Below are 230,686 nucleotides of genomic sequence, written 5' to 3'. Positions count from 1 at the left end.
ATTTTCTGAAACCAATTGTAAATGCACTTCTACGGGGTAAAGAGTCCCGTTTTTTCTTTTATGGTTTGTAAAAAAGATTAGTTTTTCTTTTTCTTTATTTATTAGCGGTTTAGTCAGTTCTTTAAAAGAATCTAGTGTATAGTCGGGCTTAATGTCTAATGGTGTTAGTTTTTTTATTTCATCTGCAGCATAACCAATATTATTTATTGCGCCTTTATTGACATAGATAAATTTGAAGGTATCAGCATCGAATATATAAATTTCATTTAAGCTATTTTCTAGGGTGTTTTGTAGGCTGTTTTTTTGTAGTTCTACTATTTTTTGGTCATGAATGTCTTGGAAACTTCCGTATAGGCGAATGCATTTTCCATTTACCATTTCAGCATTTCCTATGCATCTTACCCAACGTTCTTTATTTTTGGCAGTTAAAAGAACGGCTTCGAAATCAAAAGGTATTCCTGTTTCTAAACTTATTGCTGTTTTTTCTGCCACCATTTGTCTAAAATCTTCTCTGTAGAAATTGATGCCATTCTCTAAATCGGGTATAAACGTAGCTGGGTCTGTTTCATGAAGTTCATACACGATGTTTGACCAATACATTTTATTTTTTATACAGTCAAGTTCCCAACTTCCTATTTTGGCTAATTTGGTTACTTGTGCTAATAGTTCTTCATTTTTGCTTTCTTGAGTAATATCTAATAAAATAGAGTTAAAAAGAATGGTACCGTCTATAGAAAATTCGGGTTTTCCATAACCTTGAAGCATACGTTTTTCTCCATTTGGAGCAACCGAACGGAATTTAATAGACCAGTTTGTTTTACTTGTTACTGAATCAACAATGCTTTGTTTTACTGCATCAAAATCGCCTCCTGCCTTGATTTGATTCCATGCTAAGTCAATGTTGTTTGTAATTTCATCTGCAGTATATCCCCAAATTTTTTCTGCTCCTTTACTAACGTTTCTAATTTCATCGCTACCATCAGGATGAAGTATGTATTGATAAACGACACCTGGAATATTGTCGGATAAGTTTTTTAATCGTTCTTCTGTTTCTTTACGGTCGGTTATGTCTTGAAAACTCCCTACAAATTTTACACATTTACCATTTTCATATTCTGGATTTCCAATTACTCTTATCCATCGTTCTTTTTTGCTGTTATTTATGATAATAGCTTCATAATCTAAATAAGTTCCTTCTGTTATGCTTTTGGTTATGCATTCTGTAACATAATCTTTATGCTCTTCTTTGTAAAAGCTTATGGCAGTATTTACATCTGGGATAAATGTTTTTGGGTCTGTTTCGTGTAAACGATGTACTTCGCTTGACCAGAATAGGTTATCTTCTATTAAATCATATTCCCAGCCTCCTACTTTAGCAAGTTCTCGTGTTTGTCTGTTGAGTTCTTTTATTTTTTTTTCTTCGGTTATATTTTTTGCAATGGCATAAATTAATCCCTCTTCAGACGATGCATTAGATGTCCAGCTCAACCATATTATTTTCCCGCTTTTGGTTTGGTATCTATTTTCGAAGCTTGAAGTAATTTGACCTTGTGTAATGCCTACTAATTCATTTTTTGAGATGACTTTATCATCTGGGTGTACAAAATTATTAAAAGGTTGATACAATAGTTCATCTTCTGTATATCCTAATAAATCACAACCCGCTTTATTTATTTTCAAAAATCTACCTTGAAAATCGGTTAGGCATACGATATCTGGAATGGTATTGTATAAGTAACCTAAATCGTTTTCTAGTTTTTTTCGATTGATTTCAGATCCTATGAATTGCTTTAATTTTTCAAATAGTTTGATGTGTTTTTTAAGGTGATTTATTTCTTTTTGTGAAGCTATTAGCAGTACTCCCACAATATGATTGTTGTAAACAAGTGGGAAAGCGGCTGCGTTTTTAATAGCTGTTTTTTCAGCGGCTACTTTTCGAATAAAATCATCATTCTTGTTGATGTCTTCCCAAAGTAAGGTTTTCTTTTTGCTCCAAACAGCTCCAGGTAGCCCTTCGTTTGGTTTAAAATTTCGTACCTCTTTTGTTAATTCTAAAAAAGTATAAGCATTTGTAGAAGCTACTTTATTTGTAATTAATTGCAACTTTGTATTTTCAATATTTGGCATCCACAACTCAACAAGGTCAAATCGACCATAATCTGAAATAGTTTGGCATAGTAATTTAGAAGATGATAAAAGGTCTTTTTCAGAAGAGAAATTTAAACTTATTTTTCCTAATAATTCTTTTTCAAGTTCTTTTTGTTTTTGGTCTGTAACATCTCTTTGAATCGCAATCCAATGGGTATAGGTTCCTTTTTCATCTGCTACAGGAGATACTTTAAAATTATTCCAAAATTCCTCACCATTTTTTTTGTAGTTTGCTATAGTGATTTCGCATGATTCCCATTTTTCAATTGCATTGTTAAGTTTTTTAAGTTCTTCATGATCTGTATTGGGTCCGTGAAGGATTTTAGTTGTTTTGCCAATTATTTCGGAAGCTTTATAACCTGTCATTTTAGTAAAAGCTTCGTTAACGTATATGATTTTGGGTCCTGAATAGTCGATGAGTTCTACTTCGGTAATTACAACTGAATCTTTAGTATTGGTTACTACGCTACTAAGTAGTCTTAATTGTTGTTCTTCTTCCTTTTGTTTTGTTATATCTCTAGAGTTTGCTACAATTCCTTTAATTGCAGGATTATCTGTCATATTTGTTAATACAGTTTCAATCCATCGCCATTCTTTATTGCCGTCTTTGAGTCTGAAAGGTTCTACGATTACTTTTTTTTCCTTAACGATTCTCTGCATGTAGTTTGAAGCTTTTTCGATATCTTCTGGGTGAATGAAATCAAAAATTGTATTTCCTTGAAACTCTTCAGGAGTTATTCCTAAAATAGAGGTTGTTGTTGGGCTAGTATAGCTGTATTTCCCATTAGTATCAATTATGCTTATCATGTCGCCTCCTTCTTGAACCAGCGCTTTAAAACGTTGCTCACTTTGAAGAATTATTTCTTCCTGTTCAATCCTCTTGGAAATGTCTTGGCAAACAACTAGTATACATTTTTGGTTGTTGAAATCTATTTTATGGCCATTGATTTCCATTTGAATTAGTTTACCGTTCTTTTTTTGATGGGTAAAAACGCCAAAGTAGATATTTCCATTTTGGTCTTTAATTGTTGCATGAGCTTTAATAAGTTTTTCTATTTCATGCGGAGGTCTAATATCCTTTATGGTTAGCTTCAGAAATTCTTCTTTTGAATAGCCATAGTGTTCAATAGCAGCAATATTTACATCTAGAATTTGAAATGTTTGATAGTTGTATATCCACGAGGGTAGTGGATTTAGATTAAAAAGATTAGAATTTAAATGGTCCTTACTCATCATTTAATTGCTTTTATATTGAACTGTAAATTTTGAATTCTTAAATTAACAAATAATATACTGATTATCAATTGTTAGTTTTGAATTTTATTTAATATTGTCCGGAAAGAATTGTAGGTGAGTTTTGGTGAGATTTAGGGGTGTTTCTCTTTGTATTTATAGTTTGTTTTTTTCTTTAATTTCTATTAAAACTTCTTTACAAATGGGTTTAGATAGGTATTTTTCTATTAATAAAAACTGCTTAGCTTTTTCCATATCTGCTTTGTTTATTGATGAAGTAAGTAAATAAATAGATGTGTTTTGTGATGTAATCAAATGTTCCACTTTGTTTAGAAATTCCCAGCCATTCATTTCGGGCATATTGATGTCTAGAAATATAACATATTGTTCATTTTTTAGATATTCTTTTTCTAAATGATTAAAAGCATCTTTACCATTGCTAAATGTTACAATTTCTTCTGAAATAGCAATAAGTTCTAGATTCTTTTTAAGAATTATTATCGAAATTGGATCGTCATCTATTATGAAAATGTGTTTTTTCATAGGCAAAGATTTTTTTGTTACATGGTATGCGTTTTATTTACTATTTCATTGATACTGTTTTCTAATTCTTTTACAGATTGGTTAAGATGATTAAGTAATTCTTCATCATTTACCGAATCGGTTTCGTTTATTAATTTGATGAGCCCTAAAATATTTGTAAGTGGTGCTCTAACTATATGCGATTGAATCCAAGCGATATCTTTTAATTTAGTGTTTTGACTTTCAATTTCATTAAGATGTTCTATGCTTTTTGTGATGTCGTTACTTACTATAATTATGGCTTCTTTATCGTTATGGATAATTTTATTATATTTTACTTCAGAGATGATTTTCTCTTTATTTTTTTTTTGATGGGTTTGAGTAATTATGGTTTGATGGTTGTCAAAAATAGTTTCCTCGTCTTTAAAAATAGTTTTTATAGATTGATTTAATAATTCTTCTTTTTTAAATTCGTACAATTTTTCACAGGCTTGGTTTACATCTAAAATTTGTAAAGTTGTGGCATCAATTACAAAAATAGGTTGCGGACTTAACTGAAATAAATCGTTATATAATTGTTCTGATTCTTTTATTTTTATTATGTTTTTAAATCGTTCAATGTTATAAACTAAGCTTTTATATAACATAGCGCTGTTAATTTCATCTTTTAAAAGATAATCAGAAGCGCCAAGTGCTATTGCTTTTAAAGCAAATGAAAAATCAGAATATCCTGTTAGTACCACAACGGGTATATTGTTTGATATTTTTAAAACGTCTTCTACTAATTCAGTTCCACTTTTGTCTGGTAATGAAAGATCTAAAAAAATTATATCACAATCATTAAGACTTTCATTCGAATCTTTAAAATCATTAAATCTTTCGAAATGTTTTATTGTAGGCAATTTTATTTTTTCGCTTAAATATTCTTCTAAGAGAAAAAAATCGCCTAAATTGTCTTCAATGACTATTATGTTATACTTTTTTTCGTCTACAATCATATTACTTTTTAGAAGGTAGTTTACAAATATTAAACCAATAATTACTCAGGGCATTTATAGTTTCAAAAAAATCATTAATATCAGCTGGTTTTGTAATAAAACAATTAGCATAATTTTCGTAGGTTAAATTAATATCGCTAATTGCAGAAGATGTTGTTAAAATTGCAACTGGTATGTGTCGCGTTCTTTCATTCTCCTTTATTTTTTTTAATACTTCGTGTCCATTTAATAGAGGGAGATTAATGTCTAAAAGAATTAAATCAGGTAGCTGTGTATCATCGTTTTGATCAAATAAAATATTGATAGCTTCTTTTCCATTTCTAGCTACTTGAATATTTGCTTTACAGCTACACTCTTCAAAGGCTTCCGAAGTTAATACAATATCTCCTTCATTATCTTCTACAAGTAAGATTTGATTTTTTTTCATGACTAGGGGGGTAGTTTTGTTGTTTGTTTTTATAAAGATAATTTAATTTATCTAAATAATAATCAAAAAAACAGTTAATTGTGATTTTTTTTATCTCTTTTTTCTTATAAAATGGTGATTTTAAATTATTTGTATTTAGTGTTTTTTATTGTGTTTTTTGGTAAAGTAAAATAAAATGAACTCCCTTTATTTGGAGAAGAATCAATTTGAATTTTTCCTCCTAAAATTTCGATTGCTTTTTTAGTAATAGATAAACCTACGCCAGTTCCTTTGTTTTCAGAGCTAGAATTTAATCGTTGAAATAATTGAAAAATCTTTTCATGATACTCTTTGTCAATTCCAATTCCGTTATCTGAGCAAGTAAATTCCCAGTAATCAGATTGTTCTTTGTGCTTTATTGTTATGTGTAGCTTTTCATTATTCTTTTTAAATTTAATTGCATTTTCAATCAAATTTTTAAATATTAGATAAATTAAATTTTCATCAGTCTTAATAATTGGTAGCTTAGAAATGGTAATGTTGTCTAAGGTTAACTCATTTTCATATTCTTTTATTATGTTTTTAATAACTAAATTTAAATCTATGTTTTTGAAATTTAGGTTTTTACCAATTTTAGTATGCTCTTGTAAGTTTAAAATACTTTTACGCATGTAGTAAGCACCGTCAATAGCGTATTTTATGTATTTATGTCCTTGCTCATCTAAACTGTTTTTATATTTTTTTTCAAGATTTGTTAAAAAACTAATTATGGTTCTATTAGGTTCTTGAAGATCATGAGAAGCTAGGAAAAAGTAATTTTCTAATTCGTTATTGGTTTTTTTTAGTTCCGTTGATTTTTCTTTTAATTCTTCAATTTTTTGTCTAATGGCAGAATTATGTCTTTTAAGTAACGTGAATAAAAGTAAACCGGTTGAAATAACAAAAAAGCATCCTTTAATATTTTGAAAATTAGTTATTTGTTCTTGGGTGTTTTTAGTAATAAATAAAAGCACAAAATGGTCGCTCAAGAATATCCACAATATTCCAATTGTAATGTATAATAGTGTTATCTTAAGCTCAGACTTCATATTTATTCTTTTTCTTTAGGTAAAGTAAAATAAAAAGTACTGCCCACATTTACTTCAGATTCTACCCAAATGGTTCCGTTAAGATTTTCTACAATTTTCTTAACAATTGCTAATCCCATTCCGCTTCCTTTGTCGCCTTCTCTTGTGTGTAATCTTTGAAAAAGTACAAATATTTTTTCTAAATATTCATTTTCAATTCCAATTCCGTTGTCTTCAACAGCAAAGGTTATTTGTTTGTCATCTTCTTCAATTACTTTAACAGATACTATTGGTGCTACATTTTCTTTAGAGTATTTAAAGGCATTACCAATTAAGTTTTGAAATATTTGAATTAAAGGAGATTTATATGAGTTTAAAACGGGAAGGTTTTCATAAATTAATTTGCCATGTGGGAATTCTAATTTGTAAAAAGATTCAATTTCATGAATAATGTCATTTAAGTTGATGAATTCTTTTTTATCATTGTATTTTCCAACTCTAGAGAACTCTAAAATATCTAGAATAATATTCTTCATTCTTTTAGCACCATCAACAGCAAAGAAAATGTATCTTTTTCCTTTGTCGTCAATTACATCATTGTATTTCTTCTCTAGTTGGGTTAAAAAACTAGTAATCATTCTCAGAGGTTCTTGTAAGTCATGCGAAATGATGTAAGCAAAATATTCTAACTCTTTGTTAACTTTAGTAAGTTCTTTTGCTCTGTTTTCTAATTCCAAATTTAATTTTTCTAAATCAGCGGTTTTTTTATCTACTAAGGTTTCTAGTTTTAGCGGTTCTTCGGCTAGTTTTCTTAGATACAATGCAATTATTATACTTAAAACAATTCCGTAAATTAGAAACTCGATGGATCTGTTTAAATACTTAGGTTCTTTTAATTTTACATACAAATACCAATCTCCTGCGGGTATGAAAGATTTATGTATAATTCCTTGGCTAAAATCGGCATTGTTTTTAAAAAACTTAGGACCGCTTAAATCACCTTCTTTTTGTACAATTTGATATTCAAAGTTTGAAGTGCTTCCAAAGTCGTCTAAGTGAATGGATTTTAAAAAAGTGTCTGTTTTAATAATAACTGCGGAAAATCCCCAAAATTTTCCATTTTTATAAATAGGTTCTCTACCTACAATGCCCATTCCTCCTTGTACTAATTGAAAAGGTCCTTCAAAAAAGATTTTATTTTTTGTTATAGCTTCTTTAGCTGCTTTTTTATGAAGTTTGTCATCTGTAAGGTTGTAGCCTATGGTATTTTCATTGCCAATTAAAGGGTAGGTTTTTATTATTTTAAATTCTTTAACTAATTGAATTCCATCAACATATTTGTTTTTTTCTACTAAATTTTTTGCTACGGGTTCAAATTCTTGTTCTTCTAAATTTTTTTCGGCAATAAAACTAATTACTTTAACCACATTAGAACTGTAGTTAATTGTACTCTCAAGCTGGTTTTTTATTTTAAATGATTCTTCTTTTACTTTTATTAACTCATTACCATATTCATTGTTGTAAATTCTGTAAGTTAAGAATATACTAATAATGAGTAATATAAAAAAAGATATGATGGCCAGTTGGTTTGGCCAATAATCTAAACATCTATTTACTTTTTTAAGTAGGTTCATTTTTTAGGTAATGTAAAATGAAACGTCGATCCTTTGTTAACTTCAGATTCAACCCAGATGGTTCCATTTAGGTTTTCAATAATTTTTTTTACAATAGCTAATCCCATACCAGAGCCGCTATATTCTTGTTTTGTGTGTAATCTTTGAAAAATTACAAATATTTTATCATGAAATTCTTTATCTATACCAATGCCGTTGTCTTTAATTTTAAAATGCCAATTTTTATCATTTTCTACTACTTTAATTTTTACGATAGCACTTTTATTAGGATGTTGGTATTTTAGGGCGTTTCCTATTAAGTTGTGCAATATTTGTGTTAAAGGCGTTTTGTAAGAATTTATGATTGGTAATTTATCATAAATAATCTTAGCTTGCGTTTCGTTTATTGTTTGATTGTTTATTTTGCAAACTTCATCAATAAGTTTATTTAGGTCGATTTTGTCGCTTTCTTCTTTTACTTTTCCTACTCTTGAGTATTCTAGGATGTCTAGAATAATATTTCTCATTCTATTAGCTCCATCAACGGCAAAGTAAATATACTGCTTTCCTTTGTCATCAAGAACATTATCGTATTTTTTTTCTAAATGTGTAAGAAAACTGGTAACCATTCTTAAAGGTTCTTGTAAATCATGAGAAGCTACATAAGCAAATTGTTCTAGTTCTTGATTAGAATTTAGTAGTGCTTTTGTTTGTTTTTCTAGTTTTTTATTTAAAATTCGTAACGAATCTTCTTGTTCTTTTAAATGTGTAATATCTTGTAGAGCTCCTACAATTCGTATCGCTTTTCCTTCTTCATTTCTTATAATAACTCCGTTGTTTATGATAAAGGCATATTCATCATTTGCTTTTTTATACCAATATTCCTGGCGCCAATTTTCTTTTTCGGGATTATTAATTGCATCAACTAATGAATTTATTACAGCATCGGCTTGGTCTGGTCTTACTCTAGATTTTATTAGATTTAAAATATCAGTATTGTTTATAAAACTTGGAACTTTATAACCAAATGATTTATAGAAACCCTCACCTCTATACATGGTGTTTTTTTCTACATCCCAGTCCCAAATAGCTTCATTTGTGGCAGCAGTAGATTTTTCAAAACGATCGTTTGAAGCTTTTAAAGCATCTTCATATTTTTTTGTATTTGTTATATCTTTATAGTATACAGATAAACCATTTTTAGATGGATATATCGTAATGTCTAACCAAATTTTTAATTCTTCAAAATAGTCTTGAAAGTTAATTGATTTTTGATGCTCAAAGGCTTCTTTGTAATTTTTTTCATAAATTGTTCCTAAAAGTTGAGGAAAAACGTCCCAGAAATTTTTTCCTATAATTTGGTCTCGACTCAAATTTACAATGCTCTCCGATTTTTTATTCCAATATTTTACAATCCAATTTTGATCTAAAGAAATAAAGGCATCGTCGATACTTTCTAAAATGTTATTTTTTTCTTCAAGAGATTTTTCTAATTCATAATTTGCTTTTTTTCTTTGAATGGTAGTTGATAGGTTGTAAACTATATTGTTTAAAAAAGTTATTTCGCTATTCGACCATCTTCTTTCATTAATACAATCATCAAAACCAACAAATCCGTAAAAAATATTGTTTATGAATAAAGGAAGAACTAGAAAAGATTTTATCGATTGACTTTCAAGATTTTCCTTTAAATTTCCTTCTGGAAACTTAGATGTTATTCCTGAAATATGTTTTCCTTTTAGCAAAGGATCAAAAAAAGTAGTAAATGCTTCAATGGGAACATTTTGTAAGTCGGGATTGTTTATTTGAGGAGTAATACCATCTTTTGTCCATTCAATTTTTTGACTACAGGTTTTTTGTTCGTTTTCACTAGTTTCGTCTATTTCAAAATAGTAAATTCTATCAACATCAATGGTGTTTCCAGTTACTTCAAATACTTTGTGTAGCGATTGAAACCAATCTTCAGAATGCATTAATTCGGAAATTACATTTGCAATGGATGACAAATAGAAATTTTTTTTCGCTAATTCTAATTCGTTGTTTTTTTGCTTGGTAATGTTTTGAATACTTCCGTAAACCTTTGTTTTTTTATTAAACGTATTTGTTTCAGATTTTCCAATGCATCTTACCCATTTTAAGTTGCCTGAGTTGGTTTTAATTCTAAATTCTGAGTCGAAATGTTTACCATTTTCAATAAGATTTAAGAATATGTCACCCGTATTACTTTGATCTTCCTCGTATACTAATGCTAGAAGTGATTTAAAACTAATATTTTTGTGTGTTTTTAGTTCAAGAATATCTTTAACTACTTGAGAAAGAAAGAAAGGTTTTGCTTTTTTGTTTTTATCGTATTCCCAACTACCTATTTCGGCCAATTTTGCTGTTTCTTGGAATAAATGTTGTAGTTCTGTTATTTCAGAAATGTTTCTACCGTAGGCAAATGAAGTGTTCTCTTCTCCAAAAACATCCGAAGAACTCCATGCAATCCATTTATAATCGCCGTTCTTAGTTCGGTATCTATTGGTAAAATTATTTGCTTTTCTGCTTCCTGAAATTGTTTCTTCGTATTCTAATTCGGTCGACTTTAAATCTTCTGGATGTAAAAAGAAGGTAAAATGATTAGAAGTAAGTTCTTTTTCTGTAAAACCTAGTAACTCACAAAATGAAGGGTTTACATTTGTAAAAAAACCATTAGAGTTTACGGTTGCAATAATGTCTGGAGCACTTTCAAACATTAATCGGTGCATGTCTTCTTGTGTTTTCCTTCTTAGTTCATCTCCTAAGAAGTTACTTAAAGAAAGATAAGGTTCTGTTTTAATCTCATGTAGTGTTAAGTCGTTTTTAGAGTAGAATAATATAGAACCTATGAAATCATTATTGTTAAAAATAGGAATTGCTAAAATAGATTTAACTCCTATTTCTTTTACGCTTGCTTCTCTAAGAAATTTTTCGGTAATTTCATCTTCTTGCCATAATAGATGTTTTTCTGTTTTCCATACAATTCCTGGTAAGCCTTTGCCTTTTTCAAAACTATTAATATCTTTTGTTTCGGAATGAAACTTTTTAAACTGATTGTTTTTTGAACTCCATTTTTTTAACCGAATAGCTGTCTTGCAGGAATTTAGAAGCCAAATTTCACTTGATAGAAAATTATCGTATTTTGTTAAATAGTCTAAAATATCTTCTAAAATTTCATCTGTATTCTTAGGTTGTTTACAAATTAATGAAATTTGATTTTGTATTTTTTTTTGAATTTCGACTACTTTTTTTGTTGTAATATCTCTTAATAAACCAATCATTTTAATTGGATTCCCATTTCCATCTCTAATTACAATAGCGTTTTCCTCCACGTAGGCATAAGAATTATCACTTTTTTTAAAGCGAAATTCTTTGCTCCATTGACTTGCATTTGGGTTATTAAAAAAAGCATTCCATTCTTCTCTGTGTCTTTCAGTATCAATAGGGTGCATTAATTTATCCCAATCTTCGAGTTGAAATGGATTGCCATCAAGTTTATGTCCAAATAATCGAGTAAAACTTTCGCCCCAATTAAAAACATCGTTTTGTATGTCCCAATCAAAAATAACATCTTTTGTAATCTTATTTAAGAGTTCCATTTTTTCATTGGTTTCAACAAACTCGGTAATGTCTTGAAAGATTCCTACTATTTTTATAGGATTGTTATTTTCATCTTTAATTACTTTTCCCGAAGAAATAATATGTTTGATTTTATTATTAGCAGTTAAGAATCTTTTTTTGATGCGATATTCAATGCCTTTTTCAATGGCTTCTGTCATTTTAAGTAATGCAATTTCTCTGTCATCAGGATGAATGACACCTAATCCCATACTAAAATCAACCTTCGTATTAATAGGCTCAATTTCTAAAATTCTAAAAACACCATTAGACCAAAAGAGTTCATTTGAAATAAGGTCTAATTCCCAACTTCCAGTTTTTGCAACTGTTTCTGTTTGATCGATTATTTCTATACTATAATTAAATTTTTCTAACATATCATTTAGGGGGTGAAGTAGAATAAAATGAATTAAGTAAGGCTTAAGAAGTAGGATTTGAGTTTTGTAAAATTACAAAAAAGTTTTACAAAAAAAAACTGTTTTCATAATTCTGTTTATAGTTATTAATGTTTGTAACTGATTGTTTAACAGGTTTTTTAAAGATGTTCTGTTAAAATTACACTTATTAATAAATGTATTACACTTATTACTTCTGCTTAGGGTATGAGTAAAGATTGCCACAAATTTGTGTCAGTTCAAAAGATGATTATTCCCTAAAATAAAGAATTATGAACACAAAACTTTACATAAAATGGTTTGAAATTGTAAAAGGCTTCCTTTTCTTTTTCTTGGTGTTTTTTTCACCCGCAATTTATTCACAATGCACTAATGGATCTGTAAGACCTGCGGATAATTTTACTTATACTTTATGGTCGCCAAGATGTTTAAACGGCACAGATGGCGAAATTAGACTATCTAATATTTCAAGTACCGAAGGTGCGAATGATTTTACAAACCAAGCCTATCAAGTACGAATTTTAAGCGGTCCTGGAGGAGCAAGAAATTTTCCAGTTTCTCTTAATTCAAGTACTTACACCATTACAGGTTTAGCAGCAGGAACATATATAGTAGATATTATTGATTCTTGTGGAGGAAATAGTTCTGATAAAACTATTGTTGTGCCTAATGGTTTAAATAATGCTACAATTGTATCAACTTCAATTGTACATGTAGATAGAAAAACAGGAGTTAATTCTTCGGCTTGTGGTGATGTTTTAAAATTTAGAATAAAAACTACTTCTGGTACAACTAGTGGAAGTGTTACTTATAATTTTACAAATACATTAGGACAAAGTATTTCAGTAGTAAATACAATCCCGCAGTCAGCAGTTTCAAATATTAGAAATTTTCTAACAGATTTTGAATTGCCAATTTCATTTTTTAACAATACTAACATTAATTACTCTGCTTATAATGATTGTGGTTCTGTAAGAGGAGGAAGTTTAAGTTTGCCAACTGTTCAAGAGTTTTTCTTTGATACTCCAAGAATTCAAACTTTTCCAGATCCTTCAAATCCATGTGCTGTAGGTTATGATGTAAAGATGTTTAGAAACAATTTGGTAAATCCTGTTTATGTTGAGGTTGAAGATGTAAATAATCCAGGACAACCTGTTGTAAATATTTTTGGAAACACAATAGTAGGTCATCATTTTGATATGTCTCATTACAATAGTGTGTCTCAAGGAGCCTCAATGGCAATTGGTTTAGGATTAAGATATGGAGTGAGTTATAAAATTACACTTACAGATGCATGTGGTTTTACTACTCAAAAAGAAATCAGACAAGATATTGCTCCTTTTCAACCAGAAATTTCTTGTACTACATCTGCGCGTGATGGTTCTGTTTTCTTTGATGATGTTTGTTTCTTAAATTTTAATGAAATGCCAGTTTCAAGTATGGCTACTGGACCTTTAACAATTACAGTTAATTCAGGACCATCAAATTACAATACACAGTTTGATTCTGGAGTTACAATTAATTCAAATCAAATTCAATATCCTTTTTCAATGCAGTTAAATAATCCGTTTGCTACAAGTTTATTAGCAAATGGTGGAGCTAAATCTTTTCCTCCGGGCAATTATAACTTTACTGTAACAGATGCATGTGGTAAAACAAAAACATTTGATTTTGAAGCTAATTGCACACGAAGCACAGAAATGTCCTATGAATTAGGAAATTGTGGTGAGGTTCAATCTACTGTTTTAGTGTCAATGAAAGTTCCAGTAGGAATTCAAGGAACTTTTGTAGCTGTTTATAAATCGGATGGTACCATTCTTAATTCTGGTGATATTAATTCTAGTGCTCCTTTCTTTTTTTCAAGTGTAGGCGGAGGAACAATTAATTTTCAAGTACCAATCAATCAAACTTACGTTATACGTTTTGGAGGAGTTACAGGTTTAAATAATAAAGTGCAACCTGTTCAATTTGGTGGTGTAAACGGATTGCCAAGATTAACGGATGGATTTTTATACGAGTATACTTTCAATACAACAATACAAACTTTTACTTTTGAATCGATAGTAGCTTGTGAAACTACAGTAAATATGGTGGCAACAGGTGGAAGAGCTCCTTATACTTATGCTTTGTATGATGCTAGTGGTAACCAACAAATCTTTAATTATCAAAGTTCTTCTGTTTTTAGTGGACTACAAGCTGGAAGTACTTATTTAGCTAAAACTATGGATGCTTGCGGACGCGAGTTTGCTCAATCTTTTTATGTGTACAATGCTCCAAATCCTACTGTTTCAATTGCAAGTAGTGTAGGCTGTAATGGAACATTAGCTTCAGTTTTAATGTCTAATTTGCCTAGTCAATGGAAAATTCAAGAAATTGTATCAGGAACACAATATCAAGGTACTACATCAACATTTTTAATTGAAAATTTAGGCGTTGGAAATTACCAATTTGTTTGTACCGATTTAACTACGCAATGTGCTAATCAACAACAAATAGCAGTCGAAATTGTGGCTCCAACTTGTCCAGTAGCTAGTGATGATGTTTTGGTTTATGCTCCTAATTCACAAATTACTATTAACGCTTATCAAAATGATAATGTAGGAGCAGCTGTTAACCCAACAAGAATTCGATTTTTAGAACCTACTAATGCTCAAAATAAAGAGTATTGTTTAGAGAATAATTTGATAGCATTTGATATGCCAAATGAAGGAAGATGGAGTATCGATATAGTTTCAGGATTGATTCGTTTTGTGCCTCAGACAACTTTTTTTGGAAATCCTACGAGTGTAACTTATTTTATTAGAGATTTTAATGAAAATATAAGCAATGAAGCTACAATAAGTTTCGATTTGTTACCAGTTACACAATCTGATTTGTCAAATTATGTAATAGGCCAGGCAGTTACGATGAATTTAATCCAAAATGATACAATTGGAGATGCTGTAAATCCAACTACTATTGAATTTGCAAATCCAACAACACCTAACACAACAGTTAATCTTAATGGAGCATCAATCATTATGCAGGTTTCAGGAGAAGGTATTTGGAATTTAAGTACAGTTAATGGAGAAGTTTCTTTTACACCAGAAGCAACTTTTACAGGAACGCCTTCAATTCAATCTTACAGAGTTCAAGATTTTCAAGGAAATTGGTCTAATGTTTCTGAAATTCAATTAAGTTATAATTGTGTTGTAGATGTTGTTTGTCCTGTTTTTCTAGATGAAATTGTTTCTTGTGCTTCAGAAATTCCTTCTGCCACACAATTAACCATTGCAGCGTTTGAACAATTAGGGATTCATCCAGGTGAAATTATTGGAGAAGAGTGTAGTAATGTTGTTATTACGGCTTCAAATACTGGAGATACAGGTTGCGGAGGTGTTGTTGTAAGAACGTATACTATTACTTTTTATGATCCTCAAAATCGTAACAGTCAAGCTGTTTTAAATAGTTTTTCATGTAATCAAACGTTCTTTATTCAAGATAATGAGAACCCTACAATTCTTACTCAAATTCCAAGTAGTTTAACTTTATCTTCAATAGATTCATTGCCAACTTATACAATAGAAGCTACCGATAATTGTACTTCAATGGTTGCAATAACTTACGAGGAAGAAGTAATTTTAGGAACTTGTAGCTCTAATTCAGAAATTATTAGATATTGGTTAGCTACTGATTCTTGTGGAAATGTTGCAGAGTTAACTCAGCATGTGTATATTCAAGATACAACAATTCCAGAGTTTACAACTTCTTTAGAAGCTTTAGTTTATTCAGATTGTGAAAGTGTGCCAAGTATTCCAGAAGTTGTTGCTGTAGATAATTCAAATACGGTTTCTATTACTTACGAAGAAACTCAAGAAGCAGGTGATTGTTCAAGTCAATCTAAAATTTTTAGAAAATGGACAGCAATGGATGCTTGTGGAAATGTAGCTTATTTGAATCAAGAAGTGGTGTTAAATTGTGGTGTAAAAATTTACAACGCTTTAACTCCAAATGGCGATGGTAAAAACGATTTCCTTTATTTAGAAGGAATTGAATGTTACCCTAACAACAAAGTTGAAATTTTTAACCGCTATGGTGCTAAAGTTTATGAAACTTCTAGCTACGATAATGTTACAAATGTTTTCAAAGGAGCTTCAGATAGTTCACTTAACGTATCAAATGGAGCATTACCTCAAGGAACTTATTTTTATGTGATTTCATACGATTACATTATTAACAATATAAACGATTTAAAAAACGTACAAAAAACAGGATACTTATATATAGCATCCAATTAGGCATTCATTTTATGGATATTTTGGGGAAGCTTATTACTCTGAAAGGAGTTTATATAACTCCTTTCTGGTAGTAAGTATCAACTTTACCCAAATATTCTAAAATTCTCATCATTAAATCCCCCCGAAATACAAAATGAGAAAGTTAATTCAATTTTTAGTAGCAACTCTAATGTTGTTACTATTTACTACGGAGTCTGTGTTTTCGCAACAGGATCCTCAGTTTACAAATTACATGTACAACACTACTGTCATCAATCCGGCTTATGCAGGAACTCGTGATGCTTTGAGTGTTCTAGCACTTTACCGATCGCAATGGGTTGGATTAGATGGAGCTCCAGTTACGGCTGCAGCTTCGATACATTCTCCAATGAAAAATTCTAATTTAGGTTGGGGTTTGTCTATTATCAACGATGAAATAGGACCATCTATTGAACATACTATTTCTGCTGATTTTTCTTATCGTATTACTTTTGAAAATTTATCTAGATTATCTTTCGGATTTAAAGCCACTGCAAATTTGTTGAATGTAGATTATACGAAGTTGAGCATCTACGATCCAACAGATCCTGATTTGCAAAATAATGTAGATAATCGATTTTCGCCCAATTTTGGAGCTGGATTTTATTGGTATTCTGATCAATATTATCTAGGATTGTCAGTGCCTAACTTTCTTGAAACGAAGCATTATGATGATAATACAAGATCTTCTAGTGCTAAAGAAAGTATGCACTACTATTTTGTGGGAGGCTATGTTTTTGATTTTAGTGATACAGTAAAATTTAAGCCGGCTTTCCTATCGAAATTTGTTTCTGGTGCTCCTTTACAGGTTGATTTAACAGCTAACTTTTTATTCTTCGACAAATTAACAGCTGGTGGCGCTTACCGAATTAATGGCGCTGTAAGTGCTTTAGTAGGTTTTCAAGTTTCGGATGCTATTTTTGTAGGATATTCTTATGATGCTGAAGCTTCTAAATTGGCTAATTATAATTCAGGATCGCACGAATTCTTCTTACGCTTTGAAGTGTTTAAAGCAGAAGCTAAAGTGTTTTCTCCAAGGTTCTTCTAAAAAAAAGATATTATGAAAAGCATCGTTACTGTCTTAGTTTTAATGCTTTTTTTTATTGGATTTTCACAAGAAAAGAAAATAAAAGAGGCAAATGCAGCCTATGAAAAATTAGGTTACATGAATGCTATTTCTATTTACATTGAAGTAGATAAAAATGGTTATGGTTCGCCCGATATTTATAAAAAAATTGGTGATTCCTATTACTTCAATGCGAATTATACCGAAGCAAATAAATGGTATGAAAAATTAATAAAATCTTCAGAAGTGATTGATTTTGAATATTATTATCGTTATTCTCAAACGCTAAAAACGATTCCAGATATTGAAAAATCAAATTACTATTATGCGCTATTTTCAAGATTTAAAAAAGCCGATTCTAGAGCGCAACAATTTGAAGAAAATTCTAATTATTTAGAGCAAATTAAAAACGATAACGAACGTTATACAATTTCAAATTTAGCAATTAATTCTACGTTTAGCGATTATGGTGTTTTCCAATTAAAAGATAGTATCATTTTTACTAGCACTCGTGAAACTAAGGATTCTAAACTTGATAACTGGACGAAGCAACCTTTTTCAGGTTTGTATAGTAGTAAAATGAATAAATCAAAACTATTTGAAAGTTCAAAACCCATTCTTAAAAATACAATTTTTAATAGTAATGAATCTACCGCTATTTTAACAAAAGATGGTTTAATACTTTATTTTACTCGAAATAATTTTAAAAAAAATAAGCAAAAGAAAAACGCAAAAGATGAAGTATCTCTTAAAATTTACAGCGCTAACTTCAAAAATGGGCAATGGACAAATGTTGTTGAACTTCCATTTAATAGCGATAATTATAATTGTGCGCATCCTGCTTTAAGTGCCGATGAGAAGACGCTTTACTTTTCTTCTAATATGCCTGGAACATTAGGACAATCTGATTTGTATCGTGTGGCAGTTTTAGCAGATGGAAAATTTGGTACTCCAGAAAATTTAGGCGCCACTATCAATACTGAAGGGCGTGAAACATTTCCTTTTTTGTCTTCTGATGATGAATTGTTTTTTGCTTCTGATGGTCATTTAGGTTTGGGTGGATTGGATATTTTTGTTTCCAAAATGAATAAAGACAATAGTTTTTCAAAACCTGTAAATCTAGGTAGCCCTATTAATACGGCTTATGATGATTTTGCTTATGTTGTAAATTTAGAAACACAAGTGGGTTACTTTTCTTCTAATCGACCAGAAGGAAAAGGAAGTGACGATATTTATAAATTTATCGAAAATGCAACTATTTATTCTAAAGAAGAGCAATTTTTTACGGGCAATTTAGAAGATGCTCTTTTTGGGACTCCTATAGCTAATGCTATTGTTTCGTTATTTGATGATTCTAAAAAAATGGTAGATAAAACCACTACAAATGCTAATGGAGAATTTATTTTGAATAATAATTACAAAGCATCGGGTTGGTATCTTAAGTTTGAGCATACAGCTTACGAAACAAAAGAAGAGTATATAAAATCGCAATTAATTTCAAATAAAAACACTTCTGTTGCTTTGTTGCCTAAAGAAATTCAACTAAAACACGGTGTTGATTTAGCAAAGTTTTTCTCCATACAAAACATTTATTTTGATTTAGATGATTCGGAAATTAATCCTAAAGCCGAAAAGCAAATTGCTATACTCTTGCATGTTTTACAGCAAAATCCAGAATTAAAATTAGAAATTAAATCACACACAGATAGTAGAGCTTCGGCTGATTATAATTTAGAATTATCTAATAAGAGGGCTTTTGCTACACGTAATTGGTTGGTTGCGAAAGGAATTAATGTTAACAGAATTACAAGCAAAGGTTTAGGTGAAAAAGAGCCTATTAATCATTGTGTTGATGGTGTTACATGTTCAGAAGAGGAACATCAAATGAACAGAAGAAGCGAATTTATTGTAACGGGGTATTAATTTTTTTTGTATTTTAGAACAATGGAAGAAAAGTTTTTAAATCATCAAGATTATTTGCGTGTAAAGACTCTAGAAAGTTATAAAATTCTAGATACTTTGCCCGAAGAAATGTATGATGATATTACTCTATTGGCTTCATGTATTTGTGATATGCCTATTGTATTGTTGAGTTTAATTGATGATAAACGTCAGTTTTTCAAATCTAAAGTAGGTATTGATTTACAAGGAACTCCAATAGAACATTCTGTTTGTTTTCACGCCTTACTTTCAAATGAAGAACTATTTGAAGTGCCAGATTTAAGAAAAGATGATAGATTTCAAAATAATCCTTTAGTAGAAAATAATCCAAATTTAGTTTCCTATTTTGGTGTTCCGTTGCAAAATTCGGCAGGAATTGCTTTCGGAACTTTGTGTGTTATTAGTCAAGAAGAGCCAAAAACAATTTCAGAAGAAAAAAAGCAAATTTTAAAACGACTTGCTAAACAAGTAGTTTATTTGTTAGAACTTAGAAGACAAAATTTTGAGTTAAAACGATACCAAGAAGAAGTTGAATATTATTCAAAACAAATGGAAGAGTTTGCTCATACAGCAGCTCACGATTTACGAGCTCCTTTGCGTGCTGTAAAATCTTTTCTACAACTTATAGAAATGAAGCGCGAAGGTCAAGTAGATGAAAAAGAAAAAAAATACTTCGATTTTATTTATACTAATATTGATACAATGAATCAATTAATAGTTGATTTATTAGATTATGCAAAATCGGATAGCAAAATTGATGAAAAGGAGAGTATCGATTTGAACGAGTTTATTATTCAAATTTTTCACAATTTAGTAGAGCATCATCATTTGTCAAATTCAAGTTTAAAAATTAAAGAAATGCCTACTTTGAGTTTTTCAAAATTAGCGTTGCACATGATATTTTATAATTTAATAGATAATTCACTAAAATATAGAAGCCAAGAAAAAGATTTGGAATTAAAAATAGGATATGATTCTGATTTGTTTAATCATTATTTTGAAGTGGAAGACAACGGTATTGGAATTGCAGCAGAATATTACGAATCTATTTTTAAACCCTTCAAAAGATTGCATACAAAATCAGAATATGCTGGAAGTGGTCTTGGATTAGCATCTGTGAAAAAAATAATTCAAAAGCTTGGCGGCACAATCACTGTAAAATCGGTTTTAGGAAAAGGAACAAAATTTACAGTAGCAATTCCTAAAGAATAATAGTTTTTTCTAATAAAATAATTTATCTTTATAAAGTTTAAAAATCTAAATTCATTAAATGCGATTATTAAAAACCATCGTTATAGATAGTAACTCCGATGTTGTAGCCCAACTTTCAAAATTTGCTGAAGAAAATTCAGTAATTATTGAAATTTGTGCTTTTTCGGATAGCTTGTCTGAAGCTATGCCTTTGATTAAAGCACATAAACCCGAGTTAATTTTTTTAGATGCAACACCTATTAATTTATCTGAATTTCATTTGATAAAACAATTAGATTTCAATATTCCTAAATTTATTTTTATTTCAAATGATATTACTAAAGCCTATGATGCTTTTCGATATAATGCTACGGATTTTCAATTAAAACCACTCGATTTCAATGATCTTATTGTTTGTATTTATAAAGTAATTAAGCTAATTGAAATGGAATTGAGTTTCCAAAATCAAAAAGTAAACCAAATTAAAAGTTATGGAAGTGAAACAAGCGACAATGGTTTTATTGCCATTTCGTCTTCCGATAAGATTGAATTAATTAAAGTTGAAGATATTATGTACTGCAAGGCAGAAGGGAAATATACAGAATTTGTGTTGTCTAATAAACAGAAAATTCTTTCTAGTAAAAACCTTGGAGAATATAATTCCTTACTTTTAAATAACTACTTTTTTAGAATTCATCATTCGTATGTAGTTAATATTAAAAAAATTGTCAAGATTGTTAAAAAAGATGGATTCTACTGTGAGTTTGAACACGGAGTTTCGTTACCAGTTGCTAAGAGAAGACAAGAAGAATTTGTAAAATTTATAAAAATATAAATTGATGAAGGCAAAAGTTAAAAAAGTAATGATAGTAGATGATAATGAGTTTGATTGTTATATCACCTCAAAAATCGTTACTAATTTTGATGAAAATATAGATATTATGGAGTTTAACTCTTCCATAACGGCTATTCAATATTTAGAAGAATTTCAAAATGTAACAGCAAAATTACCCGATTTAATTCTTTTGGATATCTACATGCCTGTTTTAGATGGTTTTGAATTTATTGAAAAGTTTAATTCGCTATCTGATACTCTGAAAAATCATACTAAGATATGTATTTTGTCTACCACGGTAGATGATTTGTATATTCATAAAGCTAAAGTTGATGAGTCGGTTTTGTTTTCAAGCAAGCCTATAACAAAAGAATTTGTTGAGAGTATTTTTTAATTTCTCTTAACTTCAATCTGTTTTCTTGTATTGTTTCAACATAATTGTATATTTACATTTTATCTTTTAAAATGAAATTTGCAATTATCACTCACGTTCAACACATCAAAAACGATAATTTCTATTTTGGTTACGCACCCTATATTCGAGAAATGAATATTTGGTTACAATATGTAGATGAGGTAATTGTGGTTGCGCCTTTAGTAAATAAAGAATTAAATCCTATTCACGAAAAATATCATCATTCTAACTTGCGTTTTCGTACGGTTTTAGAATTTAATATTACTTCGGTAGCTAATATTTTTAAAGCGTTATTTAAACTCCCAAAAGTTTTTAGTACGGTTTATTCAGCCATGTCTCAAGCTGATCACATTCACTTGCGTTGTCCTGGAAATATGGGTTTAATTGGAGCTATAGTTCAAATTTTATTTCCAAAGAAGCCTAAAACAGCTAAATATGCTGGTAACTGGGATCCAAATGCCAAACAACCTTTTACTTATAAATTACAGCGTTGGATTTTATCCAATACTTTTTTAACCAAAAACATGCAGGTATTGGTGTATGGCGATTGGAACAACCAAACAAAAAATATCAAACCTTTTTTTACCGCAACTTACTCCGAATTGGATAAAAAAGTAATAGAACCAAAAACATTAGAGGCATGTATTGATTTTTTATTTGTTGGAACATTGTCTAAAGGTAAACAGCCTTTATATGCTATTCAGTTGGTTGAAAAATTACATCAACAAGGGAAAAATGTTCGACTGAATTTGTATGGAGAGGGAATTCTAAGAGACAATTTAGAACAACATATTTCCGAAAATAAACTAGAAAGCATCGTTTCTTTAAAAGGGAATCAGTCAAAGGAAACGGTCTTAAAAGCCTATCAAAACAGTCATTTTTTAATTTTACCTTCTAAAAGTGAAGGTTGGCCAAAAGTAGTTGCCGAAGCTATGTTTTGGGGTTGCGTGCCTATTGTTTCAAAAGTTTCTTGTGTGCCTTATATGTTGGGCTACGGAGAAAGAGGTATTCAACTAGAAGAACAATTAGAAAAAGATGTTATTCAAGTGACAAGTTTGTTAGATGATGAATTATTATATCAAAAAACGGCTTCTGGAGGACAAAATTGGTCTCGCCAATTCACAACAGATAAGTTTGAAGATGAAATTAAGAAGTTGCTCTAAATTTTGCTAAAATCTTTTGTGTACCCAATCACTGTAGCAGGATTTCCTCCAACAATAGTTCCTGGCAATACGTCTTTAGTTACTACAGCACCAGCACCAATTACAGCACCCTTTCCAATTGTTACGGGTTTAATAATTAGCGCATTCATGCCTATAAAAACATTGTCTTCTATAATTACATTGCCCATGCTAAACTCAGAAACGCCTTCTGGGGTAATAATTGGAAAATGATTTAAAATTTTTGCACCAGAAGTAATTAAAACATTGTCTCCAATTGATGTAGAAACGTTTTTTAAATTGTCGAATAATACATTGGTTCCAATAAAAACAGTCTTGCGATTTTTAAATTGAATACCATATAATTTTAGCAATTTAGTTCGCAATGAAGGCGGAACAAAAAATTGCATTGAAAGGTGAAGTAAAATAAATTTAAAACCTTTTTTAAAGAAAGAAAGAGAAATTTTATTCCAAGTAGCACTATGCTTTTCCATAATTTATTTTATTTCTATACTTTAAATGCTTCGCTGGAACTCCTGCAACAATGCTGTAATCTTCAACATCTTTAGTTACAATTGAGCCCGAAGCAATTACAGCTCCTTTACCAATTTTATTTACACTATTTGTAATAATTACATTATTGCAAACCCAAACTTCATCTCCAATTTCTAAAGATGATGATGATGTTTTATTTTCATACAAACTAAAACCATCATATTCGTGTTTGTGGGTTTGTATCGTAACATGGTCAGAAATAGTGACATTTTTTCCCATAATAATACCTCCACAAATATCTACTTCAATGTTTCTAGAAAGCACACATTTTCCTAAAAAAGTTATTCCTGAATTTTGATTTGGTTTGTCAAAATTGGTAATAACGACATTATTTGTAGCTTCAATGTAAGTTGTTTTAAAACGAACAAAAAAGTAAGCTTTTTTTACTAATTTAATTATTGGAAAAGTAAATAGCAACGAAGTTAAAAATCGTTGTAAAACATAATCTATTTTGTATAAAAATTTTTGCATTATTTGTAAACGTAGAATTTTGAAATAATAAATCGTAAAGGTGTTAAAATCAAAATAGTTATAAATGTACTTATCAAATAATTTATTTCAAAATAATTAAAAGTATTATATAAAATATTAGCTAATACGTAAAAGAAAACTAAGCTTAAGCAAAACTTAATTAGTTTACTGTTGCTATGAGTGGTTTTAAAAAGCACCCTTAATTGAAGCGTATATAGCATTAAGTAAGAAATTCCATAAACAATCATAAATGCGATTGATTTATTAAATTTTAGAATATCAACAAAAATATAAAGTGATACAAACACAAAACCATAACCAAAAAGACTAATGATAATGTATTTTAAAACTTGAGATTGTAATTCTTTATTTTTTAGGATCTTCAAAATGCGTTTGTTTTAAGAAATATAATATTTTTTCTTGGTTTTTTCTTATTCGTCCTAACATATCAGCCATGAAAGCAAAGATTGTGATAATAACGCTCATGCCTAAAAGAGATAATCCTATAATACCAAAACTTTTGTAAGGTGTTATGGTATTGTAGATAATCCAATGTAATAAAGCCCATCCGCCAAAAAACATAGCAATTAGAAAAATAACGGTTGCAATTCCTAGGAAAAACTGTAGCGGGCGATAATCTTTTAATGACTTAAAAATTATTGACGAAGTTTTGTAAGCATATTTAAAAAGATTGTTAGCTACTCTGGAAACTCTGTCTTCAAAATATAAAACGGTAATTGGAATTTGGGCTACCTTGAAGCCTTTATCTAATAAATCTAGAATTGTTTCATGCGTGTACGTAAAACTTCCATGTAGATTTAAACTTAATAAAGTATCTTTAGAATAGGCTCTAAAACCACAAGAAGCATCGTAAATTTTAGTTTTACTAACAAAACTTACAATTTTATTTACTTGTTTATTTCCCCAAAATTTTATTCCTGGCATATTATCAGGTTTTCCGCCAGAAAATCTAATGCCTAAACAAAAATCAGCTTGTTGAAGAACGATTGGATTGATTAATTCAGCAATTTGATTTACATCAAACTGTCCATCAGCATCTATACTTACTAACACATCTGCTTTTGTTTTTAAGGCGTAATTAAGTGCTGTTTGAAATGCTTCTCCAACTCCTTTATTTTTATTGTGACTCAATACAGTTGCTCCAGCCTTTTTTGCTTCCTCAACGGTGTTATCTGAACTTCCATCATTAATGACCAAAACTTCGGTTAAGTTAAAACCTTCAAAGCTTTTTGGTATGGATTGAATGACCTTATAAATTGTTGCTTCTTCATTTAAAGCAGGCATGTAAATAACAAGTTTTTCTAACATCTTAGATTATTTTTTTTATCAACAATAAGGTTATTCTAAATTCGTTAAGCAACAAAACAATAAAAAATAAGTAACTAGCATAAATAAAGTAGTTTCCGTTTTTTATAAATAAAGTATAAATATAATAAAAACTTAAATAGATAATAGGTAGTAGTACTAACCAATAACGACTAAATCCTGTTCCGGCTAATACAAAACCTAAAAATACTAACCCAAAAGCAATACTTAACTGTTTAATTATTGGATTCTTCCAATTCTTATAAAGACCAAAAATTACAGCTAATAAAAGAACTAAACTAATAGCAAAATTTCTAATTCCCGTTACTGGTACAAATAGTGAAATAAAGGCAGGAATACCATTAATTCTGTTTACTTGAAAGTGTTGTTCTATTCCTAAACCACATTTAATGTTATACCATAGTGGATTTTCGTCCATTTTATAACGACTAAAATAGCTTATTTCGCTTAAGTTTTGAGATTCGATATTGTAAACATATTTGAACCAAAAGAGTAGCGGAGTTGTTAAGATTATTGAGTAAAGAACTATTTTTCCAAAGTTTTTTCTATCCTGTTGAAAATAAGAATAGTAGTAAAGTAATACCATCAATCCTAAAACAGCATAAACATATCGAGTAAAAACCAAAAGGATAAAAAGAGCAAAAAGGCGTTTAAAGTTGGAAAGTTTTTTTTCTGAATTAAGGTAATAAATGAATCCCCAAAATGTTACAAAAACAATTGCTTCAGGATATAAGGAAGGCAAAAACGATAAAAAACCCGAAGAAACACATGTTAAAAGCAATAAAGTGTAGGTAATTGTAGGTTCTAAATTAAGTTTTTTGAAAGTTAAGAAAGCAAATCTAATTCCTAAAATACAAAGACCTATATGAAATAACTTATGCAAAGCAAAACCTAATATAGGAAGTTTTGGAGTTGAAAAAAAAGCCATTAAAAAAGGAACAATAGGAATAACAGAAGAAGGGCTTTTAGTTTGATAGTATTTACCTTCTAATATATTTTGAGCAATTTTGTTATAAGTAAGTTCGTCACCTTGTAAAGGCAAAAATAAATTTCTCAAAGCGAGTAAAATAAGTATACCAAAAAGAATGTAATATAATTTTTTACTTTCTAATAGTTTATGCAATTGATTCATATAGGTTGGTTTTCATCGGTAAAAATACTATTTTTTACTAATTAATCGCTTGCTGATTGATTAAACATAGGTTCTATGTCTGATAGGAATAAAAGAAAAGATTATATTTGTCGATGAATTTAATTGTATTTCAGCTATTAAAACAGATATCCGCATAATTCAACTAATTGACAGCCTTGAAGCAGGTGGTGCCGAGCGTATGGCTGTTAGTTATGCTAATGCGCTTCAAAAAAGGGTTTCTTTTTCTGGTATCGTGGTAACGCGTAACGAGGGTAGTTTGCAAAATCAATTAGACAAAGATGTTCCTTATTTATTTTTGGACAAGAAGAAAGTTTTAGATTTAAAAGCATTATTTAAACTAAGAAGTTTTTTAAAAGTAAATAATATAAAATTCATTCAAGCTCATAGTACCTCTATATATTTTGCTTTTTTACTAAAAATAGTACTTCCAAGTATTAAAATTATTTGGCACGATCATTATGGTAAAAGCGAAATGTTAGATAAAAGAAAGTCTTTTGTATTAAGGATAATTTCTATTTTTGTTTTTGGAATCGTTGCTGTAAATCAAAAATTAGCAGCATGGTCTTTAAGTAATTTATTTTGTAAAAAAGTAATTTATTTGGCTAATTTTACGGTATCAGCTAATGAAACTTCATTTATAAAGACAAAATTAAACGGAACTTCAGGAAAGCAAATAGTTTGTTTAGCAAATTTAAGACCACAGAAAAATCACATCCTTTTGTTAAAAGTAGCAGAGAAATGTAAAATTAGTCATCCTGATTGGACGTTTCATTTAGTTGGAAAAGATTTTCAAGATTCTTATTCTGATATGATTCGAGATTTAATTGTTGAGAAAGGACTTCAGGAAAACGTTTTTTTATATGGTTCATGTGATGATGTAACTTCAATTTTACAGCAATGTCAAATAGGAATTTTAACATCAGATTCTGAAGGTTTACCCGTAGCGCTTTTGGAATACGGATTTCAAGAATTAGCTGTGATTTCTACTGCTGTTGGAGAAATACCTACCGTTATTGATGATAAAAAAAGTGGCTTGTTAGTTCGTCCTAAAGATACATTATCATTTTCAGATGCATTAACGGAATTAATAGAAAATGATACTTTACGAATTTCGTTAGGTGAAAATTTAAAAGCCACTATTTTAAATACTTATTCAGAAGAAAAAGTGATGTTAAAATATATAAATTGGGTAAATGAAAAATAGTCAATTAACATATTTTAATCTAATTATAGTACATGTAATTATTGGATTTGTAATTTATTTATTGCCATTCCTAGCAAAGTTATATACTGTTTTTGTTTTTATTTTTGGTGTTATGTACATGCTAAGAACTAAAAATAAGAATAATGAAGCGTTGCTTATTTGTGGTTATATTGTAGGTGTCGAGGTTTTTCTGCGAATGACAGAAGGAAATCCAATTCACGAGTTGTCGAAATATTTAGTTATTGTTTTTCTCTTTTTTGGAATGATTTACAAAGGATTTTCAAAAAATTCATATATCTATATTGTTTTTTTATTACTATTAATTCCCGGAATTATTATTGGTGCCAATGAATTAAGTTTTGATACTAATTTAAGAAAAGCTATTGCATTTAATATATCTGGTCCTGTGTGTTTAGCAATTGCATCTCTATATTGTTATCAGCGCGTGGTAACAAAAGAGCAATTATTCAAGATGTTTGTATTTATAGGACTACCTATACTAAGCATGACCATTTATTTATTTTTGTTTACACCTAGTAATAAAGAAATTTTCATTAGTACACAATCAAATTTTTCGGCTTCAGGAGGATTTGGACCTAACCAAGTTTCTACATCTTTAGGTTTAGGAATGTTTGTTTTTTTTGTACTAGCATTACTTTATTCCAATACAAAAAAAATGATTATTATAAATTTAGTAATTTTTGTCCTAGTTTCTTATAGAGGAATCTTAACTTTTTCGAGGGGTGGAGTTATAACTGGGGTAGCAATGATTGTTTTTTTAGTGTTAATTTTATTTTATTATTCGGGTCCAAAAGTTAAGAGTAAATTATTAACTATAATATTGTTCTCAGTTATTGGAGGTGGTTTATTATGGTCTTACTCAGTTTATAAAACGAATGGAATGATTGAGTATCGTTATGCTAATAAAGATGCTAGAGGAAGAGATAAAGAAGATAGACTTGGAGGTCGTGAAGCAATTGCAGGAACTGAAATTAGTGCTTTTAAAGAAAATCCAATTTTTGGTATTGGAGTTGGTAAAAATGCAGAATATAGAGAAGAAATTATTGGGCATAAAGTTTCTTCACATAATGAAATTACGCGTATGTTAGCCGACCATGGTTCATTAGGATTACTTGGCTTATTAATATTGTTTATAACGCCAATTTCTTTATATTTTGGAAATAAGCAAAATATTTTTTTAATTTCCTTTTTTGTTTTTTGGGCATTAACTATTAATCATGCCGCCATGCGAACAGCTGCACCAGCTTTTATATATGCCTTATCACTTTTAAAAGTTAAATTTGTAGATGAAGAAACGCCTGTTGTACATAGGGAACCAGCTGTCTAAACACGGATACAATAAAACTTCTATTGAAACACTAGGGGTTTTTCTTAAAGATGAAGGGTATGATGTAATATTTACCTCTAGTAAGAAAAATCAGTGGGTGAGAATGCTAGACATGATTATTACAACTTTTTTAAAGATAAGAAGTGTTGATTATGTTTTAATAGATACCTATAGTACGTCAAGTTTTTGGTATGCTTTTTTTTGTAGTCAAATAGCGCGCGTTTTTAATGTTAAATACATTCCAATCTTAAGAGGCGGTGATTTACCTAATCGTTTAAAAAAGAATCCTAAATTGTGCCAAATGGTGTTTGCTAATGCTTATAAAAATGTAGCACCATCTGGTTATTTAAAACAAGCTTTTCAAGAAGCAGGTTTTACAAATGTTATTTATATTCCCAATTCGATTGAAATAGAAAAATATAAATTTAAAGATAGAATAGAATTTGCTCCAAAATTACTCTGGGTTCGCGCTTTTGCTACCATTTATAATCCTGAAATGGCCGTTAAAGTGTTGTTTGAATTGCAAAGAAAATATCCAAATACCTCGTTAACAATGGTTGGTCCTGATAAAGATGGAAGTTTGCAAACAACAAAAGCATTTGCTGATTACATCAATTGTAAAGTATGTTTTACCGGGCAATTGTCTAAAGAAGATTGGTGGCAATTAGCATCTGAGCATGATATTTTTATCAACACAACTCATTTTGATAACACACCTATAAGTGTTATGGAAGCCATGGCTTTAGGATTGCCGGTGGTGAGTACCAATGTAGGCGGAATTCCTTATTTACTTACTGATAAAGAAAATGCTCTATTAGTTAACGATAATGATGTTGTTGCGATGGTAGATTCTATTTGTTGTTTGATAGAAAATCAACAAAAAACGAAAGAACTAACTTCAAATGCACGAAATTTTATAGCCCAAATGGATTGGAATGTAGTGAAAGAGGATTGGAAGCAGGTTTTGAAGTGAAAGTGAGTTTTTTTGTTTCAGGTATCCTGTTTTTGAATGTTGAATGAGGAATAACGAATGTTGAATTTTGAAATCTTTAACAATTATTAATTACTATTTCAATAAATTTTCAACGATGATTTCGTGGTTTCTTTTAAATTCGTTACTTTGCGTTAGAATTATAAAAGAATGAGTGCCTCCCAAAAAATACATTTTGAAATTTCAGAACGCAAAATTTTATTGCGTGTTATGGATGTATTTTTTACTTTAATGACTTTAGCATTAATTGGACATTATACGAAGTTTGATTATTTCAGAATATCTCAGAGCAGTTTTTATTGGACAATCGTTTTAGCACTTTATTTGGTTTTCTTCGGAACAATTTTCGAAATGTACAATTTGCAGACTGCTAGTAACCGATTTCAAATTTCTAAAAGTATTATTTTAACAACTTCTGTAACCGTTTTACTTTATTTGTTAACCCCTTTTTATACTCCAGTATTGCCTTCCAATCGTTTGCAGATTATATTGTTTTTCTTTTCTATTTTAATTTCATTATCAGTTTGGCGCTATTTATATATTGTTTTCTTTGCGTCTAATCGATTTATGAAAAAAGTACTTTTCGTAGGAAGTAGTAAAGAGGTAGATGCATTGGTAACCGAATTAGCTAAATTTAATCCACATTACAGAGTTGTGGGTTATATTGCAGTAGATGAAGCACCAAATAAGACAAATGTTGAGCGTATTTTAGCGGAAAATCTAGATGAGTTTGTGTACCAAAATTACATTTCGGAAATCGTGGTGGCTAATGTTAAAAATAAATTAACCTCGGTTGATTTGTATAATAAGTTACTTCGACTACTTGAAAAAGGTATTGTAATTAGAAAGTATAATCAAGTTTATGAATACAGCACGTATCGTTTGCCTATTCATTTTGAAGATAGAGAATTGTATAAGTTTTTCCCTTTTAGTAGAAGTAATCAAAACAAATTGTATGTGTATTACAGTCGTTTTTTTGATATTGTTTTTTCGCTAGTTGGATTAATTAGTTTTTTTGTATTGGCACCTTTTTTATGGATTGTCAATCTTTTTGTTAATAAGGGAAGTTTTTTTTATACCCAAGAACGTGTTGGGAAAAACGGAGTTCCATTTACGATTTACAAAATGAGAACCATGGTACAAAATGCCGAACAAAATGGAGCTGTTTTTGCTACAACAAATGATAGCCGAATTACTCCTTTTGGAAAATTTCTACGTAAAACAAGATTAGATGAATTACCTCAATTTATCAATGTTTTAAAAGGCGATATGGCAATAATTGGTCCACGTCCAGAGCGACCTGTGTTTGTTGAGCAAATTGCTAATGCCATTCCTTTATATCAAACACGCCATGTTATTAAACCTGGACTTACAGGTTGGGCACAAGTGAATTATCCTTATGGTTCTAACTTAGAAGATAGTTTGATGAAACTGCGTTACGATTTGTATTACATCAAACATCGAAGCTTGTTTTTAGATATCAATATCGTAGTAAAAACAATGAGTACGGTATTGTTTTTTAGAGGACAGTAATCAGTTTTCAGTTATCAGTTTTCAGTCGTCAGTTTTATTAACGTGTTAAATTTGATTTCTTAATCTGTAACACAATTTTTCCAATCCAATAAAAGTGTAAGGCGATAAATGGCCAAACGATTTCCAAATGAATTTTTGTAGTCATAAACGCTAAATAAACTAACAACATTGCTAAAATAATTTGTCCAAATAGCACTATTCTTTCTTTGATTCCTTTTTTAAGATACCAAGCAAAAACTAATAAAAGCGGATTAAATAGTAAAATATTATAATTCCATAAGATTTCTTCGTGCAATGAGTATAATCCTACCAAAGAGAAGAAAAGTCCTAATAATCCAGCAAAGATAAAGTAACTAATTTTTATCCATTTTTTGTTTAAAAGAACTAAAATCAAAAGCGCTGTAATTAATGAGTAAATCGAGTTTAACCAATTAAATGGAGTTTCAACTTTGGTTACTTGAAGAATTTTTGAATTACTCTTTTCAATTTTATTCCCATTTACTTTTGTAGCCGAAATGGCATCTTTAAATTCATAAGGTAAAAACAGACGAGTGGCTGGTTCATCTACTTTGGCTCCAAAAATCAATTGAATTCCCAATTTCATATAAAAGTCACTCATGTACGGATATAAAATTTCACGATACGACATTTTTGAGCTATCTGATTTTATATATTCTTTGCCTAAAATGCCATTGATTTTATCCACAACCATTGTGGTGCAATTTCTATCAATGAATTTATAAGTATAAAAACGCTCATCACTATAAACCGAATGATTTAGTTGTTGAAATAACGTATTGATCTGAGAAGGATTAAGGTCTAATTCTTGTTCAATTATTTCACGATTTTCCATTTGATAATTGTAATAAAAATCGATAAAACTACCATTTGTAACAAAATATTGCAAATCGCCTTTTATAAATCTACCAATGAAATTAGGTGTGCTAAAATCAAAAGCACCATAATTATAAACGACATCAATGGCATAAATGCTGTCTTGAATACGAATTCCGGTGTGACCATACATAGCATACGATTCTGGTCCTAAACCACAAGTTAAAATACTGACTTTTGCTTTTTCAGAAAGAGTGATATTTTGGGCAAACCCATTAAAAGAAATTAAAATAAGTAAAGCGAAAAGTAGTTTTTTTATCATGTTCTTTTGTTTCAAGTTTCAGGTTTCAAGTTTTGGCACACGGATGAAACGGGTTTGCTTACACAAATCGCTGGTTTTAGCGTTTTTTTTCAACACATAGACACATTAGATTTGCTTTGTCTGTATTTTAGGCGTTTCACTTGACATAGCTCACATTAGATGTGCGATTTGTTTGTTATGCTATTCAATTTCTCTTTTATTTACTTTTTCAACGCTATTCAATTCTGTTTTTAAAAACTTTTATGACTTATATGTTTAGTTTCAGCATTCACCATCCATCTTCCATCATCAAACATTCATCATCTAAACAATTCCCAATCTACTTTTATGGAAAAAATATTGGAATACAAAGCTGCACTTTGGTCACCTAAATCGGTTAAAGCGTAATCCACTTGAATGCCTTTGTATTTAAATCCTAAACCAATATTAGGTTGAAAACTCAATTTTTTTGAATCATCAATTTGAGTAATTTGTTGAAAATTTCCAACACCTGCTCTCAAATAAACCAAATCGATATAACCAAATTCTAATCCAAGTGCAGGATCAATACTTACTGTGTTTGTTGAAATGATGTCATTTGTTCGAGCAAATTGCATGTTTAAATTTGTTGCCGCTAACAAACTATAATCATAACGAATAATCCATTTTTTAGACATTCCTAATTGCGCTTTTGGCAACGTAATTTCACTAGTTTCAGGTAATTCTTGATTTTCACCTGGAATAGCATCTGCAATTTCTTGGTATTTATCTTCGTCTATGGTCCAAGTATTGTAAGTAGTAGTAATATCGCGAATCATTAAACCAAATTTCCAGTCTTCATCATCACTTATGTACTGAATTCCTAAATCCAATCCAAATCCCCAAGAATTAGCAAAATCTCCAATAATTCTTCTGATTACTTTCGCATTTACTCCATAATTTAAACCTTCAATAGGTAAACTTCTAGCATAAGAAACAGTCAAGCCATAATCAGCAGTAGAAAAAAGCGAAATTCTGTTGTAGTCGATGTTTCCCTCGCTATCAATTAATTGTGTAGTGTTTAAAATATCATCAACTCCAAAACGAATTAAGGAAATTCCAACCGCGCTTCGGTCGTCGATTGGCATGGCGAAACCTGCATAATCGTATTGTGCTATATTGGCAAAATAACTGGCATGCATCAATGAAAACTGTTTGTCTTCTAGTTTTAATAATCCCGCAGGATTCCAATATCCAGAATTCACATCGCCAGTATGAGACACAACAGCGTTAGACATTCCTAAAGCAGCAGCGTCAACTCCAATATTCATAAATTCATTTGAATATTTTCTAACGGTTTGCCCATAGGTTGTCCCACAAAAACAAATTAAAAGTAGTAAAATGGTCTTTTTCAATGCCAATTTTTTTACAAAGATGAAATAAATTTCTCAAATAGTAAACTCTAAAAGTATTAACTTATTGTATTACATTTGCTGTAAATTAGGGAAGGCTTGTTTTTAGGTCTTTTTTAGTTGTAATTTTGCAATTCGTTTTAGTTGCAATAACAGCATTAAATTAAGTAAAGAGTTTAAAAGTCACGTTATATGAATATCAAAAAGCACATTCCCAATCTAATCACTTTGCTAAATCTAGCAGCAGGATTGTTAGCTATCATCGCTATTTTTAAAGGCTATTATGATGAAGCGTTTATTTTTGTTTGTTTGGGTATTTTCTTTGATTTTTGGGACGGATTTTTAGCCAGAAAATTCAATGTAGCCGGACCTTTAGGCGTGCAGTTAGATTCATTAGCGGATATGGTAACTTGTGGTGTGGTTCCGGGATTGATGATGTTTGTGTTGTTTCAAAATATTCAAGAAGATTCTACTTCGGTTTATTATTTAACGGAAGAGTATTTTTATATGGGATTTGTGCCTTATTTAGGCTTCCTAATTACGTTAGCTTCTTGTTATCGTTTGGCAAAATTTAATATCGATACGCGTCAAACCGATTCTTTCATTGGATTGCCAACTCCAGCAAACGCTTTAGTAATTATGAGTATTCCGATGATTCAATTTACAAATGATTCTGAAGTATTAAATTCTATATTATATAATCCTTACGTGTTATTGTTTATTACAATCTTGAGTTCATATGTTTTAAACGCTGAAATTCCTTTGTTTTCATTGAAAATTAAAGAATTTACTTGGGCAAAATATAAAATGCAAATCTTGTTTTTAATTGGTTCGTTATTGTCCTTTTTTATTTTAGGATTTGTTGCTATTCCTTTGATTATCATTAGTTATGTGTTGGTTTCTGTAATCAGTAATAAAATTACGACTAAGGCGTAATGGCGTCCAAAAATTACAGAAGAAAACCTATTGCAAAACGAAAATCCAACACTACAAGTAAATGGATTTTCTATCTGATTTCTTTTGTTTTGTTTTTATTTGTTGCGATTGGTATTTATAAATTTCGCGATGGTTTCTTGTATTATTTAGGTTTTAAAACCGATAAAAATATTGAAACTTTATCCAAAGAAGAACGAAAGTTAGCCGATATTCGAATCTATGAAGTGTTGCACAAACACGATGAAAAAGCCATAGGTTTTGATGTTTCAGAATACCAAAGTGAAATCGATTGGGAACAAACCTATCATATTGATGAATCGTTTGAGTTGTCGTTTGTGTTTATTCGTGCTACCGCTGGAAAAAATAAAGTAGATTCAAGATTCAAAGAAAACTGGAAAGCATCTAAAGAAAGAGAGCTTATTCGAGGCGCATATCATTATTATCGTCCCAACGAAAATTCGATTGAGCAAGCTGAAAATTTTATCAAAACCGTAAAATTACAAAAAGGAGATTTGCCTCCCGTTTTGGATATCGAAAAATTACCAAAATCCCAATCAATAGATAATTTAAAAGTAGGATTACGTCGTTGGTTGAAAAAGGTAGAAAAGCATTATAAAGTCAAGCCAATCATTTATTCGGGAGAAAGTTATTATTCCGATTTCTTAAAAGAAGAATTTTCCGAGTATCCACTTTGGATTGCCAATTACAATTTTTGGAGAAATGATTTAGAATCTGATTGGCAGTTTTGGCAATTTACCGAAAAAGCACAAATTCAAGGCATTGAAGGAATGGTGGATCTGAATATTTTTAATGGTGACAAAAATAAGTTGTTGTTGAAGTGCATTCGATGATTTTTTTAACGCAAAGACGCAAAGTTTTTTCGCAAAGGGCGCAATTAATTAAAACACATAGAAACAGTAGTTTTACTTTGTGTTGATAGATTGTAAGGCGTTACACTTTTAAAAGTTCACACTAGACTATACGTAGTTTGTCATGCTGCCAAGCATCTCTTGAACAATACGATTAAAAAAATCTTAGTGTAACTTCGTGCTAAACTTAGTGAAGCTTTGTGCTACAAAAAACTACTCTTTATTCAGATTTAGTTCTCCTTTACCATGAATGATGGTGGTTTTTGGAGCATCAAAATCAATTTTTGTTTTACGTAATTCGAAGTTTTGTCCAAGATAAACACGTCTTACCATTTCGTCTGCTACTAATTCTTCTGGTTTTCCTGCTTTTAAGATTCCACCTTCAAACATTAAGTAGGTTTTGTCGGTAATTGCTAAAGTTTCTTGAACGTTGTGGTCGGTAATTAAAATCCCAATGTTTTTATTTTTTAATTGAGCTACAATTCTTTGAATATCTTCCACTGCTACAGGGTCAACTCCTGCGAAAGGTTCGTCTAATAAAATAAACTTTGGGTCAGTTGCTAAAGCACGTGCAATTTCAGTTCTACGACGTTCTCCTCCTGAAAGTAAATCTCCGCGATTGGTTCGAATGTGTTCCAAAGCAAATTCAGCAATTAATTCTTCCATTTTAGCTTCTTGTTCGGCTTTTGAAAGCGTGGTTAATTGCAAAACACTCAGAATGTTATCTTCGATACTTAATTTTCTAAAAACAGAAGCTTCTTGTGCCAAATAACCAATGCCGTTTTGTGCACGTTTGTACATTGGGAAATTCGTAATATCCATATCATCTAAATAGATATTTCCGCTATTTGGTTTTACTAAACCTACAATCATGTAGAATGAAGTGGTTTTTCCGGCACCATTTGGACCCAATAAACCCACGATTTCCCCTTGATTTACTTCCACGGAAATTCCTTTTACTACACTTCTTTTTTTATAGGTTTTAACTAAATTTTCTGCTCTTAATTTCATTTTTCTAGTTTATGAGTTTAGAAGTTTATGAGTTTATAAGTGAAATTACTCTGCAAATAAACAAAAAACATTCAACGAACTACTACTTTTAACTTCGATTTTGGAATTTGTTATTTCGAACTTTGTTCTTCCAAAGCTTCCCAAAACTCATACGCTCTTCTTAAATGAGGAATTACAATAGTTCCGCCAACTAATGTAGCAATTCCCATGCTTTCCATCATTTCTTCTTTAGTAACGCCGTTTTTGTAAGCGGTTTCTAAATGGTATTTGATGCAATCATCGCAACGTAAAACCGCTGAAGCTACTAAGCCTAATAATTCTTTGGTTTTAACGTCTAAGGCACCTTCCATGTAAGCATTCGTATCTACATTGAAAATTCTTTTAATGACTTTGTTGTTATCTGCTAATAATTTTTCGTTCATTTTTGAACGGTAATCATTGAATTCTTTTACTAAATCTGCCATTTTTTTATGCTTTTAATTTTTCTCTTTCTTGACTTTTTACCACTAAAACACTAATTAAAATACTAGCTTCATATAAAATCATAATCGGAATTGTAACGATAATTTGACTCAAAACATCTGGTGGTGTAATGACTGCAGACACAATTAACACGATTACTAAAGTGTATTTTCGGTATTTTCTTAAAAATTCAGGAGTTACCAATCCAATCTTGGTTAAGAAGAAAATGATGATTGGTAATTCAAATAACAATCCACTAGCAATTGCTGATGTTTTCATTAAACTCATATAAGAATCAATATCAATCGAATTACTAATTTCTGGACTCACTATATAACTGGCGAAAAATTGTACCGATAATGGCGCAATTAAATAGTAGCCAAACAATACACCAATAAAAAATAATATTGAAGAAATTATAATAAATGATGCCGCATATTTCTTCTCTTTTTCATATAAAGCTGGACTAATGAATTTCCAAATTTCCCATAAAATAAAAGGGAAAGCAAAAATAAATCCTACCGTAATGGAGGTCCACATGTGCATCGAAAATTGACCACCCATTTCTCTATTTTGAATAGGAAGGTTTATTTCGGTAATACACATCGTATCGGCCATGTCAAATTGTTTTCCTAAATCACAAAAAAATTGGTAAGTAATAAAATCGGGGCTTTTTGGGCCAAAAATAATTTCATTGAAAATAAAATCACTGAAAAAGAAAGCGACAATTCCACACAAAATAATGGCTGCCGAGCTTCTTACTAATAACCAACGTAATTCTTCGAGATGGTCTAAAAATGACATCTCTTTTATGTTTTTTTCTGCCATTATACGATTCCTTCTTTTAAAATATCGTGTAAGTGAAGTATTCCTTTGTATTCGTTATTGTCAATTACAACTAATTGTGTAATCGAATTGTTTTCCAAAATATTCAACGCTTCCGAAACTAAAATGCTGGAATTAATGTTTTTTGGATTTTTCGTCATGATGTCTTGCGCTGTTAAATCGGCAAAAGTATCACGATTGTTCAGCATTCTACGAATATCTCCATCTGTTACAATGCCAATTACTTGATTGTTTTCAATAACTGCTGTTACACCCAAACGTTTTTCGGAAATCTCCATAATTACTTTTTTGATAGAAGCATCTGGAGTAACCATTGGTTTGTGCGACGTATCTAACATATCTTTTACGCGCAACAATAATTTTTTCCCTAAAGAGCCACCAGGATGATATACAGCAAAATCTTCGCTTTTAAAGTTGCGCATTTCCATTAAACAAACCGCTAAAGCATCACCAAGAACTAATTGAGCGGTAGTACTGTTGGTTGGTGCTAAGTTATTTGGACAAGCTTCGTTTTCTACATAAGCATGTAAAATGTAGTGCGATTCTTTTCCTAAATACGAATTTTTATCAGCCGTCATCCCAATCAAGGTATTACCAAAACGTTTTAATAACGGAGCCAATACTTTAATTTCTGGACTGTTGCCGCTTTTTGAAATACAAATGATAATATCCTCTGGTTGCACCATTCCTAAATCGCCATGAACCGCTTCTGCAGCATGTAAAAACATAGAAGGCGTTCCCGTTGAATTTAAAGTGGCTACAATCTTTTGAGCGATTAAGGCGCTTTTACCAATTCCAGTTACGACTAATCTTCCTTTGGTGTTATAAATTTCGGTAACACTTTTGGCAAAGTCTTCATCTAAGTAATTTATAAGATCTGCAATGCTTTTACTTTCGGAAAGTAAAGTTCGTTTTGCGGTAGCTAAAATCGTATCTGTTGTGCTCAAAATAGAAATTTTAAAAAATTTGTATGTATAAAAGAAAATCGTATCTTTATGTTTGCAAATTTAGGTAAAATCATATTAATAGAGAATGAATCCACACGAAATTGATTTACATAAAGAATTAAAGAAATATTTTGGTTTTAACCAATTCAAAGGACTTCAGGAACAAGTAGTTAAAAGTATCATCACAGGAAATAATACCTTTGTGATTATGCCTACTGGTGGTGGGAAGTCGCTTTGTTATCAGTTACCAGCCTTGGTATTAGACGGAACTGCAATTGTGGTTTCTCCGCTGATTGCTCTGATGAAAAACCAAGTTGACGCCATTCGAAGCTTAAGTTCAGAGCAAGGAATTGCTCACGTTTTGAATTCTTCATTAAATAAAACCGAGATTGCCAAAGTTAAAAAAGACATTACTTCGGGAATCACTAAATTGTTATACGTAGCCCCTGAATCGTTAACAAAGGAAGAGTATATTGAGTTTTTAAATAGTGTAAAAATATCATTTGTTGCAATTGATGAGGCGCACTGTATTTCAGAATGGGGACACGATTTTCGTCCAGAATATCGTAATTTAAGAAACATTGTTCGTCTTTTAGGCGATGTGCCGATGATTGGATTGACAGCGACTGCAACTCCAAAAGTGCAAGAGGATATCTTAAAAAACTTGGATATGCCAGATGCAAACACGTTTAAAGCATCGTTCAACCGACCTAATTTATATTACGAAGTACGTACCAAAACTAAAAATATCGAATCGGATATCATTCGATTCATCAAACAGCATAAAGGGAAATCAGGTGTTATTTACTGTTTGAGTCGTAAAAAAGTGGAAGAAATTGCCCAAGTTTTACAAGTCAACGGTATTAGCGCTGTTCCGTATCATGCTGGTTTAGATGCTAAAACGAGAGCGAAACATCAAGACATGTTCTTAATGGAAGATGTAGAAGTCGTAGTAGCAACCATCGCTTTTGGTATGGGAATCGACAAACCAGACGTTCGTTTTGTAATTCACCACGATATTCCAAAATCATTAGAAAGTTATTATCAAGAAACAGGTCGTGCTGGTCGTGATGGTGGCGAAGGACATTGTTTGGCTTACTATTCGTATAAAGACATTGAAAAGTTAGAAAAATTCCTTTCTGGAAAACCCGTTGCCGAGCAAGAAATTGGTTTTGCGCTGCTGCAAGAAGTAGTTGCTTATGCCGAAACTTCAATGTCGCGTCGTAAATTCTTATTGCATTATTTCGGTGAAGAATTCGATGATGTCAACGGAGAAGGTGCTGATATGGATGATAACGTTCGCAATCCAAAAAAGAAAGTCGAAGCACAAGACCAAGTGGTTACTTTGTTAAAAGTAGTTCGCGATACGAAGCAATTATTCAAATCGAAAGAAGTCGTTTTAGCGCTTGTAGGTAAAGTCAATGCGATTATCAAAGCTCAAAAAATTGATACCCAATCTTATTTTGGAAGTGGTGCTAGTTTTGATGAGAAATATTGGATGGCATTAATTCGTCAAGTTTTAGTGGATGGATTATTAACGAAAGATATTGAGACTTACGGAGTGTTAAAGATGTCAGATAAGGGAGAAGCTTTCATTAAAAAGCCAGTTTCATTTATGATGTCAGAAGACCATGAATATAACGAAGAAGAAGACGAAGCAATCGTAACCGCAGCTAAATCTTCAGGAACTGCAGATGAAGCTTTAATGGCAATGTTACGCGATTTACGTAAAAAAGAAGCAAAAAAACTAGGTGTTCCACCGTTTGTAATTTTCCAAGATCCTTCTTTGGAAGATATGGCGTTAAAATATCCAATTTCTATTGATGAACTGAGTAATGTTCATGGAGTAGGAGAAGGAAAAGCTAAAAAGTACGGAAAACCATTCGTTGATTTAATCAATCGATATGTGGAAGATAACGACATTATTCGTCCCGATGATTTGGTAGTAAAATCTACCGGAGCTAATTCTGGATTGAAGTTGTATATCATTCAAAACGTAGATAGAAAGTTAGCTTTAGATGATATTGCGAAAGCAAAAGGTTTGGATATGGATGGTTTATTGAAAGAAATGGAACAAATCGTATATTCGGGAACCAAATTGAATATCCGCTATTGGATTGACGAAATTTTAGACGAAGATCAGCAAGAAGAAATTCACGATTATTTCATGGATTCGGAATCAGATAATATCAAAGACGCTTTAAAAGAATTTGATGGAGATTACGATATCGAGGAACTTCGTTTAATGCGAATTAAGTTTATTAGCGAAGTAGCGAATTAATTCTTAATTTTTGAAATAAGGAACAAAGATTGGAATAATTTGAGAAATTCTAAAAATAAAAAATCCAAATTCTTTAAAATAGAATTTGGATTTTCTTTTTACATCGAATACTCCTTAAACATATAAATCCAAATAATTCGCGATAGTTTAATGTTAACTAAGGTTAGACTTAAAATTACAGCTCCAATAATTGGAATAATTCGTAAATCGAACGTTTCTTCAAAAAACGGCATGCAAATAAAATAAGTCATTAATGCTTCTGCGACTCCAAGTCCGTAACTAACAAACATTGCTCCAAAGAAAAAACCAGGTTCTTTTTCAAATTTTGTTCCGCAATTGGAGCAATTTTCATGCATTTTTGGGAAACTAAAACTAAAATGTAACAATCCTTTTTCAAAAATCTTTCCTTTGTTGCAATTGGGACATTTGTTCCCAAACATGTTTATAATGGTTTTTAACATTTGCTTTTATTTTTAGCAAATTTAAGCGATTATAATTTAAAATAGGTTTTGTATTTTCGCATATTATAGCACAAAAAAGACATTTTTAACATGAAGAAAAACGAAGTTTACGAAATTAAGAAGTTCAAACGCAATTTCTTTCATCACAATTTATATGTCAATACATTTCAAAATCATTTAAAAGAGCATCGTTTTATTGAGTCTTTGCACCGACATGATTTTTATGTTTTGGTTCTGTTTACTCAAGGAAGAGGTTTACACAAAATAGATTTTGATGAATTTATAATTACAAAAGGAAGTTTTTTTCTAATGCAACCAGGGCAAATTCACCTTTGGGAACTTTCTTCAGATATTGATGGTTACATTGTTTTCTTTTCTAAAGAGATTTATAATTTGCACTTCAGAGATAAGAAAATTGAAGAATATTTGTTTTTTCAATCGTCTAAAAATAATCCAGAATTGCAATTGAAGGATAAGGAAATGAAGCAAATTCAGCCTTATTTTGATTTAATGGTGACAGAAAATGAACAAGACGAATTGCATAAAAAAGACAAAATGCTCAACTTGTTAGATTGTATTTTGATTGAAATTTTAAGAATTTATAATGTCGATTCTAATCATTTAACTTCTACCTATAATCATAAGTTAAAAGAATTTGAATTGTTATTAGAGCAGTTTTATAAAACCGAAAAATCGCCTTCGTTTTATGCAGATAAAATGGCAATTACCTTAAAACACCTCAATAGAATTTCAAAAAATATATTGAATATTACTATTACCGAATTAATTACCAGAAGAGTTATTTTAGAAAGTAAACGTATTATGGTAGATCAAAATAAAACAATTGCTCAAATTGCTGATGAATTAGGTTACTCTAATTATTCCTATTTTTCAAAATTGTTTAAGAAAAGTGCAGGCGTAACTCCAACAGAGTTTGTCAATCAACTTAAAAATTAATTCTGATAAATTTCGCCTCGATGTGGTTTTAAAATATCTCTAAAAGTAATCATATCTTTTTCATCTACCACAATGAAAGCAATCGCATGCATTTCATTGATAACTTCAAAACCTGTTTTTTCTAATGTGATTTTTTCCTTTTCTAAATATTCATTTAGATGAATATCATGATGTTCCGCTGTTTTGGCTGCGGCTTCACCTCTAAAATCCCAAATTAGTTTTATTTTTCTGTCCATTATTTCTAAATAAAAATCAAAGGTAAGTTTTTAGTACATTTGAAAAAACTAAATAGATATGAAAGTTTTATTTGCCTTACTTTTCGTTGGAACTTTTGCGTTTTCCCAACAACTTACATTAGAACAAGCGAATCATTTGGCGAGTTTGCCTGTGAAATGTTTGCAGCAAGAATATCCAAACAAACTCAATCAACTTTTACTTAACGAAACCGAGTTATTGTCTCCAAAAGTCTTGCATCCTGCTTTTTATGGTTGTTTCGATTGGCATTCTTCGGTACATGGTCATTGGAGTTTAGTGTATTTGTTGACTCATTTTAAAGACATAAAAGATCGAGAGCAAATCATTGAAAAGTTAAAAATTAATCTTTCTAAAGAAAACATTGCTCAAGAAATAGTATATTTTGAAAAGGCACACGAGAAATCTTTTGAGCGTACTTATGGATGGAATTGGTTACTCAAATTACAGTATGAATTAGAAATCTCAAAAGAACCTTTTGCTAAAGAATTAGCTCAAAATTTACTTCCTTTAACCGATTTAATTGTCAAACGCTATATCGAGTTTTTACCGAAATTATTATATCCGATTCGTGTTGGAACACATTCTAATACTGCTTACGGATTGACGAATGCTTGGGATTATGCGACTTATTCTGAAAATGTTGCTTTACAAAAAAGTATTGCAGAACATGCAAAAAGATTGTTTTTGAAAGATGAAAATTGTCCGTTTTATTGGGAGCCAAGTGGAACCGATTTTTTATCACCTTGCATGGAAGAAGTTGCTATTATGCAACGTGTTTTACCAAAGGATGAATTTCTTCCATGGTTGAAAAAGTTTGCCCCTCAATTGTTTTCCAAAAAATGGCAATGGGAAGTTGCACGCGTTTCTGACAGAACAGACGGTCATCTAGTACATTTAGATGGCTTGAATTTCAGTAGAGCATGGAATTTATATTTTTTAATTCATCAGTATCCTAAACAATTTTCGCATTTGAAACCTTTGGCTGATACGCATTTGTCTTTTTCGCTACCTTCTATTGTAGATGGTAATTACGAAGGCGAACATTGGTTGGCTTCTTTTGCATTGCGAGCTTTTGAGGAAAAATCGAAAATCAAGTAGTATATTTGCCGAAATTTTTAACATTATGCCACGCGAATTTCAATTTCAAGTTTCACCCGAAGTAGCTGCTAACGAAAGTTTGTTGGCCCAACATGTAGCCAAGTTATTTCAGGTTAGCCCAAAAGAAATTCAAAAAGTTGCTGTTTTAAAACGTTCTATTGATGCGCGTCAGAAAGCCATTAAAATGAATATTAAGGCGAATGTTTTTTTGGTTGGAGAAGATTATGTTGATTCAAAAATCGAGTTACCTGATTATCCAAGTGTTGCCAACAAACAAGAAGTTATTGTAGTAGGAGCAGGTCCAGCCGGATTATTTGCTGCTTTACAGTTGATTGAATTAGGTTTGAAACCTATCGTTTTAGAACGCGGTAAAGATGTACGTGGTCGTCGTCGCGATTTAAAAGCGATTAATCGTGATGGCATCGTAAACGAAGATTCCAATTATTGTTTTGGTGAAGGTGGAGCCGGAACGTATTCCGACGGAAAATTATATACTCGCTCAAAAAAGCGCGGTGATGTTGATAGAATTCTAGAACTTTTGGTAGGTTTTGGAGCTACACCAGAAATTATGGTGGAAGCACATCCGCACATTGGAACCAATAAATTACCACAAATTATTCAGGATATTCGAGAAAAAATTATCGCATGTGGCGGACAAGTTTTGTTTGAAACTCGTGTGACTGATTTCATAATCAAAAATAACGAAATGCAAGGCGTTGTCATTCAAAATGGTGATGTGATTTCGGCAAATAAAGTCATTTTAGCTACAGGACATTCGGCTCGTGATATTTTTGAATTATTACATAAAAAAGGTGTTCATATAGAAGCGAAACCTTTTGCTTTAGGCGTTCGTGCAGAACATCCACAAGAATTAATCGATCAAATTCAATACTCGTGTGATTTTAGAGGCGATTATTTACCGCCAGCACCGTATTCGATTGTAAAACAAGTGAACGGTCGTGGTATGTATTCGTTTTGTATGTGTCCCGGTGGTGTAATTGCGCCTTGCGCTACAGCTCCTGGAGAAGTAGTTACCAATGGTTGGTCACCTTCTAAACGTGATCAAGCGACAGCAAATTCTGGAATTGTAGTAGAGTTAAAGTTGGAAGATTTCAAACCTTATGAAAAATTCGGGCCTTTAGCAGGAATGGAATTTCAAAAAGCTATCGAACAAAGAGCATGGCATTTGGCAGGAGAAACCCAAAAAGTTCCTGCCCAAAGAATGGTTGATTTCACACAAAATAAAGTTTCAAAAGACATTCCGAAAACATCTTATGTTCCTGGAACTACTTCGGTAGAAATGGGACAAGTTTTTCCTGGATTTTTAACCCAAATCATGCGAGAAGGTTTTGTACAATTCGGAAAATCAATGAAAGGTTATATGACAAATGAAGCTATTTTACACGCACCAGAAAGTAGAACTTCTTCACCTGTAAGAATTCCAAGAGATAATTTTTCATTGGAACACGTTCAAATCAAAGGTTTATATCCGTGTGGAGAAGGAGCAGGTTATGCCGGTGGAATTATTTCAGCAGCAATTGATGGTGAAAAATGTGCCTTGAAAATTGCCGAGAGTTTGAAATAGAAATTTACCAATTCGCAAAAGAAACCCCAATTCCAATAGTAGTTTGTCGGTGATTGTAGTCAATCATGGTTTCTCCGTATCCATTAAAAAATTGAACATGTCCTCTCAAGTGTCCTTTCATTGGGAATACATAATTTAATTGTAAACTTCCACCTTTCAAACGATCAAATGGATGTGTAGCAATCGCATAGAATTCATGTCGGTTATAATGATATGAAACGTTAATTTCCCCATTCCCAATATATTTAGTAATGTTAGGATTTTCATCATCATTATCAGAACTTCTTATCCAAGGGTTAAGTGTGATAATCCAATTGTCGATTTCATAACCAACATGAAAAATAATTCTATTCCAACTTCTCGATAGTGGTAAGTCTCTTCCGTTAGATTGATGATTAAATGCAAAGCCAATCGATTTGAATTCTCCTTTGAACGCTTTCATTTTTATAGGATATCTAAAGATGATTTCAGGTTCATAGTTAATTTCTCTGAATGCTCTTGAAATATTTTGATTGTATACTTGCCAATGAGCTTTTTGAGTATAGCCAATCCAAATATCTCCTTTGTTCCACATTAAACCTTGAATAACTTTTGTTTTAAAACTTAGTTGAAATTTAACTTCAATATTGTTGAAGTCTTCAGATTCGATAGCGGTATAGGATGGATTTTCACTAGTAGGTTTTTCGTTAGGATTGTCAGAAATTCTTCCAGCTGAAACGTATATGGGTTTATAAGAAACCAAACGAAAGGTTCCTTTTTGGTTTTCTTCGCCTAATTCCCAAAGTTGATCATATGTTTTTTTGATAATGTCAAGCGTGTCTTGAGAGGAGCTTTGGGCTTTACTTTGTTGTCCAATTGCTAAAAAGAGAACAATTCCAATAATTATTTTTTTCATATAGCAAGTTTTCTTAAGCAAAATAAACAAAAAAATCACAGCTTTTACTGTGATTTTAATTTTGATGCGAAAAGTAATTGTTTTTTAGAAATTTGTTCCGTTTGGTTGGTAAACATATTTAAATGTAAAATATCTTGTCAAAGAAGTTGCCTCCGGATTTGCAGGAGCATCTTTGTAATAGCTAATAATTTCCATTTTTGCATATTTTCCATCATGTGTTTTTACAACAAATACTTTTCCTGCAATTGGAGTAACTATGTTTGTTGCTCCGTCATAATTGTACCAACCATTTCCGCTTCCAGTTGGAATCGCGTAAGTACTTGCACCATCTTGATTAAAAGTTGAAGCATTTGGAATTGTAGTAACAGCATCTAAAGTATTTGAAACAATACTTACAGCTCCATTTCCTGTGCGAGTTGGCTCATCTGTAATTCCAATTGCAGTTCCACCATTTACAATAATTGTTGTGCCACGAAATGCAATATCCCATGAATCGTTTGTTACAATTGCGTTTTGAGAAAAACTAAATTTTGTAAATTCACCTCCAACTGGTGCGCCCATTCCGCCAGTTTGTGGTGCATATAAATTTGAGAATGTTTTAGTTTCTAAATTTGCTGTTCCAGATGCGTTATCATCGTCATTAGAGCAAGAGGTAAAGAAACTAAATACTGAAAGTATTAAAACCGATTTGAAAAAATTTGATTTGATCATAATTATAAAATTTATTGATTAATTGTTTTTTAAAATTGATATTGGATTCTGGTAAATAATTGTCTTCCTGATAGATTTGGAATATTGTTTTCATCTTTATAATCAAACAAGTTGTTTACCCCAAGTTGAGCTGAAAAACGATATTTAAAATCTTTATTTATGGTCAGATTGGTTAAAAAATAGCCTTTGACAAATTCATCGTATTTATCTAAAATGGCATTATTGTTTGAGTCGAAAATTCCATATTTACTTCTATAAAAAACACGTGCATTAATTGATGTTTCAATTGAAGGTATAAGATAATTTAGTTTGATATTTGCTATATGTTTTGAACGATTGTATAGTCCGAAATAGTCACTAGGTTTCAATCTGAATGAGGTTAATGTTATTGGATCTCTTGCGAAAATTTCGCCTCGTTCAATTTTATCTACTATGGTTTGGTCTTTGGCAATTAAATATTGGTAACCTGAACTGATTGAAAAATTAGAATTTAATTTATAACTTCCGTTTAATTCTAAACCATAAGTAAAGATTTTATCAATATTGAAGTAAGAAAAAACATTTTGACCATTTGTTCTTTGCGCAATAGCTCTCGTGTCAATTAAATTTTCGATAGTATTATAGAATAAATTGTAATCAAATGATAGTTTATTCTTTTTATAATATCCTCCAAAATTGATGTTTATAGAACTTTCTGGTTTAAGCGAATTTGAAAAATCGTACCCATTGGTAAATAATATCTGCCCTTGACTTTGTAATTCAGCAAGCTTTTCTGCTGCTACATTATAGCCTAAAACGATATAACCCACTGATGAATTGGTGAAATCGAAATATAATTGGCGTAAATCAGGAGCTTTATAACCATATCCAAGAGATGTTTTTAACGAAAAATGATCATTCCATTTATAATTTAACCCAATTTTTGGGCTAAATTGTGATTGATATTGGTGATGGTTGTCATAACGAAAACCAACCAATACATTCCATTTTTCTTTTAAGAACCATTCGAATTGACCAAATAAATACTCAGAATTTAAGTTTACTTTTTCTTCAAAATAGGTTCTTTCTAGCGTTTCATGATTCACTCCAATTCCTGTTGTAAGCTTATTTTTCCCAATTTTATAGTGTGAACGAATTTCAGGTCTATAAAACCATTGGTTTAAATTACTTTCATCAAACAATTGATTGTTTTCGTCATTTAAATATTCATCTGCTTTATAGTTCGTTGCATATAAATCATAAACTAATTTGAAGTTATCAGAAACGGCATGATTTAATAAAATAGAATTATTCCATTCATTAATTTTACTTTTTCCTCTGAATTTATCGGTTCCAACTTCTGATTTATAATCTTGGTTTTGATTGTAAATTCTCGAGTTTAATAGCAAATTCACTTTGTCAGAAAAATTAACTTTTACTTTTGGTTGAATAGTAAAATTTGAATAGGGTTCAACTGTTTGAACAAAGTTACTTTCCGAAAGATTATAACCATCCGTTTTAAAGTAATTTCCAAACAATTCAAATCCGATTTTTTTCTTACCATATTCAAACGAAGTTGAAATATCATGAGTATTAAATGTAGCCAACTTGTAATTGATATTACCTTTTAATTGTTCTGTAGTTGTAGTTTTTTTTGTGATAATATTTACAACTCCGGCTAATGCTTCAGAACCATACAAACTTGAGGAAGCACCTTTGACAATTTCAATTTTTTCGATATTGTTAACCGAAATTCTGCTTAAATCTAAAGTTCCTGCACTTTTTCCAAAAAGAGGTTGACCATCAATTAAAACCATAACATAGGCAGCATCTAGACCTTGAATTTGAATACCTTCGCCACCGCCAAAATCAGGAACAGTAATTAACCCCGTTTGCTCTTGAATAATTTCATTCAAACGACTTAACCCTGATTTGCGAATACTTTCGCCTGTGATAATTTGTGTTGGCAAAGGTAGTGTTGCAACGCTTCTTTCAGTTCTTGTTCCTGTTACAATAACTTCTTTAAGATGACTCGTTTTTAAAGTATCACTCTCAACTTGAGCTACCAAATATTGACTACAAGAACTAAAAAATAGTATGCCTATGTACTTTTTAAATTGCATTATTTTGAAACTATAAAACTGTCAATTACTGTATTGATTTCTTCTTGGCTTGCGTCTGCTTTTAATTTGCTTAAGTGCATATATAAAGGCTTTCCATCAATATCGCTTTTTAGTTTAATGTCTTTATTTTTTGCAAATTCTGCATTCCATTTTGTGCGAACTTTTTTCCAAAATTCTTGGTTGGCTACCCACCATTTTTGAGCTGCTTCACATTTTGAATCATCAACTTTTGTATAAGTATTATGACCTTTTTCTTGCGCTAAAACATAGTCATTACCTTTTTCGTCTCTAATGATTTTATCGTTGTCCTGGTCGTGAATCCATCCATCCTTGATGATTTCGTGAACATTAGTTCTTTTAGTAATGTTATAATCACTTCTTTGCGTATACTCTCTTCTTGGAAGTGGTGCGTTTGTAGTGTTTTCCCAATAGTGGCGACCATCTGCATGAATCCATGATGAGCTTCCTTCATACCTTGGCTTATCATCAACTTCATACACTTTTTGTGTCCATTGACCTTTTACTTTATCTTTTGGAAGTGATTTAAATTTCCAATTTTCAAAACCGTTGTAGTCATATAATTTGGTGTTTTCAAATAACCAATCTTGTCTCCAATGCTTTACAATATGACCTTTTCCAACAATTAATAAATGCTGAATTGAAATTTTATCAGAACCATCTTCAATTAATTGAGCCCATTCTAAAGCGTTTTCATGCTTTACTTTTGATGCTTTGTAATTTGCAGAATCTTTTGGGTAGTTGAACGTTTCTGCAAAATTGAATTTGATTTCATAGCAACCACACATTGCTTTAATCGATTTAACATCTTCAGTTTTTTGTGCATAAGTTGAAACTGATAAAAACAAAATAGCAAGTAATAAATAGTTCTTCATTTTTTAGTATTTTAAATTAGACTAATTCTAAACAATGCAAATTTAAAATATTATTTAGAACAAATCCAAATAATAATCAAGTTATTTTTAATAATTCTAAATAGCGCTTGATTAAAAAGTTTTTGCTTTTATAAATTGGAAACAGGAAATCCTTTATATTGAATTTGATACAAAAAAAAATCACAGCTCTCACTGTGATTTTTTTTTGGGGGATAAAAAGGGGAATTATATTTTTTTAACGTTTACAGCATTCATGCCCTTAGCGCCTTTTTCTAAATCGTACGTTACTAAGTTACCTTCTTTAACATCGTCGATTAAACCACTGATGTGTACGAAGTATTTTTCTCCAGTCTCTACTGCTTTAATGAAACCAAAACCTTTAGAGTCATTGAAAAAATCGATTGTTCCTCTGCGTTCTACTGGAGCTTCATCTGCTTCTGTTCTTCTTGAGATACCAATTTCAATGCTTTCTACGTCTACTACAATTCTTTTAGAAGGATCTGGAGGAGTGCTTGTTAAGTGCCCGTTTTCGTCTACATAGACATATAAATCCTCTCCAGATAATTTTGGATTGGCTTTACGAGCTTCTTTTTTTTCTTGTTTTTCTTTACGTTTTTTTGCTCGAAGTTTTTCTTGTTCTTTTTTGTTAAAGGTTTCTTGTGGTCTAGCCATTAAATTTTAAATAAATTAAATTAGTATTTGTTTTAAAAGTAAAAGGATAAAAACACACAAGCGAATAAACAAAAATTTATAAAGTACTTTTATTCAAAGTATTGCGAGAAGAAATTCATATCATTACTAATGTGGCAAAGGTAGTGAAAAAAACGTTCACTTAGCTAAAACATATCATTTTTAAGTTTTACGATATTTTGAAATGAACTTATTCAACACAAGTTAAACTTATCACAAACTCAAAAACTAGCTTTCAATCCTTTCTTTTTTCGTATTTTTGACAAGCATTATACCACACATGATAGAAGAACAAGTAATTTTAGTCAATGAGCAAGATGAGCCTATTGGGCTTATGAATAAGATGGAGGCACATGAAAAAGCCGTTTTGCACAGGGCTTTCTCTGTATTCATTTTAAATGATAAAAATGAAGTGATGTTACAACAACGCGCACATCACAAATACCATTCTCCGCTTTTGTGGACCAATACTTGTTGTAGTCATCAACGCGCAGGTGAAACTAATATTGAAGCTGGAAAACGCCGTTTGTTTGAAGAAATGGGTTTTAAAGCCGAATTAAAAGAGTTGTTTCACTTTATTTACAAAGCACCTTTCGATAATGGTTTAACCGAGCACGAATTGGATCATGTGATGATTGGTTATTATAACGAAGCTCCTGAAATCAATCCAGATGAAGTTGAAAGTTGGAAATGGATGACCATTGAAGCTATCAAAGAAGATATGATTGAAAATCCTGATACTTACACGGTTTGGTTTAAAATTATATTTGATGAGTTTTATCATTATCTAGAAGATCATAAATTGTAAAATTCATTTAGGGAACACAGATTGAAGAAATAAGAGAAATTTTAAAAATCTTATTTCTTAAAAATTAAAATTATATTCTGAATTCAAATTTCTAAATTCTAAATTGCCATGAGAGTAACTGTTTCAAGAAAAGCCCATTTTAATGCCGCACATCGTTTGTATCGCAAGGATTGGTCTATGGAAAAAAATCAGGAAGTGTTTGGAAAATGTAACAATCCCAATTTTCATGGGCACAATTATGAATTGATTGTTTCTGTAACAGGTGAAGTGGATAAAGAAACAGGTTATGTGATTGATACTAAAATTTTATCCGATTTAATTAAAGAACACATCGAAGAAGCTTTTGATCATAAAAATTTAAACGAAGATGTTCCTGAATTCAAAGATTTGAATCCTACAGCGGAACATATTGCTTACATCATTTGGAACAAACTTCGTGTTTTAATTGATGCTGATAAAGAGTTAGAAATTACGTTATACGAAACACCAAGAAACTTTGTAACTTATAAAGGTTTGTAATATGGCGATTCAAATAGGAGATAAATTACCAAATTTTAAAGCAACCAAACAAGATGGTAGTGCTTTTGATAGTCACGAAATTCATGAAAAACCCGTTGTAATTTACTTTTATCCAAAAGATTTTACACCCGGTTGTACTACGCAAGCTTGCAGTTTTAGAGATGCGTATCAAGATTTTCAAGATTTGGGAGCCGAAGTTATTGGTGTAAGTGGTGATTCGGCTACTTCGCATCAAAGTTTTCAACAGAAATATAAATTACCTTTCATCTTACTTTCGGATGCAGATAGAAAACTGCGTCGTTTGTTTGGAGTTCCAACGGCACTTTTTGGTTTATTGCCAGGAAGAGTGACGTATGTTTTTGATGCTAAGGGTAATTGTATTTATATTTTTGATAGTATGAGTGCTAAAAATCATATTGGAAAAGCATTGGAAGCGATTCAGAAGTCGAAATAGTTATTTAAAAATCTAATTTTAGTATTTTAATAGTTTTTTTGCATCTTTGTAGTTAACTATTTTGAATATGAAGTTTTATCCTTTAACGTTTACACCGATACTTAAAGACCGCATTTGGGGCGGAACCAAGTTGAAAACTTATCTCAACAAACCAATAGTTTCTGAAACTACGGGCGAGAGTTGGGAAATTTCAACTGTTCCTGGTGATATTAGTGTGGTTGCTACTGGTGTTTTAAAAGGGAAGAACATTAATGAAATTATCGATTTATATCCCGAAGAAATTTTAGGAAAATCGGTCATTAGTCGTTTTGGAAAACAATTTCCATTGCTTTTTAAATTCATTGATGCGAAAGAAGATTTATCGATTCAATTGCACCCGAATGACGCATTAGCTAGAGAACGTCACAATTCTTTTGGGAAAACTGAAATGTGGTACGTGATGCAAGCAGATGAATCGGCACGTTTGGTTGTGGGATTTAAAAAAGATTCCAATCAACAAGAATATTTAGCGCATTTAGAAAATAAAAAATTGATTGATTTGTTGAACGAATATCCCGTTTCAAAAGGCGATGTTTTCTTCTTAGAAACTGGAACTATTCATGCTATTGGAGCAGGAGTAGTGGTAGCAGAAATACAGCAGACGAGTGATGTTACGTATCGCATTTACGATTGGGATAGAGTGGATGCTAATGGAAATGGAAGAGAATTGCATACCGAATTGGCTTTAGATGCCATAAATTATCAAACAACAACTTCTAAAATTGATTACAAAGAAGTAGCAAATAAAAGTACTGCTGTAGTAGATTGTCCATATTTTGTTACGAATATTATTGCTTTGCAAGAAACTTTTATTTGGAAAAGAACCAAGCAAGCTTTTACTGTTTTCATGTGTACTAACGGCCAATTTGAAATGATAGTAAATGGCGAAATCTTGCGTTACCGAATGGGCGATACCATTTTGATTCCGGCTTGTATGGAAAATCTAACTTTGAGAGGAAAGGCTACTTTGTTAGAAATTTCGATATAATGTATTGAGAACAAAATATATTATGTAATTTTGCTTCAAATTTTAAATTTATACAAAATGGCAAGCGTTAAAAACTTGAAAAAAGAAATCAACTACGTTTTAGGGGATATTGTAAACATCGTTTACATTTGGGAAATGTCTACAGCTGGAAAACCAACTGAAGCATCTGATAAATTAGTTGATGAAATCTACGAAACTTTTGATACTTTAATGACTAGAACGAATCAAAAAGACGTTGAGAACAAAAAAGCGCATTTTAAACAAATCCGTAAGGATTACGAAGCGGCTGCAAATCAATTTGTTGCGAAAATAAACGAATTAAACTAAAAAATTGCGATAAAAAAGTGCAGATTTTTTTTGGAAATTTAAATTTCAGAACTATATTTGCACCGCAATAGAGTTGCCGGTGTAGCTCAGCTGGCTAGAGCAGCTGATTTGTAATCAGCAGGTCGTGGGTTCGAGTCCCTCCATCGGCTCTAAAGTAGAAACCATCACAGAAATGTGGTGGTTTTTTTGTTTATCTACATTTTGTAAAAGTAAATATTTCTCCTGTATCATCATATACAAGTTCTACTTTCAAAGATTTAGTGGAATTAATTAATTTGTAAAAATCAACTTCTTTTAAATTTTGTTTTATAAAATTTGTTGTTCTAATACTGAATCTACAAATGTCCTTTTCATTGTAAAGAATAACATCATGAGTTGTAAATAATTTCTCATCATCGATATAAAAGTTTATGTGACAAAAAGAATCTGAGATTTTATTTTGATATTCTTTGGATAATTGTGCTTTGAAAGTAATATTGTCCGGAGCAGGCGCATCATAAGTTCTTTTAATAACAAAATCTTTTACACAATTTTCCGTTTTCTTACACGACATCGTCAAACAAATCAATATTGCAAAAAGAGAATGTTTCATAAATTATTTTATAAAGTTGTAGTAAAAAGCTTTGTATCTAGTAAAGATAATAAAAAAAGCGGTCAATTACTGACCGCTTTTTTTATTTCTGAGCTTCTAAAGCTTTTCGTTCTTTAACATATTCCTTAAGCATTTTTCCGTATTTTGATTTGGCAACTTCTGGTGTCATACTTTTTTGAATCGTATCTAAGTAAACGGTATTAATATCTGCAATTTCTGAAAGCGCTAAATAAGGCGCAATTTCTTTGTTTGCATTTGTAACAGCAAAATGTGCGGTGTAGCGATATTTTCTCTTTAATAAGTTATTATAAGCTTTCTCAATGCTGTCTGTAGTAGTTGGGTTAGGTTGGTATTCGTTTTTTAAACGTTTTGCCATTAAGGCTAAGTTTTGATCTCTGAACTTACTATTTAAGCTGTCAAATTTTTTCCATAAATCATGATTCTTAGAACCTGTAATTTTAGCATCGGCAAAAAAGTGTTTTAACGTAGTTTCGATTTTAATTTCTCCTGGTTCCGCGAAAAACGGTAAACTGTTATCAATTGAATTGGTTTGTCCTCTGTCTAAAAATAAATACAACATTTCTGGACTTTCTAATTTGATGTGGCTTTTAAATTTAGAATCGCCTGAAATCTCAATACTGTCAAGCATTACTAAAGCAGAATCTTGAATTTTTTGTAAATATAACTTTCCTTGACTTAATCCTTTTACGTCACCTGAAATATGAACATTTGCATCTGAAGCTCCTTCTTTGTTACAAGCTATTAATGTGATAACGGCAATTATGGCTAAAACTATCTTTTTACTCATGATATTATTTGTTGTATTTTGGATTTCGTGAATCTTCGATTTCATTTTAAATTTTAATTTGTGTTCGCAAAGTAAATAAAAAAATCCTCAAAATACTAAGTACTTTGAGGATTTTCAAGTGTAATATCAAATACAAATTTCGATATCAAATTTTAAAATACTTCTAAAATCTAAAATCTAAATTCAACAATCTCAAATCTTAGCCTCTTAACCAAGCTTCGCGAACTGCTTTTTTAGTAGCATCTGTTGATTGGTAGCCATCTTGTTTTTCTTTTGGCATCACTACTTTTCCTTTAACGGTTTGCTCTTTTCCATCTCTTTTAATTTTAACCGAAATCGCATCACCATCTTTCCAGTTCATACTCGCCATGATTAAATCGTAGATGTTGTCTAAGTTATAATTTTTGTCGTTAAAAGCTAAAAGTGTGTCGTTGTTTTTTAATCCTAATGTTGTCATGAATACATTTAATTCGGTATCTGGTAAAATCATGATTTCTTTTGTACTAGGATTTACTGTAATATAAGGTTCTGTTTGTCCTTTTAAGAATGGATTTCCAGCAATTTCAGTTGTAGCCTCAGTTACACCCATTTTAGCAAAATATTGCTCGTATGGAATTGGAGTTTCACCAGCTACGTGATTTTTTAAGAATTCACCAACAGCAGGATATGTTAATGCTGTAATCTTACCAAATAACTCTTCGTCTTTGAATGCTTTATTTGTTCCGTACTCTTTAGATAATTCTTGCATTAGGTTTAAAATTCCTTTTTTACCATTGCTGTTTTCTCTAATTAAGATATCCATACACATCGCAATTAAAGCTCCTTTGTTGTAAACGTTTAAGTATTGTTCTTTGTAAGGCGGATTTAATACGTTTTTACTCATTTTAGTAAAACTCATATTGTCGTTCATTTGACGTGATTGAGCAATTTTACCTGCCATTCTTTCAAAGAATTCGTCTTCTTCAATTAATCCTTGATTTACTTGAAATAAGTTTGCAAAATATTCAGTTACTCCTTCATACATCCATAAATGTTCTGACATTTGAGGATTGTTGAAATCGAAATATTGGATTTCGTTTGAATGAATCGTTAATGGAGTTACAATATGGAAGAATTCGTGAGAAACTACATCTTTTAATTGTTCTTGTAACATTTCTAATCCCATCATCTCAGGCATAACAACAGTTGTTGATGTTGGATGTTCTAATGCACCAAATCCTTTAGCATCTTTTGCTTTCATGTCTGATAAGTACAATAAGATAGCATATTTTTTTGTTGAATTGATAGGTCCTAAGAAACGTTTTTGCGCTTTCATCATGTTTTCCATGTTTGGCGTAATTTGTTCTGCAGTATATTTTCCTGTTGGAGAAAACACACTGATGATAATTTCCATATCATCCACCATAAATGAAGTATAATCAGGTTTTGAATACATGATTGGCATTTCTACCAAGCTAGCATATTTAGGCATTAAAAACACGTCTGAAGTTGCACTAGCATCTGCATCTGTCATAGCCGAAATTCCCATTAAAGTTTCAGGATGTGTAACCGTTAACTTGTATGGTGTTTCTTCTTTTCCTTTGAAGTAGCCAATGAATCCGTGTGTGTTTAGCATAAAGTTAACGCCTGCATTGATGTTAGTTCCAGCTGGTGAGAATACATCTTCGCTTTCTCCAAAACCTGCACCACCTTCGGTATCAAAAGTGTCGTTGACTAAATAAGTGATTTTTGCTAGTTTCGTAGCGTTTGAAATAGTATATGAGTTTTCGTCAATTTTAGCAACTTTAAGTGTGTTTCCCTTAGCGTCAAAAGCTTTTACATTTTCAATGAAACGACCGTAATCATCTTCAGAATAAGTTCCAGGAACTGTTTTAGGAAAGTGAAAAGTGGTAGTTTCAGTTGTAAAAGTAGGAGGAGTAACGGTTACCATTACTTTGTCGTCTTTTACATTGATTAAATCGATTGTAACAGCTACATCATTTTGTTTGGTAGTCGTTTGCGTTGGACTACAGCTCCATAGAAATCCCACTAAAGAAAGGGAAAGTATTATTTTTTTCATCTTAATCTATTATTGAATAAGATAATAAGTCGATAATATAGTGTTTTTGTTACAAATAACGTTTGGAAATTTTATTGGTTTGATTTAGTCTATCAAATGATGCCAATAAAAAAAGCTCTTATTTATTTAAGAGCTTTAATTTTTAGTCGAATTTATTTTTGAAGTAGTATTTGCTATCTAAGTCTTCATCTTCTAATTCGTTGTACTTTATTGGTTTTGGTTTAGGCTTGCTTGCCGTTACTTTCTTTTTCCAAAGTTCAAAATTGTCTTTGGATAATCTTTTTCGCATTAATTCGGTGACTTCATTTTCAGTCACTCCAAACTCCTCTTTTAAAACTTCAAAAGGTTTTTTTTCCTCCTGAGCCATAGCAACAACTCTATCTAATGTTTCGTTGTCGAATTCTGAAATTTTCTTCTTTCTCATCAGATGAATACTAATTCTTACTTTTTTATTGGTTTATAATTCAATATTAGTAAAAAAATAAATTCAAAAAATGTGCCAATTGTTTTTTCTGAAATTTTTAAAATTATCCAAAAGTTACAAGGTGTTTTTAGAGAATATTTATAAAATTGTTCGAAACGTTAAATTTATTCTTGCGTTTTTAGGTTGTGATGCTTTTGGAATTTGATGTTTGTAATGAATTTGACTGCCTTCTTTCATTAATAATAAACTTCCATGGTTTAAATTCAAGTTTATTTTTGCTTCCGAAATTGTATTATGTTTCAATTGAAATTTTCGTTCTTCTCCAAAACTTACCGATGCAATGATGGGATTTCTGCCTAGTTCTTTTTCATTATCTGAATGCCAGCCGTTGCTATCTTTTTCGTTTCGGTATAAATTGGCTAAAACGGTTGTGAAATTTTGTTCTGAAATTTTGTCCACCTTCTCTTTTATAAACATCATAGTAGGATTCCAAGCATGAGGATGCATAGTTAAACCCGAGTAGGAATAAGGTTTACCTTCGTTTCCAAAAAGACAAGTTAATCTAGGTTGGGCAATTTTCTTTCCAAAAATAGTGATGTCATCTTGTTGCCAAGGGGTTTCATTCATGAGTTTATTAAATAATAAATCTGCTTCTTCTTTGTTGAAGAAATTAGGATAAAATTCAAAAACCGCATCAGGTAATGGTAGAATAATCTTTTCTTTTGGGAATAAATCGAGCATAAAAAAAGCGATGATTAACATCGCTAATTTACTATTTTATGGGGAAAGTTATTTGTTGTCTTGTAATAAATTTTTGTAGATATATCCAGCAACAATAGCTCCAGCAATTGGTGCTACCCAAAACAACCATAATTGACTCAAAGCTTCTCCTTGAACAAACAACGCTTGTGAAGTAGAACGAGCAGGATTTACAGATGTGTTTGTAATTGGAATACTAATTAAGTGAATTAATGTTAAAGCTAAACCAATTGCAATTCCAGCAAATTTTCCGTTGGCCAATTTATCGGTTGCTCCTAAAATGATAATTAAGAAAAACATTGTTAGAATAAATTCGGTTAAGAAAGCAGCCATCATACTATAACCTCTGCCATTATAGACTTCTGATTCGTAGAAATTAGTTGCAAATGCACCAGCACCTTCTGAAGAGAAAGCATCACCACCATTTAAAATAAAGTATAAAGCACCAGCAGCTACTGTTGCTCCTATTACTTGTGAAACAATGTAAGGCAAAATTTCTTTTGAAGAAAAACGTCCGCTTGCCCATAATCCTAAAGTTACAGCAGGATTAAAATGACCGCCAGAAATATGTCCAACAGCATAAGCCATTGTTAAAACGGTTAGTCCAAATGCTAGGGAAACACCTACTAATCCAATTCCGATATCGGGAACTCCAGCTGCAAAAACCGCTGCGCCACAGCCACCAAATACCAACCAAAAGGTTCCGAAAAATTCAGCTAATAATTTTCTCATAGTTAAATAGTTTTAGTTACAATTTCTTGTAATGGTTATCTAACTAAATTTAATAAAAAAGTATTTTGTTTTAGATGCTTGAAAATAAAGTTATTAACAGTCTATTTCGTGTTATTTCTTTTTCTTGAACTGAATGTTCATAATAACAATTGCAGTAATTATTAACAGAATTCCAATCCATTGAATTAATAAAACTTGTTCGTTTAATAAGAAATATGCCATCATAACCGAAACCGGTAACTCAAGCGAAGATACAATACTACCTAATCCAATTCCCGTATGAGGAAAACCAGCGTTTAATAACATGGGTGGAATTATTGTTCCAAATAAAGCTAAAACAATTCCCCATTTCGCAAAAATTTCAAAGTTAAATGGAGTTACTTGCGTGTATAAGCTGAAACCAAATACGATAACTGCTCCACCTAACAACATATACAAACTTCTTTGAGCAGACGAAATGCCTAATGCGACTTTGTTTGCTGTAAACATAGTTGTAGTAAAAGAAGCAGCTGCTAATAATCCCCAGAATAATCCGTTTGTCCAATCAATTGTTGGGTCATTGAAATCAATTTTGAAAATATTAATCGCTAAAGCAGTTCCAATTAAAACAATAATAACAGAAATTATTTTTTGGAAAGATGGTGCTTTTTTATCCAAAAACCATTCTAATAAAACGCCCATCCAAACGGTTTGCATCAATAGAACAATTCCAATAGAAACGGGAATGTATTTTACAGCTAAATAATAGAAAACACTGGTCATTCCTAAAGAAGTTCCAGCTAACATTAACTGGAAAATGTTTTTTGGAGAAGCTTTTACGGCTGTATTTTTGTTTTTAGTTCTTTGGAATAAATTAATAATTAAAATTCCAATAATTCCTAAAATAAATTGTGACGAAGTTACTTCGGCAGTAGTAAATTCTTCTTTATAAGCCAGTTTTACAAATGTAGCTAGCATTCCGTAGCTTGTTGCTCCAAGAGCTACTAAAAAAACACCTTTAATTATATTGTTGTTTGACATATCCTAAATTTTTAAGGGGCGCAAAGATAGGGTAAAAAGAAAAAAGAGAATAGATAAAAGAAAAAGATTTTTTTGATGATTGAATTTTAGTAAGAATTTAACATTGCATTTCTAAATAAAAATCAGATAGTGGAGTTATGATAATTTAATCCCATTTCTATGAAGCATTTTTTACTATTGATAGCAGTTTGTTTTTTATGTTGTAATAATTCGGAAGTTGAAACTTTAGCGGTAAAAGATTATAATTCTTTTCATAAAGAAGCAAAGGAATTTTGTAAGGAGAATCAATATAATGAAGATTATTATTTTTTAGTTGATTTGAGTGTGCATTCTGGGAAGAATCGTTTTTTTATTTATGATTTTACAACCAAGAAAGTTTTGGATAAAAATTTGGTAACTCATGGAAGTTGTGATCAATTTGAAGAAAATCCAAATAAATGGGAAAAAGTAAAATTCGATAATAGAGTAGATAGTCATTGCTCCATGAAAGGAAAATATAAAATTGGAAATCGCGATTATAGTTCTTGGGGAATCAACGTGAAATATTGGTTACACGGATTAGAAGCTTCAAACAAAAATGCGGAGAAAAGAGTAGTAGTTTTGCATTCTTGGAGTGCAGTTAAAAATAAAGAAGTGTATCCAAAATACTCACCATTGAGTTGGGGTTGTCCAGCCGTTTCCGATGCATTTATGGGAAAATTAGATGTTCGCTTGCAAAAATCTGAAAAACCAGTTTTGTTGTGGATTGTAGAATAAAAAATCTCGTTTAAAATTGCTTTAAACGAGATTTTTTAATGAATATTTTTATAAGAGTGTAATATCATAAACAACACCGTTAGAATGGGTATAAGTAGCAAAATAGTCACAGATATTGTCACCATAATCTAAAATTCCATCTAAAACACTTCCTTGTAAATCTAACTGTCCTTGAGAAACATGAGCACATGCATATTTTTTTATCAAAGGCTGAACAACTGTAACGGTTAATGTTGCACCATTATTTTTTGAAACCGTATGATTTCCTGTAGTAACTTCATAAATATTATCAAGCAAAGCTAAAGTGTTTACACCCGCAATTTGTTTTACTGTTCTTGTTCCTGAATGATTATAAACAACACCAGCATTGTTAGTTATTTTTCCATTAGTTATAGTTCTGTTCCATTGAGGAGTAGCAGCGTTAGTAGTTGTATTTTCATAAACAATAGTACCTTCTACTTTTCTTCCATTAATGTAATAATTGTTTCCTCTAACAATTGTTGTAATGCTTCCTGAGTTCATTATGTAATCAGTAATAGTTACTGTTATACTTCCAGATCTTGTTATTCCGTTAGAAATACAACCTGTTCCAAAATCAATAGTAAAAGTTTTTGGAAATACACCAGGAGTAGTATTATCAACAGTAACAGTAGCGCAAGAAGCTAACGTATTATTGATTTCAGAATTTCGATTTGAAAATGAAGAATTGTCACTCGCAGCTTCTATTCCAGAATTAAAATCGGTTTCATTAGTGAATTCTATATCTGCAGAGGCATTAACTAATTCTCTGTCAACTACTAAATCTTCCTTACTACAAGAGAGAAGACTCATAATTAGTAGTCCTAAGCTGTAAATTTTTAAATTTTTCATATTCTTTGTTTTGAGTTTACTAATTAGACTAGTAATGTTAAAAAAGGTTTAATATAGATTATTCAGCATCTTCTGATAAATCCTTCAAATGAACTCTCAAAGCATTAACCGAAATACTGATTTCCCAAAAAGAGATTCCCAGAGAAATCAATAAGCAAAGTAAACTGGCTCCAAATAAATAAATTCCAACAGTTTCTTGACTTATATATAAAAGTAGCATCGCAAAAACCGATAAAAACAAACACATTACGCCAAACAATTGCATGTAACGAATAAGCGTCAGCCTAAGATTAAGATTTTTGATTTCTAGAAGAATGTTTTTATTGTGATTGTCGTCGTAGTTTTTCTTCAGGTTTCGAATGATTTGAGCGATTGTTAAAAATCGATTTGTGTAAGCTAAAAGAATTAACGAAGTTGCAGAGAATAATAATGCAGGAGTTTCTATTGAAAGTGTCATGATTATAACTTTATTTGATATTTGTAAATTCTACTAAATCCGTTTTCATACTTAGAAATTTCGGTTTCAAATTCACGTAAATTGGCGAATGTTTTTTCAATTGCAGATGTTCTTTTACTAGTGAAATACAATGTTTGAGTATACGCATCGTAAAACGGACAATAATCCATTTGCTTGGAATTGATTTTTTCTCCTAAGTTCTTAGGTTCGTCCCAATTTCCTTTGTTATTTTTGTAACTGATGTATAAATCACCACTTCCTAAACCATCTGGTCTTCCGTAACAAGTGTAAATAATGAATTCCTCATTCGGACTCACAAAGGCGTTAAATTCGTATCCTGTTGAATTGATGTTCATGCCTAAATTTTCAGGTTCGGTATATTGTTTTCCATCCCATTTGCATACTAAAATATCATCTTTTCCAAGGGTTTTTATCGCATCCGAAGTAAAATATAAATTTCCATTTGTTGTGACACATGGATAAAATTCATCTTTAGCAGAGTTTACTGTAGCACCAATGTTTATTGGTTTCGACCAATCGCTTTTAAGATCTTTTCGTTCTACATACCAAATATCATAATCTTTTGCCTTAGTAGTTGTTTCGTCAATTGGTCGATTTGAAGCGAAATACAAGCGTAAACCATCGGGTGAAAGAAAAGGTTCGATGTTTCTGAATTTTCCTGAAAAAGAAGTCATTTCAGGTTCTTGCCATTTGTTTTTCTTTTTCTTAGTTACGGCAATCACCGCACGGTCTTCTGTTGGACTTTGAATTGAAAAATAAATTTCATCCTGATTCTTTGAAATCGTAAAATCACGAACGTTTTGATATTTTGTTAAAAATTCACATGCCGGTATTGGTTTTGAATTTTCTTGAGAAAAACCAAAAACTCCCAAAAACAGAACAAAAATGATTTGAAAAGGTACTTTCATTATTTCTCAGCGATTTCTTTAATTGTAGCTAATCCTTTTGGGAAAGATTCTAAAAAATAATTAGCATGTTCATCAACTATATCAAGAGTTACTACAACTTTTGAAAGATTTCCAACTTTAATTATTTCGTAATTTTCTTGAGCACCAGTCCAAGCTTTTGTGTCTTCGTCTAAAGGTTGTTCTTCAAAATCTTTGATATTACCAATGTGAGTAAAATACATTTTCTCATTCTTAACTAAAGTCGATATTTCGCTATACATACCATTCCCATTTGGATCTAAAAAATGAATGCGTTCGCCTTGTTTCCAAGAAGATTTTGCATACGAACCTTCACAGAAAGCGGAAGTCCATTTTTTATAATTTTCGTCTTCCCACATGGCGTTCCATACTTTATCAGTTGGAGCGTTTATTTCGATTTCGAATGTTAATTTTTTCATAGTTCTTAGTTTGGTAATCAAAGTTAACAAAAAATCCTGACAGGTTTTGAAACCTGTCAGGATTAATAATTGATTTAAATTTATCTTTAGGCTTTCAATAAATTCTTTTTTGCAAAAGCATAACTAAAATAAATTATAGAAATTAAGGTAAAAACAATTCCTGTCATCATAAAAAATTCAAAAAATAGCATTAATACATTTGGTTCTTTAACATCGCCATCGGCAATAAATCCTAAAGTTGTTATTGCTAAAGCAACAGTTAAAATGTTTAAAATTTTTTTCTTCATAATTGGTGAGTTTAATACCTTTTTAACGACATAAAATTAACTTTAGTATACTTTCTGAAAATCTGAAAGCTATTTCAACGTTTCAAAACTTCTCTTTACAAAAGCCGTCAATTCTTCACCTTTAAGCAATCCTTGTGAAAGTTTGGCTAAATCTAAAGCTTGTTTTACTAAGTCTTTTTGAGCGTCTTCTGGACTATTTAAAATAGTTGTTGCTAATTCTGAATTCGTGTTTACTACTAAATTATACATATCTGGGAAGTTGCCCATGCCAAACATTCCGCCACCACCAGTTGCACTCATTTCTTTCATTCTACGCATAAATTCTGGTTGGGTGATGATGAATGGGGAAGCATTACTATCTAAATTTTCCAATTGAACCGTGTAGTTTTCTTTTGGAACCATCGTTTCAATAGACGTTTTTAGTTTTTCTTTTTCGTCATCCGATAATTTCGAAATCGTTTCTTTGTCTTTCTGAATTAATTTATCGATATGATCGGCATCAACTCTAGCAAAAGTTAAATTTTCATTATCCGCTTCTAATTTTTGAATCAAATGCGATACAATTGGAGAATCTAACAATAACACTTGATAGCCTTTTTCTTTAGCAATATCAATGTAGCTGTGTTGTGCGTCTTTATTTGAAGCATAAAGCACAACTAACTTTCCATTTTTGTCGGTTTGATTTGGTGCAATAGCTTCTTTTAATTCTGCTAATGTGTAATATTTGTCTTCAGTTGTTGGATATAAAACGAAATCACCTGCTTTTTCATAGAATTTTGGTTCTGAAAGCATTCCGTATTCCAATACAATTTTAATATCGTTCCATTTTTGTTCGAAATCTTCACGGTTTTCGTTGAATAACGACTTTAATTTATCCGCTACTTTACGAGTGATGTAATTCGAAATTTTCTTCACATTTCCATCGGCTTGCAAATAGGAACGCGATACGTTTAATGGAATATCTGGCGAATCAATCACACCTTTTAACATTCCTAAAAATTCAGGAACAATTCCTTCTACGTTATCCGTTACATACACCTGATTTTGGTACAATTGAATTTTATCTTTCTGCAATTGTAAATCAGCTCCCATTTTTGGGAAATATAAAATTCCTGTCAAGTTGAACGGATAATCTACATTTAAGTGAATGTTGAATAACGGTTCATCAAATTGCATTGGATACAATTCGCGATAGAAATTTTTATAATCTTCTTCCGATAAATCACTTGGTTGTTTTGTCCAAGCCGGATTTGGATTGTTGATGATGTTATCTACGTCAATATATTCTGTTTTGTAATCTTCTGGAGCATCTTCTGGTTTTGGAAGTGCTTCTTTTTTCGTTCCAAATTTAATCGGAATCGGCATGAATTTGTTATACTTAGTTAACAGTTCACGTATTTTGAATTCTTCTAAAAATTCTACTGAATCATCTGCGATATGTAAAATGATTTCTGAACCTCTTTCTGTTTTATCATGAGAAGTTAAAGTGAATTCTGGACTTCCATCGCATGTCCAATGTGCTGCTGGTTCATCTTTGTATGATTTAGTTATGATTTCTACTTTTTCAGCTACCATGAATGCTGAGTAAAATCCTAATCCAAAATGACCAATTACACCTGAATCTTTGGCAGAATCTTTATATTTTTCTAAAAATTCTTCAGCTCCTGAGAACGCAATTTGGTTGATGTATTTTTCCACTTCATCGGCTGTCATTCCTAAACCTTGGTCGATGATGTGTAATTTTTTACCATCTTTATCGATTTTTACTTCAATGATAGGATTACCATATTCTACTTTTGCTTCGCCAATGCTGGTTAAATGTTTTAATTTTAAAGTAGCGTCGGTTGCATTCGATACTAATTCACGAAGAAAAATTTCGTGGTCGCTGTACAAAAACTTTTTGATTAAGGGAAAGATGTTTTCTACTGAAACATTAATTTTTCCTGATGCCATATTTTAAAATTTTAGTTAAACAATTTGATGTTATCTAGCTTTCAAAATAAATACCAAACTAAAATTGGTGACAAATTGACATAAAAAAATCCCAATTCTAAAAGAACTGGGATGTAAAATTAAAAGTTGGTTAAGTTCTAATTTTAATAGTATTCGTTGAATTTATAGATTATTCCACCTGTAACATTATAAGTAATTCCAGTGAATGAGTTTACATTGTCTGAATATGCAAAGCTTCCATCAAAATTATAATGTTGAGAAATGTTTAAAATAACAGATGTGTCCACTGCAAAATAAAGTCCATCTGTAATTTTAAATCTAGGAGTTAATCCCATAACAACATTAATTAAATTGTCGTTTCCAGCGTTATAACTCGATTTTACTAAAGAATATCCAGCACCAGCATGAGCTAATAAATTGAAGAAATCATAACTTCTAGCTCTTGTAAATGCGGTTGAAACATTCATTGTTCCTTGAAGTGAGATTCGAGTAACATCAATTCCAGTTTCTTCAGTAAATAAAGGATTTTTTGTTCTAAATTTATCTGAAGCAAAATCAATTTTCATTCCGTATGTTTCATCAAAATCATAGGTAATGGCACCGCCAAAATGTGATAAATCGTTTATACTTGGTTCAAAAACGCCATTAAGACCGTAATTGACTTCAATTCCAACTTGCGAATAAGAATTTTTTGGAATAAATAGAACGCATAGCAAAGCTGCTATGATAAAGTAAGTTTTTTTCATTGGTATTTTAAGGTTAATTTGGGTGACGCAATATAGAATTAAATGTAGGTTTTAAAAAATATTTTTTTAAAAAAATTAAAGAGTTGTTTTTTATAATTTACTTTGTAAAAAAAAAGATGCTGCAGATTAAAGATATTCATTTTTCTTATCAAGAAAGTTTGGTGTTAAAGCAAATAAATTTTTCGCTATCAAAAGGGAAAAATTTGGCTTTAATTGGTGAAAGCGGTTGTGGGAAAAGTACGTTATTAAAATTAATTTACGGTTTGTATGACTTAGATGAAGGACAGATTTTTTGGAATGATATGGAAGTTTTGGGGCCAAAACATCATTTGATTCCAGGAATGCCTTTCATGAAGTATTTAGCACAAGATTTTGATTTGATGCCTTTTATAACAGTAGCTGAAAATGTTGGAAAGTATCTTTCAAATTTTTTTCCAGAAGACAAGCAAGCACGTATTTCGGAACTACTAGAAATTGTAGAAATGACCGAATATGCCAATGTAAAAGCTAAGTTTTTAAGTGGTGGTCAAATGCAACGAGTTGCCATTGCTAGAGTTTTAGCGTTAGAACCAGAAGTTTTGTTGTTAGACGAACCTTTTAGTCACATCGATAATTTTAGAAAAAATAGTCTCAGAAGAAAACTTTTTGGCTATTTAAAAGAACAACAAATTACTTGTATTGTAGCTACTCATGATAGTACCGATGTTTTAGCTTTTGCCGATGAGGTAGCGATTATTAAAGACGGAAAAATTATTGAAAGCGGTATTCCAAAATTTATTTATGATAATCCAAGAGACAAATATGTGGCTTCGTTGTTTGGTGATGTAAACGAAATTGAAATCAACGGAGAACTAAAATATGTTTATCCGCATCAATTAAAAGTTTCGATTAATTCTGATATAAAAGTTGAGATTGTCAACTCCTATTTCAGAGGAAGTCATTACTTGATAGAAGCAAAATTTGGTAATCAAAATCTGTTTTTCGAAAATGATACGATTTTGGAGAATGGGGAAGTGGTTTGTTTGAAAAAAGTGTAACATCCCCCTAGCCCCCTTCAAAGGGGGAATTACAAAAGGATATGAAAGAAATTAAGAGAAACAAAATTATCCCCTACAATCCAAAATTAAAAGAGTTGGCTAGAGAATTAAGAAAAAATAGCACACCAGCTGAAATTGTATTTTGGAAAAAGGTGAAAGGTAAATCTTTAGGTGTAGAATTTCATAGACAAGTTCCAATGTTAAATTATATTGTGGATTTTTATTGTCATGAAATTGGTTTAGCAATTGAATTAGATGGAACTATTCATGATAATGCTTTTTTGGAGGACGCAAAACGACAAGGGGAATTAGAACAACATGGAGTTGTTTTTCTAAGGTTTACAAATGATGAAGTGCTCCAATATAGTCATCACGTCTTAAACGAGTTATCTGCGAAAATTAAAGAACTGAATAGTGATTCGTAGAAAAAGTTCCCCCCTTCGAAGGGGGGTAGGGGGATGTAAAAAAATAGACCTTCAAACAATTGTTCAAAGGTCTATTTTCTATTCTCTAATTCTTTAAATATTTTTCTAAGAATTGATCTTGTTCCCACAATAAATGTAAGATGTTTTCTTTAGCCACATAACCGTGACTTTCTTTTGGTAAAATCACTAATCTTGCTGGTCCTCCTAATCCTTTTAATGCTTGGAAATAACGCTCCGATTGTAATGTGAAAGTTCCAGGATTGTTATCGGCTTCACCATGAACTAATAATAATGGTGTTTTCATTTTTTCTGCATTCATAAATGGCGACATTCCGTTGTAAACTCCAGGAACATCCCAGTAATTACGTTGTTCACTTTGGAATCCAAAAGGCGTTAATGTTCTGTTGTAAGCACCACTTCTTGCAATTCCACAAGCAAATAAATTGGAATGTGTTAACAAGTTAGCCGTCATAAAAGCACCATAAGAGTGTCCTCCAATAGCTACTTTTTTACGATTGATGTAGCCTAATTTATCCACAGCATCAATCGCTGCTTCCGCATTAGCAACTAATTGAGGAATAAATGTGTCGTTAGGTTCTGTTGTTCCTTCTCCAATAATAGGGAAAGCCGCATCATCTAAAACCGCATAACCTTTGGTTACCCAATATACAAACGAACCATAGTTAGGGAACGTGAATTCATTTGGATTTTTATCGTTTTGTCCTGCCGAATTTTTGTCTTTGTATTCTGCTGGGTAAGCCCAAATTAATAAAGGTAATTTCTCTTTTTTAGTTTTATCATAACCTACAGGTAAATATAATGTTCCCGAAAGTTCAACGCCATCTTTTCTTTTATATTTGATAACTTCTTTATGAACGTTTTTAATACTCTCGAATGGGTTTTTGAAAGCGGTAATCGGAGTTAATTTGTTTTTTGATTTGATATTTCTAAAATAGTAATTAGGATATTCGTTTTTAGATTGGATCATTACTAAAACATCTCCCTTTTTGAAATCTTCGATCGACATTAAATCTTCTTTTTTGTCTTTCATATTTGATGTGTACAATCTCGTTTTTTTCAACGTATTGAAATCATACTCGTCAATAAAAGGGAATTGTCCTTCTTTTGTATGTCCGTCACCAATTAAATAACCTTTGTTGTTTTCTATGGCGATAACGTATCTTCCAAATTCATTCTTTTTCATTTCGAAATTCCCTGGATCAGAGTAGATGTCTTGTGAATTTCTGTCTTCAATGATTTTTGGAGCTACAGCTAAATTGGATGGATTGAATAAATACGCTTTTGTATTTCTGGTATCATACCAAGAATCTGCTACAATCGCAATGTTATCGTTTGCCCACATGATGCCTCCATAACGTTGTTGCGTTTTGATTAAACTTGTAGGATTTGATGTAAATGGAGCTTGCCATAAGAAAACTTCATCTCTGAAATCTACTTTCACTGCTTGGTCTCCACCATCTAAAGCTTCCACAAAGTATAAAGTTGCTGGTTTGTCAGCTCTCCATCCCATGCTTCTTTTTCCTTTTCTTACCGATGAAAAACCTTTCGGCATAATTTCAGTTAGAGGTACTTCGTTTACCACTTTTACTTCTTTTCCATTCGCATCGTAAACCGTTGTTTTTTGTGGAAAACGGCTCAATGGTACAATATAAGAGTATGGTTTTTGTATGGTAGTCAACATTAAATAATTTCCGTCTGGAGAAAAACTTTCTCCTGCGTAAATGTCAGCAGTTTTAAATAAAGTTGCATTTCCAGAAAGACTAACTTTGTATAATTCCGAAGTTACTAATGCATCAAAATTAGCTTCATCTGTTTTATTTTTTAATAAATCTTGATACGTTCTATTTTGAGATTTTGAACCGTCACTAGTTGAAACTGTTGGTCCTTTTGGTATGTCTTTATTACTGTCGATTAACGCTGGACGGTTTTTTGGTAACATTTTCACCAATAAAGTTTCGTTGTCTTTCATCCAGTTGAACGGACTTCCTAAATTCGCATTCAAATTATCAGAAGTTAGCTTTTTAGCGGTTGCCGTTGCTACATCAATAAACCAAAGTTCCACGCCTTGATTCGTGGTGTTAGTAAAAGCAATTTTCTTTTCGTTTGGTGACCAAGAAATGTTAGTAATTCGAGCATTTGCAGGTAGTCCGCTAACTTGAATTTCGTTTTTGTCTTTGATTTTTCTAATCTTTAGATTGTTGATATAGGTTACTGTACTCGAAATATTGGTTACAGGATTGATGCGTAATCCTCCTAATTTCATTTCGGTCTGATTTAAATCGTCTAATGTTTTGTATGTATTTCGATAACTTAAAAGCATGTATTCTTTCTTGGTATCCATACTTACAGATGGTGCTCTTTCATAATCAGCCAAAGCTAAAATTTCTGCTGATGGCTTTTGATACGTTACATTTTCTTGTGCTATTGTTGAGAATGTTCCCACAAAAACAAACAAAGAAAGGAGTTTTAGTTTCATTGTTTTTGGTTTTATAATTTGCTCTAAAATTATTTTTTTAGTTACAATTTTTTTACAATTATTTGTTAATTTTTCTTATCTTTATGATTCGTTAAAACAATAAAAACATTTTAAATTATGGGAAAATTTGTAATTTCAACAAGAAAAAACGGAGAATTTCAATTTAGCTTAAAAGCTGGTAATGGTCAAGAAATCTTAGCTAGTGAAGGATATACAACTAAAGCAGCTTGTTTAAATGGCGTTGAATCTGTGAAGAAAAATTCACAAGATGAAGCACGTTTTGATAAGTTAGAATCAAAAAATGGTAAATTCTATTTTAATTTGAAAGCTACTAACGGTCAAATTATTGGGACAAGCGAAATGTATGAAAGTACTGCTTCAAGAGATAACGGAATTGCTTCTGTAGCAAAAAATGCTCCAGATGCTTCGGTTGATGATCAAACAGCGTAATTTTAATAAATAGATTTATAAAGTGTCTACCTAAAAGTAGACACTTTTTGTTTTTAGATTTGTCAAAACAACAAAAAAAAGATTCCAAATTAATAATTTCGTATTTTTGTTGCTTAATTTAGAAAGAAAAATATGTATCATTCAAAAATTACGGGTTTAGGTTATTACGTTCCTGATAATGTGGTAACTAATGATGATTTGTCAAAAATAATGGAAACAAACGACGAATGGATTCAAGAAAGAACAGGAATTCAAGAGCGTCGTCATATTATAAGAGGAGAAGATACAACCACTTCAATGGGTGTAAAAGCAGCTCAGATTGCTATTGAACGTTCTGGAGTTTCAAAAGAAGATATCGATTTTGTCATTTTCGCTACGTTGAGTCCCGATTATTATTTTCCAGGTCCAGGTGTTTTAGTACAACGCGATTTAGGTTTAAGAACGGTTGGTGCTTTAGATGTTCGTAATCAATGTTCTGGATTTGTGTATGCGATTTCGATTGCAGACCAATACATCAAAACGGGAATGTATAAAAACGTTTTAGTTATTGGTTCGGAATTGCATTCAACTGGTTTGGATATGACAACTCGCGGTAGAGGAGTTTCAGTAATTTTTGGTGATGGTGCTGGCGCAGCTGTAGTTTCGAGAGAAGAAGATTTGACTAAAGGAATTTTGTCTACTCACTTACATTCTGAAGGGCAACATGCTGAGGAATTATCATTAATTGCTCCAGGGATGGGGAAACGTTGGGTAACCGATATTATCGCTGATAATGATCCAAATGATGAAAGTTATTATCCATACATGAACGGACAATTTGTATTTAAAAATGCAGTAGTTCGTTTTAGCGAAGTCATTAACGAAGGGTTACAAGCCAATAATTTACAAGTTTCGGATATTAATATGTTGGTGCCACATCAAGCGAATCTGAGAATCTCACAATTCATTCAACAGAAATTCCGTTTAACAGATGACCAAGTTTTTAATAACATTCAAAAATACGGCAATACCACTGCAGCCTCTATTCCAATTGCTTTAACTGAAGCTTGGGAACAAGGTAAAATCAAATCAGGCGATTTAGTGGTTTTAGCTGCTTTTGGTTCTGGATTTACTTGGGGAAGTGTGATTATTAGATGGTAGTAAGAGAAAAGAAGCAAGAAGCAAGAGAAAAGATTATTATAAAAAAAGCGTTCTGAAAATTTCAGAACGCTTTTTTTATGGTTTATAAATCCCCCTCCTTTGGAGGGGTTAGGGGTGGCTAGAACATTCCGCCACCGCTTTGTACTTCATTAGCATCTCTTTGTTTTCTAGCTAAAGCACGGTTTTTTCCACCACCAAAAATGTAGTTGAATCCTACGTAAAAAGTTTGACTTTCCCAGTAAAAAGCTCCTTGCTGTCTAAACGGAATATTACCATCAAAAGCAAAACGCATATTTTCAAAAACGTCATTGTAACGAGCTGTAATAGTTCCTTTTCCTTTTAAAATGTTATAGGTTGCTCCAAAATCCATTTTGTACATTTCTAATCTGTCATATTGTAATCCTCTATCTTTACCTCTGTACATTCCAAATAATTGAAAACGTAAATCTTTAGTAACAGTAAATGTATTGTTCATTCTAACATTAAAAGTTACAACATCAACTTCTTTGTTTTCTATTGTATTAGTATTTGCATTTTGTACGGTTCCTTTTGCAGTTTTAAAATACACATCTGAACTAGCATTAACAGCCCACCATTTTGCGAATTTTAAATTTCCAGAAGTTTCAATTCCAAAAGCATCATTGTTATCAAAGTTGTCATAAGATAAAATGTTACGGTTTGGATTGTTAGGATCGTTGAAAACCACTCTCGAAATTTCATCAGAAATACTTCTGTAGAAAACACCACTTGTTATTGAACCAATTTTTGTAGTTCTAGTATAATTAATTTCGAATGAATTAGTGAATTGTGGTACTAAAGCTGGATTTCCTCTTGATTCCATTAAAGGCGTTGTCCATTCTCTAATTGGGCTAATTTGTCCAATACTTGGTCGGTCAACACGTCTTGAATAATTGAAATTGAATGAGTTTTTATCGTTTGCCGTATACGTTAAAAATGCTGATGGATAAGCTGTAAATAAGTCGTCAGAAATGTTTTGAGCATCAGTAAAACTAGGATTTGTCTCGTTGATGGCAAAATCAGCATCCAAGTCAAAATATTCTAAACGCACCCCAAGTTGACCACTCCATTTTCCAATTTGTTTTCCTAAATTAGCATAAGCTGAATAAATATTTCTTCCAAATTCAAACGAATTATTAGCGCTTATAGCACTAGGGTTGTCGTCATAAAAACGGTTACCCGAATTTTGAATTCTTGTTTCAACTCCTAATTCTAATTTTGTAGTTTCAGTTATCGGATTCACATAATCGGCATTAAACTGAAAATAATCAGTTGTTCCAGGAACTATGTTAGTTCTATCCAAGCTTGATGTTTCCTCGTACAAGGTATTTTCATTATTTTCTGTATGAGAATAATTTAATTGAAGCTCTAAATTTTCGTCTTTTTTATCAAAATCATGTTTGTAAACTAAATCATAGGTTTGATTTTTATTATCACCTTTGCTATCAAAATACTGAATTATATTGTCGTTTGCAACAGGATCGTCATAAATAATAGTTGTTAAACCTGTACCAGAACCATAAGTAAAACTTTGGTTTGTATAAGCGGAAATTGTGTTTTTTTCGTTGATGTAATAATCCATTCCTAGTTTTAATAGATGCGAATTATTTTTATTTCGGAAATTAAAATCTTGACGATTTTCTTCATTAGTTCTCTCGCTTTCTACATAACCATTGTTTGCGTTAATTCCGTGATTAAAACCATAATTGGTGTAAAAATTTACTTTTCCTACGCGGTAATTCATGTTTAAAGCCGAGTTGGTTTTTGGCGTAATTCCGAAAGTAACACCTGTGTTTAAGGAACCATTAAAACCATCTTGTGAATTTTTATGCAAAATAATATTGATGATTCCGCTCATTCCTTCTGGATTATATTTTGCCGAAGGATTTGTAATCAACTCAATTTGTTTAATTGAAGCCGATGGAATTTGTTGTAACAATTGCTCCACCGAAACATTCGAGGGTTTTCCATCGATAAGTACACGAACATTGCTGTTTCCTCTCATACTAATTTCTTTCGTTTGAGGGTCAATGCTTACTGTTGGGATATTATTCATAATTTCAGAAGCAGTAGTTCCAGAAGCAATTAAATCTTTACCAACGTTAATTACTTTTCTATCAATTTTTTGCACCATGTTTGAACGCTCTGCAACCACTTCAACATCTTTTAATTCGGATATATCTTCTAGAATAGCAATTGTTCCTAAGTTTTGATTAGCATCAGCAGTCAAATCAATGTTTTTTACAACCGTTGTGTATCCAATAAATTGAATTTCGACAGTGTATTTTTGTATGGCTAATTTGTTGATGGCAAAATTTCCGTCTTCTGTGGTTACACCTCCTGTAACAATCTTGTCATTATCTTTAAGAATAATGTTAACGTAAGGTAAAGGCTCATTAGTTTTTTTGTCAATAACCTTTCCTTTGATAGTTCCCGAATTTTGTGCAAATCCAAAAGCAATGGAACACAAAAAACAGGTAATAATTAATTTAAGTTTCATTTGTTTGTTTTTAATTATATGATTGATGATTGTGTTTAATAGACTTCAACAATTGTTAATTGTTACAGTATTTTTGAAATATTTTTTTAATCAAAAAAAAACTAATCACTATTTACTAATCGCAAACTACTATTTATTACCTTTGCACGTTCAAAAAAATAAGGTAAAATGACATTACATCACACATTAACAACACACATCCAAAAAGCGGTTCTTGAATTGTTCAATATTTCTATTGAAAAAGTTGAATTTCAAGCTACTAGGAAAGAGTTCGAAGGTGATATTACTATGGTAGTTTTTCCTTTGGTAAAAGCATTAAAAGGCAACCCAGTTGAAATCGGAAATCAGATCGGAAATTACTTAGTAGCAAACTTAAATGAAGTTTCTAAGTTCAATGTAGTAGGCGGATTTTTAAATATCGTGATTTCGGATGCTTTTTATGTGGAATTTTTCAATACTATAAAAAATAACGAAACCTTTGGTTTTGTAGCTCCAAAAGAAGGAGAAAAAGCGGTAATGGTAGAATACTCTTCACCAAATACCAACAAACCTTTGCATTTAGGTCACATCAGAAATAATTTATTGGGTTATTCGGTTGCTGAAATTTTAAAAGCTTCAGGAAAAAAAGTATACAAAACCCAAATCATCAACGATAGAGGAATTCATATCTGTAAATCAATGTTGGCTTGGCAGAAATTCGGAAACGGACAAACGCCTGCTTCGACTGGATTAAAAGGTGATAAATTGGTTGGGAATTTCTATGTAGAATTCGACAAGCAATACAAAAAAGAAATTTCAGAATTAATCGCTCAAGGTAAAACCGAAGACGAAGCAAAAAAACTAGCGCCATCTATTTTAGAAGCACAACAAATGCTTTTAGATTGGGAAAATGGAAAACCAGAAGTTATCGAACTTTGGAAAACCATGAACCAATGGGTGTATGATGGTTTTGCTCAAACGTATAAAAATCTTGGCGTTGATTTTGATAGCTATTATTATGAATCCAATACCTATTTGCTTGGAAAAGAAGTAGTGCAATTTGGTTTAGAAAAAGGCATTTTCGAGAAAGATCCAGATGGTTCAGTTTGGATTGATTTAACAGCGGATGGTTTAGATAGAAAAATCGTGCTTCGTTCTGACGGAACTGCTGTTTACATGACGCAAGATATTGGAACAGCTATCCAACGTGTGAAAGACTTTCCAGATGTTGGTGGAATGGTGTACACCGTAGGAAACGAGCAAGATTACCATTTCAAAGTATTGTTCTTAATCTTGAAAAAGCTAGGATTTGATTGGGCGGATAGCTTGTATCATTTATCTTACGGAATGGTAGAATTACCTTCTGGAAAAATGAAATCGCGTGAAGGAACCGTTGTAGATGCAGATGATTTAATGGCAGAAATGACGACTACTGCACAAACTATTTCGGAAGAATTAGGAAAATTAGATGGCTATTCTGAAGAGGAAAAAGCGGTTTTATTCAAAACAATCGGTTTAGGTGCGTTGAAATATTATATGTTGAAAGTTGATCCGAAAAAACAAATGATGTTCAATCCAGAAGAATCAGTCGATTTTGCTGGAAATACTGGACCATTCATCCAATATACATACGCTCGTATTCAGTCGATTTTAAGAAAAGCTGATTTTGATACTTCAATTTCAATTTCAGGATTAGAATTGCATGAAAAGGAGAAAGAATTAATCAAACAAGTGCAGTTATTCCCTGAAGTAATTCAAAATGCTGCAGAAAATCACAGTCCGGCGTTGATTGCGAATTATACGTATGATTTGGTGAAAGAATTTAACTCATTCTATCAACAAGTTTCGATTTTAGGAGAAGAAAATCACGATAAAAAAGTGTTTCGAGTACAATTGTCTAAATCGGTTGGAAACACCATCAAAAATGCATTTCAGTTATTAGGGATTGAAGTTCCTGAGCGTATGTAAAAATATTTCAACATTCACAATTCCAAGTTGTATATTCCTTGTTTAAATATCGAACAACGAACTTGGAACAACGAATTTTGAAATAGTAAATCAGTTATAAGAGATAAAATTAAGTGAACACATCAAAATATTTTTTTCAAACCTTAGTCGTGGTAATCGTTTCTGGATTGTCTTTTTTGGCATTCAAAACGTTTTTGCCTAAGAAATTATTTGCCGAAAGTAAATTAGATTCCAAAAATGTAGTAGTCGATAGTTTGCTTTTGGAAGCTATTGCCGAAGACGAAGGTGCAATCGTCGAAGATTCAATGGCTAAAACCATTATCGATTATAAAGTTGTGAATGGAATAAAATTTCCACCAGAAACATTCGAAGAATATACTGGAAATCAATACTTAGCGACATTTTTCGAAAAACTTTTCCAATTGGAAACTAAAAAAGAAGGTAATGTTCGTATTGCCTATTTTGGTGATTCGATGACAGATGGTGACTTAATTGTAAAAGATTTTAGAACCTATTTGCAAGAAAAATTCGGAGGTCAAGGTGTTGGATTTGTTAATATTACATCAGAATCAGCTGCTTCAAGAAGTTCGATTACACATGAATTTTCAGGAAATTGGAAAACGCAATCGTATTTAAAAGTAAAGCGTCCATCTAATCCATTCGGTGTAAACGGTCATGTTTTTTACGCGAATGATACAGCAAATGTAGCTTGGGTTAAATATAAAGCGAATAAAACAAGATTTGCATCAGAATTACCACGCCCAACCTTATTCTACGGAAGTTCATCGAATAAAGATGGGAAAATAAAATATGTAATTGGTTCCGATACCATTTCTAAAAAATTAACACCAAATGCTTTAGTAAATACTGTTGTACTTTCTGAAAGCAATTTAAAAAGCATCAAAGTAAATTTCAAAAAAGCGGATTCAATTCCAATTTACGGATTCAATTTTGATGATGGAAAAGGCGTTCATGTGGATAATTTTTCGAATAGAGGAAATTCTGGTTTGCCAATTGGAAGTTTTGATGTGGCAACCATGCGTGCATTTCATTCGAAATTAGATTACGATTTAATTGTGTTGCAATACGGAGCTAACGTATTGAATTATGGTTCGTTGAATTATGGTTGGTACGAAAAACGAATGGCAAAAGTAGTAGCGCATTTGAAAGAATGTTTTCCAGGAGTGTCTATTTTGATTGTTTCAACTGCTGATAAATCTACCAAATATGATTTAGAAATGAAAACTGATTCTGCTGTTGTTCCCTTGAATACAGCACAAAAACGATATGCTATCAAGTCGGAATCGAGTTTTGTCAATATGTACACTTTAATGGGTGGCGATGGTTCTATGATTCAATGGGTAGAACAAGAGCCAGCCAGAGCTAATAAAGATTACACACACTTTAATCACAGAGGAGCCAAAGAAGCTGCAAATTTAATTTTTACGCAATTAAATCAAGGCTATGAAATGTATAAAGATTTGAGAAAGAAGCGTAAAAAACCAGCTGCTCCAGTGAAAAAAGATAGTGTCATCATTAATAAAGATTCCGTTTATGAAGAATAGATTTTTGATGCTTTTGTTGGGATTTTCTTTTTTTGGATTTTCTCAAGACACTTTATTAGTGCCAATGGACTCGGTTTATGTAGATATTCCCGTTGTTGATTCTATTGAAGTTACTTTCACAGGAAACGACATTCACAATCCGAATGCACTTTTGACGTTTTATGAAAAAATGTACCAATTAGAGCAAAGTAAATCGGGTAAGATTAATATTGTTCATATAGGGGATTCGCATATTCAAGCAGATTTGTTTACGGCTAAAATTCGTACTCAGTTTCAAAAAGTATATGGAAATGGTGGCTTCGGATTTACTTTCCCGTATAGCGTAGCCAAAACTAATAACAGCGCTCCGATTCGTTATTCTGCTTCAGGAAATTTTCAAAGTTTTCGAAATTTATATGCTGATGCCAATCGACCAGTTGGGTTGAGCGGTTTTTCTATGGAAACGACTTCAAAAGATTTTGCGATTCAATTGAATGTGAAAGATGCGCAATTTTATTTTACAAGATTGAAAGTGATTACACCTCAAAATGTTAATTTATTTGATGTTTCGGTTTCTAATAAAAGTATAGTAATTGAAAGAAAAGTTCCGAAAAAAATCACCCATAAAGTAAAACCTGGTGAAGTTTTAGGTGGAATTGCCGATAAATACAATGTTTCTTTAAAAGCTTTGAAAAAAGCAAATGGTTTAAAAAGTGATATGATTCGCGATGGAAAAGTTTTGACGATTCCAACTAAAGGAACACAATCGAAAACCAGTACAAAAACGGAATATATTCCAATTGAATTACAACCTTCAGCATTTTCAAACGATTATATTTCAGAAACACCATTAGACAAAATTGCGATTGTTCCCAATCAAGAGATTGATGATTTTGCTTTGAACGGATTGGTTTTGGAAAATGATAATACGGGTGTCATCTATCACAGTATTGGAGTGAATGGTGCGAAAGCTTCTGATTACAATAAATTCAGATTATTCAATGAGCAATTGCCAGCTTTAAATCCTGATTTAGTAATTATTTCTTTAGGAACAAATGAGAGTTTCGATAAGCAATCAGGCGACCAATATTTTGCTCATTTGAGTCAAATGATTCAAGGAATTAAAGATAAAAACCCACAAGCTTGTGTTTTGGTAATGACTTCACCGCCTTCGGTTTTGCATAGAAAATATAAAAATACCTTTATTGAAAAATATGCCGAATTCATTGAAGAAAATGCGCATGTAAAAAATTATGCCGTTTGGGATTTACTTCAAGTTTTTGGTGGAAACAAATACATTCAACGCAATGCAGCTAAAGGTTACATGGCAAGAGATAAGGTGCATTATTCAAAAGCAGGATATGAAAAACAAGGTGATTTGTTTTTTGAGGCCTTTTTACAATCATACGAATTATTTAAATCGACAAAGCAGTAGTGAAAGCACTTTTTAGCATACAAAATTGGTTTCTTGAAAATGTAGGGAATATCGATTTAGAGACCATTAAAAACTGGTTTTTATTCAATCCAAAACAACCGCTTTTGTTTAATAGCGCTATTTTTTTAGGATTCTTTTTAGTTTTCTATATTATTTACATTTTATCTAGAAAAACTCATTATTTCCGCATTACTTATGTGGTATTGTTTTCTTTGTTTTTCTATTATAAATCAAGTGGAATCTATTTTGGATTGTTGATTTTTTCATCGGTAGTCGATTATGTTTTATCGCGATTAATTTACGAAGAAGCCAAGCAAGGCTATCGTAAATTTTATATGATATTGAGTTTATTAATTAACCTTGGGATGTTGGCTTATTTTAAATATACCAATTTCTTCATTGACAATTACAATTCTCTTTTCGACGGAACTATGAAGTTTGAAGACATTATTCTTCCAGTCGGAATTTCATTTTATACATTTCAAACCTTAAGTTATACGATTGACGTTTACCGACGCGAATTAGAGCCTACGAAAAGCTTCATGGATTTCTTGTTCTTCGTTTCGTTTTTCCCGCAATTAGTAGCAGGGCCAATTGTAAGAGCAAGTGATTTCATTCCGCAAATTTATGAGAAATTAAAGTTAACGAAAGAAGATTTCAATCGTGCTTTATTCTTGATTATTGGTGGATTAATCAAAAAAGCAGTTATTTCAGATTACATTTCAAGCAACTTCGTTGATCGCGTATTTGATGCACCGAATAGTTACACTGCATTCGAAAATTTAATGGCTTCTTATGGTTATGCAATTCAAATTTATTGTGACTTTTCTGGATATTCTGATATTGCAATTGGATTGGCTTTATTAATGGGATTCTGGTTACCTGATAACTTTAGAACGCCTTATCAATCAGGTTCTATTACCGAATTTTGGAGAAGATGGCATATTTCACTTTCGAGTTGGTTAAGAGATTATTTGTACATTACTTTAGGTGGAAACAGAAAAGGAAAAATCAGAACTTATTTCAATTTATTCATGACGATGCTATTAGGTGGATTATGGCACGGCGCATCATGGAAATTTGTAGTTTGGGGCGTTTTACACGGATTGGCTTTAGTAGTAGAGAAATTCTTTGGTCAGTTTATTAAGTTGCCAAAAAATATATTCGTTAGAACTATCCAAGTTGTTTTAACGTTCCATTTTGTAGTGTTTTGTTGGTTGTTTTTTAGAGCGAAAGACTTTGCAACGGCATTTCAAATTGCAGATAATATTACCAAATTAACTTTCGATTTAAATCAATGGCAAACCATCATTTTAGGTTATAAAAATGTATTTTTATTAATCGCTATTGGCGTGGTTTGGCATTTTGTTCCAGTAAAAACTTTAGCTGGTATGCAAAAAACATTTTCAACTCTACCTTTAGTGGCAAAAGCTGTTTTATTAGGCTTGATTTATTGGGTGGTTTATGCTACGGCTTCTGCAGGTGCACAACCTTTTATTTATTTTCAGTTTTAAGTAACTTTTGTTACCAATTTGCTTTCGTACGAATTGTAACTTTGTTTTTTTAAAACGAGATGAATAAAAGAGAAATTATAATTACGTTTATTGGAGTTGTAGTCGGATTAATTTCAGGTTATGCTTATTACTATTATGTTGGATGTGTTTCAGGAACGTGTTCTATTACTTCAAAACCATTAAATAGTACTTTGTATGGAGGCGTATTAGGAGGATTACTATTTAACATGATTAGTGATTTCTTCAAAAAGAAACAATCCTAATTTCTTGTGTAACAAATGTTACCAAATGTTTTTAAAGTTTGTATATATTTGTTGAATGAAATTTTTAGTTCACATACTTTGTTTTTACTTATTGCTTCTGGTGACGTTGCCATCAGTTAGAGCAGTGAAAATGCTTGCGAGTGAAAATTGTGAACAAACTTGTAATAAATCATGCTCAGAATCTTCGGGTTGTGAGAAAGGAAAAATCATCATGAGTTTGAATTTTAGTCCGGTTCAATTTGTAGCCGAATTAGATTTTAAACCCGAAATAACTTTTCCAGAATTCAAAATAGAAAAAGAACAATCGAACTACGAGAAGATCTTTATTTCTAAATACCAACATTCCATTTGGCATCCGCCGAAGTTTTCCATTTCTTAACTTAAAAAAGTTGATTTTTATGTTTGTGTTTTTACACAAGCTTAACTTATAATGGAATAAAATGAAAAATATATTAATCGTGTTTTTGTTGGCTTTTTTTCAGTCAACAATAGCACAAAGCACCTTCGAATATGATGTGGTGTTAACTCCGGTTTCCGTTTCAGGTTTGCCCGGATTGCATTCTTATGCTTTTGCGCAACATAATGGAAAATGGTTAATCATTGGTGGAAGAAAAGACGGTTTACACGCACGTCAGCCTTTTAATGCTTTTCCAGGAGCTCAAAATAATACGGATATGTATGTAGTTGATATTGCAACGCAGCAATCTTGGTCGGCTTCCGTGAATTCGCTTCCAACAGGAATTAAAGAACAATTGCAATCGACCAACATGAACTTTTATCAGGATGGTGATGCTTTGTTTATTATTGGAGGATATGCTTATTCAACAACAGCTGCCGATCATAAAACGTTCAATAATTTGACTTCAGTTGACGTTCCTAATTTGATAAATGCTATCATTGCAGGTACTCCAATAACATCCTATTTCAAACAAATATCAAATGATGTTTTTGCGATTACGGGCGGACAATTGGCAAAAATTGGTACTACGTTTTATTTGGTAGGCGGTCATCGTTTTGATGGAAGATACAATCCAATGAACAATCCAACTTTTACCCAAACGTATTCGAATGCTATCCGAAAATTTACAATTGATAATTCAGGAGCGAGTTTGAGTTATGCCAATTATGAAGAAGTTGTAGATGCCGTTCATTTACACCGTCGCGATTATAATTTATTGCCTCAGATTTTTCCTAATGGAGAATTTGGATACACGATTTCTTCAGGCGTATTTCAAATTGCAGTGGATTTGCCTTTTTTATATCCAGTTGATATAAAAGCAGGAGGCTATTTTCCTCAAACGCAATTCAATCAATATTTGAGTAATTATCACAGTGGAAAGGCTTGTTTGTACGATGCTACTAATAACAGAATGCACAATTTGTTTTTTGGGGGTATGAGTCAGTATTTCTATCAAGCTGGAAATCTAATTCAAGATAATACGGTTCCTTTTGTGAAAACGATTAGTAGAACAACTCGTTTTTCAGATGGAAGTTTACTCGAATATCAATTACCTGTTGAAATGCCAAATTTAAAAGGCGCTGGAGCTGAGTTTATTCCGAATGAGAATTTACCGCATTATTCAAATGAAGTAATTCAATTATCGAATATTACTGCGGATGAATTCGTAATTGGACATTTATTTGGAGGAATTCAAAGTTCTTCTCCTTCAGCATTTACAGATAATCAAACCGGATTAACTTCTGCTGACCCAACGGTTTATGAAGTAAAATTAGTAAAAAATCCGTTATTGAGCACGCCTCAAATAGATGGTAAAAATCCTTTTTCATTTACGGTTTCACCTAATCCTACATCAAATGATACGGTTAGAATTCAATTTGATATGGCCTATTCTGCTAAAGTCAATTATATAATATCGACATTAGATGGTAAAATAGCAGAAGAAGGAGAAATCGAAGATGTAAGTGCAGGAATAAATAGTATGAATTTTAGTTTAGCATCAGCCAAATCAGAATTTGTGATTATAACTTTTATTTTTGATGACAAATTTTATGTGTCTCAAAAAGTAATAAAAAAGTAATAACTGTTAAATTAATAAAAAATTAAGAGTACTATTTCTAAAATTATATATATTTGTCATAGTACAATACAAACAAAAAAAATAAATAACAATTTAAAAATACAAAAAATGAAAAAATTAGTTTCAATTATGGCAGTAGCTGCTTTTATGTTTTCAATGAATGTTAATGCTCAAGAGCCAAAACAAAAAGCAAAAAAAGAAACAGCTAAAACTGAAAAATCTTGTTCAACTGCTGACAAAAAATCTTGTGGTTCAGAAGCTAAATCAGGTGGATGTTGTTCATCTAAAAAAGCTGCTGAGAAAAAAGCTGAATAGTTTTATACTCAATATTTATAAAGACGCCTCGATTATTTCGGGGCGTTTTTTTATGTAACAAATGTTGCTGACTAGGTTTTTGAAAAGGCATAATTTTGAGAAACAATTCATTGATAAATTGATGATTGTTTTAGTTTTATTGGTTAGTAAGAGCGTCTTCAATAGGCGCTCTTTCTTTTTGTAACAATTGTCACAAGACTATGTAACTCTTGTTACCGACTACCTTTTTTTACGAATGTACATTTGTGACATAAAATAAGAATAAAACTATACTATGAAAAAAGTCAATTTATTAATCGTATTAGGAATGTTAACTGGTGCTGGTTTTGCACAAGATACGCTGACGATTTCAAAAAATGATTTGTTGCAAAAAGTCACAGAGAATAATTTACAAATCAAAGTGGCTGAAAAATCATTTCAATCGGCTAAAGCAGATTATCGTCAATCAAATGCACTTTTTTTGCCTAATATCAATGTTTCGCATACTGGAATTTCTACAACGAATCCGTTAATGGCTTTTGGTTCGAAATTAAATCAGGAAGTTTTAACCGCTTCCGATTTTAATCCTGCGTTGTTGAATGATCCTGAAAAAACGCAAAACTTCGCAACTAAAATCGAAGTACAGCAACCTCTTTTTAATTTAGATGGTTTGTATGGAAGACAAGCCGCTAAAGCAAAAATGGACGCTTTTCAATTACAAACGGAACGAACTAAAGAATATTTAGAATTGGAAGTTTCAAAAGCATACATGCAATTGCAATTGGCTTATAAAGCAGTCAACGTTTTGGAAAAAGCCAATACAACCGCACAAGGCAATTTAAAAATGGTAGAAAACTATTTTAAAAACGGAATGTTGCAAAAAACAGATTTGTTAAACGTGCAAGTTCGTGTGAATGAAATTACAAATCAGTTACAATATGCCAAATCAAATGTGCAAAACGCATCCGATTATTTAGCGTTTTTATTGAACGAAGATATGACTGGAAAAACTTACAGACCAGCAGAAGCTTTAGACAATTCAATTGCAATCGAAAATATAAATACAACAATTTCTGATTCCAGAAAAGATATTCAAGCAATGCAAAAATCGTCTGAAGCGTACAAAAAAATGTTTCAATCATCCAAATTTGGATTCTTACCAAGATTAAATGCTTTTGGAAGTTATGAATTATACGATCAAAATATTTTCGGAACTTCAGCTAAAGGGTATTTAGTGGGTGCGCAATTATCATGGAATATTTTTGACGGATTTAAAACCATTGGAAAAACTCAAAAAGCAAAAGCTGATTTTGAAAAAGCCGAAATTGAAACCGAACAATACAAAAAGCAAAGCCAGTTAGAATTGAGTAAAACCAATCGCCAATTGGTAGATGCCGAAAACAAAGTGAATTTATCCAAATTAGCTTTTGAACAATCGCAAGAAGCTTTTAGAATTCGTCAAAATAGATTCACACAAGGATTAGAAAAAACAACCGATTTATTAATGGCTGAAACGCAAATGGCACAAAAAGAATTAGAGCATTTACAAGCCATTTTCGAATATAACTTTACCAAACAATACTTACAATTTTTAACAAAATAACAACATGAAAAAGATACTAGCAATACTAACCATTTCATCACTAATCTTAACATCTTGTGGAAGTGATAAAAAAGAAAACGTAGCTGATTTAACTGCAATTCCAGTAAAAGTGGCTGGAAATTCTGGAAATTCTAATAATCCATACATAACGGCAAGTGGAAAAATCGAATCAGAGAATAGTGCGAATTTAAGCACAAGAATGATGGGATATGTAACCAAAGTGAATGTGAAAGTGGGGCAAAATGTTTCGGCTGGACAACTTTTAGTAAGCATCAATAATACCGATTTACAAGCGAAAAAAGCACAAGTTGATGCTTCAATTACACAAGCAACTGCAGGGTATAACAATGCTAAGAAAGATTATGATCGTTTTGTGAATTTGTTTGCACAACAATCGGCTTCGCAAAAAGAATTGGACGATATGACAGCACGCTACGAAATGGCAAAAGCAGGTTTAGAAGCAGCTAAACAAATGCGTAATGAAGTGATGGCGCAGTTTTCGTATACAAATATTACAGCTCCATTTTCAGGAACGGTAACCAATACTTTCGTAAAAGAAGGCGATATGGCCAATCCAGGAATGCCTTTAGTAAGTATTGAAGGCGCTTCAAGATTACAAGTAACTGCAATGGTTTCGGAAAGTGATATTTCCAATGTAAAAAACGGAATGCCAGTTAAAATCAACGTGAAATCATTAAATAAAGAAGTCGCTGGAAAAGTTTCTGAAGTGAGTTTGTCTGCAAAAAATACGGGTGGACAATATTTGGTGAAAGTAACTTTGGACAAAATGGATAAAGAAATTTTATCTGGAATGTTCGTAAACGTGCAATTTCCAACGGCTAAAAAAGTAGCAACAGCTGTAAAATCATCAGTAGTTATGGTTCCAGAAACCGCTTTAGTAAAACAAGGTCAATTGACAGGAATTTATACTGTAGGAAGCGGCAATGTCGCAATTTTAAGATGGTTACGAATCGGAAAAACATTCGGAAATCAAGTAGAAGTGTTATCAGGATTATCAGCAGATGAACAATATATCGTTTCAGCTGAAGGAAAATTATTTAACGGAGCTAAAGTTCAAATTAATTAATGAGTCAATTTGAAAATTTGAAGATGATTTTATCAATTTTCAAATTATCTAATTTTCAAATCATCAAATTATAAAATCATGCAAGAAGGTATATCAGGTAAAATAGCCAATTTTTTCATCAACTCAAAACTAACCATTTTATTGATGGTAGCGTTGATGATTATTGGTACATACAGTTCGTTCTTAATTCCAAGAGAAGAAGAACCACAAATTAATGTTCCTATGGCCGATGTTATGGTCATGTATCCTGGGGCTAGTCCGTCAGAGATGGAAAGTAGAGTGGTAAAACCATTAGAGAAAATTATTAGTAACATTAAGGGAGTGGAGCACATTCACAGTATGGCGATGAATGGTTATTCGATGATGGTGGTACAATTTTATGTGGGTGAAAACAGCGAAGATTCGTATGTGAAATTATACGACGAATTGATGAAAAACCGCACGATGTTTCCAGAAGGAGTAATGCAACCCATCGTAAAAACACGTTCGATTGATGATGTTCCGATGTTGGGATTAACGCTATGGAGTGAAAAATATGATGATTTCCAATTGCGTCAAATTGCCGAGGAAGTTACTTCGGAAGTTGAAAAAGTAAAAGATGTTGCGATTACGAAAGAAATTGGTGGTAGAACACGCGAGCTAAAAGTAGTTTTAGACAAAGACAAAATGGCTGAAAATGGTGTTGATGCGTTAGGCATTATGCAAATGATTCAAGCCAATAACGGAAGTTCGCAATCAGGAAGTTTTGTACAAAACGATACGGAGTATTTAGTTACAACAGGTAAATTTTTAGCCACTTCGGAAGATGTTGAAAACTTGGTGGTTGGCGTAAATAACAACATGCCTGTTTATCTAAAACAAGTCGCATCCATTCAAGATGGACCACAAACACCGAAGAATTATGTTTCTTTTGGATACGGAAAAGCGAATGAAAAATTCTCAAAATTTAATTCAGAATATCCAGCCGTAACCATTTCGATTGCAAAAGTTAAAGGTGCTGATGCAATGAAAATTTCAGAAAAAATTCTGGAACGAGTAGAAGCTTTAAAGAAAAATGTAATTCCAACTGATGTACACGTTGAAGTTTCTAGAAACTATGGAGAAACAGCATCGCACAAAGTAGGTGAGTTGTTGTTACATTTAGGCGTTGCTATTATTGCAGTAACCGTTTTAGTAATGTTAGCGATGGGTTGGAGAGGTGGATTAGTAGTGTTTTTCTCCGTTCCGTTAACCTTTGCTTTGACATTATTTAGTTATTATTTATTAGGGTATACGTTAAATCGAATCACGCTTTTTGCCTTGGTTTTTGTGGTGGGAATTGTTGTAGATGATAGTATTATTATTGCCGAAAATATGCACCGTCATTTCAAAATGAAGCGACTGCCGTTCAAACAAGCGGCTATTTATGCGATTAACGAAGTAGGAAACCCAACCATTTTAGCGACTTTTACTGTAATTGCAGCTATTTTACCTATGGCTTTCGTGTCAGGAATGATGGGGCCTTACATGAGTCCGATGCCAATTGGCGCTTCGATTGCCATGATATTATCGTTGTTTGTTGCTTTGACTGTAACACCTTATTTGGGATACCATTTATTACATGAAAAAGATAAGCAAGAACACAAAGAAGAACAAGGTTTAGAAACGTCTTGGATATATCGAATTTATAAAAAAGTAGAAGAACCACTTTTAGACAATTCTAAAAAACGTAATCTAATGTTTTTGATTACAGGTGTTTTGTTAATCGGTTCGGTTTTGATGTTCTTTACGAAATCGGTAGCCGTAAAAATGTTGCCTTTTGATAACAAAAACGAGTTCCAAGTGGTAATCGATATGCCAGAAGGAACTACGTTAGAAAGAACGGCAGTCGTTACCAAAGAAATTGCGCAATACCTTTCAACTGTTCCAGAAGTGGTGGATTATCAAAATTATATTGGTGCTTCGGCTCCGATAACCTTTAATGGTTTGGTACGTCATTACGATATGCGTGGAGGAAGCAATATGGCAGATATTCAAGTAAATTTACTACACAAAGAAGATCGCGATTTACAAAGTCACGATATCGCAAAAGTAGTGCGTCCACAAGTGCAAAAAATTGCTAAAAAATATGGGGCGAATGTAAAAATTGTTGAAGTTCCACCTGGACCACCAGTTTTATCAACTTTAGTAGCTGAGGTTTACGGACCTAATTACGAAGAGCAAATCAAAGTTGCGAATCAAGTGAAAACCATTTTAGAAATTACTTCTGATGTAGTAGATACGGATTGGATGGTAGAAGCTCCTCAAGTGGAATATAAATTAGAGGTAGATAGAGAAAAAGCGATGTTAAATGGAATTGCTCCGCAACAAGTAGTAGGTAATTTAACTTATTTGTTAAGAGAAATGCCAGTTTCCAACTTGTATGATGAACGTTCAAATAATCCTGTAGGAATCACACTATCCTTAGCAGACAAAGACAAAACTTCGATGCAAGATATTCAAAACTTGAAAATAAAAGGCAGTCGAGGTAATGTGGTTCCTGTGAGCGATTTGGTAAAAGTTACAACAGATACATTACAAAATACGATTTACAGAAAAGACCAAAAACGCGTGGTATATGTTTTAGCTGATATGGCGGGAGCATTAGAAAGTCCGGTGTATGCGATTTTAGGAATGAATGAGAAGTTAGAAAAAATGCAATTGCCAAAAGGATATAAAGTAAACGAATTGTACATGGATGCTCCAACAGATGAAAGTGATTTCACTATAAAATGGGATGGAGAATGGCAAATTACCTTAGAAGTGTTCCGTGATTTAGGAGCGGCTTTCTTAGTAGTAATTATTATAATCTATATGTTAATTGTAGGTTGGTTCCAAAACTTTAAAACACCTTTAGTGATGATGGTTGCCATTCCACTTTCATTAGTCGGAATTGTATTAGGTCACTGGGTTTTAGGAGCTTTCTTTACAGCAACTTCATTCATTGGAATGATTGCTTTAGCGGGAGTTATGGTTCGGAATTCGGTCTTGCTGATTGACTTTATCGAAATCCGTTTGAACGATGGTATTTCAATGAAACAAGCTATTATCGAAGCTGGAGCCGTAAGAACTACACCAATTTTATTAACCACAGGAGCGGTAGTAATCGGAGCATCCATCATTTTATTTGATCCAATTTTTCAAGGATTAGCTATTTCGTTAGTGGCAGGAGCCATTGTTTCAACATTACTAACATTGATTGTTGTGCCATTAATTTACTACATCACCGAACGTAAAAAATGGGAGAATAATAATTAAATAATTAGCCAACTTGGTTTAAAATAAATAACGGTATGAAAAACAGAATTATTAGAGCAGTAGCAGGAAGTTTTATCTTGATAAGCTTGCTTTTGGCTCATTATGTAAGTCCAAATTGGTATTGGTTTACAGCATTCGTAGGTGCCAATTTATTACAATCATCCATTACCAAATGGTGTTTGATGGAAGATATTTTGACAAAAATGGGTGTTAAAGATTAATGAAATACTATTTTTTATAATTTAGCGTTACTAAACTAAACGAAAATTATGAAAAAACTTAAATTAATCTCGATTTTATCATTGCTATTTGTGCTAAATGTGGCATCAATGTGTAGTGATGATGATGATACTTCTACTCAAGTATCAAATCCAACAGAAATTACTTCTACTGTAACAGAGGGTTCATGGGTAGTGACTTTGTTTAAAGAAGATGATGTGGTGCAAACAAGTAATTATTCAGGGTATAGTTTTACTTTTGATGCAGATGGATCTTTATCAGCAACTAATGGTGTAACAACTCAATCGGGTGATTGGAGTACATATACTGATAGTGGTTATACTAAATTAGATATCATGTTTACTGCTATTGATGGCCCATTTGAAGAAATTAGTGAAGATTGGAATGTGATTTCAAAAACCGCTACTAAAATAGAATTAAAACACGTAAGTGGTGGTGATGGGAGTATTGATTATCTAACATTAGAAAAAGACTAATGTTGAAAATTAAATAAAAAAACCAGCTATAAAAGCTGGTTTTTTTATTTAAAAACGTTTTTCATAATTAATTTATGTTAGTTTTGTCTTTATTCGAAAAAAATGAAAAGTTATGAAATTTTTTCAAAAAATCAGCTATTTACAATATCCTTTTATTTTTGTTGCATTGTTTTTTGCTATCAAACCATACACTTATATTTTTAATGAGGGATTTGATTTTGCAGATAAAATTATTAGAGATATTAATGTTGTTTTAGTTTTTCTTGGTATTGGTATTAGTTTTTCAACTCTTCAAGATACAACAAAAACTCAAAATAATTTTTCACTTCGCATATGGCAAAACCCCAAAAAAGGAAAGATTGCAATCGGATACATTGCATTTTTAACCTTTTCTCTTTTAATTGTTGGTCTAAGTATGTTTGTCTTTTCAGAAAAACAGCAACTGAAAGATTTGTCAATTGGAATTATATCACTATCAATAGGTTTGATAGGTTTCTTAAAAGCGGCAATAGAAATTTTTAATAATCATCGTTTGGATAAAAACAATCCAATCAATTAATAATTAAAGTTTTAGTTTTATAGTATTACTGCTTTTTTGAAAAATTAAATTACCTTTTAATAATACTAACGGCTGTTCCAGTAACACTTACAGCTACATAATTACTTGTGGTAAGTTCAACATCAACTTGTATCCCTACAACAGCATTTGCATTTAATTTTTCTGCGTTAACTTTTAATTGCTCAAACGCTTGTTCTTTAACTTCTGAAACACTTTCGCCTATTCCAGCATAATATTTTTGCATGTTAAAGGTCATTTTCATTTTTTGAATATTTACAGCGGTTCCCGAAACAATACCCTTGTACTCAGCAATTGTAAAACCATCAATAGAATTGGTTGTTGTTAAAATCATAATTTTAATTTTTATTAAAATAAGTCTAAACAGTAGCTATTTTGTTACAATTATGAACTTGTCGTATATTCAATTTCAACACGTAAACTATTTTATACAATCTCTAAATACTACTTTGCGACTTTACAACTTTATCTTATCTTTGCACTTCATTAAACAAAATCAGAATCATGTTTGATAATTTAAGCGATAAGTTAGATAAAGCGTTTCATATATTAAAAGGACACGGTAAAATTACCGATGTTAACGTTGCAGATACTCTTAAAGAAGTTCGTAGAGCTTTATTAGATGCCGACGTAAACTTTAAAATTGCAAAAGATTTTACCACAAGAGTAAAAGAAAAAGCAATTGGTGAAAACGTATTAACTACGTTACAACCTGGACAATTAATGGTTAAAATCGTTAAAGACGAGTTGACTGAATTAATGGGTGGTGATGCTGCTGGAGTAAATCTTTCAGGAAATCCTTCTGTGATTTTAATGTCGGGTTTACAAGGTTCTGGTAAAACTACTTTTTCTGGAAAATTAGCGAACTTTCTAAAAACTAAAAAGAACAAAAAACCTTTATTGGTTGCTTGTGATATCTATCGTCCTGCGGCAATTAATCAGTTGCACGTAGTAGGTGGACAAATTGGTGTTGAAGTTTATTCAGAACCAGAAAATAAAAATCCTGTTGAAATTGCTCAAAACGCTATCAAGCATGCAAAAGCAAATGGTTTCAACGTAGTCATCATCGATACCGCTGGTCGTTTGGCTGTGGATGAAGAAATGATGAACGAAATTGCAAATGTTCACAAAGCGATTCAACCACAAGAAACGTTATTTGTGGTAGATGCGATGACAGGACAAGATGCGGTAAATACAGCAAAAGCCTTCAACGACAGATTGAATTTTGACGGAGTTATCTTAACGAAGTTAGATGGTGATACGCGTGGTGGAGCTGCCATTTCGATTAAATCGGTAGTGAATAAACCAATTAAATTCATCGGTACAGGTGAAAAAATGGAGGCTATCGATGTGTTTTATCCAAATCGTATGGCGGATAGAATCTTGGGAATGGGAGACGTTGTTTCCTTGGTAGAAAGAGCACAAGAGCAATACGACGAAGAAGAAGCAAGAAAATTACAGAAGAAAATCGCTAAAAACGAATTTGGTTTTGACGATTTCTTAGCGCAAATCCAACAAATCAAGAAAATGGGGAACATGAAAGACCTTGTTGGAATGATTCCTGGTGCTGGAAAAGCGTTAAAAGATGTTGAAATTGAAGACGATGCGTTCAAACATATTGAGGCTATCATCCAATCGATGACGCCAGATGAAAGAAGTAAACCGTCTTTAATCGATGTAAAACGTAAAACCAGAATTGCCAAAGGTTCGGGAACAAAAATTGAGCAAGTTAATCAATTGATGAAACAATTCGACCAAATGAGCAAAATGATGAAAATGATGCAAGGTGGTGCGGGTAAAAACCTGATGAAAGCCATGGGCGGAATGAAAGGCATGAGATAAACAAGTTTAAGGTTTAAAGTTTCAAGTTATGAAAGTTTTAAACCTTAATTTTTTTAAATATACTAACTATCAGTTTTAGGTAACACACAACTTTAAACCTGAAACTTTAAACCTGAAACAAAAAACAAATGCAATTATTAGACGGAAAAAAAGTATCGGAAGATATTAAAAATGAAATCGCGGCTGAGGTAGCGCAAATGAAAGCCAAAGGTGAAAAAGTACCTCATTTAGCAGCCATTATCGTTGGGAATGACGGAGCAAGTTTAACCTATGTAGGAAGTAAAGTAAAATCGTGCGAGCGAGTAGGATTTGAATCGACTTTGATTAAAATGCCAAGTACCACTTCGGAAACAGAGCTTTTGAAAAAAATAAAAGAATTGAATGAGAATGATGATATTGATGGTTTCATTGTTCAGTTGCCTTTGCCTAAACAAATCGACACCCAAAAAATCATTGAAGCTATTGATCCAAGTAAAGATGTAGATGGTTTCCATCCAGAAAACTTTGGAAAAATGGCGTTAGATATGTCTACTTTTATTCCAGCTACACCTTTCGGAATTTTAGAATTATTAGAAAGATATAATGTGCCAACAGATGGTAAACACACTGTAGTTATTGGTAGAAGTCATATCGTTGGTCGTCCTATGGGAATTTTAATGGGAAGAAAAGGATTTCCTGGAAATTCAACAGTAACGGTTACGCACAGTCATTCTAAAAATATCAATCAGATTACTTCACAAGCCGATATTATTATTTCAGCACTTGGAGTTCCAAATTTCCTAAAAGCAGAAATGGTAAAAGATGATGTAGTAGTAATCGACGTTGGTATCACTAGAGTAGAAGACGAAACTACTGAAAAAGGATACAGAATTGTTGGTGACGTAGATTACGAAAACGTATCTAAAAAAGCATCTTACATTACGCCAGTGCCAGGTGGAGTAGGACCAATGACAATTGCGATGTTGTTGAAAAATACCTTGTTAGCAAGAGAGCAGAAGAGAAATAAATAGTATAATGAAATAAAAAAAGACCTGAAATTTCAGGTCTTTTTTATTTATTAGTTTTGACTTGTAGTCTTAGCTTGTTTTCTAAAATAAAAGTAAACAAAGATAATTCCTGCTACGGCTAACCAAATTAATTTGGTGTTAATTGGAGCAGAAGGTGGATCTTCATCCGCCGGTGGATCAATTGGATCCGCATAACTTAAGAAGCTTACAAAAGCCATCATAAGTGTAGCATACAGTTTTAGTAGGTTTGATTTCATATTTTTAAATTTGGGGGGCTTTATTTAAATAAAGTGCAATTATACTAATAATTTATCTTTTTTGAAAATCCGAAGTGAAAAATAATTCCACTGTTGGATATTTTTGTTGGGTCATTTGGATAGAGAAATCACTATCCGCTAAAAAGACCAATTGCCCATATTTATCGTGACCTAAAAATTTTTGTTTAACGCGTTTAAATTCAGCAAATTCAGTATTCTTAGGGTCTTGAGGTTTTACCCAGCAAGCTTTAAACGCAGGGAAGTTTTCATACGTGCATTTCGCACCATATTCATGCTCTAAACGATATTGGATTACTTCGTATTGAAGCGCTCCTACGGTTCCAATTACTTTTCTACCGTTCATTTCTAGGGTAAACAACTGCGCAACACCTTCATCCATTAATTGGTCAACACCTTTTTCTAGTTGTTTCGATTTTAATGGGTCAGCATTGTTTATGTAACGGAAATGCTCTGGAGAGAAACTTGGAATCCCTTTGAAATTCATAATTTCACCTTCAGTTAAAGTATCACCAATTTTAAAATTACCTGTATCGTGTAAACCTACGATATCACCAGGATATGAAATATCAACAATCTCTTTTTTCTCAGCAAAAAACGCATTCGGACTCGAGAATTTTAAATTTTTTCCTAAACGAACATGCAAATACGGTTTGTTTTTTTCAAACGTACCTGATACAATTTTAATGAATGCCAAACGGTCTCTGTGTTTTGGATCCATGTTAGCATGAATTTTAAATACAAATCCGCTTAATTTTTCTTCTTCGGGTTTTACTAATCTGGTGTCTGACTCTTTTGCTCTTGGTGTTGGTGCAATTTCAACGAAACAATCTAATAATTCGCGAACTCCAAAATTGTTCAAAGCCGATCCAAAGAAAACAGGTTGTAAATCGCCTTCTAAATATTCTTCACGGCTAAATGGAGGATAAACTTCATCAATTAATTCTAATTCTTCTCTTAATCGATTTGCTGGTTTTTCACCAATAATTTTTTCTAATTCTGTACTATTGATGTCGTCAAAAGCAATCGTTTCTTCAATGTTTTTTCGACTATCACCTTCAAAAAGGTTGATGTTCTTTTCCCAAATATTATAAATTCCCTGAAAATCGTATCCCATTCCAATAGGAAAACTCAATGGCGTAACACGAAGTTTTAGTTTTTTCTCTACTTCATCCATCAAATCAAAGGCATCTTTTCCTTCACGGTCTAATTTGTTAATGAAAACAATCATCGGAATGTTTCGCATTCTACAAACTTCTACTAATTTTTCGGTTTGTTCCTCAACCCCTTTTGCAACGTCAATCACAACGATAACGCTATCTACGGCAGTTAGTGTTCTAAAAGTATCTTCTGCAAAGTCTTTGTGACCCGGCGTATCTAAGATATTGATTTTTTTATCTTTATAATTAAAAGCTAAGACAGAAGTTGCTACCGAAATTCCTCTTTGTCTTTCAATTTCCATGAAATCGGAAGTAGCTCCTTTTTTAATTTTATTACTTTTTACAGCTCCAGCTTCCTGAATAGCGCCTCCAAACAACAATAATTTTTCTGTTAAAGTCGTTTTTCCAGCATCGGGATGCGAGATAATTCCAAAAGTTCGTCTTCTTGCTATTTCTTCTATAAAACTCATTATTCAAAATTTTGTGCAAAAGTAACTTTTTTTTGTAGAAATTTCTGTTAATAGTCGCTTATAAATGTTGTGGAATAGTCTCGAATTGTTATTTTTGTCGATTACAACTTAAAATGTATAAATTAATATGAAAATTAATCGCCTACTTATTTTTGGTTTTTTATTTATTCAGTCTTTTTTGTTTGCTCAAACAAAGGAAGTTTTATTTTCAATAGACAATCATCCTTATTACACTGACGAATTTATTAGGGTGTACAACAAAAACTTAGATTTAGTAAAAGATGATTCTCAAAAAGATTTAGATAAGTATTTAGATTTGTTTTTGGGATATAAATTAAAAGTTGAGAAAGCAAATAAACTAGGATTGCAAAATGGTGCGAACTATCAAAACGAATTGAAGTCATATCGCAACCAATTATCTAAGAATTATTTGAATGATTCAAAAGTAACTAACGAATTGGTTCGTGAAGCTTACGATAGAATGCAACAAGAAGTAAGAGCTTCACATATTTTAGTTTTGGTAGATGAAGGCGCATCTCCTCAAGATACTTTAAAAGCCTATAATAAAGTTCTAGATATTAAAAAAAGATTAGATGCTGGTGAAGACTTTGTAAAAGTAGCGCAGCAATTTTCTGAAGATCCATCAGTAAAAGAAAACAATGGCGATTTAGGCTATTTTTCAGCTTTTAGAATGGTATATCCTTTTGAAAATGCAGCTTATAAAACTAAAGTAGGTCAGGTTTCAAAACCATTTCGCACTCGTTTTGGATATCACATTATAAAAGTGGTTGATAAAAGAGTAAATCGTGGAGAAGTTACAGTAGCGCATATTATGGTTTTAAAACAAACCGATGTAACTCAACAAGAGAAAGCTAAAACTACTATTGATGATATTTATAAAAAAATTCAACAAGGTGAAAGTTTTGAAAGTTTAGCACAGCAATTTTCGGAAGATAAATCTTCAGCACCAAAAGGTGGTGTTTTGCAACGTTTTGGTTCAGGACAATTGAGTTCTGAAGAATTTGAAAATGTAGCTTTTGAATTAAAAGAGAAAAATCAAATTTCGGCACCATTTGAATCGCAATTTGGATGGCATATTGTAAAACTAATTGAAAAACATCCAGTGCGTTCTTTTGATGATATGAAGATGGAATTAGAAGATAAAATTAGAAAAGACGAACGTTCTTTGTTAATTACAAATTCGTTAGCTAAGAAGGTTAGAGGGAAATATTTGTTTACAAAAGACGCTAAATTAATTGCAAAAATAAAAGGTGTTGTAAACGACGAATTTTATTCGCAAACATGGGTTGTTCCAGAAAAAACTAAAGAATTAGAAGGAACTATTTTAACTATAAATAAAGATAAGAAAGTAAATTCTAAAGTATTTTTAGATTTCATTGCTTCTAAGCAAAAATCAAATATTAAAACAAAACCTGTTGCTAAATTAGTAGACGAATTGTTTGAAAAATTTATTGATGAGCAATTGATAGCTTATTACAATGATAATTTAGAGAGTGAGTTTACTGAATTCAAAAATGTAATGGACGAATACAGAGACGGTTTATTGCTTTTTGATTTGATGGAAAAAGAAATTTGGAATAGAGCCAAAAATGATACTATCGGATTAAATGAATATTTCCAAAAAAACATCAAGAATTACCAATGGAAAAAAAGATATAGTGCAGATATTTTATCATCTACAGATTTAAAAGTAATTGAAAAAGCACAAAAGTTTTTGAAAAAAGGAAAATCAATAGATTATATTAAAGAGCAACTAAATAAAGATGGTAAAATAAACATTATGTCAAAATCGGGAATGTATGAGGAAGATTATGATGTGTTGCCACAATTTAATAATTTGTCTAAAGGAGTATCTTCTATTGTTTCTAAAGATAAATACCATTTTGTTGTAAATATTACCGATGAAAAACCAGCTGGTGCAAAAGAATTAACCGAATGCAAAGGGAAAGTTATTAGCGATTATCAGCAATATTTAGAAAATCATTGGGTAGACGAATTAAGAAAAGAGTTTAGTATCAACATAAATCAAGACGTATTCGCTAAAGTTAAAAATCAATTGAATAATTAATGAAGTATTGGATTCAAATAATTTTACTTACACTATTGGTTTCTTCGTGCGATTATTTTAAAGCGCCAAGAGAACCAAAAGCAATCGCTCGTGTAGGTAAAAGTTATTTATATGAATCTGATATTTTAGATTTAGTGCCAAAAGGAACTTCAAAAAAAGATAGTATAGCAATCGTTAAGTCATTTATAGACAGATGGGCTACTCAAAAATTACTTTTTGAAGCTGCTGAGAAAAATATTGGAAAAGAACAACTAGACGAATTTAATGTTTTAATAGATCAATATAAAGTTGATTTATATACTAAAGCCTATTTAGAAAATTTAGTAATTAGACAAGTAGATACTTCAGTTACTGATGGTCAAATAGTTGATTATTATAGTAAAAACAAGCAATACTTTAAGAATTCGTCAGAATTGGTTAAGTTGCGATATATCAATTTAGTTAAAGAAAATCCAAAATTTGCAAAAATTAAATCAAAGTTTAGTTCCTTTACCAAAAAAGATAAAAAGGAGTTAGAGCAAATGGCGGTTCAGTTTAAAAGTTATGCTTTTAACGATTCCATTTGGGTTGATATTAATCAGATTTATGAAAAAATTCCGTTCATTAACATTGAAAATAAACAGAAATATATTTCTGGTGGAATGAATTTTCAGTATCCTGATTCAACAACTATTTGGCTAGTAAAAGTTAATAGTGTTTTGCCAAAAGATAGCGCTACACCATTAGAATTTTTAAAACCAACAATTAGACAAATTATTATCAATAATAGAAAATTAGAATTAATTAACACCTTAGAAAAAGAGATTACGAATGACGCAATCAAAGACAATAAATATGAAATTTATAAATAAAAAATTACTTTTTGCATTACTTTTAATAACATCAACAACAGTATTTGCACAGCCTAAAAAACAAAAAGTTGATGGAGTTATAGGAGTTGTAGGAGATTATGTTGTACTTGACTCTGATATCGATTTAGATTACATCACCTTAAAAGCTCAAGGAGTTGATGTTAAAGATATTTCAAGATGTGAACTTTTTGGAAAGCAATTAGAAGATAAGTTATATGCTCATCAAGCTGTTCAAGATAGTATTGTAGTTACTGATGCAGAAGTGAATTCCTATTTGAATGAACAATTAGACGCAGCCGTAGAACAAATAGGTTCTATGGAAAAAGTAGTTAAATATTACAACAAAAAAAATGAAGAAGAATTAAGAAATCATTTTTTTGATGCTGTAAAAATGAACAAACTTACATCTCAAATGAGAAATAAGATTGTAGAAGGTGTTACTATTACTCCAGAAGAAGTTAGAAATTTTTTCAAAGGAATTCCAGCAGACGAAATTCCAACTTTTGGTGCCGAAATGGAAGTGGCTCAAATTGTTGTAAAACCTGTTATTTCTGAAGAAGAAAAGAAAAGAGTAATTGATAAATTAAAAGAAATTAAACAAGACGTATTAAACGGTTCTAGTTTCTTTAGTAAAGCGGTTTTGTTTTCTGAAGATCCAGGATCAAGTTCAAACGGTGGTTATTACAAAATGAATCGTAAAACTGCTTTCGTTAAAGAATTTAAAGATGTAGCTTTTAGTTTAGCTGAAGGTGAAATTTCTGAGCCTTTTGAAACAGAGTTTGGTTATCATATCATTATGGTAGATAAAATTAAAGGTCAGGAAGTAGAATTGCGTCATATTTTAATTGCTCCAAAAGTATCAACTCAAGCAATGAAAGATGCTAAGGAAAAAATCGAACAGATTCGAAATAAAATCGTAAACAAAGAAATTACATTCGCAGATGCAGCAAAATCTTCATCTGACGAAAAAGAAACAAGAAATAGTGGAGGTGTTTTATTAAACCCAAGAACTATGGAACCAAGATTTGAATTAACTAAAATGGATCCTACTTTATATGCTCAAGTTTCTTCTTTAAAAGATGGTGAAGTTTCGTTGCCAATTTTAGATGAAGAAAGAGGGTCAGGTAAGTTCTATAAAATAATTACGGTTAATAACAGAATCGAAGAGCACCAAGCAGATTTTTCTAGAGATTATTTAAAAATTAAAGAATTAGCTTTGAGAGATAAACAAATCAAAGAAATTGCAAAATGGTCTGAAGAGAAAATTAAAGAAACCTATATTAAAATTAGTGATGAATATAAAGATTGTGATTTCGCTAATAATTGGTTAAAAAAATAAATTAACTAACCCTTTGAATTTTCAGAGGGTTTTTTATTATTTTAGAGGTTTAATAATTAAGTTCAATTTTCCGAATTCTAAAATTCTAAATTCAATATGTCAGACGTAGCAGCCATTCAGGAATTAGTTCAAAGACAAAAAGCATTAAAGCAAGAAATTGCAAAAGTAATTGTGGGTCAAGATGAAGTAGTACATCAAATTGTGATGAGTATTTTTTCTGGAGGTCACGCTTTGCTCATTGGCGTACCTGGTTTAGCAAAAACTTTAATGGTAAACACCATTTCTCAAGCTTTAGGATTGAATTTCAAAAGAATTCAGTTTACACCCGATTTAATGCCATCTGATATTTTAGGAAGTGAAATCTTAGACGAAAATCGTCACTTTAAATTTATCAAAGGACCAATATTTTCAAATATTATCTTAGCTGATGAGATCAACAGAACTCCACCAAAAACGCAAGCAGCTCTTTTAGAAGCTATGCAAGAACGTGCAGTAACTGTAGCTGGACATCATTATAAATTAGATTTGCCTTATTTTGTATTAGCAACTCAAAATCCAATTGAGCAAGAAGGAACGTATCCGTTACCAGAAGCGCAATTAGACCGTTTTATGTTTGCCGTAAAATTAGATTATCCAAGTTTTGAAGAAGAAGTAAATGTGGTAAAAGCAACCACTTCTGATTTTAAACCAGTAGTAAATTCTTTATTCACGGCTCACGAAATTATCGATTTTCAAAATGTAATTCGTAAAATTCCAGTGGCAGATAATGTTATTGAATACGCGGTTTCATTAGTAAGTAAAACACGTCCCGATAATCCATTATCGAATGAATTTGTAAAAACATATATCGATTGGGGTGCTGGTCCACGTGCTTCTCAAAATTTAATTTTAGCTGCAAAAACTAATGCCGCTTTTAATGGGAAATTCTCGCCAGATATTGAAGATGTAAAAGCAGTTGCAGTAGGAATTCTTCGTCATAGAATTGTAAAAAATTATAAAGCTGATGCCGAAGGAATTTCAGAAGATGATATTATTAAAAAGCTGTTTTAATATGAATTTAAAGTTTTTAATTGCACTCGTTTTTCTTTCCTTGAATAGTTTTTCACAATCGCAATGGAGAGCTTTGTCATCTGCTATTTCTAATCCAAATAATCAACGATTTGACGATGTTTTTTTCTTAGATGAAAACCTTGGTTGGGCTTTAAATGGAAGTTATGCATCTGTTTATAAGACTATAGATGGTGGCGTAACATGGACACAACAGTTGAATGAAACGGCTTTAGGTGCTAATTATTACTTTAGAAATATTGAGTTTTTAAATCAGAATGTAGGTTTTGTAGGAACTTTAACAAATAATAAATTTTTTAAAACAATTGATGGAGGTACTACTTGGTCTGAAATAACAAATATTTCTCCTGCGCCAAGAGCTATTTGTGGTTTAGATGCAGTTGGAACATCAACTGTTTACGGTTGTGGAGCTTATTTTTCAACTACGCCATTTATTGTAAAATCTGTCGATAGCGGAGCAACTTGGCAATATATTAATATGTCAAGTTATGCAACAGGTTTGGTAGAAATTATGTTTATAGATGAGAATTTTGGTTATGTTTCAGGAAGAAGTGCTACAGGAGGTATAGTTCTAAAAACAACAGATGGAGGTCAAAGTTGGGTTGAAATTTACAATAGTGGAATTCCAGGTGAGTATGTATGGAAAATGCAACTTTTACAAGGAAATTCAGATGTTATTTTTGGTTCAATTGAATCTGTTACTCCAAATAATGGTAAACTAATACGAACTACAAATGCTGGTGTTACTTGGGAAACTAAAAATGCTCCTGAGGTTGAAATTCAAGCAGTTGGTTTTATTTCTTTAGATCATGGTTGGATGGGAGGTCATAGTACTGGATTTTATGAAACGAATGATGGAGGAAATACTTGGGTAAACCTGAATGTTGGTAGTAATCTCAATAGAATTTTTATTATAAACGAAAATTTGGCTTACGCTTCAGGCACAACAGTTTATAAATATGATCAAACATTAAGTAGTACAGATTTTCAGGAAGTTCCGAGAGTTCCTTTGTTAGCAAAAGTAGTTCCAAATCCAATAGTCGATAAATTAAATTTGAGTATTAATTTTAAAGATTCGGATAACCTCAATATTGAATTGTACGATAATTTAGGTAGAAAACTTAAAGACCTCTTCTTTGAAGAAATTACCCAGCAAGGTGAAAAATTATACTCTTTTGACTTTCCCTACCCAAAAGGTGTTTATTATGTTAATTTACATAGTAATACAGGGCGTCAAAGTATAAAAATCATAAAATAATTTTTAATTTAAATTAAAAACTTTATTTGGTTTTTATTATCTTTTTTCGAAATTCTTAAAATTTGCCTTCAAAATAAATAATTTGTAAATAATTAACCTATTTTCTTATTAATATTGAAAAATAACCATTAAAATAGAATGTTTATAAATAATAATTCTTCTATTTAGGCTTTTTATTAAAAATTTTTAAATCCAATTAAGATTTATTAAATTTGTGCCACCAAAAAATACAACAAACACTAATTAACTTATTTATAGTATGGCGTTAGCTACTGAAATGAATCTTTATAACGAGTATATTAAAGAAATCGAAGAAAGAAAAGGTCAAGGATTACACCCAAAACCAATTGATAGAGCTGATTTGTTAAACGAAATCATTGCTCAAATTAAAGATACAAACAACGCAAACAGACAAGATTGTTTGAAGTTTTTTATCTACAACACTTTGCCAGGAACAACTCCTGCTGCTGGTGCAAAAGCAAAATTCTTAAAAGAGATTATTCTTGGTCAAGAAGTAGTTGCTGAAATTACTCCAACATTTGCTTTTGAATTGTTATCTCACATGAAAGGTGGACCTTCAATTGAAGTACTTTTAGATTTAGCATTAGGAAATGATTCAAATATTGCAAATCAAGCGGCTGAAGTTTTAAAAACACAAGTTTATCTTTACGATGCTGATATGGCTCGTATCAAAGAAGCTTATGAGAATGGAAATACCGTTGCTAAAAATATTTTAGAAAGTTATGCTAAAGCAGAATTCTTCACTAAACTTCCAGAAATTGCAGAAGAAATTAAAGTAGTAACCTTCATCGCTGGTGAAGGTGATATTTCAACCGATTTATTATCTCCAGGTAATCAAGCGCACTCGCGTTCTGACCGTGAATTACACGGAAAATGTATGATTACACCTCAAGCGCAAGAAGAAATTAAAGCATTACAAGCGCAACATCCGGATAAATCGGTAATGTTAATTGCTGAAAAAGGAACAATGGGTGTAGGTTCTTCTCGTATGTCGGGTGTGAATAACGTGGCACTTTGGACAGGTAAACAAGCAAGTCCTTATGTACCATTCGTAAATTTCGCTCCAATTGTAGGAGGAACAAACGGAATTTCTCCAATTTTCTTAACTACAGTTGACGTAACAGGTGGTATTGGAATCGATTTAAAAAACTGGGTGAAAAAAACAGATGCAAACGGTGAATTAGTTCGCGATGAAAAAGGAGAGCCAATTTTAGAGCAAGTGTATTCAGTTGCTACTGGTACGGTTTTAACTATCAATACAAAAACAAAAAAATTATACAACGGAGACAAAGAATTAATTGACATTTCTAAAGCATTCACGCCTCAGAAAATGGAATTCATCAAAGCAGGTGGTTCTTATGCAATTGTTTTCGGTAAAAAAATCCAAACTTTCGCAGCTAAAACTCTTGGAATTGAAGCGCCACTAGTTTATGCACCTTCAAAAGAAGTTTCAGTTGAAGGACAAGGTTTAACAGCTGTTGAGAAAATCTTCAATAGAAATGCGGTAGGAACTATTTCTAAAAAAGCATTACACGCTGGTTCTGATGTTCGTGTAACAGTAAACATTGTAGGTTCTCAAGATACTACTGGTTTAATGACAGCTCAAGAATTAGAGTCTATGGCAGCAACTGTGATTTCTCCAATTGTCGACGGAGCTTATCAATCAGGTTGTCATACGGCTTCTGTTTGGGATAAAAAAGCACAAGCTAATATTCCAAAATTAATGCAATTCATGAACGACTTCGGTTTAATCACAGCTCGTGATCCAAAAGGCGTTTATCATGCAATGACCGACGTAATTCACAAAGTATTAAATGATATTACGGTTGATGAATGGGCTATCATTATTGGTGGTGATTCACATACAAGGATGTCTAAAGGAGTTGCTTTTGGTGCAGATTCAGGAACAGTTGCTTTAGCTCTTGCTACAGGTGAAGCTTCAATGCCAATTCCAGAATCAGTAAAAGTTACTTTCAAAGGAAATATGGCAAGTTATATGGATTTCCGTGATGTGGTTCATGCTACGCAAGCGCAAATGTTACATAAATTTGGTGGTGAAAACGTATTCCAAGGAAGAATCATCGAAGTACATTTAGGAACATTAACAGCAGACCAAGCGTTTACTTTTACAGATTGGACAGCCGAAATGAAAGCAAAAGCTTCAATTTGTATTTCGGAAGATGAAACGTTAATCGAATCATTAGAAATTGCAAAGGGAAGAATCCAAATCATGATTGATAAAGGCATGGACAACAAAAACCGTGTACTTCGAGGATTAATCGACAAAGCAAACAAACGTATTGCTGAAATCAAATCAGGTGAAAAACCAGCTTTACGTCCTGATGCTAATGCAAAATATTATGCAGAAGTTGAAGTAGATTTGGATGTGATTAACGAACCAATGATTGCTGACCCCGATGTAAATAATAAAGACGTTTCAAAACGTTATACTCACGATACAATTCGTCCACTTTCTTTCTACGGAGGTGATAAAAAAGTAGATTTAGGATTCATCGGTTCTTGTATGGTGCACAAAGGCGATATGAAAATCTTAGCGCAAATGCTTAAAAATATCGAGAGACAACAAGGTAAAGTGGAATTCAAAGCGCCTTTAGTAGTTGCTCCACCAACATACAACATTGTTGACGAATTGAAAGCAGAAGGTGATTGGGAAGTATTACAAAAATATTCAGGTTTTGAATTTGATGATAATGCACCAAAAGCTGCAGCTCGTACAGAATACGAAAACATGTTGTATTTAGAGCGCCCAGGTTGTAACCTTTGTATGGGTAACCAAGAAAAAGCGTCTAAAGGAGATACAGTTATGGCAACATCAACTCGTTTGTTCCAAGGAAGAGTTGTTGAAGATACAGCAGAGAAAAAAGGAGAATCATTATTATCATCTACTCCAGTGGTAGTTTTATCAACAGTATTAGGTAGAACACCTTCAATTGAAGAATACAAATTAGCGGTAGAAGGAATTAACTTAACTAAGTTTGCTCCATCGCACAAATTATTGGTAAGATAATATTGAAGCTATTATTATAAATTAAAAAGTCTAAGTTCTACTTAGGCTTTTTTTTATTTTTTATCTGTTCATTTTTTTGTAAATTAGGAGGTTTAAAATAACATAACTAAATAAAATTATTACTATGGCATTCGATATTGAAATGATTGAAAAAGTGTACGCTAATATGGCGGCTAGAGTGGATAAAGCTCGAGACATTGTTGGACGTCCATTAACGTTGTCTGAGAAAATTTTGTATTCGCATTTATGGGAAGGAATGCCAAATCAGACATTTACAAGAGGTAAAGATTATGTAGATTTCGCTCCAGATAGAGTAGCGTGTCAAGATGCGACAGCTCAAATGGCATTATTACAATTCATGCACGCAGGAAAAAAGACAGTTGCAGTTCCAACAACAGTTCACTGTGATCATTTAATTTTAGCAAAAAATGGTGCGAAACAAGATTTAGAGTTAGCAAACAAGCAATCAAAAGAAGTTTTTGATTTTTTATCTTCAGTATCCAATAAATACGGAATTGGATTTTGGAAACCAGGTTCAGGAATTATTCATCAAATCGTATTAGAAAATTACGCTTTCCCAGGTGGTTTGATGATTGGAACCGATTCTCATACCGTAAATGCAGGTGGTTTAGGAATGTTAGCAATTGGTGTTGGTGGTGCTGATGCAGTAGATGTTATGTCGGGCATGTCTTGGGAATTAAAATTTCCAAAATTAATCGGAGTAAAGCTAACAGGAAAATTAAATGGTTGGACTTCACCTAAAGATGTAATTCTAAAAGTAGCGGATATCTTAACTGTAAAAGGAGGAACTGGTGCTATTGTAGAATATTTCGGAGAAGGTGCCGAATCAATGTCGTGTACCGGAAAAGGAACCATTTGCAACATGGGAGCTGAAATTGGAGCTACGACTTCAACCTTCGGTTATGATGATTCTATGAGAAGATATTTAGCAGCAACTGGTCGTCAAGGTGTGGTAAATGCTGCCGATAAAGTAGCGTCTTACTTAACTGCTGATGCTGAAGTTTATGCGAATCCAGAAAAATATTTCGACCAATTAATTGAAATCAATTTATCTGAATTAGAGCCACACATCAACGGACCTTTCACTCCAGATAGAGGAACACCAGTTTCTAAAATGAAGGAAGAAGCTGCAGCTAACGGTTGGCCAATAAAAGTTGAATGGGGGTTAATAGGTTCGTGTACCAATTCCTCTTACGAAGATATGTCACGCGCTGCTTCTATTGTAAGACAAGCGGTGGCTCATGGAATTACTCCAAAGGCAGAATTCGGGATTAATCCAGGTTCAGAGCAAATTCGTTATACTATTGAAAGAGACGGAATCATTGCCGATTTCGAAAAAATGGGAACTAAAGTATTTACAAATGCTTGTGGACCTTGTATCGGACAATGGGATAGAGAAGGAGCAGACAAACAAGAAAAAAACACCATCGTGCATTCGTTCAACCGAAACTTTTCAAAAAGAGCCGATGGAAATCCAAATACACATGCTTTTGTAACTTCTCCAGAAATGGTAGCAGCTTTAGCGATTTCAGGTCGTTTAGATTTTAATCCGATTACCGATACTTTAATTAATGATAAAGGAGAAGCGGTAAAATTGAATCCGCCTTTTGGAGATGAATTGCCAACTAAAGGTTTTGATGTAGAAGATCCAGGATTTCAAGCGCCAGCAGCTGATGGTTCTAGCGTAGAAGTTGTGGTTTCACCAACTTCAGACCGATTACAATTGTTAGCACCTTTTGAGGCTTGGGATGGTAAAAATTATACAGGAGCAAAATTGCTAATCAAAGCGTTTGGAAAATGTACGACAGACCATATTTCAATGGCTGGACCTTGGTTACGTTTCCGCGGACATTTAGATAATATTTCGAATAATATGTTGATTGGTGCAGAAAATGCATTCAACGGAAAAGCAAATTCAGTTAAAAATCAATTAACGGGTGCTTATGACGAAGTGCCAAAAGTGCAAAGAGCTTACAAAGCCGCTGGAATTCCATCTATTGTTGTAGGTGACCATAATTACGGAGAAGGTTCTTCACGTGAGCACGCGGCTATGGAACCACGTTTCTTAGGTGTGAAAGCAGTTTTAGTAAAATCATTCGCTCGTATTCATGAAACGAATTTGAAAAAACAAGGAATGTTAGCTTTAACCTTTGCAAATGAATCAGATTACGATAAAATTCAAGAAGATGATACGATTAACTTCTTAGATTTAACTGAATTTACACCAGGGAAATCGCTGACATTAGAATTTGTTCATGCTGATGGAACAAAAGATATAATTTCAGCAAATCATACTTACAACGACAGTCAAATTGGTTGGTTTGTGGCTGGTTCTGCTTTAAACTTAATTGCGGCAGGAAAAGCGTAATTTAAATTTAAAATAATGTTAAAACTCCCTTTTTAAAGGGAGTTTTTTTTATCTTGCGACCGTCAAATTATATAATCCATCTAAATTAATTCTAAATGAAATTATTCCAAATTATAACTTTTTTTCTTTTTTTCTGTAGTGGTGTTGTTTTTTCTCAAAAGACAATCAAACATACAGTGGTTTCGGGTGAATCCATTTATTCTATTGCTAAAAAGTATGATGTTAGTGAATCAGACATTTATGAATTAAATCCAAAATCGAAAGGTGCTTTACTACAGTTAAAAACCGTTTTATTAATTCCCAATAAAAAAACAAAATCAAAGAGTAATAAAGAAGTTTCTTCATCTAAGAATGCCACAGAAACTCATATAGTTGAATCAGGTGAATCACTATATAAGATTGCTAAAAAGTACGATATCAGTCTAGAAAAATTAAAAGAGTTAAATCCCGATATTAAGCCAGAGTCGATTCAAATTGGTGATAAAATAGTGGTTTCTGCCAAAAAAGAAACTCCAAAAGAAAAAGAAACTCCAAAAGAAAAAAAGCCTAAAGAAACAAAAACAGTGGTTACTGAAGTAGCTAATCGGGTTAATCCAACGAATATGGATTCTAATTTATGTACGGATGAATTAGGAAATAAGGTGCACACAGTAACTAAAGGCGAAACTTTATATAGACTTTCAAAAAAGTACAAAGTTAGTGTGAAGGATTTAGAAGAAATGAATCCTGAAATTATTGCCAATTTACCAATCGGATATGAAGTTGTAATTAAAAAAGGTGATGTAGAGTTAGCAAAACATCAAAATGAAATCGTAAGTAGTCCAAAAGATGTCGAAGAACTTTCTCCAGAAAATATGTCTAAAGCCGAATTTTTAATTGCGAAAGCTTCGCAATACATTGGAACTAGATATAGAGGTGGTGGAACTACGAGTGCTGGTTTTGATTGTTCTGGTTTAATGTTTTCTACTTTTAAACATATTGATATGACTTTGCCTCGTTCTTCAAGCTCAATGGCAGTTGGAGCAGGTTTTAAAATTGATAGGAGTCAAGCGCAAAAAGGCGATTTAATTTTCTTTACAACCAATGGTAGAGGAAGTATCAATCACGTGGGAATGATTACCGAAATTAACGGCGATGAAATTAAATTTATTCATTCCTCTGTACAAGCTGGAGTTATTATTTCATCTACCGAAGAACCTTATTACAAAAAACGTTTTATCCAAATTAATCGTGTTTTAGAAAATTAATCGATAGTTTTCTACATGATATTTATCATTTTACTTCCAACTACTAGCATGTAAATTCGTAACTTCTAAAAGTTATGTCATGAAAGTAGAACAAATTTATACAGGTTGCATTGCGCATGCTGCTTATTACGTTGAAAATAATGGTGAAGCAGCTATTTTTGATCCGCTAAGAGAAGTCCAACCTTATATCGACCGAGCAAAAAAAGACAATGCTAAAATCAAATATGTTTTTGAAACGCATTTTCATGCCGATTTTGTAAGCGGTCATTTGGATTTAAAAGCAAAAACAGGAGCTCAAATTGTTTTTGGACCTACGGCAAAACCAAATTACGAAGCTTTAATCGCTTCTGATGGTCAGTTTTTTACCATTGGAAATTATAAAATAAAAGCCATTCATACGCCTGGTCATACCATGGAAAGCACAACTTATTTATTAATTGATGAGAATGATAAGGAGCATGGAATTATATCAGGTGATACTTTGTTTATTGGTGATGTAGGTCGCCCGGATTTAGCTCAACACGTTATTGCTGATTTAACGCAAGATAAATTAGCTCGCTTATTATATCATTCGCTTCGTGAGAAAATCATGCCGTTATCTGATGATTTAATTGTATATCCAAATCATGGAGCTGGAAGTGCTTGTGGAAAAAATATGAGTAAGGAAACTACGGATACATTAGGAAATCAAAAACGAACCAATTATGCGCTTCGACCAAATATGACAGAAGATGAGTTTGTAAAAGAATTGCTTACTGGGCTGACAACGCCACCTGGCTATTTTCCAAAAAACGTATTATTGAATTTAAAAGGATATGAATCGTTAGATAAAGTTATTGAGAAAGGTAAAAAGCCTTTGAATCCAAATGAATTTGAAACTTTAGCAAATGTATCTGGCGCTTTAATTTTAGATACTAGAAATGCCAATGATTTTGCAAAAGGGTTTATTCCGAATAGTATTAATATTGGAATTGATGGCAGTTTTGCGATGTGGGTTGGTGAAATGATTTCCGATATCAATCAAGCTATTCTTTTAGTTACAGAACCTGGTAGGGAAGAAGAATGTATGATTCGTCTTTCGAGAGTAGGATATGATAATACCATCGGTTATTTAGAAGGTGGTTTTGAATCTTGGAAACAAGCAGAAAAAGAAATAGATTCTTTAAAAAGAATTACGGGAGAACAATTAGAAGCATTACTTAAAACAGCTGATTTCCCATTATTTGATGTTCGTAAGAAAAGCGAATTTGATTCGGAACATTTATTGAAATCGGTAAATATTCCATTGAACCAATTGAATGCTAAATTAGATAGCTTTCCTAAAGATAAATCTTTCGTTATTTATTGTGCAGGTGGTTACAGAAGTATGATTGCAGCTTCTATTCTAAAACAAAGAGGTTTGGATAATTTTATGGATGTTTCGGGTGGTTATAATGAAATTGCTAAGACAACTCAATTGCCCAAAACCAACTATGTTTGTCCTTCTACATTATTATAAAAATAAATAAACCGCTTTTAAGCGGTTTATTTATTTAGTAAAAAAATTAACTATCTTTTAAAAAGTTAAATATTTCATCTTTTAGAAACACGCGATCTTTTCTAAGATGTGATAATTCATCATCCATAGCTAATTCTTCGTCGGTTTCAATTTTGTATATTTTCTCATCTAAATCTGTATACGATTTTAACAAAACCTGAAATTCATCATTGTTGTGATATAGGTTTTTAATTTTGTCTGCATATTCAGGAAAATCTTGATAAATAGGATGTTTAGTTATCATAACGCTGGTTTTTAAATTAGTATACTCAAATTTACTAAATTTAACTAGTATTGCGTATGATAAATATCATTTTGGAAATGCTATTTTTTCTTTTTCGCAATGAATTTTTCGTATTTTTCTAATTGTTCGGGCGAAAGTATTTTCTTTATTTCAGTGTTGAATTTTTCACCTATTTCTGTTAGTAGATTCTTTTTTTCTATATCACTGTAAATAGATGTTTCAATGATTTCTTTTGATTTTGATTGATTGTCCTTTATAAGATTACGAACAATAGCTTCTTGGAAACCATCAAGATTTAGTTCTTTCTTTAATTTTTCAACAGAAGATTCAACGTAATCAACTTTTTTATTTTCATTTCCCTTGCTATATTGTCCTGCTTCCATTCTTCTATTAACTTGTGCGTTAGAATTGAAAAAAGAAAAACTAATAAGAATTAAAAAAAATATTTTTTTCATAGTTTATGATATTGGTTCTGCATACAAATCAAATTCTGTAGCATCTATTACTTTTAAGTTTACAAAATCACCGGTTTTTAAATAGAATTTTGAAGCATCAACTAATACTTCATTATCTACATCTGGACTGTCGAATTCAGTTCTTCCGATAAAATATTGTCCTTCTTTTCTATCGATAACACATTTGAAAGTTTGTCCAATTTTCTCCTGATTTAAATCCCAAGAAATTTGCGATTGTAAATCCATAATTTCAGCAGCACGTGATTGTTTTACTTCCTGTGGAACATCGTCTTCTAAGACAAAAGCACCAGTATTTTCCTCATGCGAATACGTAAAACAACCTAAACGCTCAAATTTCATTTCTTGTACCCAATCACGTAAAATTTCGAAATCTTTTTGAGTTTCCCCCGGATAACCTACGATCAAAGTAGTTCTAATTGTCATTCCTGGAACACGCTCTCTAAATTCTTGTAATAATTTAGTTGTTTTTTCCTTTGTTGTACCACGTTTCATCGATTTTAAAATATCATCTGAAATATGTTGTAACGGAATATCAATGTAATTACAAATTTTTGGTTCGCGTTTCATTACATCTAAAACGTCCATTGGGAAACCACTTGGAAAAGCATAATGCAAACGAATCCATTCAATTCCTTCTACTTTAACTAAGTTTTCTAATAATTCGGCAAGATTACGTTTTTTATATAAATCTAATCCGTAGTAAGTTAAATCTTGGGCAATTAAAATTAATTCTTTTACTCCTTTTTTAGCCAAACCTTCTGCTTCTTTAACCAATTTTTCAATAGGTTGCGAAACGTGTTTACCACGCATTAACGGAATCGCACAAAAACTACAAGGTCTGTCACAACCTTCCGCAATTTTTAAATAGGCGTAATTTTTTGGAGTTGTAGTTAAACGTTCTCCTAATAATTCATGTTTGTAATCAGCTCCTAAAGCTTTCAATAAAAGAGGTAACTCTGTAGTTCCAAAATATTGGTCAACATCTGGAATTTCCTTCTCTAAGTCAGGACGGTATCTTTCAGATAAACATCCGGTAACGAATACTTTATCTACTAAACCTTGATCTTTTTTATCTACATATTCCAAAATCGTATTAACAGATTCTTCTTTTGCATTATCAATAAAACCACAAGTGTTAATTACCACGATGTTGCCTTCTTGTTCATGTGCTACATCTTTTCCATTGGCTTTTAGTTGTCCCATTAAAACCTCACTATCATAAGTGTTTTTAGAACATCCAAGTGTAATTACATTGATTTTATTTTTCTTTAACGATTTGGTTCTCATGCTTTTAAATTTGAGGTGCAAAATTACATAAAATAATTAGTAGAAGCACCAGCGTTTGGGATTTTTTTAAAGGTCTGTCCCGCTGTCCGCTATACAAGGTGTCGCTCCCATCGGGGCTATGAGTTGTGGTTTCGGTATAAAAAAACCACTTCGGTTGAAGAAGTGGTTTGATATCTTGTTCTTAATTACTTAGAAATTGATAGAGTAAGTAAGCGTTACATTGTTTTGAACGTTTCTAATTCTAGCAGTATCTGTCATTCCTGAAGAAATTAAATTCTGATTGTAATTTCTGTGAGAATTTGCGTAAGATAGATCTAATTTACTTTCTCCAAAGTTGTATCCAACTCCAGCAGAATATCCTGTTAAGTCTCCAATAATATCTCCAGTTTCATATGGGCTTTCTTCAAAACGATAACCTCCTCTTAAGCTCCATTGTTTAATTTTGTATTCACCACCAATTCTTAGCTCAAAAGCTTTTTTCAAATTTAAACTCATTTGAGAATTCAAATCTCTAAAATCATTTTGATTGGTGTTTTTAAATTCGGTGTTACTATAATCTTTTTCAGCTAAATCAATACTTATTAATCCCTTTTTGTTAAAAATATAGGTTGCACTTGCCGTAATTTTGCTTGGAGTTCTCAATTTGTATGTTGGAAAAACAAAAATCGGACTTGCGTAGGAACGGTTTTCATCTCCAGAAGGAACATTAACATTTCCATAAGTATATAAATCCTGAACTAATTCATCATTTAATCTGTACCATGTTGGTGATTCGTAAGCAGCTCCAATTCGTAACGATTCATTTATTTTATAGATAGCTCCTAAATTAAATGAAAAACCAGAACCATAAGTGCTTAATTGATTGTCAAAAACAATTTCTCGAACTGTTGGTTGAGTGTTAGGGTTTTCTGGGTTGCTATTATATTCATAAAGGCGACTTGTGGTTACATAATCAGTAAAATGTGCGTTAAGGTTTATTCCTAAGAATAACTTGTCTTTATAGCTAGTAGCTACGTTTGCCGTTAATTTTCCATTGTATCCATTAGAAGTTGAAAAATAATCTTGATAATAATTACCTCCAGGCGAAACATTAGAGACAAAAACATTAGGATCGTCTTCAGATGGGTTTATTATGTAAGTATCATAACCCATTTCGTATTGGTAATCATTAAATGGGGTGTTTGCTATAAAGTTAGCTTGATCAACAAAATATTGTGAAATTGAGTTAGAAGGATTTCTTCCGGCAATAAACATTCTGTTGTCAAAATTATTTGTGTTATCATAATTTAGTGCAACAGAAATTTTATTCCAATCAGATTTTCCAGAAGCATCGCTAAATACTAATACTGCTCCAACTTGATTTAAGTCTAAAGTACTAAAGTTTTCTTTGCTTTTTGTTCCAAAGTAATTGGCATTATTACTATTATTAAAACTAGAAACTGTTACACTTGCAAAATTATTATTAAAAAATAATGAACCAGCAGGGTTAATACTTATAGCTGATAAATCGCCACCTACAGCTCCAAAAGCACCACTCATCCCTCTAAATCGAGCGGTTCCATTCATGTTTTCAACAGCGTATCTAAGAGCATCCGCGGTTGTCATTTCTTGAGCAATTGATAGAAATGAAATATTAAGTGCTGCAATTAAAAATATCTTTTTCATATACATTTTATACTATTAAATAATTAACCTCTACCGCCTCTAGATCCGCCACCTGAACGACCACCTCCAGAGCTACCACCAAAACTACCTCCTCGGCTTCCACCAAAACTACCTCCGGAAGAGCTTCTAGGAGTAGAATAGTTGTTGTTAGTTCTAGGAGTAGAGTTGTTGTTGCTTCTAGGGGTAGAATAGTTATTATTTCTAGGAGTTTCAGTTGAATTTTCTCTTGGAGTTCTTGGAGTTACATTTGATCTTGTACCATTTTCTCTTGTTCTAGGAGTGCTTCTTGTACTGTTGAAATTTGGTCTAGGAGTGTTTGTTCTTCCATTTGAATAGTTATCTCTTCCTCTAGATGTATTATGATAAGCAGATCCGCCTCTTCTTCCACCATTGTATACAACATCTCTGCCATAACCATAGTATCCGTTCCATCCCCATCCAGCTCCGTAGTAACCTCCCCATCCTGGGCCATACCAATTATTCCAACCCCAGCCCCATCCAGGACCGTACCAAGAGTTCCATCCCCATCCCCAGTTGTTTCCATACCAAGAGTTCCAACCCCAATTCCATCCAATTCCCCAATATGGAGAATACCAGTTGTTCCAACCCCAGCCATTATTGTAATAATTGATGGTTACATCAGATGAGTTATTGCCCCATCCAGCATAATTGTTGTTAGATTCATTTCTATAAACGGTTACAACAGTATCTTGAGCTTCTTGAGATTGATAACTATCTACGTCAGTAAAATAGGAATAATCCTCTTGCATTGTTTTAAATTGCTCAGCATATTTATTAGATTTTTCTAAATTTTGCTCAGAATATTTATTTTCAACTACTGTGTTAGATCTTTCAGAACCATAAACTCCATCATTGTCATAGTAGGATGAATTTTGATAGGAACCACATGAAGTTGTGATTATTGCCAATAATCCAAACAAAGAAAATATGGCATTTTTTTTGGTAAACAAGTAATAAGTTTTCATAACTCTTATTTTTTTATTGTTGGACACTTCAAATTTAACTATTTTTGCCAAACAAATTAGTTAAAATTTATACAAACAATTTTTGTGCCAAAATATTCATAATGAGCAAGAACTTAACAACAAGAGCGGAAGATTATTCCAAATGGTATAACGAACTAGTCGTAAAGGCTGATTTAGCAGAAAATTCAGGAGTAAGAGGATGTATGGTGATTAAACCATACGGCTATGCAATTTGGGAAAAAATGCAAGCTGAACTAGATAGAATGTTTAAAGAAACAGGACATAGTAATGCTTATTTCCCCTTGTTTGTTCCAAAAAGCATGTTTGAAGCTGAAGAGAAAAATGCTGAAGGCTTTGCTAAGGAATGTGCCATTGTGACGCATTATCGTTTGAAAAATGATGAGGAAAGACCAGGAAAATTAATGGTAGATCCAAATGCTAAATTAGAAGAAGAATTAATCGTTCGTCCAACTTCTGAAGCTATTATTTGGTCAACTTACAAAGGATGGGTGCAATCGTACAGAGATTTACCTTTGCTAATTAATCAATGGGCAAATGTGGTTCGTTGGGAAATGAGAACGCGTTTGTTTTTAAGAACAGCTGAATTTTTATGGCAAGAAGGACACACGGCACATGCAACACGTCAAGAAGCGATTGAAGAATCTGAAAAAATGATGAATGTGTATGCTGATTTCGTTCAAAATTTTATGGCAATTCCAGTTATCAAAGGTTTAAAAACAGAAACAGAACGTTTTGCTGGAGCTGATGAAACGTATTGTATTGAAGCGTTAATGCAAGACGGAAAAGCGTTGCAAGCGGGAACTTCACATTTCTTAGGTCAAAATTTTGCTAAAGCTTTTGATGTTAAATTTGCTAATAAAGAAGGAAAGCAAGAACATGTTTGGGGAACTTCTTGGGGAGTTTCAACCCGTTTGATGGGAGCTTTAGTTATGACGCATTCTGATGATAAAGGATTGGTATTGCCTCCAAACTTAGCGCCAATTCAAGTGGTGATTGTTCCAATTTATAAGACTGAAGAGCAGTTTGATGCTATTTCTGAACAAGTAAATGGTTTAGTTGCAGAATTGAGAAAATTAGGTATTTCAGTTAAATACGATAATAGAGATACTCAAAAACCAGGATTCAAATTTGCGGAATGGGAATTAAAAGGTGTTCCAGTTCGTATTGCTCTTGGGCCAAACGATTTAGAGAACGGAACTTACGAAATTGCGCGTAGAGATAATTTATCAAAAGAGGTAGTTGCTAAAGATGGAGTAGCGGCTTATATTCAGAATTTATTAGCAACGATTCAAAATGATTTATTTGCTAAAGCATTGGATTACAGAAACACACATATAACTGAAGTGAATTCTTTTGAAGAGTTTAAAGACGTTTTAGAAACAAAAGGTGGTTTCTTAGCAGCACATTGGGACGGAACAGCAGAAACTGAAGAAAAAATCAAAGAATTAACAAAAGCAACCATCCGTTGTATTGCTTTAGATAGAGTAGAAGAAGCAGGAACTTGTGTTTTAACAGGAAAGCCTTCAACTGGAAGAGTCTTATTTGCAAAGGCTTACTAAAAAAATAGTAAAAAAAGCGAAAAAAAAATATTGATGCTATTGCAGGAATAAAAAATGTGTTTATCTTTGCACTCGCATTACAGAAATGAGCTCTTTAAGAGTTCAGAGTATGAGATGGCCCGTTCGTCTATCGGTTAGGACGCCAGGTTTTCATCCTGGTAAGAGGGGTTCGATTCCCCTACGGGCTACAAATATTGAGATTAAAAGAATTGGTTAATGGCCCGTTCGTCTATCGGTTAGGACGCCAGGTTTTCATCCTGGTAAGAGGGGTTCGATTCCCCTACGGGCTACAAAATTAGTTGTAAATAAGTTTTATAAAATAGTAATTGGTGTCTCGGTTATTATTTTATTAGTTAAAACCAAAGTGTTCGCCTAGGCGAATGTGGGAGGTTTTTCTTTTTTAACTAGTAGTTTATAACAATTATTACAATTAAAAAAAGAACAAAATGGCAAATCATAAATCTGCTTTAAAAAGAATTAGAAGTAACGAGAAAAGAAGAGTATTAAACAGATACCAACACAAAACTACTCGTAACGCTATCAAAGCTATTCGTTTAGCTACTGACAAAGCTGAGGCTTCTGCAAAATTATCAACTGTAATTTCTATGATTGATAAATTAGCTAAGAAAAATATTATCCACGATAATAAAGCTTCTAACTTAAAATCTAAATTAACTAAACACGTAGCTTCTTTATAGTCTACTGTTAGTGAAATATACTAAAGCTCTCATTTTGAGAGCTTTTTTTATACGTTATTATTATGTTATTTCTACTAAAGTATTGATTACTATAGTGTTTTTATCAAAATAAACATTACCTTTGCACCTTCAAAAATTTTATAAATGACTTCTATTAGAAACATCGCAATTATTGCCCACGTTGACCACGGTAAAACTACTTTGGTTGATAAAATCATGTACCACTGTCAGTTGTTTCGTGAAAACGAAAACACAGGAGATTTAATCTTAGATAATAATGACTTAGAGCGTGAAAGAGGTATTACTATTACTTCTAAAAACGTTTCTGTAACTTACAAAGGAACAAAAATCAACATTATCGATACTCCAGGTCACGCCGATTTTGGTGGTGAAGTAGAGCGTGTACTTAATATGGCAGATGGTGTTTGTCTTTTAGTAGATGCTTTTGAAGGACCAATGCCACAAACGCGTTTCGTATTACAAAAAGCGATTGACTTAGGTTTAAAACCTTGTGTGGTTATTAATAAAGTAGATAAAGAAAACTGTACTCCAGAAGAAGTTCACGAAAAAGTTTTCGACTTAATGTTTGAATTAGGTGCAACTGAAGAGCAGTTAGATTTCCCAACAGTTTACGGTTCGGCAAAAAACAACTGGATGTCTGATGATTTCAGAAATCAAACAGAAAATATAGAGCCTTTATTAGATATGGTTTTGGAACATGTTCCAGCTCCTAAAGTTTCTGAAGGAACGCCTCAAATGTTAATTACATCTTTAGATTTCTCTTCATTTACTGGTCGTATCGCGATTGGTCGTTTACAAAGAGGTGTTTTACGTGAAGGAATGAATATTTCTTTGGTAAAAAGAGATGGAAAAATAAGCAAATCAAAAATTAAAGAATTACATACTTTTGAAGGTTTAGGTCGTAAAAAAGTAGAAGAAGTTGTAGCAGGTGATATCTGTGCGATCGTAGGTTTAGAAGGTTTCGAAATTGGTGATACAGTTGCTGATTTTGAAAATCCAGAAGCTTTAACTTCTATTGCAATTGATGAGCCAACAATGAGTATGTTGTTTACAATTAACGATTCTCCTTTCTTTGGTAAAGAAGGTAAATTTGTAACTTCTCGTCACATTAAAGATCGTTTGAACAAAGAGTTAGAGAAAAACTTAGCATTAAGAGTTAATGAAACGGATTCTGCTGATAAATTCTTAGTATTTGGTCGTGGCGTACTTCACTTATCGGTTTTAATTGAAACTATGAGAAGAGAAGGATATGAGTTACAAATTGGACAACCACAAGTTATCATCAAAGAAATCGATGGTGTTAAATGTGAGCCAATTGAAGAATTAACAGTTGATTTACCAGAAAATCTTTCAGGTAGAGCGGTTGAATTTGTAACAATCCGTAAAGGTGAAATGTTATCTATGGAGCCTAAAGGAGAGCGTATGATTATCAAATTCAACATTCCATCTCGTGGAATTATTGGATTGAGAAATCAATTATTAACGGCTACAGCTGGTGAAGCTATTATGTCGCACCGTTTTATTGATTACCAACCATTCAAAGGTGAAATTCCAGGACGTTTAGGTGGGTCGTTAATTTCTATGGAAAACGGAAAAGCAATTCCTTATTCTATTGATAAATTACAAGACAGAGGTAAATTCTTCGTTGATCCTAATGAAGATATCTACGAAGGTCAGGTAATTGGTGAAAATTCACGTGGAGATGATATGGTGGTGAATGTAACTAAAACTAAAAAATTAACAAACGTACGTTCTTCTGGAAATGATGATAAAGCAAGAATTATTCCTGCAATCAAATTCTCATTAGAAGAAGCATTAGAGTACATTCAGAAAGATGAATATGTTGAGGTAACACCAAAATCGTTACGTTTACGTAAAATCTATTTGAATGAAAACGATAGAAAACGTTTCAAAATAGCATAATTTTTAAATCCCGATGAAAGTCGGGATTTTTTAGCATAAACAAGAATGGAAATTAAATTAAAATACGGAATTGACAATTTGCTTTTCGGAATGAAAGAGCAAGATGTTACTAAAATTTTGGGTAAACCCGATACGCAATATAAAGATGAAGAAGAGAATGTTGTGTTCATGTATAACGCTAGAAAACTTCGCTTGATTTTTTATAAAGAAGAAGATTTTAGATTAGGATATATGACAACAACAAATCCGATTATTAAGTTGTTCAATACAACTGTAATTGGTAAAAATTGGAGTGATGTGTATCCACTTTTGGAAAAAAATAAAATTAAACCATTTGAAACCGATACGATAGAAGGAATGATAAGTTATTTTAACGAGGAAAACTGGGTGTTTTTCCACGTAGATTATAACGAAATTGTTAAGATTGAAGTAGGAGCTGTTTTTAGTGATAAAGATGAATTTGACTGGAGATTTTAATTCAAGTAAGTATAAAAAAAGCCGCTAATTAACTTAGCGGCTTTTTTATTTATTGGTTTATCTTGATTAATTCAATTTCAAAAATTAAATCTGCATTTGGAGGAATAACACCGCCTGCACCTCTTTCACCATAAGCTAAATTAGAAGGAATATAGAATTTGTATTTAGAACCTTCAGGCATTAATTGAACACCTTCTGTCCAACCTTTAATTACTTGGTTCAAACCAAAATCGATAGTTTCTCCCCTTTGTACACTACTGTCAAAAACTTTTCCGTCTAATAACATTCCTGTATAATGTACTTTAACGTTACTTGTTGCAACTGGTTTGTTTCCTGTTCCTTCTTGTAATACAATATATTTTAAACCACTTGGTGTAGTTGCTGCATTTGCAAATTCTTTTAAAGCTTTTTCTTTGGCTTCTTTTTGTTTTTCTACAGCTAATTTTTCAGCTGCTTCTTTTTTTACAAAGTAATCTGCAAACGTTTTTTCGGCATTGAATTTTTTAGCTTCTTTTCCTACTCTAATAATTTTTACAGATGTAATAACATCATCTTGTACAATTTTATCTACAATGTCTAATCCGCTAGTTACATGTCCAAAAACGGTGTGTTTTCCATCTAACCATGGTGTAGCTTTGTGAGTGATAAAAAACTGACTTCCGTTAGTAGCTGGTCCAGCATTTGCCATTGATAAAATTCCTTTACCAGAATGCTTTAAATCAGCAACAATTTCATCATCAAATTTATAACCTGGACCACCCGAACCTTTTCCATCAGGACAACCACCTTGAATCATAAAATCAGCGATAACGCGGTGAAATTTTAAACCATTATAGTATGGTTTTCCTTTAAATTTTGCATCTGCTTTTGGATTTTTTCCTTCAGCAAGCGAAATAAAATTAGCAACTGTAACAGGAGTTTTTTTGTATTCTAAAGCTGCTACAATTTTTCCTTTTGTTGTATTGAATTCAGCAAAAATTCCTTCTTGTGTTTTGTTTTGTGCTACAGAAAATGTGGTGTAGCTTAACACTAGTATTAATAATTTAGAAATGTTTTTCATTTTATTTTTTAGTTTGTTGGTTTAAATTCTAAAAGTTCCACTTCAAATACAATATTTGCGTTAGGAGGGATAACATCACCAGCGCCTTCTTGACCATATCCTAATTCTGAAGGGATATACAACATTAATTTGTCTCCAAAGTTCATCATGTTAATTCCTTCAATAAATCCAGGAATAAATTGAAGATTTCCTATTGTTGATGGAATAGGAGTATAGCCGCCTTGTTGTGCTCTTTGTTGATTAAATTTCCCAAATAATTTTGCAACATCTTCGTAACTCGTATCAAAAAGCTGACCATTTTCTAAATATCCAGCGTAATTAACATTAACTTGAGTTCCATTTGAAGGTTTTTTATCGCCACCTTTTTTAATGATTTGATAAATTAAACCTGATTTTGTTTTGGTTCCTGTTGCTTTTAAGGTGGTAATTTCTTTAGCTTTATTTTCAATAATTTGCTTTGCCTTTTCTTCTGCTTCTTTAATTTCTTTAGCAACCGAAGAATAGTAGTTTTTGAAAATCTTTACGGCATCAAACTTTTTAGCCGTATTTCCAATTCTAATAATTGTGATTTTTTCTATCACATCATCAGCAGTGATAGTATTAATGATTTCTAATCCTTCAACTACTTCACCAAAAACAGTATGCATATTATCTAGCCAAGGTGTTTCTTTGTGAGTGATGAAAAACTGGCTTCCATTAGTACTTGGTCCAGCATTAGCCATTGATAAAATTCCGGCTTTTGAATGTCTTAAATCAGGATGAAATTCATCTTTAAATTTATAACCTGGTCCACCAGAACCATCTCCATTCGGATCGCCACCTTGAATCATAAAATCAGCAATTACACGGTGAAATTTTAATCCGTCGTAAAAAGGTTTTCCTTTAAATTCTTCGCTTACGAAAGGATTTTTTCCCTCGGCTAAGGTTACGAAATTAGCAACTGTATTCGGAACTTTTTCAAATTCTAATTTTACAATCATGTTTCCTTTTGAAGTTTCAATATCGGCATACAAACCTTCTTTAAGGCTGTCATAAGATTTTGAACAGGAAGCAAAAAATGTAACAATGCTTAATAATAAAATAGAAGTAATTTTCATTAGGTATTAATTTTTAGCTTGAGTATCAACTTTGATATCGTTTAAACTTACAGTACAAATTAGAGGTTCGTTAGTTCCAATTTTTTTATCATCACCATGATAGCCGTACGCCATGTGTGATGGAAACAAGAAAGTGACAGTTTCTCCTTTTTTCATTAATTTGATTCCGTCTCGCAATCCCATCATAATGTTTTCTTTATCTACGTAATAAACTTGAGGTTTTGTATCGGCAATTGTGTAGATAATTCTGCTTTTTAAATCTTTGATTTCATAATCAAAAAAAGCAATATCACCTCTTTTAGGAGTAGGTGTAATTTCGTCTACTTTTGTTTCGTATTTGTACCAATATCCCTTGTTTGAAGCGATGTATGATTTTAAAGAATCGTTTTTAATAATTTCAGCAATTAAATCTTCTTCATCAGCGATTAATATTTTGTTTCGCTCAATAGATTCTTTTATGAAAGTTCCTGAAGTGTGAGAAATAGGTTTTCTTGCTTGTTGCTGTTGTGAACAACTGGCTAAGAAAATCATTGCTCCAAAAAGGAATAGGTTTTGAATTTTCATAATTATTTTTTTTCTGTTGCTAAAATAGCAATAAATTGTTGTATCGTTTCGTCTAAATTTGAAAAAGATTTTCCACCAGCGGCATTGATGTGTCCACCTCCATTGAAATGATTTCGCGCAAATTGATTTACATCAAAATCACCTTGCGAACGGAAAGAAATTTTGATAATTCCTTCTTCTTTGTGTTCGATAAAAATAGCGGTAAAATCGATTCCTTTGATGCTTAAGCCGTAGTTTACGATTCCTTCTGTATCTCCTTTTTGATGCCCAAATTCGTTTAATTCGTCTTGAGTTAAAGTAATGTAAGTTGTTTTGTATTCTGGAAGCATTTTCAAATTCTGAAGTGCTTTTCCTAATAGCAACAAACGGTTGTATGATGAATTATCGAAAAGTAAATTGTGAATTTCGCTATTGTTGATGCCTTTTTCAATTAAATCAGCAACACATTTGTGAGTAGCGCTAGTTGTTTTTGGAAAACGGAAACTTCCAGAGTCAGTAACAATTCCGGTATATAAACAAGTAGCTACTGTTTTATTGATTAAATTTTCTAAGCTCAATTGGTGAATAAAATCATATACCATTTCACAAGTTGAACCATAAGCGGTATCTGAAAAAGTATAAGTTGCATAACCATCTGGTGCTTGATGATGGTCAATCATTACACTTGGAACTGTTAGTGTTTTCAGTGCATTTTCCATTTGGTCACCAGTTCGATGCAAAGCGTTAAAATCTAAAGTAAAAATCAATTCCGATTTTTCTAAAATAGCTTTGCAAGTATCAAAACTTCTTTCGAAAATTAAAACCTTTTCGCTTTCGGGTAACCAAGCTAAAAAATCTGGAAATTCATTTGGAGCTATTACCACAACGTCGTGTTGTAGTTGTTTAAGGATGTGATATAAACCTAAAGTAGAACCCATAGCGTCTCCGTCAGGATTTCTATGAGGTACAATTGTAATTTTTTTTGGTGTAGCTAAAATCGATTTTATAGCTTCAATTTCGTGTATTTGCATCATACTGCGAATATATTATTTTGTAAGCTATTCTGCAATTATTATGCCTAACGTTTTAATGTAAAGTGTCCTTTTACCGATTTGCCGTTAGTTAATCTGATTTCAAACCAATAATCGTTTGCAGGTAGAAGATTTCCATTGAAAGTTCCGTTCCAACCTTCGCTTACTCCTGAAATTTGTTTTAATAATTTGCCGTAACGATCAAAAACAGTAATAACACTATTTTCTAAGTTTCGTTTATCTAAGTTTTTAATGAACCAAGTATCGTTATAACCATCGCCGTTTGGTGTGAAATATTTCGGATAATCTAAGATGTAAAACGTTTCGAAAACAATACCACACCCTTTTTTGTCTTGAATATAAACCGTGTATTCGCCTGCATTTAGATTACTGAAAACATTAGAATCTTGATAGTTGATACCATCTAAAGAAAATTCATAATCACCTAAACTTGAAGCAGCAACTTGAATAATTGCTGAATTATTTTCTTGAAAATCGTTAATAATAATGTCTTCAATTGTTGCAATTCCAGAAGCTTCAATTGTAAATGTTTTTGTTTTAGGGCAATTTAAGGCATTGGTTACTGTTACTTCATAAATCCCTCCTGAGTTTACAGTAATTTGTTGGGTAAACTGAGGCGGAATTGTATTCCATTCGTAAGTTGAAAATCCGCTTCCAGCATCTAAAGTTAAGATAGAATCTTCGCAAAGACCAATGGTTTCATCTACTAAAATAGCGTCAAAAGTGTTAACTCTTAAATTTACAGGGTAATCCGAATAACAACCTTGAACATTCATGATTCTTGCATAAATAGTTTCGGAATATGGGGTTGTGTTAGTATAATTTGTTGGTAAAGCTGTTGTGCTTGTGGGAATTTCAAAAAATGAAATCACATAATTACTAGGAAGATTAGTGAATAATAGATTTTTAATGTTATCTAAATTAAACACTGTTTTTCCATCTTGATTGGCATCAGCGTCACATTCAGTAAATAAATCTTGATTGATTACTAACGATTCTGCGTATTCGATCCTGATAGTTCCTTCTGGTTTGCATGAAGAACCAAAATCGATCTCAACCTTATAATCTCCTGCAGAAGTAACATTGTAATTGGCATTCGTAGCGCCAGAAATTTCATTGTTATTTTTAAACCATTTATAACCGATTGCGCCAGTTTGAGTAGCATCAACTGATAATGTTTCACCAGGGCAAAGCGGATTTCCTGTTGCAATTAAGCGGTCGACCCCTAAATCGATTCCAAAATTAAAACTTCCACCGCCAAGGAAAATTGCAGAATCATATCGATAATTTCCTTCATCAGCAATTACAAGTTTAATGTGATAGGTTTCTCCAGGAATAACAATTGATTGAGCAGTTAAAACTTTTGTTTGTCCATTGAAATTAGTAGGGTGATTCGTTCCGTTGAATGCATCAAAATAAGCTTGGTTGGCAGGTGGACAAATCGTTCCTGAACCTCTTACTGTATTTACTTTTACAGGAATAGTTGTATTAGGAACAACTGCTAAATTTTGATAACTTGTATCTCCGTTTCTTTTCAATAAAAAAGCAAATCCATCTGTAAAATTACATTGATTAGAAGATGGGCTTGATAAATATTGTTCGGATGAAAAAATGTAATCAAAACTAATATTATCGTCTAAAGGAATAAAATCGAATTCTAAAACAGTAGCATTAAAAGTGTTACTTAATCCTAAAGCATCGTTTAAGTCTGGATCGCCATTCCAACCCATGCCACCGCCGTCGTCAGAAAGATAACTATTTGGTCCGGGAGCGTTATTTATTTTTCCTGTAGAAAGAATAATTCCGTTTTCAAAGGGAAATGTAGTTCCTGTAGCATCAAAATAGCCAAAACTTTTTTCTCCAGTGGCAAAATTTCCTCCTGAAACACTCACATTAAAAACGTTAGCACAAGGACTGTTGATTAAAATATCTTCAACTAAATCTTGTGGGGTGTAACTTTCATCAACCGTAATATTTTGTGCGTTTCCAAATTGGATTCCAAGCCCAAAAATTAAACAGAAAATGATATATTTTAATCTACTCATAGCATCGGCAAAGATACTACAAATCGCGCTTTTTCAAAATGTAATAAGATGTTAAAATAAATATAAATGTCCAGACTAAAACAATGCTAATTTGTGAGAAATGAATGCTGTAATCTTTTGCGGCTTGAGCTCCTCCAACTGCATTTTCAATCGTTTTAATTGCGCTTAATCTGGTGATTGGTTCTTTTACTAAATTACTCATCGCTTCTATTGGGAAGAATTGAATGATAGTGTCTCCAAAGTTTTTGTGTTTATCATCGCCACCTAAAATCACAAATTTTATTATCCAATAAATGATGTTTTCAGCAACAAACCAAACGAATAAAAACCCTAAAGCAAAAGCGCTTCGTTTTACCAAAATACCTAAGAACAAACAGAATGAGAAAAAGGCAAAAAGTTTGATAAAAAAAGCTAACAAATATTCTAAATCTGTAAAAACAATCGATAATTCATTATATGAAGAAAATGAATATCCTAAAATTAAGGACATTATGAATACAAAAACTGTTGAAGCTATAGCAAAACTAGCAACAACTAAAAACTTAGAAAGTATAAATTCTTTTTTGCTTAAACCATCAATAAGGTTTTGTTTTAACGTACCGTAAGTGTATTCATTTGCCATCATCGAAACAATAACGATGGCTAAGAATATCTTAAAAAATGCCGCAACATAAGTATTAAAATGCCAAATGTATGGGAAATTGAAAATCCCTTGATCAGCAATTCTAATTTCAAAAGTTCCAATGCTAAATTTAATAGATGCAATTAAGGCAATGAAACTTAATAAGACAAAATAGGTTAATAATAAAACTCGGCTGGCTTTGTTTTTCCAAATTTTTTGAAATTCTATAGAAAGTAATCTTTTCATGATTGTGTTAGTTTTTGGTTAATTCTAAAAATTGTTCTTCTAAACTGTTTTTTCTTTTTACAAGATGTTCTAAAACAATTTTTTGTTCAAACAGATACGAGTTTAGTTCTTTGGCGGCAATATCTTGTTTTAAATAAACCAATACTTTTCCTTCTTCTTCCTCTATTTTTTCAATTGATGGATGATTTTGAAGTGCCAATTTAAGTTGCTCTTTATTGTCTGATTTTAACTCGAAAAAGCTATTGTTTTCAATCATATCATGAACCGAACCTTGATATAACATTTCACCTTTACGTAAAACTACCACATGACTACACACTTTTTCTACTTCGTCTAACAAATGTGAAGCCAATAAAATGGTTGTTCCTTGTGATGCAATTACTTTAATAATATCTCGAATTTGACGAATTCCTTGCGGATCTAAACCATTGGTAGGTTCATCTAAGATTAGGATTTCTGGATCGTTTAATAGGGCAGAAGCAATAGCTAAACGTTGTTTCATTCCTAAAGAATAAGTTTTGAATTTGTCGTTTTTGCGTTCTAAAAGCCCTACTAATTCTAACTTTTCATCCACTTTTGAAAATGGCGTTCCCTTGATTTTACAAACCAATTCCAAATTTTCTTTGGCCGTCATGTATGGGTAAAAGTTCGGTCGTTCGATTATGGCACCTACTTTTTTCAATGCATCATGCGTTGCAACTTTTCCCCCAAACCATTCAAAATCGCCTGAAGTTTTATTGACAACATTTAATACAATTCCTAAAGTGGTTGATTTTCCGGAGCCGTTGGGTCCAAGAATTCCGTAAACATTTCCTTTTTTGATTTCAAAAGACACGTTTTTAACAGCGTGTAGGTGTTTGTTGAAAATCTTATTAAGATTGGTGATTTTTAAAATGGTTTCCAAGTTTGTTCGTTTTTTGATTTAAAGATAAGACGAACGAATTTCAGATTTGTTACGAATGAAAATTTTTTGAACCCGATTTTCAATTGAATTCGAGTTTGCGTTAGGGATAGTAGCGGCATCCTTTTATGGAGCCTAAAGCGGAATAAAAGATATAGCGGAAAGCCCGACCTTTATGGTAACGCCCAAAAAAAAATCCCTAACATTATGGCTTAGTTAGGGATTTTAAGTAAACTTGGAGCAAAATTAATATTTTATAAAGTTGTTGATTTTTACATTTTTAGCTTTTAAATCGTGCATTAAATTGTATAAACCAAAGAATGTTCTGTTGATGTAAATGAAATGTTTGGAACCTCGATTTCCATTCATATTTCTTAATTCTGTGCTTTTTGAATAGCGTTCACCTAAATCGGCAATTTGTCCAAAGAACTCATCGTCTGAAAAATCAAATTCTTCCACATGAAATGGTCTTGCAAATAAGCTTAACAATTCGTGAAACATCGCAGTAAAAAACTCAGTTTCTTCTTTAGAATCGTCTGTTCTTAATATTTCTAATTCGTATAATTTTGATTTAAAAAATTCCGGATTTGCTAAATTTTCTTTCTTCGCCAATTCAAAATAAGGAACATAAAAATCATTTGGGACTTCTTTAATACAACCAAAATCTAAAGCAATTAGTTTCGTGTCTTTTGTAATTAAGAAGTTTCCAGGATGCGGATCGGCATGCACTTTTCTTAAATTATGCATTTGAAACATATAAAAATCCCAAAGCGTTTGTCCTAAAATATTTGATTTTTCTGCATCCGTATTATGAGCGGTGAATTCTGATAAATGTTCGCCTGTCATCCAATCCATAGTAATAATTTTTTCCGATGACCATTCAGGATAATACTTTGGAAAAATCAAATTTGGAATAGTGGCGCAAGCTTCAGCCATTTCAATACTTTGTTTGACTTCGTTGATGTAATTGGTTTCTTCAATCAATTTGTCTTCAACTTCTTTGAAATATTTATCAGAATCTTTTCCTTTGATATTGAACATTTTAATCGCAATTGGCTTTACCATTGCCAAATCGGAACTAATACTTTCTGCCACTCCAGGATATTGAATTTTCACAGCAAGATTTTTCCCATCCTTGCTCGCTTGGTGCACTTGACCAATGCTCGCAGCGTTTATTGAAGTGGCGTTAAAAGTGTCAAATATTTCGTTTGGCTGTTTACCAAAGTAATTTTTAAAGGTTTTGTTTACCAATGGTGGCGATAATGGTGGAACCGAAAATTGTGCCAACGAGAATTTTTCCACGTAAGCTCTTGGTAAAATATTTTTATCCATACTCAACATTTGTGCGACTTTCAAAGCACTTCCTTTCAGTTGCTTTAAACTGTCATAAATGTCTGCAGCGTTGTTTTTGTTCAGCGATTCTTTGGCTTCAGCTTCGGTTTTAGTGATTTTATCACCATAATATTTGAGGTAATTCACACCCACTTTTGCACCGGTTTGAATCAGTTTAGAAGCGCGTTGGATTTTTGATGTTGGGATACTATCGATTGTTTTCATGTGATTACATTTTAAATGAGCTTCTTTCTTGCCACATGAATTTTCCGAAGTCAATTAGACTTTTCAAAGGTGCAATATCCATTAAATCAAAACTGGTATTGACTGATTTTTCAATGAAAATATCGGTTTTTTCAAAAGATAGCGAAGTGTCTTCTATCCAAAATTTTAAAGTGAATAAGAATTGGAACCAAGCCATTTCGCTCATGGTTTTTTCTTGAAATTCGATTAACTTTTCTTGTTTTAAATCGATTTTTTCAATTTCTAAAGTATCAAAAAACTGTTTGAAGTGTTTTCTTAAATCTGTTAATTTAGAAAGACTTTTCAATTTGTTTTTATCTTTTTTTAAAAGTGCAATTGTAAAACTTCTGTTTGCGGTTAACATTTCGAAATACGTGAAATAAAAACTTAATAATTTAGTTCGTGCATCATACGATTCGAAATCTTCGCTTTTTTCTAGTAAACTCATTGTTTGCTGAAATAATGAAGTAAAAAAGGTTTTTTCAATTTGTTCAAATGATGAAAAATTCGCATAAAATACAGCTTCTTCAAAGTTGTATTGCTTCGCAAATTTATATACCGAATGTGGCGCTTTGTTATTTTCTAAAAAATAATCAATGTAGAAACCTAAAATATCTTGATTAGTAACCTCTTTCTTCTTTGCCATGACCTTTAAAATTTTATCAAAGATAGATAATGTTTAATTTAAAATCAAAAAAGTTAAACAAAATATTTTGTTAAAGTTCTTTCAAAAAAAACCTCAAGTACATTGCTGTAATTGAGGTTTTTTATTGAATAGTATTATCTAAAATAATATATGTAGTTTTTAGAGGAATTGTTTAAATTTATTTTCTAATTTAGAAATGTAATTAATCTCTTCTTCTTGAATCAAATTTTCTTTTAGTTTAAGCCATTTATCTTTTGCTAAATTTGTCAAGTTTATCCATTTTGAATCTTGTAAAATCATAATATCACTGAAATTGCTTTTTTCTGGATCATCAACAAATTCTTCTAATTTATTGTGAAAATCGATAAAAATTTCAGCTTCAATTTCTGTAATGAAGCCTTCGTCTCGGAATTTTAATAATCCATTACATAAATCTAAATCATCAAAGTATTTACAAATTGTTTCTGAATAATCACTTACGTGATTTTCAATTCCAGCATCAATCCAAACTTTTTTCTGAAACTCATAATGAGATAACTCGAAAAGACTTTCGAACCATCGAAAACGAACATTCTTTCTTAATTCGTTATCCATTTTTTTGATTTTGAAGTTTGGTTTATAATTTACTTAGCTATTAAATAAAAATACCTTACGATTTCTGCTCTTTATTAAAGTAAACCAAGTAGTAATACATTTGTTTTTCTTCGTCCCAACCTTTCTCTACGAATTTCTCCGCGCTTTCTGGGTTGATAAAATCCAATTTAATTTGGATATTCGTGTCCAATTGAATCGTGTTTTTTAACGTACGACGAACATCGGTAACCGCTGCATTTGCAATTGGAAAACTGGATACGTCTTCGATGCTGTATTTTGCGCCTTTATCTACTTTGTAATTTTTGAATTCTGGAATGAATTCTGGATTTTGCATTACTTCATTTAAGAAAGCCGTTTCTTCAAACTCATCATTTTTTGCAAAGTGATTGATAGCACGGTTCATGAACAATACTTCTTGTTGCTTGTCTTCGGCTGGTAAAACTACTTCTTTAGCAAACTCTTGACAGAATTTTAAGTATTTCTTCGTCATGAAGTTTTCATCTTGAAACGCATCAACTGATAAGAAATGTTCTAGCCAATAACGTGCATCATAACGGTTGCTATCTACGGTTAAAATTTTGTAACCTTCTTCTTTTTTATAGTTAAAAATGATACAACCTTTGTCTAATTTGTTCAAGTTGATTCCTTGTTGTAAAATCATTTCTAAGTTGTTACCGTTTTCTTCGAATTGTAAGAAATCGGTTTGTACTTCACTTTTGAAAACTCCGATAGCATCTACTACATTATTATCGATAGAAACGTGTGTAAAATAAGCTACATAAACTTCTCCGTTTTTAATGTGCGGATGATTTGATTGCTCGAAAAGGTGTTTCGTGATTTTTTTTGAAACGTTGTGAATTTCGCTTGGGTTATTAAAAACTTCGGAAGCAAAATTGTACATTTCGTTGTATTCTAAATCTACTTCATGAGCAAACTGAAAGTAGTTTTCCTCTTTTTCTCTGAAAGGTTTAAAGAAAAATTCCTTCAACAAAGGCATGATTTCATCATTCAACCCGTATGGATTTTCAGATAAGAAAATAGCTTCGTTTCTACTTTTATTTCCTACGCGGTGAATAGATAAATTCTCAATATGAGCATTAAATAGATTGATCATTTTTTATAGTTTAGATAAAAGAGCCAAGATAGAACTGATATTGTTTTTTCTTGGCTTTTTAAAGATTGTATTTTGGTTTATTCTTTTCTTTTAGTTCCAGTTTTCTTCAAATCCCATGTCTTCGAAGCTGTCATCACCATCAAACATGTCGAAATCATCATCATCGAAATCGTCTTCAAAGTCACCGTAAATATCGTCATTGGATAAATCACCTCTTAATCCGCTTTGACCTGCTTCTGCTGGTAATTCGCCATGAGAAAATAATAACGCAGGATAGGTTTCACCAGCTTCTTTTTCTTCTTCAATTGCTGCTAATTCCACGAAGAATGTCCACATACTAAAGAAATCATACACATAGACCATCTTAGTATTGTCTTGGTGCATCAAATCATCAATTTTGAAATCCACCATAGTTTTCATTTCACCAGGAACTTCGCCTGTGTCAAACAATGGAATTTCGTCTTCTTCGTTCCAAGTCCAGTCGTCTTCACAAGTAAAGAACGAACCTGTTTCTGTTCCATCAAAGCCAAAAGCGTTTACGATAGCATTGTGTAAATCTTCTAAGGTGTTGTCGCTTTCAATGGCAATATCTCTAAAAATATCTTCTTCAGCATCGAGAATCACTCGGAATTTGTAAATCATAATCTTTGAAATTTTAAGAACTGCAAAAGTAATTATTATTTACGAGAAACTTTTTTGCTTTTGCGAATTGTTGATAAGATTTTAAAATATAGATAATGAGGTTTCAGTCGTTAATCGTTCTAAGGTTTCTAATCCATAAAACGAATTTCCTTTTTTGTTTAATTTCGGACTCCAAACCGCTACGGTGTAATGATTTGGAAAAACCGCAACAACGCCACCACCAACACCACTTTTTCCGGGAAGCCCAACTTTAAACGTGAATTCGCCCGCTTGGTCGTAAAAACCACACATTTGCATTAAAGCATTCATACGCTTGCATTTGCTTGTGGATAGAAATTTTTTATCGCTTTTTGGAATTACGCCATTATTAGCGAAAACTTGAAAACATTTAGCTAAATCCACACAACTCATTTCAATAGAACATTGATGATAATAGAAGTCTAAAACGGCTTCTGGTTCGTTTTTGATGTTGTTGAATGATTTGATAAAGTTTACCAAAGCGGCATTTCGGTAACCAAATGCTTTTTCAGATTGCGCTACATTTTCGTTGTAATTGATATTTGGATTTTCGGTCAGTTCTCTTACGAAATCAAGAAGAAAAGCTTTTGGATTTTCAAAATGTTCTAACATTAAATCGGCAATTACTAAAGCGCCTGCATTGATAAACGGATTTCTTGGAATCCCATTTTCGTTTTCCAATTGCACTAACGAATTAAACGAATTTCCCGAAGGTTCGTAACCTACACGTTCCCACAACTCGTTTCCAATTTTAGAAAAAATAAGCGAAGTCGTAATGACCTTTGAAATACTTTGAATAGAAAATTTCTCCAAAGCATCACCTTTTGTAAACACGTTTTGATGTTTGTCAACCAATGCAATTCCGTATTTATTCGCATCAACTTTTGCTAGTTCCGGAATGTAATCGGCTACTTTTCCGGTGTTTTCGATTTGGATGACTTCGTTGTAAATTCCGTCTAAAATATCTTGGTACGCCATGAAACTAATTTTGGTAAAAATAGTTACTTACAGAAAAGGAATGCGTTTTTTGAGCTCTTTTTTTGATAAAAAATTACCTTTTGAAGGATAGTGTCTTTTTGAGGGGATATTGTTAAAAATTAAAGCAGTTATCAAAAGAATAATTGCGCCAGATAAAACGGGCGAAATCACATAAAAATACCCCAATTCTTTTATTTTATCGGAACCTGCAATGGCAATTAAAGCCGTAGCTCCACCAGGCGGATGTAAGGTTTTTGTAATTTGCATTAATACAATAGATAAGGAAACAGCTAAAGGAGCCGCTACCCAAATTAAATCGGGTAACAATTTATAAATACTAACACCAATTATTGCTGAAATTGCATGACCTCCAATAAGATTTCGAGGCTGAGCTAAAGGACTTTCAATAACTCCATACACCAAAACACAAGAGGCACCAAAAGAACCTATAAGAAAAACTAAGTCCGATGAAGTGAAAATTCTGAATTGCAATAAACTTATAATTCCTAAACCTACAAACGATCCTAAAAAAGCCCAAAAATGTTCTTTAAAATCAATTAAAGTTTCTTTGTATAAAACGTATTTTGCTTTTCTGTAATTGCGTTTTAGCTTTTTTGTTGAGGTCATATTTTGTTATTTGAAAAACTATATACTGTAAATGGATATATTGTTTTTGAAACCTGTTTAGCAACTAAACAAGTCACAAGAATTGGAAATAGCAAACTGTAATCATTAATTAAGCCACATGTTATAAAAATGGCTGTAAATGGTGCATGAATACTTGCACTAAGCATAGCTCCCATACCAATTATCATAAAATTTAAGGGAATTACATTAGTATTAAAAAAAGTATTTAGGACAACAGCCAACAACAAACCAACAAATCCTCCAATAAAAATACTTGGTGCAAAAACACCGCCATCACCACCTCCTGCTAGTGTTAACGAAGTAATGATAGGTTTGAAAATTACAATACTTACAATAGAAAAGAAAATTGGGATAGTTAAAACGATATTATTTGAATTGGCTAAATTTTCTTTTATAGCGTGATATCCATCACCATATAATTGAGGTAGAATGAATAAACCAATACTTATCAATACCGCACTTATTATTATTTTGGTTCTGCTTTTTTTGAAAGAAGTGAATTTATCTTTAATGAATAAAACTGTTTTTGTTAGGTATACAGCATTCATTCCAGAAATAATACCTAAAAGAATAAAATAAGGAAATGCTTTCCAATGCCATTCTTTGATGGTTACATGAAACAAAGGCTTTTCATTCAATAACAAACAAATTAGTATAGAAATAGAAACAGAAATCGTAGTAACCAGTATAAATGTTTTTGAAGCTTTTTTTGAAATTACTTCGTATGCAAATAAAAATCCAGCAAAAGGACTGAAGAATAGCGCTGTAATCCCTGAAGCAACACCTGCACATATTAATTCAACTTTATGACGATTTAATATGTTTTCTTTTTCTTGAGTTATAGATCCAATTGTAGCTGAAGCAACTACTGTTGAAACTTCAATGCCTGTAGAACCTCCAAATATCACCGTGAATAATCCGTTTATGAAATGAGATGGGATTTTATAAATTGGTAAACTGTTTTTTCTTTTTTCGGTAGTTTCAAAAATCTCTTTTATGCCTTTATTTGTTTTTTTGTTAAATAAATAATATCTCAAAACAGCAATTATGGTTAAGCCAATCAATGGAAATATAAAAAGAAAGAGATTGTTTTTTGAAGCTTGATCGAAAAGTAATTCTTCATAATGTTCCGTTCCTCTCTTTAATGAAATCGCTAAAAAAGCAGACAAAAAACCAATTATCATTGCCGCAATAATGAGTTTTTGATATTTGATGAATACAAAATGCTTTTTTATTTGAGTTATACTGCTCATAAATCTAGTTTAAAATGAAGAGAAAAGGCAAATTTAAGGTTTAAGAGATTAAAATAATTTAGAATAAAGTTAAAACTTACAATTCATCCTCAAAAAATGACAGTTCGGTTAGTTTCAATTTTATGGGTGCGATTTCTGTTGCAACTTTGCTTCATCAAAATAAGATAGTTCAAGCGCAAGAACAAAAACAAGAACAAAAACAAGTTCAAGAACAATAACAAAATCAAAAAACGAACATTAGTATTAATCAATTAAAAAAAGCAAAGCGTCTCAGAGAATCTCTGATTAGCACAATCAAAATCAAAAAAATCTTTGTGTAAAAAAAAATTAAAATCATGACAAAATTAATCACCATCATCGCAATGTTTGTCGCTTCGATTGTATCAGCGCAAACACAGTTTGATCAAGGAATGAAAAAAGCCTTACAAACTTGGAAAGACGGAAATTCAAAAGAAGCATTAGTTCAATTCGAGAAAATTGCTTCGGTTGAAAAAACAAATTGGTTGCCAAATTATTACATCGCTTTCATCAATACAACACAAGTTTTTGGTGAAAAAGACAAAGCTAAAAAGGTGACTTTATTGAATGCTGCTCAAAAAGCACAAGATGTTTGTAACGAATTAGCTATGGACAATCCAGAAGTTTTAGTACTACAAGCTATGATTCACACCGCTTGGATTGTATATGATCCAATGACAAACGGACAAAGATTATCGGGTGATGTGATGTACATTTTAAACAAAGCGTACAAAGTTGCTCCTGAAAACCCGAGAGTTGTGTTTCAAAAAGCTTCATTTGAAAAAGGAATGGCGGAATATTTTGGACAAGATACAAAACCAATGTGTGTCCAAATTGAAAAATCTATCGAACTTTTTGCTACTTTTAAACCTGAATCAGCTTTTCATCCAAGTTGGGGATTAGACAAAGCGCAAGAAGCTGTAAAAGCTTGTAAATAAAATTTTTAAAATGAAATATTCAAGAGAAATAGTTAAAGCAATATTGATTGGAATTGTAATTTTTGCAATACTTCAAGGAGTAAATTTGTTAATCAGTAGAAGCTTGCCAAGTCTTGTGACATTAAAATGGAATTTCATTTTTACAATGTTGTATAGTGTGGTGCTTTATTTTGCCAATGCTTTAATTTTTATTCAATTAGATAAACATTTTGAAAAGAACCGGTTTCATTTAAAACGATTGGTAATCGGATTTTTAGCCTCGTTTTTTGTTTCGGGATTGGCTATTTTCTTTTTGCGAATGTTGGAAGATGTTGGGTTTGAAAACAAAACAATTCAAGAATTTATTCAAACCGAAATGCCTGCTAATTATGTTGTAGCAATGGTGATTACGATTATAGTTTCGTTGGTAATTCACTTGGTTTATTTCTACAAATCATATCAGGAAAACAAATTAAAGGAACAGAAAATTATTGCTGGAACGGCTTCGGCACAATTTGAAAGTTTAAAAAATCAAATCGATCCGCATTTTCTGTTTAATAGTTTGAATGTATTGAGTTCGTTAATCGAGGAAAATCCCGAAAGCGCTCAAAAATTCACTACTTCGCTTTCCAAGATTTATCGTTATGTTTTGGAACAGAAAGACAAGGAGTTAGTTTCGGTAGCAGAAGAATTACAATTTGCCAAAACGTACATGAATTTACTGAAAATGCGATTTGAAAACAGCATCACTTTTGAAATTCCGGAAAATTTTGAAAACGAAGAAGCTAAAGTGGTTCCACTTTCGTTGCAATTGTTATTAGAAAATTGCATCAAGCACAATGTAGTTAGCGAAGCAAAACCGTTACATGTAAAGATTAGTATTGAAAATGGTCAGTTAGTCATCACTAACAATCTTCAAAAGAAGGAAGTTTTACAAGACCGAAAAGGCGTAGGATTACAAAATATTGTCAATCGCTACAGAATTTTAACCAAAAGAAAAGTATTGGTGGAAGAAAACGAAAAAGAATTTAAAGTATTTCTACCGATTTTAACTAAACAAATAAGTATTATGGAAACAACATACAATTATAATGAACAAACGGCTTATGACCGAGCGTCAAGAAGAGTCAAAGAAACAAAAGAGTTTTACGGAAGTTTAATTTCCTATTGCATCGTAATTCCGGTTTTAGTGTTTATCAATTTTAGAACTTTCTCAGGATTTCAATGGTTTTGGTTCCCGATGTTAGGTTGGGGAATGGGATTAGTTTTTCACGCTTTTAGAGTTTTCGGTTACGGAAGTTCGTGGGAAGAAAGAAAAATTCAAGAGATTTTGAAAAAAGATCAAGACAAAAGTAATAAATGGGAATAATTAAATTTAAAAAATAAGAAATCATGAGTTTACAAGATAGAATCAATAGTAGAATGGATAAAGAAGCGTTTAAAAACTTTGTTCCATCAAATGCAGAAGAAGCAAGATATTATGAAGCAGTTAAAAGAGTAAAGAAAATCAAAGGATTTTATACACACGCTGTTGTTTATTTAGTCATTAATATTATGATTGTGATTATCAATATTCAAAACTTAAAAGATGGTGAAAGTTATTTTCAAGCGCATAATTTTTTCACCGCTTTCTTTTGGGGATTAGGATTGTTAGCACACGGATTATCGGTATTTTTACCTGATTTTATCATGGGTCAAAACTGGGAAGAGCGTAAGATTAAAGAATTTATGGAGAAAGAAAAAGCGAATAAGTGGGAATAATCAAACGCTGAATATTGAACAACGAATGTTGAATTTTGAAGTTTTAAAACAATGAACATATTAATTATTGAAGACGAAAAACCAGCAGCACGATTGTTGCAGCGCAAGGTTGAAAAATTAGGATTGCAAGTGAATACGATGTTACATTCAGTGGAAGAAGCTATTGAATGGTTTCAAAACAATCCGCATCCTGATTTGATTTTTTTAGACATTCAATTGTCTGATGGTTTGTCGTTTGAGATATTTGAGCAAATCGATATTAAAAGTGCCGTGATTTTCACAACCGCTTATGATGAATATGCTTTGAGAGCTTTCAAATTGAATAGTATTGATTATTTATTGAAACCAATTGATGAAGAAGAACTTTCAATTGCAATTTCAAAATTCAAAAATCAATTTCAAAAAAATACGATTTCGAGTTTAGATTTTGAAGCGATTAAGCGAATGTTAGTCAATCCAGTTGAAAAAGAATATAAAAAGCGATTTTCAGTAAAAATTGGACAACAATTAAAAGTGATTTCAATTGAAGAAGTAGAATGTTTTTACAGCGAAAACAAAGGAACTTATATTCACACTTTAGACAATCGCGATTATTTAATCGATTCCACTTTAGAAGTTGTAGAAACCGAAATCAATCCAAAAGATTTTTATCGCGTAAGCCGAAAATTCATAGTTCCGTTGAAAGCGGTTAAAGAAATTCAGGTGTATTCCAATTCAAGATTAAAAATTATTTTACCAACATACAAAGACGATGAGGTTATTGTAGCAAGAGAACGTGTTGGAGATTTTAAAGAGTGGATTGGTTAACTAAAAATTAAAATAAAACCGCCAATACACAAATAATCCGATTAAAATTAGATACAATGAACTGTTTGAACTTAAAATAATCAAAGCAAAATTATTCCAAAGCTTTTCTTTAACTAGTTTTAAATTGAATTTAATTAACGGAATTATGATTACTAAAAGTACATAAGGTAAATAAGAAGTCAGGCTCACTAAGGTACTAGAATAACTTTTATAAGGTGAATCAAAATAGAAAATATTCATATTTGTGCTTAAAACAAACATGTAGTAGAATAAAATTTGTCCAAACAGAATTAAAAGTAATTTGATTGCATTGAAGTTATTGTTTTTTCTATTTTTTACATAATTCACTAAAAAGCAAACTGAACTCATAAAAAAGAATAATCCGCAAAACACTAAAAATAGACGTAAAATATCATTGTTATGAGGTATTTGATACGAAGCTAGTTTTTCAAATTCTTCATTTTTTGGAAATAAAGAATCGACTTTTAGGATGTGATTTCCTTTTGCTAGTTCTTCTTTGATATTGAATTGAATGGTTTTGTCGTATTTATGATAGAAGTATAAATTCACGGTTCCGTTCGTGTTATCCCAAATGGAAGTTAATAACGTTCCATCACCAATTTTTTCTCTGCAAACATGCATGGTATCGGATAATTTTCGGCAAAATTCTAAATCGGTTTTTAATTTGTTATTCAAAAATAAAACACCATTTTGATAACGTTCTAATTTAGAAGCGTCTTCTTTTGAAGTTATAGATGGACAAAAATTTGATAAAACATAACTTGCCTCATTTCCCGAAATTATTTTGTAAGGTTCTACCACAATATATTTCCCGGATTTATCAACGTAAATAAAAACATCTTCTATAAAATAACTGTAATCGTATTTTTCAATATATTTTTTTACATCTTCAACAGTTTTGCAAGTATGAAGAATGTCTTTTAGATATTGGGTTGGATTGGTTATTTTTAGGCGGTTTTTAAAATTGGAATTTTCGCTTTCAGGATGATACGATGCTAATCTTGAAAAAACCAATCCATGTTCATTCATTCCCGATTGTGGTGCATAACCATTTGTTCCATCAAAACGTGAGCCTGTAAAAGCAGCACCAAAAGAACCTTTTTTGTTCCCAATTTCAAACCAAATATGAGGTGTTGTTCTCCAAGCATCTTCATTACAACCCACCATTGTTTTACCATTTTTGGTCACTTTGTACATGCTGCATGTGTTTCCAATATTTACTGATAAAATAAATAAAAGGGCGAAAATGATTTTGAAGTTTTTCATATTGTTCCATTAGGTATAAAAATAAAACGATTGAAATGTCAAAATGTTACATTCCTAATAAAACAGAATTAATTGAATTTGTCTTTAATTGGGTTGATAAAGAATTGTTAATTAACAGCAAACAAAATAAATATCTCACTATTTTTGATAAAAAAGTAGATGAGGTATTTCCGTTTAATAGTACTTTCGGTTTTCTTTCTGAGTTTTTCTGTAAAAGCTCAAGATTTGATTACGTTTCAAAATTTTGACGAATTGAATGCTTATGTTCAAAATAATTCCGAAAAACCTTTGGTAGTTAACTTTTGGGCTACTTGGTGTGCGCCTTGTGTAAAGGAATTACCGTATTTTCAAAAATTACATGAAGAGAATCCAAATGTGAAAGTGGTAACTGTTAGTTTAGATTTCGAAAAACAGGTTGAAAGTAAATTGAAACCGTTTTTGAAAAAGAAAAATTACACTTTTGTAACCACTTACATGGCGGATAAAAAATTCAACAATTGGATTTTAAAAATCGATGAAAATTGGTCGGGTTCTATTCCGGCTACTTGGATAATCAATGAAAATAAAGGCATTTTTGTAGAACAAGAATTTGCTTCGTTTGAAGAATTAAATCAGTTTGTAAATGAATCACTAACCAAATTAAATTAATACTATGAAGAGAATTGGATTTTTTGCCTTGTTAATGGGCGTTTTAATGAGTTTTACTAATCCTACTGGTTACAAAGTAGGAGATATGGCTGCTGATTTCAAATTAAAATCGGTCGACAATAAAATGTACAGTATGTCGGATTACAAAGACGCGAAAGGATTTATCGTAGTGTTTACCTGTAATCATTGTCCGTTTGCCGTAAAATATGAAGATCGAATTATCGATTTAGCTAAAAAATACAAATCTAAAGGCTACATTTTGTTAGCGATTAATCCAAATGATCCAGTAGCTCAACCAGAAGATAGTTTTGAATTGATGCAAAAAAGAGCAAAAGAGAAAAAGTTTACGTTTCCTTATTTGTTTGATGAAGGTCAGAAAATTTATCCGCAATATGGAGCAACCAAAACACCACATGTATTTTTATTAGATAAGAATTTAGTTGTGAAATACATTGGAGCAATCGATGATAATGTAGAAGATGCTTCTGAAGTGAAAGAAAAATATTTAGAGAATGCTATTGCGGCTTTGGAAAAAGGCCAAGAACCAACTCCAAACACAACGAAAGCAATAGGTTGTTCTATTAAGGTTAAAAAGTAATAAAAAAGGCGAAACATTTGTTTCGCCTTTTTTATTTTAAACCCAAAAGATCAATTTTATTTCCAACAGTAATTTTTTTCATTTCACTTTCCAATTGGTTAAATTCAATTTTGCCAACCTTTTTGGAAATAGTCTTATTTTCAAGAATTAAAATTTCGTCACAAGTATCATTTAAAGTAGAAAAAATATGGGAAGAAATAATAACTGTTTTTCCCAGTTCTTTTAATTTATGAATGATTTCGGTAATTATGATATTACTTTGAATATCTACACCATTAAAAGGTTCATCTAAAATGAAATAGTTGTTTTCCTGAAGTAAAATAGCAGTTAGTGCTAATTTCTTTTTCATTCCAGTAGAATATTTTGATGCATATTCATTTAGTGGTAAGTCAAAAATATTACTTTTTTCGAAGTCAATAGTATGGATATTTCTTGCATTACATAATAATTGAATATATTCTTTTCCTGTTATTTTTGAAAAAAAATAAGGTTCAGTTACCAATAAGCCTAAATGGTTTTTTAACTTCGGTATGTCAGATTTTATTTCTCCCTCAAACGTTTCTAATCCAGCAATACAATTAAATAGAGTCGTTTTACCTGCACCATTTTCTCCAACAATACCGTATACTTTTCCGTTTTCAAAAAATATACTTATTGAATTTAATACTATTTTGTTACCATATTTTTTCGATAAATTTTCAATTTGAATCATTTTAGAAGCGGTTTAAGTTGTTTTAAAGATTGAAAATAAAAATAAGGAATAACAAAAACTAACATCGGTGGTAAATAAATACTAAAAGCGATTAGTACACCTTGAATAATATTCATTTTATCTGGATACGCTGCATATTTCGCTAAGATAATTGTTATTAGGAACACATAACCAACGAATACAAAACTTAAAATCGTAATGAGATTTTCATAAAAGTAGATGCCCAAAACAATAGTAATTGGAAGTGCTAGGTATGAAAAATAGATTAAGGAAGTTTTAATTTTTTGAATCAAAAACATTTTTGGGTTCAAATTGTAATTCCAAACAAAAAATGAGGGTTCGGATATGGAATAATAACTGAAAACTATAGCCAAAATAGATATTAAAGATGCAATTCCAAGATTTAAATTGCTTACTTCAATAGCTTTAAATGTTATGAATAGCGATATAAGGAAAAAATAAAAAGTATTTCTAAACCCAATTGTGAATTCAAATGGCTGTTTTGAAAAAGGTGTTGGTATGGTTACATTATAATCTGATTTCAGATTAATAGACCCTAAAATGGTTCCAATGATTAAAAAAACAGGAATGAATTGAAAATCTTTCAGATAGATTAAAAAACCAATAAATGGTAAAGCAATTATAATGTTTTCTGTGATTCTTATTTTTTTATATTCTGAAGATTTAAAGCAATATTTTAAAAATCTATTTCGTTTAACATCACTAAGTTTTAGAACTAATGTTAAATAGGATAGTAAATAGACATATATAGCATAATCTACTTTTTCAAAAAGTGTTTTAGACCCAAAAATGAAAGCGCAAATTAGAATTAAATAGCCTAAAATTACAGGCATTCCATATTCAATAAATGAACGATTTATCATTTTATATTGAAGATGGAAATAGTATTTCATTATTTACTAAATCTATGCAATGTAAACGTCATGGCTGTTAATAAAAAGAAAGCCATAATTTGATGCGCTAATCCTAACCAAAGAGGTACGTGGAATAATAAAGTAAAAACTCCTAAAATAAATTGTATAAACACAAAAACTAACAACATTTTAACTCCGTTATCTTGGGTTTTGTCTAAAGTGATTTTTCTACTTTTAATGAATAAATAAATGATTGAAAAAACTACAACATAAGCAAAAGTTCGGTGAATGAATTGCACGCCACTTTTTCCTTCTGTGAATGCTAATAATAAATTAGATTGTTCTAATTGGATACTTTCATGAAAAAATTGTCCGTCGCTCATTAAAGGCCAATGATTGTGAATTAATCCTGCATTTAATCCGGCAACAAATCCGCCATAAATGATTTGGATAATTAAAACTACTAAAGCTATTCGGGCGATTTTTCTTAATTCAACAACAGGTAATTTTCTTTCAGGATAAATTAAATCTAAAGCAACCCAAAGTGTGTAAGCAAACGTAATAAAAGCAAACGTTAAGTGAATTGCTAATCTAAAATGACTCACATCAGGCATGTCTTTTAAACCGCTGGCTACCATGAACCAACCTAAAAATCCTTGAAAAGCGCCCATTCCCAATAGAATGAAACATTTTTTGATGGTTTCGTTATCTAATTGTTTTTTGATTAAGAAATAAACGAATGGAATAATGAAAACCACACCAATAATACGGCCAATAAAACGGTGAAACCATTCCCAAAAGAAAATGAATTTGTAATCATCTAATTGAAAATCTTTGTATTGATTTACTTTTTGATATTCTGGATATTTCTTGTATTCTTCAAAGGCTTCCACCCATTTTTCTTCTGACATAGGAGGGAAGGTATCATTGATTAAATGCCAATCGGTCATGGACAACCCCGAGTTAGTTAAACGCGTAATTCCGCCCACAGTTACCATGATAAATAACAAAACACATCCCGAAAGTAGCCAATAAATGACCGATTTATTTGTTTTCATTTTTCTTGATATTCAAAAAGCACCCCAAATTTACATAATGTGCATTTGAAAAGTGCTTTAACAGATTATAATTTTTATACTTTTTTCAATCCCATTTTTGAAGCTTTGTTTAGGACAAAATCCTTAGCAGCTTCATATTCATTCGGAATTTCACCTTCTAAAATAGCTTCTTTAACCGCTTCTTTTAAAACTCCAATTTCTCTACAAGGTTTCAAACCAAATAATTCCATAATTTCTTCACCCGAAATAGGAGGTTGAAATACACGAACTCTGTCTTTTTCTTCCACTTCTACTATTTTCTCTTTTACGATGTCGAAGTTCTTATGATATTTCTGAAATTTCTTTGGGTTTTTAGTTGTGATATCTGCTTTGCATAAAGTCATCAAACTATCAATATCTTCGCCTGCATCAAAAACCAAACGACGAACGGCGCTATCCGTAACAATATCCTCAGCAATTACAATTGGTCGCGAACTCATCGTAACCATTTTTTGCACGAATTTCATTTTATGATTTAAAGGCATGTGTAAACGCTCAAATATTTTTTTGACCATTTTTCCACCTAAAAATTCATGTCCGTGAAACGTCCAACCTTGTTTTTTGTTAAATCTTTTTGTTGGAGCTTTTCCAATATCATGCAATAATGCCGACCAGCGTAACCAAACATCATCTGTATTCGGGCAAATATTATCTACTACTTCTAAAGTGTGATAAAAATTGTTTTTGTGCGTGTGACCTTCTACTTCTTCAACATTATTTAAAGCGGTTAATTCAGGTAAAATAATGTCTAATAAACCCGTTTGGTACAAATGTAAAAATCCGATGGAAGGTTTATCTGAAGCAAGAATTTTATGCAATTCATCAACAATTCGTTCGCCCGAAATGATGTTAATTCTATCTTTATTTTTAGAAATAGCCTCTAAAGATTCCGATTCGATTTCGAAATTCAATTGCGTAGCAAAACGAATCGCACGCATCATTCGCAATGGATCATCGGAATACGTAATATCTGGATTTAAAGGTGTTTTGATGATTTTGTTTTTCAAATCTTCCACACCATTAAAAGGATCAACTAAATCACCAAAGTTTTCAGAATTCAATGAAAAAGCTAACGCATTTATCGTAAAATCTCTTCGTTCTTGGTCGTCTTTTAAAGTGCCATTTTCAACTAAAGGATTTCGGCTATCGTGTGTGTAAGATTCTTTTCTAGCACCCACAAATTCCACATCAATGTCATCATAACGTAACATCGCAGTTCCATAATTTTTAAAAACTTGCACTTTTGGACGGAAAGGAATCAACTCTGAAACTTTTAAAGCCAATTCAATTCCGCTACCCACAGCAACGATATCGATGTCTTTTTTGTGGTCTCTGTTAAGCAATATATCGCGGACAAAACCACCAATCACATAGCATTCCAAGTTGAGTTCTTGTGCTGCCTGTGAAATGATTTTGAAAATTGGGATTTGAAGTGTTTCTGTGTAGTTCATATTTTTTTTAAGCCACTGATTCACAGATTTATTTTATGATTCTTTTGTATTCGAGCGATGTTTTATTAAAATTAACCAAAATAGCAAGCCTATGTCCTGAAACGTGAAGATAATTTATACATTGTGAGATATGTTTATCATCAAAAGAGTTTACTGATTTAATTTCAATAATAATTTTATCTAAAACCACAAAATCAGCATAAAATTTATGATTTAAAATAACATCTTTATAATGTACTAAATACTCTTTCTCTCTTTCAAAGAAGAAATTAATCTTGTTTAGTTCATATTCAAAAGCGTCTTTATAGACTATTTCAGAGAAACCTTTGCCTAGATTTTTGTGAACTTCCATTAATGCTCCTATAATTTTATAGGTTTCTTCTTCGTACAAATAATTTGACATAAATTTTAATAAAAATCAGTGAATCTGTGGCAAAAAGCTACTTTCTAATAATCTTCACTTGGTTATCTAAACCTAATTTAATAATCGTAGAAGGATTTTTGCAAACTTTATCGTGGTGCAAATTTACTACATAGTCGACACCTTTTATAATTTCGGGACTAATTTCTTTGAAAGTTTTTGGTGTAGGTTCGCCTGAAATATTAGCAGAAGTGGAAACTAATGGTTTTTTCATGCGTTCCATTAGTTTAAAGCAGAAAGGTTCTGTAACTATTCGAACTCCTAACGTGCTATCTTCTGCAACAATATTTTTGGCTACATTTCGAGGATTATCTAAGATTAAAGTTGTTGGTTTTTCAGATAAATCTAGGATTTGCCAAGCCACTTCAGGAATTTCTTTAAAAACGTTGTACATCATACGTTCGCCGTTCATTAAAACAATCATGCTTTTGGTTTCTTCACGTTGTTTTAAAGCATAGATTTTTTTTACAGCTTCCTCATTTGTAGCATCACAACCAATTCCCCAAACGGTATCGGTTGGATATAAGATAATGCCGCCATTTTTAATGACTTCGAATGCGTTGTATACTTCTGTGTTTATGTCTCCCATTTTAAAATTGTCTTTATTAAATGATAAAGGTGATTCTTCAATTTTTAAATTATTTACCCAAATATTTAGGTAAAAAATTCTAAGCATATTTTTTTGATTTCAAATAAAATTTCAAAAAACTAAGGCTAAAATTGTTCACAAATTTACGATTACTAACAAACATATTCATGAAAAAATATTTTATTATTATTTCCTGAATGACGAATTGTACTTTTTTAGGTATTCTCGGATTTAAAAATTATTAGAATTTTATTAATTTATAAATTTTAATATTGTAATCTCTATCTTTGAAACTTACAAGAGGTATTTAAAATAATGAAAAAATCAACAATTCAACTTCACGATATTAAGGTAGAAAATAATAAAGTAATTTATGACTACAGTTATAGTTCAGATTTAAAGATTTATTTTAAAAATAAAGAAAAGTTATATGTTACTTATGATTTTGAGGTAAGTGCTATTCCTAAAAGTATTTTAGCTATTCCTTGGTTAGCTAATTTTATTACTATTTCTTGGTTTTCGGGATGTACCATTATAATTGATGAAATTGATGATGATTTTTTAGAATGTTTAGAAATTTTGAAAAAAAGTTTTGCAGAGGAACATGTTGTAATTTTAGCTAAAAATTCAAATTTAATAGTAAATAAAAGTATAAAGAACACCTATGCTGTTGATAAAGAAGCAATGCTTTTTAGCGGAGGTTTAGATGCTTGGACTACTTTTTTAAAACATAAAGAAAAAAAATTAGATTTAATTACTATTCAGGGTTCTGATATTGAATTAGGAAATGTTGAGAAAATGAATTTGATAAGAAATTCTTACCAAGAAAATTCTTTGTTAACTGGATTACCTGTACATTTTATTGCTTCTAATTTTCGTGATTTTCATACTCGTCACTTAGAAAAGTTAATTTACTTTAATTATGTTGATTGGTGGACTATGGTACAATTTGGTATTGTTTTAACCGCTTCAACAGCTCCTTTAGCCTATTATTATGGTTTTTCAAATGTTTTTATTGCTTCTAGTCTTAATGAAAAAGAAGATATGGTTTGGGGTTCATCTAAATTAGATAATCATATAAAATTTGGAAATACAACCATAACTCATGATGGACAAGAGTTTAATAGATTTCAAAAAACAGAATTTGTTGTTAAACATGTTGATAATTTGGATAAAACATTTCCATTAAGGGTTTGTTATAAACATAATTTTTCTGGTTTAAATTGTGGAAAATGTGCAAAATGTTTAAGAATGATTATTTCATTAATTTTAAAAAACAAAGATCCAAATGATTTTGGATTTAATGTAAATAAGAATGTATATGATCTTATTTTTAATCAACTAACTAATTCATCATTCGGTTTTAGGGAATATGCTTTTTGGCAAGAAATTGATTCAGAAATTAATAATAATATTGAATTTTATGTTTTTGAAAATGAAAAAGAAGAAAAAGAAAAAGAAGAAAAAGAAAAAATACTACATATAAGTTCTTTATTTAATAAAATAAATGCAAATTTCCCTAGTAAAACATTTAAAATAAAACGATTAAAAAATAAATTGAGAAATAAATGGCTTCTTTGGAAAGTAAAAAACATCTTGTAAAAAGATACCATCTATTCCAATTTAAATTTTATTTTTTCATAAAATTAATTACTGTTTCTTTAATATTATCTCTTATAACTTTAAAATCATCTTTATTTTTAAATGCTGATTTTAAATTAAATTTTTCGCCATCTTTTAATAAATCACAAGATAATTTATTTCCGTTTGTGTGGATAATATGAAAAAATTCTTTAATTCCATTTAGTCTACAAGAGCTTACGTTATGGTCGTTTGGAATATCAATATACAACGTAGGAGTTCCTAAAGATAAACTTGGCAAAGCACAATGAATTCTAGATGTAACTACATATTTTGCCGAAGCGTATTTTCTTAATAATTCTTCACCATAAGCAAATATTTCGGCATCATTGTTAAATTTATTAGCAGGCATGTAATGTTTTACATAGATAGCTTTTTTTAAAACTTCATCATCAAATAGTTGTGAAAATGAACGGTAAAAATCAACGGTTTTTTTCCAACTCTTTTTGTTGTTATATCTTATGTATCTGGAACGAATAACACTAATAGTATTAAATTTTGTTATCAATAAATACAAACGAGTTAATTGATCAGCTAAACCTCTTGCTTTTTTATATCTTGGGTCAACAAAGTAAATGTTATCATTTTTTTCGTTTGAACTATATTTTTCTGATAATGTTAAGGTAAGACAACCTGTGTAATAACATTTTACTCCTAAACTTTCTAAAAACTCTAAAGTAAAGTAGTCTCTACATCCAACAGGTTCATTTTTTTTATAAAAATTGACGATTTCTTCTTTTCTAAAATGAGAATGAACAGAAGTATTGATGTGATGCGAAACCAATAAAGGTGTTATTTTTTCTGATGGAGGAAAATTTTCTCCGTTCATTAAAAACCAACCATTCATAATTAATTTTACTTGTTCACCATCATACTCGTTTAAAGCTTCTCTACTAATTAAAATAGGATCTTGATTGTTTAAAAATTGTTTAGCGGCTAAACTTTGGATATAGTCACCAATATTTAATCCATTGTCTGTGAAATCATATTTTAATAAAGCTTCTTTCATGCTTGAATTTTTTAGTTTTATGTATTTATGAAAATAGTAAAATATTTTTAATTATGCTATTTTATAATAGTTTTTGTTTATTTTATTGAATGAGCTTTGATAAATAAATTTATATAATTTAAATAGTATTTTCATAGCAAAATTTCTATTCCCGTATAAGTCTAGTAGTTGAATAGATTTTTTATTTATGATGTAGTTGAATATAAAAATTTTTTTTTCGATTTTCATATTTAGTTTTACAATATTTCTTTCCACAATTGTTTTGTTAAAGCAAATTTCAATTTTCTTAAAAATTTCTTCTTTGTTAATATCAATAAATTTATCAATTAGTTCTAACATGTAGATTTTTAAAAAAATGATATATACTCCAATTAAATCTTTTGTTTTTTTGTTGTTGCACTTTAGATAGTACTTATTATAAATTTGCTCGATTATCGTTAAATAGTCAAAAATATTCTTTTGTTTAATGTTTTTCGTTATTGCATTTTCATTATTTACGTTGTAATAGTAAGTTGTTTTTTCTGAACAAAAAATCGTATTTGCCTTTAGCATAGTTTCAAAATACCATAACACATCTTCATGTAAGATTCCATTGTAAAATTGCAAGTTATAATTTTTTAAAAATTCTAAACGATACAAACGATTTTGTGCTATACAAGTCGTGGTGTTTTCAACCATGAATTTAATAAAACTATCTTCAATATTATGAAGTAATTCGTTTTTTGGCCATTCATTTAAAAGATGTTTAACAGGTTGTAATTCCTGACCATTTGTACATAAGGTTTGACCAAAAACGATATCGATATTCTTATTTGACTCAATAATTTTAAATAAATCAGTTAAAGCATTTTCGGGGATACTATCATCAGAATCTAAAAAAAAGATATATGTTCCCTTTGCAAGATTAATACCGTAATTTCTTGTACTTGATAATCCTTTATTTTCTTGAGTAATAAAACAAAATCGGTTGTCGTCTTTTATTTCATCATTAATAATTTGTTTGCTGTTATCTTTGCTACCATCATCAATAATTATACATTCCCATTCTGTAAAGGTTTGATTTTTTATTGAGTTTATCGTGTTTTTTATGAATGATTCTCCATTAAAACAAGGGACAATAATAGAAATAGAAGGCCTCATATAATGCTCTATTTAATTAAACAAATATATCATTATTTTTAGATATTAAATAGTTGTTTTGAGTACTGTAATTAACAATTAATGTGTTACTTTTATTTTTATAATAATTCAATAACTTATTTAATAAATTTTAGTTGAAAATAAGTAATAATCTAATGAAAATACTTTATTTCTACCCTGAAAATCCAGCCGCTTTAAATCAAGGAAATAATGCCAGGGCATTTGCCTTGCTTCAGTATTTTAAAAATAGAAATCATAAAATTGATTATGTAGGAATTGCTTCAAAATCATTTTCTGAAGGTGATTTAGAAGCAATTAAAAATGCTAATTTGATAGAAAATGGTTTTCTTTTGAAGAGAGATAAGCGTATTTCTAAGACTTTATCATATTTGTTTACTTATGCAATTCCAAATAAATTAAAGGGCAGAATTAGAGATTTTGATAGGACAAGATTTGGACATAAAGAACAGTTTTCTAAAATTTTGAAAGATAATCAGTATGATTATATTATTATTTCTTATGCTTATTGGGCAGAATTAATAAGAGAAAATAAACATTTAAAAAATGCTAAGTTAATAATTGATACCCATGATTTTTTGACTTCTCAATTTCAAAATCAGAAGCGATTTAATTTAGGGAAATATTTCGATAAAGAAATTGAAGTTTTAAATTTGTTTCAAAAGGTTTGGGTCATTTCTTCAGATGAGAATTATGTCTTTTCGCAATTTGTTTCAAGTGATGTAATCACGATTCCACATGCTTTGGAAGTTAAATTTCAATTGAATAGCACAAAAAAATATGATTTGGTTTATGTTGCTAGTAGTAATGAGCATAATGTGAAATCGGCAAAATGGTTTTTTGAAGAAGTTTATCCTAAATTAAACGCTAATCTATCAACTTGCGTTGTTGGAAAGATTAACGAACATATTCCAGAACTTCCAAATGTTACTAAAATGCATTTTGTAGAAGATTTAAATCAAGTTTACAGCGAATCAAGAGTCGCAATTTGTCCAATGTTATCGGGAACTGGACTTAAAATTAAAGTGGTTGAAGCACTTTCTTTTGGTTTGCCTGTTGTTTGTAATGAAAGAGGAATTGATGGTTTATTAAACAAAACTAACAATGGTTGTTTGGTTACCAATGATGCAGCAACTTTTTCAAAACATATAGAACAATTGCTAGCTGATAATAATTTTTATGGGCAACAACAAACTTTAGCTAAGAATTTCTTTTTGAATTATTTGTCAACAGAAGTTGTTTATTCTGAGTTAGATAACATTTTTAAATAGATTGAATCACATTTCGCAAATGTTCTTTTGAAAAGGGTTTTAAACTGTCTTCACTAGCATTGCTTAATTTTTGCCAAAGCTCTTCGTTTTCATAAAGCTCAATAATTTTATTGGCAAATTCAGTAGAATCGTTGGTTATTATAGCATGATTATTATTTGTTAAATTCATTCCTTCTGCACCAATATCTGTTGTAATAACGGGTAAATAATATTCAAATGCTTGACCAATTTTACCTTTTACACCAGCACCATATCGTAATGGAGCCACCATTAATTTACTATTTAAAAAGTAAGATGTTACATTTGGAACATAACCTAAAAATTCAAACATGGGATGTGAAATTCCTTTGATTTCTTCAATAACATCTCCAATAATTTGAACTTTTATTTCTTTATTTATTTTCCAAACTTTAGGCATAATTTCATTGTAAAGAAAGTAAATAGCATCAATATTTGGGGTGTGTTTTGAACCAATAAATAAAATGTTTTTCCTTTGGTTAAAAGTTGGGATTTCAGTTTTACTAACTTTTGGATAATGGATATTTGAAATAGTAATTACTTTTTCTGGCGATACATATTTACTAATTAACTCTTTTTCTTTCTCGGAAATTGCAACAACAATTGAAGCTTTCTTGATTAATTTAGTTTCTATTTTTTTGTATTTGAAATACCTTTTGTAATCTGAAATTTTAAACGGATTTAATAATAGCGATCTTTTATATCGTAAAAAATGTACATCTACCATATCATAAATAATTTTTGATTTAGGTAAATGCTGACAAACAAAATTCAGATTCTTTTTAAATGAATTTGGACCATTAAACCAAACATAGTTTACATTTTCTAAAGATTGAATTTTTTCAACCTCAGAAATATTTACAATAGTAACTCCTATTTCTGAGAAATAATTCCAATATTTACTACTTGAATCGGTATCATTTTTTAAAAAATAACATTTAAAGTCACAGTTAAGAAACTCTTCAATAATCTCTTTTAATCGATTAGCTCCAGAATCTTTATCGAATGTAGGAAGACTGTTACTAACAAAAACAATACTTTTTTTCATTTGATTTTTAATTATTTCTTTAAAAGAGAATGATTCAATTTACCACCTTTTATTAAAACTTTAAATAAATTCCAATATTCAGGTTTAAAAAAACTTCTGGTGAAATATTTTACGATTAAGAATCCTAAAATAAGTTTATGAGCTAACCAACCATAATGTTTTCTAATGACATAAAGTGTAGACAGTTTTAACTCTGTTTTTATTGCAATCGACTTTTTTGTACTTGCACCGTGAAAATGGATAAATTTAGCTTCGGGGATTAAGTAAGCGTATTTGTTTAATTTTAATAATCTCTTGCAAATATCTGTTTCTTCTTGGTAAAGAAAAATTTTAGTATCAAATCCTCCAATTTTATCAAAATCTTCTTTTCTAAATACCATAAAACTTCCGCTAACAAATTGACCTCTTTGAGGTTTAGAATATATTTGTTTTCTTTTTGGGTATTTTTTTGGATTTATAAATTCTAGAAAAGCTCTTCCAAATAATTCTTTACTAGGTGATGTAAAGTGGTCAATTGTAGGTAAAAATTTGCCATTTTCTTTAAATGATTGTGGACTACATACACCAAAGCTTGGATTTGATTCCATTGCATCAATTAAGATAGAAAAACAATCGTTTTGAAGAATAGTATCGTTATTAACAAAGGCTAAAAATTTTCCTTTAGCTTTAGATAATCCAACTGTATTTCCACCTCCAAAACCACTATTTATCGGATTTTTAATTAAAGTTAAATGGTTAAATTTTTTTATTTGCTCTTCTAAGTTACTAAGATCAGAAATTTCAGAACAATTATCAACAAGAATTATTTCGTAATTTATGGAATCAGAAATAGTATTTACAATACTCTCTATACAATTTATAGTGTATTTACTCGTATTGTAGTTAATTATTATTATTGATAAATCCATTTGTTGTTTACTATCGTAAGTTAAATAAAATGCAATTTTTTTAATTTAATTCTTAATTTATATAATTTTACAAAATCAATCAAATCAAAAAAGTGAAATTCAATGAAAATATTACATATATCTGGAGCAAAAGGATGGGGTGGCAATGAGCAACAGATGATGTATATTTTACCCGAATTAGCAAAAAATAAAGTTGATAATTTAGTTTTTGGTATTGAAGGTTCAGTATTAGAAAGCCAATGCGCTAAAAAATCAATCTCATTTATTGGAGTCAAAGATAGAAAATTAAATAAACTAAGAAACGTTTCTTTATTAAAGAATGTTATTCGCGATTTTCATCCAGATATAATCCATTTACACACAAGTGATTCATTAACATTTTATGTAATTTCAAAAATTCTGTTTGGAATTAAACCAAAAACGGTTTTTTCTAAAAAAGGAATGGGGACGAGTAGTAGTTTTTTGAGTAATTTAAAATATAATTTTAAAGGATTATCTTCCATTATTTGTGTTTCAAATTCAGTTAAAAGAGATTTAGGTAAAATTTTAAACGAAAAAGCGAAAAGTAAAACGGTAGTTGTGCATGATTGTGTTTCGTTAGAAATATTAAATCTGAAACCAGTTTTAAATTTAAGAGAAACCTACAAAATTGACTCAGAATTTAAAGTTGTTGGAAATATCGCTAATCATTCCAATGCAAAAGATTTACCAACGTTCATAAATGTCGTTGATGAAGTAGTAAATAAATTAAACCGCAAAAACATTAAATTTATTCAAATTGGCGAATTCACAAAAAACACGCCTGAATTACAACAACTAATAAAAGATAAAGGATTAGAAGATGCAATAATCTTCACTGATAAAATTGAAAATGCATCTTCATTAGTTCCACAATTTGATGCTTTTTTAATGACATCGCAAAGAGAAGGTGGACCAACGTCTGTTCTTGAAGCCATGCTATTAGGAACTCCAGTAGTTTCTACTCAAGTTGGAGTAGTTCCCGATGTTATACAAGACGGTAAAAATGGTTTTATTGCTCCAGTTAAAGATTTCAAGCAATTGGCTACTAAAGTTATTACTCTTTTAGATGATGAGAACTTAAAGTCTGAATTTGTTATAAAAAGTAAAGCAATTATTCAAAATGATTTTAATGCAGAAAACATTGCTAAGCAAACCAAAGAAGAATACGTAAGAGTAATGAAATTATAAATACTGATTCACACCTTTTTCAACAAAAGTTATCTTTTTTTCTCTTACTTCATCTTCAATAGCATTGTTTAAATGAATGTGACTTTTGTCTTGTTCTTTATGATAAATATGATAAGCAATTCCAACATTTTTTAATCGTTTTCCTAGAATTCCAATGTTGTGAATGCGTTGAATTAACTCAGAATCATCAACTCCCCAACCCACTAAACCTTCATTAAAACCATTTACTTTAATGAAATCTTCTTTCCAAAACGACATGTTACAACCTCTAAGTTTAGAAGAACGTTTATCGTGAAGCTTAGCAGAATTCATAAAGAAAGGGATTCGTAATGTCCTTCCACGTTTTTTAATTCCTTTAGAAAAGAAATGAAATGAAGTAGTTTTGTTTTTGAAAATACTTTCTAAAATCGATTTTTGAATATTTACTCGCGAACCAAACAAATAAACCCCTTTTTCAGCATAGGTTAAATGATCTTTTACAAAATCGGGATGCATGATGATATCGCCATCAATTTCTACTATGTATTCATATTTAGCTTGAGCAATCGCTTTATTCATGATTTTTGGCTTTTGATTGCCATTATCTTCATGCCAAACGTGAATTAACGGAACAGGAAATGATTTTTGAAAACGCTCAATTAGCAAACGAGTTTCCTCTTTTGAACCATCATCGGCAATAATTACTTCATTAGGTAAAACAGTTTGTTTAGTAATGCTTAAAAGTAATAATTCAAGCGCTTCGGGCCAATTATATGTTGGTGTAACTAAGGAACATTTTGGTAATTCTTTCATATTCGTTTGCTAAAATCATGTAAAAATATTCAATAAATTGGAATTATAACCAACAATAGCTACTTTTGAATAAAAAAAAACATGCTAGCGCAGTATCATCCCAACTTCATAAAATATAAAACTCAAATTGAAAATTACATTACCCATTTTACATCATCTGGTAAAGATTTTGTTATTGGAAAACGTAATGCAATTAAACTTTTTGAATTGGGAAATGATGTGATTAGCATAAAATCGTTCAAGAAACCTAACATCATTAACAAAATTGCTTATCGCTATTTTAGAAAATCTAAAGCACGTCGTTCTTTTGAATTTGCTTCTAAATTGATGGAAATGAAAATAGGAACGCCACAACCTGTAGCTTTTTTTGAAAATTATGATTTTATAGGATTAAAAGAAAGTTATTACGCTTGCGAACATTTAGAAAATGTATTTGAATTCAGAGAAATTGTACAAAATGAAGCTTTTGAAAATAGAGATTTTATCATCCGAAAGTTTACCCAATTTACCTTTGAAATGCACGAAAAAGGCATTGAGTTTTTAGATCATTCACCAGGAAATACCTTAATTCGTAAAAATATTGACGGAAGTTATTCCTTTTTTCTAGTAGATTTGAATCGAATGCAGTTTCATGAAACTATCGATTTCAAAACCCGAATGAAGAATTTATCGAAAATCACACACAAGAAAGACATGATTGCAGTGATGAGTAACGAATACGCAAAACTTTCAAACGGTGACGAAACTACTATTTTTGAAACTATGTGGGGATTAACGGCCGATTTTCAATATCGCTTTCACCGAAAAAAAAGAATCAAAAAGAAATTAAAGTTCTGGAAAAAGTAGTATTTTTCACTTTTAATTCGTTAGATGAAATTATCGGTAATTATCACCACTTACAATTCGGAAGAATGGCTTCAAAAAGTGCTTGTTGGATATAGTGTCCAAACTGAGCCAGACTTTGAGGTTGTTATTGCCGATGATGGTTCTAGCGAAAAAACAAAAACAATAATTGCATCTTTTCAAAATCAATTTAAGTTTCCAATTGTTCATATTTGGCAAGAAGATAATGGTTTTCAGAAATGTAAAATCTTGAATAAAGCTATTCTCAAAACCAATTCTGATTACTTGCTTTTTACCGATGGCGATTGTATTCCTCGAAAAGATTTTGTTGCCCAACATTTAAAGTACCAAGAAGAAGGCTATTTTCTTTCTGGAGGTTATTTTAAATTACCAATGGAAACTTCTCAGAAAATTTCTTTAGAAAATATCCAAAATCAAGATTGTTTTTCGATTTCTTGGTTGATAAAAAATGGCGTTTCTAAGACTTTTAAATTATCAAAACTGACCAAGATTTCACTTTTTGCGACTTTCATGAATTGGTTAACTCCTACAAAACGAACTTTTAACGGTCACAACACGTCTTGCTTTAAGAAAGATTTAGTTGCCGTAAATGGATTCAATGAAGAAATGCAATACGGTGGTTTGGATAGAGAAGTGGGCGAACGTTTGTTTAACTTCGGAATTTTATCGAAGCAAATTCGTTATAGTGCCGTTTGTTTGCACTTAGACCACAAAAGAGGTTATGCAACTGCTGAAACTTGGGAGAAAAATAATTCCATTCGAAATTATAATAAAAAACACAATGTGACTTTTATTGAAAATGGTTTGTCAAAATATCTTAGCGAATAATCTCGAAGAAATCTTTCAATTTCTCTTTAATTAGCTCAATCGGATATTCTTCAAAATATTTAAAGGTGTTTTCTTTGATGTATTTCTCGTCAAATTCAGCATAAATTTCGGGTTTCAAATCTTTTAAATGAATGGAGATGTTTTTCTCATCTTCAAAAATTTGCCAAGTTTCTTTATCAACACTAGGCGAAAACAAGGAAAATGTTGGAACAAACAACGCTTTTGCCATATTTACACTTCCGCCTTCGTTTCCAATCAAAGCATCACATTGCGACAGTAATCCTAAAAACGAACGCAAATCATTGGCATACAAATCAAAATAAATGCGTTGTTGTGTTTCGGGTTGACACAAATCGAAGATTTTTTGAGCGTCTTCTTTTTGTTTTGGAATGTAATTGAATAGCAAATTTGCATCAGTAGTTTGCACTGTGAAATCTAACAATTCTGCCATTTTTTCAAACGGATAGGTTTTGTACCACTCGCTACCTAAAATCCCAATCATAAAAGTGGGTTTGTCGGTTTTTAATGGGAATTTTGACAGCATTTCCTTTGCTTGATTAATTTCCAAATCCGTTAAAAAAACTTTTGGTTTATAATCGGTAATTTCTTCTTTAATTAATGGTTCTAATAAACGTAAACGATTAATAATTGCCAAACCAATATCCGATTTTGTACCGTTTTTTAGTCGTTCAATATTGTAATTGTAAAAAATATTGGAATAGCCTTTCTTATACGAAATTTTATATTTAGCACCAGAAAAAAGCGTGATTAAATTGGTTTCCAACTTACTGTAAGCATCAATCACCGCGTCATATTTGGTACTTCTGATTTTGAAAATAAATTGAAAAAGCGAAAGATAGTTTTTTCGCACTTTTTCTTCCAAAACTATAATATTATCAATATTCGGATTGTTTTTTAGTACATCAACACAATTGGCGTAGCACATGTAATCCACTTGCGCATTCGGATATTTTTGCTTCAAATTATTGGATAAAATAGTTGAGGTAAGTACGTCTCCAATTCGCTTTTGTTGTATGACTAAAATTTTCATTTTTGATAAATTATTTGGCTAAAATACACTGATTTTGAAACTTTGCCAACAAAATAAATTGATTACTTTTGTGAAAACTCAATTTTTATGGCAATTAGCGGTTTAGTCATTACTTATAATGAAGAGAAAAATATTGGAAAATGTATCGATGCTTTGTTTGAAGTGTGCGATGAAGTTATCATTGTTGATTCGTTAAGTGCTGATAATACAGTAAAAATTGCCGAAGAAAAAGGAGCAAAAGTAATTTCTCAAAAATTTCTTGGCGATGGACCACAACGCACGCATGGATTACCATTTTGCAAAAACGATTGGATTTTAAATTTAGATGCAGACGAGTTTTTAGATAAAGATGCTAAAGAATTCATTTTAAAGGAAAAATATTTAGAAGGAAATTACGATGCTTTCTCGTTTCGAGTAAAGAATTTTTTAGCCGACGAATTAATTGATTTTTCAGGTTGGTATCCCGATCATAAAGTGCGTTTTTTCAACAAGAAAACAGCAAAGCCTTCAGAAGCTAAAGTGCATCAAAAAATTGAAACTACTAACGAGAAAAAAGTAGCTGTTCATATTTTACATTACGGTTGGGAATCTTTTGAGCAAATTATCGCTAAGAAAAACCAATATTCCACTTGGCATGCACAACAACTTTTTGATCAAGGAAAAAGAGTGGGAGCAATGAAACCTGTAATCAATGGTTTAACCGCTTTTATCAGATGTTATTTCTTTAAAAAAGGAATTTTCAACGGAATTGATGGCATTACAATTGCTTTAATCCAAGGATTTTTCTCGCACATGAAGTACGCCAAATTACTGAAATTACAACGCCAAGAAAAATTACTGAAGCGTTAATTTATTTCCAATCATTCGCTCGTTAAACGATTGAATATACGCTTTTATAAACGTTTCCATTTCAGTTGCTTTTGCTTTCTCGGTTTTGATTAAATTGGTTTTTAACAATTCATCTTTCTTGAAATTACACAACCCTAAAGATTTTTTTCCGTCGAAAGCTAAGTAATAATCACCCGAAATATAATGGTAAATGTTGTCTAAATAATACACCACAAAATCTTTTTCAGATTTGTACGATTTTCCATAGGTAATCATTTTACTATCAATATTCAAATAATCAATTATCGAAGGCATGATGTCAATTTGTTGTAAATTCTTCTGATTTTTCCCAACGATAGAAGGATTTGAAGGATCGAAGAATAAAATAGGTACTCTAAATTTTCCGACATTAGTTTTAAACTTTTTCTCGGTTGGTTCAGACGAAGTGTGGTCGGAAGTTATTACGAATAGTGTGTTTTTATACCAATCTTCTTTAGAAGCCGTTTCAAAAAAGCGTTTCAAAGCATAATCAGAATAAGCAATACTTTCATGAATTTTAGTAGTTCCTTTTGGAAATTTACCTTTGTATTTTTCTGGAATTATGTATGGATTGTGAGATGAAATCGTAAAAATTGTACTGAAAAAGGGTTGTTTGAATTCGGTCATCTTCCCTGAAAAATATTGCATAAATTCTTCGTCAAAAATGCCCCATCTTCCATCAAAAGCTTCTGGACCAACGTATTCATTCTTGCCAAAATAATTATCAAAACCAGCTACTTTACAATATTGATCAAAATTCTGACTTCCGTTAAAAGCACCATGAAAAAATGCAGTTTGATAACCATTATCTTTTAAGATTTTCGGTAAACCATACACTTCGTTAATCGAATAACTTGATGTAATCAACGAATTATTCATCAAACTCGGAATACTCGAAAGCGTAGAAGGAACCGCATCAATAGAAAGTTTTCCATTAGCAAAACCGTTTTCAAAAAACAACGATTTTTCAATCAAACCATCTAAAAAGGGTGTTTGTCCGCGCTGAATATTTTCTCTTCCAAAACTTTCTAAAATGATAATCACCACATTCTTTTTGTTCGGATTTTCAGCTGATGAAATTTCAGTTATTGGATTGAAAATTTGATTTAATTCCGTTTCCGAAAAGTATTTTGGCGATTCTAATGTTTCTTTTTTACCAATAGTTTTAATAATGCAAAAAGGTGTATTCAACACAATAGCCGACTGATTTATCGAGCCATAATTTACAGCATCAACAATACGCAACGGTTTTTTCTGGAAACCACCACGACCTAACAAGAATACAAATCCCATTAAAAGCACAAACATTCCTGATTGTTTTGCAATTTGTGACCAGTTGTAACTTTGTTCTGTTGCTGATTTTAAATTCGGAATTACTTTCCAAAATAGTATTCCTAGAACCAAAGCAAGAATTGGTAAATACCAGAACTCAATTAAAAACGAAAAGATTAATCCGCCAATTTCATTTTCCATTCCGCTTGCGGTAATCATGCCAAAAGTACTTCTTCTTCCGGTGAATTTGTAATATTCGAAATCTACAAAATTGGTTAAGATGAAGATGAAATTCACAATAAAGAAACCAATTTTCAAATACTTTTGATAGTTAGGTTTGTATTTAAAATTTCCTGGAATAAAATGCAAAAGTGCAAAAACTAAGTTGATGTAAGCTATTGCCGATAAATCAAAATGAATACCGCCTAAAAAACCTTTAGCAGAAATGTTTTCAAAGGCATTTTTATTGAAAAAGTAAAACAACAAACGACAAATTTGGTAAATAAAAAGAACCACAAAAAAACGCTTGAAAAATAGTTTTACACTGCTAAAATAGTTTGACATACAAAGGTAATTTTTAGCAAATTTAACTATTCATATAAAATTTACAATTTATTTACTTGTAATTTACTTTTGGAGGAAAATAAAAATTCCAATTCACAACAATTTTGTCATGAATTGGAATTCAACTTTGTACTTTAAACTTCGTATTTTGTACTTTGGATTATACCGCTACGTTATATTCTCTCAACGCATCATTCAACGAAGTCTTCAAATCGGTTGAAGGTTTTCTTTGACCAATGATAATTGCACAAGGCACTTGATAATCTCCAGCAGGGAATTTCTTTGTATAACTTCCAGGAATTACTACTGAACGAGCTGGAACAACTCCTTTGTATTCGATAGGCTCATCACCCGTAACATCAATAATTTTTGTAGAACCAGTCAAACATACATTCGCACCTAAAACCGCTTCTTTTCCTACGTGAACACCTTCTACTACAATACATCTTGAACCGATGAAAGCGCCATCTTCAATAATAACAGGAGCGGCTTGTAGCGGTTCTAAAACACCGCCAATTCCAACACCACCCGAAAGATGCACGTGCTTTCCAATTTGTGCACAACTTCCTACGGTTGCCCAAGTATCCACCATCGTGCCTTCATCTACATAAGCACCAATGTTTACATAACTTGGCATTAAAATTACTCCCGAAGAAATATAAGCACCATATCTTGCCACAGCATTTGGAACTACACGAATTCCTTTTTCAGCATAATTGCGTTTCAATAACATTTTATCGTGATATTCAAAAATACCAGCTTCCCAAGTTTCCATTTTTTGAATAGGGAAGTACATCACTACTGCTTTTTTAACCCATTCGTTTACTTGCCAACCGTTTTCAATAGGTTCAGCAACACGAAGTTTTCCGCTATCTAATAATTCGATAACTTCTCTAATCGCTTTTTGCGTAGTTTCTTCTTGTAATAAAGCACGATTTTCCCATGCTTGTTCTATCGTAGATTGTAAATTGGTCATGATTGTAAAAATTTGTAGTGCAAATATAACATTTTATGAATTTTGGAATTCTTTTTGATATAAGAAATAAGTCGTAAATTTACATTAATCACAAAAAAACAAACAACATGAAAAAAAGTCTTCTAATTTTAGGAATAATAGCTATTGGTTTTACTTCTTGTAAAAAGGAAATTGAAAAAGAAACAGAAGGAACACCAATTGATTCTACAGTAGTTCAAGTTGATGAACATAACGCTAAAAATAGTTTAGATTATCAAGGAAACTATAGAGGTAATCTTCCGTGTGCCGATTGCGAATCTATCGAAACTACGATTTCATTAACTGAAGATTCGTATATTAAGGAAACCGTTTATAAAGGGAAATCGAGTAAAGTGTTTAAAGAAACTGGTAAATTCACATGGAACGATGCAGGAAATACGATTACGCTTTCGGGTTCAGCTGCACCAAATCAATATTTTGTGGGTGAAAATGCATTATTTCATTTAGATGTTGATGGAAAACGCATTGAAGGAGATTTAGCTTCAAAATACCAATTATCAAGAATTGAAATTTCTGAACCAATTGCTCCAGTTCAAAAAGAAGAAACAAAAACCAAAGAAGTTGCTAAAGTTGAATTGAAAAATTCAAAATGGCGTTTGGTGAAATTATATGGAAAAACTATCGAAAAGAATAAAAATAGTAATAGAGAAAACGGAATTAATTTTAATTCTGACGGAAGATTTTCAGCTTTTGCAGGTTGTAATAATATGATGGGAAGCTATAAGTTAAAAGAAGAGGTTAGTCGTATTGAATTCTCAAAAGTAGCTTCCACCATGATGGCTTGTGAAGATATGGTAACCGAACAAGAACTAGCTAAAGTTTTAGAAATGGCTGATAATTATAATTTTGATGGTAAAACTTTAAAATTAAACAAAGCCAGAATGGCAACTTTAGCAGAATTTGAAATTATTAAGTAAATTGAACTTATATTTGCTAAAAAATAGTCAATAAATGCGAATTTTAGCCATAGATTACGGAATCAAAAGAACAGGAATTGCCGTTACTGATGAAATGCAGATGATAGCTTTTGGGCTAACCACAATTCCATCAGAAACAGCAATTTCTTTTTTAAAAGACTATTTTTCAAAAGAGAAAGTGGAATGTGTAATCGTTGGAGAGCCTAAGCAAATGGACGGAACACCTTCGCAAAGTGCTGAAATCATCAATGCTTTTGTTGCTAAATTTCAAGCAGCTTTTCCGGAAATGCCTGTGGATAGAGTGGATGAACGTTTTACTTCCAAAATGGCGTTTCAAACGATGATTGATAGTGGTTTAAATAAAAAACAACGTCAAAATAAAGCTTTGGTTGACGAAATTGCCGCAACAATTATACTTCAAGATTATTTACGTTATAAAAAATAATAGTACATTTATATTCAATTTTATTTCTGAATGAAACATCAATTAGACGCAAAAGACCAAGCTATTTTAGAAATTCTTCAACAAGATTCAACTATTTCTGTGAAAGAAATTGGGGAACGTGTCGGGCTTTCATTTACACCAACGTATGAAAGAATAAAAAACCTTGAAAAAAGTCATGTGATAACAAAGTATGTAGCATTAGTTGATCGTTTTAAAATAGGTGTTCAAATTGTTGTGTATTGCAATGTAACCTTGAAAGAACAATCGAAATTGGCTCTTGATACTTTTGAGAAAACCATAATAGCTATTCCTCAAGTTCAAGAAATAATTAGTTTATCGGGTAATTACGATTATATGCTAAAAATCATTGCAGAGGATATTAAATCGTACAATGATTTTGTGGTAAATGTGATTTCTAATATTCCTAATATTGGACAATATCACAGTAGTATTGTTCTAAATGAAACTAAGAAAGAAACCGCTTATATGATTCCAAAAGGTAATTAATTAAATTTTGAAATTACTTTTTTAAAAGCATCTTCAATTAAATCATTTCTTAGATTTCCAATGCTTCCTTCATGCGTGTGGTTTATTTCATAACTTGGAATAAATTCTTGATTTTCGATTGCTAATCCAATGTTTTTATAAGCATCTCTGAACGGAACTCCATCTAAAACTTGTTGGTTTACACTTTCCACACTAAACATATAATTGTATTTAGAATCTTTAACGATATCTTTTTTTATTTCAATGTGTTGTAACATAAATTGTAGCATTTCAAGACATTCTTTCAAAGATTGAATCGCTGGAAATAAAGACTCTTTTGTCAATTGTACATCTCTGTGATAACCTGAAGGTAGATTATTAGTTAGTAAAATTAATTCGTTTGGTAAGGCTTGAATTCTGTTGCATCTTGCTCTCATGATTTCAAAAACATCGGGATTTTTCTTGTGAGGCATGATGCTACTTCCCGTAGTTAAAGTATCCGGAAAAGAGATAAAGCCGAAATTTTGATTCAAATACAAACACATGTCATAAGACAATTTACTTAATGTTCCCGCTAAATTAGCCATTGCCATTGCCATAACTTTTTCTGATTTTCCTCTGGTCATTTGGGCATAAACTGAATTAACATTTAAAGCTCCAAATTCCAATAACTCAGTTGTCAACGTTCTATTTAATGGAAATGAAGTTCCATATCCAGCACCTGAACCTAGTGGGTTTTTGTTGATAATATTGTAGCTTGCCAATAGCAATTCTAAATCATCCACTAAACTTTCAGCATATGCACCAAACCATAATCCAAACGAAGAAGGCATAGCAATTTGCAAATGAGTATAACCCGGAAGTAATACTTCTTTATGTTGGTTGCTTAACTGAATTAAGGTGTTAAAAACAGTTTCCGTAAGTGATTTTATGTTTAAAATTTCGGTTTTTAGGTATAATTTCAAATCGGTCAACACTTGATCATTTCTCGAACGACCGCTGTGAATTTTCTTTCCAACAGAACCTATTCTTTGAATCAATAAATGTTCTACTTGCGAATGCACATCTTCAATACCAGGTTCTATTTCAAATTGATTTTCTTCAATTTCTTCTAAAATTTTTTGAAGTTCGATTTCGATTAAAAGCCATTCTTCCGTTTTTAATAAATGGATAGAATGTAACATTTCGCAATGGGCTAATGAACCCAAAACGTCATATTTAGCTAGAGCGTAATCAAATTGGACATCATTTCCAACGGTAAATTTTTCTACTAATTTAGCATGAAACGCATTGTCACTAGCTGTTTTTTGCCATATTTTATCTGCCATAACTATAAAATTTGAGTTAAAACGGAATTGTAAATTTGAATTGCGTCTTTAATTTCTTCTATGTAAATGAATTCATCACTACTATGGGAACGTGTTGATAATCCTGGTCCCATTTTTAAAGAAGGACAAGGAATTACCGCTTGGTCCGATGAGGTTGGTGAACCGTAATAGGTTCTTCCCATTTTTAAACCCGCTTGCACAAATGGATGCGACAATGAAATTGATGACGAATTCAATCGTAAAGAACGTGGCGTTACCTCGCTTTTGATTTTTTCTTGTATAATTTTGAAGATTTCTATGTTAGAATACAGTTCTGTCGTTCTAACATCAACGGTAAACTGACACGAATCGGGAACTACATTGTGTTGCGAACCACTATTAATGATGGTAACTGTCATTTTTACTTCACCCAATAAGTCTGAAACTTTATCGAATTTATACGTATTAAACCATTGAATATCTTCCAAAGCATGTGAAATGGCATTGTCATGATTGGGATGTGCGGCATGCGAGGAAGTTCCTTTTGCAACACAATCTAAAACTAATAATCCTTTTTCGGCTATAGCCAAATTCATTTCGGTTGGTTCGCCAACAATAGCAAAATCGATTGGACCTAATTTCTTAAAAACAGATTCAATTCCGTTAACACCAGAAATTTCTTCTTCGGCAGTAGCGGCTAGAACTAAATTGTATTTCAGATTTTCTTTGTTGTAAAAATGAATAAAGGTTGCGATTAAACTAACCAAACATCCGCCTGCATCATTGCTTCCTAAGCCATATAATTTACCATCTTTTTCAATAGGTTCAAATGGATTTAAGGTATAACTAGCATTGGGTTTTACCGTATCGTGATGTGAATTTAGCAGAATTGTTGGTTTGGATGCATCATAAAATTGATTGAATGCCCAAACGTTATTCATTTCGCGATGCGTCGGTATATTATACTTAGCAAAGAATTTTTCAATGCAATCCGCCGTTTTGTTTTCGTCTTTACTAAAAGAAGGAATCGAAATCAATTCTTTCAATAATTCGTAAACCGATTCGAAAAGATTAGTTAATTCTTGTTCCTTCATAAGTGTTGTTTTTTATAAAATATGTGAAGTTTGTAGCAGAAGTAATCCCAATTTCTTTCACTCCATTTGCTAAAGCATCAAAAGCATTATTAATTTTTGGAATCATTCCTTTATTGATGATGCCTTCTTCTTTTAATTTTTGAAAGGTATTCCAATCTAAATTTTTGATTACCGAATTTTCATCTTCGGGATTATTTAAAACTCCTTTTTTTTCAAAGCAATACATTAATTTTACTTGAAATGAAGTTGCCAAAGCCGAAGCCAAAACACTCGCAATAGTATCGGCATTTGTATTTAATAATTGACCTTGTTTATCGTGAGTAATTGCGCAGATTATAGGTGTTAATCCACTTTGAAGTAATATATCTAGAAAATTAAAATTCACATTTTCTATTGAAATATCACCCACAAATCCGTAATCTATTTCCTGATGGATTCGTTTTGTCGCCTTCATTACATTTCCATCGGCACCCGATAATCCGATACTATTGATATTTTGCTTTTGAAGTTTTGCCACGATATTCTTGTTGATATATCCGGCATAAACCATGGTCGCAATTTTCAAAGTTTCGGCATCTGTTATTCTTCTTCCTTCAATTAATTGTTGTGGGATATTTAGTTTTTCAGCCAAATCAGTTGCTAATTTTCCACCGCCATGAACTAGAATAAAAGGTTCGTTTAAACTAGCAAGCGATTGGATGAAATCATTTAATTTTGATTCATCATCAATAACGTTGCCACCAATTTTTATTATATTAAGCGTTTTCATTTGATTCTAGTATTTTCTGAAGCACAATTTGTGCGGCATAAGTTCTATTATTGGCTTGCTGATAAATTAAAGAATTCGGGCTATCTAATACTTCATCGCTTACTTCTACATTTCTTCGCACGGGCAAACAATGCATGATTTTAGCATTATTAGTGACTTTTAATTTCTCATTCGTTAACATCCAATCTTCCTCGGTTTCTAGGATTTTTCCATATTTTTCAAATGACGACCAGTTTTTTATATATACAAAATCAGCATCTTGTAGCGCTACTTCTTGATTGTATTCAATGGTTGCATTTTGAGTGAATTTTGGGTCCAATTCATATCCTTTTGGATGCGTAATTACAAATTCGCAATCTGTTTTGTTCATCCATTGAGCGAAGGAATTTCCAACGGCATGTGGAATCGATTTGATGTGAGGCGCCCATGTCAAAACTACTTTTGGTTTCTTATTGATTGGTTTTTGCTCTTCAATAGTTATGCAATCCGCTAAACTTTGTAATGGATGTAATGTTGCAGATTCCAATGAAATAATCGGCACCGAAGCATATTTTTCAAATAACGAAAATACCTTTTCAGAAGTGTCTTCTTCTTTATTTGTTAAACCTGCAAAACAACGAATGCCGATGATATCGCAATACTGACTTAAGACTTGAGCTGCATCTTTTATATGCTCTACAGTTCCACCATTCATAATGGCGCCATCTTCAAATTCCCATGTCCAAGCTTCTTGATTGGCGTTTAAAATGATAGTGTTTAAACCTAAGTTTTGAGCTGCTTTTTGAGTACTTAATCTAGTTCTTAAACTTGAATTTAGGAAAACTAAACCTAATGTTTTTCCCTTGCCTAATTCGCTTTTTTGCAAAGGATTTTTTTTTATGTGGATTGCCTCTTGAAGTAAAACATCAAGGTTAGCTACATCGTCTACGGAAAAAAAACGTTTCATGATTATAAATTGGATTTGGATAAGATTTTAAATGCATGAATAAAAGCATCTAACTCGATTTTTGTAATGTTTAAAGCGGGAAGAATTCGCAATGTTTTTGGGCACGAAGCATTTCCGGTTAGTATATTGAATTCACTCAGTAGTTTATTTCGCAATGGTGCACAAGAAACTTTCAGTTCAATTCCAAACATTAAACCTTGATATCGGATTTCATGAATTAATGAATCATCTTTTAATGCTTCGAACAAGTAATTTCCTAAATCGGTTGCGTTTTGAAGTAAATCTTCTTTTTCAATGGTTTCCAAAACAGCTAATGATGCGGAACAAGCCAAATAGTTACCACCGAAAGTAGTTCCCAACAAACCATGTTTTGCTTGGAATTTTGACGAAATTAAAACGCCACCAACAGGAAAACCATTTCCCATTCCTTTTGCAATGGTTATGATATCAGCTTTAACATTAGCATGTTGATGAGCAAAAAACTTTCCCGTTCTTCCATAACCTGATTGAATTTCATCGCAAATGAAAACTGCTTCATGTTCATCACATAAACTTCTAATTTTCTCTAAGAAGTCGACTTCTGGAATTTGAACACCGCCCACACCTTGAATTCCTTCAATAATTACAGAAGAAATTTCATGATTTTTAAATGCTTCCTCTAACGAAGTTGTGTTGTTAAAAGGAACAAAAATAAAATTGTCCGACTCATTCGTTGGTGCAATAATACTTTTGTTGTCAGTTGCCGCAACAGCAGCCGCAGTTCTTCCATGAAAAGCCTTGGTAAAGCAAATGTTCTTCTTCTTTTGTGTGTGAAATGAAGCTAGTTTAATTGCGTTTTCGTTCGCTTCGGCACCTGAGTTACACATGAAGAGTAAATAGTCTTCGTAACCACTAATTTTACCTAATTTTTCAGCAACTTCTTCTTGGATTGGAATTTTTACTGAATTGGAATAAAATCCGATATTCTCTAATTGCTCGGTAACTTTTTGCACATAAGTTGGATGGCTATGACCAATAGAAATCACGGCATGACCACCATATAAATCTAAGTATTTTTCGTTTTTATCGTTCCACAAATAACTTCCTTCTGCTTTAATGAAGTTTAAGTCAAATAACGGATATACATCAAATAATTTCATTTTTTTCTTTTTAAAATGCTGAGGCTTTTAATTTTAATCCCAGCGTTGCTTCCCAGCCAAACATCAAATTCATATTTTGAACGGCTTGTCCGGAAGCGCCTTTTATTAAATTATCAATAACTGAGTGAATGACCACGTGATTTTCGTCTTTTTCAATGAATAGTAAACATTTATTGGTGTTCACCACTTGTTTCAAATCGATGTTGGTTTTAGACAAAAACACAAATGGATTATTCCTGTAAAAATCTTCATAAAGTGTTTGAATTTCTTCTAAACTCATTTTTGTTTCAATCGTAGAACTAGTGAAAATTCCCCGAGTAAAATCGCCACGCCAAGGCACAAATTCTAAGTTTACTTTTTCTTCATTTAAACTATTTAGTGTTTTACAGATTTCAGACACATGTTGGTGTTGTAAAGTTTTGTAAGCCGAAATATTATTAACTCTCCAACTAAAATGTGTAGTGTCTTGCAATTGTTGTCCAGCGCCAGTTGAACCTGTAATTCCGGTTGTGTAAACTGTTTTTAGAATTTTAGCTTTAGCCAATGGAAGCAAAGCCAGTTGAATTGCCGTAGCAAAACAACCTGGATTAGCAACATAATTACTCTGTTCAATTGTTTTCTTATTGATTTCGGGTAAACCGTAAACAAAATTTCCTTTTTCAAATGCGCCGTCAATTCTGAAATCATTTCCTAAATCGATGATTTTGATGGTTTCATTCACTTCGTTATTTTGCAACCAAATTTTACTTTCTTTATGCGGAAGACACAAAAACAAAACATCAATTGTATTGAAATATTCGTTGGTGAAAATCAAATTTGTTTCACCAATTAAATCGGTGTGAATGCTACTAATTGCTTTTCCATTTTGACTTCTGCTTAATGCGAAAGTTATTTCGGTTTTTGGATGATTTAAGAGCAAACGAATCAATTCGCCACCGGTATAACCTGCAGCTCCAACTATCCCAACTTTTATTTTTGATTCCATTTGATTTAAATTTTTCCTTCGTTCACCTGATGATAAATGGTAAGCGAATTACTAATTATTTTTGAATATCCTTTTACGTCTTCACCTGACCAACCCAAATTCATTTCACCATAACTTCCAAATTTAGATGCCATCAAATCGTTCTCTGAATCAATTCCGTTAAGGATAAAACGATAGGGTAAAAGCGTTACAATGACTTTTCCATTGACCGTTTTTTGTGTGTTGGTAAAAAAAGTTTCAATATCGCGTAAAGCAGGATCTAAAAACAAACCTTCGTGTAACCAGCTACCGTACCAATCCGCTAATTGACTTTTTAAGTTCAATTGAAATTTCGACAGCGTGTGTTTTTCCAATAGATGATGTGCTTTTAAAATAATTAAAGCTGCAGCCGCTTCAAAACCAACTCTTCCTTTTATCCCGACAATGGTGTCACCCACATGAATATCTCTTCCGATGGCGAAAGGAGTTGCTAACTGTTCTAAATGCATAATAGCATCACTTGGATGAGTAAAAATGGTCTCGTTAATTCCGAAGATTTCTCCTTCTTTGAAATGTAAAATCACTTCCGTTTTATCTGCTTCTGATTTTTCTAATTGCGATGGAAAAGCTGTTTCTGGTAAATATTGATTGGATGTTAAGGTTTCTTTTCCACCAACAGAAGTTCCCCAAAGTCCTTTGTTCACGGAATACATTGCTTTTTCGAAATTCATTTCTACTTGATTTTCTTTTAAGAATTCAATTTCGGCTTCTCTTGAAAGTTTTAAATCTCTAATAGGCGTAATAATTTCGATATTGGGACAAAGAATGTTGAAAATTACATCAAATCGCACTTGGTCATTTCCAGCACCAGTACTTCCATGTGCCACTGCATCTGCATTGATATTTTTAGCATAATCAGCAATAGATTTTGCTTGAATGGTTCTTTCAGCACTCACAGAAAGCGGATAGATATTATTTTTTAATACATTTCCATAAATCAAATATTTCACACAAGTGTCATAATAACTTTTTACAGCATCAATACACGTGTAAGAATGTACACCAAGAGTCAAAGCGCGTTGTTCAATATCATTTATTTCTTCAGATGAAAATCCACCAGTATTTACAGTTACGGCATGAATTTCGTATCCTAATTTTTTAGATAAATAAACGGCACAAAACGAAGTATCTAATCCTCCGCTATAAGCTAAAACTACTTTTTTCATGGTTTTCATCTTTTGGTATTAATGCTATTTTTGGTTCGTACAACATGGCAGTGCACAAACAGTTTTTCTTTTCTTTTGCGATTAAAATTTCATAATTGACACAACTTTTGCATCCGTTCCAAAAGTTTTCATCTTGTGTTAACTCGGAATAGGTTACAGGTTCGTAGCCCAATTCACTATTGATTTTCATCACAGCTAAACCTGTAGTTAGACCAAAGATTTTTGCGTTTGGAAACTTATTTTGCGACAATGAAAATATGTCTTGTTTGATTTTACGAGCCAGTCCATGTTTTCTGAATTTTGGTGCTACTATCAATCCGGAATTTGCTACAAATTTTTCATGACTCCACGTTTCGATGTAGCAAAATCCTGCCCATTCGTTTTCTTCGGTAAGGGCGATAATTCCGTTTCCGTCTATGATTTTTTTACTTAAATATTCTATCGAACGCTTTGCGATTCCTGTTCCTCTCACTTTTGCTGAAAGTTCCATTTCTTCTATGATGGCTTCGCAGAAAATCAAATGTTGAGAATTCGTTTGCTCAATTTTAAGGGTCATTTCTTTTAAAATTTCGGCAAAACTAAATAAAATTATTTATTAAATTGCAAAATAAAGATAAAATATCTTTTTAAAATTAATTTTAAAGATTTTAAATCTTATTTTAAATCTGTTATTTATTTGTTATAACTGTTTTATTGTCTGTATATTTTACTATTTTTGTACCCTCAATTTTAATATTATGATTTTACCAATATACGGATACGGAGAACCAGTTTTACGTAAAGTAGGAGAGGACATTACTCCTGAATATCCGAATCTAAAAGAGACGATTGCTAATATGTATGAAACGATGTATCATGCGCATGGTGTTGGTTTGGCTGCTCCACAAGTTGGGTTACCTATTCGCTTGTTTATTGTAGATACCGAACCTTTTAGCGATAGTGATGACGTTTCTAAAGAAGAAGCGGCTTTAATGAAAGAGTTCAAAAAGACTTTCATTAATGCAAAAATCATTAAAGAAGAAGGTGATATTTGGGGATTTAACGAGGGTTGTTTGAGTATTCCAGATGTGCGTGAAGATGTTTTTCGTCACGATACGATTACGATTGAATACATGGACGAAGATTTCAATAAGAAGACAGAAGTATATGATGGTTTAATTGCGCGCGTTATCCAACATGAGTACGATCACATCGAAGGAATTTTATTTACGGATCATTTGTCGATGCTGAAAAAGAAGTTAATTGGGAAAAAATTGCAAAACATTATGGATGGTAAAGCAAGACCCGATTATAAAATGAAGTACGTAAACAAAAAAGGACGTTAAAATTTTTGCATTTTTAAATAAAGATTAGATATTTGCCAACCTTAATAAGTAAGAAACATGAGCATTCAAAAAATATTAGCTATTTCTGGGAAACCAGGTTTATATGAATTAAAAATTCAAACACGTACAGGATTTGTTGCCGAATCTTTATTAGACGGAAAAAAGATAACTGTTGGAATGAGAGCTAACGTAAGTTTGTTATCAGAAATTGCAGTATATACGTATTCAGAAGAAGTGCGTTTAGCAGAGGTTTTCAAAGCAATTGCTACTAAAGAAAATGACGGTTTAGCCATGTCTCACAAAGAAGACGATGCAAAATTAAAAGCCTACTTCAGAGAAATTTTACCAGAATTTGACGAAGACAGAGTATATACTTCTGACATCAAAAAAATCTTAAACTGGTATAATTTGTTACAACCTAAAGGTTTCGTTTCTGTAGAAGCGTTATCTAAGGAAATCAAACAAGAAGAAGAAACTCCAGCTGCTGAATAAGCATTGGAAAAATTATACTTTAAAATCCTGCGTTTTCCACGTGGGATTTTTTATTTTTACAGAAGCAAGAACAAGTGCAAAAATCAAATTCAATTTCAAGAACAATTTCAAACTTGAAACCTGAAACTTGAAACAAAAAACAAAATCATGAACACACGTCAACAACAACTACAAGCTTTCAATCGACTTTTAGATATCATGGACGATTTACGCGAAAAATGTCCGTGGGATAAAAAGCAAACGCTTGAAAGTTTACGTCATTTAACGATTGAAGAAACCTATGAATTAGGCGACGCCATTTTAGATAACGATTTGCAAGAAATCAAGAAGGAGTTGGGTGATGTATTGTTGCACATTGTCTTTTATGCGAAAATTGGAAGCGAAACCAATGATTTTGATATCGCTGATGTAGCGAATTCCATTTGTGATAAATTAATCGATCGTCATCCGCATATTTATGGCGATGTGGTGGTGGCTGACGAAGAAGAAGTAAAGCAAAATTGGGAAAAACTAAAACTGAAAGAAGGCAAAAAATCGGTTTTAGAAGGTGTGCCTAAAAGTTTGCCTGCGTTAGTAAAAGCAAGTCGTATTCAAGATAAGGTAAAAGGCGTTGGATTTGATTGGGAAGAACCGCATCAAGTTTGGGATAAAGTACAAGAAGAACTAAACGAACTCCAAGTTGAGGTAAAAGCTGGCAACCAAGACAAAATAGAAGCCGAATTTGGCGATGTTTTGTTTTCCATGATCAATTACGCCCGATTCTTAAAAGTAAACCCAGAAGACGCTTTAGAACGCACGAATAAAAAATTCATCAAACGTTTCCAATATTTAGAGAGCAAAGCCACCGAATTAGGCAAACCTTTAATGGATATGACTTTGGCGGAAATGGATGTTTTTTGGGAAGAAGCGAAGAAGTTGTAGTGTTCAGTGGTCAGTCGCAGTGTTCAGTTTTAACGTTTAGTTTGTCATGCTGAAAGCATCTCTTTTATGTCATCCCTAAGGGATTTTTATCAGCTCTACTACATTAAGTTACCTATATTTCATGCCTAACGGCATTTTACAACAGTTGTATTCACTTTTTTAGTTCCGTAGGAACGCAATATGGGTAAAAAATAAACCCAACGATTAGGAAGTCCTGTAGGGACGGTATTTTAATTATTATTCTGATTGTTTTTCCATCTAGAAGCTTCAAAATACCCTTTTTCGAAATTCTCATGAAGCGATTTTAAAGTTAGATAATTATTCTTGTAGTAGTTCGAATGATTGTTTTCTAGTTTATCTAAATAAACTTTCAGTTTGTCTTTATTTCTTTCAAAAAAAGCTAAAGTTCCTTGGTAATACCACCAAAATTGTTCGTCATTTTTTTCTTCCAAACCTATCATTGATTTTTTTAAATAGAAAATAGCTTTTTCATAATCATTTAAATATCCATAAGTTCTGGCGATATGAAGATAATCCGAGTGTTTGTTTGTGATAGAATCAGACTCAATTTTATAAAGCAAATGACTAACTACTTCTAAATACTTGCCTTCTCTTTCCCATTTCCACCAAATGGGTTCATCTTGCTTGTTTTGAGCGTTTGTAAATGCTAAATTTCCAAAAAGGAATATAAAAATAATTGTTTTTTTCATGTCAGATATCCCAGGAGTTAATAATATTGTTTATTCAAATATATAAAATCTTAAGTAGAATATTTTTTGGAACAAAAAAAAATCCCGAGCCTACACTCGGGATTCTATCTTACATATTTTTAATTTGCTGTAGCTTTTCTTTCCACAATTTCAAGTCGTCTTTGTGGCGTTCAATGCTTTTTTGAACTTCTTTAATAAAAGGATTTTCACCTTTTGAACTACTGCTAATAAACTGAATGTTGTTCTCTAATTGGAAAATTTCGCTCTGTACTTCGTCGATTTTCTTTCTGATGAAGAATTGCTCTTGTTCTAAAGCTCTGCGGTCGTCGCCTTCCGATAATTGCTCTAAACGGTTGCTAAAACGCATCATTTCAGTGTCTTTTTTAGACATGCTTAGTTTTTCAAATAAGGCATCTAAAATCTTATTGAATTTCCCTTCAATGTGTCTTCTGTTAAAAGGCACTTTCCCAAAGGTTTTCCAAGTAGCAATGTGAGCTTTTATAGCATCTAAATCCGCTTTGTGCTCGCCCGTTAAAGTGAATGATTTTAACTCTTCTAAGAATGCTTTTTTCTTTTCAAATGCTTCTACTTCTTCACTAGTTTCGGCATTTCTTGCTTCATGCATTCTGTCGAAATAAGCATTACACGCATCTTTAAAGTCTTTCCAAACACTGTCGGAATATTTACGAGGCACATGTCCAATTTTCTTCCAATCGTCTTGAATTTTCTTCATAATTGGAGTAGTAGCAGCGAAATCCGTACTATCTTGTAACGATTTAGCTTTTTCTACTAAGGCTAACTTTTTATTTAAGTTTTCGTGTTGTTCGTGCTTGATATCTTTATAGAAAACGTTTTTGTTCGCATTAAAAGCTCGAACCGCATTTTTAAAGTTGGCCCAAGTTTCCTCTGTTACTTCCGCTGGCACTTTTCCTGCTTTAAAGAACGCTTCACGCAACGCTTCCATTTTCTGAATATGCGCTTGCCATCCACTGTGCGAATCGATTTTCTCGTTTCCTAATGCGATAATTTGCGAAATGATTTCGTTTTTAACCGCTAAGTTGTCTGATTCTTTTGCTCTTGCTTCAGCATATAAACCTTCACGTTTATCGTGCATTTGTTTGGTAATTTCGCTGAATTCGTTCCAAATCGCTTCTCTATGTTCGCGATCAACTGGACCAATTTCTTCTTTCCAAACGCGGTGTAACAATTGCAATTCACGGAACGCTTTCATTACGTCAGCTTCGTTCAACAATCCTTTAGCTTTAGCAATGATTAATTGTTTTTGCTCTAAATTGTGTTTCAAATCTAAATCGCGCGCTTCTTTGTCTAAGTGCATGATGTCGTAAAAACGCTCCATATGAAAATGGTAGTTGTTCCACAAGATGTTGTATTTATCTCTCGGAATCGCACCTGCATTTTTCCAACGTTCACGAATTTCGTTTACTTTTTTGAACATATCGCTAATGCTCGAATCACCAGAATCGATTAAGTTTTTCAACTCGTCGATTAAGTTTTCACGAACCGCAAAATTCTGTTCTAAATTGTTTTGTAATTGTTTGAAGTGTTTCGCTTTACTTGCTTTGTAAGCATTGTAAATACCGTCAAACTTATTTTTTAAAGGAAAGTGATACTCAAAATCTAAACCTTCTTCGTTGTTTTGAGCTAAGAATTCCTCTTTTTTCTCGTCTATAAAATGGTGGTATTTGTCCGAAAAAGCTTTTCTAATGCCTTCTACATGGTCTTTAATTGCCATTACTTTTTCGTTGTTGACTAATTTTTCCAGCTCATCGGTTAAGGCTTCCATCGACATTGCATCGTAATCCAAAACTGGAATTTCGTGCTTTTCTTTTATCGAATCATCTTCGCTTTCTTCTGCATTAGAATTGTCTATTTCCTCTAATACCGATTGACTAATAATGGTAACGCCATCTAATTGTTCCATTTGGTCTTGTCCATCTGCGTTATGCAGGTTATCATGTGTTGCTTCTGACATTGTGTAAATGCTTAAGGTTACTAATATTTTGTGAAGATACTAAAGCACTCCGAAAATTCAAAAAAAATCGTCCAATTATCGCTTATTTTCTTTGAAACGAGTGTTTTGGGCTTTTTTGCCATCCATTTTCCCGCTATCCGCTATATCCGCCAAGGCGAGATGTCGCTTCTATCGGGGTTAGATAGCTATCAAAAGGCTTTCTTGGGATTGATTTTTTGAAGAAGTTTTGGTTTTGTACTTTTTCATTAGACTAACTTAAAAATGCCGTTAGGCATGACATCCCAGTAATTAATGAAATGAATAAGAAAAAAATCCCGTAGGGATGACATAAAAGAGATGAGATGCTTGACAGCATGACAAACTAAACGTAAAACTTTGCGAAAACCTTAGCGTCTTTGCGTTTAAGAAAACCTATTCATTCCAAATCTTCCAAGCCTTTTCTGCCTGTAAAACCAACATTTCATAACCGTTTTTAGTCACGGTACCTTGCGCTTTAGCCTTTTTTAAAAATGCAGTTTCTTCTGGATTGTAAATTAAATCGTAAGCAATGTGTTTTTTGGTAAACAAACTATAATCCAAATTTGGAAAATCGTCAACATTAGGGTGTGTTCCTACTGGAGTAGTGTTGATGATAATCGTGTACTCTTCGAAAATTGAAGCGTCTAATTCTTCGTATTTGTATTGAAATTCATCGGCTGTTCTAGAAACAAAATCGTATTCGATTTTTAATTTTCGTAAAGCATAAGCAATGGCTTTACTAGCGCCACCAGTTCCTAAAATTAATGCTTTTTTATGATGTTCTTTTAATAAAGGTTGTATCGATTTTTTGAATCCGTGATAATCGGTGTTGTAGCCTTTTAGTTTTTTCTTTTTGGAAATCGTAATGCAATTAACCGCACCAATTTTCTCCGCCGTTTTTGATAATTTGTCCAAATACGTAATAATCTCTTCTTTGTACGGAATCGTTACATTTAAACCTCTTAAACCTTTAATTTCAGTAATTATTTTTGGAAATTCTTTGATGCTTTCAATGTCGTAATTTTTGTACTCGCAATTGTCAAAATGACCAATTTCAAACTTTTCGTTGAAATATTTTTTTGAAAAAGAATAGCTTATGTTTCGGCCAATTAAGCCAAATTTCAACTGTTTTTTTGTTTTCTTTTTCATTGGTTTTGAGTTAAAATTACAATCTATCAAATATAATCAGACTCTTGTTTTTATTTGTTACAAGAATGTTATTTTTTTTAACAATTTTAGTTTTTCCCCAATTTACTCGCCATTTTTTCCATTCCAAAAATCAAAACAAATCCTAAAATAGCTAATACAATTGCCATTGCAATTTGCGGTTCGCCATCAAAATTTTGAGGTAAAATACTTTGGTCGATATAGGGCACCACTTCACCATGACTGTTTGTTCTGGTTTCTAAAACTTCTTTCCATGGCCAAACTTTGTTTAACGAGCCAACCATAAATCCTACTAACAATGTTAATGTAGTGTTTTTATGATGTTCAAACATCCAATGTAATACTTTAGAAAACGATTTCAATCCGATGATGCAACCAAGAGCAAAAACACCTAGTTTTAATAAAGCTGAAACTAGAATTTCTGAATTAGCTGTGGTTAATCCTTCTCTAAATGTGTTGATTGTTCCTATAACCGTTTCATATGAACCCATTAAAAGTAGAATGAAAGCGCCTGAAATTCCCGGTAAAATCATGGCAATAATAGCAATAAATCCAGATAAAAATAAATACCAATAGCTATCAGGAGAACTCACTGGTCGTGCAATTGTAATGTAGTAGGAAACGGTAATTCCAATTAATAAAAAGAGAATGTCAACTAATTTCCAACGCGTAATTTCTTTCCAAATTAAAGTAATACTTGCGATAATTAAACCAAAGAAAAACGACCAAACTAAAATAGGTTGGGTTTCCAATAAATGCGTAATCACTTTAGAAAAAGTCAAAATACTAATTCCGATTCCGGTTAATAAAGCCAATAAAAAACTTCCGTTTACTTGTTTCCAAGCGGCTTTTAATCCGTCTTTTTTTAATGTTTTTAAGACCGAAAGATTCACATTATTTATGCTATCAATTAATTCTTGATAAATTCCGGAAATAAAAGCAATAGTTCCTCCAGAAACACCTGGAACTACATCGGCAGCTCCCATGGCTAAACCTTTAAGTGTAATAATTAGATAATCGGGAAAAAGTTTTCTCATGACAATAAATAGTAATTTTTCAAAAGTTAACAGTTGTCATTCTGTCCCGAAACTTCGGGGTTGTTTCAGAATCTTAATTTTTATCATAAAAGAAGCTGAAACGAGTTCAGCTTGACAAACAGTTTTTTAATATGTTTTTTTATTTCTATTTTTTAAATTTTGCAATCGTATTCTGAACTTCGGTTCTTTCCCAAACTACAGGGAATAATTCTTGAAACAAAGTTAGGTGTTTAGGTTCTAATTTCATTCCATTAATTAAATGAAGATTTCCTTTGGTAACATCATCTGTTAAAAAGTACAATCCAGCTAAACGATATTCCATTTCATACTCGTCTGGTAAAACATTACTAGCTTCTAAAAGGATTTCGATAGCGGTTTCAAATTCGCCTAAATATTGTAAAACATCCGTCCAAAGCGTGAACGTGTCTAAATTAATATCGCCACTTTCAAATGCTTTTCGGTAACCATATTCTGCTTCTTCAAAGAAATGTAAAGCACTGTTTACAGCGGCAAAACGTTTCCAGTATAGTGAGTTATCTCCATCAATTCCAATCGCTTTGTTAACGTAATACAACGCTTTTTGATAATTTTTTTGACGAATATAAAAATCGGTAATCGCAATCCAGCCTTTGTCTAATAATGGATCTTCATGAACTGTTTTTAAATAATAATTTAAAGCAAATTCGGTGTTTCCTAAACGTTCGTAACATTTTGCCACACGAAGTAAAACAAATGAAGAAGGGTCATCTAATTCTAATGTAACATTGTAACAGTCAATAGCTTCTTGATACTTTTTTAGTTTTTCGTATGATTTTGCTTTTTCCATGTACGCACCTAAGAAGGTTTCGTCAATTAATGTCGCGTAATCGAAAGCCCAAACTGCTTTTTCGTAGTTTTTCAACGCATAATATTGGCGTCCTAACTGATGCCAAGCCACTTCACTATATGGATTTTTATCAATGAATCTGTTTAGATAAATGATTGCATCTTCATTCTGATCTAAGAAATCAAAACAATAAACTACGTTGTAAAGTGCTGAATAATCTTCGGTATCTTCATCTAAACACTTGATGAAGTTTTCTTTTGCCATTTCTAAATTGTCCATGAAAAGATATTCCATTCCAATCATAGAATACACATCAGCATAATCATCAGTGTATTTTAAAGCGATTTTTAAAAAGGAAATAGCCTTTTCATGCTCGTCTCTTTTCGAGTAAATATTCGCTTTTTGAATGTAGATTTCTTCGTTAGTTGGCTCGATTGCGTACAACTCGTTCAGTAACTTTTCAGCAATTTCGAGTTTGTCTTCGTAAACCAACATTTCTACTTGAACTAATTTTAATCCGGTAGATTTTGGATGTTGTTCTAAACCTAATTTAAGCGCTCTTTTGGCCAAATTCAATCGACCCGTATCCATGTAATGAAGAATGATATCTTCAAACTCCTCTGAATCAAAGAAAAAAACTTTATTGGTTTTTAACATCGATTCAAATTTAGATAAGGACAAGCTGTTTTCTTCTTCTTCGTGACTCAAATTCATAGCGCTTCGTTTTATGATTTTATCCTTATTAAAATTAAGGAATAATATTGGGGTAGTGGTTTGGGGTTTGAATTGTTGTAAACAATTTAATTAACAATTTACAGGGACAAGAGCAAGGTCAAAAATCAATTTCAAATTTAATAAGTGAAACGCTCTGTGTATCTCTTATCTACATAATCAAAGTCAAAAAAAACTCTGCGAATCTCTGTGTAAAGTAAATTCAAGTTTAATCTAAAATGAAAAATAATGATAAAACTTCTAACTCCCATCTTCCAACTTCCTACTTCATTTCTTTTTCTATCTCATTTAATACCTCAATAATAATGCCACAACCTTTTGTAATTTCTTCATTACTAATAGTTAATGGCGGTGTAATTCGAACAGCGCAACCTTCGAAAAGGAGCCAGAATAAAATAACACCTCTTTTATGACAGCGTAAAATTACTTCATTTGTAATCTCAGGAGAATCCGTCATCGCTGCTAACATAAGGCCTCGACCTCTAATTTCTTTGATTAACGGATGCACTAAAAGCTTCTTAAAAAGTTGTTCTTTTTCTAAAGCTTTTTGCATTAAATTGGTTTCCGTTATTTCTTGTAATGTTGCCAAACTCGCTGCCGCTATGACAGGATGTCCGCCAAAAGTGGTAATATGGCCAAGTTTTGGATCGTGACTTAGTAAATCCATCATTTCTGCTGATGCAGTGAAAGCTCCAACAGGCATTCCGCCACCCATTCCTTTTCCCATAACTACTACATCAGGAATAACATCGTAGTTCTGGAATCCGAAAAGTTTTCCTGTGCGACCAAATCCGGGTTGTATTTCGTCTAATATCATAATAGCGCCCACTTCATCACAACGTTGGCGTACTTTTTTAAGAAAATCATTTTGAGGTTCAATAAATCCGGCACCACCTTGAATCGTTTCTAATAAAATTCCAGCTGTTTTGGTGGTGATTTTTTCTAAATCTGCTTCATTATTGAACGTAATAAAATCAACATCAGGAATTAAAGGACGAAATATTTGTTTGCGTTCCTCGAATCCCATCACGCTCATGCTTCCCATGGTATTGCCATGATACGCATTATTACATGAAATCAACTGACTTCTTCCTGTAACTCTTCGAGCTAATTTTAAAGCACCTTCAATAGCTTCTGTTCCGGAATTTACCAAATAGGTTTTCGTAAGTGGGTAAGGAAGATTTTCGGCTAATAATTTACATAATTCCGTTGCTGGATGTTGGGCATATTCGCCATACACCATTACGTGAGAATAGGTGTCTAATTGTTTTTTGATGGCATCATTCACTCGTTGTGGTTGATGTCCTAAAGTGTTTGCTGAAACTCCGGCAACCATGTCTAAATAGGGATTGCCATCCGTATCATAAATATAAGAACCCTTAGCGTGAGAAATTTCCATAGCTAATGGGTGAGGTGAGGTTTGTGCTTGGTATTTAAAAAAATCTTCAATCATAATTTAGTGATAAGTGAAAAGTAATTAGTGATTAGTTAAATTAAGCTTATCATTTTTATTTATTACTTTTTACTTTTTTTACTTCTGGTTTTTTTGCGGTTTTCTTTTCTTCGGCTTTTTTGTTTTCGTCGAATTCTAGAGTTTCTGGAAGAATTTCCATCGGTTTTTCTGCTTCGATGGCTTTCTTTTTAGCTTCGATTTGAATTTTATCGCCTAATGCAATTTCTTCTGCTGGGAAAATATCGTCTTTTGATAAAATTCGTTCATCACCACGCCATAAGAAACCTCTGAGTTTTCGAGCGTTCTCAGGAAAATCGGCCTCTGGATAAATGTGACTATCGGTTTTAGTGAAAAAAGTTATCGCATCGATTTTATTTTCCTCTAATTCCAAATTAATTTTACTACAAACTGTTTTGTTGATTCCGATAAACTCATTGGCATCGTTGTACATATAATAAATGACTTCAGCATTTTTTACCATATCGACTTCCTTCAGTTTTCCATCAACAAACTTTCCGTATAAATTTTGTCCTTTTATTTGATTATAACCATTTTTACTGAGACTATCTTTTTGAATAATAAAAGCGTTATTAAGTACTTTTAGTGAATCTAATTTTTGTGTTTCATTGTTTCCAATTAAATGCATGATGTCGCCTGTCATTTGGTTTTCGTTGTTCCAGAGAATAGGTTTTCCAATCATTTTCGTCAATTGTGTTTTATTGTTAGAATGAAGCGAATCGCATTTTCCACTCATGTCACTTTTATAAAAACGAACATTATTAAAAGCACGAATTACTCGGTCTTCTTGCGGACCCGAAACAATGATTTTTTTTCCGTGCATATACAAAGTGTCCTTTTCAACCAAAGTTTTTACTAAAGCTCTTTTAGTTAAAATCATAGAGTCTTTTTTTGTTGCAGCATTTCTGTATAACTCAGCGTAATGACCTGTAGCAATTACGTTATTGATGGTGTCGGTAATTTTTACATTGTTGATACCTCTCGAATAATTTTTCTTTCGGTCGTAATACAAATCATCTCCTTCAATAATCTTGTTATCAAGCGTTATTTTTGAATTTTTGGAGAGTTTCCCGATGTCGTTTGTAGTATCGTAAAATCCGTTTTCTGTGTAAATTACGTTCTCTTTGCTTGTAATAGTTGAAGGTCCAAAAACATAAGCATGTCCTGAATTTTCGTAATAATCTAAGTTGTTCGTTTTTATTGTACTTTCAGGATTTGTAACTGTAACTGCAGTTATAAATTTGTATTTTTTTTGGTCAACAAAATAATAACCCGATTTACTTCTTAATGTGTTTTCTTTATTGCGAATAGTGCCGTATGTATTGTAAAAAGCTTGTTGGTTTTTTTTGTCGAAATAAACGGTATCTGTAGTTAAAGTTGATTCTGGCGAACGTAAAACGACATCACCTGTTGCAAAAGCCAATTCTTTATCACCATTGTATTCTGCATAACGACTATTCATGGTAATAGTATCGCCTTGATTCATTTGAACGTTTCCAAATGCTTTTACGTAATTTTCCTTTTCAAAATGATACGCTTTGTTGCAATTCATTTTTACACCATTGTGAATAATGCGAACATTTCCTGTAAATACAGTAGCTCCTGGGATTTCGGTTTGATTTTTATCAACAAAATCAGAATTTTCAATAATGATTTTTTTCTTTTCTTGGGCTACCGAAAAGGTCACGGTAAGCAATAAAAAGGCGATATATAAAAATGTGTTTTTCAAGTTAAATTTATTTTGAGCCAAATTTAAGTAAAAACTCGAAAAGCCACTGATAATTAAGAATATTTTATCACTTTATGGTATTTGAAAATTAGTTTATTTGTAAAGAATTACTAACCAATAAGCGTTTTCAGGTTGAAATAAGCCTAATCCAGGTGTGTAAAGAACAAATCCAATTTTTCCATTATTATTTAAACAATCATTGGTAACCTGAAGATTCTTGATGGAATTCCAAACGCTCGTATAATCAAAGTTTGTGTATCCTTCACCTGCCAAAATATCTGCAGTAGGCAAGAAATATTCAATTTCATCTAAATTTATAGTTGGATTTAACGTAGTAGTTTCATAATCAGATGAATTAAAATCTAATGGTAAGTCGTAAGAGCCTCCCATCCATGCGATTGGACCATCAAAAATAACTTGGTTTGTAGGAGTAAATTTTAGAGTATAACTTCCAAAATCACTAGGAGCAACATAAATTTCTTCAATAGGTAAAGAGTTAGTCATAGCAATGTTGTTAAATTCAAAGCTATTTCCACCTTCAAAAGTATGGGTTAAAAAATCAACTTTTAAGATTGTTAATTCTCGATTTGGATTTTGAATTGCACTATCATCTGCGTCATCTGAACATGATGCAAGTATTAAAAAAAGAAATAAAACGGCTATTTTCTTCATAATTTAAAGTAGATTTTAGTAAAGATAAAAAAAAACGCTTTCAATTGAAAGCGTTTTTAGTTGTTATTTCATTATCGTTTGTTTTCTGTCTGGTCCAACCGAGATTACTTTGATTGGCACTTCAACTTCTTTTTCAATGAATTCGATATATGTTTTTAATTCTTGTGGTAATTCATCATACGTCGTCATTCCTGTTAAATCTGCTTTCCAACCTTTCATTTCTGTGAAAATTGGAGTAACGTTTTCAGGTTCGATGTTGTATGGTAAATGTTGAATTGCTTGTCCCTTGTAGTTGTAGCCTGTACAAACTTGTAACGTATCAAATCCAGAAAGAACGTCGCCTTTCATCATGTATAATTGTGTTACGCCATTAACTTGAACCGCATATTTTAAAGCAACTAAATCTAACCAACCACAACGACGCGCACGACCTGTAACTGAGCCAAATTCGTTTCCTACTTTTGCCATTGTTTGTCCTGCTTCTTCGAAATCTTCTGTTGGGAATGGTCCACTACCTACACGAGTAGTGTATGCTTTAAAAATTCCGAAAACATCTTTTACTTTGTTAGGTGCAATTCCTAAACCAGTACAAGCTCCAGCAGCAGTTGTATTTGATGAAGTTACGAATGGATATGTTCCAAAATCAACATCTAGTAAAGAACCTTGTGCTCCTTCTGCTAAGATTGATTTTCCTTCTTTTAAGGCTTTGTTTAAGTATTCTTCACTATCAATGAAAGTTAATTTCTTTAAGTCTTCTACAGCTGCAAAAAACTCATCTTCCATTTCTTTTAAGTTGTATTGTAATTCTACATCGTAGAACTTAATCATTGCTTCGTGCTTGTCTGCTAAAGTTCTGTATCTTTCTTTGAAATCTTCTAATTCGATATCACCAACTCTAAGTCCGTTTCTTCCAGTTTTGTCCATGTAAGTTGGACCGATACCTTTTAAAGTAGAACCAATTTTTGCTTTTCCTTTTGATGCTTCAGAAGCAGCGTCTAACAAACGGTGTGTTGGTAAAATTAAGTGTGCTTTTCTAGAAATGAATAATTTAGCTGTAACATCCATGTTGAATTTTGCTAAACCTTCAATTTCTTTTTGGAAAACTACTGGGTCGATTACCACTCCATTTCCAATGATATTAATTGCGTTTTTGTGGAAAATTCCAGAAGGAATAGTTCTTAAAACGTGTTTGATTCCGTCGAATTCTAAAGTGTGTCCCGCATTTGGTCCACCTTGAAATCTTGCAATAATATCATATTTTGAGGTAAGAACGTCAACGATTTTTCCTTTTCCTTCGTCGCCCCATTGTAATCCAAGTAGTAAGTCTACAGTCATTGTGTTGTGTTGTTTGTTGTTATTTGTAGAGACAAGTCAGTGACTTGTCTGTACGGATTATATTAATTTTCGATTCTTCAATTATTGTTGTTTTTTTGTTCCGTAGAAGTAAAGTGAGTGAGTTGAAATATCAATTCCAAACATTTCTTCCATGGTTTGTTTTATTTGCTGAATTCTTGGGTCACAAAATTCGATAACCTCACCAGAATCAGTTAAAATAATGTGATCGTGTTGTTTATCGAAATACGATTTTTCGTAATGTGCTTGGTTTTGTCCAAACTGATGACGACGTACCAAACCACATTCTAATAAAAGTTCGATTGTATTGTAAAGGGTGGCTCTACTTACGCGGTAGTTTTTATTCTTCATTTTGATATATAAAGATTCGATATCAAAATGTTCGGCAGTATTGTAAATCTCCTGAAGAATAGCGTAGCGTTCAGGTGTTTTACGGTGTGCCTTTTCTTCTAAAAATTTAGTAAAAACGTTCTTTACAATTTCTTGATTTTTGTTTTCCATCGTATTGATAAATGAAATATTGGCAAAGATAGTGAAAGTTAGAAGTTAGAAGTTAGGAGTTAGGAGTTTTTTTAAACAGAGTTATTAAGAAATTCTCGAAATTTTTATCAGTTTAAAAAAATAGCAATAAAAGCTTAATCTTTTGGTATAGCTATATCATTTTTCTTGATGTAAAGTAATCCATCAAAAACATTTAGCCATTTTCCTTCTTGGTTAACATGTCCTAGCATAATACTATTGAATACTGTATTAGCCTTTTTAGGATTTTTTTGTTTAAAATCATTTAAATCAATAAATCCAAAATTGATATTTTTCTTGCTTAACTCGAATTCTAAAGATGTTTCTGGTGAAATGATTTTCGTTTCTTTTATGCTTTCTATGTTATAAGGCATTTTTGAGAAACCTTCGGATGATGTTGTTGCTATGCTGTAAACTTTATCAGAATATTTGTTTTTAATATGTTCTCCAAATAATGTAAGTTTTTTATAGATGTTAGAATCACTAGCAGCAAATGCGACTTCTTTTATATTTATGGCTCCATGAAAATTTGCTAACCAGACTATAATTTTTGCATTTGGATTTCGTTCTTTAAAGTGAATTAAATTTCGTGCCATTTGTAAGTCTCTTTGATTCACTTCGTATGCTAATTGATCATCTTCATTATCAAAAATTTTTGGATTCATTTTTATGTTCACGTGTATTATGAGATTTTCTAACATCTGTAGAAAAAAATCATCATGAAAAAGAATGGTTTCTTTTTGATCAATTATTTTTTGTAAATGAGATGTAAAATATTCAAACTCTTCAATTGTAAGTTTGTTTTTTTGAGAGTTGTTTATTTTGTCAAAAATTGGTGCTAACTCAGACCATTTTTCATTGTTTAAATTTGCCCACTTGCTTTTTGCTAATTCTGTCTTAATAAAATCAATATTTATCATGGTATTGATTCTATTATAAGGTTCAATACCTACAAAAGATAGCTTTTCTTTTTTAATGAAATTTTCAAAAGGAATTAATTGTTTTGCAGGATGCCAAGGATTCCAATAGTTATACCATTCAGTTTCAAAATCGTCAACTAAATTGTCTTTTAAAATATGTCTTCCGTTAATAAATTCCATTTCAAGGAAATCCATACCTTCTAGAGCAATGGTGTTAAATCCTTTTACTTCTACTAAGTATTTTACAATTTGAGTTTTAGCTTCAAAAGTTTTTCCTTCGCCATGTGCGGCCTCACCAAGAAGAATAATTTCTTTATTTTCTATGAATTTATCTAATTTTTTAAAGTCACTTGGTAATTCATTTCTAGTTTCCAATGCTATCATTTTATTTGATAGTGCAGAAGTTATCTTTTTATTGCACGAAAGTAAGAGTAAAAAGATAAAAGGTATAACTATTTTTCTCATTCAGAATAAACTAATTATTATAAACCCTAGTCACTTTATCAATTCCATCAACTTTTTTGATATTTTCGATTAGCTTTTTTAAGATCGTATTGTTTTGAACTACCACAGCTACTTGACCGTTAAAAATTCCGGCTTCACTACTTAAGGAAATGCTCTGAATGTTTACGTTCATTTGACTTGAAATTACTTTAGTTAAGTCATTCGTAAGTCCTAAAATATCCATTCCTGTAATTTTTAAAATAGCTTTAAATTCTTCTTGTGATGAGTCAATCCATTTTGCTGGAATTATTCTATAAGCGTAATTGGATTGCATACTAATGGCATTTGGGCAATCTTTTCTGTGTACTTTAATTCCTTCATTAATAGTAACGAAACCAAATACTTCATCACCCGGAATAGGGTTACAGCAAGTTGAAAGTTTGTAGTCTAATTTATCTTGTTCCGCACCAAAAACAAGCATATCAAACTTTTTACTAATTTCGTTCTTGTATACTTGATCAGGTTGGGCTGTTGGTGAACGTTTAATAGTTTTCTTAAAGAAATTGACTAATGTATTGCTTTTTTGAGCTGCGTATTCTTTAAGTTGTTGGTTTTCTATAGCGCCAATTCCAGCTCTGTAAAACAAATCTAAACTCGTTTGTAGTTTAAAGAAGTTAACGAGTTCATTAACGGTATTTTCGTTAAGTGTAATTTTTAAATGACGTAGTTTTCTTTCTAAAAGTTCTTTTCCGTCTTCTGCAATTTTTTTGGTGTTTTCGTTTAAAACGTTTTTAATTTTATTTTTTGCTCGCGAAGTCGTTACATAATCCAGCCATTGCGAAGTTGGTTTTTGATTTGCAGAAGTAATAATTTCTACTTGATCACCACTATTTAAAACATGATTCAGAGGAACTAATTTTCCGTTAACTCTTGTTCCTCTTGTTTTTACACCAATTTCTGAGTGAATACTGAAGGCAAAATCTAACGAAGTAGCTCCTTTTGGTAACGATTTGATTTCGCCTTTTGGAGTAAATACATAGATTTCTTTAGCATATAAATTCAGTTTAAAATCTTCTACAAAGTCAACGGCATTGGCTGAAGAATTTTCTAAAGCTTCTTTTAATTGGTTCAGCCAAATTTCCAAACCGTGTTCTTCGGTAGCTCCGTTTTTGTATTTGTAGTGCGCTGCGTAGCCTTTTTCTGCAATTTCGTCCATGCGTTCACTTCGCACTTGGATTTCTACCCAACGGCCTTTTGGCCCCATTACGGTAATGTGTAAAGCTTCGTAACCTGTTGATTTTGGGGATGAAATCCAATCACGTAATCTACTTGGCGAAGGTCTATAATGATCGGTAACTACTGAATATATTTTCCATGCAATGAATTTTTCATCGTGCTGGTTGGCTTTGTAAATAATTCGTAAAGCAAATTTGTCGTAAACTTCATCAAAAGTCACGCCTTGCGCTTTCATTTTTCTACGAATAGAATAAATTGATTTTGGGCGACCTTTGATTGTAAATTCAATACCTTCATCCACCATCGATTTACTTAAAACATCTGAAATAGTTTTGATGTACTCGTCTTGTTCTTCCTTGGTTTCCTTAATTTTACTGACAATATCATTGTAAACTTCGGGTTCGGTATATTTTAAACCTAAATCTTCTAACTTGGTTTTGATGTTGTATAATCCCAAACGATGAGCTAGAGGCGCATAAATGTACAATGTTTCAGAAGCAATTTTGGCTTGTTTGTAATCCACCATGCTTTCCATAGTTTGCATGTTGTGCAAACGATCAGCAATTTTGATAAGAATTACCCTAACATCATCATTCAGTGTTAATAACATTTTACGAAAATTTTCTGCTTGTACAGAAATTTCTTGATCAGTTTTAACTTTGGCAATTTTGGTTAAGCCTTCAACCAATTGCGCGATTTTAGGATTGAACATTTTTTCAATATCCTGAACTGTAATGTCAGTATCTTCAACGACATCGTGCATTAAGGCTGCCGCAATGGAAGTTGCTCCCAAACCAATATCTCTAGCTACAATTTTAGCTACAGCAATAGGATGGAAAATATAAGCTTCACCTGATTTTCTGCGTTGGTCTTTATGAGCATCAACAGCTACATCAAATGCTTTACGGATGATTTTTTTGTCTTCATCAGTAAGAGTTTGATAACTGATGCGAAGTAATTCTTTATATTCTTGCGCAATGGCTTTGTTTTCGGCTTCTAATTCTAACTCTGTCATACATTTTCTTTAACCAACTAAAAGTAAGCTAATTTTTCTAATTGTGCAAGTTTAGAAAATAGAAAAAAGAGAAAAGAAGAAAGACTAAAATCCGCGTTGTCTTTTGGCTTCAAATAGTAAAATGGCTGCTGCAACTGAAACATTCATAGAATCAATTTCGCCTTGCATGGGAATGATAATATTTTTTGTGCTTTCGGTTCGCCATTTTTCGGATAAACCAGTTGCTTCAGTTCCCACAACTAATGCAGTAGGAGTAGTATAGTTTTGTGTGTGATATTCTGTTGAATCTTGTAAGGTTGCGGAATAAATATTGATGTTATTGGCTTTCAAATAAGCAATAACTTCTTCTGTAGTTCCCACTGCAATTTGTCGGGTAAACAAACAGCCTACGCTTGAACGAACGATATTTGGATTGTATAAATCACTTTTTGGATTGGCGATAATGACAGCATCAATATTGGCTGCGTCTGCAGTTCTAAGAATAGCACCAACGTTTCCAGGTTTTTCCAAAGATTCTCCAACTAAAATTAGTGGATTTTTAGATAGTTTTAAATCGGATAATGCTAACGATTTGGTTTTTGCAATTGCTAAAATGCCTTCGGTAGTATCGCGATACGCTAGTTTTTGATAGACTTCTTTAGAAATTTCAATTATGTTTAACGATTTAGTTGTTAAATCGTTTAATTGTTTTTCGGAAATGATTTCAGGTAAAAATAGAATGGTTTCTAATTCATAACCACCTTTTAGCGCCAATTCAATTTCGCGTTTTCCTTCAATCAAAAAAGTGCCCGTTTGCTTACGAACTTTTGCCTTCTCTTGCAATTGAACTAACGATTTAATAAACGGATTTTGAACCGAGGTGATTTGTTTCATGAATCAAAAATTATAAGGCAAAAGTACAAAAAAAGCCTCTCACTTACTGAAAGGCTTTTGGTCTTATTTTTTTTGTTGTTCGAATTTTCCTTTATAACGTTGGTACAATTCGGTGTGGTGACTTTCTAAACTAATTTGTCTTCCATCAATAAAAGCGAATGAAATGACATTGGTTTTCATATCTAATGCATCGCCTTCAGAAATAAATAAAGTAGCACTCTTGCCAGATTCTAACGTTCCGTATTGCTTATCGATTCCTAAAATTTTAGCGGAATTTCCAGTGATTAATTGTAACGCTTGTTCTTTTGTTAATCCCCAAGCGGCACAAGTTCCGGCATAAAATGGTAAGTTTCTTGTTTGCATACGCTCCATATCACCTGCATTTTGTAGTGCAACTAAAACGCCTGCATCTACTAATAATTTAGCATTTTTGTATGGTAAATTCACATCTTCATCTTCTAATAAAGGCAAATCGTGAACGCGTTTTAATAAAACCGAAACGTTGTTTTCTTTTAATAAATTCGCAACTTTGAAAGCGTAATATCCACCAACAATTACCATGTTTTTGATGTTGTTTTTCTTTTTGAATAAAACCGCATCAATAATTTCTTTCTCTCCATTTGCGTTTACATACAAGGTTTTCTCACCCGATTGTAAACCTTTCATAGCTTCGTAAGGAATATCCTTTTTCGCATTTTTACTTCCCAAATAAGCAAAAGCATTGTCAAAATATTCTTGAATTGCCTTTACTTGTGGATCGTAATTTTTGTTCATTTCAATTCCTCCTGGTTCTGCCCACCAACCCGCTCTTGAGTAGCTTCTTGGCCAGTTTAAATGAATTCCGTCATCTGTTTTAATTGAAGCGTCTTCCCAATTCCAAGCGTCTAATTGAACGATTGATGAAGTTCCTGCAATTCTTCCGCCTCTTGGTGTAATTTGTGCTAATAAAACGCCGTTTGGACGCGTAGTTTCTACTAATTTAGATTCTGCATTATAAGCAATAATACTTCTCACGTGTGGATTGAATTCTCCAATTTCACTTTCGTCATCCGAAGCTCTTACCGCATCAATTTCAACTAAACCTAATGTTGAATTTGGTGCAATGAATCCTGGATAAACATGTTTTCCAGAAGCATCAATCATAATATCGTGTTTGGCTGGTTTCATTACTGTTGCATCGCCAATGGTTGCGATTTTTCCATCCATAATTGAAATCAAACTGTTTTCAATTACTTTTCCGTTTCCTAAATGCGCTTTGGCACCTAATATTAAAATCGATTTGCTTTGTTTTGGCGCTGGCGTTTGTTGGGCAAACCCAAACAAAGAAATAAATAAAAGAACTATATATTTTTTCATGATTAGTTGTATTTGTAGTGAGACTCTTTACAATATTCTCCTAAAGTATCACAGTGGTAATGACCATTTTCTTTTTTCTTAGGTAATTGCGTTTTCATTCCTTTGTTTTTTGCGTCTAACATGAAGTTAATTAATTCAGCTCTTTCTTTTTGAATTTCGCTCATCACTTCTTTCTCTTTTTCTAAATCATAGAAAATAATTCCGTCTACTAACGTTTTTTCAGCTCTTGTGTAGATTGATAATGGACTATCAGACCAAAGCACAACATCAGCATCTTTTCCTACTTTGATACTTCCTACTTTATTATCTACTTGAAGAATTTTCGCTGGATTTAAGGTTACGAAATTCCAAGCTTCTTCTTCCGTTACATTTCCGTATTTAACCGTTTTAGCTGCTTCTTGGTTCAAACGTCTTGACATTTCAGCATCATCAGAATTGATAGAAACTTTTACACCTTCATTTTGCATAATAGCTGCGTTGTATGGAATTGCATCATTAACTTCATATTTATAGGCCCACCAATCCGCAAATGTTGAACCAGCAACACCGTGAGCCGACATCTTATCAGCTAATTTGTAGCCTTCTAAAATGTGTGTGAACGTTTGAATTTTGAATCCGTAGCGCTCTGCTAATTTCATTAACATGTTGATTTCTGATTGCACGTATGAGTGACAAGTGATGAAACGTTTCTTAGCTAAAATTTCGCCTAAAACTTCCATTTCTACATCAAATCTTGGCATTTTTTTATTTTTACCTGATTTGTAAGTATCCCACTCATTTTTGTATTCGATTGCTCTGGTGAAATAATCTTCATAAACTTGTTCCACACCCATACGCGATTGTGGGAAACGGCTTCTTTCAAAATCACCCCAATTCGATTGTTTTACGTTTTCTCCTAAAGCAAATTTGATGTATTTTGGAGCATCTTTTACTAACATTTCATCTGGAGAATAACCCCATTTTAATTTGATGAAAGCTGCACGACCACCAATAGGATTTGCCGAACCATGTAATAAGTTAGCCGAAGTAACACCACCTGCTAAATTTCTGTAAATGTTGATATCTTCAGAATTCACTACATCTTCAATTGTAACTTCTGCTGATGAATTTTGACCACCTTCGTTGACTCCATTTGAAATAGCAATGTGCGAGTGTTCGTCAATGATTCCAGCAGTTAAATGTTTGCCAGTTCCGTCAACAACTTTTGCTCCAGTTGAAGGTAAGTTTTTGCCTATTTTCGCAATTTTTCCGTTTTGAATTAAAACGTCTGTTTCTTTAAGATTTCCTTCTTTTTCACCCGTCCAAACCGTTACATTTTTGAATAAAATGGTTTCTTGTTTTGGTTTTTCATCGTTTCCAAAAGAAATATTTGGATACGTTACAACATACATAGACGGTACTTTTGGTTCGTCTTTTTTATCGTCTTTCTTTTTATCTTCTTTAACTTCAGTTGCTCTTTTAGTTGCCGTCCAAGAGGTTTCGTTTCCATTTTCTAAAACGGCTTTTCCTTGCATCATGTCTTTTACGAAAGTTCCAGAAAGTCTAACGAAATTCGCTTTTGTAGTGTCTTGGTTTTTGATTACTAAATTCACCCAAGGATCATTGAATTGAATTTTTGTTCCAAAGTTGATACTGTCTTTAACTGCTTTTGCTTCAAATTTTGAAGTTTCGCCTTCGATTTTTAATTCGAATTTATGGTTGTCAAAAACTAAATCGTAAGTACCTCTAATATCAGTTGGATTGATTTTATCGATGATGTTTCGATTTCCTTGTACCCAGTTTTCTAAGATGTTGCTTTTGTCTTCAAAAATATCTCCTGAAACGATAATGAAATTCGCTAATTTTCCTTTAGAAATAGAACCTACTTTGTCAAATTGATTGACCAATTTAGCAGGAGTTTCTGTTAATGCTAATAATGCTTTGTCTTTTGGTAAACCATATAAAACAGCCTTTCTTAAATTTAATAAGAACGATTTTGTTTCTTTTAAATCCGCTGTTGAAAGTACGAATGAAACATTGTTCTCAGCTAAAATTTTCAAGTTGAAAGGTGCTTGATTCCAAAATTTCATATCGCTCAAACTTACTTGTTGCGCTAAATATGGGTCAGAAACATCATAAGCATCTGGAAAATTCAAAGGAATAATAAAAGTAGCACCTGATTTCTTGATTTCGTCGATACGTTCAAATTCATTCCCGCTTCCTTTGATTAGGTACTTTACACCGAATTCATCACCTAATTTATCTGCTCTTAATGCATTTAGTTTATCTCCTGCATTAAAGATTTGAAGTAAAGATTTGTTCGCATTGAAAGCTTCTAAAGATAAATCTTTATTAGTTGCATTTCCTTGTGCATACCATTTTGCATCGTGAAATACCTGGCGAATTAAAGCCATACTTCCCATCATAGAAGAAGGATAGCTTTGTTTGGTAAATTTACTTCTACTGAATGTAAAATGTTGAGATACTTTATCTTTAATCATTCTATCAGCGTTTGTGCCGAAGTCGTTTAATGTCCAAAGTAATCCTGTTCCTGCAATTACGCCATCATTGTGGTGACTCAAAACAGTTCCAAAACCAGCTTCTCTTAGATTTCCTGCTGCTTTTGAATCGTAACTTAGGTTTTCATAAGCATTGTATTCTGGTTTGATGTGGTCGTTCCAATAATAGCCTTCACGATTGGTATCGTATTGTGGTGTGAAGTTACCACTTGGTCTTGGAGTAGGCTTGTTAATTCCGAATTCACTGTACAATTCTACGAATGATGGATAGATTGTTTTTCCTGTTGCGTCTACAAGTGTAGCGCCTTTTGGAATAGAAATGTTTGTTCCTACTTCTACAATTTTGTTTTCTTTGATTAACAGCGTGGCTTTTTCAATTTTTTGCGTTGCTGATACATAAATAGTGGCGTTTGTAATAGCAACATAGTTTTTGAAGCTCTGTTTTACGCCATCATTTTTTGGAAAGTATTCTTGTGCCTGACTAGTAAATGCAAGCAAGAATACTAACAATAACGATAAGTATCTCATGTTTTTTTGGTTTAGTAATGGCTAAAGATAAAAATTATCTTCGATTTTAATATTGTAGGAAATCGATTTAAGAAAATTTAACTTTTGTTGACTTAAAATTATCGGTTTATATAAAGGTAACCTGTTAGTGGTTTTGAATAATTTGGATCATTTAAATAAAGAATGTAATAGTAAGTCCCAGCAGGAGCAAGAGTACTTCCAACGCCATCTTCAACATAACCATCCCAATCAGGTTTGTTATTGTTTCCTGTCCATAAATGTTTGCCCCAACGGTTGTAAATTAACAATTCAAAATTTACGAAAATATCGCGAAGTCCATCAATAAAAAAGGTATCGTTAGAAAAATCATTATTAGGAGAAACCGCATTATAAATCGTTGGAGGACAATTTTCGGTTAATAATAAAAACGAAGTCACAGCAAAACACCCGTTATCTATACGAACGAAAATTTCTTTTGGAGTTGTAATTGCCTCGTAGTTTGAAGTGTTTGTAATAGCATTTATGTTTTGAATAGCATCATTATAACTTTCATGAAAAGAAACGATATGACTTGAATTTGTTTTTACTAATTCCGAGTAACTTGAGAAATCAAAAATACCTCGAGTTAATCCTAAATTACAAGAAATTAATGAATTTAAATCATTGAAAGCCGGAGAAACTATCAATTCAATTTCAATTTGGAACGAATTATTGGTTTCAATTAATTCGGGTCTAATTCCTGTGCCATTTCCAGTATCATCAACATTTGCAATTAGAGTGAAAGTTAATGGTATTGTTGAAGGAATAGTTAGAGTGATAGTTCCATTTTCACTTCCACCAATTGGAATTATATTTTGAGTGTAAGTTGTAGCAATGGCTTGGGTTCCTGCATAAAAAGTAATGGGAGTATTGGCTTGTAAAACTTCTGTACTATTCAAATTAGAAATAGTGAAATTTAGAGTAACTTCTCTAGAATTACATGTAGAACTTGGGTTTTCTAATACAATTGTAGCATCTGGTAATTGACTGTTTAGTTTCGTAACAACAGTATTTAGCATTACATAATCTTGTCCTGATTGAAGTGAGACCGTTGCTGATGTTGTGCCAGGAACAATATAATTTTCAATAGAATAAACATCTAAATCCATATTGTAAAGATTTGTGGCGTTTGTTTCAGTATTTGTGCCATTAAATGCGTTGTTGCTTGGGTTTAATGAATTGCTCAAAACATTGGTTGTTCCATTTGCAGAAAAACTAAGTCTTTCATTTACTGGTATCATTCTGTCACCTTCCCAAGCTATAAATCCAATCTTTGCTCCAGTATTACTAATTAAGTATAAATTGTTAAGTTGAATTGTCATTGTGTCAATAAAAGGAGGAGTTGCTGCAGGGTTTGGAGATAAGGCTTCTAATCCTTGATAGATATTGATTTGATTTAAAGTTAACGCTGGATTTTCATATACGACTAAAATTGCCCAGCCAGCAAATTGTGTGGCATTGTTGTAATAAGAAGTAACCAAACTATTTAAGTCAAATTCAGAAAGCGTGTAAATACCATTGCCAGTTGTTTGTACAAAACTAGTTATATCTTTAAATGCACTAAAGTAAATAAGATTACTAGAAGTTCCTACTACAGTACTTAATATGTCGGGAGTCATATCAACCCCGTTTAATTTTACATCTGTATCACCTGCGCCACTTCCTGCCCAATACAAATATGCTCTTTCAATTCGGTCGTTTGGTCCAAGATTTAATGTTGCTGAAGATTGGGTATATAAAAAAGTTGGATATTGAAAACTATTTTCGTCTGGATTTAGTGTATTACCAATAAAAGTAAAATCGTATCTACCATTAATTTGTGTAAACAATGAAATATCCTGAGCTTTGGTAAAAGTTGGGATTAAAATTTCTAGAAAAAAAATGAGGCTAAGTATTTTTTTCAACATGTTGATTTTGTGAAAATTTGGTTCCAATTTACTATATTTTTTTTAAAAAACAGAATAAAGAAATCAGATGCCGTAAAAATTTAGTAATTTTCCGCTTTAAAAGTCAATTTTTGAAAAAGTATCACGTACAAAAATATACAACTGAAAATTATGATGAGTGGAATGAATTTGTAGCCAAAGCCAAAAACGCTACTTTTTTGTTTCATCGTGATTTTATGGAATATCATCAAGATCGATTTGAAGATTATTCTTTGTTACTATTTGATGAAACCCAAAAATTACGCGCTATTTTTCCAGCTAATAGAGTAGGAACAGTTTTGTATTCACACCAAGGGTTGACTTATGGAGGGCTTGTTTTTGAAACAAATCACAATCCTATTTTTACGCCAAAAATGGTAAATAGTCTGCTTTTGTTTTTAATAAAAGAATCATTTACAGAAGTAAAAATTAAAATTATTCCAACAATTTATAACAAATCGAATACACAAGAATTCGATTGTTACTTACATGAAGTTGGAGCAGAGCTTTTAAATCGGGAAATGAATTTGATAATTGATTTAAGAAATGAGTGGAAACTTTCAAAAAGTAAATTCAAACATTTCAAAAAAGCGGAGGCAAAATTAGAAATGATAGAAGAAGATGATTTATCATTGTTTTGGAATGATGTTTTAATTCCAAGATTATCTGAAAAGTACGATGCAAATCCGGTTCATAGTTTGAATGAAATCCAACAATTGAAAGAAAAATTCAATTCTAATATTGTTCAATACTCAGCTTATCACGAAGATGGAATTGTTGCTGGAATTACTATTTTTAAATTTAACAAGGTTATAAAATCTCAATATGGCGCAACAACAAAAGCCGGAGAAAAATTAAGAGCATTAGATTTTTTATTTATTAGTCTTATTCAAAAGTTCAAAAATGAAGGGTATTTGTATTTTGATATGGGAACAGTTAGCAATAATGAAGGGCTTTTAAATCAAAAAATCGAGTTAGGATGTGATGTGTTTACTAATGATTTTTATTGTATAAAGTTATGATCCATTTCCTAAATTTAAGAAAACTAAATCAACCTTTTGAAGTTGCTTTTCAGAAAAAAATGAAGCAACTCCTAGAAGGTGGTTGGTATATTTTAGGTAACGAAGTCAAGCAATTTGAAACTGATTTTGCTACTTATTGCGGCACAAAGCATTGTATAGGTGTTGGTAATGGTTTAGATGCTTTAGTGTTGGTTTTTAAAGCTTACATTCATTTAGGAAAATTACAAAAAGGAGATGAAGTAATCGTTCCAGCAAATACCTATATCGCTAGTATTTTAGCAGTTTTACAAGCCGATTTAGTCCCGGTTTTAGTAGAGCCAAGGTTAGAAACTTTCAATATTAATCCAGAAGCTATTGAAGCTAAAATCACTCCTAAAACCAAAGCTATTTTACCTGTTCATCTTTATGGTCAATTGTGTGAAATGAAAGCGATAAATGAAATCGCACAAAAGCATAATTTATTAGTTATTGAAGATGCCGCGCAAGCGCATGGAAGTCAGTTTTCAGAAAATGAAACAGCAGGAAATTTAAGTCACGCTGCAGCGTTTAGTTTTTATCCAGGAAAAAATCTTGGAGCTTTAGGCGATGCAGGTGCTATTACAACGAATGATGATGAGTTAGCAAGTGTTTTGTTTTCGATGCGAAATTATGGTTCGAAAGTAAAATATGAAAATGAAATTATTGGTGTAAACTCGAGATTAGATGAATTACAAGCGGCTTTTTTAAGTATTAAATTAAAACAATTAGATTCGGAAAACGAGTTCAGAAGAAGTATGGCAAAACGCTATCTTTCGGAAATTAAAAATGATAAAATCATCATGCCAACATGGGATTTTTCTCAAAACCACGTGTTTCATTTATTTGTCATTAGAACTTCCAACCGATTAGCATTACAAAATTATTTGAAAGAAAACGGAATTGATACCATGATTCATTATCCAATTCCACCTCACAAACAAAAAGCCTTAACGAATTGGAATCAATTGTCGTTTCCAATTACTGAGAAAATTCATGATGAGGTTTTGAGTATTCCGTTGAATTCGGGTTTAAAAGCTTCCGAAATCCAGCATATTATAACCATTTTAAATAAGTTTTAAATGAGTTTGAAAAGTAGCATAAAAAATATTCTTTTTGTTAAATTAAGGGTTTTGAAATATAGCTTTTTGTCAGAATGTCAAAATGTTACAGGAAAGCCAATAGCAAATCAACCGTTACTTTTAAATGGTAAAGGAAAATTGTTTTTTGATTCAAACTGTAAATTTGGATATAAAGAATCGCCAATGTTTTATTCTTCCTATTGTTACATTGAAGCAAGGAATACAGATTCTGAAATTATCTTTGGGAAGAATAACTATTTTAATAATAATTGTAGAATTGAAGCAAATGTTAAAATTGAATTTGGAAATGATGTTTTAGTTGGTGTTAATTGTTCTTTTTTAGATAATGACGGACATGATTTAGCCAATGATAAACGTAAATCTGGAATTCCAAATGCGGCACCCATTCGAATAGGAAATAATGTTTTTATTGGCGATAATGTAACTATTTTAAAAGGCGTTTCAATTGGTGATAATGCTGTTGTAGGAAATGGTAGTTTGGTAACAAAATCAATTCCTTCAAATTCTGTAGCAGTTGGTAATCCAGCAAAAGTAATTCGAGAGTTGAATTAAGTAACTTACCAAGTTATTCGTATGCAAGATAAAAATTTTCACTTTTCCATTTTAAAAAGCACCGGAATTTTTGGTGTTTCTCATCTTGTAAAAATTGTTGCAAAAGTTATTGTTAATAAAGTAGCAGCATTGTATTTAGGAACCATTGGTATTGGAATTATTGGTTTGGTTGAAAATTTATTAAGTGTTTTATACGGTTTTGTCAATTTTGGAATTCCAGCAAGTAGCGTTCGTGAAATTGCATTAGCAACAAATGAATCAGATACGGATTTGAGTGATGAAAATCGAAAAATTAAGATTATTCTTTATTGGTCAATTTTTTCAGGAATTTTTGGAGGAATAGTATTTGCAATCACTTCATATTTTTTCTTTACAAATTTTTATCCCGAAGGAGCTTCCTTTATTTGGTTTTTCTTATTGTTTATTTATTTTTTGTTTTTCTCTTTGTTTTCGGCTAAAATTGCTATCCTACAAGGTAAAAGAGAAATAAAAAAAATGGTAGTGATTCAAGTTTGGAGTGCTATTATTCAGATGATTTCAGCGCTATTTTGCTATTCTTTTTTTGGAATTGATGGAATTGCAATATCGATCTTGTTTTCAACAGTTTTTTCTTATGTAATAATTTATTTTTATACGATTAATATCGACGTAAGTTTAATATCAATTTCATTAAGACAAGTTTTTTTTGAAGGATTACCAATGGTAAAATTAGGTTTAATTTTATCAATGGGCGCTTTAATAAATCAAATTGCCTATTATGTAATTCGTCTTTTTTTGATGGATTTTTTATCTCTAGAAGCTTTAGGAATTTTTCAGGTTAGTCAAACTATTTTAATTGGTTATTTGAGTTTAATTTTTGTTGTAATGTCTAATGATTTTTACCCGCAATTATGTAATCTCGAAAATGATAAATCTACTTTTGAAAAATACATCAATCAACAAACACAATTTGCTCTTTTTCTTGTTGTTCCCTTAGTTTTAGGAATGTATTTGTTTGCGCCACAAATAATTACTCTTTTATATTCGACAGAATTTCTAGATGTTTTATTGGTCTTAAAAATAGCTTTATTTGGGTTGATTTTAAAAACTATTGCTTGGCCAATAGGATTTATTTCATTAGTTAAAGGTAACCGAAAGTTGTTTTTTAAACAAAATCTTGTAAGCGATTTGATAAATGTATTAACTTCGGTTATATTAACGTATTATTTTGGATTAATTGGATTAGGAATTGCTTTTAGCGCGATGTTTTTAGGTTCTCTCGGATATAATTTTTTCACAGTTTACAAAAACTATCAATTTCAATTTTCAAGCGAAACGATACAAGTAATTATATTTTCAATTTTCTTGGGAATGACAGCTTTAATTTCATTAATTTGGTTTGAAATGTCTTATGAAAACCCAATAGTTTTAGGTGCGTTTTTTATCTCAATACTATTTTCGATTTTTAAATTTAAAAATAATCTTAAAAAGACAGATTAAACGGATTTATATTTCGTTTTTAAACCTAAAAAAAGTAATTGAAATAGTAACAAATAGTTTCTCGATTTTAGAAACTTATAAAACTCAAACTGAATTCTTCCTAACAAAGCTTTATACTCGTCTTTGGTTTGGTTTAAACAATAGGCTTTTTTTAAAATAGTAAGTGAAGATTCATGTAAACGCTTTGTTTTTTTATTGTTTCGTTGTGTAAAAAAAGCACTTAATGAAGTAGAAAGTTCTCTTTTTTTAACTAAAAAAGCGTCAATATATTCAAATTCATAAACTCTTGATGCTCTTACCCACAAATCTAAATCTTCGTAAGCCAAATTTTCATCGTAATATCCTAATTTTTCAAAAATCGATTTTTTAACCATAGAAGAAACGGAGCAAATTTTGGTTGTTCTACCAATCACCATTTTGTAAATATTTCCACTTTCTGGATGATCTTCTTCGGTATAATAATTTCGTATGAAATTACCGTTTTCATCAATTTCTATTAAGTTTCCGTAAACAATTCCTAAGTTTTCATACTTTGAATTTTGGAAAGTTGTTACTTGTTTTTCAATGCAATTAGGTAATAAAACATCATCAGCTGCTAAATCGATAATGAATTCGCCTTTTGCTTTTTTTGCTAATTGATTGAAGGTTTTTGTGTTGCCTAAATTCTTTTCGTTAGCCGAAAAATAGACATTTGGATGATGTTGCAACCAATCTTGAATTACTCCAACCGAATGATCTGAACTACAATCATCAGCAATTAACAATTCAATATTTGAATAGGTTTGATTAATTACAGAATTTAAGGCTTCCACTACGTAAGCTTCGTGATTATACGATAAACAAATAACACTAACTAGCGGAAAATTTTGCATATTGGGTTTTTAAATCTATTTTTATGCTAAATTAAGAAACTAATCGAATCGAAATGACAAACCACTCAAAAAAACAACTAAAAGTAGCCGTAATTGGTTATAAATTGGCTGAAGGTGGTTTAGAACGCGTTTTTGGAACAACAACAAAAATGCTTCACGATGAAGGAATTGAAGTTCATACAATAGTTTTAGAAGACAAAATTGAATTTGAATTTGCAGGACAATTAGTTTCGTTTGGAAAGTATTCGAAATTTATTAAATACTTTAAACTCAAAAACTATCTAAAAAAGGAAAAATTTGATTATGTAATCGATTTTCGTCATCGCATTAATCCAAAGATGGAATGGGTATTTCTGCATTTTATTTATCAAAATGTCAAAACGATTTACACCATTCATAGTAGTAAATTGGAGAATTATTTAACTGAAAATAAATGGATTGCGAAACTAATACTTCAAAAAGCGTATAAAGTTGTTGCCGTTTCAAACGGTGTTAAACAAAAGATAGAAATTGAGTTTAAAAACAGCGCAATTGAAGTAATTCCGAATTCATTTGATTTTAAAACACCTTCCAATTCTGAAATTTTGCCTTTCAAATATGTAATTGCCGTTGGAAGATTAGTTAAACTAAAACAATTTGATAAATTAATTGAGAGTTATTCCAAGTCTCATTTGCCTGAAAAAAATATCCATTTGGTAATTTTAGGAACAGGAGAAGAACAAGCCAATTTAGAAAAAAAGATTTGCGATTTCAATTTACAAACTGTTGTTCATCTTTTAGGTTTCAAAGAAAATGTTTATGATTATATTTCAAAAGCAAAGTTTTTGGTTTTATCAAGTCAGTATGAAGGGTTTTCAATGGTTATTTTAGAGGCTTTAAGTTTAGGAGTTCCAGTAATTTCATTTGATTGCGAATATGGTCCAAGAGAATTAATCCATAATAATAGCAATGGAATCTTAGTAGAAAACCAAAATTTTGATGAATTAACTCGCAAATTAGATATATTTGTAGAAGACGAAATTTTATATCAAGATTGTAAGAATAATGCGGTTTCAAGTGTAGCAAAATTTCATTCAAGCGTAATTGTTAATCAGTGGTTACAAATTTTAAAAAATGAAAATTAATATCATAAAAATACCAAAAATAGAAGATCCAAGAGGTAATTTATCCGTTATCGAAAAGGAAGTTTTGCCGTTTGAAATTAAGCGTGTTTATTATTTGTACGATGTTCCGGCAGGAGCAGAGCGCGGTGGTCATTCGCATAAAGAACAACAAGAGTTTTTGATAGCATTATCAGGTAGTTTTGATGTAATTATAAATGATGGAAAAGTTGAAAAATCAGTTACTTTGAATAAACCTTTTGAAGGCTTGTTAATTACCAATGGAATTTGGCGCGAACTGAAAAACTTTTCTTCAGGAGCTGTTTGTTTAGTGGTGGCTTCTGATGTGTTTTCAGAGGCAGATTATATTAGAGATTTTAATGAGTTTTTAGCCATTTCCTCTAAGTAAATCTTCGTAAATAGTTACTAAATCTTCAAAATGTTTTGCAAATGTTTTGGTTGCTAAATACTTAGGGATGTTGATTTCTAATTCGCTTTTTAAACCTGAATTTGAAAGAAGTTCCATCATTTTTTCTTCCAATGCTTTCTGATTTTTGAAGGAATACGTTAGCCCAACATTATTTTGCTCAATTTCATTTTTAATTCCAACTAAATCACTTGTAATTACCGTTTTTCCAAAAGCGAAACTTTCTAAAATCACATTGCCGTACGCTTCTAAATATTCACTCGGTACTACTGAAAATTTGCAGTTAGCATAAATTTCTTGTAATTCTTCACGGGATTTGTTTCCTAAAAATAAAACGTTTTGTAGATTATTATTTTCTGTAAAATTCTGAAGTTCTACTATTTGATTTCCATCGCCAACAATCCATAATTTTTCGTTTGGAAATTGTTTGGAAATGTTCTGAAATGCTTTTAATAAAGTCAAAATCCCTTTTTCAGGAACCAATCGTCCAACAAACAAAATATAATTTCCTTCTGAATTAGAATTTTTGTTTTGTTTGATAAGTATTGGATTTGCTAATGTTTTTCCTTCTTTTTTAAAATGGTTTGAAATAAATTGCGTTAAATTTTCTGATGGCGTTAAAAAATAATCAATATGTTTTTTGATAATACTTTTATGATGCGATTGTTTTAAATACAGCAAAGTATCAAATAAAATATTTCGTTTTGGTTGATGATGTAATATGCATTCTATAGCACTTTCATGTTTATGAAGTACTTCGTTTTTATCATTCAGCATATAGTTTTTCGGGCAGATGTAATAATAATCGCGAAAAGAAAACACAATAGGAATTCCTTTAGATTCAGCAAATTCCATGAAATGCGGCGTTACAGGTGCGCCAATACTAAAACAGTGAATTACATCAGGTTGAAAACTTTCTATTTCTTGAATAATTTCTTGCGTAATGGTTTTGTGGTAGAATTTCTCAACCCAATTGGTTTTTATTTTATCCTTTCCAAACCATTTAAAAGTGAAGATAGAATTATTTTTTTCGGCATACTGAATCAATTCATGCAAATAGTGTTCAACTCCTCCAAGTCGATTTTCACTATTAAAATTATTGATAATCAGTATTTTCATCCAATGTAAATTTTACTAAAATAAGTTAATCGAAACACATTAAAAACAAACAAAGACGGATTATTTCCTTTAAGTTGATTCTCAATAAATTTCCCAAAAACCGAATACAAAACCGCTAACAAATACGTGATTTTAAAAGTATCTAACTTAGAAACTAAGCTTACCATTTTGCTGTATTCTTTTGTAATAAGTTGTTTTTTATAAAGTGAGTATAAATTGTCTAACGAGTTTTTTGTTTTTTCAACATAAACAGAATTCGAGTCAATATCATCATGCTGAACAGGGTTGTTGATGTGTTTAACTTTAGCATTCATTTTTTGAAGTTCAAAAGAAAAAAGCGTGTCATCGTGACCATATTTTTTAAAAGAACTATCAAATTTAATGCGATTAAAAACCGATTTTTTTATCAAAGTATTATTGAACAAAGTCGCTCGATACTCATTTTTATTTCTCTGGTCGACTGTTTGGTCTTCCATGAATTTGCCATATTTCCAGCGAAGTAATTGTTGTTTTGAAGGAGCTTTTTCAGCATGAATTCTTCCTCCATAAACTACTTCATAATCAGGAATTTGATCAATGTAATTTTTTATGAAATTTGGAAAAGGCAAAACACAATCACCATCTAAAATCAATAAATTTTCATATTTCGATTGGCTAACTAAAATGTTTTTGTTTTCACGATAGCCTACGTTTTTTTCAAGAGAAACATAGCTACAATTAGAAAGTGAATTTATTTTTTCGTTCTCAACATTATAAATCGAATGGGAAGCATCGTCTTGCGTTAAAATTTCAAAATCGATACCTAAATCAAGACATTGTTGATGAATTTCTTTTACTAAAGGCAAAAGATTGTAATGGTATATCGTTATTAAAACCGATAACATTTACACCGTTCTTTGAACTACTTCAAACATTTTTCCGCCTTCAAATTTTAGTGTTTTTGAAGGGTATTTTAAAACTAATGCATAATCGTGAGTCGCCATTAAAATGGTTTTTCCGTTTGCGTTAATTTTTCTTAGTACTTCCATAACTTCAACACTTGTTTGTGGGTCAAGGTTTCCTGTTGGTTCGTCTGCTAAAATGATTTCTGGGTCGTTTAATAAGGCTCTTGCAATCCCAACACGTTGTTGTTCTCCGCCAGAAAGTTGATGTGGCATTTTTGAAGCAAAACCTTTCATTCCAACTTTATCTAAAACTTCTTCAATTTTAACGTCCATTTCTTCTTTTTCTGTCCAGCCAGTTGCTTTAAGAACGAATAGAAGATTTTCTTTTACGCTTCGGTCTGAAAGTAATTTGAAATCTTGAAAAACAACTCCTAATTTTCTTCTCAAATAAGGAATGTCGCTTTCTTTTAAAGTAGTTAAGTCGTAATCGACAATACTTCCTTCGCCATCAGTCAAAGCCAAATCAGCATAAAGTGTTTTTAAAAAACTACTTTTCCCCGAACCTGTTCTACCAATCAAATAAAGAAATTCGCCATGTTTTACTTCGATATTTACATCGGTTAAAACTGGATTTTTATCTTGATAAATGGTTACATTTTTTAAGGATAGAACTGATTGCGACATATATAAATTGGATTTTAAAATGTAAAAGTAATAACTTATGCTTCTGTATCAAAATTTTAAACCAATTTCGATTAAAATTATTGTGTTTGGTTAAAAACTATGTTCAAAAATTGTACAATAATATGTTAAGAACCTTCGTTAATACTTACAATAAGCCTTATATTTGGAACTTATAAATAACGAATCACATGATAAAGTATTTAAAACTTTCTTTTTTAGTGGTGTTCTTTTCGGGAACACTTTTTGCCCAACAATCTTCTGTTTACACGCACGAATTAACCGAGTTTAATCGCGCGGTAGAATTGTACAAAGACAAACAATATCAAGCAGCCCAAATTCTATTCGACAAGGTAAAATCGAAAACCGATAATATGGAAGTAGAATCGGATTGCGCTTACTATATTGCTAATTGCGCGATTCGTTTGGATCAAATGGGAGCTGATGTTTTGGTTGAAAGTTTTGTAGAAGATTATCCAACGAGTACGAAAACAAATCAAGCCTATATTGAGGTTGCACATTACTATTTTGATCAAGGAAATTATCCAAAATCATTAGAATGGTTCGATAAAGCGGATTCAAATAATATGTCGCAAGCCGATAGAGAAAAATATAATTTCCAAAAAGGATATGCTTATTTCACAGCTAAAAACACAAAAGAAGCTACGAAATATTTCAATCAAGTAGTAAATTCGAAGACTTTTGGAAGTCAGGCAAAGTACTATTTAGGTTATATGTCTTATGAAACCGATGATTACAAAAGCGCGAATCAATATTTTGATCAAGTTTCTGACCAAGAAAAATACAAAGAGAAAATGGGGTATTTCCAAGCGGATATGAATTTCAAGCTTGGGAATTTCCAAAAAGCAATCGATTTAGGTTTAGAACAAATGCCAAAATCAAAAGGTGAAGAGAAAAGTGAATTGTCAAAAATCATTGGAGAAAGTTATTTCAACCTAAAACAATACGACAAAGCGCTTCCTTATTTACTAGCGTATAACGGTAAAAAAGGAAAATGGAATAACACGGATTTCTACCAATTAGGTTACACCTATTACCAACAAAAAGATTACGAAAACGCCATTTCTCAATTCAATAAAATCATTGGTGGAAATGATGGTGTTGCCCAAAATGCGTATTATCATTTAGCAGAAAGTTATTTAAAAACCGATAAAAAGCAACAAGCGTTAAATGCTTTCAAAACGGCTTCTGAAATGGAATTTGATTTGAAAATTCAAGAAGATGCCTATTTGAATTATGCGAAATTGAGTTATGAAATCGGAAATCCATACAAATCGGTTCCAGAAGTAATGAATGATTACATGGCGAAATATCCTAATACACCTTACAAGTCGGAAATCAATACGCTGTTGATTAGTTCGTATATCACTTCAAAAAACTATAAAGAAGCTTTGGTTTTATTGGAAAAAAATAAATCTCCAGAAAACAAATTAGCGTATCAAAAAGTAACGTTTTACAGAGGTTTAGAATTGTATACCGATGGCGATTACAAAGGGGCTTATGCCTTATTTAAAAAATCGTTAGCCGAAAATAAAGATGCAAAATTCACCGCAAGAGCAACTTTTTGGAAAGCAGAAACCGAATATAATTTAGACCAATTTGAAGAAGCAAAATTGAGTTTCAAACAGTTTTTAAATTCGGCTGAAGCTTCAAATACGCCTGAGTTTGCTAATGCCAATTACAACTTAGCGTATTCGTATTTCAAGTTGAAAGAATATGAAAATGCGATTCAATATTTTGACACTTATACAAAATCAGCTAAAGATGATAGAGTTCGCTTGACAGATGCGTATTTGAGATTAGGAGATTGTAATTTCATGGCAGCAAAATATTGGCCAGCTATGGATGCGTACAACAAAGCTATCGATATGAAAAGTGTTGATGCGGATTATGCAGCGTTCCAAAAAGGAATCAGCTATGGATTTGTAAGCAAACCTGATCGTAAAATTGAAGATTTAGAGAAATTCTCAAAAACGTTTCCAAATTCGCAATATGCGGATGATGCTTTGTATGAATTAGGAAATACTTACGTAAATCAAAACCAAAACGATAAAGGAATTGCAACTTACGATAGATTAATCAACGGATACAAATCGAGTTCGTATGTAGCAAAAGCGATTTTAAAACAAGGATTAATTTATTACAACGGAAACAAAGAAGATTTAGCAATTACTAAGTTCAAAAAAGTAGTAGCTGAATATCCAAATTCACCAGAATCTATTGAAGCCGTTTCAACTGCACGATTAATTTATGTTGATAAAGGTCAAGTAGATGAATATGCAGCTTGGGTAAAAACTTTATCGTTTGTAGAAGTTTCGGATGCTGATTTAGATAATGATACTTACGAATCTGCCGAAAAACAATATTTGCAAAACAATAACAAACAAGCGATTTCAGGATTCTCAAGTTATGTAAGCAAATTTCCAAACGGAATTCATGCTTTAAAAGCGAATTTCTATTTAGCACAATTGTATTTTGCGGATAATTTAGAAGCAAATTCAGTGAAACATTATGAGTTTGTAGTTTCAAAACCAAGAAACGAATTTACAGAGCAAGCTTTAGCTCGTTTGTGTCAAGTGCATTTAAAAGCTAAAAATTATGATAGTGCTATTCCTGTTTTAAAACGTTTGGAAACCGAAGCAGATTTTCCACAAAACATTACTTATGCACAATCTAATTTAATGAAATCGTATTACGAAAAACAAGATTTTACTAATGCCGTTATCTATGCCGATAAAGTGTTGAAAAACGACAAAATCGACGACAGAATTAAAAGTGATGCTCAAATTATCGTAGCGCGTTCGGCTATCAAAACGAATGATGAAGCTAAAGCGAAAGAAGCGTATGCTAAATTGCAAAAAATCGCTAAAGGCGAATTAGCTGCCGAAGCTTTGTATTACGATGCGTATTTCAAAAACAAAGAAGGCAAGTTTGAACCATCGAATGTTGTGGTACAAAAAATCGCAAAAGATTATTCAGGTTATAAATATTACGGAGCGAAGAGTTTAGTAATTATGGCGAAAAACTTCTACGGATTAAAAGATAGTTTCCAAGCGACTTACATTTTAGAAAGTGTAATTGAAAACTTCAAAGAATATACAGATGTAATCGAAGAAGCACAAAAAGAATTGGATTTCATCAAAGGAGAAGAAGCAAAACGTAATTCATCAATCACAAACTAATAAAATTTGATAGTTGTCATACTGTCCCGAAGTTTCGGGATTGTTTCAAAATCTCATTTAAAAATATAGAACATGAAGAAATTAAATATAATCACCATAGTTTTAGTTGTATTCGGAATTCAATTTTCTTTTGCCCAAGTAAAAGATGAAAACATTGGTTCGGAAGTGGTAAACATTGTAAAACCATACACTCCAACTATTTCAGATGCTTTCAAAGTAAAAGAAACGCCTGTTTTAGAAGATGAAGAAGAGCAAAAAAAGGAACCAATTCAATACAATATTTTTTCGTTTCCGGTAGCATCAACATTTACGCCAGCAAAAGGAAAAGCAGCTGGAGTAGATAAAACCGAAAAAGAAAAATTATACAACAATTACGCAACTTTAGGTTTTGGAAATTATCCAACTATCAATGCGGAATTATTCATTACACAAAATTTAAGCCGAAGCAATTATGTAGGTGGAATGTTACGTCATTTATCATCTCAAGGCGGAATTAAAGATTTGGTTTTAGATGATAAATTCTACAACACCAGTTTAGATGTTACGTACGGAGTTCGTGAACGCGATATGAGTTGGAACGTTGATTTAGGTGTGAAAAACCAAATTTACAACTGGTACGGTTTACCAACAGAAACGATTTTCTTCGATGACGCTACAATTGCTGGAATCGATTCAAAACAAACGTATAATACGATTGCTCTTGGTGGAAAAATGAGTTTCAAAGATGGAATTTTTAATGATGCGAGTATGCAATTCAAACGTTTTTCAGATGGATTGGATTCGGGAGAAAATCGTTTCTTCATCAAGCCTAATTTCGATTTTGATGTGATGAGTCAAAAAGTAAAAGCAGATTTCGTTGTGGATTATGTAGGTGGAAGTTTTGACAGAATGTATGATGTTGACTCTGAGTTAAAATACAGCACAATCATCGCAGGAACAAGACCAAGTATTTTATATCAACAAGATGATTTATCAGTTCAAATCGGAGCTGGAGTTTATTATGCAACAGCAAAAATCAATGGAGAAAGTGATGGAAAAATCTTCGTTTATCCAAACATTAAAGCGTCATACAAATTAGTAGGAGATATTTTAGTAGCTTACGCCGGAGCAGAAGGAGATTTAGAGCAAAATTCGTATGCAGATTTCGTAGATCAAAATCCGTTTGTTTCTCCAACAATGTTCATTGCACCTACCGATAATAAGTATGATTTATATGTTGGGATGAAAGGAAAATTAGCGAATTCAGTGGCATTCAATGTTAGAATTTCAAATAAAAATCAGGCAGATAGAGCTTTGTTTGTAAGTAACGAATTCAATCCAGCTTACGGAAATACAAATGGTTATGCTTACGGGAATTCATTCGGAGTTGTGTATGATGATTTGAACACATTAAGTGTTTTCGGAGAATTGAAAGCCGATTTTTCTAAAAACGTAACTTTCGGAATCAACGGAACCTACAATAATTATTCAACTGACACTCAAGCGGAAGCATGGAATTTACCACAGTTAAAAATTGGTTCAACCATAGATTTTGATATCAACGAAAAATGGTACGCAGGTGCAAATGTATTTTTTGTGGGTGAAAGAAAAGATTTAATTTCTGTTCAAGATGATTTAACGATTAATCCAGGAACTTTCACTACAACCGAAGTAACTTTAGATAGCTATTTCGATTTGAATGCGCACGTAGGCTATAAATACAACGCTAGATTGACCGCTTTCTTAAAAGGAAACAACTTAGCCAATCAACAATACAAACGCTGGGCAAATTTCCCAGTACAAGGAATTCAGGTGTTGTTAGGTGCTAATTACAAATTCGATTTCTAAAATATGTAACCACAAAGTTCACTAAGGTTTACACAAGGTTCACTAAGGTTTTTTGTGCGCTTAGTGACATCTTTGTGCTCATTGTGGTTAAACTATCATAAACAATGAAAATGTATTTTAAATTTTTAATTCTTTCGGCTTCATTTTTTCTTTTTGTTTCTTGTGATGGGTTTCAAGCTGTTGATGGAATAATTGTTGATTCCGAAACTCATAAACCAATAACTAATGTTCAGATAAAAGAAATTAATAAGTTTGATGCTTTAGGATTTTCCGATAATCAAGGATATTTTCAATTTCATGAAATATCAGGATTAGCTTTTGGTGATAAAGAAATGACTCTTATTTTTTCAAAAGAAAATTATACATCGGATACTATTACTTTTATAAATAATGAAAGTAAGTTAATTAAATTGGAAAGAATAGAAGAAAAATAATAATAATCCTTGCGTTCTTAGCGCCTTCTTAGCGTCCTTAGCGGTTAAACCAATGACATTCAAAAAAAAAATAAAATCCCATTATCAAAATCTATTATCAGAGAAAATAAACGAATTACGTTTTATGATTTCCGATTTGGCTCAAGATGCGCAAAACGATGCGAAAGGTTCGGCTGGTGATAAGCACGAAACGGCTTTGTCAATGATGCATTTGGAACAAGAAAAACTCAATCAAAAGTTAGCTGAAATCATTGCTCAAAAAAACGTTGTGGATAAAATTGATGCGGATGCAATTCACACCAAAGTTGCTCTGGGAAGTTTGGTTCACACTAATGAAATGTTATTTTACGTCAGCACCGCTTTGCCAAAAATCCAACTCGAAAATAAAATGATTATTGCCGTTTCTCCACAATCGCCATTAGGAAGTCAGCTATTGGGAAAAAGTGTCGGAGATGTCATTGCAATAAACACCAATCGATTTCAAATAAAAACAATTCAATAATACAGAAGCCACTCACTCGAGTGGTTTTTTTATGATTTGTAACTAAAACAAACTCAAAGCGACTTTTAAAGTTTATGATTTAATTAAAAAATCAATTTTTAGTTTAAAATTATAACTAAAATTAATTTTAAGGTTTATTATTTAAACTTATATATTCAATTTTGCTTCATCAAATTAAGTGAATTAATTCTTTCATTTAAATAATTAAACATTTCAACGATTAAACTAAAAAAGTTATGTGCGGAATATTAGCCATTATAGGAAAAGGAAAAGAAGAAGCTTTAGTGAAGCAATTGTCTAAAAGAATGAGTCATCGTGGTCCAGATGAAAGTGATATTCATGTTACTGAGAAAGGACATATTTTGGCACACGAACGTTTGTCAATTGTCGATTTACACACAGGAAAACAACCGATTCAAGGAACCAATTCCGCTTGGATGGTGCATAATGGCGAAATATACAATCACAAAAAATTAAGAGAAACCATTTTAAAACATCACACGTTTAGAACGACATCAGATTCTGAAGTTATTGTGCATTTGTATGAAGAATTTGGTTACGATTTCTGTGATATGTTGGATGGGATTTTCGCATTAGTTGTTATCGATGGAGATGATTATATCGTAGCTCGCGACCCACTTGGAGTAAAGCCTTTGTATTACGGAATGGACGAAAGAGGTCGTTTGTATTTTGCGTCTGAAATGAAAGCGATTACCGACCAATGTAAGTCATTTTCAACTTTTCCTCCAGGACATTATTACACTGAAAAAACAGGTTTCGTAAAATACTACAAACCAGAATGGGAAGCACACGAAAAAGCTGTTGAAAAACTAGATTTACAAGGGTTAAACAAAACATTAACCCAAGCAGTTGAAAAACGTTTAATGTGCGATGTGCCTTTCGGAGTATTGCTTTCTGGTGGATTGGATTCTTCTTTAATAGCGTCAATTACGTCAAGATTGTTAGAAGGAAGCGGGCAAGAATTGCATTCGTTTTCTATCGGATTAGATGCTTCGGCACCCGATTTAATTGCTGCAAAAAAAGTAGCAGATTTCATTGGAACAACACATCACGAAATTCATTTCACAGTCGAACAAGGAATCGAAATTTTAGATAAGTTGATTTGGCATTTGGAAACGTATGATGTAACGTCAATTCGTGCGAGTACACCAATGTATTTCTTATCGAAAGCAATTACTGAAAAAGGAATCAAAATGGTATTATCAGGTGAAGGAGCGGATGAAATTTTCGGAGGCTATTTGTACTTTAGAAATGCGCCATCTGTATTGGATTTTCAAAAAGAAACAATCGAACGCGTTCAAAAGTTATTTACAGCCGATTTACTTCGTGCTGATAAATCCACAATGGCGCACGGATTAGAAGCAAGAGTTCCGTTTTTGGATAAAGCATTTTTGGATTTAGCGATTAAAATTCAACCCGAAGAAAAAATGCCAAAAACTTACGACGGAATTGAAAAATATATTTTAAGAAAAGCATTCGATACACCCGAAAAACCCTTTTTACCCGAAGAGATTTTATGGAGACAGAAAGAGCAGTTTTCTGATGGCGTAGGTTACAACTGGATTGATACTTTAATCGAGTATTGTTCAAGTCAAGTAACAGATGAAGAATTTGAAAAAGCAAAAGTGTTATTTCCGTACAATACACCAGTTACAAAAGAAGCGTTCTATTACAGAAGAATATTTCAAAAGCATTTTCCACAAGATAGTGCGGCACAAACGGTTCGCAAATGGATTCCAAAATGGCAAGAAAACCAAGATCCAAGCGGAAGAGCTAATTCGGCTCATGTGAAAGCGGATGTGTCGATTTCAGTAGAAAAAGAAGTGGTTTAGTATTTTTTATTAGGTTTGTTGTTTTGAAAGACCTCTTTAATTGTGTTTTAAAGAGGTTTTTTTTATTTCTCCTATTTTGAGGAAATTAAAAAACAGTTAAAAATTGAAAATAAGGCGATTTTTATTCGATTTAAGACACTTTTGTTTAAAATTAACAAATGTTAATAACTTAACCATGAGTTGCAATGGTTTTTATTTCTTCTTTTTATCTAATTACCTATATTTGTTGATATTAAAAATACTTTATTTAGCACAAATATTATGAGTGAAGAAAATAAAAAAGGTAGTTATTCGGCCGACAGTATTCAGGCATTAGAAGGAATGGAGCATGTAAGAATGCGTCCTTCCATGTATATTGGAGATACTGGAGTTCGTGGATTACACCATTTAGTTTATGAAGTTGTAGATAACTCAATCGATGAGGCTTTAGCAGGACATTGTGATACCATTTATGTAGCAATTAATGAAGATAATTCCATTACGGTTGAAGATAACGGTCGTGGTATTCCAGTTGATTTACATAAAAAAGAAGGTGTTTCGGCGCTTGAGGTTGTAATGACTAAAATTGGTGCTGGAGGTAAATTCGATAAAGATTCATACAAGGTATCTGGAGGTTTGCACGGGGTTGGGGTGTCGTGTGTTAACGCACTTTCTGACCATTTAAAGGCAACAGTATTTCGTGAAGGTAAAATTTACGAACAAGAATACGAAAGAGGAAAAGCATTATATCCAGTTAAACAAATTGGGACTACAGAAAAAAGAGGTACTATGGTTACTTTCAAACCAGATGCTACCATTTTTACTCAGACTTTAGAATACTCTTACGATACATTAGCTTCTCGTTTACGTGAACTTTCTTTCTTAAATAAAGGAATCAAAATTACTTTAACAGATAAAAGAAATCCTGATGAAAAAGGTGAGTTTCCAGTTGAAACTTTTCAATCTAAAGAAGGTTTAAAAGAGTTTGTTAAGTTTTTAGATGGAAATCGTGTGCCAATCATTGGTCATGTAATTTCTATGGAGCATGAAAAAGGAGAAATTCCAGTTGAGGTTGCTTTAATTTACAATGAAAGTTATTCAGAAAATATTTTTTCTTATGTAAATAATATCAACACGCATGAAGGAGGAACGCACTTACAAGGTTTCCGTATGGGATTAACGCGTACGTTGAAAAAATATGCAGATGCTTCTGGATTATTAGATAAATTGAAATTCGAAATTTCTGGAGATGACTTCCGTGAAGGTTTAACAGCGATTATTTCGGTAAAAGTTGCAGAACCACAATTTGAAGGTCAAACGAAAACCAAATTAGGAAATAGAGAAGTAGTTTCTCCAGTTTCTCAAGCGGTTGCAGAAATGCTTGAGAATTATTTGGAAGAAAATCCAAACGATGCTAAAATTATTGTTCAAAAAGTAATTTTGGCAGCTCAAGCGCGTCATGCAGCTAAGAAAGCGCGTGAAATGGTACAACGTAAAACCGTTATGGGCGGTGGAGGTTTACCAGGTAAATTATCAGATTGTTCAGAACAAGATCCAGCAAGATGTGAGATTTTCCTTGTCGAGGGAGATTCGGCAGGTGGAACTGCAAAACAAGGTCGTGACAGAGCATTTCAAGCGATTTTACCTTTACGTGGTAAGATTTTGAATGTTGAAAAAGCAATGCATCACAAAGTTTTTGAAAACGAGGAAATTCGTAATATTTTCACTGCTTTAGGTGTTACAATTGGTACAGAAGAAGATAGTAAAGCTTTAAACCTTTCTAAATTACGTTACCACAAAGTAGTAATCATGTGTGATGCCGATGTCGATGGTTCTCACATTTCAACATTAATTCTAACATTCTTCTTCAGATTTATGAAAGAATTAATCGAAGGCGGTCACGTTTATATTGCTACACCACCTTTATATTTAGTTAAAAAAGGAAACAAAAAAGAATATGCTTGGAACGATGATCAACGTGATTTAGCTAACGAAAGAATGGGAGGAAGTGCCGCAATTCAACGTTATAAAGGTCTTGGAGAGATGAATGCTGAGCAATTATGGGAAACAACATTAAATCCAAATTACAGAACTTTACGCCAAGTTACAATTGATAGTTTAACAGAAGCTGATAGAGTTTTCTCTATGTTAATGGGTGATGAAGTACCACCTCGTAGAGAATTTATCGAGAAAAACGCTGCTTACGCAAAAATTGATGCGTAAATCGGGAATAATAATAGGATTGTTTGCTGCTTTCTTTTTTACACAAAAAGTTAAGGGACAATCGGCTACAGATTTAGAACAAATAGGGTATCTGCTTTCAGATGCCCTTTTGTATTCAGAGCAGTATATAGTTCCTGCTACGGATGCGGCGGTTTATCAAGCTTCTGCAGCTTGGGTGATGTCGCCTAAGAAACGAAAAAAATGGGATGTAAATTTGGGTTTACACACCAATATTTTTTTAGTTCCTAAAGCAGATAGAAGCTTTCAAATTCAAAATTCTGATTTTCAGTTTTTCGAGATTGAAGGTGCAACTTCGGCTACAGTTCCAACGGCTTTAGGAAATGATAATCAGGTTTATTTGGTTGGTGAATTAGGAGGAGAACAGGTTCGTTTCAAAACTCCCGAAGGAATTAATCAAGAAACGGTGATTTATCCTTATTTACAAGGAGGTATAGAATTACCTTACGGATTTGAATTTATCGCTCGATATTCAACTAAAACTAAGTTAAAGAGAGGTGATTACCAAGTTTATGGCTTTGGATTAAAACATAATTTTAGTCAATATTTTCCAAAAGTAGAAGCTAAAAACATCCATTTTGCGGCGGCAGCTATCTATTCAAAAGAAGATATTAGTTTTGATTTTTTGGATATTAATACTGCTTACGGAAATTTAGGAATTAACAATTTGAATGGTTTGGTGGATACTTATCATTTTCAATTGAGTGCTTCTAAAGAATTTAAACGTTTTGAATTAATAGGGAATTTTATTGTAAATCATAGTTCGTTTGAATATGTGGTAAGTGGCGATAAAGGTTCTATTGAGGAAATATTTCCAGTACAAAATGTAATTAATGATCTTTTAAAGCGAATAGCAAAGGATAAAACTAATGTTTTAGGAGAAATTTCGGGTAGATTTCAAATAAGCAAATTTTATCTGCAAAGTTCAATTGCTTTTGGTAAATTTGTCAACGGAAATATTGGAGTTCAATATCAATTTTAATTTAACAATTTTAATATACACAACAAAATGAAAGTAACAATAGTAGGTGCGGGTAACGTAGGTGCAACATGTGCAGATGTTATTTCGTACAGAGGAATCGCAAGCGAAGTAGTATTAGTAGACATCAAAGAAGGTTTTGCTGAAGGTAAAGCGATGGATATTATGCAATGTGCTACAACAACTGTATTCAACACACAATTAAGCGGAACAACAGGAGATTATTCAAAAACTGCTGGAAGTGATGTAGTAGTTATTACATCAGGTATTCCAAGAAAACCTGGAATGACTCGTGAAGAATTAATCGGAATTAATGCAGGAATCGTTAAATCAGTAGCTGATAACGTATTAACTCATTCGCCAAACGCAATTATTGTAGTAGTGTCAAATCCAATGGATACTATGACATATTTAACATTAAAAGCAACAGGATTACCTAAGCATAGAGTAATTGGAATGGGAGGTGCTTTAGATAGCTCACGTTTCAAATATTTCTTATCAAAAGCATTAGATAAACCAGCTAATGATGTTCAAGGAATGGTAATTGGAGGTCACGGTGATACTACTATGATTCCATTAACGCGTTTAGCTTCTTATAATGGTGTTCCAGTTTCTAATTTCTTATCTCAAGCTGAGTTAGACAAAGTTGCAGCTGATACTATGGTAGGTGGTGCTACTTTAACAGGTTTATTAGGGACTTCAGCTTGGTATGCACCAGGAGCTTCTGTGGCGTATTTAGTGGACAGTATCTTAAACGATCAAAAACGTATGATTCCATGTTCAGTATTCTTAGAAGGTGAGTACGGACAAGAAGATATTTGTATGGGAGTTCCATGTATCATTGGTAAAAACGGTGTTGAGAAAATCGTTGACGTACAATTAAATGATGCAGAAAAAGCATTGTTTGCTAAGAGTGCAGATGCAGTTCGTAACATGAACGCCGATTTGAAATCAGTATTGTAATTTTACATCAAAATAAAATTGAAAAACTGTCAAGAAATTGGCAGTTTTTTTTTGTTATTACTATTTTTGATAGGGTATTTAAAAATATCTTTTGGTTCTGAAATTTGGAGTTTTCAACAATATTTTTCGTATTGTGAAATACTTTTTTTAGGTGCAAGTGTTTCATTTTTAAGGAATAATGTGTTTTTGTAGTGAAACTTAGGTAAAAAGGTTGCTTTAATCGAAAATAAAATTGCTAAATCCTATTGTAAATTATATATTTGTCCGTTTTTATAAAATAGAATAAATAAATTTTAGAATAATGCAGAATAGAGGACTTATTAAATTTTTCGCAATTATCTTTGCTTTGGTATGTGTATACCAGCTTTCTTTTACTTTCGTAGCGAATAGTATTGTTTCTGATGCAAAAGCTTTTGCAAAAGGAGATACAGCTAAAGAATTACGCTATTTAGATTCTATCGGTAAAGAAAAAGTATACTTAGGGCATACTTACAAAGAAGTTACTAATAACCAAATCAACAAAGGTCTTGACTTAGAAGGAGGATTAAACGTTATTCTTCAAATTTCGGTTAAAGATGTTTTGAAAGGATTGGCTAATGATTCAAAGAATCCAGCTTTTAACAAAGCATTGGCTGATGCAAAGGCAAACCAACAAGGAAATCAAGATTATATTGATGCTTTCTTTGATGCTGCTAATGCTGCTGATGTAAAATTAGCCGCTGCTGATGTTTTTGGAAACAGAAACTTAGATGAAGTTATTAAGTTTGATATGACTAACAAACAAGTAGAGCCAATCATCAAACAAAAAGTTCAAGAATCAGTAGAAAGTGCTTTCAAAGTATTAAGAGAGCGTATTGATAAATTTGGAGTTACTCAACCTAATATTCAATTATTAGGAAATTCTGGTAGAATTTTGGTAGAATTACCAGGAGCTAAGGATGTAGATCGTATTAAGAAATTATTACAAAGTACAGCTCAATTAGAGTTTTGGGAAACTTATAAAATCGAAGAAGTAGGTCAATATTTAATGTCTGTTGAAGAGGCATTAAAGAAAACAGAAGTTGCTGTTAAAGCAGCACCTGTAAAAACTTCAGGAATCGATTCTTTATTAACAGACAAAGCTGACACAACTGCTGCAGCTAATAGTCCGTTCTTAGGTAAAATGGTTGCTCCAGGGATGCAGGGTTCACCTTTCATTGGAACTTTCGCAACTAAAGATACAGCAACTATTAATGCTTACTTAAAAAGAGCTGACATTAAAGCTTTATTACCAGCTAATTTATCAAATGTTAGATTTGCTTGGGGTAAAACAAATGCTAAAACTCCAGATGTTACAGATTTATATGCATTAAAAGGAACAAGAGATAATGTAGCTCCTTTAAGTGGTGGTGTAATTGTTGATGCAAGAGATACTTTTGATCAATTAGGTAAACCAGCTGTTTCTATGCAAATGAATGGAAATGGTGCTAGAAAATGGGAGCAAATTACAGGAGCAGTTTCACAACAAGGAAATGCAATTGCAATTGTATTAGATAATATCGTTTACTCTGCACCTGGTGTAAGTAAAGGAGCAATTACAGGAGGTCAATCAGAAATTTCTGGAAACTTCACAATTGAAGAAACAAAAGACTTAGCAAACATTCTAAGAGCAGGTAAATTACCAGCTGCTGCAGAGATTGTTCAATCTGAAGTTGTAGGTCCATCATTAGGACAAGAAGCTATCGATAATGGTATGTTGTCATTCGTTATTGGTTTCTCATTAGTATTATTATGGATGGTAGTTTACTATGGTAAAACTGGTTTCTATGCTAACTTAGCGTTATTAGTAAACATCTTATTCATTTTTGGAACATTAGCAAGTTTTGGTGCTGTATTAACATTACCAGGTATTGCAGGTATCGTATTAACGATAGGTATGGCGGTAGATGCTAACGTAATCATTTTTGAAAGAGCTAAAGAAGAATTAGATAATGGTAAATCGGTACAAGAAGCTACAGATTACGCTTTTACTTGGAAAGGTGCGATGTCATCTATCATTGATGCTAACGTTACCACAGCAATTACGGCTATCATCTTATTAGTATTTGGTACTGGACCAATTCAAGGTTTTGCTACAACGTTATTAATTGGTATTTTTACTTCTGTAATTACTGCAGTTTTTGTAACAAGAATGTTCTTAGATTGGAGTTTAAGCAGAAATGAAAAATTAGCTTATTCAACTTCATTAACTAAAACTTGGTTTAAAGATTTAAATATCGATTTCTTAGGTAAGAAGAAAATTGCTTATGTAGTTTCAGGTATTTTAGTAGCATTGAGTATTTTCTCTTTAGCAACAAAAGGATTAAATCAAGGTGTGGATTTTGTTGGAGGTAGAACATATCAAGTACGTTTTGATAAAGCTGTTTCTGCTCCAGAAGTAACGGCTGATTTAGTAGCTGTTTTTGGAAGTGCTGAAGCAAAAGTTTATGGTGGAAACGATCAGTTAAAAATTACTACTAAATATAAAGTTGACGAAGAAGGTGAAGGAGTAGATAAAGAAGTAAACCAAAAATTATATGAAGGTTTAAAGAAATATTTACCAGCTGATTTAACTTATGATAAGTTTGCTAACTTATATGAAGGTAAAAAAATTGGTATTTTGTCTTCTGCTAAAGTAACAGGAACTATTTCTAAAGATATTAAGACAAACTCTTTATGGGCAGTTTTAGGTTCGTTATTTGTGGTATTCGTTTACTTAATGATTAGTTTCCGTAAATGGCAGTTTGGTTTCTCAGCTGTAATTGCGGTTGCACACGATACGATAATCGTATTGGGTATCTTCTCATTCTTCTATACAATTTTACCTTTCAACATGGAGATTGACCAAGCATTTATTGCAGCAATCTTAACGGTAATTGGATACTCGTTGAATGATACGGTAATTGTATTTGATAGAGTACGTGAATACTTAGATTACAATTCATCTCCAGATTTCAAAGGATTAGTAAATAAAGCATTAAATACTACATTAAGTAGAACAATCAATACTTCTGCTACAACATTAGTAGTATTAGTGGCTATCTTCATTTTTGGAGGTGAAACTATTAGAGGTTTCGTATTTGCTATCTTAGTAGGTATCTTAGTAGGAACTTATTCATCTTTATTTATTGCAACTCCAGTGATGCAAGATACAATTGGTGAAAAAGAAGGTCGTAAAATGGCTGAATTCAAAAAAGAAGACTAAGTAATTAGTCTATATTATATAGAAAAGTCCTGATGCATATCAGGACTTTTTTTATATATTTATATTTCTAAATTTGAAACCTATGAAAGCTAAATTTGTTCTGATTACTTTATTGTTTACGTTCTTGTCATGTAATAAGAGTAAAATTCATGATGATTTTGATTCCAGTTTTGATAATAATCGTTGGGATGCAACTGATGTTAGAGTATTTGAATTCGAAAATACGCAATCGGAAGCCGTTTGTGACTTGAAATTACATTTTGGTCATATCAGTGGGTTTCAATTTAAAGAAGTGCCTTTAGAAGTTGAAATTACATCTCCTGACGGTAAGTCGGAAGTACTGCCTGTTGCTATGAAATTAATTGATGAGTCAGGAAAAGATATTGGTGATTGTACAGGTGATATTTGCGATGTGTTTCAAACCATAAAAACATTTCAAAATCTAGAAAAAGGTAAATATAAAGTTGCAGTTAAAAGTAAATTTACTGGGCCTTATTTACCGAATGTTCTTGGAGTTGGAATTGTAGTTGAAAAACAAAAATAAAAAAAGGCGGTTAGGATTTCTAACCGCCTTTTTTGTATGTTTTAATAAATTAATTCTCTTTGACTTCTTTTGCCTTCCATACAAAGTAAAATCCAATAAGGATAAATGGAATACTCAACCATTGTCCCGTTGAAAGCGCATTAAATATTGGATATTGCTCAAATCCACCTTGACTTTCTTTAACAAATTCCACTACAAAACGTACCGACCAAAGTAAGATTAAAAACAAACCAAATAAATAACCGGCTTTGTTTCTAGCTTCAGTTTTCCAATATAAGAACATCAATATGGCGAAAACAAAAACATAGCAAATAGCTTCGTATAATTGTGCAGGATGCTTTGGAGTTACTGCTGCTAAATATTCTGCAAATTGAGGATTTGTGACTATTGCATTATAAGCTTCATTCTTATCTCCAATTTGAGTAATCTGCATGGCATCATTAGTACTGTATTTATCTCTTAAGAATTTAATTCCGAAAGAAGAAGTTGTTTCTGTTCCTACAATTTCAGAGTTCATGAAGTTACCTAAACGAATAAAAATAGCACCCAATGAAACAGGAATTACAATTCTATCTAAAATCCATAAAAACGAACGTTTGATAACTCTTCTTTGAATGTAAAACATGGTAATAATGATTCCGATTGCCGCACCATGACTCGCTAATCCAGCAAAACCTGTGAAATGAAGAGTAGGTTTTGTACTAATTGGCAATAAAATACTCAATGGGTCTTGATGAAATAATTCTGATTGATAAAAAATCACGTGTCCTAATCTTGCGCCTAACATTGTAGCTACCAAAGTGTAAACAAATAACTTGTCTAAAGATTCTATCGATTCGTTTTCTCTTAAAAAAATAGGTTTCATAACATACCAACCTAATCCAAAAGCCAATACCCAAGAAAGACTATAAAAACGTAACATGAAAAATCCTAAATCAATCCCTTCTGCAGGATTCCAAACCATATTGAGTGCGTGAATCATAATTTTTGTTTCTGATTAAAGCGTAAAAATAAATATTATTATTGGGAAACTTGTTAAAATTCCGATAAGAAATTTTTTCAAGAGGAATGTCAATTTCAAAAATCAACTTCAAACCTGAAACCTGAAACAAATAATCAGGAACACAGATTAAAGAAATTTAAATAATTTTAAAAATCAGAAGAGCCAAATGCTCCGCGTATCTCGATTCAACACAATCAAAATAAAAAAAAACTCCGTGAATCTCTGTGAAATAAATCAAGGAACAGGATCATAACCGCTTCTTCCCCAAGGATGACAACTAAAAATACGTTTCAAAGCCAACCAACCGCCTTTAAACAAACCATGTTTTTGCAAAGCTTGAATGGTATATGTAGAACACGTAGGTTCAAATCGACAAGTAGCCGGTGTAAAAGGAGAGATACCAACCTGATAAAATCGCACTAATAAAACAAACGGATAAACAAACCATTGTTTTAGTGTTTTTGGATATTTCGATTGGTGTTGGCTACACATAGTATTGATTAAAAAAAAGAACCTCAATTGAGATTCTTTGTATTGTTAAAAAGTAAAACTAGTTCCTTCTTTTCCGTCTTTTAATTGAATGCCTAAAGCTAATAATTGGTCACGAATTTGATCCGATAAAGCAAAGTTTTTGTTTGCTCTGGCTTCGTTTCGCATTCCAATTAACATTTCAACAACACCACTTAATTTTTCAGTGGTATTTGAATTTCCTGAAGCTTCGTTGCTAATTCCTAACACATCAAATAAGAAATTTGAAATTGTATTTTCTAATAGTTGAATATCTTCTGCTGTTAACGATTCCTTTCCGTCGTTTACCAAATTAATGTAACGCGCGCCTTCAAATAATTGTGCAATTAAAATAGGTGTGTTAAAATCGTCATTCATTGCATCATAACAACTTTGTTTCCAACTTGCAATATCTAAAGTAGAACTGTTGCTTGCTTTCAACATCGGAATTAACTTGTACGATTCCATTAAACGAGAATATCCTTTTTCACTAGCTAACATCGCATCGTTTGAAATGTCTAAAACACTTCTGTAATGCGCTTGTAAGAAACAAAAACGTACAATATTTGGTGCAAATGGTTTTTCAAAAAAAGTATTTTCACCCGTAACCAATTCCATCGGAAGAATATAATTTCCTGTCGATTTACTCATGCGTAAACCGTTCATGGTTAACATATTGGTGTGCATCCAAAAATTCACTGGCGAATGACCATTACAAGCTTTTCCTTGTGCCACTTCACACTCATGATGCGGGAATTTCAAATCCATTCCACCACCATGAATATCAAATGTTTCGCCCAAGTATTTTGTACTCATCGCCGTACACTCTAAATGCCAACCTGGAAAACCTTCACCCCAAGGCGAGTTCCAACGCATAATGTGAGCCGGAGAAGCATTTTTCCAAAGTGCAAAATCTTGTGGATTTTTCTTTTCGTTTTGTCCGTCTAAATCGCGCGTATTTGCAAAAAGTTCTTCGATGTTACGGTTACTCAATTCGCCATAATTCATTCCTTTTTGGTTGTAAGCAAACACATCAAAATAAACTGAGCCATTGCTTTCGTAAGCAAATCCAGTATCAATTAATTTTTGAGTTAACTCAATTTGCTCTAATATATGTCCCGTTGCAGTAGGTTCAATCGTTGGTGGAAGAAAATTAAATGTATCCAAAACCTTGTGAAAATCCACCGTATATTTCTGTACGATTTCCATAGGTTCTAATTTCTCCAAGCGTGATTGTTTCACAAAACGGTCGTTATCTACATCGCCGTCATCGGTTAAATGCCCGGCATCGGTAATGTTTCTAACGTATCTAACTTTGTAATCTAAATGTAATAAATATCTAAAAATCACATCAAAACTCATAAACGTACGCACGTTTCCTAAGTGCACATTGCTGTAAACCGTAGGACCGCAAACATACATACCAATATTTCCTTCATGAATAGGGGTAAAGGTTTCTTTCTCGCCCGAAAGCGTGTTGTATATTTTTAACGTTTGATTTTTATGTAATTCCATTTTGATATTTTTTTTGAAGCTATTCCTGCTATTCATTTCAAGTCCTCGCATAAAAATCTGTTTTTCTATGTTTTAAAAAGTGCTTCTTAGGTCGCATTTTTAAAACAACAAAAACTATATTTTTATTGCTGTGGGCTTTTCATTGCTATCAGGGCTAGTTTTTAGTTTTCAGTTGACAGTCTCAGTTAACAGATTGCTTTTGTTGGTTTTTAGTTTCAGGTTTCAAGTTTCAGGTTTTGTCATTCCGAGCTTGCAAGGAATCTCCTAACCTTAGGTAACTTCTAAACAAAGTTTAGCAAAGACTCCCAACTCTCAACTTAAAACTGCGTATCCAACTTAATATAATCCAAAAACTCTCTTCTTACTTTATCTTCTTTGAATTTTCCGCCAAATTCAGCAGTAACTGTACTACTTTCAATATCGCGAATACCTCTAGAGTTTACACATAAGTGTTTCGCATCAATCACACAAGCTACATCATCAGTTCCTAAAACCTTTTGTAACTCTTGAACAATTTGAATTGTTAAACGTTCTTGAACTTGTGGTCTTTTAGCGTAGTAATCAACAATTCGATTCATTTTAGATAAACCAACTACGGTTCCATTAGAAATGTAAGCTACATGAGCACGACCTACAATAGGAAGTAAGTGATGTTCACAAGTTGAATAAACCACAATGTTTTTTTCAACTAACATTTCACCATACTTATATTTATTGTCAAATGTAGAAGAACCCGGCTTTTTGTTTGGATTTAAACCTCCAAAGATTTCTTTAACAAACATTTTAGCCACACGATTTGGTGTGCCTTTTAAACTGTCGTCTGTTAAATCTAAACCTAATGTGTTTAAAATATGTTCAACATCTTTTTTAATCAACTCAATTTTTTCATCGTCAGAAATAGCAAATGCATCTTCACGTAATGGAGTTTGTGCACTTGTTGCAATATGATCGTTTCCTATTTCGTCTTGAAAATCCTCGTTTTGTATCATCTTACCAATTAGTTTTAATAGCAATTTTAAAAGTGATGCAAAGATAAATAATAAACTTTAAAAAATATTTTTAAATGTTAATTATTGAAAAAAAAGTAAGTAAGTTTAAATTTTTGTTAAATTTGTGGTTCTATAAACTAATTATCAAACTATAAAAATGAAAAAAATTTTACTATTTAGTATTTTTATTTTGTTTCAAGTGGGATTTTCTCAAACGAAATTGAATACTAATTCTCCTTTTTTAAAAGGAGTAACGGTGGAAAAAGTTGAAGATGCAAAATTTGATTACATCAATAATGCTAAAATCTCATGGGATTTTTCAACAATTGATCTAAAAGGTAAACAAGTTTCAATTGAAGTTGTTACTATTTATGATTGTTTTAATGGAGTAAACGCTTCTGATTTTAAATCACAGTTTTCTGTATTAAACAAAGATAACTTTTCAACTAAAGGAAGTCATCAACTAATTCATTTAGATCAAATGGCTAAATGTTTTAAATGGAGAGTTGTTGTTACCGAAAATAGAGAAAAACAAGTTTCTGATTGGTCTTATTTTTCATTTTTAAAATAAAGAAAGATGAAGAAATTACTACTTTTATTTTTACTGTTTAGTGTAAGTTTTACTTTTGCTCAATCACCTGATTGTGCTTCAGCTTCTGCAATGTGTTCTGGGCAAGGAGGTCCTTATAATAATACATACACTGGTACTCCTGGAGGTAACCAAACGGGTTATGGACCTATAACTGGATGTGGAGGGAGTGGAAGTCATGGGAATAATGGATCTTTAGGGTCAACTCCTCGTCCTGCTTGGTTTACATTTCAAATTGGTCAGTCAGGTCCAATCGAATTGAATTTACAGCAATTTAATAATTCTGGAACTGGTATTGACGTTGACTTTGCTTTGTGGGGACCATTTCCTAATAATAATATGTCTAGTATATGTAATAATTTATCTGGATTTCCAGGGTCAACATATACAGGACCATGTAATCTTGTTGATGCAAGTTATTCAGGGACATTTGATGAGACAGTACATATTCCTAATGCGGTTGCAGGCGAAGTTTATTTGTTGTTAGTTACAAACTTTAATGGTCAACAAGGTACTTATACGATAAATCAAATTAATGAAACGCCTTCTTCGGGTCAGATTTCATGTGAAATTGTTTGTGGTGTTACTTTAGGGCCAGACAGAATTTTGTGTGGTTCAGCAACTAGTGTTACTTTAACAGCTAACTTTTTACAAGCACCAACAACACCTGGTTCTCCAGTATACTCTTGGTATTTAAATGGTGTTTTTCAATATACAACAACTACAAATACAACTTCAGTTAGTCAGAGCGGAACATGGACGGTAAGCGTTACAAGGCCAGGTTGTTCTGATATTGCTACTGATGATGTTGAAGTAAGTCTTATTGGTGCAATTAATTATAATAATATTGGCCCTTTCTCAAGTCCAGCGGGTGAGTGTGATCCAATATTTAATTTGAATGATTATTTAGACGATTTGGTAGCGCCAAGCGACCCTGCAAGTTTTACTTTCGAATTTACTGATGGTGTTACAGGTAATGTAATTACTGATCCAGCAAATTACACTACTAATGATGATACTACAATTATAGTTGTTATATCTGCAGGTCCATGTCAAGAACTAACAACTTTCGATTTGTTTGTTGATTGTGTTGTGCCAGCTTGTGATATTGATTTAACCTCTGCGCCATCAACTGCAAATCAGACTATTTGTTTTGGTGATCCTATTGTTAACATTACTTATGAAACGGCAGGAGATGCTACTAATGTAATCGTTAGAGATTTGCCTACAGGATTAAGTGCTGTTTACAGTGGAGATGTTTTAACAATTAGCGGAATTCCAACTCAAACAGGTACTTTTGGTTATGAAGTTGAAACTGATGGATGTTCACCAAATTTAATTTTAAATGGTACCATTACAATAAATTCAAATCCAAGTTTTACTTCATTAACAGCTAATGGACCAATTTGTGCTGGGGCTAATGCTATATTTACATTGTCAGGTACCGCAGGAGCTGATGTTTTTTATAGTATAAATGGAAATCCGATTCAATTTGTAACATTAGATACGTCTGGTGATGGTACAGTTACTGTTCCAGGTGCAACTGTTGATATAACAATAACTTTAAGTGAAATTGTATTAGGAATTTGTGATACTAACTTAACAAATACTGCTACAGTTACTATTTCACCTACACCAGCAGTTCCAACTATTACAACTACACCACCAACGTGTTCAGCGGATGGATTTAGTACTGTTACTAATTATGATGGAACGTTAACTTATACTTTCTCACCAGTTGGTCCTACAATTGATGCGTCAGGTTTAATATCAGGAATGACCTTAGGTACTTCTTACACATTAACTGCAGGAAATGCTACATGTACATCATTAGCATCAAGTCCGTTTACTAATGTAGCAACTTTGTCTGTTCCTGTTGTACCAACAATTTCAGTAACAGCACCAACGTGTTTAGCAGATGGATTTGCAACAATTACAAATTACGATGGAACGTTAACTTATACTTTCACTCCGGCAGGACCAACAGTTGGAGCAGGAGGATTGGTTTCAGGAATGACATTTGGAACAGGTTATGTGGTTTCAGCAGGTAACGGAAGTTGTTCTTCAGTTGATTCAGCATCTTTCAGTGTAAATTCAATTTTACCTACACCAGCAGTTCCAACAATTACAGCTACACCACCAACGTGTTCGGCGGATGGATTTAGTACAATTACAAATTACGACGGAACGTTAACTTATACTTTCACACCAGCAGGACCAACAGTTGGAGCAGGTGGATTGATTTCAGGAATGACAGTTGGAACATCTTACAGTGTTACAGCATCAAATGCTACATGTACATCGGCATCATCAGCATCGTTTACTAATTTAGGTATTTTGGTAACGCCAGTTGTACCAACAATTTCAGTAACAGCACCAACGTGTTTAGCAGATGGATTTGCAACAATTACAAATTACGATGGAACGTTAACTTATACTTTCACTCCGGCAGGAGCAACAGTTGGAGCAGGAGGATTAGTTTCAGGAATGACATTTGGAACAGGTTATGTAGTTTCTGCAGGCAACGGAAGTTGTTCTTCAGTTGATTCAGCATCTTTCAGTGTAAATTCAATTTTACCTACACCAGCAGTTCCAACAATCACAACTACACCACCAACGTGTTCGGCGGATGGATTTAGTACAATTACAAATTACGATGGAACGTTAACTTATACTTTCACACCAGCAGGACCAACAGTTGGAGCAGGTGGATTGATTTCAGGAATGACAGTTGGAACATCTTACAGTGTTACAGCATCAAATGCTACTTGTACATCGGCATCATCAGCATCGTTTACTAATTTAGGTATTTTGGTTACGCCAGTTGTACCAACCGTTTCAGTAACAGCACCAACGTGTTTGGCAGATGGATTTGCAACAATTACAAATTACGATGCAACGTTAACCTATACTTTCACTCCGGCAGGACCAACAGTTGGAGCAGGAGGATTAGTTTCAGGAATGACATTTGGAACAGGTTATGTGGTTTCAGCAGGCAACGGAAGTTGTTCTTCAGCAAATTCTACGTCTTTTGTAATATCTCAACAATTACCATTACCAACAATATTTAGTGTTACTAATAATGGACCAATTTGTTTAGGTTCAACAGCAACCTTTACAATAAACGCTACACCTAATTCTCAGGTTGCTTACAGTGTTGATGGAAATCCAGTACAAAACGTTGCTATTACTGCTTCTGGTGTTGGAATTGTGAATGTTGCAGGAGTTACAGCAAGTACGACATTGACTACAGTTAGTGTTTTTGATGGAGTTTGTACTTCAAATGTTGCGCTTAATTCTACGGTTAATCTGTTCGCTAATACTACTATTGTATTGGTTTCAGCAGCTAGTACAGAGAATCAATCAAGATGTGCTGATGTTACAATTGATCCAATTCAATATCAAGTTACTGGTACTGCTACAGGAGTTTCTGTTTTAGGATTACCAACAGGAGTTACGCATAGCTATAATGCTGCGACAGGTTTGTTAACTATATCAGGGGCTACTAATGTAGCTGGTTTATCAAGTTATTCAATTACAACTACTGGTGGTTGTAACCCTCAAGCAACAGCTTCGGGAAGTATTACAATTACCCAGCGTCCAGTTTTGAATTATACTGTAACTACTACTGTTTGTGATGGAAGTCCTTTAGATTTCGTATTAGGTAGTAATATGCTAGGAACAACATATACATGGAGTGCTACTTTATCAAACATTACAGGTACTTACGTAACAAGCGGAAATGAGTCGAATATTAATCAAATAGCAACTCTTAACAATTCAGAAACTGTTGGAACTATAACTATTAAAATTACACCTCATGCTAACGGATGTTCAGGTGATGAATCTAATCCGATTACAATTTTTGTTAATCCAAACCCAGTTGTAGAAGCAGTAGCAGTAGCAGATACTTCGGTTTGTTCTGCAACAAATGGTGTTAATAATGTTCATGTTGAACTTTCAGGTAA

The 230,686-nt window shown here is 31.9% G+C and carries 202 protein-coding genes, 3 tRNA genes and 1 pseudogene (1 of these 206 cut by a window edge); 95 read left to right on the top strand and 111 right to left on the bottom strand.

Going from position 1 to position 230,686, the window contains the following annotated elements; all coding sequences use genetic code 11:
• The 7 genes from B0I03_RS07865 to B0I03_RS07835 all read right to left on the bottom strand — a co-directional run.
• A protein-coding gene (locus B0I03_RS07865) for a PAS domain S-box protein (protein ID WP_111566898.1) crosses the window boundary here: on the bottom strand, positions 1-3,384 show its 5' portion. Its footprint begins 1,575 nt before the window's first position; only the first 3,384 of its 4,959 coding nucleotides appear in the window; the start codon lies at positions 3,382-3,384; the stop codon falls past the left edge of the window.
• A 153-nt stretch (positions 3,385-3,537) separates the two neighbouring features.
• Entirely contained in the window at positions 3,538-3,924 is a 387-nt protein-coding gene (locus B0I03_RS07860; protein ID WP_111566897.1) for a response regulator, read from the bottom strand.
• A 17-nt stretch (positions 3,925-3,941) separates the two neighbouring features.
• Entirely contained in the window at positions 3,942-4,901 is a 960-nt protein-coding gene (locus tag B0I03_RS07855) for a response regulator (protein ID WP_111566896.1), read from the bottom strand.
• Position 4,902: 1 nt separating this feature from the next.
• Entirely contained in the window at positions 4,903-5,328 is a 426-nt protein-coding gene (locus B0I03_RS07850) for a response regulator (RefSeq protein WP_111566895.1), read from the bottom strand.
• 125 nt (positions 5,329-5,453) lie between these two features.
• Entirely contained in the window at positions 5,454-6,395 is a 942-nt protein-coding gene (locus B0I03_RS07845) for a sensor histidine kinase (protein ID WP_111566894.1), read from the bottom strand.
• Between the two features lie 2 nt (positions 6,396-6,397).
• Positions 6,398-8,008 carry an ATP-binding protein gene (locus tag B0I03_RS07840; RefSeq protein ID WP_111566893.1) on the bottom strand — a complete coding sequence of 537 codons (1,611 nt, stop codon included), beginning with the start codon at positions 8,006-8,008 and terminating at the stop codon, positions 6,398-6,400.
• On the bottom strand, positions 8,005-12,000 hold the full coding sequence (locus tag B0I03_RS07835) for a PAS domain-containing protein (protein WP_111566892.1): 3,996 nt from the start codon (positions 11,998-12,000) through the stop codon (positions 8,005-8,007). Before B0I03_RS07835 ends, B0I03_RS07840 begins: the two co-directional genes overlap by 4 nt.
• A 290-nt stretch (positions 12,001-12,290) precedes the next feature.
• On the opposite strand from B0I03_RS07835, the gene B0I03_RS07830 reads away from it, so the two are divergent.
• The 7 genes from B0I03_RS07830 (at position 12,291) to B0I03_RS07800 (ending at position 22,924) form a co-directional block, all read left to right on the top strand.
• Positions 12,291-16,295 (top strand): T9SS type B sorting domain-containing protein, encoded by a 4,005-nt coding sequence (locus tag B0I03_RS07830; protein WP_111566891.1) that lies wholly within the window; start codon positions 12,291-12,293, stop codon positions 16,293-16,295.
• Between the two features lie 133 nt (positions 16,296-16,428).
• Positions 16,429-17,361 carry a PorP/SprF family type IX secretion system membrane protein gene (locus B0I03_RS07825; RefSeq protein WP_111566890.1) on the top strand — a complete coding sequence of 311 codons (933 nt, stop codon included), beginning with the start codon at positions 16,429-16,431 and terminating at the stop codon, positions 17,359-17,361.
• 12 nt (positions 17,362-17,373) lie between these two features.
• Positions 17,374-19,302: an OmpA family protein gene (locus B0I03_RS07820; RefSeq protein ID WP_111566889.1), complete on the top strand. Its 1,929-nt coding sequence runs from the start codon at positions 17,374-17,376 to the stop codon at positions 19,300-19,302.
• Between the two features lie 21 nt (positions 19,303-19,323).
• Positions 19,324-20,532, top strand: coding sequence for a sensor histidine kinase (locus tag B0I03_RS07815; RefSeq protein ID WP_111566888.1), 1,209 nt, complete (start codon positions 19,324-19,326; stop codon positions 20,530-20,532).
• 58 nt (positions 20,533-20,590) lie between these two features.
• Positions 20,591-21,346 carry a LytR/AlgR family response regulator transcription factor gene (locus B0I03_RS07810; RefSeq protein WP_111566887.1) on the top strand — a complete coding sequence of 252 codons (756 nt, stop codon included), beginning with the start codon at positions 20,591-20,593 and terminating at the stop codon, positions 21,344-21,346.
• Positions 21,347-21,350: 4 nt separating this feature from the next.
• Positions 21,351-21,740 carry a response regulator gene (locus B0I03_RS07805; protein ID WP_111566886.1) on the top strand — a complete coding sequence of 130 codons (390 nt, stop codon included), beginning with the start codon at positions 21,351-21,353 and terminating at the stop codon, positions 21,738-21,740.
• Between the two features lie 71 nt (positions 21,741-21,811).
• Complete coding sequence (locus B0I03_RS07800; protein WP_111566885.1) at positions 21,812-22,924, top strand: glycosyltransferase family 4 protein; 1,113 nt, start codon at positions 21,812-21,814, stop codon at positions 22,922-22,924.
• Positions 22,925-22,947: 23 nt separating this feature from the next.
• On the opposite strand, the pseudogene B0I03_RS13360 reads toward B0I03_RS07800, so the two are convergent.
• The 5 genes and pseudogenes from B0I03_RS13360 to B0I03_RS07775 all read right to left on the bottom strand — a co-directional run.
• Positions 22,948-23,112: pseudogene (locus tag B0I03_RS13360) on the bottom strand (DapH/DapD/GlmU-related protein); the annotation flags it as partial.
• Positions 23,113-23,401: 289 nt separating this feature from the next.
• On the bottom strand, positions 23,402-23,947 hold the full coding sequence (locus B0I03_RS07790) for an acyltransferase (protein WP_111566883.1): 546 nt from the start codon (positions 23,945-23,947) through the stop codon (positions 23,402-23,404).
• Positions 23,947-24,333: a GtrA family protein gene (locus tag B0I03_RS13355; protein ID WP_181452369.1), complete on the bottom strand. Its 387-nt coding sequence runs from the start codon at positions 24,331-24,333 to the stop codon at positions 23,947-23,949. Before B0I03_RS13355 ends, B0I03_RS07790 begins: the two co-directional genes overlap by 1 nt.
• A complete protein-coding gene (locus B0I03_RS07780) occupies positions 24,314-25,276 on the bottom strand; it encodes a glycosyltransferase family 2 protein (RefSeq protein WP_111566881.1) in 963 nt (320 codons plus the stop codon). Before B0I03_RS07780 ends, B0I03_RS13355 begins: the two co-directional genes overlap by 20 nt.
• A gap of 1 nt (position 25,277) precedes the next feature.
• The gene (locus B0I03_RS07775) at positions 25,278-26,426 is read right to left on the bottom strand and encodes a hypothetical protein (RefSeq protein ID WP_111566880.1); all 1,149 of its coding nucleotides are present in this window, start codon (positions 26,424-26,426) and stop codon (positions 25,278-25,280) included.
• A gap of 199 nt (positions 26,427-26,625) precedes the next feature.
• Between B0I03_RS07775 and B0I03_RS07770 the strand changes: the two genes are divergently transcribed.
• From B0I03_RS07770 to B0I03_RS07755, 4 genes are all read left to right on the top strand, one after another.
• Positions 26,626-27,651, top strand: coding sequence for a glycosyltransferase family 4 protein (locus B0I03_RS07770; protein ID WP_245902971.1), 1,026 nt, complete (start codon positions 26,626-26,628; stop codon positions 27,649-27,651).
• Positions 27,641-28,999, top strand: coding sequence for an O-antigen ligase family protein (locus tag B0I03_RS07765; RefSeq protein ID WP_181452368.1), 1,359 nt, complete (start codon positions 27,641-27,643; stop codon positions 28,997-28,999). The genes B0I03_RS07770 and B0I03_RS07765 overlap by 11 nt, the downstream gene beginning before the upstream one ends.
• Positions 28,959-29,972 (top strand): glycosyltransferase family 4 protein, encoded by a 1,014-nt coding sequence (locus B0I03_RS07760; protein WP_181452367.1) that lies wholly within the window; start codon positions 28,959-28,961, stop codon positions 29,970-29,972. Before B0I03_RS07765 ends, B0I03_RS07760 begins: the two co-directional genes overlap by 41 nt.
• 228 nt (positions 29,973-30,200) lie before the next feature.
• A complete protein-coding gene (locus B0I03_RS07755) occupies positions 30,201-31,523 on the top strand; it encodes a sugar transferase (protein ID WP_317048049.1) in 1,323 nt (440 codons plus the stop codon).
• Positions 31,524-31,560: 37 nt separating this feature from the next.
• Here B0I03_RS07755 and B0I03_RS07750 read toward each other — a convergent pair whose 3' ends face one another.
• Together B0I03_RS07750 and B0I03_RS07745 are read right to left on the bottom strand one after the other, a co-directional pair.
• A complete protein-coding gene (locus tag B0I03_RS07750; RefSeq protein ID WP_111566877.1) occupies positions 31,561-32,679 on the bottom strand; it encodes a lipoprotein N-acyltransferase Lnb domain-containing protein in 1,119 nt (372 codons plus the stop codon).
• Between the two features lie 299 nt (positions 32,680-32,978).
• A complete protein-coding gene (locus B0I03_RS07745; protein ID WP_449528514.1) occupies positions 32,979-34,052 on the bottom strand; it encodes a putative type IX sorting system protein PorV2 in 1,074 nt (357 codons plus the stop codon).
• 189 nt (positions 34,053-34,241) lie between these two features.
• Here B0I03_RS07745 and B0I03_RS07740 point away from each other — a divergent pair, with 189 nt between their 5' ends.
• Entirely contained in the window at positions 34,242-34,985 is a 744-nt protein-coding gene (locus tag B0I03_RS07740; protein ID WP_181452366.1) for a CDP-alcohol phosphatidyltransferase family protein, read from the top strand.
• Entirely contained in the window at positions 34,985-35,836 is an 852-nt protein-coding gene (locus B0I03_RS07735) for a glycoside hydrolase family 25 protein (RefSeq protein WP_111566876.1), read from the top strand. Before B0I03_RS07740 ends, B0I03_RS07735 begins: the two co-directional genes overlap by 1 nt.
• Positions 35,837-36,067: 231 nt before the next feature.
• Here B0I03_RS07735 and lptB read toward each other — a convergent pair whose 3' ends face one another.
• From lptB to B0I03_RS07715, 4 genes are all read right to left on the bottom strand, one after another.
• A complete protein-coding gene (gene lptB, locus B0I03_RS07730; RefSeq protein ID WP_008254279.1) occupies positions 36,068-36,865 on the bottom strand; it encodes an LPS export ABC transporter ATP-binding protein in 798 nt (265 codons plus the stop codon).
• A gap of 110 nt (positions 36,866-36,975) precedes the next feature.
• The gene (locus B0I03_RS07725) at positions 36,976-37,329 is read right to left on the bottom strand and encodes a carboxymuconolactone decarboxylase family protein (protein ID WP_111566875.1); all 354 of its coding nucleotides are present in this window, start codon (positions 37,327-37,329) and stop codon (positions 36,976-36,978) included.
• Positions 37,330-37,333: 4 nt separating this feature from the next.
• Positions 37,334-38,131: a twin-arginine translocase subunit TatC gene (tatC, locus tag B0I03_RS07720; protein ID WP_111567022.1), complete on the bottom strand. Its 798-nt coding sequence runs from the start codon at positions 38,129-38,131 to the stop codon at positions 37,334-37,336.
• Between the two features lie 23 nt (positions 38,132-38,154).
• The gene (locus B0I03_RS07715) at positions 38,155-39,120 is read right to left on the bottom strand and encodes a KpsF/GutQ family sugar-phosphate isomerase (RefSeq protein WP_111566874.1); all 966 of its coding nucleotides are present in this window, start codon (positions 39,118-39,120) and stop codon (positions 38,155-38,157) included.
• Between the two features lie 85 nt (positions 39,121-39,205).
• On the opposite strand from B0I03_RS07715, the gene recQ reads away from it, so the two are divergent.
• On the top strand, positions 39,206-41,401 hold the full coding sequence (recQ, locus tag B0I03_RS07710) for a DNA helicase RecQ (RefSeq protein WP_111566873.1): 2,196 nt from the start codon (positions 39,206-39,208) through the stop codon (positions 41,399-41,401).
• Between the two features lie 98 nt (positions 41,402-41,499).
• Here the strand turns inward: recQ and B0I03_RS07705 are convergent, their stop codons facing one another.
• On the bottom strand, positions 41,500-41,862 hold the full coding sequence (locus tag B0I03_RS07705; RefSeq protein WP_111566872.1) for a DUF983 domain-containing protein: 363 nt from the start codon (positions 41,860-41,862) through the stop codon (positions 41,500-41,502).
• Between the two features lie 90 nt (positions 41,863-41,952).
• Here B0I03_RS07705 and B0I03_RS07700 point away from each other — a divergent pair, with 90 nt between their 5' ends.
• Entirely contained in the window at positions 41,953-42,819 is an 867-nt protein-coding gene (locus B0I03_RS07700) for a helix-turn-helix domain-containing protein (protein ID WP_111566871.1), read from the top strand.
• Here B0I03_RS07700 and B0I03_RS07695 read toward each other — a convergent pair.
• Positions 42,816-43,055 carry a hypothetical protein gene (locus B0I03_RS07695; protein WP_111566870.1) on the bottom strand — a complete coding sequence of 80 codons (240 nt, stop codon included), beginning with the start codon at positions 43,053-43,055 and terminating at the stop codon, positions 42,816-42,818. The genes B0I03_RS07700 and B0I03_RS07695 overlap by 4 nt on opposite strands.
• A gap of 58 nt (positions 43,056-43,113) precedes the next feature.
• Between B0I03_RS07695 and B0I03_RS07690 the strand changes: the two genes are divergently transcribed.
• Together B0I03_RS07690 and B0I03_RS07685 are read left to right on the top strand one after the other, a co-directional pair.
• Positions 43,114-44,172, top strand: a complete 1,059-nt coding sequence (locus B0I03_RS07690; RefSeq protein WP_111566869.1) for a DUF2891 domain-containing protein — start codon at positions 43,114-43,116, stop codon at positions 44,170-44,172.
• A 25-nt stretch (positions 44,173-44,197) separates the two neighbouring features.
• Entirely contained in the window at positions 44,198-45,757 is a 1,560-nt protein-coding gene (locus B0I03_RS07685) for an NAD(P)/FAD-dependent oxidoreductase (protein ID WP_111566868.1), read from the top strand.
• Positions 45,758-45,761: 4 nt separating this feature from the next.
• Here B0I03_RS07685 and B0I03_RS07680 read toward each other — a convergent pair whose 3' ends face one another.
• The 5 genes from B0I03_RS07680 to B0I03_RS07660 all read right to left on the bottom strand — a co-directional run bounded on the left by B0I03_RS07680 (position 45,762) and on the right by B0I03_RS07660 (position 51,030).
• The gene (locus tag B0I03_RS07680; protein WP_111566867.1) at positions 45,762-46,652 is read right to left on the bottom strand and encodes a phospholipase A; all 891 of its coding nucleotides are present in this window, start codon (positions 46,650-46,652) and stop codon (positions 45,762-45,764) included.
• Between the two features lie 84 nt (positions 46,653-46,736).
• Entirely contained in the window at positions 46,737-47,363 is a 627-nt protein-coding gene (locus tag B0I03_RS07675; protein WP_181452364.1) for an HmuY family protein, read from the bottom strand.
• A gap of 29 nt (positions 47,364-47,392) precedes the next feature.
• Complete coding sequence (locus B0I03_RS07670) at positions 47,393-49,465, bottom strand: TonB-dependent receptor plug domain-containing protein (protein WP_111566866.1); 2,073 nt, start codon at positions 49,463-49,465, stop codon at positions 47,393-47,395.
• On the bottom strand, positions 49,465-50,358 hold the full coding sequence (locus tag B0I03_RS07665) for a DUF6607 family protein (RefSeq protein WP_111566865.1): 894 nt from the start codon (positions 50,356-50,358) through the stop codon (positions 49,465-49,467). The genes B0I03_RS07670 and B0I03_RS07665 overlap by 1 nt, the downstream gene beginning before the upstream one ends.
• 225 nt (positions 50,359-50,583) lie before the next feature.
• Positions 50,584-51,030: a cold-shock protein gene (locus tag B0I03_RS07660; RefSeq protein ID WP_111566864.1), complete on the bottom strand. Its 447-nt coding sequence runs from the start codon at positions 51,028-51,030 to the stop codon at positions 50,584-50,586.
• Positions 51,031-51,328: 298 nt separating this feature from the next.
• On the opposite strand from B0I03_RS07660, the gene idi reads away from it, so the two are divergent.
• From idi to B0I03_RS07630, 6 genes are all read left to right on the top strand, one after another.
• Positions 51,329-51,856: an isopentenyl-diphosphate Delta-isomerase gene (gene idi, locus B0I03_RS07655; RefSeq protein WP_111566863.1), complete on the top strand. Its 528-nt coding sequence runs from the start codon at positions 51,329-51,331 to the stop codon at positions 51,854-51,856.
• A 108-nt stretch (positions 51,857-51,964) separates the two neighbouring features.
• Positions 51,965-52,375, top strand: coding sequence for a 6-pyruvoyl trahydropterin synthase family protein (locus B0I03_RS07650; protein WP_111566862.1), 411 nt, complete (start codon positions 51,965-51,967; stop codon positions 52,373-52,375).
• A 1-nt stretch (position 52,376) separates the two neighbouring features.
• Entirely contained in the window at positions 52,377-52,829 is a 453-nt protein-coding gene (locus tag B0I03_RS07645) for a peroxiredoxin (RefSeq protein ID WP_111566861.1), read from the top strand.
• Between the two features lie 67 nt (positions 52,830-52,896).
• Complete coding sequence (locus B0I03_RS07640; protein ID WP_111566860.1) at positions 52,897-53,856, top strand: type I phosphomannose isomerase catalytic subunit; 960 nt, start codon at positions 52,897-52,899, stop codon at positions 53,854-53,856.
• Between the two features lie 57 nt (positions 53,857-53,913).
• Positions 53,914-54,183 (top strand): hypothetical protein, encoded by a 270-nt coding sequence (locus tag B0I03_RS07635; RefSeq protein ID WP_111566859.1) that lies wholly within the window; start codon positions 53,914-53,916, stop codon positions 54,181-54,183.
• 75 nt (positions 54,184-54,258) lie between these two features.
• Positions 54,259-54,332 (top strand) — tRNA-Thr (locus B0I03_RS07630).
• A gap of 41 nt (positions 54,333-54,373) precedes the next feature.
• Here B0I03_RS07630 and B0I03_RS07625 read toward each other — a convergent pair.
• From B0I03_RS07625 to B0I03_RS07595, 7 genes are all read right to left on the bottom strand, one after another.
• Positions 54,374-54,775 (bottom strand): hypothetical protein, encoded by a 402-nt coding sequence (locus B0I03_RS07625; RefSeq protein WP_146603274.1) that lies wholly within the window; start codon positions 54,773-54,775, stop codon positions 54,374-54,376.
• A gap of 82 nt (positions 54,776-54,857) precedes the next feature.
• Positions 54,858-55,628, bottom strand: coding sequence for a DUF4369 domain-containing protein (locus tag B0I03_RS07620; protein ID WP_245902969.1), 771 nt, complete (start codon positions 55,626-55,628; stop codon positions 54,858-54,860).
• 154 nt (positions 55,629-55,782) lie between these two features.
• Positions 55,783-57,642, bottom strand: a complete 1,860-nt coding sequence (locus B0I03_RS07615) for a M61 family metallopeptidase (protein ID WP_111566857.1) — start codon at positions 57,640-57,642, stop codon at positions 55,783-55,785.
• A 142-nt stretch (positions 57,643-57,784) separates the two neighbouring features.
• Positions 57,785-58,066 (bottom strand): TIGR03643 family protein, encoded by a 282-nt coding sequence (locus B0I03_RS07610; RefSeq protein WP_111566856.1) that lies wholly within the window; start codon positions 58,064-58,066, stop codon positions 57,785-57,787.
• 138 nt (positions 58,067-58,204) lie between these two features.
• Positions 58,205-58,807: an alpha-ketoglutarate-dependent dioxygenase AlkB family protein gene (locus tag B0I03_RS07605; protein ID WP_111567019.1), complete on the bottom strand. Its 603-nt coding sequence runs from the start codon at positions 58,805-58,807 to the stop codon at positions 58,205-58,207.
• A 48-nt stretch (positions 58,808-58,855) separates the two neighbouring features.
• Positions 58,856-59,557, bottom strand: coding sequence for an aquaporin Z (gene aqpZ / locus B0I03_RS07600; protein ID WP_111566855.1), 702 nt, complete (start codon positions 59,555-59,557; stop codon positions 58,856-58,858).
• Between the two features lie 111 nt (positions 59,558-59,668).
• Complete coding sequence (locus B0I03_RS07595; protein ID WP_111566854.1) at positions 59,669-60,577, bottom strand: EamA family transporter; 909 nt, start codon at positions 60,575-60,577, stop codon at positions 59,669-59,671.
• Between the two features lie 159 nt (positions 60,578-60,736).
• On the opposite strand from B0I03_RS07595, the gene B0I03_RS07590 reads away from it, so the two are divergent.
• Entirely contained in the window at positions 60,737-61,333 is a 597-nt protein-coding gene (locus B0I03_RS07590) for a murein L,D-transpeptidase catalytic domain-containing protein (RefSeq protein WP_111566853.1), read from the top strand.
• 48 nt (positions 61,334-61,381) lie between these two features.
• Here the strand turns inward: B0I03_RS07590 and B0I03_RS07585 are convergent, their stop codons facing one another.
• From B0I03_RS07585 to B0I03_RS07555, 7 genes are all read right to left on the bottom strand, one after another.
• On the bottom strand, positions 61,382-62,203 hold the full coding sequence (locus tag B0I03_RS07585) for a hypothetical protein (RefSeq protein WP_146603273.1): 822 nt from the start codon (positions 62,201-62,203) through the stop codon (positions 61,382-61,384).
• 58 nt (positions 62,204-62,261) lie between these two features.
• The gene (locus B0I03_RS07580) at positions 62,262-62,660 is read right to left on the bottom strand and encodes a DUF2721 domain-containing protein (RefSeq protein WP_111566851.1); all 399 of its coding nucleotides are present in this window, start codon (positions 62,658-62,660) and stop codon (positions 62,262-62,264) included.
• Between the two features lie 2 nt (positions 62,661-62,662).
• Complete coding sequence (locus tag B0I03_RS07575; RefSeq protein WP_111566850.1) at positions 62,663-63,589, bottom strand: TolB family protein; 927 nt, start codon at positions 63,587-63,589, stop codon at positions 62,663-62,665.
• Positions 63,589-64,026, bottom strand: a complete 438-nt coding sequence (locus B0I03_RS07570; protein WP_111566849.1) for an SRPBCC domain-containing protein — start codon at positions 64,024-64,026, stop codon at positions 63,589-63,591. The genes B0I03_RS07575 and B0I03_RS07570 overlap by 1 nt, the downstream gene beginning before the upstream one ends.
• Positions 64,027-64,112: 86 nt before the next feature.
• Positions 64,113-64,313: a hypothetical protein gene (locus tag B0I03_RS07565; RefSeq protein ID WP_111566848.1), complete on the bottom strand. Its 201-nt coding sequence runs from the start codon at positions 64,311-64,313 to the stop codon at positions 64,113-64,115.
• A 69-nt stretch (positions 64,314-64,382) separates the two neighbouring features.
• Complete coding sequence (gene htpG / locus B0I03_RS07560; RefSeq protein WP_111566847.1) at positions 64,383-66,266, bottom strand: molecular chaperone HtpG; 1,884 nt, start codon at positions 66,264-66,266, stop codon at positions 64,383-64,385.
• Positions 66,267-66,409: 143 nt separating this feature from the next.
• Entirely contained in the window at positions 66,410-67,012 is a 603-nt protein-coding gene (locus tag B0I03_RS07555; protein ID WP_111566846.1) for a hypothetical protein, read from the bottom strand.
• Between the two features lie 116 nt (positions 67,013-67,128).
• Between B0I03_RS07555 and B0I03_RS07550 the strand changes: the two genes are divergently transcribed.
• Both B0I03_RS07550 and B0I03_RS07545 read left to right on the top strand, forming a co-directional pair.
• On the top strand, positions 67,129-68,049 hold the full coding sequence (locus B0I03_RS07550; protein WP_111566845.1) for an ABC transporter ATP-binding protein: 921 nt from the start codon (positions 67,129-67,131) through the stop codon (positions 68,047-68,049).
• 41 nt (positions 68,050-68,090) lie between these two features.
• On the top strand, positions 68,091-68,474 hold the full coding sequence (locus B0I03_RS07545; RefSeq protein WP_111566844.1) for an endonuclease domain-containing protein: 384 nt from the start codon (positions 68,091-68,093) through the stop codon (positions 68,472-68,474).
• 85 nt (positions 68,475-68,559) lie between these two features.
• On the opposite strand, the gene B0I03_RS07540 is transcribed toward B0I03_RS07545, so the two are convergent.
• Positions 68,560-70,971 (bottom strand): S9 family peptidase, encoded by a 2,412-nt coding sequence (locus B0I03_RS07540; RefSeq protein WP_111566843.1) that lies wholly within the window; start codon positions 70,969-70,971, stop codon positions 68,560-68,562.
• 117 nt (positions 70,972-71,088) lie between these two features.
• Between B0I03_RS07540 and B0I03_RS07535 the strand changes: the two genes are divergently transcribed.
• On the top strand, positions 71,089-71,421 hold the full coding sequence (locus B0I03_RS07535) for a YegP family protein (RefSeq protein WP_026724533.1): 333 nt from the start codon (positions 71,089-71,091) through the stop codon (positions 71,419-71,421).
• Between the two features lie 132 nt (positions 71,422-71,553).
• A complete protein-coding gene (locus tag B0I03_RS07530) occupies positions 71,554-72,561 on the top strand; it encodes a 3-oxoacyl-ACP synthase III family protein (protein WP_111566842.1) in 1,008 nt (335 codons plus the stop codon).
• 118 nt (positions 72,562-72,679) lie between these two features.
• Here the strand turns inward: B0I03_RS07530 and B0I03_RS07525 are convergent, their stop codons facing one another.
• Positions 72,680-75,079 (bottom strand): outer membrane beta-barrel family protein, encoded by a 2,400-nt coding sequence (locus B0I03_RS07525; RefSeq protein ID WP_111566841.1) that lies wholly within the window; start codon positions 75,077-75,079, stop codon positions 72,680-72,682.
• Positions 75,080-75,247: 168 nt separating this feature from the next.
• On the opposite strand from B0I03_RS07525, the gene argS reads away from it, so the two are divergent.
• From argS to B0I03_RS07455, 14 genes are all read left to right on the top strand, one after another.
• Positions 75,248-77,026: an arginine--tRNA ligase gene (gene argS / locus B0I03_RS07520; RefSeq protein WP_111566840.1), complete on the top strand. Its 1,779-nt coding sequence runs from the start codon at positions 75,248-75,250 to the stop codon at positions 77,024-77,026.
• 113 nt (positions 77,027-77,139) lie between these two features.
• A complete protein-coding gene (locus B0I03_RS07515) occupies positions 77,140-78,591 on the top strand; it encodes an SGNH/GDSL hydrolase family protein (RefSeq protein WP_111566839.1) in 1,452 nt (483 codons plus the stop codon).
• Positions 78,581-80,005 (top strand): GDSL-type esterase/lipase family protein, encoded by a 1,425-nt coding sequence (locus B0I03_RS07510; RefSeq protein ID WP_111566838.1) that lies wholly within the window; start codon positions 78,581-78,583, stop codon positions 80,003-80,005. Before B0I03_RS07515 ends, B0I03_RS07510 begins: the two co-directional genes overlap by 11 nt.
• On the top strand, positions 80,005-81,519 hold the full coding sequence (locus tag B0I03_RS07505) for an MBOAT family O-acyltransferase (RefSeq protein WP_111566837.1): 1,515 nt from the start codon (positions 80,005-80,007) through the stop codon (positions 81,517-81,519). Before B0I03_RS07510 ends, B0I03_RS07505 begins: the two co-directional genes overlap by 1 nt.
• Before the next feature lie 59 nt (positions 81,520-81,578).
• Entirely contained in the window at positions 81,579-81,782 is a 204-nt protein-coding gene (locus tag B0I03_RS07500; RefSeq protein WP_111566836.1) for a DUF6132 family protein, read from the top strand.
• Between the two features lie 55 nt (positions 81,783-81,837).
• The gene (locus tag B0I03_RS07495) at positions 81,838-82,161 is read left to right on the top strand and encodes a hypothetical protein (RefSeq protein ID WP_146603272.1); all 324 of its coding nucleotides are present in this window, start codon (positions 81,838-81,840) and stop codon (positions 82,159-82,161) included.
• Positions 82,162-82,222: 61 nt separating this feature from the next.
• Positions 82,223-83,821, top strand: a complete 1,599-nt coding sequence (locus B0I03_RS07490) for a hypothetical protein (RefSeq protein WP_111566834.1) — start codon at positions 82,223-82,225, stop codon at positions 83,819-83,821.
• Positions 83,822-83,929: 108 nt separating this feature from the next.
• Complete coding sequence (locus B0I03_RS07485) at positions 83,930-84,136, top strand: hypothetical protein (protein WP_026724543.1); 207 nt, start codon at positions 83,930-83,932, stop codon at positions 84,134-84,136.
• A 274-nt stretch (positions 84,137-84,410) separates the two neighbouring features.
• Positions 84,411-85,718, top strand: a complete 1,308-nt coding sequence (locus tag B0I03_RS07480) for a TolC family protein (RefSeq protein WP_111566833.1) — start codon at positions 84,411-84,413, stop codon at positions 85,716-85,718.
• Positions 85,719-85,722: 4 nt separating this feature from the next.
• Positions 85,723-86,805, top strand: a complete 1,083-nt coding sequence (locus tag B0I03_RS07475; RefSeq protein ID WP_111566832.1) for an efflux RND transporter periplasmic adaptor subunit — start codon at positions 85,723-85,725, stop codon at positions 86,803-86,805.
• 78 nt (positions 86,806-86,883) lie between these two features.
• Positions 86,884-90,081 (top strand): efflux RND transporter permease subunit, encoded by a 3,198-nt coding sequence (locus B0I03_RS07470; RefSeq protein WP_111566831.1) that lies wholly within the window; start codon positions 86,884-86,886, stop codon positions 90,079-90,081.
• Between the two features lie 23 nt (positions 90,082-90,104).
• A complete protein-coding gene (locus B0I03_RS07465) occupies positions 90,105-90,302 on the top strand; it encodes a YgaP family membrane protein (protein ID WP_394338067.1) in 198 nt (65 codons plus the stop codon).
• Between the two features lie 48 nt (positions 90,303-90,350).
• Positions 90,351-90,797 carry a hypothetical protein gene (locus tag B0I03_RS07460; protein ID WP_146603271.1) on the top strand — a complete coding sequence of 149 codons (447 nt, stop codon included), beginning with the start codon at positions 90,351-90,353 and terminating at the stop codon, positions 90,795-90,797.
• 112 nt (positions 90,798-90,909) lie between these two features.
• Positions 90,910-91,356 (top strand): hypothetical protein, encoded by a 447-nt coding sequence (locus B0I03_RS07455; protein WP_111566828.1) that lies wholly within the window; start codon positions 90,910-90,912, stop codon positions 91,354-91,356.
• A gap of 49 nt (positions 91,357-91,405) precedes the next feature.
• On the opposite strand, the gene B0I03_RS07450 is transcribed toward B0I03_RS07455, so the two are convergent.
• Entirely contained in the window at positions 91,406-91,708 is a 303-nt protein-coding gene (locus B0I03_RS07450; protein WP_111566827.1) for a heavy metal-binding domain-containing protein, read from the bottom strand.
• Between the two features lie 170 nt (positions 91,709-91,878).
• Here B0I03_RS07450 and ffh point away from each other — a divergent pair, with 170 nt between their 5' ends.
• Positions 91,879-93,216 (top strand): signal recognition particle protein, encoded by a 1,338-nt coding sequence (gene ffh, locus B0I03_RS07445; RefSeq protein ID WP_111566826.1) that lies wholly within the window; start codon positions 91,879-91,881, stop codon positions 93,214-93,216.
• Positions 93,217-93,344: 128 nt separating this feature from the next.
• Entirely contained in the window at positions 93,345-94,226 is an 882-nt protein-coding gene (locus tag B0I03_RS07440; RefSeq protein ID WP_111566825.1) for a bifunctional 5,10-methylenetetrahydrofolate dehydrogenase/5,10-methenyltetrahydrofolate cyclohydrolase, read from the top strand.
• Between the two features lie 47 nt (positions 94,227-94,273).
• On the opposite strand, the gene B0I03_RS07435 is transcribed toward B0I03_RS07440, so the two are convergent.
• Both B0I03_RS07435 and B0I03_RS07430 read right to left on the bottom strand, forming a co-directional pair.
• Complete coding sequence (locus B0I03_RS07435; RefSeq protein WP_111566824.1) at positions 94,274-94,480, bottom strand: hypothetical protein; 207 nt, start codon at positions 94,478-94,480, stop codon at positions 94,274-94,276.
• A gap of 52 nt (positions 94,481-94,532) precedes the next feature.
• Positions 94,533-96,128 (bottom strand): peptide chain release factor 3, encoded by a 1,596-nt coding sequence (locus B0I03_RS07430; RefSeq protein WP_111566823.1) that lies wholly within the window; start codon positions 96,126-96,128, stop codon positions 94,533-94,535.
• 127 nt (positions 96,129-96,255) lie between these two features.
• On the opposite strand from B0I03_RS07430, the gene B0I03_RS07425 reads away from it, so the two are divergent.
• The 9 genes from B0I03_RS07425 (at position 96,256) to B0I03_RS07385 (ending at position 110,916) form a co-directional block, all read left to right on the top strand.
• Complete coding sequence (locus B0I03_RS07425) at positions 96,256-98,217, top strand: peptidylprolyl isomerase (protein WP_111566822.1); 1,962 nt, start codon at positions 96,256-96,258, stop codon at positions 98,215-98,217.
• Positions 98,217-99,068: a hypothetical protein gene (locus B0I03_RS07420; RefSeq protein ID WP_111566821.1), complete on the top strand. Its 852-nt coding sequence runs from the start codon at positions 98,217-98,219 to the stop codon at positions 99,066-99,068. Before B0I03_RS07425 ends, B0I03_RS07420 begins: the two co-directional genes overlap by 1 nt.
• Positions 99,052-100,407 carry a peptidylprolyl isomerase gene (locus B0I03_RS07415; RefSeq protein ID WP_111566820.1) on the top strand — a complete coding sequence of 452 codons (1,356 nt, stop codon included), beginning with the start codon at positions 99,052-99,054 and terminating at the stop codon, positions 100,405-100,407. The genes B0I03_RS07420 and B0I03_RS07415 overlap by 17 nt, the downstream gene beginning before the upstream one ends.
• Before the next feature lie 96 nt (positions 100,408-100,503).
• A complete protein-coding gene (locus tag B0I03_RS07410; protein ID WP_111566819.1) occupies positions 100,504-101,457 on the top strand; it encodes an AAA family ATPase in 954 nt (317 codons plus the stop codon).
• 1 nt (position 101,458) lies between these two features.
• The gene (locus B0I03_RS07405; protein ID WP_111566818.1) at positions 101,459-102,733 is read left to right on the top strand and encodes a YCF48-related protein; all 1,275 of its coding nucleotides are present in this window, start codon (positions 101,459-101,461) and stop codon (positions 102,731-102,733) included.
• A 277-nt stretch (positions 102,734-103,010) separates the two neighbouring features.
• Positions 103,011-105,782 carry a bifunctional aconitate hydratase 2/2-methylisocitrate dehydratase gene (locus B0I03_RS07400; RefSeq protein WP_111567018.1) on the top strand — a complete coding sequence of 924 codons (2,772 nt, stop codon included), beginning with the start codon at positions 103,011-103,013 and terminating at the stop codon, positions 105,780-105,782.
• A 124-nt stretch (positions 105,783-105,906) separates the two neighbouring features.
• Positions 105,907-108,171 carry an aconitate hydratase gene (locus B0I03_RS07395; protein ID WP_111566817.1) on the top strand — a complete coding sequence of 755 codons (2,265 nt, stop codon included), beginning with the start codon at positions 105,907-105,909 and terminating at the stop codon, positions 108,169-108,171.
• A gap of 95 nt (positions 108,172-108,266) precedes the next feature.
• On the top strand, positions 108,267-109,418 hold the full coding sequence (locus B0I03_RS07390) for a peptidoglycan endopeptidase (protein ID WP_111566816.1): 1,152 nt from the start codon (positions 108,267-108,269) through the stop codon (positions 109,416-109,418).
• Between the two features lie 79 nt (positions 109,419-109,497).
• The gene (locus tag B0I03_RS07385; protein WP_111566815.1) at positions 109,498-110,916 is read left to right on the top strand and encodes an MBL fold metallo-hydrolase; all 1,419 of its coding nucleotides are present in this window, start codon (positions 109,498-109,500) and stop codon (positions 110,914-110,916) included.
• 46 nt (positions 110,917-110,962) lie between these two features.
• Here the strand turns inward: B0I03_RS07385 and B0I03_RS07380 are convergent, their stop codons facing one another.
• From B0I03_RS07380 to B0I03_RS07360, 5 genes are all read right to left on the bottom strand, one after another.
• Positions 110,963-111,199 carry a DUF465 domain-containing protein gene (locus B0I03_RS07380; RefSeq protein ID WP_111566814.1) on the bottom strand — a complete coding sequence of 79 codons (237 nt, stop codon included), beginning with the start codon at positions 111,197-111,199 and terminating at the stop codon, positions 110,963-110,965.
• A gap of 80 nt (positions 111,200-111,279) precedes the next feature.
• On the bottom strand, positions 111,280-111,654 hold the full coding sequence (locus B0I03_RS07375) for a hypothetical protein (protein ID WP_111566813.1): 375 nt from the start codon (positions 111,652-111,654) through the stop codon (positions 111,280-111,282).
• A gap of 3 nt (positions 111,655-111,657) precedes the next feature.
• Complete coding sequence (gene rimO / locus B0I03_RS07370) at positions 111,658-112,962, bottom strand: 30S ribosomal protein S12 methylthiotransferase RimO (RefSeq protein WP_111566812.1); 1,305 nt, start codon at positions 112,960-112,962, stop codon at positions 111,658-111,660.
• Positions 112,963-113,151: 189 nt separating this feature from the next.
• Positions 113,152-114,627, bottom strand: a complete 1,476-nt coding sequence (locus B0I03_RS07365; RefSeq protein ID WP_111566811.1) for an OmpP1/FadL family transporter — start codon at positions 114,625-114,627, stop codon at positions 113,152-113,154.
• 23 nt (positions 114,628-114,650) lie between these two features.
• Positions 114,651-115,613, bottom strand: a complete 963-nt coding sequence (locus tag B0I03_RS07360) for a hypothetical protein (RefSeq protein ID WP_146603270.1) — start codon at positions 115,611-115,613, stop codon at positions 114,651-114,653.
• Between the two features lie 101 nt (positions 115,614-115,714).
• Here B0I03_RS07360 and proS point away from each other — a divergent pair, with 101 nt between their 5' ends.
• The 6 genes from proS (at position 115,715) to B0I03_RS07330 (ending at position 120,312) form a co-directional block, all read left to right on the top strand.
• Positions 115,715-117,193, top strand: coding sequence for a proline--tRNA ligase (gene proS, locus B0I03_RS07355; protein ID WP_111566809.1), 1,479 nt, complete (start codon positions 115,715-115,717; stop codon positions 117,191-117,193).
• Positions 117,194-117,309: 116 nt separating this feature from the next.
• A tRNA-Glu gene (locus tag B0I03_RS07350) sits at positions 117,310-117,381 on the top strand.
• 30 nt (positions 117,382-117,411) lie between these two features.
• Positions 117,412-117,483: transfer RNA gene (locus B0I03_RS07345), tRNA-Glu, on the top strand.
• Between the two features lie 156 nt (positions 117,484-117,639).
• A complete protein-coding gene (gene rpsT / locus B0I03_RS07340) occupies positions 117,640-117,891 on the top strand; it encodes a 30S ribosomal protein S20 (protein ID WP_026724626.1) in 252 nt (83 codons plus the stop codon).
• A gap of 144 nt (positions 117,892-118,035) precedes the next feature.
• Complete coding sequence (gene typA, locus B0I03_RS07335; protein WP_111566808.1) at positions 118,036-119,835, top strand: translational GTPase TypA; 1,800 nt, start codon at positions 118,036-118,038, stop codon at positions 119,833-119,835.
• 45 nt (positions 119,836-119,880) lie between these two features.
• Complete coding sequence (locus B0I03_RS07330; protein ID WP_111566807.1) at positions 119,881-120,312, top strand: hypothetical protein; 432 nt, start codon at positions 119,881-119,883, stop codon at positions 120,310-120,312.
• A 49-nt stretch (positions 120,313-120,361) separates the two neighbouring features.
• Here B0I03_RS07330 and B0I03_RS07325 read toward each other — a convergent pair whose 3' ends face one another.
• From B0I03_RS07325 to B0I03_RS07255, 15 genes are all read right to left on the bottom strand, one after another.
• Entirely contained in the window at positions 120,362-121,372 is a 1,011-nt protein-coding gene (locus B0I03_RS07325; RefSeq protein ID WP_111566806.1) for a peptidylprolyl isomerase, read from the bottom strand.
• An 8-nt stretch (positions 121,373-121,380) separates the two neighbouring features.
• Positions 121,381-122,469 (bottom strand): peptidylprolyl isomerase, encoded by a 1,089-nt coding sequence (locus B0I03_RS07320; RefSeq protein ID WP_111566805.1) that lies wholly within the window; start codon positions 122,467-122,469, stop codon positions 121,381-121,383.
• A gap of 6 nt (positions 122,470-122,475) precedes the next feature.
• Positions 122,476-123,033, bottom strand: coding sequence for a gliding motility-associated peptidyl-prolyl isomerase GldI (gldI, locus tag B0I03_RS07315; RefSeq protein ID WP_111566804.1), 558 nt, complete (start codon positions 123,031-123,033; stop codon positions 122,476-122,478).
• A gap of 2 nt (positions 123,034-123,035) precedes the next feature.
• Complete coding sequence (locus B0I03_RS07310) at positions 123,036-124,046, bottom strand: DHH family phosphoesterase (RefSeq protein ID WP_111566803.1); 1,011 nt, start codon at positions 124,044-124,046, stop codon at positions 123,036-123,038.
• Between the two features lie 44 nt (positions 124,047-124,090).
• Positions 124,091-126,109, bottom strand: a complete 2,019-nt coding sequence (locus tag B0I03_RS07305; protein WP_111566802.1) for a T9SS type B sorting domain-containing protein — start codon at positions 126,107-126,109, stop codon at positions 124,091-124,093.
• 16 nt (positions 126,110-126,125) lie between these two features.
• A complete protein-coding gene (locus tag B0I03_RS07300) occupies positions 126,126-126,977 on the bottom strand; it encodes an ABC transporter permease (RefSeq protein ID WP_111566801.1) in 852 nt (283 codons plus the stop codon).
• A gap of 7 nt (positions 126,978-126,984) precedes the next feature.
• Complete coding sequence (locus B0I03_RS07295) at positions 126,985-127,881, bottom strand: ABC transporter ATP-binding protein (RefSeq protein ID WP_111566800.1); 897 nt, start codon at positions 127,879-127,881, stop codon at positions 126,985-126,987.
• Positions 127,882-128,124: 243 nt separating this feature from the next.
• Complete coding sequence (locus B0I03_RS07290) at positions 128,125-129,435, bottom strand: ABC1 kinase family protein (RefSeq protein ID WP_111567017.1); 1,311 nt, start codon at positions 129,433-129,435, stop codon at positions 128,125-128,127.
• A 4-nt stretch (positions 129,436-129,439) separates the two neighbouring features.
• Positions 129,440-130,099, bottom strand: a complete 660-nt coding sequence (locus tag B0I03_RS07285; protein ID WP_111566799.1) for a TetR family transcriptional regulator C-terminal domain-containing protein — start codon at positions 130,097-130,099, stop codon at positions 129,440-129,442.
• A gap of 159 nt (positions 130,100-130,258) precedes the next feature.
• Positions 130,259-130,693 (bottom strand): hypothetical protein, encoded by a 435-nt coding sequence (locus B0I03_RS07280; RefSeq protein WP_111566798.1) that lies wholly within the window; start codon positions 130,691-130,693, stop codon positions 130,259-130,261.
• A 55-nt stretch (positions 130,694-130,748) separates the two neighbouring features.
• A complete protein-coding gene (locus B0I03_RS07275; RefSeq protein WP_111566797.1) occupies positions 130,749-131,807 on the bottom strand; it encodes a nucleoid-associated protein in 1,059 nt (352 codons plus the stop codon).
• A gap of 90 nt (positions 131,808-131,897) precedes the next feature.
• On the bottom strand, positions 131,898-132,449 hold the full coding sequence (locus B0I03_RS07270) for an IS1096 element passenger TnpR family protein (RefSeq protein WP_111566796.1): 552 nt from the start codon (positions 132,447-132,449) through the stop codon (positions 131,898-131,900).
• A gap of 81 nt (positions 132,450-132,530) precedes the next feature.
• Positions 132,531-133,445 carry a glutaminase gene (locus B0I03_RS07265; protein WP_111566795.1) on the bottom strand — a complete coding sequence of 305 codons (915 nt, stop codon included), beginning with the start codon at positions 133,443-133,445 and terminating at the stop codon, positions 132,531-132,533.
• Between the two features lie 27 nt (positions 133,446-133,472).
• Positions 133,473-134,072, bottom strand: coding sequence for an HPP family protein (locus B0I03_RS07260; RefSeq protein WP_111566794.1), 600 nt, complete (start codon positions 134,070-134,072; stop codon positions 133,473-133,475).
• On the bottom strand, positions 134,069-135,346 hold the full coding sequence (locus tag B0I03_RS07255) for a chloride channel protein (protein ID WP_111566793.1): 1,278 nt from the start codon (positions 135,344-135,346) through the stop codon (positions 134,069-134,071). The genes B0I03_RS07260 and B0I03_RS07255 overlap by 4 nt, the downstream gene beginning before the upstream one ends.
• Before the next feature lie 335 nt (positions 135,347-135,681).
• On the opposite strand from B0I03_RS07255, the gene B0I03_RS07250 reads away from it, so the two are divergent.
• Genes B0I03_RS07250 through B0I03_RS07235 form a run of 4 tightly spaced genes read left to right on the top strand, consistent with a single transcriptional unit; the run spans position 135,682 to position 138,849 of the window.
• On the top strand, positions 135,682-136,302 hold the full coding sequence (locus B0I03_RS07250; protein WP_111566792.1) for a hypothetical protein: 621 nt from the start codon (positions 135,682-135,684) through the stop codon (positions 136,300-136,302).
• 10 nt (positions 136,303-136,312) lie between these two features.
• Positions 136,313-137,650: a histidine kinase gene (locus B0I03_RS07245; protein ID WP_111566791.1), complete on the top strand. Its 1,338-nt coding sequence runs from the start codon at positions 136,313-136,315 to the stop codon at positions 137,648-137,650.
• A gap of 23 nt (positions 137,651-137,673) precedes the next feature.
• Positions 137,674-138,042, top strand: coding sequence for a 2TM domain-containing protein (locus B0I03_RS07240; protein ID WP_111566790.1), 369 nt, complete (start codon positions 137,674-137,676; stop codon positions 138,040-138,042).
• 51 nt (positions 138,043-138,093) lie between these two features.
• Entirely contained in the window at positions 138,094-138,849 is a 756-nt protein-coding gene (locus B0I03_RS07235; protein ID WP_111566789.1) for a LytR/AlgR family response regulator transcription factor, read from the top strand.
• On the opposite strand, the gene B0I03_RS07230 is transcribed toward B0I03_RS07235, so the two are convergent.
• Positions 138,850-140,136 (bottom strand): Ntn hydrolase family protein, encoded by a 1,287-nt coding sequence (locus B0I03_RS07230; RefSeq protein WP_111566788.1) that lies wholly within the window; start codon positions 140,134-140,136, stop codon positions 138,850-138,852. It lies immediately after the preceding gene.
• A gap of 159 nt (positions 140,137-140,295) precedes the next feature.
• On the opposite strand from B0I03_RS07230, the gene B0I03_RS07225 reads away from it, so the two are divergent.
• Together B0I03_RS07225 and B0I03_RS07220 are read left to right on the top strand one after the other, a co-directional pair.
• Positions 140,296-140,784, top strand: coding sequence for a TlpA family protein disulfide reductase (locus B0I03_RS07225; protein ID WP_111566787.1), 489 nt, complete (start codon positions 140,296-140,298; stop codon positions 140,782-140,784).
• A 4-nt stretch (positions 140,785-140,788) separates the two neighbouring features.
• Complete coding sequence (locus B0I03_RS07220; RefSeq protein WP_111566786.1) at positions 140,789-141,382, top strand: thioredoxin family protein; 594 nt, start codon at positions 140,789-140,791, stop codon at positions 141,380-141,382.
• Between the two features lie 31 nt (positions 141,383-141,413).
• Here the strand turns inward: B0I03_RS07220 and B0I03_RS07215 are convergent, their stop codons facing one another.
• The 6 genes from B0I03_RS07215 to B0I03_RS07190 form a co-directional block, all read right to left on the bottom strand.
• A complete protein-coding gene (locus tag B0I03_RS07215) occupies positions 141,414-142,094 on the bottom strand; it encodes an ABC transporter ATP-binding protein (protein WP_111566785.1) in 681 nt (226 codons plus the stop codon).
• Positions 142,091-143,008, bottom strand: coding sequence for an ABC transporter permease (locus tag B0I03_RS07210; protein ID WP_111566784.1), 918 nt, complete (start codon positions 143,006-143,008; stop codon positions 142,091-142,093). The genes B0I03_RS07215 and B0I03_RS07210 overlap by 4 nt, the downstream gene beginning before the upstream one ends.
• Positions 143,008-144,027, bottom strand: coding sequence for a COX15/CtaA family protein (locus B0I03_RS07205; protein WP_111566783.1), 1,020 nt, complete (start codon positions 144,025-144,027; stop codon positions 143,008-143,010). The genes B0I03_RS07210 and B0I03_RS07205 overlap by 1 nt, the downstream gene beginning before the upstream one ends.
• A 74-nt stretch (positions 144,028-144,101) precedes the next feature.
• Positions 144,102-145,517, bottom strand: coding sequence for a CCA tRNA nucleotidyltransferase (locus tag B0I03_RS07200; protein ID WP_111566782.1), 1,416 nt, complete (start codon positions 145,515-145,517; stop codon positions 144,102-144,104).
• Between the two features lie 28 nt (positions 145,518-145,545).
• On the bottom strand, positions 145,546-145,920 hold the full coding sequence (locus tag B0I03_RS07195; RefSeq protein ID WP_111566781.1) for a GxxExxY protein: 375 nt from the start codon (positions 145,918-145,920) through the stop codon (positions 145,546-145,548).
• A 37-nt stretch (positions 145,921-145,957) separates the two neighbouring features.
• Positions 145,958-146,527, bottom strand: a complete 570-nt coding sequence (locus tag B0I03_RS07190; protein ID WP_111567016.1) for an L-threonylcarbamoyladenylate synthase — start codon at positions 146,525-146,527, stop codon at positions 145,958-145,960.
• Positions 146,528-146,842: 315 nt separating this feature from the next.
• Between B0I03_RS07190 and B0I03_RS07185 the strand changes: the two genes are divergently transcribed.
• Positions 146,843-148,129 carry a hypothetical protein gene (locus B0I03_RS07185; protein ID WP_111566780.1) on the top strand — a complete coding sequence of 429 codons (1,287 nt, stop codon included), beginning with the start codon at positions 146,843-146,845 and terminating at the stop codon, positions 148,127-148,129.
• A 28-nt stretch (positions 148,130-148,157) separates the two neighbouring features.
• On the opposite strand, the gene B0I03_RS07180 is transcribed toward B0I03_RS07185, so the two are convergent.
• Entirely contained in the window at positions 148,158-149,177 is a 1,020-nt protein-coding gene (locus B0I03_RS07180; RefSeq protein ID WP_111566779.1) for a polysaccharide pyruvyl transferase family protein, read from the bottom strand.
• 51 nt (positions 149,178-149,228) lie between these two features.
• Complete coding sequence (locus tag B0I03_RS07175) at positions 149,229-150,317, bottom strand: glycosyltransferase family 2 protein (RefSeq protein ID WP_111566778.1); 1,089 nt, start codon at positions 150,315-150,317, stop codon at positions 149,229-149,231.
• A 155-nt stretch (positions 150,318-150,472) separates the two neighbouring features.
• Between B0I03_RS07175 and B0I03_RS07170 the strand changes: the two genes are divergently transcribed.
• Positions 150,473-151,606, top strand: coding sequence for a glycosyltransferase (locus tag B0I03_RS07170; protein WP_111566777.1), 1,134 nt, complete (start codon positions 150,473-150,475; stop codon positions 151,604-151,606).
• On the opposite strand, the gene B0I03_RS07165 is transcribed toward B0I03_RS07170, so the two are convergent.
• Both B0I03_RS07165 and B0I03_RS07160 read right to left on the bottom strand, forming a co-directional pair.
• Positions 151,599-152,672: a glycosyltransferase family 4 protein gene (locus B0I03_RS07165; RefSeq protein ID WP_111566776.1), complete on the bottom strand. Its 1,074-nt coding sequence runs from the start codon at positions 152,670-152,672 to the stop codon at positions 151,599-151,601. The genes B0I03_RS07170 and B0I03_RS07165 overlap by 8 nt on opposite strands.
• An 11-nt stretch (positions 152,673-152,683) precedes the next feature.
• Entirely contained in the window at positions 152,684-153,580 is an 897-nt protein-coding gene (locus B0I03_RS07160) for a glycosyltransferase family 2 protein (RefSeq protein ID WP_111566775.1), read from the bottom strand.
• Positions 153,581-153,682: 102 nt separating this feature from the next.
• On the opposite strand from B0I03_RS07160, the gene B0I03_RS07155 reads away from it, so the two are divergent.
• The gene (locus B0I03_RS07155; protein ID WP_111566774.1) at positions 153,683-154,789 is read left to right on the top strand and encodes a glycosyltransferase family 4 protein; all 1,107 of its coding nucleotides are present in this window, start codon (positions 153,683-153,685) and stop codon (positions 154,787-154,789) included.
• Here B0I03_RS07155 and B0I03_RS07150 read toward each other — a convergent pair.
• Entirely contained in the window at positions 154,784-155,581 is a 798-nt protein-coding gene (locus tag B0I03_RS07150; RefSeq protein ID WP_111566773.1) for a glycosyltransferase family 2 protein, read from the bottom strand. The two genes, B0I03_RS07155 and B0I03_RS07150, sit on opposite strands and share 6 nt — an antisense overlap.
• Before the next feature lie 81 nt (positions 155,582-155,662).
• Between B0I03_RS07150 and B0I03_RS07145 the strand changes: the two genes are divergently transcribed.
• Complete coding sequence (locus B0I03_RS07145) at positions 155,663-156,427, top strand: lipopolysaccharide kinase InaA family protein (protein WP_111566772.1); 765 nt, start codon at positions 155,663-155,665, stop codon at positions 156,425-156,427.
• 24 nt (positions 156,428-156,451) lie between these two features.
• On the top strand, positions 156,452-157,273 hold the full coding sequence (locus tag B0I03_RS07140) for a glycosyltransferase family 2 protein (RefSeq protein WP_111566771.1): 822 nt from the start codon (positions 156,452-156,454) through the stop codon (positions 157,271-157,273).
• Here B0I03_RS07140 and B0I03_RS07135 read toward each other — a convergent pair.
• Positions 157,263-158,324 (bottom strand): glycosyltransferase family 9 protein, encoded by a 1,062-nt coding sequence (locus B0I03_RS07135; protein WP_111566770.1) that lies wholly within the window; start codon positions 158,322-158,324, stop codon positions 157,263-157,265. The genes B0I03_RS07140 and B0I03_RS07135 overlap by 11 nt on opposite strands.
• Positions 158,325-158,411: 87 nt before the next feature.
• On the opposite strand from B0I03_RS07135, the gene B0I03_RS07130 reads away from it, so the two are divergent.
• Positions 158,412-159,173 (top strand): glycosyltransferase family 2 protein, encoded by a 762-nt coding sequence (locus B0I03_RS07130; RefSeq protein WP_111566769.1) that lies wholly within the window; start codon positions 158,412-158,414, stop codon positions 159,171-159,173.
• On the opposite strand, the gene B0I03_RS07125 is transcribed toward B0I03_RS07130, so the two are convergent.
• Both B0I03_RS07125 and B0I03_RS07120 read right to left on the bottom strand, forming a co-directional pair.
• Entirely contained in the window at positions 159,159-161,027 is a 1,869-nt protein-coding gene (locus tag B0I03_RS07125) for an LTA synthase family protein (protein WP_111566768.1), read from the bottom strand. The genes B0I03_RS07130 and B0I03_RS07125 overlap by 15 nt on opposite strands.
• Before the next feature lie 160 nt (positions 161,028-161,187).
• Positions 161,188-162,003, bottom strand: a complete 816-nt coding sequence (locus B0I03_RS07120) for a 2,3,4,5-tetrahydropyridine-2,6-dicarboxylate N-succinyltransferase (RefSeq protein ID WP_111566767.1) — start codon at positions 162,001-162,003, stop codon at positions 161,188-161,190.
• Between the two features lie 107 nt (positions 162,004-162,110).
• Between B0I03_RS07120 and B0I03_RS07115 the strand changes: the two genes are divergently transcribed.
• The 3 genes from B0I03_RS07115 to B0I03_RS07105 are packed head-to-tail and all read left to right on the top strand — an operon-like array spanning position 162,111 to position 163,911.
• Positions 162,111-162,959, top strand: a complete 849-nt coding sequence (locus tag B0I03_RS07115) for an META domain-containing protein (RefSeq protein WP_111566766.1) — start codon at positions 162,111-162,113, stop codon at positions 162,957-162,959.
• A 34-nt stretch (positions 162,960-162,993) separates the two neighbouring features.
• Positions 162,994-163,404 (top strand): Holliday junction resolvase RuvX, encoded by a 411-nt coding sequence (gene ruvX, locus B0I03_RS07110; protein WP_111566765.1) that lies wholly within the window; start codon positions 162,994-162,996, stop codon positions 163,402-163,404.
• Between the two features lie 30 nt (positions 163,405-163,434).
• Positions 163,435-163,911, top strand: coding sequence for an Lrp/AsnC family transcriptional regulator (locus B0I03_RS07105; protein WP_111566764.1), 477 nt, complete (start codon positions 163,435-163,437; stop codon positions 163,909-163,911).
• Here B0I03_RS07105 and argH read toward each other — a convergent pair.
• The 8 genes from argH to B0I03_RS07065 are packed head-to-tail and all read right to left on the bottom strand — an operon-like array spanning position 163,908 to position 171,891.
• Positions 163,908-165,218, bottom strand: coding sequence for an argininosuccinate lyase (gene argH / locus B0I03_RS07100; RefSeq protein ID WP_111566763.1), 1,311 nt, complete (start codon positions 165,216-165,218; stop codon positions 163,908-163,910). The genes B0I03_RS07105 and argH overlap by 4 nt on opposite strands.
• A 2-nt stretch (positions 165,219-165,220) precedes the next feature.
• Positions 165,221-166,291: a M20 family metallo-hydrolase gene (locus tag B0I03_RS07095; RefSeq protein WP_111566762.1), complete on the bottom strand. Its 1,071-nt coding sequence runs from the start codon at positions 166,289-166,291 to the stop codon at positions 165,221-165,223.
• Positions 166,269-167,060, bottom strand: coding sequence for an acetylglutamate kinase (gene argB, locus B0I03_RS07090; RefSeq protein ID WP_111566761.1), 792 nt, complete (start codon positions 167,058-167,060; stop codon positions 166,269-166,271). Before argB ends, B0I03_RS07095 begins: the two co-directional genes overlap by 23 nt.
• Positions 167,047-168,006 (bottom strand): N-acetylornithine carbamoyltransferase, encoded by a 960-nt coding sequence (locus B0I03_RS07085; RefSeq protein ID WP_111566760.1) that lies wholly within the window; start codon positions 168,004-168,006, stop codon positions 167,047-167,049. Before B0I03_RS07085 ends, argB begins: the two co-directional genes overlap by 14 nt.
• A gap of 2 nt (positions 168,007-168,008) precedes the next feature.
• Positions 168,009-169,145 carry an aspartate aminotransferase family protein gene (locus B0I03_RS07080; RefSeq protein ID WP_111566759.1) on the bottom strand — a complete coding sequence of 379 codons (1,137 nt, stop codon included), beginning with the start codon at positions 169,143-169,145 and terminating at the stop codon, positions 168,009-168,011.
• A 10-nt stretch (positions 169,146-169,155) separates the two neighbouring features.
• On the bottom strand, positions 169,156-170,130 hold the full coding sequence (gene argC / locus B0I03_RS07075; RefSeq protein WP_111566758.1) for an N-acetyl-gamma-glutamyl-phosphate reductase: 975 nt from the start codon (positions 170,128-170,130) through the stop codon (positions 169,156-169,158).
• A gap of 5 nt (positions 170,131-170,135) precedes the next feature.
• Entirely contained in the window at positions 170,136-171,335 is a 1,200-nt protein-coding gene (locus tag B0I03_RS07070; RefSeq protein ID WP_111567015.1) for an argininosuccinate synthase domain-containing protein, read from the bottom strand.
• Positions 171,310-171,891: a GNAT family N-acetyltransferase gene (locus B0I03_RS07065; RefSeq protein ID WP_111566757.1), complete on the bottom strand. Its 582-nt coding sequence runs from the start codon at positions 171,889-171,891 to the stop codon at positions 171,310-171,312. Before B0I03_RS07065 ends, B0I03_RS07070 begins: the two co-directional genes overlap by 26 nt.
• Before the next feature lie 181 nt (positions 171,892-172,072).
• Here B0I03_RS07065 and def point away from each other — a divergent pair, with 181 nt between their 5' ends.
• The 3 genes from def to mazG all read left to right on the top strand — a co-directional run bounded on the left by def (position 172,073) and on the right by mazG (position 174,073).
• The gene (def, locus tag B0I03_RS07060; protein ID WP_111566756.1) at positions 172,073-172,660 is read left to right on the top strand and encodes a peptide deformylase; all 588 of its coding nucleotides are present in this window, start codon (positions 172,073-172,075) and stop codon (positions 172,658-172,660) included.
• Between the two features lie 57 nt (positions 172,661-172,717).
• Complete coding sequence (locus tag B0I03_RS07055) at positions 172,718-173,152, top strand: DUF5606 family protein (protein WP_111566755.1); 435 nt, start codon at positions 172,718-172,720, stop codon at positions 173,150-173,152.
• Between the two features lie 147 nt (positions 173,153-173,299).
• The gene (gene mazG, locus B0I03_RS07050; RefSeq protein ID WP_111566754.1) at positions 173,300-174,073 is read left to right on the top strand and encodes a nucleoside triphosphate pyrophosphohydrolase; all 774 of its coding nucleotides are present in this window, start codon (positions 173,300-173,302) and stop codon (positions 174,071-174,073) included.
• Between the two features lie 230 nt (positions 174,074-174,303).
• On the opposite strand, the gene B0I03_RS07045 is transcribed toward mazG, so the two are convergent.
• The 16 genes from B0I03_RS07045 to B0I03_RS06970 form a co-directional block, all read right to left on the bottom strand.
• Entirely contained in the window at positions 174,304-174,783 is a 480-nt protein-coding gene (locus B0I03_RS07045; RefSeq protein ID WP_111566753.1) for a hypothetical protein, read from the bottom strand.
• A gap of 109 nt (positions 174,784-174,892) precedes the next feature.
• Positions 174,893-176,776 carry a DUF349 domain-containing protein gene (locus B0I03_RS07040; RefSeq protein WP_111566752.1) on the bottom strand — a complete coding sequence of 628 codons (1,884 nt, stop codon included), beginning with the start codon at positions 176,774-176,776 and terminating at the stop codon, positions 174,893-174,895.
• A gap of 411 nt (positions 176,777-177,187) precedes the next feature.
• Complete coding sequence (locus B0I03_RS07035; protein ID WP_111566751.1) at positions 177,188-177,943, bottom strand: shikimate dehydrogenase family protein; 756 nt, start codon at positions 177,941-177,943, stop codon at positions 177,188-177,190.
• Positions 177,944-178,029: 86 nt separating this feature from the next.
• Positions 178,030-178,998, bottom strand: coding sequence for a DUF368 domain-containing protein (locus tag B0I03_RS07030; protein WP_111566750.1), 969 nt, complete (start codon positions 178,996-178,998; stop codon positions 178,030-178,032).
• A gap of 145 nt (positions 178,999-179,143) precedes the next feature.
• The gene (locus B0I03_RS07025) at positions 179,144-180,538 is read right to left on the bottom strand and encodes a tetratricopeptide repeat protein (protein WP_111566749.1); all 1,395 of its coding nucleotides are present in this window, start codon (positions 180,536-180,538) and stop codon (positions 179,144-179,146) included.
• A gap of 280 nt (positions 180,539-180,818) precedes the next feature.
• On the bottom strand, positions 180,819-182,009 hold the full coding sequence (locus B0I03_RS07020) for an aspartate aminotransferase family protein (protein ID WP_111566748.1): 1,191 nt from the start codon (positions 182,007-182,009) through the stop codon (positions 180,819-180,821).
• Between the two features lie 55 nt (positions 182,010-182,064).
• A complete protein-coding gene (locus B0I03_RS07015) occupies positions 182,065-183,756 on the bottom strand; it encodes an OstA-like protein (RefSeq protein WP_181452363.1) in 1,692 nt (563 codons plus the stop codon).
• Positions 183,757-183,849: 93 nt separating this feature from the next.
• Positions 183,850-184,428, bottom strand: a complete 579-nt coding sequence (locus B0I03_RS07010) for a hypothetical protein (RefSeq protein ID WP_111566746.1) — start codon at positions 184,426-184,428, stop codon at positions 183,850-183,852.
• A gap of 63 nt (positions 184,429-184,491) precedes the next feature.
• Positions 184,492-185,763 carry an adenylosuccinate synthase gene (locus B0I03_RS07005; protein WP_111566745.1) on the bottom strand — a complete coding sequence of 424 codons (1,272 nt, stop codon included), beginning with the start codon at positions 185,761-185,763 and terminating at the stop codon, positions 184,492-184,494.
• A gap of 81 nt (positions 185,764-185,844) precedes the next feature.
• The gene (locus B0I03_RS07000) at positions 185,845-186,282 is read right to left on the bottom strand and encodes a Fur family transcriptional regulator (RefSeq protein ID WP_111566744.1); all 438 of its coding nucleotides are present in this window, start codon (positions 186,280-186,282) and stop codon (positions 185,845-185,847) included.
• Positions 186,283-186,416: 134 nt separating this feature from the next.
• On the bottom strand, positions 186,417-187,604 hold the full coding sequence (locus tag B0I03_RS06995; RefSeq protein ID WP_181452362.1) for an erythromycin esterase family protein: 1,188 nt from the start codon (positions 187,602-187,604) through the stop codon (positions 186,417-186,419).
• 91 nt (positions 187,605-187,695) lie between these two features.
• A complete protein-coding gene (locus tag B0I03_RS06990; RefSeq protein WP_111566742.1) occupies positions 187,696-189,915 on the bottom strand; it encodes a RelA/SpoT family protein in 2,220 nt (739 codons plus the stop codon).
• An 84-nt stretch (positions 189,916-189,999) separates the two neighbouring features.
• Positions 190,000-190,788 carry a TrmH family RNA methyltransferase gene (locus B0I03_RS06985; protein WP_111566741.1) on the bottom strand — a complete coding sequence of 263 codons (789 nt, stop codon included), beginning with the start codon at positions 190,786-190,788 and terminating at the stop codon, positions 190,000-190,002.
• A gap of 63 nt (positions 190,789-190,851) precedes the next feature.
• A complete protein-coding gene (locus B0I03_RS06980; RefSeq protein WP_111566740.1) occupies positions 190,852-192,144 on the bottom strand; it encodes an amidohydrolase family protein in 1,293 nt (430 codons plus the stop codon).
• 2 nt (positions 192,145-192,146) lie between these two features.
• Positions 192,147-195,170, bottom strand: a complete 3,024-nt coding sequence (locus tag B0I03_RS06975; RefSeq protein WP_111566739.1) for an amidohydrolase family protein — start codon at positions 195,168-195,170, stop codon at positions 192,147-192,149.
• 98 nt (positions 195,171-195,268) lie between these two features.
• Complete coding sequence (locus tag B0I03_RS06970) at positions 195,269-197,095, bottom strand: gliding motility-associated C-terminal domain-containing protein (protein WP_111567014.1); 1,827 nt, start codon at positions 197,093-197,095, stop codon at positions 195,269-195,271.
• Between the two features lie 110 nt (positions 197,096-197,205).
• Between B0I03_RS06970 and B0I03_RS06965 the strand changes: the two genes are divergently transcribed.
• The 4 genes from B0I03_RS06965 to B0I03_RS06950 all read left to right on the top strand — a co-directional run bounded on the left by B0I03_RS06965 (position 197,206) and on the right by B0I03_RS06950 (position 201,284).
• Entirely contained in the window at positions 197,206-198,135 is a 930-nt protein-coding gene (locus B0I03_RS06965; RefSeq protein WP_111567013.1) for a GNAT family N-acetyltransferase, read from the top strand.
• On the top strand, positions 198,132-199,232 hold the full coding sequence (locus B0I03_RS06960; protein WP_111566738.1) for a DegT/DnrJ/EryC1/StrS family aminotransferase: 1,101 nt from the start codon (positions 198,132-198,134) through the stop codon (positions 199,230-199,232). The genes B0I03_RS06965 and B0I03_RS06960 overlap by 4 nt, the downstream gene beginning before the upstream one ends.
• A gap of 66 nt (positions 199,233-199,298) precedes the next feature.
• On the top strand, positions 199,299-199,805 hold the full coding sequence (locus tag B0I03_RS06955) for an acyltransferase (RefSeq protein ID WP_181452361.1): 507 nt from the start codon (positions 199,299-199,301) through the stop codon (positions 199,803-199,805).
• Positions 199,806-199,826: 21 nt separating this feature from the next.
• Complete coding sequence (locus B0I03_RS06950) at positions 199,827-201,284, top strand: oligosaccharide flippase family protein (RefSeq protein WP_111566736.1); 1,458 nt, start codon at positions 199,827-199,829, stop codon at positions 201,282-201,284.
• On the opposite strand, the gene B0I03_RS06945 is transcribed toward B0I03_RS06950, so the two are convergent.
• Positions 201,281-202,156, bottom strand: coding sequence for a glycosyltransferase (locus B0I03_RS06945; protein ID WP_111566735.1), 876 nt, complete (start codon positions 202,154-202,156; stop codon positions 201,281-201,283). The genes B0I03_RS06950 and B0I03_RS06945 overlap by 4 nt on opposite strands.
• 53 nt (positions 202,157-202,209) lie before the next feature.
• On the opposite strand from B0I03_RS06945, the gene B0I03_RS06940 reads away from it, so the two are divergent.
• Both B0I03_RS06940 and B0I03_RS06935 read left to right on the top strand, forming a co-directional pair.
• Positions 202,210-203,280 carry a glycosyltransferase gene (locus B0I03_RS06940; RefSeq protein WP_111566734.1) on the top strand — a complete coding sequence of 357 codons (1,071 nt, stop codon included), beginning with the start codon at positions 202,210-202,212 and terminating at the stop codon, positions 203,278-203,280.
• The gene (locus B0I03_RS06935) at positions 203,270-203,665 is read left to right on the top strand and encodes a sugar 3,4-ketoisomerase (RefSeq protein WP_111566733.1); all 396 of its coding nucleotides are present in this window, start codon (positions 203,270-203,272) and stop codon (positions 203,663-203,665) included. Before B0I03_RS06940 ends, B0I03_RS06935 begins: the two co-directional genes overlap by 11 nt.
• Here B0I03_RS06935 and B0I03_RS06930 read toward each other — a convergent pair.
• The 3 genes from B0I03_RS06930 to B0I03_RS06920 are packed head-to-tail and all read right to left on the bottom strand — an operon-like array spanning position 203,645 to position 206,370.
• Positions 203,645-204,802, bottom strand: a complete 1,158-nt coding sequence (locus tag B0I03_RS06930) for a glycosyltransferase family 4 protein (protein WP_111566732.1) — start codon at positions 204,800-204,802, stop codon at positions 203,645-203,647. The two genes, B0I03_RS06935 and B0I03_RS06930, sit on opposite strands and share 21 nt — an antisense overlap.
• Entirely contained in the window at positions 204,799-205,686 is an 888-nt protein-coding gene (locus B0I03_RS06925) for a glycosyltransferase family 2 protein (RefSeq protein ID WP_111566731.1), read from the bottom strand. Before B0I03_RS06925 ends, B0I03_RS06930 begins: the two co-directional genes overlap by 4 nt.
• Positions 205,687-206,370, bottom strand: a complete 684-nt coding sequence (locus B0I03_RS06920) for a cell division ATP-binding protein FtsE (RefSeq protein ID WP_111566730.1) — start codon at positions 206,368-206,370, stop codon at positions 205,687-205,689. It abuts the gene before it with no gap.
• 188 nt (positions 206,371-206,558) lie between these two features.
• Between B0I03_RS06920 and B0I03_RS06915 the strand changes: the two genes are divergently transcribed.
• From B0I03_RS06915 to B0I03_RS06870, 10 genes are all read left to right on the top strand, one after another.
• A complete protein-coding gene (locus B0I03_RS06915; protein ID WP_111566729.1) occupies positions 206,559-209,570 on the top strand; it encodes a tetratricopeptide repeat protein in 3,012 nt (1,003 codons plus the stop codon).
• Between the two features lie 72 nt (positions 209,571-209,642).
• Complete coding sequence (locus B0I03_RS06910; RefSeq protein ID WP_111566728.1) at positions 209,643-211,397, top strand: TonB-dependent receptor; 1,755 nt, start codon at positions 209,643-209,645, stop codon at positions 211,395-211,397.
• A gap of 110 nt (positions 211,398-211,507) precedes the next feature.
• On the top strand, positions 211,508-211,831 hold the full coding sequence (locus tag B0I03_RS06905; protein WP_146603269.1) for a hypothetical protein: 324 nt from the start codon (positions 211,508-211,510) through the stop codon (positions 211,829-211,831).
• A gap of 52 nt (positions 211,832-211,883) precedes the next feature.
• Positions 211,884-212,333: a GreA/GreB family elongation factor gene (locus B0I03_RS06900; RefSeq protein WP_111566726.1), complete on the top strand. Its 450-nt coding sequence runs from the start codon at positions 211,884-211,886 to the stop codon at positions 212,331-212,333.
• A gap of 236 nt (positions 212,334-212,569) precedes the next feature.
• On the top strand, positions 212,570-214,186 hold the full coding sequence (asnB, locus tag B0I03_RS06895) for an asparagine synthase B (protein ID WP_111566725.1): 1,617 nt from the start codon (positions 212,570-212,572) through the stop codon (positions 214,184-214,186).
• A gap of 261 nt (positions 214,187-214,447) precedes the next feature.
• Positions 214,448-216,388 carry a DNA topoisomerase (ATP-hydrolyzing) subunit B gene (gene gyrB, locus B0I03_RS06890; RefSeq protein WP_111566724.1) on the top strand — a complete coding sequence of 647 codons (1,941 nt, stop codon included), beginning with the start codon at positions 214,448-214,450 and terminating at the stop codon, positions 216,386-216,388.
• A complete protein-coding gene (locus B0I03_RS06885; RefSeq protein WP_111566723.1) occupies positions 216,381-217,388 on the top strand; it encodes a DUF6588 family protein in 1,008 nt (335 codons plus the stop codon). Before gyrB ends, B0I03_RS06885 begins: the two co-directional genes overlap by 8 nt.
• Before the next feature lie 27 nt (positions 217,389-217,415).
• On the top strand, positions 217,416-218,348 hold the full coding sequence (gene mdh, locus B0I03_RS06880; RefSeq protein ID WP_111566722.1) for a malate dehydrogenase: 933 nt from the start codon (positions 217,416-217,418) through the stop codon (positions 218,346-218,348).
• Between the two features lie 301 nt (positions 218,349-218,649).
• Positions 218,650-221,571: a protein translocase subunit SecDF gene (gene secDF / locus B0I03_RS06875; protein WP_111566721.1), complete on the top strand. Its 2,922-nt coding sequence runs from the start codon at positions 218,650-218,652 to the stop codon at positions 221,569-221,571.
• A gap of 82 nt (positions 221,572-221,653) precedes the next feature.
• Positions 221,654-222,115: a gliding motility lipoprotein GldH family protein gene (locus B0I03_RS06870; RefSeq protein WP_111566720.1), complete on the top strand. Its 462-nt coding sequence runs from the start codon at positions 221,654-221,656 to the stop codon at positions 222,113-222,115.
• A gap of 49 nt (positions 222,116-222,164) precedes the next feature.
• On the opposite strand, the gene lgt is transcribed toward B0I03_RS06870, so the two are convergent.
• From lgt to folE, 4 genes are all read right to left on the bottom strand, one after another.
• Complete coding sequence (gene lgt, locus B0I03_RS06865) at positions 222,165-223,097, bottom strand: prolipoprotein diacylglyceryl transferase (protein ID WP_111566719.1); 933 nt, start codon at positions 223,095-223,097, stop codon at positions 222,165-222,167.
• Between the two features lie 255 nt (positions 223,098-223,352).
• Positions 223,353-223,610 (bottom strand): membrane protein insertion efficiency factor YidD, encoded by a 258-nt coding sequence (gene yidD / locus B0I03_RS06860; protein WP_111566718.1) that lies wholly within the window; start codon positions 223,608-223,610, stop codon positions 223,353-223,355.
• Between the two features lie 45 nt (positions 223,611-223,655).
• Positions 223,656-225,140: a cysteine--tRNA ligase gene (gene cysS / locus B0I03_RS06855; protein ID WP_111567012.1), complete on the bottom strand. Its 1,485-nt coding sequence runs from the start codon at positions 225,138-225,140 to the stop codon at positions 223,656-223,658.
• Between the two features lie 317 nt (positions 225,141-225,457).
• Positions 225,458-226,129, bottom strand: coding sequence for a GTP cyclohydrolase I FolE (gene folE / locus B0I03_RS06850; RefSeq protein ID WP_111566717.1), 672 nt, complete (start codon positions 226,127-226,129; stop codon positions 225,458-225,460).
• A 157-nt stretch (positions 226,130-226,286) separates the two neighbouring features.
• Between folE and B0I03_RS06845 the strand changes: the two genes are divergently transcribed.
• A complete protein-coding gene (locus B0I03_RS06845) occupies positions 226,287-226,700 on the top strand; it encodes a hypothetical protein (RefSeq protein WP_111566716.1) in 414 nt (137 codons plus the stop codon).
• Between the two features lie 6 nt (positions 226,701-226,706).
• Positions 226,707-230,686, top strand: a 3,980-nt coding sequence (locus tag B0I03_RS06840; RefSeq protein ID WP_317048048.1) for a beta strand repeat-containing protein, incomplete at its 3' end; no start/stop codon positions are given.

Origin of the sequence: Flavobacterium aquaticum (assembly GCF_003259835.1) — a bacterium.
In the GTDB taxonomy this organism is placed as follows: Bacteria; Bacteroidota; Bacteroidia; order Flavobacteriales; family Flavobacteriaceae; genus Flavobacterium; species Flavobacterium aquaticum.
This window is presented reverse-complemented; position numbering and strand designations above follow the sequence as displayed.

Bases quoted from the DNA above. Each gene is read 5' to 3' on its own strand.
- B0I03_RS07860 (WP_111566897.1), bottom strand. From the start codon at position 3,924: ATGAAAAAACACATTTTCATAATAGATGACGATCCAATTTCGATAATA.
- B0I03_RS07855 (WP_111566896.1), bottom strand. From the start codon at position 4,901: ATGATTGTAGACGAAAAAAAGTATAACATAATAGTCATTGAAGACAAT.
- B0I03_RS07850 (WP_111566895.1), bottom strand. From the start codon at position 5,328: ATGAAAAAAAATCAAATCTTACTTGTAGAAGATAATGAAGGAGATATT.
- B0I03_RS07845 (WP_111566894.1), bottom strand. From the start codon at position 6,395: ATGAAGTCTGAGCTTAAGATAACACTATTATACATTACAATTGGAATA.
- B0I03_RS07840 (WP_111566893.1), bottom strand. From the start codon at position 8,008: ATGAACCTACTTAAAAAAGTAAATAGATGTTTAGATTATTGGCCAAAC.
- B0I03_RS07835 (WP_111566892.1), bottom strand. From the start codon at position 12,000: ATGTTAGAAAAATTTAATTATAGTATAGAAATAATCGATCAAACAGAA.
- B0I03_RS07830 (WP_111566891.1), top strand. From the start codon at position 12,291: ATGAACACAAAACTTTACATAAAATGGTTTGAAATTGTAAAAGGCTTC.
- B0I03_RS07825 (WP_111566890.1), top strand. From the start codon at position 16,429: ATGAGAAAGTTAATTCAATTTTTAGTAGCAACTCTAATGTTGTTACTA.
- B0I03_RS07820 (WP_111566889.1), top strand. From the start codon at position 17,374: ATGAAAAGCATCGTTACTGTCTTAGTTTTAATGCTTTTTTTTATTGGA.
- B0I03_RS07815 (WP_111566888.1), top strand. From the start codon at position 19,324: ATGGAAGAAAAGTTTTTAAATCATCAAGATTATTTGCGTGTAAAGACT.
- B0I03_RS07810 (WP_111566887.1), top strand. From the start codon at position 20,591: ATGCGATTATTAAAAACCATCGTTATAGATAGTAACTCCGATGTTGTA.
- B0I03_RS07805 (WP_111566886.1), top strand. From the start codon at position 21,351: ATGAAGGCAAAAGTTAAAAAAGTAATGATAGTAGATGATAATGAGTTT.
- B0I03_RS07800 (WP_111566885.1), top strand. From the start codon at position 21,812: ATGAAATTTGCAATTATCACTCACGTTCAACACATCAAAAACGATAAT.
- B0I03_RS07790 (WP_111566883.1), bottom strand. From the start codon at position 23,947: ATGCAAAAATTTTTATACAAAATAGATTATGTTTTACAACGATTTTTA.
- B0I03_RS07780 (WP_111566881.1), bottom strand. From the start codon at position 25,276: ATGTTAGAAAAACTTGTTATTTACATGCCTGCTTTAAATGAAGAAGCA.
- B0I03_RS07775 (WP_111566880.1), bottom strand. From the start codon at position 26,426: ATGAATCAATTGCATAAACTATTAGAAAGTAAAAAATTATATTACATT.
- B0I03_RS07770 (WP_245902971.1), top strand. From the start codon at position 26,626: ATGGCTGTTAGTTATGCTAATGCGCTTCAAAAAAGGGTTTCTTTTTCT.
- B0I03_RS07765 (WP_181452368.1), top strand. From the start codon at position 27,641: ATGAAAAATAGTCAATTAACATATTTTAATCTAATTATAGTACATGTA.
- B0I03_RS07760 (WP_181452367.1), top strand. From the start codon at position 28,959: ATGAAGAAACGCCTGTTGTACATAGGGAACCAGCTGTCTAAACACGGA.
- B0I03_RS07755 (WP_317048049.1), top strand. From the start codon at position 30,201: ATGGATGTATTTTTTACTTTAATGACTTTAGCATTAATTGGACATTAT.
- B0I03_RS07750 (WP_111566877.1), bottom strand. From the start codon at position 32,679: ATGATAAAAAAACTACTTTTCGCTTTACTTATTTTAATTTCTTTTAAT.
- B0I03_RS07740 (WP_181452366.1), top strand. From the start codon at position 34,242: ATGAATATCAAAAAGCACATTCCCAATCTAATCACTTTGCTAAATCTA.
- B0I03_RS07735 (WP_111566876.1), top strand. From the start codon at position 34,985: ATGGCGTCCAAAAATTACAGAAGAAAACCTATTGCAAAACGAAAATCC.
- lptB (WP_008254279.1), bottom strand. From the start codon at position 36,865: ATGAAATTAAGAGCAGAAAATTTAGTTAAAACCTATAAAAAAAGAAGT.
- B0I03_RS07725 (WP_111566875.1), bottom strand. From the start codon at position 37,329: ATGGCAGATTTAGTAAAAGAATTCAATGATTACCGTTCAAAAATGAAC.
- tatC (WP_111567022.1), bottom strand. From the start codon at position 38,131: ATGTCATTTTTAGACCATCTCGAAGAATTACGTTGGTTATTAGTAAGA.
- recQ (WP_111566873.1), top strand. From the start codon at position 39,206: ATGAATCCACACGAAATTGATTTACATAAAGAATTAAAGAAATATTTT.
- B0I03_RS07705 (WP_111566872.1), bottom strand. From the start codon at position 41,862: ATGTTAAAAACCATTATAAACATGTTTGGGAACAAATGTCCCAATTGC.
- B0I03_RS07700 (WP_111566871.1), top strand. From the start codon at position 41,953: ATGAAGAAAAACGAAGTTTACGAAATTAAGAAGTTCAAACGCAATTTC.
- B0I03_RS07695 (WP_111566870.1), bottom strand. From the start codon at position 43,055: ATGGACAGAAAAATAAAACTAATTTGGGATTTTAGAGGTGAAGCCGCA.
- B0I03_RS07690 (WP_111566869.1), top strand. From the start codon at position 43,114: ATGAAAGTTTTATTTGCCTTACTTTTCGTTGGAACTTTTGCGTTTTCC.
- B0I03_RS07685 (WP_111566868.1), top strand. From the start codon at position 44,198: ATGCCACGCGAATTTCAATTTCAAGTTTCACCCGAAGTAGCTGCTAAC.
- B0I03_RS07680 (WP_111566867.1), bottom strand. From the start codon at position 46,652: ATGAAAAAAATAATTATTGGAATTGTTCTCTTTTTAGCAATTGGACAA.
- B0I03_RS07675 (WP_181452364.1), bottom strand. From the start codon at position 47,363: ATGATCAAATCAAATTTTTTCAAATCGGTTTTAATACTTTCAGTATTT.
- B0I03_RS07670 (WP_111566866.1), bottom strand. From the start codon at position 49,465: ATGCAATTTAAAAAGTACATAGGCATACTATTTTTTAGTTCTTGTAGT.
- B0I03_RS07665 (WP_111566865.1), bottom strand. From the start codon at position 50,358: ATGAAGAACTATTTATTACTTGCTATTTTGTTTTTATCAGTTTCAACT.
- B0I03_RS07660 (WP_111566864.1), bottom strand. From the start codon at position 51,030: ATGGCTAGACCACAAGAAACCTTTAACAAAAAAGAACAAGAAAAACTT.
- idi (WP_111566863.1), top strand. From the start codon at position 51,329: ATGATAGAAGAACAAGTAATTTTAGTCAATGAGCAAGATGAGCCTATT.
- B0I03_RS07650 (WP_111566862.1), top strand. From the start codon at position 51,965: ATGAGAGTAACTGTTTCAAGAAAAGCCCATTTTAATGCCGCACATCGT.
- B0I03_RS07645 (WP_111566861.1), top strand. From the start codon at position 52,377: ATGGCGATTCAAATAGGAGATAAATTACCAAATTTTAAAGCAACCAAA.
- B0I03_RS07640 (WP_111566860.1), top strand. From the start codon at position 52,897: ATGAAGTTTTATCCTTTAACGTTTACACCGATACTTAAAGACCGCATT.
- B0I03_RS07635 (WP_111566859.1), top strand. From the start codon at position 53,914: ATGGCAAGCGTTAAAAACTTGAAAAAAGAAATCAACTACGTTTTAGGG.
- B0I03_RS07625 (WP_146603274.1), bottom strand. From the start codon at position 54,775: ATGAAACATTCTCTTTTTGCAATATTGATTTGTTTGACGATGTCGTGT.
- B0I03_RS07620 (WP_245902969.1), bottom strand. From the start codon at position 55,628: ATGAAATCGAAGATTCACGAAATCCAAAATACAACAAATAATATCATG.
- B0I03_RS07615 (WP_111566857.1), bottom strand. From the start codon at position 57,642: ATGAAAAAAATAATACTTTCCCTTTCTTTAGTGGGATTTCTATGGAGC.
- B0I03_RS07610 (WP_111566856.1), bottom strand. From the start codon at position 58,066: ATGAGAAAGAAGAAAATTTCAGAATTCGACAACGAAACATTAGATAGA.
- B0I03_RS07605 (WP_111567019.1), bottom strand. From the start codon at position 58,807: ATGCTCGATTTATTCCCAAAAGAAAAGATTATTCTACCATTACCTGAT.
- aqpZ (WP_111566855.1), bottom strand. From the start codon at position 59,557: ATGAGAAAATTATTAGCTGAATTTTTCGGAACCTTTTGGTTGGTATTT.
- B0I03_RS07595 (WP_111566854.1), bottom strand. From the start codon at position 60,577: ATGTCAAACAACAATATAATTAAAGGTGTTTTTTTAGTAGCTCTTGGA.
- B0I03_RS07590 (WP_111566853.1), top strand. From the start codon at position 60,737: ATGAAGCATTTTTTACTATTGATAGCAGTTTGTTTTTTATGTTGTAAT.
- B0I03_RS07585 (WP_146603273.1), bottom strand. From the start codon at position 62,203: ATGAAAAATTTAAAAATTTACAGCTTAGGACTACTAATTATGAGTCTT.
- B0I03_RS07580 (WP_111566851.1), bottom strand. From the start codon at position 62,660: ATGACACTTTCAATAGAAACTCCTGCATTATTATTCTCTGCAACTTCG.
- B0I03_RS07575 (WP_111566850.1), bottom strand. From the start codon at position 63,589: ATGAAAGTACCTTTTCAAATCATTTTTGTTCTGTTTTTGGGAGTTTTT.
- B0I03_RS07570 (WP_111566849.1), bottom strand. From the start codon at position 64,026: ATGAAAAAATTAACATTCGAAATCGAAATAAACGCTCCAACTGATAAA.
- B0I03_RS07565 (WP_111566848.1), bottom strand. From the start codon at position 64,313: ATGAAGAAAAAAATTTTAAACATTTTAACTGTTGCTTTAGCAATAACA.
- htpG (WP_111566847.1), bottom strand. From the start codon at position 66,266: ATGGCATCAGGAAAAATTAATGTTTCAGTAGAAAACATCTTTCCCTTA.
- B0I03_RS07555 (WP_111566846.1), bottom strand. From the start codon at position 67,012: ATGAAAAAAACTTACTTTATCATAGCAGCTTTGCTATGCGTTCTATTT.
- B0I03_RS07550 (WP_111566845.1), top strand. From the start codon at position 67,129: ATGCTGCAGATTAAAGATATTCATTTTTCTTATCAAGAAAGTTTGGTG.
- B0I03_RS07545 (WP_111566844.1), top strand. From the start codon at position 68,091: ATGAAAGAAATTAAGAGAAACAAAATTATCCCCTACAATCCAAAATTA.
- B0I03_RS07540 (WP_111566843.1), bottom strand. From the start codon at position 70,971: ATGAAACTAAAACTCCTTTCTTTGTTTGTTTTTGTGGGAACATTCTCA.
- B0I03_RS07535 (WP_026724533.1), top strand. From the start codon at position 71,089: ATGGGAAAATTTGTAATTTCAACAAGAAAAAACGGAGAATTTCAATTT.
- B0I03_RS07530 (WP_111566842.1), top strand. From the start codon at position 71,554: ATGTATCATTCAAAAATTACGGGTTTAGGTTATTACGTTCCTGATAAT.
- B0I03_RS07525 (WP_111566841.1), bottom strand. From the start codon at position 75,079: ATGAAACTTAAATTAATTATTACCTGTTTTTTGTGTTCCATTGCTTTT.
- argS (WP_111566840.1), top strand. From the start codon at position 75,248: ATGACATTACATCACACATTAACAACACACATCCAAAAAGCGGTTCTT.
- B0I03_RS07510 (WP_111566838.1), top strand. From the start codon at position 78,581: ATGAAGAATAGATTTTTGATGCTTTTGTTGGGATTTTCTTTTTTTGGA.
- B0I03_RS07500 (WP_111566836.1), top strand. From the start codon at position 81,579: ATGAATAAAAGAGAAATTATAATTACGTTTATTGGAGTTGTAGTCGGA.
- B0I03_RS07495 (WP_146603272.1), top strand. From the start codon at position 81,838: ATGAAATTTTTAGTTCACATACTTTGTTTTTACTTATTGCTTCTGGTG.
- B0I03_RS07490 (WP_111566834.1), top strand. From the start codon at position 82,223: ATGAAAAATATATTAATCGTGTTTTTGTTGGCTTTTTTTCAGTCAACA.
- B0I03_RS07485 (WP_026724543.1), top strand. From the start codon at position 83,930: ATGAAAAAATTAGTTTCAATTATGGCAGTAGCTGCTTTTATGTTTTCA.
- B0I03_RS07480 (WP_111566833.1), top strand. From the start codon at position 84,411: ATGAAAAAAGTCAATTTATTAATCGTATTAGGAATGTTAACTGGTGCT.
- B0I03_RS07475 (WP_111566832.1), top strand. From the start codon at position 85,723: ATGAAAAAGATACTAGCAATACTAACCATTTCATCACTAATCTTAACA.
- B0I03_RS07470 (WP_111566831.1), top strand. From the start codon at position 86,884: ATGCAAGAAGGTATATCAGGTAAAATAGCCAATTTTTTCATCAACTCA.
- B0I03_RS07460 (WP_146603271.1), top strand. From the start codon at position 90,351: ATGAAAAAACTTAAATTAATCTCGATTTTATCATTGCTATTTGTGCTA.
- B0I03_RS07455 (WP_111566828.1), top strand. From the start codon at position 90,910: ATGAAATTTTTTCAAAAAATCAGCTATTTACAATATCCTTTTATTTTT.
- B0I03_RS07450 (WP_111566827.1), bottom strand. From the start codon at position 91,708: ATGATTTTAACAACAACCAATTCTATTGATGGTTTTACAATTGCTGAG.
- ffh (WP_111566826.1), top strand. From the start codon at position 91,879: ATGTTTGATAATTTAAGCGATAAGTTAGATAAAGCGTTTCATATATTA.
- B0I03_RS07440 (WP_111566825.1), top strand. From the start codon at position 93,345: ATGCAATTATTAGACGGAAAAAAAGTATCGGAAGATATTAAAAATGAA.
- B0I03_RS07435 (WP_111566824.1), bottom strand. From the start codon at position 94,480: ATGAAATCAAACCTACTAAAACTGTATGCTACACTTATGATGGCTTTT.
- B0I03_RS07430 (WP_111566823.1), bottom strand. From the start codon at position 96,128: ATGAGTTTTATAGAAGAAATAGCAAGAAGACGAACTTTTGGAATTATC.
- B0I03_RS07425 (WP_111566822.1), top strand. From the start codon at position 96,256: ATGAAAATTAATCGCCTACTTATTTTTGGTTTTTTATTTATTCAGTCT.
- B0I03_RS07420 (WP_111566821.1), top strand. From the start codon at position 98,217: ATGAAGTATTGGATTCAAATAATTTTACTTACACTATTGGTTTCTTCG.
- B0I03_RS07415 (WP_111566820.1), top strand. From the start codon at position 99,052: ATGAAATTTATAAATAAAAAATTACTTTTTGCATTACTTTTAATAACA.
- B0I03_RS07410 (WP_111566819.1), top strand. From the start codon at position 100,504: ATGTCAGACGTAGCAGCCATTCAGGAATTAGTTCAAAGACAAAAAGCA.
- B0I03_RS07405 (WP_111566818.1), top strand. From the start codon at position 101,459: ATGAATTTAAAGTTTTTAATTGCACTCGTTTTTCTTTCCTTGAATAGT.
- B0I03_RS07400 (WP_111567018.1), top strand. From the start codon at position 103,011: ATGAATCTTTATAACGAGTATATTAAAGAAATCGAAGAAAGAAAAGGT.
- B0I03_RS07395 (WP_111566817.1), top strand. From the start codon at position 105,907: ATGGCATTCGATATTGAAATGATTGAAAAAGTGTACGCTAATATGGCG.
- B0I03_RS07390 (WP_111566816.1), top strand. From the start codon at position 108,267: ATGAAATTATTCCAAATTATAACTTTTTTTCTTTTTTTCTGTAGTGGT.
- B0I03_RS07385 (WP_111566815.1), top strand. From the start codon at position 109,498: ATGAAAGTAGAACAAATTTATACAGGTTGCATTGCGCATGCTGCTTAT.
- B0I03_RS07380 (WP_111566814.1), bottom strand. From the start codon at position 111,199: ATGATAACTAAACATCCTATTTATCAAGATTTTCCTGAATATGCAGAC.
- B0I03_RS07375 (WP_111566813.1), bottom strand. From the start codon at position 111,654: ATGAAAAAAATATTTTTTTTAATTCTTATTAGTTTTTCTTTTTTCAAT.
- rimO (WP_111566812.1), bottom strand. From the start codon at position 112,962: ATGAGAACCAAATCGTTAAAGAAAAATAAAATCAATGTAATTACACTT.
- B0I03_RS07365 (WP_111566811.1), bottom strand. From the start codon at position 114,627: ATGAAAAAGATATTTTTAATTGCAGCACTTAATATTTCATTTCTATCA.
- B0I03_RS07360 (WP_146603270.1), bottom strand. From the start codon at position 115,613: ATGAAAACTTATTACTTGTTTACCAAAAAAAATGCCATATTTTCTTTG.
- proS (WP_111566809.1), top strand. From the start codon at position 115,715: ATGAGCAAGAACTTAACAACAAGAGCGGAAGATTATTCCAAATGGTAT.
- rpsT (WP_026724626.1), top strand. From the start codon at position 117,640: ATGGCAAATCATAAATCTGCTTTAAAAAGAATTAGAAGTAACGAGAAA.
- typA (WP_111566808.1), top strand. From the start codon at position 118,036: ATGACTTCTATTAGAAACATCGCAATTATTGCCCACGTTGACCACGGT.
- B0I03_RS07330 (WP_111566807.1), top strand. From the start codon at position 119,881: ATGGAAATTAAATTAAAATACGGAATTGACAATTTGCTTTTCGGAATG.
- B0I03_RS07325 (WP_111566806.1), bottom strand. From the start codon at position 121,372: ATGAAAAACATTTCTAAATTATTAATACTAGTGTTAAGCTACACCACA.
- B0I03_RS07320 (WP_111566805.1), bottom strand. From the start codon at position 122,469: ATGAAAATTACTTCTATTTTATTATTAAGCATTGTTACATTTTTTGCT.
- gldI (WP_111566804.1), bottom strand. From the start codon at position 123,033: ATGAAAATTCAAAACCTATTCCTTTTTGGAGCAATGATTTTCTTAGCC.
- B0I03_RS07310 (WP_111566803.1), bottom strand. From the start codon at position 124,046: ATGATGCAAATACACGAAATTGAAGCTATAAAATCGATTTTAGCTACA.
- B0I03_RS07305 (WP_111566802.1), bottom strand. From the start codon at position 126,109: ATGAGTAGATTAAAATATATCATTTTCTGTTTAATTTTTGGGCTTGGA.
- B0I03_RS07300 (WP_111566801.1), bottom strand. From the start codon at position 126,977: ATGAAAAGATTACTTTCTATAGAATTTCAAAAAATTTGGAAAAACAAA.
- B0I03_RS07290 (WP_111567017.1), bottom strand. From the start codon at position 129,435: ATGAAAACAATCGATAGTATCCCAACATCAAAAATCCAACGCGCTTCT.
- B0I03_RS07285 (WP_111566799.1), bottom strand. From the start codon at position 130,099: ATGGCAAAGAAGAAAGAGGTTACTAATCAAGATATTTTAGGTTTCTAC.
- B0I03_RS07280 (WP_111566798.1), bottom strand. From the start codon at position 130,693: ATGGATAACGAATTAAGAAAGAATGTTCGTTTTCGATGGTTCGAAAGT.
- B0I03_RS07275 (WP_111566797.1), bottom strand. From the start codon at position 131,807: ATGATCAATCTATTTAATGCTCATATTGAGAATTTATCTATTCACCGC.
- B0I03_RS07270 (WP_111566796.1), bottom strand. From the start codon at position 132,449: ATGATTTACAAATTCCGAGTGATTCTCGATGCTGAAGAAGATATTTTT.
- B0I03_RS07265 (WP_111566795.1), bottom strand. From the start codon at position 133,445: ATGGCGTACCAAGATATTTTAGACGGAATTTACAACGAAGTCATCCAA.
- B0I03_RS07260 (WP_111566794.1), bottom strand. From the start codon at position 134,072: ATGACCTCAACAAAAAAGCTAAAACGCAATTACAGAAAAGCAAAATAC.
- B0I03_RS07255 (WP_111566793.1), bottom strand. From the start codon at position 135,346: ATGAGCAGTATAACTCAAATAAAAAAGCATTTTGTATTCATCAAATAT.
- B0I03_RS07250 (WP_111566792.1), top strand. From the start codon at position 135,682: ATGACAAAATTAATCACCATCATCGCAATGTTTGTCGCTTCGATTGTA.
- B0I03_RS07245 (WP_111566791.1), top strand. From the start codon at position 136,313: ATGAAATATTCAAGAGAAATAGTTAAAGCAATATTGATTGGAATTGTA.
- B0I03_RS07240 (WP_111566790.1), top strand. From the start codon at position 137,674: ATGAGTTTACAAGATAGAATCAATAGTAGAATGGATAAAGAAGCGTTT.
- B0I03_RS07235 (WP_111566789.1), top strand. From the start codon at position 138,094: ATGAACATATTAATTATTGAAGACGAAAAACCAGCAGCACGATTGTTG.
- B0I03_RS07230 (WP_111566788.1), bottom strand. From the start codon at position 140,136: ATGAAAAACTTCAAAATCATTTTCGCCCTTTTATTTATTTTATCAGTA.
- B0I03_RS07225 (WP_111566787.1), top strand. From the start codon at position 140,296: ATGAGGTATTTCCGTTTAATAGTACTTTCGGTTTTCTTTCTGAGTTTT.
- B0I03_RS07220 (WP_111566786.1), top strand. From the start codon at position 140,789: ATGAAGAGAATTGGATTTTTTGCCTTGTTAATGGGCGTTTTAATGAGT.
- B0I03_RS07215 (WP_111566785.1), bottom strand. From the start codon at position 142,094: ATGATTCAAATTGAAAATTTATCGAAAAAATATGGTAACAAAATAGTA.
- B0I03_RS07210 (WP_111566784.1), bottom strand. From the start codon at position 143,008: ATGAAATACTATTTCCATCTTCAATATAAAATGATAAATCGTTCATTT.
- B0I03_RS07205 (WP_111566783.1), bottom strand. From the start codon at position 144,027: ATGAAAACAAATAAATCGGTCATTTATTGGCTACTTTCGGGATGTGTT.
- B0I03_RS07200 (WP_111566782.1), bottom strand. From the start codon at position 145,517: ATGAACTACACAGAAACACTTCAAATCCCAATTTTCAAAATCATTTCA.
- B0I03_RS07195 (WP_111566781.1), bottom strand. From the start codon at position 145,920: ATGTCAAATTATTTGTACGAAGAAGAAACCTATAAAATTATAGGAGCA.
- B0I03_RS07190 (WP_111567016.1), bottom strand. From the start codon at position 146,527: ATGGGAGACATAAACACAGAAGTATACAACGCATTCGAAGTCATTAAA.
- B0I03_RS07185 (WP_111566780.1), top strand. From the start codon at position 146,843: ATGAAAAAATCAACAATTCAACTTCACGATATTAAGGTAGAAAATAAT.
- B0I03_RS07180 (WP_111566779.1), bottom strand. From the start codon at position 149,177: ATGAAAGAAGCTTTATTAAAATATGATTTCACAGACAATGGATTAAAT.
- B0I03_RS07175 (WP_111566778.1), bottom strand. From the start codon at position 150,317: ATGAGGCCTTCTATTTCTATTATTGTCCCTTGTTTTAATGGAGAATCA.
- B0I03_RS07170 (WP_111566777.1), top strand. From the start codon at position 150,473: ATGAAAATACTTTATTTCTACCCTGAAAATCCAGCCGCTTTAAATCAA.
- B0I03_RS07165 (WP_111566776.1), bottom strand. From the start codon at position 152,672: ATGAAAAAAAGTATTGTTTTTGTTAGTAACAGTCTTCCTACATTCGAT.
- B0I03_RS07160 (WP_111566775.1), bottom strand. From the start codon at position 153,580: ATGGATTTATCAATAATAATAATTAACTACAATACGAGTAAATACACT.
- B0I03_RS07155 (WP_111566774.1), top strand. From the start codon at position 153,683: ATGAAAATATTACATATATCTGGAGCAAAAGGATGGGGTGGCAATGAG.
- B0I03_RS07150 (WP_111566773.1), bottom strand. From the start codon at position 155,581: ATGAAAGAATTACCAAAATGTTCCTTAGTTACACCAACATATAATTGG.
- B0I03_RS07145 (WP_111566772.1), top strand. From the start codon at position 155,663: ATGCTAGCGCAGTATCATCCCAACTTCATAAAATATAAAACTCAAATT.
- B0I03_RS07140 (WP_111566771.1), top strand. From the start codon at position 156,452: ATGAAATTATCGGTAATTATCACCACTTACAATTCGGAAGAATGGCTT.
- B0I03_RS07135 (WP_111566770.1), bottom strand. From the start codon at position 158,324: ATGAAAATTTTAGTCATACAACAAAAGCGAATTGGAGACGTACTTACC.
- B0I03_RS07130 (WP_111566769.1), top strand. From the start codon at position 158,412: ATGGCAATTAGCGGTTTAGTCATTACTTATAATGAAGAGAAAAATATT.
- B0I03_RS07125 (WP_111566768.1), bottom strand. From the start codon at position 161,027: ATGTCAAACTATTTTAGCAGTGTAAAACTATTTTTCAAGCGTTTTTTT.
- B0I03_RS07120 (WP_111566767.1), bottom strand. From the start codon at position 162,003: ATGACCAATTTACAATCTACGATAGAACAAGCATGGGAAAATCGTGCT.
- B0I03_RS07115 (WP_111566766.1), top strand. From the start codon at position 162,111: ATGAAAAAAAGTCTTCTAATTTTAGGAATAATAGCTATTGGTTTTACT.
- ruvX (WP_111566765.1), top strand. From the start codon at position 162,994: ATGCGAATTTTAGCCATAGATTACGGAATCAAAAGAACAGGAATTGCC.
- B0I03_RS07105 (WP_111566764.1), top strand. From the start codon at position 163,435: ATGAAACATCAATTAGACGCAAAAGACCAAGCTATTTTAGAAATTCTT.
- argH (WP_111566763.1), bottom strand. From the start codon at position 165,218: ATGGCAGATAAAATATGGCAAAAAACAGCTAGTGACAATGCGTTTCAT.
- B0I03_RS07095 (WP_111566762.1), bottom strand. From the start codon at position 166,291: ATGAAGGAACAAGAATTAACTAATCTTTTCGAATCGGTTTACGAATTA.
- argB (WP_111566761.1), bottom strand. From the start codon at position 167,060: ATGAAAACGCTTAATATAATAAAAATTGGTGGCAACGTTATTGATGAT.
- B0I03_RS07085 (WP_111566760.1), bottom strand. From the start codon at position 168,006: ATGAAACGTTTTTTTTCCGTAGACGATGTAGCTAACCTTGATGTTTTA.
- B0I03_RS07080 (WP_111566759.1), bottom strand. From the start codon at position 169,145: ATGAAATTATTTGATGTATATCCGTTATTTGACTTAAACTTCATTAAA.
- argC (WP_111566758.1), bottom strand. From the start codon at position 170,130: ATGGAATCAAAAATAAAAGTTGGGATAGTTGGAGCTGCAGGTTATACC.
- B0I03_RS07070 (WP_111567015.1), bottom strand. From the start codon at position 171,335: ATGAAAAAAGTAGTTTTAGCTTATAGCGGAGGATTAGATACTTCGTTT.
- B0I03_RS07065 (WP_111566757.1), bottom strand. From the start codon at position 171,891: ATGACCCTTAAAATTGAGCAAACGAATTCTCAACATTTGATTTTCTGC.
- def (WP_111566756.1), top strand. From the start codon at position 172,073: ATGATTTTACCAATATACGGATACGGAGAACCAGTTTTACGTAAAGTA.
- B0I03_RS07055 (WP_111566755.1), top strand. From the start codon at position 172,718: ATGAGCATTCAAAAAATATTAGCTATTTCTGGGAAACCAGGTTTATAT.
- mazG (WP_111566754.1), top strand. From the start codon at position 173,300: ATGAACACACGTCAACAACAACTACAAGCTTTCAATCGACTTTTAGAT.
- B0I03_RS07045 (WP_111566753.1), bottom strand. From the start codon at position 174,783: ATGAAAAAAACAATTATTTTTATATTCCTTTTTGGAAATTTAGCATTT.
- B0I03_RS07040 (WP_111566752.1), bottom strand. From the start codon at position 176,776: ATGTCAGAAGCAACACATGATAACCTGCATAACGCAGATGGACAAGAC.
- B0I03_RS07035 (WP_111566751.1), bottom strand. From the start codon at position 177,943: ATGAAAAAGAAAACAAAAAAACAGTTGAAATTTGGCTTAATTGGCCGA.
- B0I03_RS07030 (WP_111566750.1), bottom strand. From the start codon at position 178,998: ATGAGAAAACTTTTTCCCGATTATCTAATTATTACACTTAAAGGTTTA.
- B0I03_RS07025 (WP_111566749.1), bottom strand. From the start codon at position 180,538: ATGAATTTGAGTCACGAAGAAGAAGAAAACAGCTTGTCCTTATCTAAA.
- B0I03_RS07020 (WP_111566748.1), bottom strand. From the start codon at position 182,009: ATGATTGAAGATTTTTTTAAATACCAAGCACAAACCTCACCTCACCCA.
- B0I03_RS07010 (WP_111566746.1), bottom strand. From the start codon at position 184,428: ATGAAGAAAATAGCCGTTTTATTTCTTTTTTTAATACTTGCATCATGT.
- B0I03_RS07005 (WP_111566745.1), bottom strand. From the start codon at position 185,763: ATGACTGTAGACTTACTACTTGGATTACAATGGGGCGACGAAGGAAAA.
- B0I03_RS07000 (WP_111566744.1), bottom strand. From the start codon at position 186,282: ATGGAAAACAAAAATCAAGAAATTGTAAAGAACGTTTTTACTAAATTT.
- B0I03_RS06995 (WP_181452362.1), bottom strand. From the start codon at position 187,604: ATGATAGCATTGGAAACTAGAAATGAATTACCAAGTGACTTTAAAAAA.
- B0I03_RS06990 (WP_111566742.1), bottom strand. From the start codon at position 189,915: ATGACAGAGTTAGAATTAGAAGCCGAAAACAAAGCCATTGCGCAAGAA.
- B0I03_RS06985 (WP_111566741.1), bottom strand. From the start codon at position 190,788: ATGAAACAAATCACCTCGGTTCAAAATCCGTTTATTAAATCGTTAGTT.
- B0I03_RS06980 (WP_111566740.1), bottom strand. From the start codon at position 192,144: ATGAAAAAATATATAGTTCTTTTATTTATTTCTTTGTTTGGGTTTGCC.
- B0I03_RS06975 (WP_111566739.1), bottom strand. From the start codon at position 195,170: ATGAGATACTTATCGTTATTGTTAGTATTCTTGCTTGCATTTACTAGT.
- B0I03_RS06970 (WP_111567014.1), bottom strand. From the start codon at position 197,095: ATGTTGAAAAAAATACTTAGCCTCATTTTTTTTCTAGAAATTTTAATC.
- B0I03_RS06960 (WP_111566738.1), top strand. From the start codon at position 198,132: ATGATCCATTTCCTAAATTTAAGAAAACTAAATCAACCTTTTGAAGTT.
- B0I03_RS06950 (WP_111566736.1), top strand. From the start codon at position 199,827: ATGCAAGATAAAAATTTTCACTTTTCCATTTTAAAAAGCACCGGAATT.
- B0I03_RS06945 (WP_111566735.1), bottom strand. From the start codon at position 202,156: ATGCAAAATTTTCCGCTAGTTAGTGTTATTTGTTTATCGTATAATCAC.
- B0I03_RS06940 (WP_111566734.1), top strand. From the start codon at position 202,210: ATGACAAACCACTCAAAAAAACAACTAAAAGTAGCCGTAATTGGTTAT.
- B0I03_RS06935 (WP_111566733.1), top strand. From the start codon at position 203,270: ATGAAAATTAATATCATAAAAATACCAAAAATAGAAGATCCAAGAGGT.
- B0I03_RS06930 (WP_111566732.1), bottom strand. From the start codon at position 204,802: ATGAAAATACTGATTATCAATAATTTTAATAGTGAAAATCGACTTGGA.
- B0I03_RS06925 (WP_111566731.1), bottom strand. From the start codon at position 205,686: ATGTTATCGGTTTTAATAACGATATACCATTACAATCTTTTGCCTTTA.
- B0I03_RS06920 (WP_111566730.1), bottom strand. From the start codon at position 206,370: ATGTCGCAATCAGTTCTATCCTTAAAAAATGTAACCATTTATCAAGAT.
- B0I03_RS06915 (WP_111566729.1), top strand. From the start codon at position 206,559: ATGATAAAGTATTTAAAACTTTCTTTTTTAGTGGTGTTCTTTTCGGGA.
- B0I03_RS06910 (WP_111566728.1), top strand. From the start codon at position 209,643: ATGAAGAAATTAAATATAATCACCATAGTTTTAGTTGTATTCGGAATT.
- B0I03_RS06905 (WP_146603269.1), top strand. From the start codon at position 211,508: ATGTATTTTAAATTTTTAATTCTTTCGGCTTCATTTTTTCTTTTTGTT.
- B0I03_RS06900 (WP_111566726.1), top strand. From the start codon at position 211,884: ATGACATTCAAAAAAAAAATAAAATCCCATTATCAAAATCTATTATCA.
- asnB (WP_111566725.1), top strand. From the start codon at position 212,570: ATGTGCGGAATATTAGCCATTATAGGAAAAGGAAAAGAAGAAGCTTTA.
- gyrB (WP_111566724.1), top strand. From the start codon at position 214,448: ATGAGTGAAGAAAATAAAAAAGGTAGTTATTCGGCCGACAGTATTCAG.
- B0I03_RS06885 (WP_111566723.1), top strand. From the start codon at position 216,381: ATGCGTAAATCGGGAATAATAATAGGATTGTTTGCTGCTTTCTTTTTT.
- mdh (WP_111566722.1), top strand. From the start codon at position 217,416: ATGAAAGTAACAATAGTAGGTGCGGGTAACGTAGGTGCAACATGTGCA.
- secDF (WP_111566721.1), top strand. From the start codon at position 218,650: ATGCAGAATAGAGGACTTATTAAATTTTTCGCAATTATCTTTGCTTTG.
- B0I03_RS06870 (WP_111566720.1), top strand. From the start codon at position 221,654: ATGAAAGCTAAATTTGTTCTGATTACTTTATTGTTTACGTTCTTGTCA.
- lgt (WP_111566719.1), bottom strand. From the start codon at position 223,097: ATGATTCACGCACTCAATATGGTTTGGAATCCTGCAGAAGGGATTGAT.
- yidD (WP_111566718.1), bottom strand. From the start codon at position 223,610: ATGTGTAGCCAACACCAATCGAAATATCCAAAAACACTAAAACAATGG.
- cysS (WP_111567012.1), bottom strand. From the start codon at position 225,140: ATGGAATTACATAAAAATCAAACGTTAAAAATATACAACACGCTTTCG.
- folE (WP_111566717.1), bottom strand. From the start codon at position 226,129: ATGATACAAAACGAGGATTTTCAAGACGAAATAGGAAACGATCATATT.
- B0I03_RS06845 (WP_111566716.1), top strand. From the start codon at position 226,287: ATGAAAAAAATTTTACTATTTAGTATTTTTATTTTGTTTCAAGTGGGA.